Genomic DNA, 220041 nt, shown 5'->3' on the forward strand with positions numbered 1-220041 from the left:
TGGGTGTGGTCGAGCACAAGGTGATCGGCCTGAATCTCAACGGCATTGGCGGCTCGGCACTGACCGACAGCAGCATCGCGGTTCCGGAAACACCGGGCGAAGGTATTCCGGTGACCTATGTGCCGGCGCGCAACACGGTGTTCCTGTCCCTGGCGCTGGGCTGGGCCGAGGTGCTGGGGGCGCGCGACATCTTCATCGGCGTCAATGCGGTGGACTACTCAGGCTATCCCGATTGCCGCCCGGAATTCGTCGAGGCTTTCGAGCGCATGGCCAACCTGGCGACCAAAGCCGGTGTGGAGGGTGAGGGTTTTGCCATCCGTGCGCCGCTGCAGCAGATGAGCAAGGGCGAAATCATCCAGGCCGGTATGCGCCTGGGCGTGGACTATGCGCTGACCGTCTCCTGCTATCAGGCCGACGACGACGGCCGCGCCTGTGGCAAGTGCGACAGCTGCCGCCTGCGCGCGGCGGGTTTCGTCGCCGCTGGCGTGCCCGATGCCACGCGTTACTTCTGAAAAAGTTTTCGCGAAGTGTTGATTTCCTGAATTAAATCAGTATCATGCGCCTCGCGTTGGGTCGTTAGCTCAGTTGGTAGAGCAGTTGGCTTTTAACCAATTGGTCGTAGGTTCGAATCCTACACGACCCACCAGATCGCAAAAGCCAGTCGTGAGACTGGCTTTTTTTTGCTCTCGGAAAAGCCCCTGGCTGGCCCGCCTGTGGCGATGGGCAGCCAGGGGGTATACTCGCAGCTCGCTCAAGAGCGCCGCAGGTTCGATGATATGACGCAGATTTCCGAACGCCTTCTGGTCCAAGCCCACCTCGATGCCAAGCAGCCCAAGCCGCTGACCGCCGAGGAAGAGGCTTTCTATCGCCGTGAAATCGCCGCCGAGCTGAAGAAGCAGAACGCGGTGCTGGTGGCGCACTATTACTGCGATCCGGTCATCCAGGCGCTGGCCGAGGAAACCGGCGGCTGCGTTTCCGACTCTCTGGAAATGGCCCGCTTCGGCAACCAGCACCCGGCGCAGACCGTGGTGGTGGCTGGGGTCAAGTTCATGGGCGAGACGGCGAAGATTCTCAATCCGGAAAAGCGCGTGCTGATGCCGACGCTGGAGGCGACCTGCTCGCTGGATCTGGGCTGCCCGGTAGACGAGTTCTCGGCCTTCTGCGATCAGCATCCCGAGCGCACCGTGGTGGTGTATGCCAATACCTCGGCGGCGGTCAAGGCGCGTGCCGACTGGGTGGTGACCTCCAGCTGCGCGCTGGAGATCGTCGAGAGCCTGATGGATAACGGCGAGACCATCATCTGGGCGCCGGACAAGCATCTGGGCAACTACATCCAGCGCGAGACTGGCGCCGACATGCTGCTGTGGGACGGCGCCTGCATCGTGCACGAGGAGTTCAAGTCCAAGCAGCTGCTGGACATGAAGGCGCTGTACCCAGACGCCGCCATTCTGGTGCACCCGGAATCGCCGCAGAACGTGGTGGAGCTGGCCGATGCCGTGGGCTCCACCAGCCAACTGATCAAGGCCGCGCAGACCCTGCCGAATTCCACCTTCATCGTCGCCACCGACCGCGGCATCTTCTACAAGATGCAGCAGCTGTGCCCGGACAAGACCTTCATCGAGGCGCCGACCGCCGGCAACGGCGCGGCATGCCGCAGCTGCGCGCACTGCCCGTGGATGGCGATGAATACCCTGGAACGTGTGCTGACCGGCCTGCGTCAGGGCTCCGGTGAGATTCATGTCGACCCGGCGCTGATTCCCAAGGCGATCAAGCCGCTCAAGCGCATGCTCGATTTCACCCAGGCGGCGCGGATGAAGGTCGCCGGCAACGCCTGATAGGCATGCAGTAAAAAGAAGCCCAGCCAATGCTGGGCTTCTTGCTTTGCGTAGCCCGGATGCAATCCGGGAATGGCGAGAGGCCAATACCCCGGATTGCATCCGGGCTACGGCAACTCGTCAGCTCAGGTTGCCCAGTTATCCGGTTCATTGACCACATTGAGCAGAGCGCGCAGACGGCCATAGTCGCGCCCGTTGAAGGCAAAGGCCAGGCGGGTGAGGTCGCACAGTTCCGGTTCGTCGCGTTCCTGTTCGCAATAGGGCTGTTGGGTAAAACCGCCTTCCTTGCACAAGCCGGCGAAGTCGACATGCAGTTTGTCCATCGCTGCCTCGTTGAGCGGATGATTGAGGCGAATCACGAAGCGATCCTTGAGCCAGCGGCTGGAGTGGAAGTTGCGATAGAACCGGGCGATTTCATCCACTGCTTCTTCGGCGCTGTAGACCAGGTGCATCAGGTTGAGGTCGGTCTGCAGGATATAGCCGTTGTCGCCGAGCTGCCGGCGGATGAAGCCCAGAGCGTCTTCCCAGTAGCTGCCACCCGGCTGATCGAGCAGCACCACCGGCACCAACGGGCTCTTGCCGGTCTGGATCAGGGTCAGCACCTCCAGGGCTTCATCGAGGGTGCCGAAGCCGCCGGGGCAGAGCACCAGGCCATCGGCTTCCTTGACGAAGAACAGCTTGCGCAGGAAGAAGAAGTGAAAGGACAGCAAGTGGTGGCTGCCGCGCATCGTGGCGTTGGCGGCCTGCTCGAAGGGCAGGGTGATATTGAACCCCAGGCTGTTTTCCGTGCCGGCGCCTTCATGAGCCGCCGCCATGATGCCGCCACCGGCTCCCGTAACCACCATCAGATCGCGGTGTGCCAGCAGTGCGCCAAGTTCGCGAGCCTGTCGGTATAGCGGATGATCCACCGGCGTGCGTGCCGAACCGAATACTGTGACCTTGCGCCGCCGCTTGAGCTGCTCCAGCACACCGAAGGCATGCTCCATCTCGCGCAGGGTCTGCATCATGATCTTGGCGTCCCAGCGGTTGCGATCAGCCTGGGCCATATGGATCACCGTAGTGAGCATCTCGCGGTACAGCGCCAGGTTGGGACTGTTGCTCGGGGCTGCCAGTGCCACCAGTTCCTCCACCTTGCTGCTCAGGTCGACCTCGCTGGTTTGCACGTGGCGCGACAGATAGTCGTCCGATTCAAAGGGCATGGAAACTCTCCTCTTCTTGGCCAGTGGCAGGCGCGCAGCCTCCCACCTTGGCCGGTTCCCTGATTATGGAGGGTTAAGCAGCTTGCCACAGGGAGGCTGCCGTTTCGTTGCCACCTTTTCGTAAGCGCCGATTACAGGGCGATCTGCTCGCCGGGTTCTGGAATGTTGGCGGTCCAGTTCAACCGCTCGCGCAGGGCCTGCTGCAGCGCCTGCATCTTTTCCAGCTCGCCATGGACCAGATGCAGCTCCGGGTGATGTTCGAACCGACTGGCCCAGTCGATCAGCTGCGACTGACCGGCATGTGCGGAGAAACCGCCCAGGGTGTGCACCCTGGCTTTCACCGCGATGCGCTGGTGCAGCACCTTGACCGTTGCGGCACCGTCGACGATCAGGCGGCCCAGCGTGCCCTTGGCCTGGAAACCGGGGAACACCAGATGGCAGTTTTCGCGCCATAGATTGTGCTTGAAGTGATGGACGATACGCCCGCCGTTGCACATGCCGGCCCCGGCGATGATGATCGCCCCGCTCTTGATCCGGTTGATTGCCATCGACTCTTCTGCTGTCGGCGTGCAGCGCAGAATCGGCAGCCAGTCCTCGATGCGTTTCACGCCTTTGGCCGCCAGCGCTGCGCGGTCCTCGCTCGCGAACTGGTCATGAAAGCGGCTGTAAATGGCATTGGCGCGGATCGCCATGGGGCTGTCGAGGAACACCGCCTGCTGGGGCAGACGGCCCTCCTGATAGAAGCGGCCGAGGTAGTAGATCAGATCCTGGGTGCGACCGACGGCGAAGGAGGGAATCAGCACATTGCCGCCATCACGATGGGCCTGCTGCAGGATGTCGGCCAGCTCCTCCAGGGTGGCTTCGCTGTCTCGGTGGTCGCGGTCGCCATAGGTGGACTCCATCAGCAGCACATCGGCCTGGTTCAACTGCGCCGGGGCCTGCATCAGTGGCGAGCAGGTGTTGCCCAGGTCGCCCGAGAACACCAGGTGGCGGTGCAGGTGATGGTCTTCCACCCGCATCTCGACGATGGCCGAGCCGAGGATATGGCCGGCATTGTGGAAGGTCACCTGCACGCCCTTGGCCACCTCGACTTGTACGCCATAGGCGTGAGCACGGCGCTGGCTGAGCGCCTGCTCGGCATTGGCGACCGTATACAGCGGTTTTATCGGCGCCTTGCCCTGACGGGCGCGCCAGCGATTTTCCCACTCGGCGTCCTTTTCCTGAAGAAAAGCCGAATCCAGCAGCATCAGCTCGAGCAGTTCGCAGCTCGCCTCGGTGGCATGGATCGGGCCGCGGTAGCCTTCTGCGACCAGTCTTGGCAGCAGCCCACTGTGATCGAGATGGGCGTGCGAAATCACTACCGCGTCCAGGCTGCGCGGGTCGAATGGAAAGGCGCTGCGGTTCTGATCTTCTTCCTGGCGACGCCCCTGGTGCATGCCGCATTCAAGTAGAACCTTGGCGCCGTCACGGCTTTGCACCAGATAGCATGAGCCCGTGACTTGCTGGATCGCGCCGATGAAAGTGAGCAGGGCCATGAGCCTGTCCTTATCGTGATGATGAGGCGAGTGTGCCGGCTCAACCCGGTGCGGGCCTTGATGCAGATCAGCCGGCGCTTCTCATGGTTTCCAAGCATAGCCGGCGTTCCCTCCCGCCGTTGGTCTGGGCGAGCGAGCACCGGTTTCGTGTCTGATTAACTGCGCAGAGCTGCGCCTGCAGTGCCTCGCTGCCAAACCGGGGCATGCAGCTGTTGGGGCTGCACCGGTCAGCAATGGAGCGCTGCTGACGTTTGCCTTGCGAGGCTCTGGACGGCGAGCCGCTGGCCCGACGAGCAGTCGGAACCTCGCCTGCTGCGCCGAGTCTTCTGTTTGGTCAACCGGAAGGGAGGGGCAGGTATGCCCAAGTTGATTCTGGAGATCGAAACGGACCTCTACAGCAAGCTGCAGCAGGCAGCGTGAAGCAGCCAACTGAGTCTCGAGGACGAGTGCAGACGGCGCCTCGAAGGTGGAAGACGGCGTTCACGCTACATGGAAGCGTTGCTCGCCGAATTGCGCGCCGATGAAGCGCAACGCCGAACGCAAAGGGGCTGACGCCAGCTCTTGATCAGAGGCCGCAGTCGCCCTTGTCGAAAACTTCGACGGTCACCGGGCGATTACTGCGGTATTCGCTGAACTGGTAACGCAGTTGTGCGCCCTGAGCCAAGAGGCTGCGATAGCCCGGGTTGCGGCAGACGCTTGCCGCGAGTTGCGCACGCACGGTATCGGGGTTTCCACGCATTTGTGCAGCATGCGCCTCACGCACGCTGAGGTGGTTGATCAGCGTATGCCCTTCCACCGTATAGCCCTGATCAAGAATGTCCTCATTGATCGCTCGTGGGGTGCCTTCACTGCTTTGCCGGGCAACCTGCTCCAGGGTACGAGTCAGCTCCATCTCCTTCAGCGAGGCTGCCTGGGCAGTGGGAAGCATCAGGCTGAGCGCGAGAGCGGGGAAGATGTAACGCAGCATGGGGAGACTCCTGAAAGCGTGGACGAGGGTTGGACAGGGCCTCGCAGCGAATGTTCGCGGCCATGGCCTTTTGCCCGGATGAAACAAAGTGTTACCGATAGAGACATGATGGCCTCTTGCTGCTGTTCGTCACCACGACCAAAGGCCGGGGATCGTTGCGCAAGCCTGCACGTCACACAGATGAGCCGCCGTCGCAGCCAAGCGGCGCCAGCGCAGACGTAAGTCTGTCGAGGGTGATCGCCGCGCTGCACGGTGTCCAAGCAGCGTGCAGGAGAATAACAATGACAATGCTCTTTCGGCGCTGGCCATCACGTGTGGTGGTCGGCAGTTTACTGGTTTTGCCCGTCGCGCAGGCGCAGGCGTCCGGTTATCACTTTGGTTCGCAATCGGTAGCGGCGCAGGGTTCGGCACATGCCAATGGCGCCGAGGCGGCCGACCCCTCGACCATTTTCTACAATCCCGCTGGGCTGGCCCGGCTCAAAGGCACCCAGTTGACCTCGGGCCTGACTATTCTGTTGCCGGACGGCGACTACGAGGACAAGGGAAGCCGTGATGTATTCGGTAATCCCGTCTCGGGTGATGCGGGCGAGTTCCTGCCCGATGCCGCCGCCGCGCCCAATTTCTACTTCTCCCACGAGATCAATGATCGCGTGACGATTGGCCTGGGGATCTTCACCCCGTTCGGCGCCAAGCTCGATTACAAGGAGGACTGGGCCGGGCGCTACGGCATCCAGTCAGCCAGCCTGGAGACGGTGACCTTCAATCCGAGCATTTCCTACCGCTTCAACGAACATCACAGTGTCGGTTTTGGTGTCTCGGCGCAGTACATCAAATCGGTGCAGCGTGGTGCGGCGGACGTCAAAGGCGCGTCGCGGCAGTTGGCCGGCCAGTTCGTCGATGCGAACTACGAGAGTACCCGCAACGCAGCTGACCCCCTCCTCGGACCTATCGTCGGGATCATCGCCGGTGTGCCGGTGCCGGAGGAAATCACCTCCTGTCGCGGCGTCGCTGACAGGGATGGCTTCGTCGACTGTGTTGCAGGCAACTTCGCCGACAACGTTCAGGGCGACGGCTACTTCCGGGTCAAGGGCGATGATTGGGGCTTCGGCTGGAACATCGGCTACATGTGGGAGCCGACCGAGTCGACGCGCTTTGGCGTGTCCTATCGCTCCAACATTCGCCACACCCTGGAGGGGGAAACGAAATGGAGTTTCGCCGGAGTGCAGGGCAGCGTTCCTTCACCGGATACGTCACTGGAGGGCGGTATTACCATCCCCATTCTGGATATTTACCTACCGCCGACCGATGCCCTGCAGGAGCTGTTCGATGAAGGCAACTGGGTCAACCCAGGTGACTTCGCCGCCACGCGCCTGCACCCCAATTCCAAGGCCAAGACCTCTATCGATACCCCGGAAATGCTTTCCTTCAACGCCTTCCATCAGCTCAACGACAAGGTGGCGTTGATGGCGGACCTGACCTTCACCCGCCACTCGCGGCTCGACGAGGTGCGTATCGGTATCGATCAGGTCGCCGGATATCCCTACTTCAATGGCGTTACCGAGGGCGATCTGAGCGTCAGGCAGGACTGGAAGGATACCTACAAGATCTCTCTGGGCATGAACTACCAGTACAGCGACGACCTCTTGTTGCGCACCGGGGTGGCGTACGACAAGTCACCCGTCAATTCGACCCAGTTGCGTCATCCGGCCTTCCCCGATGCGGATCGCTACTGGTTGTCCTTCGGCGCCAACTACAAGGTGACGCGCGATACCTCGCTGGACTTCGCCTACAGCTACGTGCAGTTCTCCAGCGGCAAGATGGACTACCGAGATGGCTGCTCGCCGGCCGGCTGGGTACCGGGCGCCGGCGGTCCGTACCAGGACAGCGGCGTACGCTGCACCGGTAATGGTGGCAATTACACCGGTGAGTACAACACCCACATCCACTTCATCGGTCTGGCGTTGAACCACACCTTCTGATCCGTCTGGGCGGCGAACGGGGGTGGTAGAATTCCGCCCCCGTTCGCAGTTGTTCCCGCCATGACCCATCCAGCCCCACATGCCGTTGCCCGTTTGCGCGCAGAGCGCCTGGCGCGCAGCGTCAAACCCTTCATTGCCCGCGGCTCGCGTGCCGAGCGTTGCCCTCACTGCCGGGTGCAGCCGACGCATTGCCTGTGTGCCTGGCGCCCGCAGGTCCAGGCCAATGCCGGCATGTGCCTGGTGATGCACGATATCGAGGCGCTGAAACCGAGCAATACCGGTTGGCTGATCGCCGACGTCGTGCCTGAAACTCATGCCTTCGGTTGGACCCGCACCGCGGTCGACCCGGCGCTGCTGCAGCTGTTGGCCGATCCGCAGTGGCAGCCCTATCTGGTCTTCCCCGGTGAATACGTGGCACCGCAACGCGTGGTGGAAGAGGTGCAACTTGCCCCCGGCAAGCGGCCGCTGTTCGTGCTGCTCGATGCAACCTGGACCGAGGCACGCAAGATGTTTCGCAAGAGCCCCTATCTGGATGCACTACCGGTGCTCAGCCTGACCCCGGCGCAACTGTCGCGCTATCGCCTGCGTCGCTCCACCCGCGGCGAGCACCTGTGCACTGCCGAGGTCGCCGCGATGTGCCTGGAGCTGGCGGGTGACCTGCGCGCCGGCGAGGCACTGGACGATTACCTGGACGCTTTCAGTCAGCACTACCTGGCGGCCAAACGACGCCTGCCACTGGATCTCAACGACGCTCTGCACCAGCGTCTGCAGTCGTACCGCTGAGTTCGCTCGGCAAGGGCTTGGGCCACAGCTGAGCCAGCAGCATGCCGCCGAACATCAACGCGCAACCCAGATAACCGCGCAGGGCCAGTACTTCACCCAGCAGCAGGGCGCCGGCAATGGCGGCGAACACGGCTTCCAGCGAGAGGATGATCGCCGCGTGCGAGGCGATGGCGTGCTGCTGCGCCACCACCTGCAGGGTAAAGCCGACCGCTACGCCGAACAGGCCGCCATAGAGAATGGCGGGTGCGGCTTGGACTATGCCGTCCAACGTCGCGGTTTCGAAGATCATCGCCAGTAGCAGGCTGATCACCGCGCAGGTGGCGAACTGGATGAAGGCCAGACGCAGCGGGTCGTGGCGGCTGGCGAAGAAACCCACCAGCAACACGTGAATCCCCCAGACGAAGGCGCCGGCCAGTTGCAGCCAGTCGCCGGAGGCTACGGTGAAGCCTTCTCCGACACTGAGCAGGAACATGCCGACCACCGCCAGGCTGGCGCCCAGCCAGATACCGGCGCTGCTGCGCTGGCCGATCAGCAGTCCGAGAATCGGTACGACGATCACGTACAGCCCGGTGATGAAGCCGGAGTTGGTAACGGTGGTGAACAGAAGGCCGACCTGCTGCAGGTTGATCCCGATCGACAGCGCCAGGCCCATGACCACACCGCCGATCAGCAGGTTGCGGTTCAGCGGCGCGACGGGACGTCGCTGACGGCGCTGCAGCAGGGCCAGCAGTGGTAGCAGCAGCACACAGGCCAGGGCGAAGCGCAAGCCGGTATAAAGGAAGGGGCCGATACTATCCATGCCCAGGCGCTGGGACACGAAGGCGCTGCCCCAGATCATCGCGGTAATCAGCATCAGCAGGTCGGCGCGCAGGGCTTGGCTTCGCATTCGGGCGTCTCGGCAGGAAAGCTGCGCATCCTGCCGCAAAGCATTGAGCTTGACCACCCCGCCACAGCTCGGCATGCTGAGCGCCGCCCTCGGTCCGAGTGGGGAGTCTGTGGATGAGCAGGCTTGAGCGGGTCGTCAGGCGAACTAGCACTGCCATACTCACCTCGGTGCCACTCATAAGAAGAACAGGATCTGCCAATGGCCGCCTACGAAATCCTGATTGCCGACGACCACCCGCTGTTTCGCAGCGCGTTGCAGCAAGCACTGACCCTGGGGCTGGGGCCTGAAGTCCGCCTGGTAGAAGCCGCCAGCATCGCCGAACTCGAGGGTCACCTGGCCGCCAAGAGCGATTGGGACCTGGTCCTGCTCGATCTGAACATGCCGGGTGCCTACGGTTTTTCCGGCCTGGTGCTACTGCGTGGTCAGTACCCGCAGATTCCTGTGGTGATGATCTCCGCTCAGGAAGAAGCTTCCATCGTCAACCGCTCCCGTGAGTTCGGCGCAAGCGGTTTCATTCCCAAATCCAGCCCGCTGGAAACCTTGCAGCAAGCTGTGCGTCAGGTGCTCGATGGCGACACCTGGTGGCCCCCGCTGGCCGAAGAAAGCGCGCCGGTATCCGAAGAAGCCAAGGCCGCCAGTGCCGGTCTCGCCAGCCTGACACCGCAGCAGTTCCGTGTTCTGACCATGGTGTGCGAAGGCCTGTTGAACAAGCAGATCGCCTATGAACTGAGTGTGTCCGAGGCGACGGTCAAGGCGCATGTCACGGCGATTTTCCGCAAGCTCGGCGTGCGCACTCGCACCCAGGCGGCGTTGCTGCTGCAGCAGATGGAGTCGATTCCGGGCTGATCGCGGCGCCGCGTGACGCCGGATCAATGCTGACCGCTCAGACGATCGGCGGCAGGACGATCTGATCGCTGCGGCTGACTCCGGCGGTCAGCGCACGACACTGCTCGAGAAACTCGCGCATCGCCGCCGTCTGGTACTTCTGCTTGTGCCAGATGAAGTAGAACTGCCGGCGCAGGTCCAGCTCCGGGGTTTCCACCGGCATCAGGCTGCCGCGGCGAAAGGCATCACGCAGTGCCAGGCGAGAAATGCAGCCGATGCCCAGGCCGGATTCCACCGCACGCTTGATCGCCTCGGTGTGTTCCAGCTCCAGGCGAATGTTGAGATTGCGCGGATGATGACGCATGGCCTGATCGAAGGTCAGTCGCGTGCCCGAGCCCTGTTCGCGCAGAATCCAGGCCTCGTGCGTCAGCTCTTCCAGGCTGGCATTGCCACGCCGGGCGAGCGGGTGCTGCGGTGCGCAGAACACTACCAGTTCATCCTCGACCCAGGGGTGTACCTCAATGTCCGGGTGCTGGCAGTCGCCTTCGATCAGGCCCAGATCCAGCTCGTAATGCGCGATTTGCTGCACCACATGGGCGGTGTTGTGCACCTGCAGTTTCACCCGGCATTCAGGGTGGTGCTGCATGAAGCTGCCAATCAGCAGGGTCGCCAGATAGTTGCCCACGGTCAGGGTGGCGCCCACATTCAGCGAGCCATACCCGCTCTTGCCGCTCAGCAGGCGCTCGATCTCGCGCGCCTGGTCGATCAGCGCTACCGCTTCGGGCAGCAATTGCCGGCCCAGCGCGTTGAGCGCCAGGCGTTTGCCGGCGCGATCGAACAGCTGGCAGTCGGACTGCCGCTCCAGTTCGGTCAGTGAGGTGCTGGTGGCCGACTGCGACAATGCGAGCGATTGCGCTGCGCGCGATACGCTCTCATGCTGCGCCACGGCGACGAATACCTGAAGTTGCCTGAGGGTAAATCGCATATCGATATAACCGATAACCTATATCTTGATAATCCACTTAACAGATATTGTTGCCGCGAATAGAATGCCGCGCAATCGCGCCTTTTGGTGCTGAAGTTCTTCGAGGAAATCATCATGAGCAATATGAACGTCGAGCGCGTGCTCAGCGTCCACCACTGGAACGATACGCTGTTCAGCTTCAAGTGCACCCGTGATCCGGGGTTGCGCTTCGAGAATGGCCAGTTCGTGATGATCGGCCTGCAGCAGGACAATGGCCGCCCGCTGATGCGCGCGTACTCCATCGCCAGCCCGAACTGGGAAGAGCATCTGGAGTTCTTCAGCATCAAGGTGCCGGACGGCCCGCTGACCTCGCAGCTGCAGCACCTGAAGGAAGGCGACGAGATCATCATCAGCAAGAAGCCCACCGGCACCCTGGTGCTCGATGACCTCAACCCCGGCAAGCACCTGTACCTGCTGTCCACCGGTACCGGCCTGGCACCGTTTATGAGCGTGATCCAGGACCCGGAAACCTATGAGCGTTTCGAGAAGGTGATTCTGGTGCACGGCGTGCGTTATGTGAACGAAGTCGCCTACCGCGAGTTCATCACCGAGCACCTGCCGCGCAACGAGTTCTTCGGCGATGCGCTGAAGGAAAAGCTGATCTACTACCCGACCGTGACCCGCGAACCGTTCGAGAATCAGGGCCGTCTGACCGACCTGATGCGCAGCGGCAAGCTGTTTGCCGACATCGGCCTGCCACCGATCAACCCGCAGGACGACCGCGCCATGATCTGTGGCAGCCCGAGCATGCTCGATGAGACCAGCGAAGTGCTCGACAGCTTCGGCCTGAAGATTTCCCCACGTATGCGTGAGCCGGGGGATTACCTGATCGAGCGTGCCTTCGTCGAGAAATAAGCGCTGCGTTAAACGACGAAGCCGCCCAATGGGCGGCTTTGTCGTTCATGGTGCTCTCGTAGCCCGGATGCAATCCGGGGAGGAGGTATTGCAATCTCCCGGATTGCATCCGGTCTACGAATGACTGCTGTGCCTTACAGACGCTTGGCGTCGATGATCAGCACCGGCTCGCGCGGTACGTTCTGGTGCATGCCGCGGTTGCCGGTGGGCACCTGGGCGATCTTGTCCACTACGTCCATGCCGCGGGTGACCTTGCCGAACACGGCGTAGCCGAAGTCGCGCGAGCTGTGGTCGAGGAAGGCGTTGTCCTTGTGGTTGATGAAGAACTGGCTGGTGGCCGAGTCGCGTACCTGGGTACGGGCCATGGCCAGGGTGCCGCGCACATTGTGCAGGCCGTTGTCGGCCTCGTTCTTGATTGGCGCGTCGGTGTCCTTCTGGCGCATGTCGGTATCGAAACCGCCGCCCTGAATCATGAAACCCGGAATCACCCGGTGGAACTGGGTGCCGTTGTAGAAACCGCTGTCGACGTACTTGAGAAAGTTCTGCGTGCTGACCGGTGCCTTGTCGGCGGCCAGCTCCACTTCCACTTCACCCATACTGGTGGTCAGCAGCACCTTGGGGTTTTCTGCGGCCAGCAGGCTGGACGACAGCAGCAGTGCGCCGGTGGCGAGAACGAGTTGCTTGAGCATGATGGTCAGTTTTCCTTGTTGGCAGCCTCGCCGAGGAAGGCGAGCAGGGCGCTATTAAAGCGTTCGGGTTGATCCAGTGGTGTGGCGTGGCGCGAATTTTCGATCACCAGCAAGCGCGCGTTGGGCATTTCTGCTACGTATTCGCGCTTGCGTTCAACTGGCGTGTAGTCGCGGTCGGCTGTGATCACCAGGGTAGGACAGGTGATGCGCTTCAGCCGTTCCCGCACGCCCCAGCCGATGATGGCATCCAGGCTGGCCAGATAGGCGCGCTTGTCGTTCTGCGGCCAGCGTTCTTCGACCTTGCGCCGCAGTTCTGCCTGCTCGGGTCTGGGGAACAGCAGCTTGGCCAATGCCTTGGCGATGGTGTCCAGGCTGAGCAGGCGTGAGAGTGTCCAGCGTTTGCCGATCTCCAGCCAGTCGCGCGCGCTTCTGGCCTTGACTTCGGGGCCGCTGTTGACGATGGTCAGGCTGCGCAGCAGTTCGGGGCGGTCGACGCCGAGCTGAAAACCGATCATGCCGCCCATGGAGATGCCCACCAGATGTACGGGGGGCAGTTGCAGGTATTGGATCAGCGCGGCCACGTCATCGGCGAAGTCTGCGATGCGATAGGCGCCGCGTGGCTTGTCCGATCGGCCATGGCCGCGCACGTCGAGGGCGATCACCCGATAGTGCTGGGCGAGCACGGGAATCTGGTATTCCCAGTCTCGCGTACTCGAGCCCAGGCCATGCACCAGCAGCAGCGGCTCGCCGCGGCCGTAATCCTCGTAGTGCAGCTGACAGCCGCGATTGTCGAAGTAGGGCATGCGGAGGTTCTCAGCGATTCGACTGCGGGGCGGCGAAGGCGGCGTCCAGTGGGGCCGCGTCGAAATTCTTGATCAGCTCGATGAGAATCTGCGTGGCCGGGCCGAGCACGCGTTCCTTGTTGCTGTAAAGGAAGAAGCGTGGCTTGCGGATGCCGCCCTGAGCCAGCGGCAGCGGTTTCAGCAGGCCTTCCTGCATCTCCCTGGCGATCAGGTGACGCGGCAGCCAGGCGAAGCCCAGGCCGCTGCTGACGAAGGTGCGGGCGGTGGGCAGGCTGCCGACCGTCCAGCGTTGCTCCGCGCCCAGCCAGCCTGCATCACGCGGTTGCAGACGGCCGCTGTCACGAGTGACCACCTGCATCTGGCCTTCCAGATCCTGGAAGCTCAGCTCGCGCTGCATGCGGTGTAGCGGGTGCTCCGGATTGGCGACGGCGACGAATTCCACTTCGTTCAGCTCGATACCCAGGTGACCGGTGATGTTCAGTGCACTGATGGCCAGGTCGGCGGTGCCTTCGAGCAGTACCTCCTCGACTCCGGACAGCACTTCCTCGCGCAGGCGTACGCGGCAACCGCGGCTCTGCGGCATGAAGGCGGTCAGGGCGCGAACGAGATTGGCGGTGGGGTAGGCGGCGTCCACCACAAGGCGTACTTCGGCTTCCCAACCCTGCTCCATGTGGTGGGCCAGATCTTCCAGCTGGCTGGCCTGCTTGACCAGTTGCCGCGAGCGGCGCAGCAACACGTCACCGGCCTCGGTGAGTACGGCCTTGCGTCCGTCGATGCGCAGCAGCGGTACACCGAGCTGTTCCTGCATGCGCGCCACGGTATAGCTGACCGAGGACTGCGAGCGGTGCAGCACTTCGGCGGCCTGGGCGAAGCCGCCCTGATCCACCACGGCTTGTAGCGTGCGCCATTGATCCAGGGTTACGCGAGGAGCTTTCATCACATCATCCTGTCTGAGTCGGCCTGTTACACTGGCTCTTCAACGTTGGAGAGCACCGATGAAAAAAATAATCTGCTTGCTGTTCGCCTTTGTGCCGCTTGCCGCCCATGCCTACCCCATCGAAGTGGAAAAACAGCTCAACGGCGCAGAGATCTCGGCCACCACCCAGGATATCGACCACAACATGGCGGCGTTGATGCTCTACAACTACGGCCAGAGCGAGGCCGAATGCAGTGCGGTGTTCCGTAACGGCCCCGAGGCGCCGCGCACCCGTCGTACCGTCCTGGCCCCGGGTGCCAGCAACAACATGACGGTCAAGTTCAGCCGTAGCGTGATTCGCCTGCGCATCAGCCTGACCTGCGGCCTGAAGTGATGAAAAGCCTAGACGTGGTTTGTAGATAAATCAAATTAATCGATATATGTAAGCGGATATTTACGCTTTTTAATCGAATGCTGCATCTCTACTCTGTGCTCTATCGACTCTCAACCCACTCGATGGAGCCTCAGACATGTCCCGTGTTCTCGTAATCGAAAGCAGCGCCCGCCAGCAAGGTTCGGTCTCCCGCGAGCTGACTCAGCAATTCATCGCCAAGTGGCAGGCTGCGCATCCGGCTGACCATGTTCAGGTTCGCGACCTGGCGGCCGAGCCGGTGCCGCACCTCGACGCCACGCTACTGGGTGGCTGGATGACTCCGAGCGAACAGCAGAGTGAGGCGGAAAAAGCCGCGCTGGCGCGTTCCAATCAACTGACCGACGAACTGCTGGCCGCCGATGTGCTAGTGCTGGCGGCGCCGATGTACAACTTCGCCATTCCCAGCACCCTGAAGGCCTGGCTGGACCATGTGCTGCGCGCTGGCGTTACCTTCAAGTACACCGAAACCGGCCCGCAGGGGCTGCTGACCGGCAAGCGCGCTTTCGTGCTGACCGCTCGCGGCGGCATCTACGCCGGTAGCGGCCTGGATCACCAGGAGCCCTACCTGCGTCAGGCGCTGGCCTTTATCGGTATTCACGACGTGCAGTTCATCCACGCCGAAGGCCTCAACCTGGGGGCCGAGTTCAGCGAAAAGGGTCTGGCTCAGGCCAAGGCCAAGCTGGCAGAGGTGGCCTGATACCGATCCTGCTCTCCTGAGCGCCCGCTAGCGGGTGCGCTATGCCGGTCGCTTCGCATGGAAGTGGCCGGCTTTTTTATTTGGCCGACCAGCAGACACTGAAGCACGGATTGTCCGCGGCAGGGGAACGCGCTAAGGTCGCCGCCTTCCTTCGGAGGTGGCTGTGCGATATCTGCTGATAGTGACCGTGCTGTGGGCTTTTTCCTTCAGCCTGATCGGTGAATACCTGGCCGGCAGGGTGGACAGTTACTTCGCGGTGCTGACGCGTATCGTCATCGCCGGCCTGCTGTTCGTACCGCTGACCCGCTGGCGCGGCCACGCCCCGGCGTTCGTGCGCGGCATGCTGCTGATCGGCGCGTTGCAGTTCGGCATCACCTACGTCTGCCTGTACCTGAGCTTCTCGGTACTGACAGTGCCGGAAGTCCTGCTGTTCACCATCCTTACGCCACTGCACGTGACGTTGATCGAGGATGCGCTGAACCGCAGGTTCAACCCCTGGGCACTGGCCGCTGCACTGGTGGCGGTGTTGGGCGCCGGGATCATCCGCTACGACGGTATCAGCAGCGGCTTCTTACTCGGTTTTCTGTTGCTGCAGGTAGCCAACTTCACCTTCGCTGCCGGACAGGTGCTGTACAAGCATCTGCTGCTCAGGCACCCCTCGAGCGAGCCGCAATACAAGCGTTTCGGTTTCTTCTACCTGGGCGCGCTGCTGATTGCGTTGCCGGCCTTCCTGCTGCTGGGCAACGGCGAGCGTCTGCCAAGCTCTGCGCTGCAATGGGGCGTGCTGGTGTGGCTCGGCGTGATCGCATCGGGTCTCGGCCTGTACTGGTGGAACAAGGGCGCCAGCCTGGTCGATGGCGGTACGCTGGCGGTGATGAACAATGCGCTGGTGCCTGCCGGTCTGCTGGTCAACCTGCTGATCTGGAACCACGACGCCGATCTGCTGCGCCTGGCTCTGGGCGGAGCGGTGATCGCCGCGTCCCTGCCGCTGGCCAACCTGGGCGGTAAAGGTCGTAGGCCGGCCGAGGCGCATTGATGGGGCTGTCAGGGCGTGGTGTTGCGTTGTCCATTGGCGCTTCGATGCTGTTCGCCTTGCTGCCGGGCTATGTGCAGTGGCTGAGCCCGCTCGATGGTGTGCAGATATTCGCGCAGCGCGTGCTCTGGTCGATTCCTCTGGTCCTGCTGTTGGTGGTGCTGGCGCGACAGACCGCTTCGCTGCGCGAGACCTTTGCCCGCCTGCGACGCGAGCCGTTGTTGCTGGCCGCCTGCCCGCTGGCGGCAACGCTGATCGGAGTGCAGTGGGGGTTGTTTCTTTGGGCGCCACTGGCCGGGCACATGCTGGAAGTGTCGATGGGCTATTTTCTCCTGCCGCTCGCGTTGGTACTGACCGGGCGATTGTTTTATGGCGAGCGGTTGCGTCCATTGCAGCGGTTGGCCGTAGCTTGCGCCATGCTCGGCGTGTTGCACGAACTCTGGCGTACCCAGGCGTTCTCCTGGCTTACCCTGGTCACCGCCTTGGGCTATCCGCCGTACATGATGCTGCGCCGATGGATGCGCCTGGATGCGCTATCGGGCTTCGTATTGGAAATGCTGATGCTGGCGCCGTTGGCGATCTGGCTGATCGTCGCCCACGGCCCTGTCGGCGCGTTCGCCGATCGCCCGCTGCTATGGTTGCTGGTGCCGGTGATGGCCCTGATCGGCACCTTGGCGTTTGCCGCATACATGGCCTCGAGCAGACTGCTGCCTCTCGGGCTTTTCGGCATTCTCAGCTATGTCGAGCCGGTGCTCCTGTTCGGCGTGGCGCTACTGGTGCTGGGCGAGACCTTCGATGCGGGACAATGGCTGACCTACCTGCCGATCTGGGCGGCAGTGCTGTTGGTCGGTTGGGATAGTGCCCGTCTGCTGCGCAAGCAGCAGCTCGGACGCTGATCAGGCGGCAGTGCTGCGTGCTGCGGGAATCTGAGAGGACTGGCTGGCCTGCTTCTGCACCTGGTAATGCACCTGCAGGGTGCCACTGTTGAAGCGTCGCTGCTCGCTCAGCGTCAGGCTGCGCTCCATACCGGTGGCCAGTAGCGGAACGCCGGCGCCAAGCAGATGCGGCACGAGGTTGATCATTACTTCGTCGATCAGCCCGGCGGTGTAGCAGTTGCCGGCCAGCAGGCTGCCGCCGACCAGCCAGATGCGCTGGAATCCCGCTTCATTCAACGCCGCGACTGCCTGGGCTGGGGTGCAATGAGTCAGCTGAACTTCATCCGTCGCACGCGGCAGGGCCAGGCGAGTCAGCACCACACAGGGCTTGCCGGGGTATGGCCAGGGACCGCCGCGCTGCAGTAGCGCTTCGTAGGTGACCCGACCCATCAGCAGGGCATCGATACCTGAGTAAAAGTACTGGAAGCTGTACTCCTCGTCGGCCTGACGCAACGAATCGAACCAGTCGATGCGGCCATCGGGACGCGCGATGTAGCCATCGAGACTGGAGGTGACGTGGTAGATCAGGGACGGGTTCATCATGCACCTCGAAGGGCTATCTGAGAGTTGGATTGGCGCGGCTGAAACAAGTTCGTCGTGCGCCGCACCGCTTGTCGGAAGCCGCTCAGTCCAGAACGTTGCGCAGGATTTCGTAGACGATGCCGGTCGCGATGGCGACCAGTACAACGTCGCGGCCGATCTGCTTCCACTCGTAGCCCTCGTAGTGGGGCAGGCGTGATACCAGGCGGCTGTCGAAGTTCTTGGCGATACCCGGAGGCAGTGGCTTGCCGCGTGCCAGGTTCTTGGCGATGCCCGGCGGCAGGGACGAGGTCGGGCCGATCAACTGGCGATTTTCGCCGAGGATGATGCGCACCTGGCCGATATCCACGCTCGGGCCGCGCAAGTCGATCTGCACGCCGCCATCATGCTGATGGCCCGGTTTGCCTTTGCCGGGCGGCGGGCTGGCCAGAGCCGGCGATGCGGCCAGCAGGATGCACAGGCCGATGCTGAGGGTTGCCTGGGGTTTGGTGAGCATGGCTCTGCACTCCTTGGTCAGTGATGCCTATTGGATATCAGGCGAGCCGTCTCGGTTCCTCCGCGCCGCTGCCGGATGGCGTCTGCAGGCGGCCGTCCGTCGGCGTGCGAATGTGTGGCTCGTGCAAAGAAATTCGGCCCCGGCGCCGGAAACCGTTAGGCTATGCACCGTTTTGTCGATCTTTCGAGGTAGTGCCCCCCGTGTTTGCCCAATTCGCCCTGCATGAACGCCTGCTTAAAGCCGTGGCCGAGCTTAACTTCGTCGAGCCGACGCCAGTGCAGGCGGCGGCGATTCCGCCTGCGCTGGAGGGCAAGGACCTGCGGGTGATCGCCCAGACCGGCAGCGGCAAGACCGCCGCCTTCGTCCTGCCGCTGCTCAATCGCCTGCTCGGTGATGGCAACTCCAGGCAGCGCCTGAGCATTCGCGCGCTGATCCTGCTGCCGACCCGTGAGCTGGCGCAGCAAACGCTCAAGGAAGTCGAGCGCTTCGCCCAGTTCACCTTCCTCAAGGCCGGCCTGGTCACCGGTGGCGAGGACTTCAAGGTGCAGGCGGCGATGATGCGCAAGATCGACATTCTGATCGGCACGCCGGGGCGCCTGATCGAGCACGCCAACGCCGGCAATCTGCCGCTCGATGAGGTGGAGGTGCTGGTATTCGACGAGGCCGACCGCATGCTCGACATGGGCTTCGCCGAAGACGCCCAGCGCCTGGCCGAAGCCTGTGGTCCGCACCAGACCCTGCTGTTCTCTGCCACCACGGGTGGCAACGGCCTGCGCGAGATGGTCGCCAAGGTGCTCAGGGAGCCGCAGCACCTGATGCTCAACAGCGTCAGCCAGCTCAACGAGGGCACGCGGCAGCAGATCATCACCGCCGATCACAACCATCACAAGGAGCAGCTGGTTGACTGGCTGCTGGCCAACGAAAGCTATGACAAGGCCATCGTCTTCACCAATACCCGGGTGCAGGCCGACCGACTGTACGGCAAGTTGGTCGCAGCCGGGGTCAAGGCCTTCGTGCTGCACGGCGAGAAGGACCAGAAGGACCGCAAACTGGCCATCGAGCGTCTGCGTCAGGGCGCGGTTCGCGTGCTGGTCGCCACGGACGTGGCCGCGCGCGGCCTGGATGTCGAGGGGCTGGATCTGGTGATCAACTTCGACATGCCGCGCTCAGGCGACGAATACGTGCACCGCATCGGCCGTACCGGCCGCGCCGGTGGCGAAGGCCTGGCGGTGTCGCTGATCTGCCATACCGACTGGAATCTGATGTCGAGCATCGAGCGTTACCTCAAGCAGCGTTTCGAGCGCCGCACCATCAAGGAGCTCAAGGGCGCCTACCAGGGGCCGAAGAACCTCAAGGCGTCCGGCAAGGCCGCTGGCAGCAAGAAGAAAAAGGCCGAGAAGAAAGACCCGAAGAAAGCCGCTGCGCCCAAGCGCAAGACCGGCCCGCGTCCGGCTGGCAAGCCTTCCGCGTTGGTCAGCGCCGACGGCAGCGCGCCGCTCAAGCGCAAGAAGCCGGCGGCGGAGTAAGCAGCTGTTGTGGGAGGCGCTTTAGCGGCGAGTCGCGGCTGAAGCCCCTCCCACAGTTTCACTCCACCCCGACGAAACCACCGGTCTGATGCTGCCACAGGCGTGCATACAGGCCGCCGCGGGCGATCAGTTCGGCGTGGGTGCCGGTTTCGATGACCTGGCCCTTGTCGATCACCACCAGGCGATCCATCCGTGCGATGGTCGACAGGCGGTGAGCGATGGCGATTACCGTCTTGCCTTCCATCAGGCTGTCCAGGCTTTCCTGGATGGCCGCTTCGACTTCCGAATCCAGTGCCGAGGTGGCTTCGTCCAGCACCAGGATCGGCGCATTCTTGAGCAGCACGCGGGCGATGGCGATGCGCTGACGCTGACCACCGGACAGCTTCACGCCGCGCTCGCCGACCTGGGCATCCAGGCCGCGACCGCCCTGGCTGTCATCGAGGGTGGGAATGAACGCATCGGCGCGGGCCTTGCGCACCGCTTCCCAGAGTTCCTCGTCACTGGCACCGGGTTTGCCGTAGCGCAGGTTGTCGCGGATCGAACGGTGCAGCAGCGAGGTGTCCTGGGTCACTACGCCAATGTTGGCGCGCAGGCTTTCCTGAGTCACCGTGGTGATGTCCTGATCGTCGATGAGGATGCGGCCGCTCTCCAGGTCGTACAGGCGCAGCAGCAGATTGACCAGGGTCGATTTGCCGGCACCGGAGGGGCCGACCAGGCCAATTCTTTCGCCCGGCGCGATGGCGATATTCAGGCCACCGATCACGCCGCCCTTCTTGCCATAGTGGAAATGAATGTCCTCGAAACGCACACCGCCCTCAGGTACCCGGAGCGGACGGGCATCTGCGCGGTCGAGCACCTGGCGTGGCTGGACGATGGTCTGCATGCCGTCCTGCACGGTGCCGACGTTCTCGAAGATGCCGTTGACCACCCACATGATCCATTCGGCCATGTTGTTGATGCGGATCACCAGTCCCAGGGACAGGGCGATGGCGCCCGTGGTGATCAGCGATTGGCTCCACAGCCACAGCGCCAGGGCGCCGGTGCCGACGATCAGTACGCCGTTCAGGCAGGTGATGAGGAAGTCCAGGGCGGTGATGGTGCGAGACTGCAGGCGGAACTTGTCGAGCAGGTCCTGCATGGCTTCGCGGGCGTAGCTTTCCTCTTCCTGCGAATGGGCGAAAAGCTTGAGTGTGGCGATGTTGCTGTAGCCGTCCACCACCCGGCCCATCACCTTGGAGCGCGCCGAGGAGGCGGCTGCCGAGCGCGCCTTGATGCGTGGCACGAAGTACCACAGCGCCGCGCTGTAGCCGACGATCCACAGGGCCAGCGGCACCACCAGGCGCAGATCGGCTGCAGCGAACAGATACAGCGCGCTGCCGGCATAGACCACCACGTGCCACAACGCGTCGATTACCTGCATGGCCGAGTCGCGCAGCGACGGGCCAGTCTGCATCACGCGCTGGGCAACGCGGCCGGCGAAGTCGTTCTGGAAGAAGCTCAGGCTCTGCTTGAGCACGTAACGGTGGTTCTGCCAGCGAATCAGGTTGGTCAGGCCGGGGTTCACCGCCTGATGGGTGAGCAGGTTGTGCAGGCCGAACACCACAGGGCGGATGACGAGTGCTACCAGCAGCATCCATAACAGTTCACGCTGGTGCTCATGGAAGAAGGTGCTGGCGTCCGTGCTGGCCTGGGCCATGTCGATCAATTGGCCAAGGAAGCTGAACAGCGCCACTTCGATCAGGGCGGCGAAGAAACCAATGATCAGCACGGCCAGCATCAGTGGCCACACCTGTTTCAGGTAGTGGCCGTAGAAACGCAGCATGCCGGCTGGCGGGGCGACGTCGGGACTGGGTTTGAAAACGTCGATCAGGGATTCGAAGCGGCGAAACAGCATTGCAGGCGTCCTGCCCAGATGAGTGGACGCCGATATTAACCTCTCAGTGCGAGCGAGTCTCAGTCAAAAGCGGTTTCTGCAACTCGCTGGCCCAAGCCAGCAGTGGAACCTTTAGCTCAGGCTGCCAGATGCGCTTGAACAGCAGGGTCAGGTGTTCGACTTCTCCACGTGCGAAAGGTAGGCGATCGATACGCTCATGGATTCGCCACTGGCCGTCCTGCCGGTGAGCAAAGTCGAAACGGAAGGGGTGAAAGCCAGTCATGCCCAGACGCAGGTCGGTGACGATCAGGTGCTCGCCGGCCAGGTCGTAACGCAGCACGCCACCGGTGAACCACTCCAGGCGCTGGTGCATGGGCGAGTCCGCCAGCAGTTCACGCAGGTGCGTACCGCGTGGCAGGCGCTGCAGTTGCGGCGGCTCGTCATCGAACCAGCCGATCAGGGCTTCGTGATAGTCCTCGCCGTCCAGCACGACGACCCGCCACAGCAGGGTATTGAAAGGCGTTGGCGTGACGAACAGTTGTTCGGCCTGGATGCCCTGACGGGCCAGTTCGCGCTCCACGCGCTGTTCGGCCATGAACTTGCCGGCCAGGCTGAAGCCGATGTACAGGGTCGAAACAGCCAGAGCGACGGCTGGGACTCGCCAGCTCTGCTCGCGCAGCCCGGTGAACAGGCTGATCACCACCGCGGCGATCAGTGGCACGGTGTACAGCGGGTCGATGATGAACAGGCTGGACCAGGCCGTGGGCGTCGGCATCAGCGGCCAGAACAGCTGGGTGCCGTAACTGGTGAAGGCGTCCAGCAAGGGATGGGTGATCAGCACCAGCCATAGCGTCAGCAACAGGCGGTTGGTTGAGTAGCCCGGATGTCGGCGAAAGCGCCTGATCAGCCAGGTCAGCAGCAGGGCCAGGCCGCTTAGAACGAACAGCGAATGGCTGAAGCCGCGGTGGTAGGTCATGTTCGCCACGGCATCGCCGTAATCCATGACCACGTCCAGGTCGGGAAGGGTAGCCAGCGTGGCGCCATAGAGCAGGGCTTTGCGCCCCTGCCAGCGGCCGAGCAGCGCGCCCTGGATGCTGGCGCCGAGTACCGCCTGGGTTATGGAGTCCATCGAGTGCGTCCGAAAAAATACAGGCCGTTACGTTAGCCGAGGCGTTCGGCAAATGCCGTGGGAAATTTCAAGCAAAGATTACAGCTGTGGCGGGTATCCTGATGACCATGAGCCTCAAGAAATCCTGTCCATGCTGATCGTCTCCAACAGTGTTCATATTCCCGATGAGGAAATCGAGCTGACCGCCATCCGCGCCCAGGGCGCGGGCGGGCAGAACGTCAACAAGGTGTCCAGCGCCGTGCACCTGCGCTTTGACAGCCAGGCCTCGTCGTTGCCGCCGTTCTACAAGGAGCGTTTGCTGGCGCTTGCCGACAGTCGTATCACTGCAGGCGGCGTGGTGGTGATCAAGGCGCAGCAGTATCGCACCCAGGAGCAGAATCGCGCCGATGCCCTTGAGCGTCTTGCCGAGTTGATCCGCAGCGCCGGCAAGGTGGAAAAGAAGCGCCGCCCGACCAAGCCGACCCTGGGTTCGAAAAAGCGCCGACTGGATGGCAAGAGCAAACGCGGGGCGATCAAGGCGGGGCGGGGCAAGGTGGATTTCTAGAAATGTCCCTGTTTCGACGAAGGGGCCGCTTCAGAGGTAGGTTTATTATTGTGGATACAGTGCGTTCTGGTTTCGCCCCTTACGGGCGAGTCACTTGATTCGCTGCGCTCACCCTTCGGGTCAGCCTGCGGCTGTTACTTCGCTGCGCTTCGTAGCTCTTGCTTGCCCAAGAGAAAGTAACCAAAGAGAAGGGCACCCCACCATCCGGCCCCGGCTGCGCCGGGGTTCCCTCGCTCCACCACCACTCCAGGGGCACGCTGCGAAGGGCCATCCCTGGCCCATCGCAGCTCATGCGTCATCCATGTCGCTCAACCCCTTACGCGGCGATTCCACTCGGCCTCCTGAAGGGGATCGGGTGTCGCTCTTGAGGACTTGATTCACGCCTGGCCTGCAGCCCGAGTGCGGCAGCCATTAGCCGCGTGCTGCCAGATAAGCCTGATAGTCGGGGATGCGATATTCGTGCTGCTGTTCCAGCAGGCTGCTGCTGAGCAGGTAATCGGCGCTGCTTTCGTTGCACGCCACCGGTATGTTCCACACCGCAGCCACGCGCAGCAGTGCCTTGATATCGGGATCGTGTGGCTGCGGCTCGAACGGGTCCCAGAAGAACACCAGCATGTCCACGCGCTGTTCGGCGATGCGTGCACCGATCTGCTGGTCGCCGCCCAGCGGGCCGCTGATCATGCTCTCCACCGGTAAATCCAGGCGTTTGCTCAGAAGCAGGCCGGTGGTGCCGGTGGCCACCAGCTCGTGGCGCGCCAGCTTGTCACGTTGGCGTTCGCACCAGTCCAGCAGAAAGCCCTTGCAGTGATCGTGCGCCACCAGGGCGATGCGCTTGCGCGCCGGCAGCTCGGCGCGGGTGAAGCTGATACGGCTCATCGAGCCTCCTGTTCAGTGCAGGCGGGCCAGGACCAGACAGTTGTCCAGCATGCGGTTGGAGAAGCCCCACTCGTTGTCATACCAGGCCATGACCTTGAGCAGCTTGCCGCTGACCTTGGTGTGGTTGGCGTCGAAGATCGATGACAGCGGATTGTGGTTGAAATCACAGGACACCAGCGGCAGAGCGTTGTAACCGAGAACCGGGGATTGCTCGCTGGCGGCCTTGAGCAGGGCGTTGACTTCCTCTGCGGTGGTTTCGCGCTTGACCTGCACGGTCAGATCGACCAGCGACACGTTGATCACCGGTACGCGCACGGCCATGCCGGTAAGCTTGCCGGCCAGCTCCGGCAGTACCAGGCCGACCGCTTCGGCGGCGCCGGTTTTGGTCGGGATCATCGATTGGGTTGCCGAGCGCGCGCGGTACAGGTCGCTGTGGTACACATCGGACAGGTTCTGGTCGTTGGTGTAGGCGTGGATGGTGGTCATCAGTCCCTGTTCGATACCCAGCTCGCGCTGCAGCACCTGCGCCACAGGCGCCAGGCAGTTGGTGGTGCAGGAGGCGTTGGAGATGATCTGCATGTCCGGCGTCAGCACCTGTTCGTTGACGCCGTACACCACGGTGGCGTCGGCGCCTTTGGCAGGTGCGGAGATCAATACCTTGCGCGCGCCGGCTGCGAGATGCGCGGCTGCCTTGTCGCGTTCGGTGAACAGCCCGGTGCATTCGAGCACCACATCGACCTGATGGGTTTTCCAGGGCAGCTCGGCCGGGTTTCGAATGGCGCTGACGGCGATGCGATCACCCTTTATCCACAGGCTTTCGCCGTCGACTTTCACTTCTTCGGGGAAATGGCCGTGGACGCTGTCATATTGCAGGAGGTGCGCGTTGATCGTGCTGTCGCCCAGATCGTTGATCGCCACGACCTGCAGATGCTGACGATAATTCTGGGTATAGAGTGCGCGTAGCACGTTGCGGCCGATACGGCCGAAGCCGTTGATGGCGATTCGTAGTGTCATGGTGAGGGTCTCGTGAATTTGTTGTTGTAATTACAAGATTATTCCCATCGCTATAGAAATCAAGCCCGTTGGATGGCAGTATTTTGTTGTAAATACAAACAGAAGCTAGAAGCTAGCCTGGAGATTTCCCATGCATCCCCGCGTTGTCGAAGTTACCGAACGTCTTGTCGAGCGCAGTCGTGCCACGCGTCAGCGCTACCTTCAGATGATCCGTGCAGCTGCCAGCGAAGGTCCGCAGCGGGGCAAGCTGCAATGCGCCAACTTCGCTCATGGCGTGGCCGGCTGCAGTGGTCACGACAAGCAGACCCTGCGCCTGATGGATGCCGCCAATGTGGCCATCGTTTCCGCCTACAACGACATGTTGTCGGCGCACCAGCCCTATGAGGCCTTTCCCGAGCAGATCAAGCAGGCGTTGCGCGAGCTGGGCTCGGTCGGGCAGTTCGCCGGTGGCGTACCGGCCATGTGTGACGGCGTCACTCAGGGCGAACCGGGCATGGAGCTGGGCATCGCCAGCCGCGAGGTGATCGCCATGTCCACCGCCGTGGCGCTGTCGCACAACATGTTCGATGCCGCGCTGTACCTGGGGGTGTGCGACAAGATCGTGCCGGGCCTGGTGATGGGCGCGTTGCGCTTCGGCCATCTGCCATCGCTGTTCGTGCCGGCCGGGCCGATGACCTCGGGGTTGTCCAACAAGGAAAAAGCCGACGTGCGCCAGCGCTACGCGGAAGGCAAGGCGACCCGCGACGAGCTGCTGGCGGCGGAAATGGCGGCCTACCACGGGCCGGGCACCTGCACCTTCTATGGCACCGCCAATACCAATCAGTTGCTGATGGAGGTGATGGGGTTGCACCTTCCTGGCGCTTCCTTCATCAATCCCGGCACGCCGCTGCGCGAGGCGCTGACCCGTGAAGCCGCGCAGCAGGTGACGCGGCTGACCAAGCAAAGCGGGAATTTCATGCCCATCGGCGAGATCGTCGACGAGCGCTGTCTGGTCAACTCCATCGTCGCCCTGCACGCCACTGGCGGCTCGACCAACCATACCCTGCACATGCCGGCCATCGCCCGGGCTGCCGGCATCCTGCTGACCTGGCAGGACATGGCTGACCTGTCCGAGGTGGTGCCGACCCTGGCCCATGTCTATCCCAACGGCAAGGCCGACATCAACCATTTCCAGGCTGCCGGCGGCATGGCCTTCCTGATCCGTCAGCTGCTCGAGGCGGGCTTGCTGCACGAAGAGGTCAATACCGTGGCCGGCCGAGGCCTGTCGCGTTATACCCGAGAGCCCTTCCTCGAGGATGGCGAGCTGGTCTGGCGCGATGGACCGACCGAGAGCCTGGAGCAAAGCGTGCTGCGTCCGATAGCGCAGCCGTTCTCGGCAGAAGGCGGACTGCGCCTGATGCAGGGCAATCTCGGTCGTGGCGTGATGAAGGTGTCCGCCGTGGCGCCCGAGCATCAGGTGGTTGAAGCGCCGGCGCTGGTGTTCGAGGATCAGCTGGAGCTGGTCGAGGCGTTCAAGGCCGGCAAGCTGGAGCGCGATTTCGTTGCCGTGGTGCGTTTCCAGGGGCCCCGCAGCAACGGCATGCCCGAACTACACAAGATGACGCCTTACCTGGGCGTGTTGCAGGATCGCGGTTTCAAGGTGGCGCTGGTCACCGACGGGCGCATGTCCGGTGCCTCGGGCAAGATCCCGGCGGCCATTCACGTCTGCCCGGAGGCCTTCGATGGCGGGCCGTTGGCGCGGGTGCGCGATGGCGACCTGATTCGTGTCGATGGTCAGAGCGGGCAGCTGACGCTGCAGGTCGACGAGGCTGAGTTCGCCGCACGTGAGACGGCGGCCAGGCCGGCTCCGGCAATGGGCTGCGGGCGCGAGTTGTTCGCTTTCATGCGTCACAACTTCAGCACGGCGGAGCAGGGCGCCAGTGCCTTTACCGAGAGCCTCGAGTCGCTGGTCTGAGGCAGGCGCCAGTAGCCCGGATGAAATCCGGGAATCGCTGGTGCAAGAGCCTCGGATTGCATCCAGGCTACTCGCCGGGCGCCGACGAGGCCCGCAAAGCCGCTCTTTGTAGAGCCCCGCCTCGGGGCGAAGCTTCATCTAAGCGTGTCCCGCCCTGATTCGCGACGGGGCGACGCTCCTACTGAACTGCGTCCTGCTTTCGACCGTTTCAGATACCCTGCGGAATCTCTTCTCCGCCCAGTGCGGTGAACAGCTCCGGCAGGAACTCCACCAGGGTCATCATCATCAGGATGAAGCTGGCGTCCTGCTGAGCCAGGGCGTCATCGCCGCCGTCCTGTTCGGCCTGCTCCTGCAGCACGTCTTCGAAACGCAGGCGCTTGATGGTCAGCTTGTCGTCGAGCACGAAGGACAGCTTGTCCTGCCAGGCCAGCGACAGCTGGGTGACCTGCTTGCCGGTGGAAAGATGCAGCTGGATTTCCTCGCTGGTCAGGTCCTGTCGCTTGCAACGCACCACGCCGCCATCTTCATGGGTGTCACGCAGCTCGCACTCATCGAGTACGAAGAAACCTTCGGCGGCGCTCTGATTCTTCAGCCAGTCGGTCAGAGTCGCGGTCGGAGCGATCTTCACCGACAACGGGCGTACCGGCAGCGAGCCGATGGCCTCACGCAGGGTGGACAGCAGGTCTTCGGCCTTCTTGGCGCTGGCGCTGTCGACCAGGATCAGGCCCTGCTTCGGCGCGATGGCGGCGAAGGTGCCGGATTTGCGGATGAAGGCGCGCGGCAGGAAGGTCTGGACGATCTCATCCTTGATCTGGTCGCGCTCCTTCTTGTAGACCTTGCGCATCTGCGTGTTTTCAATCTCGTCGACCTTTTCCTTCAGCGCGTCGCGCACCACCGAGCCGGGCAGAATGCGCTCTTCCTTGCGTGCACCGATCAGCAGGAAGTCGCCGCTGACGTGCACCAGCGGCGCATCGGCGCCCTTGCCGAAGGGGGCGGTGAAACCGTAGGTGGTCAGTTCCTGGCTGGCGCAGGGGCGTGCCGGTTTGCTGGCCAGTGCGGTCTCCAGCGCTTCGGCGTCGAAAGGGATGTCCTGGGTGAGGCGGTAGACCAGCAGGTTACGAAACCACATGAGCGGGTGACTCTCCATTGATGAGGTAAGTCGCGGGGTGGCGCCATCGATAGGCTTCCACCTTGGGAAAGCCGGCGCGTAGCGACGGATGAAGGGGGCGGGCGAGCAACGGTGAGCTGATCGGTCCGCCGACACAGAGCGCGCATTATTCTCTGCTGACGAGCTCAGGCCAACCCTGACCACGGTGTGTCGCGAAAATTCGCAGGTATCACCTAAGTTCTTGCTGCTGCGGTATATTTTTTTGCAAAGGGGGCTTGCCAAGGTAAGGAACGCTCTCTAGAATGCGCCCCACTTCGAGAGCGAATGGGTGGTTAGCTCAGCCGGGAGAGCATCTGCCTTACAAGCAGAGGGTCGGCGGTTCGATCCCGTCACCACCCACCAATCTCGCAGTTACGCGCAGCGGTAGTTCAGTCGGTTAGAATACCGGCCTGTCACGCCGGGGGTCGCGGGTTCGAGTCCCGTCCGCTGCGCCATTCTTCTCCTCGCTTCATCCCCTCCTGTGACAACGCCTCGGCATTCGCCGAAATCTTCGAAAAAATCCTTTGCTCGCCTGAACTTATGCGCATTGCTCGGCTCCTATGCCGTAGCCAGTGATCGCGGCGTACTGCTAAGCTCGCGCTTTCACTCGACGGCCTTCGGGCGCATCTACAAGGAACAAGCATGAAACAGCATCGTTTGGCGGCGGCGGTTGCCCTGGTAGGCCTGGTGCTTGCCGGTTGCGATTCGCAAACCAGCGAAGTCGAACTCAAGAGCCCGGCGCAGAAAGCCTCCTACGGCATCGGCCTGAACATGGGTCGCAGCCTCTCCGAAGAGGGCATGGACGATCTGGATTCCAAGGCTGTCGCCCAGGGCATCGAGGACGCGCTGGCGAAGAAGGAGCCGCGCATCAAGGACGAAGACATGATCGAAGCCTTCTCCTTCCTGCAGAACCGTGCCGAAGAGCGCATGACTGCGCTGAACAAGGAAGCTGCCGAAGCCGGCAAGAAATTCCTCGAAGAGAACGGCAAGCGTGAAGGTGTGGTCACCACCGCTTCCGGTCTGCAATACGAAGTGATCAAGAAGACCGACGGCGCGCAGCCCAAGGAAAGCGACGTGGTGACCGTTCACTACGAAGGCAAGCTGACCGATGGCAGCGTGTTCGACAGCTCCGTCGCACGCGGCAGCCCCATCGATCTGCCGGTTGGCGGCGTGATTCCGGGTTGGGTCGAGGGCCTGCAACTGATGCACGTGGGTGAGAAGTACAAGCTGTACATCCCCAGCGAGCTGGCTTATGGCGAGCAGAGCCCGTCTCCGGCCATTCCCGCCAACTCGGTGCTGGTGTTCGATCTGGAGCTGATCGGCATCAAGGATCAGGCTGCCGAGCCGACCGAAGAGTAACACCTGGTACTTGCGTACAACGCCCCGTCTTGACGGGGCGTTGTCGTTTCTGAGGGCTGCCGGGGGTGGAGTGTTACGCTTATGCACATCCTGGGAAACATTCCTAACAACCCCTCGCTACAGCTGCGCTGCGTTTGTGTCAATCAGCAACTTGTTGATTTTCATGGATTTTATATGCTGTATAAAAAATATCCGATCTAAGCCGAGGCCCCATGGCACGGGGCTTTGATAAGCTTGTCGAAAGACTTTGCACAGATTTATCCACAGCTTCGGTGGATAAGCGAGACAAGCCCAGAAAGTACCTGGCTTGCCGAGGAGGCCGAATGAGAATTCCGTGGAGACTGACGCGTTACCTGCCGCTGGCTGCCCGCTTTCTCCGTGACGGCAGGTTGCCCGAGCTGATGCGAGCACTGCGCGACAAGCGTACGCCACAGGGGCAGCGTTTCGCTGCATTCAAGGAGGATGTGCAACTGCTACGCGCACTCAGCCTGGCCTGGTTCAAGGGCGAGTACCGGCAGATCAGCAGCCAGGCCCTGCTGATGGTGGTGGCCGCGCTGCTGTACTTCATCGCACCGCTCGATGCCATTCCGGACTGGCTGGTAGGCGTTGGTTTCGTTGACGACCTGGCCGTGCTGGCCTGGGTCATGCGCACCTGGCATGGCGAACTGGAGGCCTTCAGGGCCTGGCGTGACCGGCAGAGCCCCGAGCGCATGGCGCTCATCGAACAGCTGCCGGCAGCGGAGCGGGTCGATCCGCTGCATTCCTGAAGCCTTCTTCTGTCATTACCAATCCCGTGCGCATCGGCCGGGCAGCCGAGGTTCCTGCGCTAGTCGCTGATAGGGTTGCCGATTCGCTCGGATGGACGAACCCCTCATCCTGCGACCTTGGCCGCATGGATCACGCCCCAGGCGGCACACGCCTGTTAAGATGGCCGTATGCAAGGAAGGGGTCGAGGCTGTCGGCCCTGCTTTCCAACGGAGAGACTCATGAGTGTGCAAATCATTGCCCGTGACGGCGAACCGGAATACGCGGTGCTGCCCTGGGCCGATTATCAGGCCTTGTTGCTGGCCGCGGGGCGTCAGGAGGTTGCCACGACCGTTGCGCCCACACCGGCGCCTGAAGCCAATCGCGCGCCGCTTGCGCAGTTGCGAGCGCTGCGCGAAGCCAAGGGCCTGAGCCCGGAGGCGCTGGCTCGCAGCGTCGGCATCAGCCCCCATTATCTGGCCATGATCGAAAGCGGTGAGCGTCAACCCGATGCGGCCATCCTGCGCTCGCTAGCCTGGGAGTTGGGGCTGGAGGGCTGGTCTTGAGCGTACGCATCAGTCGCCAACACTGGCAGGCGTTGCTAACCGAGCTGGACGACGCCCGCCGTCAGCGCCATCTGCTCACCTATCGTGCATTGATCGAGCGGCTCGATCTGCCAACACCGGCCATGCAAACCCTGACTGCCGCGTTGGAGCACCTCGCTGCGCTGGATGCACGTGCCGAGCGACCGCTGCGCAGCGCACTGGTCATCAGTCAAGGCGCCAGTCGCCTGCCGCGCACCGGGTTCTTCGACTGCGTGACGCGTCTGGGGCGGTTCAGCGGCGCTTCCGACGGCGTGGCGGCAGCATCCTGGCATGCGGCAGAGGTGGTGCGGGTGTTCGAATTCGAGTATCCCGCCGATGTCTAGATGGCTCTGGCAGGCCCGAGCGCGGCTGGGGTACTGGCTGGCACGGCGCCTGTTTCACTGGCCAGCGGCATTGCGTCAGCCGCATCTGTGGCAGTGGATGCAGGGGCAGTACGGGCGTATGGCCAACCTGGGTGACACTTCGGCACAGAGTTTCTATGGCCATATCCTGCTGTTTCGCGGTCATGGCCTTGGCGCGCGCGAGGAAGGGCTGAGGCTGTTGCGTCTGGCAGCCAATGGCGGCGATGGCAAGGCTGCCTACCAGCTGGGTGTACAGGCGCTGAAGGGCGATACCCGGCTAGCGCCGGATGCCGTGCAGGCCGTGCGCTGGTGGGAAATGGCCGTGGCTGCCGGCCACCCGCTGGCAGCTGGCCGCCTGAGCCAGCTCTATCGTGAGGGCGCTCCGGGTTTGCAAGCTGACCCTCAGGCTGCCGAGCGCTACGCCACCATGGCGGACGGGGAAGGCCGCTCAGGCCGCTGAGCCCTCCAGAATATGCAGGCTGTAGCCAGGCACTGCCTTTGCGTGGCGCTTGGCCTCGGAAGCCAGTTCTGCCAGGCGTGATGCATCGAGCTGCGCGCAGTCTGTCGTTCTTACGTGTACGACGCCGATCGAAAGTGACAGCAGCGCATATTCCTGGCGCTGGCCATGGCGGTTGTGGGCGATGAAACAGCCAGCCTGAAGGTGTTCCTCGCGGTAGAAGCGCCGGCACTGATTCTGGAAATCCTCGATCAGCTTGCCGAGCTTGTCGCGCCAGTCTGGCGAACCAAGCACCAGCATGAAATCGTCCCCGCCGATATGCCCCACGAAGTCACGCGCCGGATCGACCCGTTCGTTCAGGCACTGCGCCAGACACAACAGCACCTCGTCGCCCTTGGCATAGCCGTAGAGATCGTTGAAGGGCTTGAAACTGTCGATATCGACATAGCACACCGCCGCTTCGCGCTGCTGCTGCAACAAGCGGCTCAGGCACTGCTGGATCGGCACGTTGCCTGGCAGCAGGGTCAGCGGGTTGGCGTGACGCGCCTGCTGCAGCTTCTGCTCGGTGATCAGCTTGAGCACGTCGATCACCCGTCCCAGGCCAAGATAGCGGCCGTTCTGGATGACGATGAAGTCTTCCTCGATACGCTGGCGTGCGCGGCTGGTGAGCAGGCGGCTGACCTTTTGCAGCGATTGCGTCAGCTCCACGGCGAGAAAGTCCTGGCTCATCAGGCGGCTTATGGGTTTACGTGCGAACAGATCGGTGGCGAAGGGCTTGAGCAGCGCTTCGGACAGCGAGTGACGGTGGACGATGCCGACCGGTTGTCGCTGGGCGTCCAGTACCGCCAGGGAGTTGAGGTTGGCCTGGGCGCGAAATACGTCCAGTACCTCGGCGATGGGCGTGTGCTGGTCGACTGCAAGCTGGTCGTTGAGCAGGGCGCTGAGGTCATGGCTGTCTTCGCTGAGGCTGGCCTGGTTGCTCTGTACTTGGGGGAGCAACTGACGCGCCTCGCGCGGGGGCTTTTCCTGCGGTCTGCTGAGCAGGTAGCCCTGTACCAGGTCGACGCCCATTTCCGTCAGTACGGCCAGTTCTTCGGGCAGCTCGATGCCCTCGGCGATCACTTGTGCACGTGAGGCTTCGGCCATTTTCAGGATGGAGCCGACGAACTCGCGTTTGACCGCGTCCAGGTGGATGCCATCGATGAAGTGGCGGTCGATCTTCACGTAGTCCGGGCGCAGCTCCGACCACAGGCGCAGGCTGGAATAGCCGGCGCCCAGATCATCCAGGGCGATGGAAAAACCCATGGCGCGGTAATGGTGCAGCGCGTTGTCGAGGAGGGTGAAGTCTTCGGTGGGCGACTGCTCGGTGAGTTCGATTACCACCTGGCTGGGCGGGATGCCGAATGCCTGCAGCAGTTTCAGGGTGCGCCCGGGCTGATGACTGGGGTCGAGCAGCGATTCCGGTGAGACGTTGAGAAACAGCTTGCCTTCCAGGCCCAGGGCGCTGAAGCCTTTGCAGGCGCTTTTGCGGCAGGCCATTTCCAGCTCGCTCAGGCGGCCGGCATGGCGGGCCACGGCGAACAGGGTCAATGGCGAATGCAAGGGACTGTTGGATGGGCCGCGAGTCAGTGCTTCGTAGCCGAGGATACGCTGTTCGGACAGCGAGACGATGGGTTGGAACAGGCTGCTGAGGTCGCCGTGAGCGAGGATTTTGCCCAGTGCGCTCAACTGCTCGGTGACGGTCATGATGTTCTCGATCTGCCGGAAAACGAAGGGGCCGGTTCTTAACCGGCCCCTGCATTTCACGACAGTTCGATGACGATTTGATGACGATCCTTGAATCGCCTCAATGCAGCGCGAGCGACGGGTTCAGCCCCAGGTAGTCGAGCAGGATGCGTCCGCTTTCTGCGAGGTAGGCGTCATCTTCCGGTGTGCTTTTGTCGTCGGCCAGTGGCAGCGCGTCTTCGTCTTCCTTGGCCAGCTCCTTGAGCGGCTCTTCGCCCTTGGCCTGACGACGGTTGTTTTCCAGAGCCAGCTGCTTGGCTTCGACTTCGGCCTGGCGCGCACGACGGGTCTGCTCGTTGAGGCTGACGGTTTTTTCCTCCATCAGCTTCTTCGCCAGGGTCAGGCGGTCGCGGGTGAAGACGAAGTCCGGGTCCTTGGCCGTGCGCTTGTCATGGCGAGCCTTGAGCTCGGTCAGGAACGGCTTGATCGGATCCAGCTCGGGCTTGATCGCCGGGCGGATGCTGTCCCAGGGGAGGGCGGCGGGCAGGGCGCTCTCGCCGATGTCCTTGGTGTCCATGACGTCCGGATAGGTGATGTCGGGAATCACGCCCTGATGCTGGGTGCTCTGGCCGGAAACGCGATAGAACTTGGCCAGGGTCAGTTTCAGTTCGCCATGGTTGAGCGGCTGAATGGTCTGCACCGTGCCCTTGCCGAAGGTCTGGCCGCCGAGAATCAGCGCGCGGTGATAATCCTGCATGGCGCCGGCGAAGATTTCCGAGGCAGAGGCGGACAGGCGGTTGACCAGCACGGCCAGCGGGCCGCTGTAGTAGACGCCCTTGTTTTCGTCGGCAAGCACGTCGACGCGGCCGTCGGCGTTGCGTACCAAAACGGTGGGGCCCTGTTCGATGAACAGACTGGTCAGCTCGGTGGCTTCCTGCAGCGAACCACCGCCGTTGTTGCGCAGGTCGATCACCACGCCATCGACCTTCTCTGCCTGCAGCTCATCGAGCAGGCGTTTGACGTCACGGGTGGTGCTCTTGTAGTTCGGGTCGCCGGCGCGGAAGGCCTTGAAGTCGAGATAGAAGGCCGGCAGCTCGATGACGCCGAGTTTGTAGTCACGGCCTTCGTGCTTGAGTTCCAGGACCTTTTTCTTGGCGGCCTGTTCTTCCAGCTTGACCGCTTCGCGGGTGATGGTGACCACCTTGCTGCTCTGGTCGCTGGGCGGATTGCTGGCCGGAATCACTTCCAGGCGCACGGTGGAGCCTTTCGGGCCACGAATCAGCTTGACCACTTCGTCCAGGCGCCAGCCGATCACATCGACCATTTCATCGTTGCCCTGGGCGACGCCGACGATCTTGTCGGCCGGCGCGATCTGCTTGCTTTTCTCGGCCGGACCGGCAGGCACCAGACGTACGACCTTGACGTGCTCGTTGTCGCTCTGCAGGACGGCACCGATGCCTTCGAGCGAGAGACTCATGTTGATGTCGAAGTTTTCCGCGTTATCCGGCGACAGATAGGTGGTGTGCGGATCGTAGGTGGTGGCGAAGGCATTGATGTAGGCCTGGAACACGTCCTCGCCACGAGTCTGCTTGAGACGCGCCAGCTGGTTCTTGTAGCGCTTGGTCAGCAGCTCCTGAATGTCCTTGGTTTCCTTGCCGGCGATTTTCAGGCGCAGCACTTCGTCCTTGACGCGTTTGCGCCACAGCTCGTCGAGCTCGGCACGATTCTTGGCCCAGGGGGCTTTCTCGCGGTCAACCTGCAACTCTTCATCGACGGTGAAGTCGATCTTGTCGACGCCCTTGCCCAGCTCGGCCAGGGCGAAGTTCAGGCGCTCCTCCAGGCGGGTCAGGTGGCGGCGATAGATGGTGAAACCCGGTTCGAGATCGCCGCTCTTGAGCAGGTCATCGAACTTGGTGCGCCACTGGTTGAATTCGGCAATGTCGGCCGCAGTGAAATAGCTGCGGGACGGATCGAGCAACTTCAGGTAGTTGTCATAGATCTGAACCGAACGCTCATCGTTGAGTGGCGGCTTGTTGTAGTGGTGGCGGCGCAGCAGCTCCACTACGTTGAGACTGGCGATCACCTGGTCGCGATCCGGCTGCAGGTAGTCCCAACTGGTCGCTGTGGTGGTCTTGGCCGCCAGCGGCAGGGCACTGAGGCCGAGAACGAGGGCGAGGGCGGTGCTTGCAAGGGAGCGCTTCATGCTGATTCGACGTAGTGGCAGGTGATAACGCATATTAGGCCGTATTTGAGGGCGCCAGGTTCCGTTGGCGCTAGGCGAAAGCCCGGCGGTCAGCGCTGGGCTCGGTTCACTTGCACTATGGAGGCAGCATGAAGGCATTGCAAGGCGTCGAAGGGCGTGCAGAGTGGCTGGAGCAACCGGCGCAGAGCTGTGATGCAGGGCAGATTCGCGTGAAGGTGGCGGCCGCTGGGCTTAACCGGGCCGATCTGTTGCAGCGTGCCGGGCTATATCCGCCGCCGCCAGGTGCCAGCCAGGCGCTGGGCCTGGAGTGTTCCGGAGTGATTGTCGAAGTCGGTGCTGGCAGCGCCTGGCAGGTGGGTGATCGCGTCTGTTGTTTGCTCGCTGGCGGCGGCATGGCCGAGGAGGTGGTGCTCGACGCCCGCCACGCGATGCCGGTGCCCGAGGGCCTGAGTCTGGTCGAGGCAGCGGTGGTGCCGGAGGTATACGCCACGGCCTGGCTCAATCTGTTTCAGCTCGGCGCTTTGCGCCCCGGCGAGAAAGTCCTGCTGCATGCCGGCGCCAGCGGCGTCGGTTCGGCTGCCATCCAGCTGTGCAAGGCATTCGGCAGTCCGTGCTGGGTCAGCGTCGGCTCTGCCGAGCGCCTGGCATACTGCGAAGCGCTCGGTGCGCAGGGTGGTGCCTTGCGTGGCGAAGATCTGCAGGCCTTGCATGATTTCGGGCCGTTCGATGTGATTCTCGATCCGGTCGGCGGGAGCTACGCAGCGCTGAATCTGGAGTTGCTGGCGCGTGACGGACGCTGGATCAATATCGGCCTGATGGGCGGGCGCGAAGCTACTCTGGACCTGGCTCAGGTACTGGGCAAGCGCATCCAGCTGACCGGCTCGACCCTGCGCAACCGCGATGATCAGTTCAAAGCCGATCTTCTGCGTGATCTGCAGCAACAGGTATGGCCGCTGTTCGGCGAGGGACGATTAAAGCCGCAACTGGAGGGCAGTTTTGCGATCCAAGATAATGAGGCGGCGTTCGAGACACTCGCCGGTAACCAAGTCGCCGGTAAACTTGCGCTGCTGATAGATTCCAGCCTGGTCTGAAGCAGGGCTACTGATAGCCTGTGGCGCGGGCTGCGTCATCGATTGGTGCACTCAATCGATATCATGGTCGTAATCAATAAGCTTTTTTCCGTTAGGTGGCTAATATAGCGACCGTAGATTTCAACCCTCACAGAAACCTCAGAAGGAGTCAGAGATGTCCCTCATCAATACTCAAGTTCAGCCGTTCAAGGTCAACGCTTTTCACAACGGTGAGTTCATCGAAGTCACCGAGCAGAGCCTGCAGGGCAAGTGGTCCGTGCTGATCTTCATGCCGGCTGCCTTCACCTTCAACTGCCCGACCGAAATCGAAGACGCTGCCAACAACTACGCCGAGTTCCAGAAGGCCGGTGCCGAGGTCTACATCGTGACCACCGACACCCACTTCTCGCACAAGGTATGGCACGAAACTTCGCCGGCCGTTGGCAAGGCTCAGTTCCCGCTGATCGGTGACCCGACTCACCAGCTGACCAACGCTTTCGGCGTACACATTCCGGAAGAAGGCCTGGCCCTGCGCGGTACCTTCATCATCAACCCGGAAGGTCAGATCAAGACTCTGGAAATCCACTCCAACGAGATCGCTCGTGACGTTTCCGAAACTCTGCGCAAGCTGAAGGCTGCTCAGTACACCGCCGCCAACCCGGGTCAGGTTTGCCCGGCCAAGTGGAAGGAAGGCGAGAAGACTCTGGCTCCTTCGCTGGACCTGGTTGGCAAGATCTAAATTGCCGACTTCCTTTCCGGCCGGCCTCGGGCGGAAAGGACCAACTCTGCGCTGTTTGGGCCATTAACCGGCCCTTGTGGTGCCCGATGCCCGGGCGCGATCCGTCCGGGCATTTTATTGCCCGAATTTTCGTATTTGAGGAATTTCCGCCATGTTGGACGCCAATCTTAAAGCCCAGTTGAAGGCCTACCTGGAAAAGGTCACCCAGCCGTTCGAGATCGTCGCGTCCCTCGATGACGGCGAAAAATCCCAGGAATTGCTCGGGCTCCTGCAAGACATCGTCAGCCTGACTGACAAGATCACCCTGAAAACCGATGGCGGTGATGCCCGTCGTCCGTCTTTCTCGCTGGTGCGCCCCGGTGCGGATATCGGCCTGACCTTCGCCGGTATCCCCATGGGTCACGAGTTCACCTCGCTGGTGCTGGCACTGCTGCAGGTGGGCGGCCATCCGTCCAAGCTGGACGCCGACACCATTGCGCAGATCAAGAGCATCGAAGGCAAGTTCGAGTTCGAGACCTACTTCTCGCTCTCCTGCCAGAACTGCCCGGACGTGGTTCAGGCGCTGAACCTGATGGCCGTGCTCAACCCCAACATCCGCAACGTCTCCATCGACGGTGCGCTGTTCCAGGAAGAGGTCGAGCGTCGCCAGATCATGGCCGTGCCGAGCATCTACCTGAACGGTGAGGCCTTCGCTTCCGGCCGCATGGACGTGAAGGAAATCCTTGCCAAGATCGATACCGGCGCCGCCAACCGCGATGCCGAGAAGATGAGTGCCAAGGAAGCCTTTGACGTGCTGGTGGTGGGCGGTGGCCCGGCCGGCGCCGCAGCCGCCATTTACGCTGCGCGCAAGGGCATCCGCACCGCGATTGCCGCCGAGCGTTTCGGTGGCCAGGTGCTGGACACCATGGCCATCGAGAACTTCATCTCGGTCAAGGAGACCGAAGGCCCGAAGCTGGTGCGTGCGCTTGAAGAACACGTCAAGGAATACGAAGTCGACGTGATGAACCTGCAGCGTGCCTCAGCCCTGGTGCCGGCCAGCAGCGAAGGCGGCCTGCACGAAGTCAAGTTCGAGAACGGCGCCTCGCTCAAGGCCAAGACCGTGATCCTCTCCACCGGCGCGCGCTGGCGTGAAATGGGCGTGCCCGGTGAGCAGGAGTACAAGGCCAAGGGCGTGTGCTTCTGCCCGCACTGCGACGGCCCGCTGTTCAAGGGCAAGCGCGTGGCGGTGATCGGCGGCGGTAACTCCGGCGTCGAGGCGGCCATCGACCTGGCCGGCCTGGTCGCCCACGTCACCCTGCTGGAGTTCGCCGACACCCTGCGTGCCGACGCGGTGCTGCAGAAGAAGCTCTACAGCCTGCCCAACGTCACCGTGATCAAGAGCGCACAGACCACCGAGGTCACCGGCGACGGACAGAAGGTCACCGGCCTGGTGTACAAGGATCGCACCACCGAGGAACTGCACAACGTCGAGCTGGAAGGCATCTTCGTGCAGATCGGCCTGTTGCCCAACAGCGACTGGCTCAAGGGCACCGTGGAGCTCAGCCGCTTCGGCGAGATCGTCGTCGATGCCAAGGGCGCGACCAACATCCCCGGCGTGTTCGCTGCCGGCGACGTGACCACCGTGCCGTACAAGCAGATCGTCATCGCCATGGGTGAGGGTTCGAAGGCTTCGCTGTCCGCCTTCGACCACCTGATCCGCCATAGCTGATCGGTTGTTGCGGAAACGAAAAGGCCGCCCCTCGGGGCGGCCTTTTTCCGTTTGGCGGACCTGCGAACTCTGTAAAGAAAATTGCCTGTTTATCTGGCGCAACAGCCGCTGGTGACCTCCTCTCGTATGTACAGGCTAGGTCGTTTCTGATTCGCCTTTGGTTATGCGTGCCAACGGTTGGCCGGCGAGCATAGCTAGGACATGGACGCCGAGCATCGCCGAGGTCAGGCCGAGCAGCATGCCCGTGTAGCCCAGGCGATCCAGGAGCACGCCGGCGGCCACCGGCACCGCCAGGCGCGAGACGACGAACAGGCTGGCCTGCAGGCCGTAATCGACGGCCTGGCGCTGGTGGCGGGTGAAATACATCATCAGGCCGAAGACCATGGCGGAGATCGCGCCCATGGCCGCTGCCACCAGCGTTGCGCCGATGATCAGCCCGAGCGTGCCGCTCTGACTCCAGAGCACGGCGGTCAGGCCGGCCAGGGCGAAGAGGGCGAAACCGGTGAACAGCGGCATGGCCCGGGCCACCCCGAGCCGGCGCAACAGGCGCCCGCCCAGCACGCTGGCCAGGGCACCGACCACGCCGCCGCCGACCCCGGCCACCCAGGCCACTTGGGTGGCCGGCATACCCTGATCGAGCAGCAGGGGCTTGAGGTACAGCCAACTGGCGCCAATGAAGGGAAAGCAGGACAGCAGCAGGCAGGTCCACAGTGCTGCCCCGGGTTGCTCGAAGTAGCCGCGCCAGTTCGGCTCGTGCCTGCTCTGCGCAGCGTCTGCCTGGCCTTGCGGCGCACCTTCGCCCAGCAACGGCAGCAACAGCGCGCCCAGCAGCAGGGCGCCGGCCATCAGCACGAAGGGCGCCTGCCAGCCCCAGTGCGCGTGCACCAGCAGCATCAGGCCGCCACCGACGATGGCGGCCAGAAACAGCGCCGCCGAGCGGATCGCCCCGGCGCGCACGCGTTGGCTTTCTGGCAGAAGCTTGATCGCCAGGGCGTTGACCGGAATGTCAGCCCAGGTCGCCAGCACCCCGGCCAGCAGTGTCAGGGCGAAGAACAGGCCATGCCTGTCGAGCAGTGCCTCGCGGCCTGCCAGCAGCAGAACCGCCGCCAGCCCCAGGCTCAGCAGCAGTGCCCAGCTTCTGTAATGCGCGCCGGCGAAGCGCCAGCGCTCCACCGGCAGCGCCAGCAGGAACTTGAACACCGCCGGCAGCCCGGCCAGCTGGAACAGGCCGATCTCGGTGCCCGACCAACCGTGCTGGCGCATCACCAGCGGCATGCCGAGCAACAGGTAGATGCTCGGCACCGCCAGGACGAAGTTGAGCCAGCCGAACAGCGCCTGGCGCCCGAGCAGGTGCATGTTCATTGCAGGCTCCTACGGCCGATCACGGCGGTGACCGGGGTTACCGGGAAGGGCACCTCGCGCTGCGTCTGCAAGGCGCTGAAACCGGCCCGCTGCATGGCCTGGCGCAGGCCTCCGGTGTGGGTCAACTGGCGCCCGAGCATGCGCATGGACAGGTAGTAGGAGAGCATCTGCCGCGCCGCGTCCTGGCTGTCGGGAATTTCCGCCTGGGCGCAGACCAGCACGCCGCCTGGGCGCAACGCGGCGTGGATCTTGCCCAGAGCCTGGTCGATATCGGGCACGAAATGCAGCACGGAGGAGCACCAGATCAGGTCATAGCCCTCGCCGATCGGGTCGCGGATCAGGTCGCCGCTGCGGCCCCGCAGACGCCCGCCGAGGCCGGCCGCGTGGATGTTCTCTTCGGCTACGCTGATGGTCTCTGGCAGGTCGAACACCTCGCCGCGCAAGTTCGGGTTGGCCTTGGCCAGGGCGATGGCCACCAGCCCGGGGCCGCCGCCCAGGTCGAGCAGGCGTTGGGCGCGGTGGAATTCGGGCAGTTGCGAGAACACCGCCAGCGCCGCCTCGGCCGTTGCCGCCCGTTGCTCCTGGGCGATCTGCAGGCGCGCTGCCGCCTGCCAGTTGGCCGCGGTGCCGGCGAGTCGGGGGGCGGTGCTCGCTTCGCCGGTGCGTAGCTGCTCGTCCAGGTTCTTGCCGAAGTGGCGCAACGCCTGCAGGCGCAGGCTCCAGGCGTCGCCGCAATGCTGCTGCGAGTCGTGATCCAGGTAGCGGCTCGCCAGCCAGGAGGCCTGGTAGCGCCAGCCTTGCGCAGGCGTTACGGCTTCCTGACGATCCAGCAGGCGCATGCTCCAGAGCATTTCCAGCAGATGCTCGGTGTTGCTCGGGTGCAGGCGCAGGCGCTCGGCCACGATGCCGGCCGACATGGGTTCGGCGAGCAGGCGGAACAGCTTCAGTTCCAGAGCCACGCGCAGGGCGTCGGCCTGGACCGAGGCCAGGGCCAGGTCCCAGTAGGGTTGCAGCTGGTGGCCGCCGGTGGCGTTGGTGTGTGGGGTCATAGTCGATAGCTCAGGCGTAGGCCGATCTCGCGTGGCTCGCTGTACACACGCGCCATGCCGTTGAGGTAACCGACCGCGTCGTAGCGCTTGTCGGTGGCGTTTTCCACGTAGGCGCTCAGGCCCAGGTGCTCGAAGTCATAGCCGGCGCTCAGGTCGAGCAGGGCGTAGCCGGCGCGGCCGTAACGGTTGGCCGAATCGAGGTAGGTGCGACCCACGCCGCTTATCCCGGCCTGGGCGAACCAGCCGGCGTCGGCGTCGTAGCGCAGGCCCAGGTAGCTGGTCAGGTCGGGCGCGAAGGGGGCGTGGTTGCCCTGGTAGTCGGCGCTGCCGTCCTGAAAGCGCTCGAAGCGCGTGCGGTTGATGCCAAGCGAGGCCTGCAGTTGCCAATGGGCGCCGAGCAGGTAGTCGGCCTCTAGTTCCAGGCCGCTGCTGCGAGCCTCGGCGGCATTGGTGATGTAGACCATCCCGGGCTGCACGATCTGCTGCACCTGCATGTCGCTGATCTGCATCCAGTAGAGGGCGGCCGAATAGCGCAGGCGACGTTCCGCGGCCCAGCCCTTGATGCCGAGTTCATAGGCGTCCACCTGCTCCGGGTCGTACGCCGGGTAGCCGGCCGAGGCGGAAAAGGCATTGAAGCCGCCAGCACGGAAGCCTTGCGAATAGCTGGCATAGGCCTGGGTGTCGTCGCTCCAGGCGTACTGCAAGGCCAGCTTGGGGGTGAAGCGTTGCCACTGGTCGCTGCGGTTGCCGCTGTCACGGGGCGACAGGCTGACCTCGTTGCGCTCCATCCGCGCGCCCAGGGTCAGGGACCAGTGCGAGGTCAGCGCTTGCGTCCACTGGCCGAACAGGGCGGCGGTGTTGCCGCCCAGATCCACCTGGGTGCGGGTCATGGCCATGGGCAGCTTCTGGCGATAATCCAGCGAGTGGTCGTCGCGATCGGCATAGAGGCCGACGAGCCACTGACTCTCGGCCCCTTCGCCTTCCAGGCGCAGTTCCTGGGACAGGGTACTTAGGTGGTAGTCGCGTTCGAGGTGCAGGGTGTCGATCGGCAGGAAGTCGGTGTCCTGGCGCACGCGATCATAGAAGTCGTTGCGTGCCGTGATCGAGTGCAGGCGCAGGCCGGAATCCAGCTCATGCTCGACATCCAGCGACAGGCTACGGCCGCTGGAATGGTTCCAGCTGCGGGTGCCGGAGCGCACCTCGCGGTGCGACGAACCGGCCGCGCCCCACTGCGAGCCGCCATCGCGGTAGTCCTGGCGGCTGTAGCGCAAGGTGGCGCTGGTCGCTGATGCGGGTGTCCAGCGCAGCACGGCGCGGCCGTTGTGGCGCTCGCGATCATCCTCGTCGCGGCCACGGTAGGCGTTGTCGATGAAGCCGTCCTGTTCGAGCCATTCGCCGGCGATGCCGCCGTACAGCGTATCGGCCACCAGCGCCTGGCTCAGGTCGAAGCGCAGCACGCGCTTGTCGCGGTTGCCCAGGGTGGCATCGACCCGCGCGTAGGGCGCGTCGTCGATGGGGCGGGTGTGCAGGTGCATCACGCCGGCCTCTGCGTTGCGCCCGTACAGGGTCGATTGCGGGCCACGGAGGATTTCCACTCGCTCCAGCGCCAGCAGGTTGTGGTCGAAGCCCTGGCCCATCAGGGAGGGTACGCCATCGACCAGCATCAGCACGGAGGAGGAGAACGCTGTGGCACTGGAGCTGATGCCGCGCATCACCGGTACGTTGGTACCGGACTGGCCGAATGGCTGGAAGACGAAGTTCGGCGTGCGCCGGGCCAGCGCCTGCAGGTCGTCGGCCCCGGCGTCGCGCAAGGCTTCGCCCTGCACCACCGACACGCTGGCCGGTACGTCCTGCAGATCCTGTTCGATCTTGTTGGCGGTAACGGTCATATCTGGCAGTCGTTGTTGTTCTGTAGCCAGCGCCAGCGTTGGCATCAGTAAGCCCCCCAGTATGACGCCCCCCCAGCGGATACTCATTTCTCGCATTTCTCCCTCTCGAACGAAAAGATGGCAAGCGCGCCTGCGGGCAGGGCGGATACCTGCCGCAAAGGCGTGCTTTTGATGTAATACGAATGCTACAGATAGATAGGAATGCGTATCATCTAGATTGATATGATTTCAGAATTTTCCCGTATGCGAACCGGAGGAAGGACCCATGACTGCTGTTCAACGGATATCCCAGCCGCATCGATTAGCGATGAGTCAGGCACGGCTGGTGCGCCGGGAAACCTCCGGCTGGGAGCGTCAGCAACTGCCGGAGGAGCTGGGCGACTGCTACTCGGAGCGTTTCGTGCTGGATCACGACTTGTTGGTGGTTCGCTCGCGCTACCATCCGACCCGCGACCTGATCGAGGAAACGGTCGACCCTCATGACCGCCACATGCTGGTGATCACCCTGGGCTTGCAGGGGCAGTCCGGCTACAAGGCACGCAATGGCGATACGCTGTGTTTCCGTGCCGGCTTCACCACCGTCACCGCTTTCCATGGCAGCCAGGGGGAACGCTGCTACGAAGCCGGCACGACGGTTTCCCAACTACGGCTGCTGGTGGGCGAGAACACCCTGATCAGGTATCTGGGCGCGGAGCGTGCCGGGACGTTGCTGGGCTCGGGGCATATCCGCCAGCTGGCCTTTCGCAAGACCAGCGGGGCCAGCAGCGCCCATGCCGGAGCCCTGCAGCGGTATCTCAACGACCCTCAGCGCATCGCAGCGCTGGACATGCATATCCACACGCTCAGCCTGCTTTCCGAGCAGCTCAATCTGCTCTGTCCGGCAACGCCTAAGGCGCTGCAATTCAGTACCCAGGACATCGAGAAGCTGGAGCGCGCCCGCGATCTGATGATCGAGCAGATCGACCAGCCACTGACCATCGCCTACCTGTGCGCGGCGGTGGGGCTGAACGAATTCAAGCTCAAGGAAGGTTTCCACTACCGCTTCAACACCACGCCCCACCGCATGCTCCACGAAATGCGCATGCGCAAGGCCCATGTCCTGCTGGAGAGCGGACACCAGGTGGCGCAGGTGGCATACCGCGTTGGCTATCGCTACCCGAACAACTTCAGTGCGGCATTTTCCGCATTCTTCGGCCAGGCGCCGAAGTCGGTGTTCGGTGCGCATCGGCGCCAGAGCAAGGATCTGGCATCGGGCGAGTAACCTTGGTGCGAGGTTCGTCGCGTTGAAACGAAAAACGCCGCGCTCTGCGAAGAGCACGGCGTTAGAGTTTTGGCGGGCTACCTCAGCGCTTCAGACCTCCCAGGGTCAGCGGCATCTGGCGGTTCACATCCTTGTACAGCAGGTAGCGGAAGCGGCCCGGGCCGCCGGCGTAGCAGGCCTGCGGGCAGAAGGCGCGCAGCCACATGAAGTCGCCGGCTTCCACTTCGACCCAGTCCTGATTCAGGCGATACACCGCCTTGCCTTCCAGCACGTACAGGCCGTGTTCCATGACATGGGTTTCGGCGAAGGGGATCACGCCGCCCGGCTTGAAGTTGACGATGTTGACGTGCATGTCATGGCGCATGTCGCTGATCTCGACGAAGCGCGTGGTGCTCCAGCGGCCTTCGGTGCCGGGCATGACGATCGGCTCGATGTCCTGCTCGTGGGTGACGAAGGCTTCCGGATAGGACACGCCCTCAACCGGTTGATAGGCTTTGCGCAGCCAGTGGAAGCGTACGGCATCGCTGCTGTTGTTGCGCAGCGACCAGTCGCTTTCTGGCGGGATGAAGGCGTAGCTGCCCGGACGCAGGGCGTGCCGTGTGCCGTTCAGGGTCAGGTCGCAGGTGCCTTCGACGACGAAGATCACGCCTTCGGCGCTCGGGTCCAGTTCGGGCTTGTCGCTGCCACCGTTCGGGCCGACTTCGACGATGTATTGCGAGAAGGTTTCGGCGAAGCCGGTCAGCGGGCGGGCGATGACCCACATGCGCATGTTGTCCCAGAACGGCAGGTGACTGGTGACGATGTCACGCATCACGCCCTTGGGGATCACGGCGTAGGCTTCGGTGAACATGGCGCGGTCGGTCAGCAGTTGGTCCTGACCGGGATGGCCGCCATGCGGGGCGTAGTAGTAGGGCGATTTGCTCATCGAGAGAGTGCCTCGGCGGGTGGATGGCGCAGGGATGGCTCCCGGCGCGGAAACTGGCTCCCCTGCACTATAGGAATTCGCGACTGGATTCGGAAATTAAATAGTAGAATGCCTGTCAGTGGATTTCATGATGGGTGGCGGTATGCTCGATCCAGTGCTTTTACGCAGTTTTCTCGCCGTGGTGCAGACCGGCGGCTTCACCCGCGCTGCGGCCAGCCTGCACCTGACCCAGTCCACTGTCAGCCAGCAGGTGCGGCGTCTGGAGGAGCAGCTTGGCGCCGAGCTGCTCGACCGCAGCGGCCGCTACGTGGTGACCACCACCGAGGGCGAGCGCCTGCTGGGTTACGCCAATCGCATCGTCGCGCTGATGGACGAAGCCATGCTGGCGCTGGGGCAAAGTGCGGTGGAGGGCGAGGTGCGCCTGGGCGTGCCGGACGATTTCGCCGCCAACAGCCTGACTCCCTATCTGGCCGATTTCGCCGATGCCCATCCGGGTATCCGCCTGGAGATCACCAGTGGCCTCAGTCACGACGTGTGGCGTGCGTTCAACGCCGGCGAGCTGGATCTGGCGCTGATCAAGCAGCGCGCCGGCAGCGCCAAGGGCCTGGCCAGCTGGGCCGAGCCGCTGGCCTGGCTCGACAGTCGTGCGCGACCGGTGCTGGCGCGCAATCCGGTGCCGCTGGCGGTGTTTCCGCCCAACGGCCTGTATCGCCTGGAGATGACCCATGCGCTGGATGCCATGGGCAAACCCTGGCGCATCGCCTATGTCAGCAGCAGCCTGCCCGGCGTCAGTGCCGCAGCCGAGGGCGGCCTGGGCCTGACCCTGCTGCCGCGCCGGTTGATCACCAGCGAGCATCGCGAGCTGGGCGAGGCCGAAGGCTTCGCACCAGTAGCGCCGGTGGAGGTGGCGCTGCATGCGCGCAACCAGCTGCCCGGTTACGCGCGCGAATTGGCGGCAGCGCTGATCGAGGCTTGCGAAGGCATCATGAGCCCTACGCTTAGCTCCAGCTGAGGATCGGCCAGCCGGCTTGTTCGGCGTGGGCGCGCAGGGTCGGGTCGGGATTGACGGTGAACGGCTTGTCCACCAGTTGCAGCAGCGGCAGATCGTTGCGCGAGTCGGAATAGAAGCTGGCGCCGGCCAGGCTTTCATCCTGTTCGATCAACCAGCTTTCCAGGCGAATCACTTTGCCCTCGCGGTAGGTCAGCACGCCCTGGGTGCGCCCGCTGTAGAAGCCGTGCTGTAGCTCCAGGTCGATGGCCAAGACCTCGTCGATACCGAAGCGCTCGGCGATGGCGCTGACCAGGAAATGCGCCGAGGCGGAGATCACCAGCAGGCGGTCGCCAGCGGCGCGGTGCGCGGCCAGGGTGCGGCTGGCGTCGCTGTAGAAGATCGGCTCGATCACGTCCTCGACGAAGGGCTCGACCACATGGGCGACCTCTTCGGGCGTGCGGCCGACCAGCGGCGACAGGGTGAAGGTCATGTAGTCCTCCATGGCCAGGATGCCGGCGGCGTATCGGCGCATCAGCTCCTGCTCGTGGGCGATGAAGGATTCGCCATCGGCCCAGCCGAGCTTGACCATTTCCTGGGTCCAGAGGCTGGCGCAATCGCCGTTGATCAGGGTTTCGTCGAGATCGAAGATCGCCAGAGCCATCACGCCACCTCCCGGATCGCGTCGGCGCCGATGGCCAGGCTGACGCTCTGGCCATCCTGATGCAGATCGGCGGCAGAGCGATTGAGCACGTCCACCAGCAGCTCCACACCGCGGGCCTCGACCCGGTAGCGCACCACGTTGCCGAGCAGGCTGTGGCTGAGGATGGTGCCGTCGATACCCGGGCCACCGATCTGGATCGCTTCCGGACGAATCGCCACGCGGCTGCCGATCGGCTGGCCGAGCAGGCGGCTGGCGGCATCGGCATCGAGCAGGTTGTAGTTGCCGATAAAACCGGCAGCGAAGGCATCGGCCGGGGCAGTGTAGAGGGTTTCGGCATCGCCACTCTGGACGATCTGCCCGCCGTTCATCAGCACGATGCGGTCGGACAAGACCAGCGCCTCTTCCTGATCATGGGTGACGAAGATGGTGGTCAGGCCCAGCTCGCGCTGGATGGCGCGGATCTGTTCGCGCAGGTGTTTGCGGATGCGTGCATCCAGAGCCGACAGCGGTTCGTCGAGCAGCAGCAGGCGCGGGCGGGTGACCAGCGAGCGGGCCAGTGCCACGCGCTGGCACTGGCCGCCGGAGAGCTGCTGCGGATAGCGCCCGGCGTAATCGCTGAGCTCCACCAGTTCCAGCACTTCGGCGACGCGCTTGCTGGCGTCGGCGGCTGGGACCTTCTGCATGCGCAGGCCGAAGGCGACGTTCTGCGCCACGGTCATATTGGGGAACAGCGCATAGCTCTGGAACACCATGCCGATGCCGCGCTTTTGCGGCGGCATCGGTACCAGATCCTCGCCGCCCAACAGTATCTGCCCGCCATCGACTGCGGTCAGGCCGGCGATGCAGCGCAGCAGGGTGGACTTGCCGCAGCCGGAGGGGCCGAGCAGGGTGATGAACTGGCCCTGGCCGATCTCGATATTGATGTCGGTGAAGATGGGCGTTGCGCCGTAGCTTTTATGCAGGCCGCGGATATTCAGGTAACTCATGACTTGTCCTTGTTCAGACGGTTGGCCGCCCAGGTCATCAGCAGCACGAACATGAAATAGGAGATCACCAGGGCGCTGGTGAAATGGCCGCTGTCGTTGCGCATGTTGTACAGGTACACCTGCAGCGTTTCGTAGCGGCTGCCCACCAGCAGGTTGGCGAAGACGAACTCGCCGAACAGGAAGCTGAAGGACAGGAACACCGAGACCATCAGGCCCTTGCGCAGATTTGGCAGCACCACCAGGAAGGCCGCGCGCCAGGTGCTGGCGCCGAGCAGGTGGGCGGCGTCCATCAGGTCGCGCAGGTTTATCGCCTGCAGGTTGTTGGTGATGGCGCGGTACATGAAGGGCAGGGCGATGGTGAAGTAGCAGCCGATCAGGATCCACGGCGTACCGAGGATCGGCAGCGGACCTGCCGCGAACAACTGCATCAGGCCCACCGAGGACACCACCGGCGGAATGGCGAACGGCAGCAGGATCAGCACGTTCATCAGCGCGTCGAGCTTGGGGAAGTGGTAGTTGACCACGAACAGCAGCGGCAGGATCAGCAGCAGCGACAACGCCAGGGCGCCGAAGCACACCAGCAGCGAGCGGCCGAAGGCAGCGAGAAAGCGCGCATCGCTCCACAGCGCCACGTACCACTTGAAGGTGAAGCCGTTGGGCAGGATGGTCGCCGACCAACTGGTGGACAGCGAGTAGACCAGCGTGCCGAGCAACGGCAACAGCAGGATCAGAAACAGCAGGTAGACCACTAGTTGGTGGAACAGCGGCGAGCGTTTTTCAGCGGGCGACATGGTAGCTCCGGCGCAGCAGCCAATGGTGGACGATGGTGATCAGGGTCATCATGCCGACCAGCACCATCGCCAGCGCGCTGGCCATGTTCGGGTCAAGGAAGATGTCGCCGGAAACCATCGACGCGATACGGATCGGCAGGATGTTGAAGTTGCCGGTGGTCAGCGCGTACACCGTGGCGTAGGCGCCCAGGGCATTGGCCAGGAGGATGACGAAGGTGCCGAACAGCGCCGGGGTCAGCACCGGCAGGCCGATATGCCGCCAGAACTGCCAGGTATTGGCGCCGAGCAGTTCGGCCGACTCGCGCCAGTCCTCGCGCAGGGCGTCGAAGGCCGGGTAGAGCAGCAGCACGCCGAGGGGAATCTGGAAGTAGGTGTAGAGCACGATCAGGCCGGTCTTGGAGTAGAGGTTGAAGTCCTCGATCACCCCCATCTGCTTGAGCAGGATGGTCAGAGCGCCGTTGAAGCCAAGCAGGATGATGAAGGCGAAGGCCAGCGGCACCCCGGAGAAGTTGCTGGTCATGTTGGAAAACGCCATGACGAAGTCGCGCAGGCGGCTGCTGACCTGGCGCAGCGAATAGCTGCCGATGATGGCGACGACGATGCCGAACAGGCTCGACCAGAAGGCGACTTCCAGACTGTGGCGCATGGCCTGGCGATAGAACGCCGAGGAAAACGCCTGCTGGAAATTGCCCAGACCCCAGCCTTCGGCAGTGTTCAGGCTGTTGCTCGCCACCCAGGCCAGTGGCGCGATCTGGAAGGCGAAGAAGAACAGGGCGAAGGGCACCAGGCACAGCAGTGCCCAACCCTTGCTGGAGATGGTGGACTTCATGCGAGCAGCTCCCTGCACCAGGGTTTGTCGTGGGCCGCGCCGAGCAGCTGGCAGAGGGTGCCGCACAGCTCGGTCTGCTGCGGGCGGGCCGCCGGGTCGAGGCTGAAGGCGCTGCCGAGGACGATCAGCGGTACCTCGCGTTCTTCCGGCAGCAGGCCGTTGTGGCTGCGGTCGGTGTTCATGCCGTGATCGGCGGTCACCAGGATCTGGTAACCGGCGTCGAGCCAGGTCTGGATGTACTCAGCCAGCAGCACGTCGGCCATGCGCGCAGCGTTGCGGTATCGCGGGCTGTCGAGGCCGTGCTTGTGGCCGGCATCGTCGATGTTCATCGGGTGCACCAGCAGCAGGTTCGGCGCGTGAAGCCGGCGCAGGCTTTCGGCATCGGCGAACAGGTGCGAGTCCGGGTAATGGTCGGCGTAATAGAAGTGGCCGTGCTGGATCGGCAGCGACGGTTCAAAGGTATGGCGGTCGCGGGCGGCGACGAAGGGCGCGCGGTTGTACAGCTCGCTGACCCAATGATAGGCCGCGGCGGCGGTCGTCAGGCCGGCGTCACGGGCGTAGTGGAAGACGCTGCGCTGATTCGACAGGCGCACCACATCGTTGTGCACGATGCCGCTGTCGATGGGCGCCACGCCGGTGAGGATGCATTCGTAGAGCGGGCGGGACAGTGCCGGCAGTGCGCAGTCGAGCTTGTACAGCGCAGCGCGCCCGGCCTGGCAGTAAGCCAACAGGTGGCCCAGCGCATGCTGGGCCACCTGATAGCTCAGGCCATCCAGTACCACCAGGATGACGTTGTGTTTCATGGGTTTCTCTCGTTCGGTCGTAGCCCGGATGCAATCCGGGGCATTTTCTGCAATTGCCCCTGACGCTACTCACTTAACCTGTGCGCGATCAGCTCCCCTCTCCCATTTATTGGGGGCACGCCTAGTGGAGAGGGCCTGGGGGAGAGGGCAGAACATAGCGAGGTCGCCCGTTTTCCCCTCTCCGAACGCGGCCCGCCCTAACCCTCTCCCCTGAGGGGCGAGGGGACTGATCGTGGTCAGTCACTCTTATGTGAACACGCCCTCGGATTTCATCCGGGCTACGGATCAATGGTGTCGCGGCCGCATCAATTCATATTGATGATCACGTGCTCCTGCCACAGACGCGGCAGGGCCTTGGAGGTGGCTTCCCAGGCGGCGGCATCCTTGATCGGCTGGACCTTGGCGTACTGCTCTTGCGGCAGCAGCTTGGCCTGCACCTCGGCCGGCATGTCGATATGCTCGGCGCGAATCGGGCGGGCGTGGCCCTTGGCGAGATTGATCTGCCCGGCATCGCTCAAGATGTATTCGCGGGTGAGCTTGGCGGCGTTGGGGTTCTTCGCCCACTTGTTGATGATGGTGCTGTAGCCGGAGATCACCGAACCGTCGGACGGGATCAGCACCTCGAAGCGCTCGGGGTCGATCTGGTCGCGGTAGGACAGGCCGTTGAAGTCCCAGACCACGCCGACTTCCACTTCACCTTTTTCCAATGTCTGGATGGTCGGGTTGGCCAGCGACAGGCGGCGCTGCTTGGCCAGGTCGGCGTACAGGTCCAGCGCCGGCTGGATGTTGCTCTCGTTGCCACCCAGGGCGATGGCCGCGGCCAGTACGCCGTTGGTGGCCTGCGCGGCGGTGCTGACGTCACCGGCGGCGACCTTGTAGGTCCCGGTTTTCAGATCGGCCCAGGAACGTGGAATATCCTTGACCAGCTGCTTGTTGACGATGAAGGCGATGGAACCGGTGTAGGCCAGCATCCAGTGGCCGTCCTTGTCCTTGGCCCAGTCCGGAATCTGCTCCCAGGTGCTCGGCTTGTAAGGCTGGGTCACGCCCTGCTGCACGGCGATGGGGCCGAAGGCGGCGCCGACGTCACCGATATCGGCGGTGGCGTTTTCCTTCTCGGCGGCGAACTTGGCGATTTCCTGCGCCGAGCTCATGTCGGTGTCCTGGTGCTTGAGGCCGTATAGTTTGGCCAGATCGGCCCAGGTGTCTTTCCAGTTGGCCCAGCTGTCGGGCATCCCCACGCTATTCACCGCGCCCTCGGCGCGTGCGGCCTTTTCCAGGGCCTGCAAGTCGGTGCCTTCGGCCATGGCGGAGGTCGCCAGAGCGATGGCCGAGCCCATCAGTGAAGCCAGCAGCAGTTGTTTCATTGGAAACTCCTTTGCAGTGAGAGTGTTGGTCTAGATCAGCAATACCCGAGCCAATCTAGGCGCCTTCGATGACAGTTTTATGTCCGGCCACCAGTGGCAGATGTCCAGGTGCAGCCGGCCGGTGCGCTTCACAAGCGTAGACCATGGATAAGTGGCTGATTTGCTGGGCTGTGAGTAAGCATGTCGGTGGCATGGGGCGTGCTTGCAGCAGAGTTGTCATCTATCAGTCATCTAGACTGCCTAGTCTTGTAACCCGTCTGAGCGAGCGATTTTGCCCCTTCATGGGGCTGGACTAGTCCAAATGGGAGAAACTGATGCGCGAAGAAGTGCCGCGGGCTGTCACCATCATCTGCCGCGCCTTGCAGGAGCAGATCGACCGGGGCCTGTTGCCCTCCGGCAGCAAGTTGCCGGCCGAGCGCAAGCTCAGCGAGTTGTTCGATACCACGCGCATCACCCTGCGCGAGGCACTTGGCCAGCTGGAAGCCCAGGGGCTGGTCTATCGGGAGGAGCGCCGCGGCTGGTTCGTTTCACCGACGCGGGTCGCCTACAACCCGCTGGTTCGTACTCACTTTCACGCCATGGTCGCGGAACAGGGGCGGGTGCCGGCTACCGAAGTGCTGAGCGCCAGGCTGATGCCGGCCAGCGCGCAAATCTGCCAGGTGCTGGAGTTGCCGGCGCTGTCGAGTGTCTATCAGGTATGCCGCGCGCGGCGCATCGACGGACGCCTGGTGCTGTATGTCGAGCACTATCTCAACCCGGCCTATTTCCCCGGTATCCTCGAGTTCGACCTGACCCGCTCGCTGACCGATCTCTACGCCAGCGAGTACGGTATTCACTACGGACGCGTGCGCTTCGACATGGTGCCCACCGCGTTGCATGCCGAAGCTGCGGCCAGCCTCAAGGTGGCGCCGGGCAGCCCGGCGCTGCGCATCACCCGGGTCAACCGCGACCAACACGGGCGCATCATCGATTGCGATCTGGAGTTTTGGCGCCATGACGCCATTCACGTCAGCGTCGAAGTGCCTGAGTAGATCGTGCCGCGCGGCGCGCGGGTTGCCGCATAGAACAGAAGTCGATGGGCAGGGCGCACCTTACCATTCGTCGCCTTGATCGATATTTTTCCCGCCGATGTCGAAAGCCCCCCGCCGCATTCGACTATCCAGTACCCACTGCACAGGAACTGGAGCGCGCCATGAAATACCTCTGCCTCGTCTACGCCAACGAACAGGAGCTGCACAGCTCCCCCGACAGCCCGCATGACAGCGAATGCTTCGCCTACGCCAATGCAGTACAGGAGAGCGGGCGCATGCTCGCTGCCGAGGCGCTGCAGTCGGTGCAGACCGCCACCACCGTGCGCATGCGCGGCGGCAAGCTGGCGATCACCGACGGCCCCTTCGCCGAGACCAAGGAGCAACTGGCAGGCTTCTACCTGATCGAGGCGCGTGACCTCAACGAAGCGATTCAACTTGCCGGTCACATACCAGGCGCCCGGGTTGGCTGCGTGGAGGTGCGTCCGGTTCGTCAACTGGATATCGACCCGGCCGCTCAGCACTGAACCGTCATCGCCCTGTTTCAGGAGAATCGTCATGGACCGTCGCTATATCCCCGAGGTTGCCACACGTGAGCAATGGCTTGCCGCACGCAAGGCCCTGCTCGAACAGGAAAAGGCGCTGACCCGTCAGCGCGATGCGCTGAACCGCGCCCGCCGTGCCCTGCCCATGGTGCTGGTGGAAGAGGATTACCGCTTCGATGGCCCGCAGGGCGAAGTCGGTTTGCAAGCGCTATTCCACGGGCGCAGCCAGTTGATCGTCTACCACTTCATGTACCACATGGATCGCGGCGAGGGCTGCGATGGCTGTTCCTGCCTGGTGGACAACATCGGCCATCAGGCCCATCTGCATGCCCGTGACACCAACCTGGTGCTGGTCTCGCGCGCGCCGTTGGCTGATCTCGAAGCGTTCAAGCGGCGCATGGGCTGGACCCTGCCCTGGTACAGCTCCTACGGCAGCCGCTTCAACTACGACTACCACGCCACCACCGACGAGCAGGTCGCGCCGGTCGAGTACAACTACCGCGACAAGGACGAGCTGCAGCGCCTGGGCCTGACCTATCACATCCAGGGCGAGCAGCCCGGCGTTAGTGTGTTCCTGCGTGAGGGCGGGCGCATCTATCACACCTACTCAACCTATGGTCGAGGCGTGGAGATCCTGATGAGCAGTTTTCATTTCCTCGATTTCACGCCCTTCGGCCGTGGCGAAGGCTGGGACGGCATGCCCGACCTGGACGGCAAGGGGCGCAACTGGACGCGCCTGCATGACGAATACGAGCACGCTGCGCCCACCCACGACTGCTGCGGCCACAAGGCCTGAACTTAGCTAAGGAGAACCCCATGAGTCAGCACGAACTGCAAGACGCACTGAACAGCTGGACCGAAGCCTGCCGCAGCAAGGACGTGGCGCGCATCATGAGTCACTACGTCGAGGACCTGGTGTCCTATGACGCCGTAGGTCCCTTGCGCTTTCAGGGACGCCCGGCGTACCAGGCACATTGGCAGGCCTGCATGGAGATGTGCAGCGGCCCGGGGATGTTCGAGCCGCATGAGCCGACGTTCAACGCCAGCGGTGATCTGGGCGTGACCCACTACCTGCTGCACTGCGGCGGCAGCAATGACAAGGGCGAGCTGGAAACCTGCTGGATGCGCGTCACCCAGTGCCTGCGCCGCCAGGGCGGCCGCTGGCTGATCTTCCACGAGCATTTCTCGGCGCCCTGCGACATGGAAAGCGGCAAGGCGCTGTTTGACCTTCAACCTTGACCGTTCGACCTACTGACGACCCAGCGCCATGCAGGACGGCTCGTAATTCTGCTGGCAGGCGCTCTGGTACAGGCGCTGGGCCTGGTCCGGGTCGCGCGAAACACCGCCCTCGCCGCGACGGTAGAGATTGCCCAGCACATGCTGGGCCATGGGGTTGCCTGCAGCGGCCGACTGGTTGAGGTACTTGAGCATGCCCTGCTGGTTGGCGAACTCCGGCGCATCACGCCCGGTATAGAGGTAAGCCAGGCTCACCGCGGCCATGGCGTGGCCCTTGTCGGCGGCCTGCTTCCACCAGTACTCGGCCTGCTTGAGATTCTTCTCCGGCTGGCCGACGAAGTAGCTGCTGCCGAGCTGGAACTGGCTGTCCAGATCGCCGCGCTGGGCCTGCTGGCGCAGCTGATCCTGCTCGGTCTGAGTGATGGGCTGTTCTGCCTGCGGCTGCTCGTCAGGCTTGGCGGCATCAGGCTCACGTCCGGCGCAGCCTGCCAATAGCATGAAGGCGAGCAGGGCGGTGGCGGTGTGCAATCGGTTGAATGGACTGGGCATGACGGTGGCTCCCTGAGCGAGAAAACGAGGCAAGTCGCTGTTAGGCCTGCCTCGCACACCTTAGTTCGCTCAAGTGCATCTGTGCAGTGACGACTTCACACCCGCGCCATGAACTGCAATCCTGAGCGCTGACTTCGCTCACGAGGCAGCCATGAAGATCAGTGCGGATTTCGACAGCGGCAATATCCAGGTCATCGACGCCAGTGACCCGCAGCGTGTGCTGCTGGCCATGCGGCCGGACCTCAACAGCCATCATTTCCAGTGGTTTCACTTTCAGGTCGATGGCCTGCAGCCTGGCCAGCGTTATGGCTTCAGCCTGACCAATGCCGGGCAGTCGGCTTATAACCGCGCCTGGGACGGCTACCAGGCGTTGGCCAGTTACGACCAGCAGGACTGGTTTCGCGTGCCGACCCGTTTCGAAGACGGTCAGCTGCGATTCGAGCTGCAGGCCGAGCACGCGAGCGTGCGCTTTGCCTACTTCGAACCTTACCCGCGAGCGCGGCATGAAGGCTTGATCGCCAAGGCGCTGGAGCGCGGTGCCGAGCTGGTGGCCAGCGGCAGAAGCCTGGAAGGGCGCGATATCCAGCTGCTGCGCATCGGCGGCCAGGCAGGCGCCGCGCGCAAGCTATGGATCATCGCGCAGCAGCACCCCGGCGAGCACATGGCCGAGTGGTTCATGGAGGGGCTGATCGAACGCTTGCAGGACCCACATGACGCCGAGGTCCAGGGGCTGCTGGCCGAGGCCGAATTCTACCTGGTGCCGAACATGAACCCGGATGGCGCCTATCGCGGTCACCTGCGCACCAATTACGCCGGACAGGACCTCAATCGCGCCTGGCAGTCGGCCAGCTCCGAGCGCAGCCCGGAAGTGCTGTTCGTGCTGCAGCATATGCAGCGCATCGGCGTCGATCTGTTCCTCGATATCCACGGCGACGAAGAAATTCCTCACGTGTTCACCGCCGGCTGCGAAGGCAACCCCGGCTACACCCCGCGCCTGGTTGCGCTGGAGGAGGACTTCCGCAGCCGCCTGGTCGGCATCGGCGCTGAGTTTCAGACCCGTTTCGGCTACCCGCGCGACGAGCCGGGCCAGGCCAACCTGACCCTGGCCTGCAACGCGGTGGGCGAGGCCTTCGATTGTTTGTCGTTCACTATCGAGATGCCGTTCAAGGATCACGACGACAACCCGCAGCCGCGCACCGGCTGGAATGGCGCGCGTTCGCAGAAGCTGGGGCGGGAGGTTCTGACGGTACTGGCGCAGATGGTCGGGCGCTTGCGCTGAAACGGCCTGTCCAGGCTCGGCCGCTCTGCATACAGTCTCGGCTGGCGGCCAACCTGATAAACAAAAAAAGCCCGTCACGAGGACGGGCATAAAGTGCCGTTAACACACAGGAGTCAATTGGACGTAGTGAAACGTCCGGTATTACAGAATCGACAGCGGATAGTTGATGATCAGGCGGTTCTCATGCAGATCCTGGCCAACGTCGCGGCGGACGTCGGAGTTACGCCAGCGCACGTTGAGGTTCTTCAGGGTGCCTTCCTGAATGGTGTAGGCCAGCTCGGTCTCCCGGCTCCACTCTTCGGCGTCGGTGCGACCGCCGGCATGGATATTGGAGCCGCTGGTATAGCGGTTCATCAGGGTCAGGCCCGGGATGCCGAGGCCTGCGAAGTTGTAGTCATGACGTAGCTGCCAGGAGCGTTCCTCGGGGTTGTCGAAGGCCGACAGGAAGCCGTCGTTGACCAGCATGCCACCACTGGCGCCATCGATACGCAGGAACTTGGTATCACCGCTCAGGCGCTGATAGGTGACCTGAAAGGTATTGTTGCCTCTCTTGGCCGACAGCGCGCCCTGATACACCTTGTTGTCCAGATCGCCGGCTTTGGCCGCGCCTTCGTCCTTGCCGTTGAAGTAGCCCAGGTTGGCGCCCAGTACCCAGTCACCGACCGGTTGGCTGTGGGTCAGCTGCACGAAGCTCTGCTTGTACACATCTTCCAGGCGCGCGTGCCAGACGCCGACCATGGTGCTGTTGCCGTTGAAGCGGTACTCACCACCGCCGAAGTTGAAATCATCACCCTCAACACCGCTGAACGACATGTCTTCACGGCTGGCATCGTGACGCTGGCTGTTCTTCCAGAACTGACCACCGTACAGGGTCAGGCCGTCGATTTCGTTGGAAGTGATCTGTGCACCCTGGAAGGTTTGCGGCAGCGAGCGTCCGTCGTCAGCACGCAGGATCGGCAGTACGGCGAACCACTCACCGACTTTCAGTTCGGTCTTGGAGATTTTCGCCTTGGCGGCCACGGCAGTACGGCCGTATTGATCGGCTGCTTCACCGTCATCGTGAATCGGCATCAGTTGGGTGTTGGCGGCGCCACGGTTGCCATCCAGCTTGATGCTGTACAGACCGAGTACGTCGAGGCCGAAGCCAACGGTGCCCTGGGTGTAGCCGGAGCGTGCATCGAGGATGAAGCTCTGGGTCCAGCCTTCAGCCTGGCCCTGGCGCTCACCGCGGATAAGGGGATCGGTGCCGTTGAGGTAATTGCGATTGAAGTAGTAATTGCGCAAGCCGAGGGTGACTTTGGCGTCTTCGACGAAGCCGGCAGCGTGCGTGGCAGTCGGCATAACCAGGGCCAGAGCCGTGCTGCCGAGCAGGGCCAATGGGATGATGTTGCGTGCGGTCATTGTTGTTGTGCTCCCAGTTTTTGAACGAACCATCCCCTGCTGGCCTGCTCAGGGCCTGCATGAAGGGAATGTGTGTTTGCCCTGTCGAGGGCGAGCGGCCGGCCGAAGGTGGCCGGTCATTGCTGGAGGGCTGGCGTCAGCCTCCGGCGAATCCGGGTCTATGGCGTGCGGTGGCGATGAAGGCAGGGCAGGCGAGGCGCTGCTGTACTGAGGGAGAGGCGAGGGTAGTCATGTTCTGGCCCTTATTCTTGTTGTTATCGTTGTCATATGTCGTCATACAACTTATCGGATTATCGACAGCATTTTTATCGCTTGTCAACGTGTGACTAGACGAAAGTCTGAGTGGCAAAAACAGATGGCGCTTGGTTGTAACCGGGGAAGTGAGCGGTTACTGCGCGACGTGATCGCTTTAGACAGGGCTGCACGTCGCGCGGTTGTTGTGTGATGACGTATGACGGCTGGGGCGCGTAGCAAGGGCTACATCACTGTCTCGGTGGTGAGTCAGGGTTGTTCGGGCCTGATCTTTTATGTACTGGGCGCAGCGATGGCGATACGGGCGCTGTCGCTACGTCATGCATGCCCTGGCGCAACGCCTGCCGCAGGTGCCGGCGATCTCCCTGCATGTGCGCGACATTCGGCGCGAGTCGTTCAGCAGTCGGCGCAACTGCCTGGAGGATTAATCCGTCTCCAGCAGACGTGCCCCGGCGCCCTGTTCGCTGAGTTCGTCCTTGGGGTTGCGCAATGGGCAGTTCTGCATCGACAGGCAACCGCAACCGATACAGCCGGTGAGCTGGTCACGCAGTCGCGTCATCTGCTCGATGCGGGCATCCAGATCGCGTTGCCACTGCTCCGATAGTTGCTGCCAGTCCGCTGCCGTGGGGATGTGATCGCAGGGCAGGGTGGCGAGCGCCGCTCCGATATCTGCCAGCGGAATGCCCAGTCGCTGCGCCACTTTGATGATCGCCACGCGGCGCAGTACATCACGCCGATAGCGCCGTTGATTGCCGGCATTGCGCTGGCTCTGAATCAGCCCCTTGGCTTCGTAAAAGTGCAGTGTGGAAACCGCCACGCCACTGCGCTCGGCGACCTGGCCGACGCTAAGTGGGCGCTCGTGGAAGGGACGGTGCGTGTCCATGCAAATTCCTGTTGACCTCAAGTTAAGTTGAGGTTTTACCCTCGCAGGCCTTGATAGACAACCCCGAGGGCATTTCCATGCAGGACCGCATTCGACTGGTACTGATTTACGGCAGCGTGCGCGAAGAGCGCTTCTGCGACCAGGTGGTGGCCTGGGCGCGTGAGCAGATTGAACAGCGCAGCGAATTCGAGCTGAGCCTGGTCGATCCCGCGGTGATGTTCCGCCAGTCGGGTGAGGACCCGGCGATCGCCGTGCAGCGCCATCAGTCGTTGCAGAATCTGCTGCGTGCCGACGCCTTTCTGATCGTCACGCCGGAGTACAACCACGGCTATCCGGCGGCGCTCAAGCAGTTCATCGATGAGGTACCGGCCTCCTGGGAGGCGCGGCCGGTGGGGTTCGTCAGCTATGGCGGGGTATCCGGCGGGCTGCGTGCGGTGGAGCAGTTGCGCCAGGTGCTGGCAGAGCTGCATGCCATGACGGTGCGCAGCTCGGTGAGCTTCACCAATGCCTGGGAGCAGTTCGATGAACAGGGACGATTGAGCGAGCCGCGACATGCCAACTCGGCGCTGGCACATACGCTGGTGCAGCTGAACTGGTGGGCGCAGACGCTGCGCGCCGGGCGTGAGCGCGTCCCTTACGAGCGGATCAGGGGGTAGAAACGACGTAGCCCGGGCGCAATCCGGGAGCTTTTCAGGCATCCCAGCATTGCATCCGGGCTACGGAGCAGAGCGCGCGCAATGAGTGTAGGAGCCTCGCCCCGAGGCGAAGCTTTTGCGTCTTTCGACGCATTCGCCGCGAGGCGCGGCTCCTATAGCGCAGGGCTACGTGGCGGATCAGCCGCGATAGTAGCGCTGCGGCACGAACGGCGTCTTGGCCACTTTCATCGCCACGCGCTTGCCGCGCACCACGGCCCAGACGTCGCTGTCGACGGCGGTGTGGCTGGCATTGACGTAACCCATGGCCAGCGGCGCGCCGAGGGTCGGGCCGAAGCCGCCGCTGCATACCTGGCCGATCACGGTACCGTCGGCGTCGACGATTTCCGCGCCTTCACGCACCGGTACGCGCTCCTGCGGCAGCAGGCCGACGCGCTTGCGCGCCACGCCTTTTTGTTGCTGCTCGAACACGCGCTCGGCGCCCGGGAAGTTGCCGGCACGCTCGCCATCTGCACGACGCACCTTGGAGATGGCCCACAGCAGGCTGGCTTCGATCGGCGTGGTGGCGCTGCTCATGTCGTGGCCATACAGGCACAGGCCGGCTTCCAGACGCAGCGAGTCACGCGCGCCCAGGCCGATGGCCTCGACTTCCGCTTCGGCCAGCAGGCTGCGCGCCAGGGTTTCGGCCTGGTCGACGGCGACGGAAATCTCGAAGCCGTCTTCGCCGGTGTAGCCGCTGCGGCTGACGATGCATTCGCTGCCCAGCAGTCGCACGCGGGCCACCTGCATGAAGGTCATCTTACTCACCTCAGGCGCCAGGCGGGCCAGCACGTCGACCGCTTTCGGGCCTTGCAGGGCGAGCAGGGCGCGCTCCTCGAACAGGCACTCGATCTGGCACTGCTCGCCGATGTGCTTGTTCAGGTGGGCCAGGTCCTGATCCTTGCAGGCGGCGTTGACCACCAGGTACAGGGTGTCGTCGCCGAGGTTGGCGACCATCAGATCGTCGAGGATGCCGCCCTGGGCGTCGGTGAACATGGCATAACGCTGCAGGCCCACCGGCAGGTCGATGATGTCCACCGGCACCAGGCTTTCCAGGGCACGTGCGGCGTTTTCGCCACGCAGCAGAATCTGGCCCATGTGCGACACGTCGAACAGGCCGGCGGCGTCGCGGGTGTGCAGATGTTCCTTCATCACGCCCAGCGGGTATTGCACGGGCATGTCATAGCCGGCGAAGGGCACCATGCGCGCGCCGAGTTCGATGTGCAGGGCGTGCAGCGGAGTCTTGGCGAGGGGTTCAGTGGTCATCGGGAAATTCCTTCAGAAGGCCCGGCGCTGTTAGCGGCGGGCGTTTCGTGAAATGGCTTCAGGTAGCCCGGATGCAATCCGGGAGCTTTTCACGGCTTCCCCGGATTGCTTCCGGGCTACGGCTGGAAACGGAACGGTCCCCTCTCCCGTAAGCGGAAGAGGGGATACAGCGCATTACGCGTCCTGATACGCCTCGATGGACGGGCAGGCGCAGACCAGGTTGCGGTCGCCGTAGACGTTGTCGACGCGGCCAACCGGCGGCCAGTACTTGGCCTCGATCAGGCTCGCCAGCGGGTACACGGCCTGCTCGCGGCTGTAGGCGTGGTTCCACTCGCCGACCAGTTCCAGGGCGGTGTGCGGGGCGTTCTTCAGCGGATTGTCGTCTTTATCCAGACGGCCCTGCTCGACCGCACGGATTTCCTCGCGGATGGCGATCATGGCGTCGCAGAAGCGATCCAGCTCTTCCTTGGACTCGCTCTCGGTCGGCTCGATCATCAGGGTGCCGGCCACCGGGAAGGACATGGTCGGGGCGTGGAAGCCGAAGTCGATCAGGCGCTTGGCCACGTCGTCGACGCTAATGCCGCTGCTGTCCTTGAGCGGACGGATGTCGAGGATGCACTCGTGCGCCACCAGGCCGCCTTCGCCGGAGTACAGCACCGGGTAGTGCTCTTCCAGACGACGGGCGATGTAGTTGGCGTTGAGAATGGCCATCTGCGACGCGCGCTTGAGGCCGTTGCCGCCCATCATGGTGATGTACATCCAGGTGATCGGCAGGATGCTGGCGCTGCCGAACGGCGCGGCGCTCACCGCACCTTCCTTGCGTGCCATGTGGCCATGGCCCGGCAGGAACGGCGCCAGGTGCGACTTGACGCCAATCGGGCCGACGCCCGGGCCGCCACCGCCGTGCGGGATGCAGAAGGTCTTGTGCAGGTTCAGGTGCGAGACGTCGCCGCCGAACTGACCCGGTGCGCACAGGCCGACCATGGCGTTCATGTTGGCGCCGTCGATGTAAACCTGGCCGCCGTTGGCGTGGATGATCTGGCAGATCTCGCGGATGCCTTCCTCGAACACACCGTGGGTGGACGGGTAGGTGATCATGATCGCAGCCAGGCGATCCTTGTGCTCTTCGGCCTTGGCCTTCAGATCGGCGATGTCGACGTTGCCGCGGGCATCACAGGCGGTCACCACCACGCGCATACCGGCCATGGAGGCGGTCGCCGGGTTGGTGCCGTGGGCCGATTGCGGGATCAGGCAGATGTCGCGCTGATCGTCGCCACGGCTCAGGTGGTAGGCGCGGATGGCCAGCAGACCGGCGTACTCGCCCTGGGAACCGGCGTTGGGCTGCAGCGACACGGCGTCGTAGCCGGTGGCGGCGCAGAGCATGGCTTCCAGTTCGCTGGTCAGCTGGCTGTAACCCGCGGCCTGCTCGACCGGAGCGAAGGGGTGCAGATTGCCGAATTCCGGCCAGGTCACCGGGATCATCTCGCTGGCGGCGTTGAGCTTCATGGTGCAGGAGCCCAGCGGGATCATGCTGCGATCCAGGGCCAGGTCCTTGTCGGCCAGCTTGCGCAGGTAGCGCATCAGCTCGGTTTCGCTGTGGTAGCGGTTGAACACTTCGTGCTGCAGGATCGCCGACTGGCGCAGCAGGCCTTCTGGCAGGCGGCTGGCGACCTGTGTGGCCAGGTCGGCGACGGCAGGGGCGGTCTGATCGCCGGCGAACAGTGCCAGCAGCGCCTCGACGGCGGCCTGGTCGGTGGTTTCGTCCAGCGACAGACCCAGACGCTCGGCGTCGATCTCGCGCAGGTTGATGCCGGCAGTACGGGCCTTGGCATGCAGCTCGGCGGTCTTGGCGCCGGTCTTGATGCTCAGGGTGTCGAAGAAGTGCTGCTGCTCGACGCTGTGGCCCAGCTTGGTCAGGCCCAGGGCGAGGATGGCGGTGAAGCTGTGCACGCGCTGCGCGATGGCGGTCAGGCCTTTCGGGCCGTGGTACACGGCGTACATGCTGGCGATGTTGGCCAGCAGCACCTGGGCGGTACAGATGTTACTGGTGGCCTTCTCGCGGCGTATGTGCTGCTCGCGGGTCTGCATGGCCAGGCGCAGGGCCGGCTTGCCGAAACGGTCCACCGACATGCCCACCAGACGGCCCGGCATGTCGCGCTTGAACGCGTCGCGGGTGGCGAAGTACGCAGCGTGCGGGCCACCGAAGCCCAGCGGCACACCGAAGCGCTGGGCGCTGCCCAGGGCGACGTCGGCGCCGAACTCGCCCGGCGGAGTGAGCAGGGTCAGGGCCAGCAGGTCAGCGGCCACGGCGACCAGGGCATTGGCGGCGTGGAAGCGCTCGACCAGGGCGCGGTAGTCGAAGATGTCACCGTTGCTCGCCGGGTACTGCAGCAGCGCGCCGAAGTAGGCACTGGCGTCGGCAATAGTGGCTTCGTCGCCGACTTCGATATCGATGCCCAGCGGCTCGGCACGGGTGCGCAGCACGTCGAGGGTCTGCGGGTGGCAATGCTGGGAAACGAAGAAGGTGTTGGCGGCCTTGTTCTTCGACAGACGCTTGCAGAAGGTCATGGCTTCGGCGGCAGCGGTGGCTTCGTCGAGCAAGGATGCGTTGGCGATCTGCATGCCGGTGAGGTCGCTGATCAGGGTCTGGAAGTTCAGCAGCGCTTCCAGGCGGCCCTGGGAAATCTCCGGCTGGTACGGGGTGTAGGCGGTGTACCAGGCCGGGTTTTCCAGCAGGTTGCGCAGGATCGGGCTCGGCGTGTGGGTGCCGTAGTAACCCTGGCCGATGTAGTTCTTGAACTGCTGGTTCTTCGCGGCGATGGCCTTGATCCTGGCCAGGGCGTCGGCTTCCGACAGGCCCGGCTGCTCACCGAGGATGCTGGTGCCCTTGATGCTCTCGGGGATCACCGCATTGGTCAGCGCGTCCACCGAGTCATAGCCGAGCAGTTCGAGCATGGCGGCGGTGTCGGCATCGCGCGGGCCGATGTGGCGGGCGATGAATTCGTTCTGGGTATCGAGCTTGGTCATGGCGGTTACTCAGGCGTCGGCGTTGGCGTTCAACAGACGATCATAGCCGGCCTTGTCCAGCAGGTCGGCCAGCACGGCGTTGTCGGCCAGGCGCATACGGAAGAACCAGGCCTTGTCCAGCGGCGACTCGTTGACCAGCTCCGGGCTGCCTTCCAGGTCGGCGTTGATTTCGACGATCTCGCCGTCCAGCGGCATGACGATGTTGCTGGCGGCCTTCACCGACTCCAGCACCGCCACCTCTTCGCCCTGGGCGTAGGCCTTCACTTCCGGCAGCTGTACGTACACCACGTCGCCGAGCGCGTCCTGGGCGTAATGGGTGATGCCGACGGTAACCAGACCATCGTTGTCCAGACGCAGCCATTCGTGATCGGCGGTGAAACGCAACTCGCTCATGTCAACTCCTCAGGGGTAAAGATGTCCGCTTCTTGGGTGGCGGGCAGGTGGGTGGGCGTTTGCAATGCCAGTGCCAATGGTAAAAAACTCAATAAAAACAAATACTTATATAAATTTTCAGCGACGGTAAGCAATGCTCTGGAACGATATCGATACGAAACCATGCGTCGCAAATGGAAAAGTTTGCGTCGCACGAGCCGCGGCGCGGCCTGCAGGTCTTTGTTGCTGAATCGTTACGGTGGATCGATATCGATACAGCATATGGCTGGAACCGCTCAGAGGATCAAAGGTCGGTAACTGGGAGGCTTCATCGACAAGGAGATAGATCGACATGAAACCCCTGATCCCCCTGGCATTCGCGCTGCTTGGCGCCACCAGTCTGCAGGCCAACGAGACGGTTACCGTGACGCTGGAGCAGGCCACCGAGAAAGGTACCGGCGCATCCATCGGCACCGTGACCATCAGCCAGTCGGCCTACGGGCTGGTATTCACCCCTGATCTGCAGGGGCTGGAACCTGGCGTGCATGGCTTTCACGTGCACACCAAGCCCAACTGCAACGCCGCGGAGGTGGATGGCAAGCTGACGCCGGCCGGCGCAGCAGGTGGCCACTGGGACCCGCAGAACGCCGGCCGCCATGGCTTCCCCTGGGAAGACAATGCCCACATGGGCGACCTGCCCGCACTGCTGGTGACCGAGGACGGCAAGGCCAGCCAGCCGGTGCTGGCGCCGCGGCTCAAGAGCCTGCAGGACCTGCACAATCGCTCGCTGATGATTCACGCTGGCGGCGACAACCACGCCGATCATCCGCAGCCGCTGGGCGGCGGCGGGGCGCGTGTGGCCTGTGGGCTGATCAAGGTGCCGACCAGCACCACGCCGATCTGATCCGCGCCAACGACACCGTAGAGTGGGTTAGCGGCGCCAGTCGGAGACGGTTATGACGCCTCGGACGTGACGCGCCGCGTAACCCACCGAGCGATCTTCCGCGTGGGTTACGGCGCCTCTCAACCTTCGGGGCGGGTGCGTCAGTACTTGCCCGGAATCCCGTACTTGCGCAGGCGCTTGGCGATGGCCGTGTGCGAGGTGCCCAGGCGTGCGGCCAGCTGGCGGCTGGAGGGGTGGCTGTCGTAGAGCTTTTCCAGCAGCGCCTTCTCGTATTCGTCCATGGCCTGTTCCAGGCTGGCGACTTCCCCTGCGACCTTCGGCGCCACTTCGGTGCCGGCAATATCCAGATCGTCCATCTCCACCCAGTTGCTGTCGCAGATTGCGGCGGCGCGGAAGATCACGTTCTGCAACTGGCGTACGTTGCCCGGCCAGCGCCCGGCCAGCAGCGCCGGGAAGGTGGTCGGCGCCAGGCGGCAGGGCAGGCGCTGGATCTGTGCGCAGGCCTGGGCCATGAAGTGCTGGGCCAGCAGCAGGATGTCCTGGCCGCGCTCGCGCAGCGGCGGCACTTCCAGATTTAGCACGTTGAGGCGGTAGAACAGGTCTTCGCGGAAGCTGCCTTCGGCCACCATCTTTTCCAGATCACGGTGGGTGGCGCTGAGGATGCGCACGTCCACCTTCACCTCGCGGTCGCCACCGACGCGGCGGAAGCTGCCGTCGCTGAGAAAGCGCAGCAACTTGGCCTGCAGATAGGGCGACATTTCGCCGATTTCGTCGAGAAACACCGTGCCCTGGTTGGCCAGCTCCAGCAGCCCCGGCTTGCCGCCGCGCTGGGCGCCGGTAAAGGCGCCGGGGGCGTAGCCGAACAGTTCGCTCTCGGCCAGGTTCTCCGGCAGGGCGGCGCAGTTCAGGGCCAGGAAGGGCGCATTGCGGCGCACGCTGACGGTATGACAGGCGCGTGCCACCAGCTCCTTGCCGGTACCGGTTTCGCCGTGGATCAAGAGCGGCGCGTCCAGCGACGCCACGCGCAGGGCGCGGGCCTTGAGCGCGCGAATCGGCGCCGATTCGCCGAGCAGCGAATCGAAGCCCTCGGCATGATCATGATGCAGCGCGGCCAGGCGCTGGCCCATGCGGCTCGGGGCGTAAAGAGTGAGCAGGCCACCGGTCAGGCGACCATCCTCGGTGATCGGCTGGGCGTCGAGCAGCAGCGGCTGGCCGGCGAAATGCACCTCACGCAGCGGCTGATGGAAACCGGCGGCAAGCAGCGATTGCTGCAGCTCGTCATCGGCGAACAGCGCAGCGATGCTCAGGCCTTCGGGCGTGCGGCCGCACAAGTCCACCAGCGCCGGGTTGGCCAGCAGCACGGTGGCGCGATCGTCCACTGCCAGCACCGGGTCGGGCATGGCCGCCAGCAGGGCGTCGAGCTGCAGGCGGCGACGCTGGCCGGGCAGAATGTCCACCACCTCCACGCTCCGCACACCGTGCACCTGCAGCAGCGCGCCGCGCAGCTCCTCGAGCACCGCGGCGCTCAGGGTCGGTGCATCGATATAGACGTTTGGCGGTACCATCTCCACCGCATCGAGGTTCAGATTGCGCCCGCCGAGCAGTGCCAGGACTTCCTGGGTGATGCCGACGCGGTCGATGAAACTGACGTGGATGCGCATTGATGACAGTCGAAATGGGCGAACAGGCGGCGATTATGCCTGCTCTGCCGCGCATGAGGAAAAGGGCAACACCGTGAGCACAGAAAAACCGAGCCGCGCCGACTACCACCGCGAGCACCAGGCACGCGCCGAAGCCGAGGCCCAGCGCCTGCTGGCGCGCAGGGCCGAGCTGCAGGGTCGCTGGCTACCCTGGGTGGCCCAGGAGCTGTACCAGCTCAGCCCGCCGGAGTTCGCCAATATGGTGCGGCGGGAGTTGCAGCGCCTGGCGCAGCCCGCCACGCTGCAACGCACACCCGTAGGAGCGGCTTCAGCCGCGATGCTGTGAGCGTCCCGGATTGCATCTGAACGATGTGCCGGACAAAAGCATCAGGGCGGTTTGGGCAGCGGTAGAAGTTCTAATCGCGGCTGAAGCCCCTCCCACAAATCTCCCGCATCTGTGGGAGGGGCTTCAGCCGCGACCCTACGCACGCTTGCGCACACAGCTGCTCATATCCACCTTGCCCACATAGGGGTTGCCCCAGCCCATCACGCAGGCCACCTGCTGGTTGCGCTGCTGCTCCCAGGGTTTGACCGGGTAAGCCTTGCTCCAGGCCTCATAGAGCTGGCGATCCTGCTTCGACAGGCGCAGCTTGTAGCGGTCGGACATATAGAAGTAGGTGCGTGCGATCATTCCGCGGATCGCCGCGCGCGGCATCACCTTGCGCGCCTTGAAATCCACCACCGTCTCGCATTGACCGTACTGATGCGGTTTCTGCGGCAGCCAGGCGAAGCTGTAGTTGCTGCGGTCGCCATTCACCTCGCCGATGCTCGGCACCAGGTTGTGCAGGTCGGCTTCGGCCTTGCGAAACTGCGCATCGTTGGCCGCGCAGTTCTTGCGGCCGCCTTTCTGCCAGCACTGGCGCTGATGGCCGATCACCCAGGCCGGGACGATATGCTCCCACTCGATGCGCTGGGCGCGACCCGCGTTCTTGCGCGGCGTATAGCCGCAGGAGCGCAGATCGACCCGATTGCCGCTGTACTTGCAGCCGCAATAGAACTCGGTGGACTGCTTGGCATACAGCGGCCAGGCCAGGCGCTTGGCCTCCGCGAAAGTGGCGGGTGCGGCGTGCAGGGAAAGGGTTGTGAAACAGCAGAGCAGGGGTAGTAGGTATCGAATCATGGGGCGGCAGAGTAGCCGTCACCGCTGTCGATGTGAAGATAGAAAGTTTATGTTTTTCAAAGACTTATATGATGGCAAAGCGCCCTCCTCGAGCGAGGAGGGCGCCAGGCTTCAGGCATTGGCCGAGGCGGTGATGGCCTGCACGCTCGCGCCGCGGTCGCGGCTGAACTGCGGCATCAGCGAGCCGACCAGCATGCCCGCCAGGCTGATCAGCAGACCGGCCAGCTGCGGCGGCCAGAAATCGCCTTCCTGATAGGTCAGCTCCAGGGCAATCCAGCTCGACAGGCCCAGAGTGATTGCCAGCAGCGCGCCCTGAGTGGTCGCACGCTTCCAGAACAGGCCGGCGAACAGCGGCACTACGGCGGCCACCAGCGTCACCTTGTAGGCGTTGCCGACCATCTCGTAGATGCTCGCCGTGGAGTGCAGAGCGAATACCGAAGTCGCGATGGTCATCGCCACCACGCTCACGCGCATGGCCAGCAGGAACTGGCGGTCGCTCATCGCCGGTACGAAGTTCTTCAGGATGTTCTCGGTGAAGGTCACCGAAGGCGCCAGCAGCGTGCCCGAGGCGGTGGACATGATCGCCGACAGCAGCGCACCGAAGAACATCACCTGAGCGAACAGCGGCGTACGCTCCATGATCAGGTGCGGCAGGATCATCTGCGCGTCCTCGGCCAGCCACTTCTGCACCATCGCCGGATCGATCAGCGAGGCGGCGTAGGTGAGGAAGATCGGCAGCATGCAGAACGACAGATAGAACACAGCGCCGGCCATCGAGGCACGTGCGGCGATGCTCTCGGTCTTGGCCGACATCACCCGGGCATACACGTCCTGCTGCGGGATGGAGCCGAGCATCAGGGTCACCGCCGCGGCGATGAAGGCGACGATATCCCGTGGTTCGAAGGCATGCATGAAGGTGAACTTGCCCTCCGCTGCGGCATGGCTGATCACCACGTCGGCGCCGCCGGCCATGTCGCCGATCAGCCACGCCAGGTACACCAGGCCGAGGGCGATGATGATCATCTGCACGAAGTCGGTCAGCGCCACCGACCACATGCCGCCGAACAGGGTGTAGAGCAGCACGATGGCCGTGCCGATCAGCATGCCCTGGGTGGTGCTGATGGAGCCGTCGGAGAGCACGTTGAACACCACGCCCAGCGCAGTCAGCTGCGCCGCCACCCAGCCCAGGTAAGAGCCGATGATCACCAGGCTGGTGAAGATCTCCACGTGCGGCCCAAAGCGCTTGCGGAAGAAGTCGCCGATGGTCAGCAGGTTCATGCGATACAGCGGACGGGCGAAGATCAGGCCCACCAGCATCAGGCAGCCGAAGGAGCCGAACGGGTCCTCGACGATACCGGCGAAGCCTTCCTCGATGAAGGTAGCGGGAATGCCCAGCAGCGCTTCGGAGCCGAACCAGGTGGCGAACACCATGGCTGCGACCAGAGGGAAGGACATGCTCCTGCCGCCGGCGGCAAAATCCTTGGAGTTCTTGACGCGAGTGGATGCATAGAAGCCGACACCGACGGTGAACAGCAGGTAGATCGCAACAAACCAGATCAGCATTGGATGAATACCAGTGGCTCGCCCGTCGTCCGGCGTCAGCGACACCCGCTAGGCCGCCTGGACAGACAGAATTGTTGTTTTCATGGCGCGTCACGACTGGCGAGCGACACCCCGCTGGCGTGCGCCGAACCGGGCTCGCGGTCATTGCCGCAACGGGCGAGCAGTCTGCCAAAGCCGTAAAATATGTCAAACGCTTATGGCGCGTTCGCTGAAAAAAACGACAAGCGATACGAAGCAGAACTAATCAAGCGTCTGATTAATAATGCATTGTCGGGAGGCGGGAGTATCAAGCGTTTCGGATATTTTACGGAGAGCCTGTCGGGCTGACTGGTAGCTGATGCCTGCTAGGACAGCTACCGTCGTGGCGACTATTCATCGCGGGCTGGATACCGGAGGCCGTCTCCCACAGGCTGCAGCGACTGCAGATGTTCCAGCAGCCGCTGCGGGCCACCATACAGGTGCTGCCCGGCGATCACCTGAGGCTCGCCATCGATCCGGGCCAGCAACTGCGGCACGCCAGCGGCGGGTAATGCCCGCATGGCCTGCTGGGTCAGGGCGACACGGCGCGCGGTGGCTACGGCCAAAGCATGATCGTCTTGCAGGCAAGCGGCGAACTCATGAGTATCCAGATTCAACCCTGCGCGGTGCGCGACCTCCACCGCAATCCGCGCGACGGCTTCTGCGCGGCAGGTGTCCACGCCATCGACATAGCGGGCAAGCTGGGCGGCGTGCAGAAAGCGCGGCTCCAGCGCTGCGTCCTCCTCCCCCAGTGCAGTCAGCGCCCGGGTCAGCGGCGTTGAATCGAACACCCCATCGGCTGCTTCCAGCACCTGAAGTCGATAAGCCTCGCTGAAGCGCTGCCCGGTGAGCGCGGTGATGCGCTGGTCGTTTTGCCAGGCGTGTTCGGCAATGGTCGCCATGGGGCGAGGATGCATGAACAGACCTATCGGCATCATGCGCAGCGCGCTGCCATGACGCTCGGCCAATCCTGCCAGCGCGGGCGCGCTGGCATAGCACCAGCCACAGAGCGGATCGAAGAAGTACTGCAACTCGAGGTTTGGCGAAGTCATGGGCATAGTCTCCTGTGCGCCCACTCTATCGCTGCGTCATGTGCAGATATACCCGTTGGCAGTTACGGCTTTGTTGCGCGAAGCGCGCAAGTCGTGCGTTCAAGGGCGTTCCAGACCAACGATTTGGTGTCGCTCCCACCAAGGCGGGAGCCCATGCAATTCGCAGGTTCCGGATTGACCAGCACTGTTCCGTGGTCGAGCCGCTATCCCGCATATCCGTTATGACGGCCTTTTCAGGGGGCTTAGTTAAACCTCGGCAAATGTTGATCCTGCTCGCCTTCCTCTGGCAGGGCCTGTTGCGGCTGGCCGGCGACCTTGATGGTCGGCATGCTCTCGCCCATCAGACGCAGGTCGCGACGCGGCAGGGCGAAGCGCACATCCAGGTCGCGCAGGGCATCAAGCAGTTGCAGATTGATCTCCTGCTGGATGTCCATGTACTGGTTGTAGTCCGAGCTCTGCACGATATACACCACTTCGAAGGTCAGCTGGCTTTCGTCGAAACCGAGAAAATGCGCGCGGTCGAAGCGGGTCTTGGGCGTGGCGCGGATGATGTCGCCGACCCGCTCCGACACCTGGCGAACCTTGTCGCTCGGTGTGTCGTAACTGATGCCGAACTTGAAGACGATGCGGCGGGTATTCATGCGCTTGTAGTTGTGCACGATCTGCTTGAGCAGGTCGGCATTGGCGCACACCACCTGTTCGCCGCTGAGGCTGCGGATGCGTGTGGTCTTCAGGCCGATATGCTCGATGGTGCCGGCTACCGCGCCGAACACCACGAAATCGCCGATTTCGAAGGGCTTGTCGACGCCGATGGACAGTGAGGCGAAGACATCGCTGAGCACCGTCTGCACCGCCAGCGCCACGGCGATACCGCCGACCCCCAGGCTGGCCACCAGCGCGGTGATGTCCACCCCCAGGTTGGCCAGGATCGACAACAGCATCACCGACCACACCACGATCAGGATCATGATGCTGATGATGGTGGTCATCACCGGGTTGTAGGCGCCGCTCTTTTTCATCACCAGACTGCGCGACCACAAGCGCACGCCAGTATCGACCCACAACGCGACCTGCAAGGCCAGGGCAACGAACCAGGTATGACTCAACGCGCTCTGCCAGCTGCCAGGCAGCTCCGGCAGGCGCAGCGCGAGCAACAGGGAAAAGGCCAGCAGCAACACGCGGCTGGTACGGCCCACCACCACGGCGATGAAGTGCGGCCAACTACCATCCTGATCCTTCGACCAGGCCATCAACCGCTTGTGCAGCGTGCTGACCACGGCACGCAGTACGCTGTAGATCAGCGCCGTAGCGACGACGACGATCGCCACGTTGAGCCAGAGCTCACGTTCAAGCCAGATGTTCCACTGTTCCATCGCCAAGGGCCTCCAGGAAAGGATGTATAGATTTCTGGTGGCATTGGGGGGCAGAAGTTCCGGGGAATAATTGGTCTCGGTTGGTTCAGCTGACGCAACCCATGTCTGCGAGAACCCTGGCGGTCAAACCTTTCAAACGCTCAGAAACGAAAAAGCCCCGTCAGTGATGACGGGGCTTTTGCTTGGCTGTCTGGAGCGGGTGATGGGAATCGAACCCTTTCCGGCCTCTCGCTGTGATCCGCAACGCCCGGCTTTACTGGCCTCGTAGCCCAGCCACTACGGCATTTTTACGCTATCTCTTGCAATGTCTTCGACACTTTTTCGACACAGCTGCTAGACAGGCCTGCAAGCTATGGCTAGCTTCCAATTTCCAGTCAATGCTAGGTGCTACATGCTGATACTGATTCGCATGATTCTCGGTCTTGCAGCTCTATCCGCTGGTTTTGTTGTGTTCGGTGTTATTGGCTCATGCGGGGGAGCAAGGAATTGTGAGGCGGAACTAGGTGAAAGTCTTTTTTGGGCCTTTCTTATTTCACTGCCTTTTGCACTCTCAGCATTGATTCTCGCTGGTCGTAATAAAATTCTTTCAGCGGTCTATTTGTTCTGCGTCTTAGTCGTTTCCATTTTTGTCTTTGTTTTGTTTTTCTTTAGAACTATTCCTTGGAATCTGATTGGTGTGCTGGCAGATATTGCGAATCCTAGAGAGCTCAGTTACTTGACGCTTCTAGTTGGTGTTCTTCCATCAATACTTGTGCATTTGTCTCTACTCTGTATGCTAAGCCTTGTGCCAAAGCATATTAAAATTCTTGCAGGCAAAGGTAAAAGATCATCGCCTTTGGCTAGCTAATCCAACGCATCCAGATTTTTAAGTTCCATAAATAAATCTGTCCCCTTTTTTGAGCCTTGCAGTGTTTTCGACACTTTTTCGACACAGCAGCTTATTGTTGTTTTGGCAAGAATATCGTTTTCCCTAGAGGCGACACGTCAAGGCCAAAAACAATCCGCCGCAGATACGTCCGGCGATCAATCTTTGCATTGCTTATAGTGGTTGAATAATTTTCGTGCGATAAACAAAGTTTTAGTCCTGTAAATTCGATTGGTTCGAGGGCGGTAATGCTTCGTCTGCAGGGTTTGGCTCTATAACTCCCACTCACATGACTGCTGAAAAGCCCTGTATGGATTTGGCGTTCGCTGATTACTTCATGTCCTGTTCTGACTAATGCCCATCCTGAAAATGTGAGATATAGGAAGGTGCAAATTATTAAGTTCGGAGCGCTCAGCTTGTCGTGTATATTATAGGTGTTACCCTTGAGAGATATGTCAAGATAAACAATGATTCCAGCAATAATTGCTGCAATGGAAAATCCGATAAGACTTATTTTAAAGGGGCCATAAAAGGCAAGGTATAGACCTATTACTCCAGCGAATAGCAAGATGGTGAAAATACATTTCACTAATCGTTTGCGCATACAATCTCCAACTGAAATTTATCAAGGAGAAGATGCCCGCTCGCGATCCAGAAGGCATATTGAGAGAACATCTGCACGATGGCCTCGATGTCCTGCTCGTTGGCACGCCGCTTGCCATTTCTCAGGTGATACCAGCTACTGCGGTCTGTGCCAGTCCGTTTCTCAAGCTTAGGGGCTGAGAGCTTCTTTCTGTCCCATACGTCTATCAATCGTTCTCTGATCATTCCTTGGTTACTTGCTCTGATTCCTTTCCGTACGGGCATACCAGCGCCTAGCTGCTTCCTGGGTGATCGCTATCCCGCGTTGGGTTGGCTCAAGTTTCGGTTGGCTTCGTCATAGGCCGGGCTGGTTTGGCCAGCAGCAGGCGCAATCTGGCCGCTAGCCAGCCATAAGGCGTATTGGGGGTAGATCTTCACCAGTACGTCGATCTCTTCAGTGCTGATTCGCACTGCGCCTTTGCTAAGGCTTTTCCAACGGTTGTGGTCAGTACCGCTTTCGGTGCTGATCCTCTTGGGGCCATACATCTTGATCAATAGACGAGCCCTATCGCCTGAGCTTTCCATATAGATATTGATTTTCTCTTAATCGGGGGCAAATGTTGCTCTCACTCACGGTGGGGGCTATATTTGCTCCGAGGGTTATATTTGCTCCCTCGGAATGCTGAACATTGCCGAACATAGTGGATTAAAGCTTATGGATACGGAAGGTCTCGACCCGCAAAAGCTGCACGGTGCCCCGCCCTTGATGCCGTGGCAGAAGTTCGCCGAGTGGATCGGCATGGGCAACGAACCCATCGTGGTACGCACCTGGGTAGAACGTAACTACCTGCCTTCGCAGAAGGTCGGCAAACGCACCATGGTCAACGTGGCGTTGCTGACCCGCCAGCTACTGGAACAGGAGTGGACGCTGTGAGCCGAACAGACCCGCAATTCAAGCTGCGCGTACCGCCCGAGCTGCGCGCCAAGATCGAACAGTCCGCCTTCGCGTCGCGCCGTTCGATGAACTCGGAAGTCGTCATTCGCCTGGAAGCGAGCTACGCCCAGGACAAGCCAGCAAAGGAGCCCACGCCATGACACACGTAATAGGCCGCGATCTGTGCGCCATCGATACCTTCGCCACCGCTTGTGGTGTTGAGGAACAAGAGGTACGCGGCTGGGTACAGAACGGCACCCTGCCAAGCGTGAAGCTGGGCGATCAGCGCTTCATCAACGTCAGTCGCCTGCAGGCTGATCTGCTGAGCGGAAAGGACGCCTTTGACGCGGGGGACTATGACCATGACTAGCACTGGCCTGACCCTGGATGCTGCAAGCGCTATCAGCTACATCGGCCAGACCGTTCTGGTCGAACTGTGCTGGGATGATGAACCAGAGACCGTCTGGCATTGCGTCACTGTTGTTGGGGTGATTGTCCCCGTGGAGGGCGTTCAGAAAGACGCATGCCTCATAACCGTTAACTTGGATGGTAAAGATCGGTTTCCCTCTGAAATCTATCTCGACACCATCCGCACTATCAGGGCGATGCGGCACCGCGACCGGCATGGTTCCGGCAACGTACTGGGCCGCATGACCCTGACCCATTCCGCCGATGGTTCCGGGTCAAGGGCCGCGCTCCCGGCTCGTCGGAACAGCTTCACCGTTCCGTCGAACGGAAGCACGGGCGCAGCGAACCCTTGACCCCACGCCATGAAAACAAGCCTGACCACGGGAGAGTGGGGCAGCTTCACCGCCCCGCGCTCCCGAGCCCTCGGCGGCAAGAGTGGGATGACAAGGGCAAAGCCCTTGGTGTTGATCTTCAACGCCCTCCAGTGCCGCACAACCGCCACGTCTGATCCTGGGCGTTCCCGCCTGCATCTGCTCCCGCCCACACCTGAAACGCTGCCGGGCTTTCTCGCGCTGATCCTCTACCTGCTGCTATCCGCCTGGGGGAATAACTGGGTCTCGATGATGAGCCCAGGAAGTCCTTCGCCGAGCGCCTGGACAGTGACAGACGAAGGATGCGGGCCGGCGGTGGGGTTGCGTGCGAGGCACGAGCGCGGGTGCGCGCCGCCGGCCCGCTGACGCCCCTGTAGCACGTCAGAGAGTTAGAGAAAAACTTCCGCATTAATCAGCAATAGGTGAACACATGAGAAAGCCAAAAGACTTCCTGAGACTCGACATGCTGGCCTGTGAAGACCCGAATGGGCGCCTGTTCGTCGACCCGAGTACAGCCGGTTTCGTCGACCTGTCGAAAGTTCGCCTGCTGCACTGCGGGGTTGATACCGTCCGCCAGCTGTATCGCGGTTTGCTCCGCCCTGAAATCATGAGCCTGTTCGACAAGCCCGGCGCCATCGTCGACTTCGCGGGAGAGCGCTGGCATGCAGGCCGTGTGAGCAAGGATTCGGGCTACCAGTACAAGCTGCAGAACGCTGACCTGGGGTTTGTCCTGTTGCTCAAGAACTACAGCGCCAAGCAGGAGAACATCGGCCCACACCTGAAAGTCGAAGTGTCACCCCATGCTATCGACGCTCTGTCGCCTGAGCGCCTGCAAGCCCGCATGGATTTCTACGCCGAGCAGATCCTTACGCACCTTGAAGTAAACCAATGCGCCGTCCACATCGCCCTGGATCTGCAAGGCTGGCAACCGCCTGCTGATTTGGTGGCCCGCATGCACTGCCGCGCCCGCGCTGCCCGTGATATCTCCGGCATCAAGGAAATCCAATGGACGATGGAGTCTGCCACCTACGGCAAAGGCCAGTCCTACCTGTTTGGCTCGGCGGGCAGCGTCCAGCTGGGTATCTACAACAAAACCCTGCAAGCCCGAGCGGTAGACAAGCTCGACTACTGGGAAGGCGTCTGGCGGCGTCGTGACAGCTTCGACGAAGGCGACCCGGACAACTACGATCCCAAGCAAGACGTGTGGCGTGTCGAGCTTCGTTACCACCATTCCGTCATCCAGCAGTTCGCCAGTGGCTCCATTGATCTGCACACCGGCAACGCCATCGAAACCAACAGCTATGCCGCCTTTGTTCCACACCTCGACGGCCTTTGGCGATACGGCATGCAGCAGTTCAAGTTGCTGGCCCGCCCTGGCTACTACGAACCGATCTGGACCTTGCTGCGTGAAGATGCCCGCGTCGATCTGCCGGTCGATTCGCTGCTGGATGACACCGAGTACAAGCGCAGCTACAAGACCTCGCGCGGCTTCTCCGGCAAGAACGTCGAGTTGTTCCTGGGAAACTTCGTCAGCCTGCTGGCACGGGAGCGAGTGGGCGTAAAAAAGGCGTTCTCCACCCTAAAACAATGGGACTGTTGGCCCGTTATACGGGATCACTACGCGGCCAAGGAAATGAGTGAGCGTGATCTCTACAAACACATCAAAGGCATGCTGGAGGAACGACACGTCAGGTGGGGCAGGGCAGTCTGATGGCGATCATCCAACAGCCTGACGGGCGCTGGAAGGTCGATGTAGAACCCATCAAGGGGCGGCGCTTCCGTAAGACCTTCAAGACCAAGACCGAGGCGCAACGGTTCGAAACGTCCTGCAGGGCCAAGGTGATGGAAACGCCTGACTGGGCGCCCAAGCCAAAGGATCGCCGCAAGCTCTCTGAGGTGTTCAGCCGCTACTACGATCTGCACGGCCACACCCTGGCTGACTCCAAGCGCTTGAAACAGGTTCTGCAGAACATCGCTCGCGACCTGGGCGACCCGATAGCGGCCAAGTTCACCGCTGACCAGTTCTGCACCCTGCGCGGCAAGCAACTGGCTGAGGGCATCCACGGTAAGACGCTGAACAACCGCCTGGGCTACGTGAAGTCGGTATTCAACGAGCTGCACCGCCTGGGTGATATCGACTACCCGAACCCGTTGGCCAAGGTGCGTCCGTTACGCCTGCAGGAACGCCCGCTGTCATATCTCTCCCAGGATCAGATAGCCGAACTGCTGGATGCCTTCGACAACTACCCGAACTGCCGTCACCTGGCGCTGATCGCTCGTGTCTGCCTGGCTACCGGGGCACGTTGGGGTGAGGCTCAGGGGCTGGTGCCGTCCAGGGTGAAGAATGGCGCTGTGACCTTCGCCAATACCAAGTCGAGACGTACACGAACCATCCCGATTGCTCCCGCCCTGGAGCGGATGTTGTTGGACTACTTCAAGGAATGCGGGCCGTTCCCGAACTGCATTCGTCATTTCAGCCGGGTCCTGGAGTCGACCTCGATCACGCTTCCGGCCGGACAAGCCACGCACGTTCTGCGGCACACGTTCGCCAGTCACTTCGTTATGGCCGGTGGCAACATCCTCACGCTGCAGAAGGTGCTTGGACACTCTTCCGTGACGATGACCATGCGCTATGCACACTTGTCACCCGATCACCTGCAGGACGCGGTGCGGCTGAATCCCATCTTCGACACTTTGTCGACACTTCCAAAACCCGGAAACTAAAAAGCCCTGTAAAAACAGGGCCTTAAAGCTGCGATTTTGGAGCGGGTGATGGGAATCGAACCCACGGCTCTAGCTTGGGAAGCTAGGGTATTACCATTATACGACACCCGCAGCGGGTGCCTTTATACCGGAACCTGCGGCGAAAATGAAGGGCGAACCGGAACCTGTGGTGCAGCCGGTTCGCCTCTGCGCCTGTTCATACGGCAATGGCCTGCAGTTCCTGCAGCTCGCCGCGCGTCGGCACTTGCAGGCGTTTGCTGGGGGCGTTGAAGAAGTCCAGCAGTACGCGCTGGGTCTGCAGCCACGCGGCCTTGTGTTCCATGTCGAGGAAGTGGCCGGCGTCGTCGATCACCGCGAATTGGGCGTGGTCGATGTGCTGGGCGAACAGGCAGGCGTCTTCCACCGAGGTGTATTCGTCGCGCTCGCCGTTGACGAACAGCAGGGGGATGTCGATGGCCTGCAGGCACTCCATGCGGCAGTGCGCTTCCATGTTCAGCACCTGTTTGATGTGGGCGTACATCTGTCGGTATTCGTGCTCGTCCAGGGTGCTGACGTGCTTGTGGTTGAAACGCTTGAACAGCGACGGCAGGTGTTTGCCGATGGTGCTGTTGACCAGCAGGGCGATGTTGTCGCGATCCACGGCGTTCAAGAAGCGCAGACCCTTGTGCAGGTAGTCGAGCATCGGCACGTTGAGGATCGGTGAGAAGGAGCAGATCGCCGCCTTCTCCAGCGTGGCCGGGCGCTGCGCCAGGGCGAGCATGGAGGCGACGCCGCCCCAGGAGAAGGACATCAGGTAGTTGGCGCCGTAGTGGTCGACCAGCTTGAGCAGGATAGCGGCTTCGTCTTCCTTGCTGATGGGCGTGAAGTCGCTGTTGTGCGGCTTCGATTGGCCGGCATAGGGCAGATCGAAGGCCACCACGTTGAACTGCGGTTGCAGGTACTTGACCGTCTGCGCGAACGAGGCGGTGGTCGCCAGGGAGCCATTGACCAGAATGATGGTCTTGCTTGCTGCCGGGTTGCCGTAGAACTCCGTGTGTACCTTGTGCTTCCTGTTGATCTCGACGACTGCGGTTTCTGGCCTCATGTCGTTTCCTCCTGGCGCAAGTGAACAAGGCGAGCGGGCGGCCGTTCGCATTTGATTGAGCAGTCAGAAAAGCGCCTGAGCGTGACAGCTTGATGTCAGGCTGGAGATTTTTATAAGTATTGGAATTTCAAGCAGTTAGGATCGAAACAGGCGAGCGCTCCAAGCCTGTTATGGCGTTGGAGAGGGCGGTGTTACCAGGCAGGAATCCAGTCGGCGCAGAGCGCCAGCAACTGAAAGAACGCTTAGATGTCTGGCGGTGACCGATTGGTCATCTCAGGACTTATTGTTCGATTCAAGCAGTTGCCTTGCAGCCGTGCAAGGGTGAGTCACATTTTTATCGCGGTTTGTGGATACCGTTGGTCGGGTTGCAAGGTGCAGCGCCTGCGCGATCAGACGCTGGCGATTTCGGCAGCGGTCAGCGCGCGGTACTGGCCTGGGGCGAGCTGTGGATCGAGCTTGATCTCGCCCATGCTTTCGCGATGCAGGGCGACCACGCGATTGCGGAAGTGGCCGAACATGCGCTTGACCTGATGATAGCGGCCCTCGAACAGGGTCAGGCGGGCTTGGTGACTGCTCAGTACGTCGAGCTGTGCGGGCAGGGTGGTGAGATCTTCGAAGGCAAAGTACAGGCCGCGCTCGAACACTTCGGCATACTCGCCGGTGATCGGCTGTTCGGTGGTGACGTGATAGACCTTGGGCTTGCGCTGCTGCGGCTGGGTGATGCGCCGCGACCAGCGCCCGTCGTTGGTGATCAGCAGCAGGCCGCTGGTATTGAGATCCAGGCGTCCGGCCAGGTGCAGGTCGTGCTTGTCCGGCTCGTCGAGCAGGTCGAGGATGGTGCGGTGCTCGTGGTGTTCGGTGGCGCTGACCACGCCGACCGGCTTGTGCAGCATCCAGTAACGCGCGCTGCGCCCGGCCTGCAGGAGTTCGTCGTCCAGCTCCACGCGGTGGAAGTCGCGGATCTCATGGCGCGGGTCGTTAATGACCTCTCCGTCCACGCGCAGGCGACCGGCGCTGATCAGCAGGCGGCTGTCCTGGCGGCTGAAACGCGGAAAGTTGCTGAGGAAGCGATCCAGGCGCATGGCTCAGTCTCGCTCTTTGCGTTTGGCGGCTTCAACGGCACCGGCGCAGGCGGGGCAGAGGCAGGCCTGGTCGCGTTGCTCGGGCGTCAGACGCTGCAACGCGGCGGGGGCGATCTGCGCTGCGAAGCACCAGCAGGGGACATCGATGCGGCCAGCCGCGATGCTGCACTGGTTGGTCTGGCCGCATAGTGGACAATGCTCGGCGTCCATCAATGCTCTTCACAGACGCGGTCGCGCCCGGTCTGTTTGGCCCGGTACAGGGCGCGGTCGGTGCGGCCTAGCAGGTCGTGTAGCGCTTCGCCCGGCCGCCACTGGCTGAGGCCGAGGCTGACGGTGACCTGCAGCGCTTCACCGCTTACCGGGTAGCGCTGATCGGCACAGTGCTGACGCACCTTTTCCGCCAGTTCGTGGGCAGCGTGGCGGTCGGTGTTCTTCAGCAGCAGGATGAATTCCTCACCGCCCCAGCGGCAGAGAATGTCGGACTGGCGCAGCGTCGCGCGCAGTCGTTCGGCGAAGCGGCGCAGTACCTCGTCGCCGGCCAGGTGGCCGTGCTGGTCGTTGATCAGCTTGAAGTTGTCCAGATCCAGCATCACCGCAGACAACGGGCTGCTGTCGCGCTGCGCCTCCTGCAGGGCCTGCTCCACGTGGAGTTCGAAGCCGCGGCGATTGGGCAGATTGGTGAGGCTGTCGGTGGTGGCCAGGGCGGCGATCCGCTGCTGGTAGCGACGGATCACCAGGCTCACCAGGGCCAGCACGATGATGGTGACCAGCAGACAGATCAGCAGGTTGATATAGAGACTGTGGCGAACGGCGGCCAGCGCGCCTTCTTCGTGCTTGTCGACGAACAGGAACCACTCGAGCTCGGGAATGTAGCGTACGTTGAGGAAGTGTCCGCGCTGGTGCTCGTCGTAGCGATAGTCGCCGCTCTTGGGCTGCGGCAGCACCGCCAGGAGGTTTTCCAGACCAGGCACTTCGCTCAGCGGCTGGCCGCGGTGGGCGCCCATGGGACCACCTCCGGCTCCGGTCAGTACCAGATGGCCGTTGCGATCGGTGAAGAAAATGTTGCGGTCGTAGCGCCGCTGGTAGTCGTCCACCAGCTTGACCACGGCATCCACGGTCAGGCCGACGCCAGCCACGCCGATAAAGCGTTCCTGATAGTCGAACACCTTGAAGTTGATGAAGAAGGTCAGTCGGTCCTCATTGGCCATGTCCGGATCGACGCTGATCTCGTAGGGTTCTTTCATGTTGCGCACGCGGAAGTACCAAGCGTCGCGTGGCTCGCCTTCATTGATCTGTTTGAGCACGCCCTTGGCCTGATAGTAGGTACGGGTTTGTTCGGAGATGAAGAAGGCGGTGAAGGTGCCGTAGTGATCCTGGATCTCGCGCAGGTAGCGGGTGACGGGCTCCGGGTTCTGCTCACCGGCCAGCGCCCAGTCGCGCAGGAAGGTGTCGCGCGACATCATCGAGGCGATCTGCGTCGGGCGGATCAGGTCCTTCTGGATCTCGGAATAGATGGTGTCCGAGGTCAGCGGTAGTTCGGTGTCGACGATGTTCTGGCGAATGCTGTCGCGCGAGGCGTAGTAGCTCAGCAGCGAGGTGGTGAGAAAGCCGCTGCCGAGCAGGAACAGGAGCAGTAACACCAGCGAGGTTTGCGTGTACCGTTTGGGGCGCGGGGACATGGGTGAATCCGGCGGCGGGCTGATGGCTTGATGCTAGCTTGCTGAACGGGGATAGCGCTAGTTGTGATCATGGTTACGGGAGCCAGACGGAGTCCCGAGGCTGCTTGATGGTTCCCCCTGCTGGTGTCCTGGAACGCTCAGCGTTTATTGGTCGCAGCGAATCTATCCGCGATCCGGCAGGCAGCTGCGGCTGCAAGCAAATGGTGTGTCAGTGCTGTTCGTCGACTCGTTGTGCGGCTCACTCGGTAGCGCGGAACGGGCGTATGTGCAGCGTGTCTTACCAACAGCTGAAGGTGCTGCGCCTCGTGCCGTCACCGTCCAGCGGATATTGGAAATTCGAGGAGTATTCCAGCATGCGTGGTTTGACCGTGATGACATTGGTCTTTTTCCTGGGGGGCTGCAGCTTCAGTGCGCCCGGTGTGCATGCGCGCGTCGGTGATCCCGACGTGATTCGTGTCGATCTGGGTGGGCATGGCTATTCCAACGGTGGTTCCTTTTGCCCGCCGGGACATCGCATGAAGGGCAACTGCTGATGAAAGCCTTATTTGCGCTGTTGCTGGCGACGAGCCTGGTATCTGGTCTGTCTGGGTGCAGTCTCAGGCTGCCGGGTATCGGAATCGATATCGGTGATACCGGTGGCCCACCCCATTGCCCGCCTGGCCAGGCGAAGAAAGGCCGTTGCTGATCCGGCTCCGGGCTCGCTGCCCGGCTTATCGTCCGAGGAGCTGAGCGCTCCTCCTGCTTCCTCAGCGGAGGCTTGCATGTTCGACAGACTTTTCTTCGCCGCCCTGCTGTTCCTCTCGCTCAGTGGATGTGCGGTCTATGACTACGACCGTGGCTATCACAACGGCCACGCCTACCGTTACCACGACGGCTACCGACGTGATCACTACGCGCCGCCTGTCTACGTGACGCCGCGCTATTACTACGAGGATCGCCGTAAGCACGACTACCCGGCGCCTCCGCGCTATGTGCCAGCGCCACCGCCACGTCATCACTATGGTCACGACCAGCGTCGCCGAGATGGCTACAACCGCTACGACCAGCCGCGGCACGACTATCGCCGCAACCATGGTCTCCGGGAGCACCGAGGCGGACAGAGACAGCGTGGCTGGGATGCCGGCCGCAGCACGCAGCAGCGCTTCTCCAACGGGCGCAGCCATAACGACCAAGGCCGTAGCGGCGAGCGCCGCTGGTAAGCCGCCCAATTCGCCGCGTGCCAGCACGCGGCGTCCGCTCATCTACCCGACAATCGCTTCGACCAGGTCCTGCCCCGGTGGCGCCAGGTTGAAGGTGGACGCTGGAGGTTCGCCGTGGCATGGCACGTTTGCACAAGGGGACTTGCTAGGGTGACGCTTGGCGCCTGAGCAGTTCCTCGATAGCTTGCTGAGCGGTGACGGCGGACTGGCCAGGAGCGCGGTACTCGGCGATGTGCAGGTCGATTCGCCAGTGCTCAGCTGCTTCGACAGTAACGAGACCTTCGGGCTGACTCTTCGCTAGAAGCCTGCGCCAGTCGAAAGAAGGGCGGCCATCCTACCGGTGGGCCGGCACACTTCAGGCTCATCCAATCGGAGGCTGACGATGAACCTGTTGTCTTTTGCCAAGGGCGCTTTGGCCGGCGCCGCTCAATCTGTTCATCCCTTTTCAAGGATTGCTTCGAGCGTAACATTGCCGCTGACTCGTCAGCGATACGTAATGAGGAATTGCCAGCAAGCAGGCGTAGCAGACCCTATTCCACGAACAGCTGCTGCACCACCGAAAAATCCTGCTTGCCCTTGCCCTGTTTGAGCAGCAGGCGGTAGAGCTGCAGCGCCAGTGCGCCCATCGGGGCGCTGTTGCCGTTGTGGCTGGCGGTTTCCTGGGCCAGGCCGAGGTCCTTGGCCATCAGCTCGGCCATGAAGCCGCCGCTGTAGCCCTTGGACGCCGGGGCGTTCTCCATCACCCCGGGCCAGGGGTTGTATTTCTCCAGCGTCCAGTTGCCACCTGAACTCTGCCGCATGATCTCGGCCAGCACGGTCGGCTCCAGGCCATTGGCCACGCCCATCGCCATGGCCTCGGCAGTGGCGATCATCTGCACCGCAAGCACCTGGTTGTTGCATACCTTGGCTACCTGGCCCGCACCATCGGGGCCTGCATGGAAGATGTTCTTGCCCATTGCGGCGAGCATCGGTCGGGCTCGTTCCAGCGCTTCGGCTTCACCGCCGACCATGAAGGTCAGGGTGCCGGCGGCTGCGCCGCCGGTACCGCCGGACACCGGCGCATCGAGCAGGGCGATGCCGCGCTCACGGGCAGCTGCGTGCACCTTGCGTGCGGATTCCGGCGCGATGGTCGAACACTCGATCACCAGCGTGCCGGCGGGCAGTCGTGCGAGCAGGCCTTCATCGCCCAGGTACAGGCTTTCCACATGGCGACTGGCCGGCAGCATGCTGATTACCACCTGTGCCTGATCGATGGCATCGGCGGCGCTTTCGGCGGCCATGGCTCCCTCGCCAGCCAGGGTATCGACGGCGCTGCGCACCAGGTCGAAGACTTTCAGCGGATAACCCGCCTTGAGCAGGTTGCGGGCCATGGGCAGGCCCATATGGCCGAGGCCGATAAAGGCGATCTGGGTCATGTCGGTTCTCCTTGTTCTTGTCGTTAGCGTTTCAACAGGTCGTTGAGTTCGACGAAGGGCGCAGCGTCCCTCGCAAAGTCGGCGCGGCCCTGATGCAACTCGCGAGCGGCCTTGAGGAAACCGCCAAAGGCCGCACGGGCCAGGCTGGAGCCAACGCTCACCCGGCGCACGCCGAGCTCTCTCAGATCGTCCAGAGTCAGGTTGCTGCTGGACAGCCCCAGCAGCACGTTGACCGGCCGTGGTGTAACGGCACGCACCACGGCGTCGATCTGCGCGCGGGTGGTCAGGCCAGGGGCATAGAGCACATCGGCGCCGGCCTCGGCATAGGCTTGAAGGCGGCGCAGGGTGTCGGCCAGGTCTTCACGCCCGTGCAGGAAATTTTCCGCGCGGGCGCAGAGGGTGAAGGGGAAGGGCAGGCTGCGTGCCGCCGCCACCGAGGCGCGGATGCGTTCCACGGCCTGTTCCAGCGGGTAGATGGGCGCATCCACACACCCGCTGGCATCTTCGATGGACCCACCCACCAGCCCGCAGGCAGCGGCCTGCAGCAGGGTGTCTGCACAGCCTTGCGGGTCGTCCGCGAAGCCGTTCTCCAAGTCGGCCGCCACCGGCAAGGGCGTGGCTGCCACGATGGCGCGGGCATTGGCCAGGGTTTCCTCGCGGCTGACCTGACCTTCGCCATCGGGTCGGCCAAGCGCAAAGGCCAGGCCGGCGCTGGTGGTGGCCAGGGCTTCGAAGCCCAGCGCCGCGAGTATCTTCGCCGAGCCGGCATCCCAAGGGTTGGGCAGTACCAGCAGTTCGTCGCGTTGATGCAATGCCTGGAAGGCCAGGGCTTTTTGCAGTTGCGTATCGGCCATGCCGTTACTCCTTGGGTCAGCGTCGTGCCTGTAGGTCTTCAGGTCGCGGCTAAAAGCCCCTCCCACAAAAGCCCTGCTACAGCGCCGAAAGCATCACAAATCCGCCAATGGATGTTCGCCGTCCCAGGCCGGGGCGAAGTGCGCGTCGATCACGGCTTGTGGAATCGCGGTCACATCCGGCCAATGCCAATGCGGCGTCTGATCCTTGTCGATCAGGCGCGCGCGCACGCCTTCGGGAAATTCCGGGTGGCGACAGCAGTTCAGGCTCATGGCGTATTCCATGCGGAACACCTCGGCCAGCGACAGGTGGCGGGCACGACGGATCTGCTCCCAGACCAGGTGCGCAGTCAGCGGACAGCCGTGGGCCAGGGTCTTGGCGGCGCGGGCGAGCAGGGCATCGTCATCCTGCTGCAGGGCGCTGATGGCCTGTACCGCTGCCGGTAGATCGGCGACATCGAGCAGCTCGTCGATGCGCTCGCGGCGCGGCAGCCATTGGGCCGCCGGCAGTTCGCCGCGTGCCTCGTTCTCCATTGCGCGCAGCAGGCTGTGCAACTGCGCCGCCGGCTGCTCGCGCCAGTTCAGCTGCACCAGGCCTTCGAGCAGGGCGTCCTGCTGGTCGTCACGCAGGAAGCGGTCGGCCAGATTCAGGTCCAGCGCATCGCGGGCATTGATGCTGGCGGCGGTCAGGCCGAGAAACAGGCCCAGGCGGCCCGGCAGGCGGGCAAGGAACCAGCTGCCGCCGACATCCGGATACAGGCCGATATTGATTTCCGGCATGCCCAGGCGGCTGCTCGGCGTGACGATGCGGATGCCGGCGCCCTGCATCAGCCCCATGCCGCCGCCCAGCACGTGGCCATGGGCCCAGCAGATGAAGGGCTTGGGGTAGCTGTGAATGCGATGGTCGAGGCGATATTCGTCGGCGAAGAAACGTCGGGCCAGGGCAGGTATTTCGCCTGGCTGTTCGCGACACTGCTTGACCAGTTGCACCACGTCGCCGCCGGCGCAGAAGGCCTTGGGGCCGTTGCCGCGCAACATCACGCAGGCGATGGTCGGGTCTTCGGCCCAGGCTTTCAGGCGCGCATCGAGCGCCTCGATCATAGGCAGGGTGAGGGCGTTGAGGCTCTTCTCGGCGTCCAGGCTGGCGATGCCGATGCGGTAGCCATGCAGGCTGGGGCGTTCTTCAAATTGCAGATTCATAGGATAACCTTTGGGGCTACAGGCTACAGGCTACAGGCTACAGGCGATGCGCCGCTCTTGCCTAAGGCCTGCAGCTTGCAGCCTATAGCCGCTCTTCTCATTTGTTGCGCCACTGCGGGTCGCGTTTCTCCAGGAAGGCGTTGACGCCCTCACGGGTATCGTCGGCATCGAACAGGTCGACGAAGCGTTCGCGCTCTTCCGGTAGCCAGGTGTTCGGGCCACGCTCGCGCGCGCCCTGGATCAGCGGCTTGATGGTGCGTACCGCCACCGGGCTCTGCCGTGCCACCTTGGCGGCCAGGAGCAGGGCGGTGCCACGGGCCTCGCCGGTGTCCACTACCTGTTCGACCAGACCGATACGCAGCGCGGTGTCGGCGTCGATGCGTTCGCCGCAGAGGATCATGCGCTTGGCCCAGCCTTCGCCGACCAGCCAGGGCAGGGCCTGGGTGCCGCCGGCGCAGGGCAACAGGCCCACCGCCGCTTCCGGCAGGGCCATCTGCGCCTGGCGTTCGGCGATGCGGATATCGCAGGCCAGGGCGCATTCGAGGCCGCCACCCATGGCGTAGCCGTTGATCGCGGCGATGGATACGCCGCGAAAATCGCGCAGGGTCTCGAAGGCTTCGCCGAAGCGCCGCGCCATCTCGCGGGCGCGCGCCTTGTCGCCGTCGGCGAACATGTTCAGGTCGGCGCCGGCGGAAAAGAACTTGGGCCCCTGGCCGGTCACCACCAGGGCGTACACCTCGTCGTCACGGTTGAGGTGCTCGACCACCTGCTTGAGGCCGATCAGCGAGTCGCGGTCCCAGGTATTGGCCGGCGGATGGTTGATGGTGATCAGCGCGGTGTGGCCGTGCTTTTCCACGGTGAGCTTGTGGGTCAGGTCGAAGATGCCGGATTTGTAGGTTTCGATGGCTGTACTCATGGTCGTCCTCGATACGGATCATGGCTGTAGGAGCGAGCTCTGCTCGCGAACATCGCTCGCTTCTACATATCGTGGTTACTACAGCAGGCGATCGAGCATGCCGCCCTGCAGGAGCAGGCGGCGGGCGATGATTACCCGCATGATCTCGTTGGTGCCTTCCAGTATCTGGTGCACGCGTGCGTCACGCACCCAGCGTTCCAGTGGATAGTCATTCAGATAGCCGTAACCACCATGGAGTTGCAGCGCTTCGTTGCAGACCTCGAAGCAATGGTCGGTGGCGAAGCGCTTGGCCATGGCGCAATAGAGGCTCGCTTCGCCATGGCCCTGGTCGAGCTTGTATGCGGCCAGGCGCACCATCTGCCGGCTGGCCGTCAGGCCGGTGAGCATGTCGGCCAGCTTGAACTGCAGCGCCTGGAATTCGCTCAGCGCCTTGCCGAACTGCTTGCGCTCTTCGACGTAGCGCAGGCTTTGCTCCAGCGCCGCCTGGGCTGCACCCAGCGAGCAGCTGGCGATATTCAGGCGGCCACCGTCGAGGCCTTTCATGGCATAGACGAAGCCTTCGCCTTCCGGGCCGATGCGGTGGCTGGCGGGAATGCGCACGCCGTCGAAGGTGATGGTGCGGGTCGGCTGCGCTTTCCAGCCCATCTTGTCCTCGTTGCGCCCGTAGCGCACACCGGGCGCATCGGCCGGCACCAGGAAGCAGGAAATGCCCTTGGCGCCGTCCTCGCCGGTACGCGCCATGACGATCAGCACATCGGTCGAGCCTGCGCCGGAGATGAAGCACTTGCTGCCATCGATCACGTAGTCATCGCCATCGCGTCGCGCGCGGGTGCGCAGGTTGGCGGCATCGGAGCCGGCATCCGGCTCGGTCAGGCAGTAGGAGGCCAGCGCCTGGCCATTGATCAGTCCGGGCAGCCAGGCGTCCTTGAGCGCCTGGTCGGCGAAGCTGGCGAGCATCCAGGTGGCCATGTTGTGAATGGTCAGGTAGGCGGTGGTGGCTACGCAGCCCGCCGCCAGTTGTTCGAAGATCAGTGAGCTGGACAGCCGCGAGAGGCCCAGACCGCCATCCTCCTCGCGCAGATACAGGGCCAGGTAGCCCTGTTCCGCGGCGCGGCGAATCACCTCGATAGGGAAGTGATGCTCACGGTCCCAATCCGCGGCATGGGGCGACAGCTCCCGCGCGGCAAAGGCGCGGGCACTGTCGGTGAGCAGGCGTTGTTCATCACTGAGTTCGAAGTCCATGGCATCTCATTGCAAGGTCAGGGGTTGGCCGCCAGCCCGCCGCTCGGCCTGCCACTCGGCGAGGCTGGGCAATGCACTGCTGGCGTCGAGGCGGTCGACGATTTCGAAGTAGTCCTGCTTCAGCGGGTCCTTGAGCACTTCGTCGCGCGGCTTCACCTTCACCGCGTATACGGTCTGAAGGTTCTGGTGGTCGAAGGCGCGCCATTGCTGCTCATCCTTGAGCAGGGTGTAGCGGTGACCTTCCAGCGCCTTGATCAGCGCTTCGCTGTCCAGGCTGTTGGCGCGCTTGGCGGCATCGGCCCACTGCTGGACGATGCTGTAGGCCGAAGCGGCTGAGCTGGACGGGTACATCTCGTAGCGGGTCTTGAAGGCTTCGACGAAGGCTTCGCCACGGGCGGACTTTTCCAGTGCCGGCACCCGCCAGGTCCAGGGTTCGGTGCCGATCACACCCTGCATCAGTCCGGGGCCGGCCTGTTCGACCATGCTTTGCGTCAGGTTCGGCGCAATGACCTGCATACGCGAAGTCAGGCCCAGGTCATGGGCGATGCGCATGGCGCGCACCAGATCCTCGCCGAACAGCACCAGGGCGAGAACGTCGGCATCACTCGATGCGGCCTGGGTCAAGGCATCGGTGTAGTCGGCCAGGCGTGCGCCGGGGAAGGGGATGCGTACACCTGCATGCTGGCCAGCATCGACGCTTGCCGTGGCCTGGCGCAGTGAGGCTTCGGTGGTGTGGCCCCAGGTGTAGTCGGCGGTGACATAGAAATAACGCTTGTTCGGCAAGGTCTTGCTCAGATACTGGCCGAGTACCTTGGCGCTCATCCAGGCGTTGTTGCACTCGCGGAACATGTAGCGGTGGCCGTCCTTGCCGGTGGTGTCGTTGGAGTAGGTAAGGGTGCCGAAATACAGCAGGCCGTGCTCCTTGGCACGCTTGCCGGCGGCAATGGCGACCGCGCTGGAAGAACCGCCGAAGAGCATCGCTGCGCCCTCGGCAGCCAGCTTGTCGACGTTCTTCTCCGCCTTGGCCGGACGCGAGGCCGTGTCCTTGCTGGACAGGCGCAGGGGCCTACCCAGTACACCGCCCTGAGCGTTGATCTCGTCGATGGCCAGCAGGGCTCCACGCATTTGCGCCAATCCCTCCTCCTTGTATGGTCCGGTGCGCGGGTAGTTGAGGCCGAGGGTAATGGGCTCGGCAGCCTGCACACAGGCAGTGATTCCGGCCCACAGGGCCAGGATGGCAGACAGTTGGCGCATTGCAGTTCTCCTTGTTTTTGTTCTGCAAAGAGTCCTTTTACGCCGCTTGTCCAGTTCTAGTGATCGTCTTTTCGTCTAATAAGAACGCCGTTCTCATTTCAGTTGAATGGTCATGTTCGGTCCGTCACCGAGCGGGGTGTCGTCGAACCAGCGACTGGTCACCGTCTTGGTCTCGGTATAGAAACGCACCGCCTGTTTGCCGTAGGCGTGCAGGTCGCCATAGAACGAACCTTTCCAACCGGTGAAGGAGAAGAACGGCAGCGGCACCGGGATCGGCACGTTGATGCCCACCTGACCGACCTCTACCGCATGCTGGAAATGCCGTGCGGCGCCGCCGGAACGGGTGAACAGGCTGGTGCCGTTGCCGTAGGGGCTGGCGTTGACCAGCTCGATGGCCTCTTCCAGGCTGTCCACCTCCATGCACACCAGCACCGGGCCGAAGATTTCCTCGCGGTACAGGCCCATCTTCGGCGTCACGCCGCGGAACAGAGTCGGGCCAATCCAGTTGCCGTTCGGATAACCCTCGACCGTGCACTGCGAACCGTCGAGCAGGCACTCGGCGCCTTCGGCCTTGCCTTCATCGATCAGGCGCAGCACGCGCTGGCGTGCCTGCGGGCTGATCAGCGGGCCGTAGGCGGCGCCGCCATCCTGCCAGTGACCGGGGCGCAGCGCGGCCATCTGCGTCGCCAGCTCGTCGATCCACTGTTTCGACTCGCCAACGAACACCGCCACGCTGATGGCCATGCAGCGTTGCCCGGCGGCGCCGCAGCTGGCACCGAGCAGGTTGCTGATGACCTGATCCTTGGGCGCGTCCGGCATGATCACCATATGGTTCTTGGCTCCGGCGAAGGCCTGCACCCTTTTCAAATGCTGGGTGCCGGTGCGATAGACGTGCTGGCCCACCGTCACCGAGCCGACGAAGGACACCGCGCGTACCGCCGGGTGCACCAGCAGCGCATCGACCTGCTCGCGACCACCATGCAGTACCTGCAGCACCCCGGCCGGCGCGCCGGCCTCGATGAAGAGTTCGGCCAGCCGATTGGGCGTCATCGGATCCTGTTCCGACGGCTTGAGGATGAAGGTATTGCCGCAGGCGATGGCCAGCGGAAACATCCACAGCGGGATCATCGCCGGGAAGTTGAAGGGGGTGATGCCGACGCACACGCCCAGCGGCTGGATCCAACTGGCAGTGTCGATCTCGCGGGCGACGTTCTCCACCGTCTCGCCCATCATCAGGCTGGCGATATTGGCCGCGTGCTCGGCCACCTCGATACCACGCCATACGTCGCCCTTGGCATCGGCGAAGGTCTTGCCGGTTTCCGCCGCAAGAATCTCCGCCAGCTCGTCGTGATGTTCCTTGAGCAGATGCTGGTAGCGCAGCATCAGGCGCGCGTGTTCCGATACCGGCACCTCGCGCCAGCTGAGGAAGGCCTGTTGCGCACCGGCTACCGCGGCTTCTATCTCCTCGGTTGTCGCTCTGGGGGCGAGGGCGATCACTTCCTGAGTGGCCGGGTCAGTCACTTCGATCAGGTCCGTTGCCTGGCTTGGCAGCCACTGGCCGTCGATCAGTTGCGGGAGCGTGCGGGGCATGGGCGCCTCCTGTTGTTCTTGTATGGAGTCTTTATAGCCACTTCATGTGCCCTTGTGGATTGACGATCTTGGTCTTGAGATGGACGATCTTGGCATTCGATCAGTCTTTATCGGGAGCGCCAGGCATGGGCCTGCGAGTGGAAACCTCCAATTGGCCGCTGCCGCTCGGCGGGCAACGCTTCATCACGCCGCCACGTCTGCGGCGACTGCTGGCACGCCATGCGCTGAGCTCGGGTTGCTATCCCCTGGCGATGGGGTTCTATCCTGACGCGGCCGGTCACCAGATGCGGCGCCTGCAGCCGGATGATCATCTGCTGATCTATTGCCGCTCCGGCAGGGGCTGGCTGGAGACGGTGGATGGACGATTTGAAGTCGCTGCTGGCGATTTGCTGCTGCTGCCAAAGGCGATGCCGCATGGCTATGGCGCCGATGGGCAAAGCCCCTGGACAATCTATTGGGTGCACTTCGATGGCAGCGTCAGCGAGGACTTTCTGCGTCTGCTGGGGGCGCAGCCGCTGCGGCGTATCGGTTTGCAGCCGCGGCTGATTGGTGACTTCGAGGCGTTGCTGGGCCTGCAGCGGCAGGGCCTCAACGCCTTGCCCTTCATCCATGCCGCGCACCGTCTGCAGGCGATGCTCAGCTCACTGGCAGTGCTGCCGGCGCGTGTCAATCTCAAGTCCGGACGGGTACTGGATATCGAGGCGGTGCAGGCGGTGATGCGCGAACATCTGCATGGCAGCCTCAACCTCGATGAACTGGCGGCGCAGTTCAAGCTGTCTCGCTTTCACTTCGCCAAGACCTACCGCGCGCTGACCGGCCATGCGCCGATTCAGGACTTCATCCAACTGAAAATGGCGCTGGCCTGCCGCCTGCTCGACCGTGGCGATATCGAGGTGCGCCAGGTTGCCGAGCAATTGGGGTATGAAGACCCGTATTACTTCTCGCGGCTGTTTCGCAAGGTGGTGGGCATGGCGCCCAGTCATTACCGGGCGCTGCATCAGGGGTAGTCGCTGCTAGACCCGCGCGATGGTCGCCAGCCCGGTGGCTACCAGCTTTTCCTGGCCGTCTTTCACCGCGAACACGTCGGCTCGGCAGACCGCCTGGCGCTGACCGGCCTTGAGGACTTCGGCGCGGCACAAGAGGCGTTCGCCAAGGGCCGGTGCGAGCAGGTTGAGCTTGTATTCGCTGGTGACCACGTCGCCGACCATCGATGCTGCAGCCCAGGCGCAGCCACTGTCGACCATGAAACCGAGCACCGCGCCATGCATGTAGCCGTGGTGCTGGCGCAGGTCGGGACGGCTGCGCACCTGCAGGCTGACTCGTCCCGGTGCGAAGTCGAGCAATTCGGCGCCGAGCAGCTGGGCAAAGGTGGAGTGGGCGAGCGCCTGTTCCAGGCGTTCGCGACTGATGCCGTTCAAGTCGCTCATATGACCTCCTGCACGGTGCGTGCAGGAGAGTCTCGAACGGCTCACGGAGGTGGGCAAGCTGCATCCAGATGCCTGATGAGGCCGTATAGCAAGGTCCTCAGGCGAGCAGGCGCTTCCACAGTTGCAGTTCGCCGGCCAGCTCCTGGCGCAGCTCGGCCAGCGGTGGTTCCAGGCCCAGCTTTGCCTGAGCCGGAAGCGGCTCGGGCAGGATGGCATTGCTCTGCAGGGCGCTGGCGAGCAGGACCAGATCGGCCAGGTCGGCACTGCCGTCATGCTGGCGCTGCCATTGGCCGTACAGACGAGTGGATTCGATGACCGCTGAAGGCAACTGCCAGCGTGTGAGAATCAGGGCTCCGAGATCACCCGACAGTTGCTCGCACAGCTCACGCAGCGTTTCACCATCGCGAGGCACATCCGGCCAGTGCTCCAGTTCCGAGAGCAAGGGCAGACTGCCGATGTCCTGCAGCAAGCCGCCGAGCATGGCATCGTCCAGCGACAGTTTCGTGCGCTGCGCCAGTACCGCGCAGTAGGCGGCGCGCTCCCGCGCGTTGCGCCAACGGGTGCGAAAGGCCTGTTGCAGTGCCGGTTCGGTACTGGTGAAAAGATTTTGCAGGCTGAACCCCAGCACAAGGTCGGCCAACTGGCGGGTGCCGAGACGGCTCAGCAGTTCGCGCAACGAGCTACAGGCGCGGTCGCCGCGTAGCAGGGGGGTGTTGGAGAACTGCATCAGGTAGGCGGCCAGTGGCGGATCGCCGGCAATCACGCGGGTCAGTTGTTCCAGCGAGGTACGTGGATCGTCCAGCAGCTTCTTGATGCGCACGGCGGCTTCAGGCATCTGCGGAATTCTGGCTTCACCCTTGAGGAAGCGGTTGAGCAGCGCCATGCGCAGGGTATCGGTAGAGGTAGGCATCAGCTTGGTATCATCGATTGAAACGGTTCTCCAAAGGCTAGCAAATCATCCTCCGGCCTGCCGGAGTGCTCTGCCTTGACTTGCCCTGCTCGCTTCTCTAGCGTGCCTGCACTCATTTGCACCGGCAGGAAAAGCGCATGACCGAAGATCGCATCAAACTCGAAGCCAGCTGGAAGGAGGCGCTGCGCGAGGAGTTCGACAAGCCCTACATGAAGGAGCTGCGCGAGTTTCTGAGGGCAGAGAAGGCAGCGGGCAAGGAAATCTACCCGCCTGGCCCACTGATCTTCAACGCGCTCAATTCCACGCCGCTGGACCAGGTCAAGGTGGTGATCATCGGCCAGGACCCCTACCACGGTCCGGGTCAGGCGCATGGCCTGTGCTTCTCGGTGCAGCCGGGCGTGCAGACGCCGCCGTCGCTGGTGAACATCTACAAGGAACTCAAGCGCGATCTCAACATCGACATCCCGGCGCACGGATACCTGCAGAGCTGGGCCGACCAGGGCGTGCTGCTGCTCAACACCTCCCTGACCGTGGAGCGCGGCAACGCCGGCTCGCACGCGGCCAAGGGCTGGCAGTTCTTTACCGACCGGGTGATCGAAGTGGTCAGTGAACATCAGCCCACGCTGGTATTCCTGCTCTGGGGCAGCCATGCGCAGAGCAAGCAGCGCCTGATCGATCCGACCAAGCATCTGGTGCTGCGCTCGCCGCATCCGTCGCCGCTGTCCGCCCATCGCGGCTTCATCGGCAACGGTCATTTCAGCCGCTGCAACCAGTTCCTCAGCCAGAACGGCATGACACCCATCGACTGGAGCCTGCCGGCGCTATAAGCGGGAGTGCTGCGTACGTCCATCGGCTGCTGAGGTTTCAGCGACTGACGACCGACTCGCCCGCTTGGCACTGTTGTGCAGCCAGGTCGCTATGCAGGCTTTGCAGGCGATTGTCGGCGCGCGCCATCTGACGCGAGTCGGCCAGGGCGACCAGATCGACGACCATCGCTGCCATGGCCTGACGGTTCTTCTCGTAACTGGCCTGATAAGCGCTGGTGTAAAAGCGTTCGCGCTGCTGCAGCAGGGCGGTCATGCGGTCGGCAAAGTCGTCGCCGCGGCGAACTTCCAGTGCCTCGCGCAGTGCCTGCTGCCAGGCCAGGCGGTTACCCATCCACACCTGATTCTGTTCACCCAGACCTTCTGCCCAACGCTGCACCCGTTCGCGCTGCTCGGTATTGAGATTGCCGAACCAGGGTTGCAGGCGTTCCTCCATGCGCTCGGCGCGCCGGCTGATCTGCTCCGGCAGCGGGGGTTCGAGAAACTCTTCGCGCAGCTTGGCATTCTGCTCGTCCAGTGATGCCAATAGCTGCTCGACCTGGCGCGGGCTGAGGCCGCGCAGCAGCTCGATGGTGCTGGGGGTGATTTCCACGGCGATGCGCTGCATGGCCTGTTCGAATTCGCTCAGCTGATCGGCCATTAGTTCGCTGTCGCGGCTGCTCAGCGCCTGCTGACTGCGCTGCAGCCAGTCGAGGTAACGTGGCAGCTCGACGCTGCAGTGCCAGGCCAGGTGTTCCTGCAACTGAGGTTTGAGCCAGGCGCTCTGCTCGCTGGTCAGCGTCACGTAGTCGCCCAGTTTCCAGGGAATCAGCCTGTCGAGGTTGCGATAGGCCAAGCCGACACGGCTGCAGGCGCTGAGCAGCACAGCGATGACCAGTAGCAGGAGCAGGGATTTGCGCATGAACGCGTCTCGCAAAGGCAGAGCCCTTGAGACTAATACTCGTCGAACCTGGCGCAAGAGGGCGGAAATATCCGCTTAAGACTTCAGCGAGGCGGTTGATCGAATCGCGGACAAAAAGAAACCGCCCCGAAGGGCGGTTCTGACATCGCAGGGTTGGCTTAGCCGCCGAGGTAGGCGTCGCGTACCTTGGGGTCGCTGAGCAGCTCTTCGCCAGTGCCACGCATGACGATGTGGCCGTTCTCCAGCACGTAACCGCGATCAGCCAGCTTCAGCGCCTGGTTGGCGTTCTGCTCGACCAGGAACACGGTCACGCCGTCCTTGCGCAGTTGCTCGATGATGTCAAAGATCTGCTGGATGATGATCGGCGCCAGACCCAGCGACGGCTCGTCGAGCAGCAACAGGTTGGGCTTGCTCATCAAGGCGCGGCCGATGGCGAGCATCTGCTGCTCACCACCGCTCATGGTGCCGGCACGCTGGGCGAAACGTTCCTTCAGGCGCGGGAACAGGTGCAGGACCTTGTCCAGTTGCTCCTGATTGTCCGCCTTGTCACCGAAGAAGCCGCCCATGGCCAGGTTTTCCTCGACGGTCAGGCGGGCGAACACGCGACGGCCTTCCGGCACGATGGCGATGCTCTTGCGCATGATCTCCGGGGTGTCCATGCCCACCAGCTCTTCACCCAGGTAACGGATGCTGCCACTGGTGGCGCGCGGGTTGCCGCACAGGGTCATCAGCAGCGTCGACTTGCCGGCACCGTTGGCGCCGATCAGGGTGACGATCTCGCCTTTCTGCACTTCGATGCTGACGTCGTGCAGGGCCTGGATCTTGCCGTAGAAGGTTGAGACGTTGTTGAAACTCAGCATGGGTTACGCCTCCCCCAGATAGGCTTTGATCACGTCCGGGTTGTTGCGGATCTCGTCCGGCGTGCCGTCGGCCAGGGGAGTGCCCTGGTTGATCACGTAGATGTGGTCGGAAATGCTCATCACCAGCTTCATGTCGTGCTCGATCAGCAGCACGGTGACATTGTGCTGGTCGCGCAGCATGCCGATCAGTGCCTTGAGGTCTTCGGTCTCGCGCGGGTTGAGGCCGGCGGCCGGCTCGTCGAGCATAAGGATGCTCGGACGCGTCATCATGCAGCGGGCGATTTCCAGACGGCGTTGCTGACCGTAGGCCAGGGTGCCGGCACTGCGGTTGGCGAAGTCCACCAGGTCGACCTGCTCCAGCCAGTAGGCGGCGTATTCCATGGCCTCGCGTTCGCTGCGCCGAAATGCCGGAGTCTTGAAGAGGCCGGCCAGGTAGCCGGTGTTCAGATGGCGATGCTGGGCCACCAGCAGGTTTTCCACCGCGGTCATGTCCTTGAACAGACGCACGTTCTGGAAGGTCCGCACCACGCCCTTGCGGGCGATCTTGTGGCCCGGCAGGCCTTCGATCGCTTCGCCGTTGAGGCGGATGTTGCCGGAGCTCGGCTGGTAGAAACCGGTCAGGCAGTTGAATACGGTGGTCTTGCCGGCACCGTTCGGGCCGATCATCGAGACCACCTGCTTTTCCTTGACGTTCAGGCCCACCCCGTTGACGGCCAGCAGGCCGCCGAAACGCATGGACAGGCCGCTTACTTCGAGAATCGTGCGGCTCATCGCTTCAGCTCCAGGTGGGGACGTTGCATCGGCAGCAACCCTTGCGGGCGCCAGATCATCATGAAGATCATGACCAGACCGAAGAACAGCATGCGGTACTCGCTCAGTTCACGCATCTCCTGCAGCATCACCATGATGACCGCCGCCAGGATCACGCCCAGTTGCGAGCCCATGCCACCCAGCACGACGATGGCGAGGATCATCGCCGACTCGATGAAGGTGAACGACTCCGGCGTCACCAGGCCCTGACGGGCGGCGAAGAAGCTGCCGGCGAAACCGGCCAGGCTGGCGCCGATGGTGAAGGCCGAGAGCTTGATCACGGTTGGGTTCAGACCCAGCGCGCGGCAGGCGATCTCGTCTTCACGCAAGGCTTCCCAGGCACGGCCGATCGGCATGCGCAACAGGCGGTTGACCAGAAACAGCGTCAGCAGCACCAGCAGCAGGGCGATCAGATAGAGGAAAATCACCTTGTACTGCGAGTTGTAGGCCATCTCGAAGTAGCCGTGGAAGGTCGGCATGTCCGCCGGTACGCGACGTTCGAAGGACAGGCCGAACAGGGTCGGCTTGTTCTCGTTGGCGATGCTCAGGCCGTTGGGGCCGCCGGTCAGGTCGGTCAGGTTGCGCAGCAGGATGCGGATGATCTCGCCAAAGCCGAGTGTGACGATGGCCAGGTAGTCACCGCGCAGGCGCAGTACCGGGAAGCCCAGCAGGAAGCCGAACAGCGCCGCCATCATGCCGGCCAGCGGCAGGCAGATCCAGAAGCCCAGGCCGAAATAGTGCGCCAGGATCGCGTAGCTGTAGGCGCCGACCGCGTAGAAGCCGACGTAACCCAGATCGAGCAGACCGGCCAGGCCGACCACGATGTTCAGGCCCAGGCCGAGCATCACGTAGATCAGGATCAGCGTAGCGATGTCCACCGCGCCGCGGCTGGCGAAGAATGGCCACACCAGCGCCACCATGACCATGGCCAGAATGATCCAGCGCTGGGTGGAGGGCAGGGTGAGGAAGTTGCCAATCTGGCCGGTGCCGCTGGGTAGTTTCGGCCGACTGGCCCAGGCCGGGGTGATGCGGTCACGCAGCAGTTGCCAGAGGAAGATCAGCGTGGCGGCGCCGCCGATGCACCAGAGTTCGAAGGTGGTGGCCCCTTCCACGCGCAGGCCGATGCCGACGGTGGTGAGTTTCAGGCCCAGTACCGGGTAGGAGATGATCAGCACCAGCAGGGCGCTGAAAATCGCGGATTTGAGGTTGCGGCTCATACCTTTTCCACCTCCGGGCGGCCAAGGATGCCGGTTGGACGGAACAGCAGCACCAGCACCAGCAGGCTGAACGCCACCACGTCCTTGTATTGATCGCCGAAGATATCGGCGCCGAAGGCTTCGGCTACGCCCAGCAGCAGGCCACCGAGTACCGCACCGGGGATGCTGCCGATACCACCGAGTACTGCAGCGGTGAAGGCCTTGATACCGGCGAGGAAGCCCAGGTGCGGGTTGATCACGCCGTAGTTCATGCCCAGCAGCACCGAGGCGACGGCGGCCAGCGCCGCGCCGATGACGAAGGTCAGGGCGATGATGTTGTTGGTGTTGATACCGAGCAGGTTGGCCATCTTCAGGTCTTCCGCGCAGGCACGGCAGGCGCGGCCCAGACGCGAACGGGAGATGAACAGGGTCAGGCCGACCATGGTGACGAAGGTAACGATGAAGATCAGCACCTGCATGTAGGACACCACCACGCCGTTGGCAGCACTTTCACCGAGGATGAAGTTGCCCGGCAGCAGGCTCGGAATGGCCTTGTCCTTGGAGTCCTGCGAGAGCAGGACCGCGTTCTGCAGGAAGATCGACATACCGATCGCGGAGATCAGCGGGATCAGACGGTTGCCGCCGCGCAGGGGGCGGTAGGCCACCCGTTCGATGCTGTAACCGTAGGCGCTGGTAACGATCATGGTGGCGGCAAAGGCGGCGACCATGATCACGGGGACGGCGTCGATGCCGAACATGGCAAGGCCGGCGATTACCGTGAAGGCTACGTACGAGCCAATCATGTAAACCTCGCCGTGGGCGAAGTTGATCATGCCGATGATGCCGTAGACCATGGTGTAGCCGATGGCGATCAGGGCATAGGTACTGCCAATGGTCAGGCCATTGAGCAGCTGCTGTAGATAGTGATAAAGATCAGGCATTGCCTAACTCCTGGGCGCTTGCGTAAAGCGGCGCTTGTGGCGCAGCGCGAGGCCGGAATTCTTCTAATGAACAAAGCCCACTGCAGCAGTGGGCTCTGGGTTAAGAACCTGATCATGAGCTGCTGCGCGTCGGCCCGCCGGGTTAATGGCGGGCACTCGCTCGCTAGCTCATGAATCAGCTTCTTCGGCGGGGTTACTTGGCTTCGGACTTGGTGCCGTCCTGATGCCACTCGTACACCACGAAGCTGAAGTCCTTCAGATCGCCCTTCTCGTCGAAGGCCAGGGTGCCGGTGGGGGTGTCGAAGCTGTTGGCGCGCAGAGCTTCTGCGACCTTGGCGGTGTCGGTGTCGCCGGCTTTTTCGATGCCTTCGGCGATGACCTGAACGGCAGCGTAGGCCGGGAATACGAACGGGCCGCTCGGGTCTTCGTTCTTGGCCTTGAACGCCTCGACCAGCGCCTGGTTCTTCGGATCCTGGTCGAAGGATTTCGGCAGGGTCACCAGCAGGCCTTCGGAAGCCGGGCCGGCGATGGCCGAGATTTCCTTGTTACCCACACCTTCCGGACCCATGAACTTGACGTTCAGGCCGCGCTCCTTGGTTTGGCGCAGCAGCAGGCCCAGCTCCGGGTGGTAGCCGCCGTAGTAGACGAAATCGACACCGGCCTGGTTGAGTTTGGCGATCAGCGCGGAGAAGTCCTTGTCGCCGGCGTTGATGCCTTCGAACATGGCGACTTTCACGCCTTTGCCTTCCAGTGTCTGCTTGACCGCAGTGGCGATGCCTTCGCCGTACTGCTGCTTGTCATGGATCACGGCAACGGTTTTCGGCTTGATGTGGTCGGCAATGAAGTTGCCGGCGGTCGGGCCTTGCAGACTGTCCAGGCCGATGGTGCGGAAGACCAGCTCGTAACCGCGGGAGGTGATGTCCGGGCTGGTGGAAGCCGCGGTGATCATCAGGATGCCTTCGTCTTCGTAGATGTCGGAAGCCGGTTGAGTGGAGCTGGAGCACAGGTGGCCAACCACGAACTTGACGCCGTCGTTGACGATCTTGTTGGCAACGGCAACGGCCTGCTTCGGATCGCACGCGTCGTCGTAGACCACGCCTTCGAGCTGGGCGCCATTCACGCCGCCGGCCTTGTTGATCTGCTCGATGGCCATCTTGGCGCCGATGAATTGCATCTCACCGTACTGAGCAACCGCACCGGTTACCGGACCGGCCAGGCCGATCTTGATGTTGTCGGCCGCCATCGAATAGCTGGCCGCCCCCGCCAGTGCCATTGCCGCGAACAGCTTGGAAATCTGCTTAGCCTTGTTCATGAGTGCTCCACTCTTGTGTTTTTCGTTGTTGTAGTTCTTGCGGCCGAAGCTGCAGAACCGGGTCTGTTACCCCGGTAATGCCCCCGGCAACTGTACCGGAACAGTGTAGAGCGCGGATTTGCGCCTTGAAAAGCCGGCAGCTGGAGGCGAAACGCGGAGTTGTCGCTAAATTGCAAGGAATGTATAGAAAAACGGCGTGGCCTGGGTCGGCTGGCGAGCGTCGTGCGGTTGCCAGCGCAGTTGCCGACGCTATCATTGCGCGCCTGCATTCAACGCCATCGACACGGGACACACCATGACGGATCAATCTAGCACCCTCTATGCCAAGCTGCTCGGCGAGACCGCGCCGATTCGTTGGCAGGAACTGCAGCCGTTCTTCGCCCGTGGTGCGCTGCTCTGGGTCGAGGGCAACCAGGATCTGGTGGCGGTCGCGCAGGCCGTGGCCGAGAATGATCAGGCTCGTGTTGCGCAATGGATGAACCAGGGGCTGCTGTGCCGGTTCGAAGATTCGCGTGCCGAAGATCTGTTTACGCGTGACCCGCAACTGTGGGCAGTGGTGGTTGCGCCCTGGGTGCTGGTTCAGGAAAGAGCAGGGGATTCAACTCTGCACTGAAATGGCGCATGCAGGGCTGGAAGTGGCGGACTAGACTCTTCGGGCGCTCCGTCAGGAAGCATCAAGCGGCGTTACGGCAAAGGAGAGAGCACCATGTTCGAACCCGGTCACCTTCATCGCAGCAATCCGCCTGGTCTGGGCGGACAACCCGGTTACAGCATCGATTTCTATTATGAGGTTCGCAAGGACCCGCGGGAAGGGCCGATGCTGCACGGGCGTCTGGTCGGCGAGATCGACGGCAAGGCCTTCGAGGAGGTCTTTGACATGCACCGCGATACCGCCTTCAACTTCGCCAGCGTGATTTCCCGTCTGGTGGCCAAGCACGGCTTGCCACCCAACCACAGCCCGATCATGCGTGCGCATGCCGAATACGACGCGATTTTCGAGGACATCCGCGCCCAGTTGCATGCCGCACCGGGAGAAGCGGTGGACCTCGACCATCTGCAGCGCGACGGCCTATAGACGACCTCGAGGGGTTTTGCAGGCGAAAAAAAACCGGATTCCAAGGATCCGGTTTTATTCGCGGGCTGTGTTTCAGGCAGCTACGAAACCTGCGGGGTAGGCGAGCGATGCCTGACTGCTCTGCGCTTCGGCGATGGTTTCGCGAACTACCTGCTTGGCCAGGCAGGCGCACTTGCCGCACTGGCTGGCGATACCCAGCGTGCCGCGTACTTCGCGGTAGCTGCAGCAGCCTTCATAGACCGCTTCGCGGATTTGCGTATCGGTGACACCTTCACAGAGGCAGACGTACATAAGCAAGGCTCGTCTTGGTAGTTCTGTTCGATGGGTCGGATACTAATGTTAATGAGAATGCTTGTCAAAGATCGATTGCGAATGCTCGCATCTCCTGACGAACGGTGTATGAGACCGTTGCGCAGATATGAAAAAACCGGCCTTGGCCGGTTTTTCATTGAAGGGTGAATGCGCCGAGGCTCACTGATCGAACTCGTCCCAGCCGCCCATTTCCTTCCAGCGGTTGACGATGCCGCAGAACAGCTCGGCGGTTTTCTCGGTGTCGTAACGGGCCGAATGCGCCTCCTTGCCATCGAATTCGATGCCAGCTGCCTGGCAGGCCTTGGCCAGCACGGTCTGACCGTAGGCGAGGCCGGCCAATGTGGCAGTGTCGAAGCTGGAGAAGGGGTGGAAGGGGTTGCGCTTGATGCCGCAACGCGCCACCGCGGCATTCAGAAAGCCCAGGTCGAAGCTGCTGTTGTGGCCGACCAGGATCGCGCGCTTGCAGCCGGCCGATTTGATCGACTTGCGCAAACCCTTGAATATCTCGCCGAGGGCGTGCTCTTCGCTCACCGCCATGCGCAGCGGATGATCGAGCTTGATACCGGTGAACTCCAGCGCCGCGGCTTCGATATTGGCGCCCTCGAAGGGCTCGATACGGAAGAAGTGGGTGTGATCCGGATAAAGAAAGCCGCTCTCGTCCATGGCGATGGTGGTCGCGGCGATTTCCAGCAGGGCGTCGGTAGCACTATTGAAGCCGCCAGTCTCGACATCCACCACCACCGGCAGGTAGCCGCGAAAGCGCGCCGCCATGGGCGTGCGCGGGCCGGAGGGCAGGCTGGGTTCGAGTTCGTCTTCGTAATTGTCTTCGCTCACGCCTGGCCCTCCAGCAGCTTCCAGCGCAGGGTTTCGCCGGCACGCAGCGGTACTACGCTGTTTTCGCCCAGCGGCAGGCTGGCCGGTACGGTCCACTCTTCACGGACCAGGGTAATGCTGTCGGTGTTGCGCGGCAGACCGTAGAAGTCCGGGCCGTGGAAGCTGGCGAAGGCTTCCAGCTTGTCCAGGGCGTTGCGCTGCTCGAAGGCTTCGGCGTACAGCTCGATGGCGGCATAGGCGGTGTAGCAGCCAGCGCAGCCGCAAGCCGCTTCCTTGGCGTGCTTGGCGTGCGGCGCCGAGTCAGTGCCCAGGAAGAACTTGACGTTACCGCTGGTGGCGGCGTCGAGCAGGGCTTCCTGGTGTACGTTGCGCTTGAGGATCGGCAGGCAATAGAAGTGCGGACGAATACCGCCAACCAGCATATGGTTGCGGTTGTACAACAGGTGGTGGGCCGTGATGGTGGCGCCGACGTTGGCCGAGGCCGCCTCAACGAACTGCACTGCGTCACGGGTGGTGATGTGCTCGAACACCACTTTCAGCGTGGGGAAGCGCTCGACCACGCGGGTCAGGTGCTCGTCGATGAAGGCCTTCTCGCGGTCGAACACGTCGATCTCGGCGCGGGTCACCTCGCCATGCACCAGCAGCAGCATGCCGACTTCGGCCATCGCTTCCAGCGCCGGGAAGATCTTGTCGATGCTGGTGACGCCCGAATCGGAGTTGGTGGTGGCGCCGGCCGGGTAGAGCTTGGCGGCATGCACGAAGCCGCTGGCCTTGGCTGCGCGCACATCCTCGGGGCTGGTGTTGTCGGTGAGGTAGAGCACCATCAGCGGCTCGAAGCGGCTGCCAGCCGGGCGCGCAGCGAGAATGCGCTGGCGATAGGCGTCGGCTTCGGCGGCATTGCGCACCGGCGGTACCAGGTTGGGCATGATGATGGCGCGGCCGAAAGTGCGCGCGGCGTCGCCGACGGTGTGTGGCAGCACCGCGCCGTCGCGCAGGTGAATGTGCCAGTCATCGGGACGCAGGAGAGTCAGGCGGTCGGACATGAAGGCTTCCAGGCGGGTAAAACGTGGCCGCATGTTAACTGAAAAGCGCCTGCTCGCGCTCGCGCCGACGCGACAATCGCATGCAGGGGTCAAGTTTCCGCGCACCTGACCGATACCCCGTGAGAATGCCCTGAACCGCCGTGGAGCCTGTCGTGCGTGCGCCCAATTTCCTCCTGATCAGCCTGCTGGCTGGCATGCCTCTGTGCCTGCCGGCGCATGCCATCAGCTTCCAGACGCGGCTGGAGAAGGTGGAGTGGACGGTGGAGGGCGATCAGTTCGAATGCCGCCTGAGTCAGCCGATCAGCAACTTTGGCAGCGGCGAGTTCGTGCGCCGCGCGGGTGAGCAGGTCACCTTCCGCCTCAAGGCCCGTGAGCGCTGGATGGGCGCGGGCTCGGCAACCCTGTTGGCGGCAGCGGCGCCCTGGCAACCGGGGCGCGGCGATATCAACCTGGGCGTTGTCAGCGTCGGTAATGGCGAGGTGCCGTTCAACAGCTCGCAGGAGCAGGGCGCGCGCCTGCTCACCGGTCTGCTGGAAGGGCGCAGCCCGGTGGTGCGCCATCGCACGCTCAATGGCGGTGAAAATCTGGAAGTGCGGCTACTGCCGGTGAAGTTTCACAAGGCCTATGACGATTACCAGGCGTGCACCGCCAAGCTGCTGCCGGTCAATTTCGATCAGATTCGCCAGGCGCAGATCGGCTTTCCCGGCGGTGGCATCGATCTCGACCCAATGGCCAAGGCCAAGCTCGACATCATCCTCGACTTCGTCAAGGCCGACCCCAGCATCAACAGCTTTCAGATCGACGGCCACGCCGACAACAGCGGCAATCGCCTGACCAACCGTGATCTCTCCCGTCGCCGTGCCTTGGCCGTGCAGGAGTATCTGATAGCCGGTGGTATTCCGGCCGAGCAGATCACCATGCGCTTTCATGGCGAGCGTTACCCGCTGGTGCCGAACAACAACGAAGCCAATCGCGCCAAGAACCGCCGGGCGACCCTGCGCCTGGATCGCGTGCCGCAGCCCGAGACGCCGCAGCAGAGTGCTCCCGCTCCCGCCACGCCGCCTGCCGATCCAGCAGGCAGCCGACCCTCCTGAGCTACTTTGGCGTCGCTTGGTCAACTCCGACTGTCGCACCCCTGTAAATTAAGCCGCTTGGCCAGTAGAATCACCGGTTTTACCGTACAACCCGTGGAGTGATGGCATGGCGGACGTCAAAAAGGTAGTTCTGGCCTATTCCGGTGGCCTGGACACCTCGGTGATCCTCAAGTGGCTGCAAGATACCTATAACTGTGAAGTGGTGACCTTCACCGCCGATCTCGGCCAGGGCGAGGAGGTCGAACCGGCTCGTGCCAAGGCTCAGGCCCTGGGCGTCAAGGAAATCTACATCGACGACCTGCGCGAAGAGTTCGTCCGCGATTTCGTCTACCCGATGTTCCGCGCCAACACCATCTACGAAGGCGAGTACCTGCTGGGTACCTCCATCGCCCGTCCGCTGATCGCCAAGCGCCTGATCGAGATCGCCAACGAGACCGGCGCTGACGCCATCTCCCACGGTGCCACCGGCAAGGGCAACGACCAGGTGCGTTTCGAGCTGGGCGCCTATGCGCTGAAACCGGGTGTGAAAGTCATCGCCCCGTGGCGCGAGTGGGACCTGCTGTCGCGCGAGAAGCTGATGGACTACGCCGAGAAGCACGCCATCCCGATCGAGCGTCACGGCAAGAAGAAGTCGCCGTACTCCATGGATGCCAACTTGCTGCACATCTCCTATGAGGGCGGCGTGCTGGAAGACACCTGGACCGAGCACGAAGAAGACATGTGGCGTTGGACCAAGTCGCCGGAAGCGGCGCCGGACGCCCCGACCTACATCGAGCTGACCTACAAGGCCGGTGACATCGTCGCCATCGACGGCAAGGCCATGACCCCGGCGCAGGTACTGGCCGAGCTGAACCGCATCGGTGGCGAGAACGGCATCGGCCGTCTGGACATCGTCGAGAACCGTTTCGTCGGCATGAAGTCCCGCGGCTGCTACGAAACTCCCGGCGGCACCATCATGCTCAAGGCCCACCGCGCCATCGAGTCGATCACCCTCGACCGCGAAGTGGCTCACCTGAAAGACGAGCTGATGCCGAAATACGCCAGCCTGATCTACAACGGTTTCTGGTGGAGCCCGGAGCGTCTGATGCTGCAACAGATGATCGACGCTTCCCAGGCCAACGTGAACGGTGTGGTGCGCCTGAAGCTGTACAAGGGCAACGTCATCGTCACCGGCCGCAAGTCCGACGATTCGCTGTTCGACGCCAACATCGCGACCTTCGAGGAAGACGGCGGCGCCTACAACCAGCAGGACGCGGCGGGCTTCATCAAGCTCAACGCCCTGCGCATGCGTATCGCTGCAGGCAAGGGGCGCAAGCTGGTCTGATAGACTGGCTGCACCGTGTCACAAGAACCCCGGCCACGCGCCGGGGTTCTGCTTTCCAGAAGAGGAAAACCTGATGAGACTGCTGCATACCATGCTGCGCGTCGGCGATCTGGACAAGTCCATCGCCTTCTACACCGAGGTGCTGGGCATGACCCTGCTGCGGCGCAAGGATTATCCGGATGGCCAGTTCACCCTCGCGTTCGTCGGCTACGGCGACGAGGCGCACAACAGCGTGATCGAGCTGACCCACAACTGGGGCGTCGATAGCTACGAGCTGGGCACTGGCTACGGCCATATCGCTCTGGAAGTCGAGGACGTCTACAAGGCCTGCGAGGACATCCGTGCGCGCGGCGGCAAGATCACCCGCGAGCCCGGTCCGATGAAGCACGGCACGCGTATCCTGGCCTTCGTCGAAGACCCGGACGCACCCCGAAGTTTTCACTGATTTGACACCCTTCCAAAGTGTTCTACATATGGACAAGTCGCTCAGCAAATGAGAACCGTCCATGTCTCTCGATCAAGCGCGTTCCGTACATCTCAAGTATTTTTCGCTGAGCCACACGGCTGCTCTGGCTTATCCGGCCGAAGGGGTGGTGAGTACGCCTCTCGTCACCTATCGCTCCTCTCCCGTTCTGAATGCATGGGCCAACCACGCTGTTAACCAGCAGTTCACATTTCCAATCGTGGTAGCCGCTGATGGCGCTCCTTGGCCTGAGGCGTGTGTCTTTCTCGCTAGTAAATTTTACGATGAACAGGTTCATGTAAAAACCTGCGCTTCACTGGCTAAGGATTTAGCGCTATTTCGCCGTTATCTAGACGAAGAGAGTTTAAGTTTTCGCTATTTCCCATCCGAACTGTATCAACGAGTGACATATCGCTATCGAGCGCATCTGAAACTAAGGATCGCTGGTGGTGAAATTACTGTTAAGACAGCGAGGCGTAAAATATCTGCTGTCATATCTTTCTATAAGTGGCTAAGGCAGAGAAATATATTCATCCCTGATAATCCTCCTTGGAAGGATAAGCAGATTCTTATTCAAGTCGATGGGGGAAGTCGTAAGTCAATATATAAAAAAATTGAAACTTCAGATCTAACTTTCAGAGGGGTCGATCCAGTTGACATCTCTATCATTACCGATGGGGGCAGGCTTCGGCCCCTGACTGACGATCAGCAATATAAGCTGATAGAGGAATTGTATCGTTTAGGTAACAGTGAGATGTGGTATGCACATCTCTTAGCGTTATTTTCAGGTGCAAGAATTCAGACCGTGCTGACAATGCGTGCAGAGTATGTTGAGACATGTGTGAAAGGCCCTAATAACTGTGCTTACATCAAAGTTGGACCTGGCACTGGTGTCGATACAAAGTTTAATAAGCGATTTGTACTGCTAGTTCCATGGGTATTGATAGAAAAACTCCGGATATATCTAAGCAGTGAGAGATATAAGCATCGGGTTGAAGCAGTGTCGGAGGAGCGATTTCAAGGAAAAGAGTATTTATTTCTCAGTAATAGGGGTGGGCCCTATTATCGCTCAGCTCAAGATCCTGGCTATGACATGAAGAGATATGCATTAGAAGGTGCAGCTGTGCGTCAGTTTATTAGCGATAGAGTCAGGCCGGCCCTAAATATAGAAGGCGAAGCCTTCTTGTATGCATTTCATGATTTGAGAGCGTCTTTTGCGATGAACTTATATAACAGTCTTTCTTCTTTGTCGGGTGAGCAAAAACTATCCGACTCTTATATCAGGGAGTATATAAGGTTCAGGCTCGGGCACGCATCTCAGAATGCTCTAGATGGCTATATGTCTTATAACGCTAATAACAAAGTGGCGCGGCAGGCTCAACTTGATTGGGAGCGGCGACTGGACGCACTCTCTGGGTGGAGTGGCTAATGCATAACCTAGAAGCTCGTGAAATATTCATTCTCGATGTGGAGGATGTGCAGGTCTATGATGGTGAAAATCCAAGTAGTGTTGTGCTGAAAATTAAGAGAAGAACCTTTGATATAGGTTCGTATTGTTTCGCTGAAAGAGATATAAAAGCGGGGAGTAGGTCGCAATTCAAAAGGGTTGTAAAAAATACTTACTCTGAAGTTCGTGCGAGGTGTGTTTCTGCTTTGATCTCTTACAGTTTGCAGTTGCGACATTTTCGTGGATTGAGTCCTGATACTGTAGCGGGGCGATGGGTATATATTAAGGCTTTTTTGGATTGGTGTGATAGTCAATCTCGTTTTGCTGATTTAACTATAACTAGTGAGCGTAGGGGGTGTGTTAAGGAGTATTGCTCTTATCTAAATCTTCAGTGTCGCCTGGATGATAATGCCACTAATAAATACGCGATAGCTCAGCGAACAATTATTGAGATTGTGTCTATTGCATTTAGTGATGAGTGTGTCGGCCATGGCATATTTACACTTAAAACTAGTAATGCGTATGGAATTCCAGTTGAAACTCCAGGTGATGAGGAGCAAGCCAAATCGTACGCGATGTGCAAGGCAGTTTATACAGGTTTTTCAAAATTTTTCTCCAATTTTGAAAGCTATCCATTTAGATGGGAACTGCCTCCTTACCTCGGCGGGAAAGTGTGGGTTTTTCCCTGTATTACGAAGTTTCGTTCCCCATTCAGCAATATAACTGACAGTTTTGTCAGGACTGTATTAGCGATCGATTTTGATAATGGGTGTATTAGGTCTTTAGAGGCGTTAGAGGGGTTATATAGTAACAAGTCTACGGCGCGTACTTGTAGGGATTTACTGCTAGGACAGATCGTAAAAGCGAACAATGACCCTAGAGCTTTTCATAGGATCGTACTGGCAAATCATGCTATGCATGCATTTGCTGCTATGTTTCAGTCCAAGACTACAATGAATTATAAGCAACTCTGCGAACTGTCATGGGGTAATTCTTACACGCTTGAAAAATCAGACCCGCATTTTAAGGTTATTAAGTGGCGTGCAGGAGGGGTAGAGAAATTTTTTAGGGTTTCAACCGATTTTATTGCAGAGTTCAAATGCTTTCTAGAGTTTCGAGAAAAATTGCTTAATGGCGCTGAGTGCAGTTATCTTTTTTTCACTGTTCATCAAGGCGATAAATTTTGCGAATTAGATTTAGGCACCTTCCACCGTATGGAGAAATTTATGTTACGCGTGGATCAGAACTTTAGGCTGGTTAGAACTCGCCAATGGAGAGCTGCGAAGTCTAACTCACACTTAAAGAACTTCAATATTAATGTTGCATCAAATGCTTTGCAGAGCGATCGTCAAACCATATTTGGGCACTATTCGCAAGGGAGCGAAGTCGATCAGAGAAAGCAATTTTCAGAGTTTTTTAAAAGGCTTTTAATTGTAGTTGCAAGGCTGGCGAAGAAATTTACCCAAATTGGTGTGGCGATGTGCCAAAAGCCAGGGGTTCCGCAACCTGAATCGAATGCCCCTGTTACACCAGACTGCAAAGGTGATTTTGGATGCTTATTCTGTGGTAATTTTAGGGTTTATGTAGACGAGAAGAGTGTCAGAAAGTTGCTAAGCTGTAGGTATTTTATTGAGAGGATTTCGTATGTAAATCCCACCGACTTGTCGCAGGATATTTGGTATAAGCCTGTTATCGAAAGATTGGATGGAATTATTGAGCACATTAGAGGGGTGTCTAGCGAAACCGCTGAGATGGTGTCCAAAATTGAGAAAAGTGTTAACGAGGAGCATCAGCTAGATCCCTATTGGGAAGGTAGGATTGAGGTTCTCATTCAAGTTGGAGTCCTTGTATGAGGAATATTCCGAATTTACTTGGCGTGCCGTTACTTGCAAGTGATTGTACTTTCGTTAGCTTAGCTGATATGCCGGTCAGTTGGGATAAAGAAGGTAACCCTGTTTCTTATTTTCGTGATTTAGTTTGGGATTTCACCGATTTCTCACCTAAGCCGAAACCTTGTAGGCTGAATTTTACTCATTGGTGTGTAAAGCCAAAATCTCCCAGCACTGCTGAGCAAATGCTTATTGCTGAATCTAAGAATATAGTCTTTCTTGTTATTTTTAGGCGTGCTGGAATACCTTTAAGTATCACGACGGTTAGGCACTATTTTGATTTGATAGTCACGCTGTGTCGTTATGCATTAAGGACGGGGGTTAAACTGGCGGATGTGCTTTCGGTTGATAATATTTTTATTAATTTCTTGGACGCACATGAGCAGAGCCAGTTAAGGTCGCTTGCTCAGTTGGTTTTTACTCTCCAGCAGTTTGACTGTGGCGAACTGGGTTTCACCGCTGTCGGTCGAACGATGCTTTATCAGGTTAGAGGAAGGCAGGTTGAGTACCGGAATGGAGTTGGGCAAAGGCAGCACCCCCCACTACCAACTCGAATTTACTCCGCGTTTATATCTAACCTGCTTGAGGATTTAGATTGTAACGAGAGGGTTTTAGATGGCTTATTAGGGCTAGTTCAATGCTCTAATAATTTTAGAGATATTCCAACTAATAAGAGGCCAAAGTCTTACATTGAGCCTTTATTGGAAGAGTTTGGTTTGGTTGAATTTTTTGATAAAAGGGGATTAAGTAAGACTTTGTATGGGGTGAATAGGGCAATTTTGGAGATATTTGTATCTTGTAAACTTGTAGTTCATACCTTTTCTGGAATGAGGGATGGTGAAGTAGAGTTTCTGCAATATGATTGCCTTGAGCCTGTTACTGGTCGCGGTAATAAGCACTATATGTTAAAAGGGTTTACTACTAAGTTTGCTGATGGAAAAAAGAAACGGGCCAAATGGGTAGTTTCAAAAGAGGCTTACAGGGCTGTGGGGGTTGTCAAGAAAATATCAAGCGCTATCTATCGTCTTGCAGTTGATGATACGCCAATTCCTAATAGTGCGCCGTTATTCCTTAGTCCCGGTTTACTAATTAATAAGTTTGACGGCAAGCTCCGATGCCCGCGTCTTGATTTATGCCATTTCAAAAGCATGTGCGGACGGTTATTGGAAGTAATTAATGATGAGGATTTACAAGAGCTTCACGATATAGACCCATTTCGGATATGGGCTCTAGATTCGGAGTTTACTGTCGGAGCTAGATGGCATTTGACTGTGCATCAGTTACGCCGCTCGCTAGCTCTTTACGCATCTAGATCAGGGTTGGTAACTTTGCCTTCTCTCAAAAGACAGCTCCAGCATATTACAGAGGAAATGGCGAGGTATTATTCTTCTGGAAGCTTCTTCGCTAAGAACTTTCTTGATGCGTATGACGATCATTTTTCTGTGCAGTTCAACAAGGCACAGCCCGAGTCACAAGCTCTAGCTTTTATTAAGAATGTGCTGGAGTCTGCAGATGCCTCTTTTGGTCCGAAGGGGGCTTGGTATCGTAAAGACACAAAAGACGTTGAGATTACTCTTGAGGAGTTTAGCGAAACACAACGTAAAGCGCGTAAGGGCTTGCTTTCAATTACAGAGACCCCTGTGGGTAGTTGTATGAAAGCTGGTGATTGCTCTCATCGATCGTATGGCGTGTTCTCCCACTGCCTAACCAAGTGCGATCAATCAGTGATTAAACTTGTTCCTCTCCAGAAGCTTGTTTCTGCGCAAGAAGTTCATGTTGCCAGACTAGACGCTAATACAGTCGTTTGGCGGAATGAGATGGCTGTACTTGATGACTACAAAACTGCTCTTGAGAGAATCATTAAAAAAGGAGGGTGATATGGATGCCATGGCTGAATATTATAGCGCACTTGAACGCCTGTCTAATAATATACCGATTCGTGTTCCGCGTGGAAGTAGGATTTCCAAAGACACTGTTGCGCTTGAGGCGGGGCGCGGCAGAGGAAGTATAAAGAAATCTCGACCTCAGTTTTCTGATTTAATCGAGGCTATCGGGCGCGCTTCAGTTAAAAATAAAAAAATATCTGAAAAGGGCGATAATTCTATTATTGAAGAGGCTCGTAAATATAGAGAGCTATATGAGGCGGCTTTGATTAGGGAGGTTTCTCTACTGGTAGAGTTAACTCAGGTTAGAGCGGAACTTGCAAGGGCAAGCTCCGCCACTATAAGAATTGTTAAGTAGATTTTTGTATTAGTTCAATTTTGTACCCATGAATCGCCCCGGGTTTCGTGGAGGCCTCAACTCTTGAGAAGATGAGGCCATGAGAAAGACTACGACCTACTCCCCTGAAGTCCGTGAACGTGCCGTGCGCATGGTTCTGGAACACCTGAACGACTATCCGTCCGAGTGGGCGGCCATTGAGGCCATCGCGCCGAAAATCGGCTGCTCAGCGCAAACCCTGCATGGCTGGATTCGCCGCCAGCAGACCGATGCCGGTCAGCGCCCTGGTCAGACCAGCGAAGAGCGCGAGCGCATAAAGGCCCTGGAGCGCGAGAACCGCGAGCTGCGCAAAGCCAACGAGATTCTGCGCCTGGCCAGTGCGTATTTTGCCCAGGCGGAGCTCGACCGCCGCACCAAGTCCTGAGGGCATTTGTCGATCAGCATCGTGACCGTCTCGGGGTCGAGTTGATCTGCCGTGTCTTGCAGATCGCCCCGTCCGGTTACCGCAGGCACGCGGCTCAGCAGCGCAACCCGGCATTACGTTGCTGCCGTGCTCGACGCGATGACGCATTGATCCTGGAAATCCAGCGTGTATGGGACACCAACATGCAGTGTTATGGCGCGATGAAGGTCTGGAAGCAGCTCCGGCGAGAAGGCACCGAGGTGGCCAGATGCACGGTGGAGCGGTTGATGCGTCGGGCTGGATTACAGGGCATCAGGCGCGGCCAGGTCATGCGAACAACGGTGGCCGGCGACAAGTCGCTCTGTCCGCTGGATCGTGTGCAGCGCCAGTTCCATGCCGACCGTCCAAATCAGCTGTGGGTGTCGGACTTCACGTACGTGTCGACCTGGCAGGGCTGGCTGTATGTGGCCTTCGTGATTGACGTGTTTGCGCGGCGGATCGTTGGTTGGCGAAGTACCAGCATGAAGACCGACTTCGTGCTGGATGCTCTGGAGCAAGCCCTGTATGCCCGCCAGCCGCATTGCGCGGGTGGTCTGATCCATCACAGCGACCGTGGCAGCCAGTATGTCTCGATTCGCTACACCGAGCGGCTGGCAGAGGCCGGTATTGAACCCTCGGTTGGCAGCAAGGGCGACAGCTACGACAACGCCTTGGCTGAGACTATCAACGGGCTGTACAAGGCTGAGCTGATACACCGTCAATCATGGAAGAACCGCGAAGCTGTTGAGATGGCGACCTTGAGATGGGTGCACTGGTACAACCACCAGCGCCTGCTGAGCTCAATCGGCTATATCCCGCCTGCGGAGGCTGAGGCAAACTTCCACCAGCAACAAGCAAATCAGGCCATGGCGGCCTGACTTAAACGAAACGGCCTCCACAAAAGCCGGGGCGATTCAACCGTTGTAGATAGAGATGGCAATCAACTGGTTCAGTTACACTGTTTTTATTTTATGACGTCTAGGAGCAGTAGCTTGAAAACGGAAAACCACTCCCAGACAGCCGCCTTTCTCTGGTCGATTGCCGACCTGCTGCGCGGTGACTTCAAGCAGTCGCAGTACGGGCGCATCATCCTGCCGTTCACCCTGCTGCGGCGGATGGAATGTGTGCTGGAGCCGACCAAGGAAGCGGTGATCCGTGAGTCCTATGCGCAGGAAGGCCGGCCGGATCTGGTGCGTGAGCGCCTGCTGCTGCGCGCGGCTGGTCAGCAGTTCTTCAATGCCTCCAAGCTGACCCTCGGCACGCTGTCCGACACCCAGACCGCTGCCGACCTGATGAGCTATGTGCAGTCCTTCAGCAAGGACGCCCGCGAGATCTTCGAGCACTTCCACTTCGAAGACTTCGTGCAGCAGCTCGCCGCCGCCAACCTGCTGTATCAGGTGGTGCAGCGCTTTGCCGCCACCGACCTGAGCCCCGCGCGCATCAGCAACTTCGGCATGGGCATCATCTTCGAAGAGCTGATCCGCAAGTTCGCGGAAAGCTCCAACGAAACCGCCGGGGAGCACTTCACCCCGCGCGATATCGTGCACCTGACCACCTCGCTGGTGATCACCGGGCAGGACGACAAGCTCAAGCCCAACAGCATCGTCACCATCTACGACCCGACTGCCGGCACCGGCGGCTTCCTCTCCGAAGGCGACGAGTACATCCAGTCCATCAGCCAGCAGGTCACCGTGTCTTTGCACGGCCAGGAGCTGAACCCCGAGTCCTACGCCATCTGCAAGGCGGACATGCTGATCAAGGGCCAGGACGTTACCAGCATCAAGCTGGGCAATACCCTGTCCGATGACCAGCTGGCCGACAGCCGCTTCGACTTCATGCTCAGCAACCCGCCGTTCGGCGTGGAGTGGAAGAAGGTTCAGAAGCAGATCACCGACGAGCACACCGACAAGGGCTTCAACGGCCGTTTCGGCCCCGGCCTGCCGCGTGTGTCGGATGGCTCGCTGCTGTTCCTGCTGCACCTGGTCAGCAAGATGCGTGACCCGCGTGAAGGTGGCTCGCGCATCGGCATCATCCTCAACGGCTCGCCGCTGTTTACCGGTGGCGCCGGTTCGGGCGAGTCGGAGATTCGCCGTTACCTGCTGCAGAACGATCTGGTCGAGGCCATCATCGCCCTGCCCACCGACATGTTCTACAACACCGGCATCGCCACCTATGTGTGGGTGCTGAGCAACCACAAGGCCGCCGCGCGCCAGGGCAAGGTGCAGTTGATCGATGGTAGCCAGCACTTTGCCAAGATGCGCAAATCGCTGGGCAGCAAGCGCCAGTACCTCACCGAGGAGCAGATCGACGAGCTGGTGCGCCTGTATGGTCGCTTCGAGGAAACCGCGCAGAGCAAGATCTTCCCCGTCGAAGCCTTCGGCTACCGGCGCATCACCGTCGAGCGTCCGCTGCGCCTGAACTTCCAGACCAGTGCCGAGCGCATCGCCAAGATGCTTGAAGAAAAAGCCATCGAGAAGCTGGAAGCCCCGGCCCGCCAGCGCCTGATCGAAGCCCTGCAGGCGATGGACGAAAGCCAGCTGCACCGCAACCGCGAGCAGTTCAGCAAGCTGCTGAAGAAGACGCTCAGCGCTCACGATGTATCCCCCAGTACGCCTGAGCTGAAGGCCATCCTCAACGCCCTGAGTGAGCGCGACCCCGAGGCGGATATCTGCATGGTCAAAGGCCAGCCGGAAGCCGATGCCGGCCTGCGCGACAACGAGAACGTGCCACTGGGCGAGTCGGTGTACGACTACTTCGAGCGCGAAGTAAAACCCCATGTGCCGGATGCCTGGATCGACGAGACCAAGACGGACGCGCAGGATGGTGAAGTCGGCGTGGTCGGCTTCGAGATTCCGTTCAACCGCCACTTCTACGTATTTCAGCCGCCGCGCCCGCTGGCTGAGATCGACCGCGACCTGAAAGCCTGTACCGACCGAATCAAGCAGATGATCGAGGGGCTGTCGGCATGAGTTTTCCTGCTTATCCGACGTACAAGGATTCCGGAGTGGAATGGCTGGGAGAGATCCCCGGCCACTGGGCTGTATTCATTGCTAAGCGAATGTTCGGCAATGTTAGAGAATCGGCCAGCGCTGATGCTGAGCAGCTAGCTGCTACCCAAGCATACGGTGTTATTCCTCAAAAGGATTTCATGGAAAGGAATGACACAAAAGTTGTTTTGGCGCTTTGCCCTGTCCCCCTCGCCAGGCACGGATAAACGCGGTGAGCTGGCTGTAGCCACCGTCATAACCTTCGGCTTTGATTTGCGCCAACAGCGCCTTGGCACTGCGCCGCTGTTGCTTGGGCCGCAGCGAATCGGCTTTTAGCGCCTGCTCCAGCGTGGCGTGAAAAAGGCTGAGTTTGTTGAAGATCGCGCGGCGTTGGTAGACCGGCGGCTTGGCCTCAGGTGCTCTGACCCACTTGCGAATCGTGTTGCGCGCCAACCCGGTGCGCTTGGCTATCTCATGCAGCGACAGCTTGTCGCGGAAATACATCCGGCGAATTTTGCCCATCATTTCCATACTGATCACCCTGTGTTCTCCTGCTCAAAAATTGAGCAGAAGCAGTTGAACACCTGGGTCAGTTTTCAGTCGGCAGAACAGCCTCTACTGGGTCAGTTTTCGGTCAGCGGCAACACAGATAGGTATAAAGCTCACCACCGGCGCGCTGTTCGGCGGCAATGAACCGATAAATCCACTCATGGCTGACCGCCCGGCTTGGCTGCTCCTGCTTCAACCGCTGGGCGATCTGCTCCGGACTCATGCCATGCTTGAGCCACACCGGGAGATGATGGCTGAGCCATGTCGCCGGCTTGCAAAACTTGCGCGCACCCGCTCGACGAGCATCACTTTCATGGGCCGCAGAAACAGCCTTGTAGATATTCTGGGTGCTGTTGCGGCGAACCTCGCGACTGATCGTCGAGGGATGCACGCCGACCCGCTTTGCAATGCTCGCCTGGCTCTCTGCGGCGCTCAAGCCAGCCTCAATCTGGTAACGTTGTCCCTGAGTCAGCTGCCGGTAATGCGTAGTCATCTGCGCTTGAATCCTTCGGTGTGAGAGCCTGGATTCTACCGGTGGCTGGCTCTCTGCCTCTCGTTTCAAGCGTTGCGCTTATTCTATGAATTCAGGAGCGGTAAAAACCAATGGCCCACGAACATAACCATAACACCGAAGCCATAGGCGATAAGCGTTTAATCGCTGCCATTGGCGTTAATGCTGCGTTAACTCTGGCACAAGTTGTTGGAGGAATACTTTCTGGCAGCTTATCGCTTATAGCTGACGCGCTACATAATTTGAGCGATGCCGCATCACTGGTTATTGCGCTAATCGCGCGTAAGATCGGTCGCAGGCCGCCGGATGCTTTTAAAACCTTCGGCTACCGACGCAGTGAAACCATAGCGGCCTTAATCAACTTGGTCTCGTTGATTATCATCGGTCTCTACCTTATTTACGAGGCTATAGGTCGGTTATATTCCCCTCAGCCTATTGAGGGTTGGACAGTGGTCGTGGTGGCGGGAATAGCCTTGATTGTAGATATCGCCACGGCCTTGCTCACCTACACAATGTCTAAGGACAGCATGAATATAAAGGCGGCATTCCTGCATAATGTATCGGATGCACTAGCCTCCGTCGGCGTTGTTGTCGCCGGGACATTGATTCTTTTGTACGGCTGGTACTGGACGGATACTGTAGTGACATTGATGATTGCTGGTTACGTGCTCTGGCAGGGCTTTAGCATGCTGCCTAAAACCATTCACTTGTTGATGGAGGGCGCACCAGAAGGAGTTTCCATCGCCGATATAATCAACGTCATGGAGCAAGTAGACGATGTTGAGAGTGTTCACCACGTACATGTTTGGGAAATCGCGGAACATACAATTGCATTGGAAGCCCACGTTGTCATAAAGAAGGCTAGTCTGCCTGATATCGAACGAGTGAAGACCGATTTAAAACGAGTACTCCATGAGCAATTCAAAGTCAGCCACTCGACACTTGAAATGGAGCTAGACGGCAGTGTTTGTATCGACACCAGGCAGGCCGACAATCATCGCAGCGAAGCATAAGCCTGCTTTGCTTTTACCGCTGTCACCTGACAGTTAGCTCGATATCAACGGAGCGAATTCGCGTGCGTCACTCGTTGGCGCTATGCCCTTGACCTTAGAAATGCTAACGGCATGTGGCCAAAGTAGCTCGCCACGAGGAGATCAGGCTAGGTCGTGGCACCTTCAGCAGGCTGCCGCGACGAGTAAGCCCCGCCAGTCGCTACCGCCGCCGACGCTCAGAGCCAGCGGCGGACTCGTGCACGGTAGCGGGCGAATGATTCGCCGAACAGTGCTTCCAGCGCCCACTCTTCGGGTGTGATCTGGAAACGGTTCATGTACAGCACGAAAGCAACCACGCCAAGCAGGGTTAGAGGCGAAGCCAAGACCAGCGCCCAAGCCGCCAGGATAATGGCAAAGCCTAAGTACATGGGGTTGCGGCTGTACCGGTAGATGCCAGCCTCCACTAATGCCGAAGCCTGCTGCGGCTGCAATGGATTAACGTAAGCGCTCCATAAACCCCGTCCTGGCGGACGGGTTTGTTTTCAGGAAGCAGAGGCAGAAGCTGGCGAGCAGTTCCACGGCAGCAGCGCTTCGTAGTCTTCGACGCTCTGTGCCGCAGGCAGGCGTTCAAGGATGTGGCGCAGCCAGGCGTAGGGCTCCTGCCCGTTGGCTTTCGCGGTTTCGATCAGGCTGTAGATCTGCGCGCTGGCCGTGGCACCCTTGGGCGTGTCGCTGAACAGCCAATTCTTGCGGCCGATGACGAACGGTCGGATGGCGTTCTCGGCGCGGTTGTTGTCGATCGGTAGATGCCCACCTTCGATGTAGCGCACCAGCCTGCTCCAGTTGCTGGCCAGGTAGTTCACCGCCTTGCCCAGGGCCGTCTGCCCAGCGACCTGCGGCTGGGTTTTGTCCAGCCAGGCCTGGGGTTTGGGGAGCAATGGAACCAAAAACCAACGTAAGCTCTGAATCCCACCGTAAAGGGGCTTTCCGATCTCCAGCTCACCCGCCAGGCATTACTCTCTGATCAGTGCCTCGATGATCGGGCAGATCGTTCCGCCGTCTCCCGCATCACATTGCTGCACCAGTTCGCCTAACAGTTGCTGCATGACGACCAAGTCGGCCATCTTCTGCTCGATCAACGCGAGCTTGCGTGCAGCCCGTGCTCGCGTTTCGGCACAGGCGCACGACTCATCCAGCGTCAGCAGTCCACCGACTTCCGAGAGCGTGAAACCCAGCGCCTGAGCCCGCTTGATGAAACGCAGTCGCTTCACCATGTCCACCGGATAGCGCCGATGGCCACCCAAGGGTTTGGCTGGTTCATCCAGCAGCCCGCGTCGCTGGTAGTAGCGGATCGTCTCGACGTTCACCCCGGCGGCGTCTGCCAGCTTGCCAATGGTCAGCTCTGTGGCCATCACTTTCTCCTTGATTCCGTACTTTGGTACGGAGTTTAGAATAGCACCTAGGCAATCAGGCTCAGGAGATGGGAATGGGGATGCAACTCACCGGGAAAGGCTCGCTGGTCGCGAGTTCGCTGACCGCCATCGGTGCGTCGGTGTGCTGTGTCGGGCCACTGGTGCTGTTGGCACTCGGTGTCGGCGGTACGTGGGTGGGCGCTCTGACCATGATGGAGCCACTACGCCCCCTCTTCATCGGGTTGACTCTACTGTTCCTGGGATTGGCATTCCGCAAGCTCTACCTGGTGCCACAGGTTTGTACGCCAGGTACACCCTGCGCCGATCCGCGCACGCTCGTGCGACAGCGACTCGTGTTCTGGATCGTCAGCGTGCTGCTGCTCGGCCTATTGGCCGTGCCGTGGCTCGCCCCGCTGTTCTACTGAAGGAGATTAACCATGCGCAAACTGCTGATCGCCGTGCTTTTCGCCTTGCCCTTCGTGGCGCTGGCGGCTCCCCCGAAAACCGTCACGCTCGACGTGCAGAACATGACGTGCGGACTCTGTCCGATCACGGTCAAGAAGTCGCTGGAGAAGGTGTCCGGCGTGAGTGACGTCCAGGTCAATTTCGACCAGAAGACGGCGACCGTCACCTACGATCCCGATAAGGCCCAGCCCGAGGCACTGACTGAGGCGACCGCGAACGCGGGATACCCCTCCACAGTGCAGAAGTGAGGTCACGATGAGCGCCATTGTCCTTGAGTCCGTGCTGACTTGCCCGCGCTGCGGCTTCGCCAAGCCGGAAACCATGCCCACGGACGCCTGCCAGTTCTATTACGAGTGCAGCAACTGCAAGGCGCTGCTGCGCCCCAACCCAGGGGATTGCTGCGTTTTCTGTTCGTTCGGCTCGGTGAAGTGCCCGCCGATCCAGCAGCAGCTTGGGTGTTGCTCATAGCGTTTAGGGGGATCACAGGTCGTCGTCTGGATTACGCAGTGGCCGCAGCTCGCCGCGCGCAACTTCTTCCGGTACCGCAAAGGAATACCGCCCGAGCATGTTGATGTGCTCGTAGATCAGCGGCGATAGCCGGGCCAAATCCTCTTCCAGCACTGGATAGCCGTGCTGCTTGAGCCGTTCCACGGCCGCCGTCATGTAGAGGGTGTTCCACAGCACGATGATGTTCACCACCAGGCCCAGAGCACCGAGCTGGTCTTCCTGGCCTTCGCGGTAGCGCTGGCGGAGCTCGCCGCGTTTGCCGTGGAACACGGCGCGGGCCAGGCTGTGCCGGCCTTCGCCTCGGTTCAACTGGGTCAGGGTGGCGCGGCGCTTGGACTCGTCGTCGATATAGGTCAACGTGTGCAGAGTCTTTTCGATCCGCCCGAATTCGGCCAGCGCCTGGGCCAGCCGGGTGGGTCTATCTCCCGTTTGCAGCGTGCGCATGATGCCAGTCGCCGGCACCCGGCCGAGTTTGAGCGAGCCGGCCAGGCGCAGCAGGTCGTCCCAGTGCTCGGCGATCAGGTCGAGTTTGACCGACTGGCGGGCCAGCCCGTTGAGCTTGCCGTAGTCCGCGTCCGGGCGCGTGCGCCAGAAGCGGGTACCGCCGACATCGGCCAGCCGCGGACTGAAGTGGTAGCCAAGTAGGCGGAAGAGCCCGAACACCACATCGCTGTAGGCCCCGGTGTCGGTCATGATTTGCGTCGGCTGCAACTCGGTCTGCTGTTCCAGCACGACCGCCAGCAACACCAGGCTGTCGCGCAGCGTGCCGGGCACGGTGATGGCGTTGAGGCCGGAGAATTGGTCGGAAATCAGGTTGTACCAGGTGACACCCCGGCCGGTGCCGAAATACTTCGGATTGGGGCCGGCATGCACGGTGCGCACCGGTACGACGAAGCGCATGCCATCGGCGGAGGCGACCTCGCCGCCACCCCAGACTTGGGCCAGTTCCAGTTGGCTTTGCGCTCCGACCAGGATGGCGTTAGCCGCTGACAGGGTGTCGTCGCGGATATAATTCTGGCTGACCCAGGACAGCCGGTCACGGCGCAGCGCCGGGTTGTCGGTGCGGATCAAGGGCTCCAGGCCGGTGTTGCAGGCCCCGCCCAACAGCACCGCGCAGAGGCTGGTGACCAGGTTGTCGGCGCGTGCATTGCGTTCGGAGACATGGGTGAAGGCCTCGGAAAAGCCAGTGCGGGCGGCGATTTCCAAGAGGATTTCCGGCAGATCGACACGCGGCATCAGGTCAGACACGGCCGCCCGCAGTTGCAGCAACGAGCAGGGCTCGTCCAGCTTGTCCAGCGCCCCGAGCGACAGTTCGGTCTTGCCCTCGGTGTTCTCGCTCAGTTGAATCGCCGGGTTGTCGGGCAGGCGCGCGGCTACTGCCAGCCAGGTTGCATCCAGCTCGACGGACAAGGCGTCCAGGTTGGTTTTGGCGTCGATGGTCAGGCCCAGTGACCGGCAGATGATCGGTCGCGCCGCCAGCCATTCGGCACCGTCGAGCAGGCCAAGGCGCGGGTCGGCATAGCGCCAACTGGGCGAGACGAAGACATCGCGGCGGCGCAGGGCCGTGCGCAGCGCATCGAGCGTGCAGAACACATAGGCACCCATGTCGAGGGAGCCATCTTCGCGGGTGATGTGCTTCTGCCAAGCCTTGGCCACGATCTCCTGCGGCGCGTCATCCTCTGGCTTCCGGCGCGGCAGGTTCAGTTGCAGCCACTCCAGACTAGCCGCCACGCCCTTGCCGGCCGGGCTGAAGCCGAAGCGGATGTGCTTGAGCAGGTCGGGCAGGAAGCGGCGCACGCTGCGGTAGCGCGCTTCCAATGCAAGAAAATAGACGTCATCTACCGGGCGGATCAGCGCGTTGACCTCTTCCAGGGCCTTTTCCAGGGTGGTCCTCGGCAGGTCGTTGAACAGCCGGGCGCGCACGTTGTCATCGCTGATCGAGCTGTCCAGCACGACCTTGCACGCGGCGGCGAGCGTCGCGGCCGACCGATCCAGGTCTTTCAGGCTGCGCATGCGGGCTTTCTTGTCGGCCTTCTCCGCGTTGCTGAACAGGTCGCGCAGCAAGGCCTCCAGGACTTCCAGTGCGTCGTCGTGCGCAGTCGCCTCCAGGCAGAGTGCGAAGGCCACCAGTGTCGCCATCCGCCGCGACGCCGGCAGCCGATTAATCGCGGTGACCTTGGCCGTGTTGGCGAAGCGGGCCAGGGCGGCGATACGGCTGGGAGGGATGTGCGCCGCCGCCGGCAAGGTGATGCCGATGCCGCGCACGTCATCGAGCCGGCGCAGTGCCCGAATCAACGCGGGGCCACTGACCATGACCGGGCCGGAGCGCAATTGATCCAGCCGGGAGCTGCGGTTGCCTTCGGCCACCGTCAGCAAGTCTTGCAGTTGCAATCGCTGTTCCTCAGTCACGCTGCGGCCCAGCGTAAACCAGAGGCGTTCTTCGACCCGACTGCGCAACTGGGCGATAAAGCGCTCTAGTTGAGACACACCAGGCAGGAGGACTTTCTGTGTGAACAGCCACGAGGTGGCTCGCTCAAACAGCACTCCCGGCCGGTCGGTGCCCGTCCAGCAGAGGGCATACAGCCAGCGGCTCAAGCGAAAGCCGATGCCCGGATCGGTGAAATGACGATAGCCAAAGCGGTTCTGAATATCGGTGGCATGTATCCAGCGGCGATGATCGCTATAGCGCTGGAGGCAGTCGGGGTCTGGAATCGCCAGTTGTCGGCAAAGCACCTGCAGGACTTCCACCGGCACGGCGGCGGGCTTGTCCGGCAGAACGCCAACGAAGCGGACGGTGGTCAGCAGAACGGCATAACCCAGACGGTTATGGTTACCCCGCAGCACCTGGATGGCTTCACGGTCTTCATCGCTCAGGTGGAAGTAACGTTCCAGCTCTTCACGGCTGGGCGAATCAACATAGCGGCCAAAACCGTCGCGTTGCTCTTGAGTCAGAAAACCGACCGGCATTGATCACAGCACCTCGACGCAGAACACGGCGGGCGTGACGATCCGCGTGCGTTCGATGTGCCCGCGTTGCAGCAGGCCGGCGCGGCGATCACCGGTTACCAGGTAGTCCGCATCGCCCGCCAAGGCCATGGCCAGCAAAAACGAGTCATCCGGATCATCGGCTTCGACCTCGATGGTCAGGCGCTCCAGTACCACAGCCCGTTGCAGGTTATTGATCATGGCGCCCACCTTGGCGGGCTGTAGGATGGCCTGAAGCTTGGGATAGCGGCTGGCTCGACGAATTTCATCGAGTTGCATCCGCGAGGTCACCACCTCGAAACGCGCCGCCCGCCAGGCACGGTAGATCGCATCGGGCGCGCCATGTGGCGAGATCAGGGCGCTGAACAGGATGTTGGTATCCAACACGACCCGCATCAGCGCTTACGTGCCCAGTCGAGCGCTTCGTCAACCGCGTTGGTCAATTCTGCCTCACTCAGATGGGCGTTAGCGGCCTTGGCCTGCTCAGCGCTCAGCTCCAGGATGTGTGCCCGTACCGCTTCTTCGATGAAGCGCGACAGGTCGCCCTTACGGCCGCCGCCCTGGCTGGCCAGAAACATCCGAAGCGACTGGTCGGTGTCGGCCGAGACGGCGACATTCCAGCGAATGGTATTCATAGCGTTCTCCGCTAATAGGTGTTTGTGTGTTTATACGCCAATCACAAAGGGCGATGCAATGGTTCGACAAAACGAAGGTTTTGCCGAACTCTATCGAGGAATGGCTCGGTTCGTTAAGCTCCCCGCGCTACGGTTCAAATAACTGGTACGCTTAATCAAAGTTCAACTATTACTAACGTAGTCGAGTAAACAGTACTTTTGATGAAGATCGGTTATGCGCGAGTGAGCACTCGGGATCAGAAAGCCGACCTACAAGTCGATGCCCTGAAACAGGCCGGGTGCGAACGCATCTACCAAGACATCGCCAGCGGCGCGAAAAGCGCCCGGCCGGAGTTGGACAAACTGCTGGCCAACGTGCGGCCGGGTGATGCCGTGGTGATCTGGAAGCTGGATCGCCTTGGGCGTTCCCTCAAGCACCTGGTCGAGTTGGTCGGCGAGCTGGCAGAGCGCAAGGTCGGCTTACAGAGCCTGAATGACCCCATCGACACCACCCACGCCCAAGGCCGCCTGGTGTTCAACCTGTTCGCCTCGCTGGCGGAGTTCGAGCGCGAGCTGATCCGCGAGCGGACTCAGGCGGGTCTGTCGGCCGCACGGGCGCGTGGCCGGATCGGTGGCCGTCCCAAGGGCCTGCCAGCCAAGGCTGAGGCCACCGCCATGGCGGCCGAAACCCTCTACCGCGAAGGTCGCCTGAGCGTCAGCGCGATCGGCGAGAAGCTGCACATCTCCAAGAGCACGCTGTACAGCTACCTGCGCCACCGTGGTGTCGAGATCGGCGCGTACCAGAAGAGCGCCAGGTCACGCGACCAGCAGCCTTCGGCCGCGTCGCCGGCAGAGCCGCCCGCCGCCGAGCGGGTGGCCACCGTCACCCTGCGCCTCGCGGTGGTGAATAACAGCAAGTTCGTGCGCGGCCGGAAGCGGGCCACGGAGAACATTGAGCGCTACTGCCTGGAGCCCTATGGCATGAAGCGGCTGGATGCCGGCCACTATGAGTTGACCATTCCGTATCGGAGCGACGATGAGCTGGACAAGAGCGTGCATGACCTGCTGACCGAGATCAGCCAGGAGGCCGACATGCGCAACTGTTTTGTCGAGATGGGCGCCTGGGAAGAAGACACCGAAAAGCGTTGGTAGGGCTTACGTTGGTTTTTGGTTCCATTGCTCCCCAAACCCCAATACCTCCACTACACGGGCCAATGCGGTCTCGGTGCCGGCGCGCATGTCCATCGGCTCAGTGGCAAGCCAGATGCTATCGATGCGGATCACGGGGCAAGCCCCCGGACAAAGCGGGCGCAGCCGTCAGGATCGGACACTGGCCATTTCACTGTGACTGACTGCTCGCCAAGCGATAGCTCAATAATCACCGATGCTGCAGTCGGCCGTTTGGGCGTAGCCCTCAATGGAACGAACGCCGACAACACCGCGGGTAGCTGATCTCGGTAAAGCGGTAGCCATTTTCGAATGACGTTGGCGTTGATGCCATGGCGGATGGCAACGCTGGAGACGGTCGCACCCGGTTGTAGGCATTCCTGAACGACCTGGACCTTGAACGGTTTGGGGTAAGAGCTTCGTTGGCGCATGGAAATCCTAACGTTAAGGACGATCGCGTCCGCTTAAAAATACGCGGACACCATCGCCCTTAATGCTGGAGTTCGGAAGGTGACTTGGCTGGACGCTTACCTTGCAACTAACGAGAATCGGGTTGGGCTCATCTCTGTGGTCCATCTCACGGGGCCTGGCCCGTAAGCAGGACGAGTATTACGCGCGCCTCAGTGCAGCTGATCAAGGCCGCCGGGCCTACTTGGATGGGCATGGGCAGTTGACCCAGGCCGGGTTGGTTGAGTTTGTACGTTTCATGCTTTCGGTATGTAAGGATCAGATTCAGTACACGCGTGAGGCTATGGCAATGCCAGTCCTGCGCGAACGGCTGGCACGAATTATCCAATTCGAACCTCGCTTCATCCATGCAGGCATCAAGCCTGAGGGGGCACGTGCGCTATGCCTGCTGATTATTCAGGGTGAGGTATCGCGCGCCGACTTCAAGGCGTACTTCAACCTGCACGATAAGACGGCGGCCAATCAACTCAGGGAACTGCTACTGCTTGGGGTGGTAGAAGCACCGTCACCCAAATCTCGCGACCTTTATCCTGGCTTCCCAGTCTGGTTCGCTCAACTGCTCTTCCCGGATTTACACAGGCGATTCCAGTAGCAGTTATAGGCGGCTACCGGCCAAAAGCGGCCCGTCTCTGCAGCTATGAGCTGGCGAAAAGAGAACGATCTCACAGCCGTTGGGAGAGCATCTTGAGGCTTGAAAGTCTCTAGGAAAGCCAGGGTAATTGAGTTTGGCGCTGCCATACCAACGGTACGTCTATTGGCCGCTATTTGATCGAGCCAGGCGCAGCCAAGGTTGTAACCTTGAGGATGAGACATAGCACGTCGCCCTGGTAGTTGCGTCGTGGCTGGGGATCAGACTGTGAGAGTAATGTCATTGATGGTGGCTAGGCGAAGGCTCACCAATTCCAGAAGTTCGGCCTCGAATTCCACACGTTTAGCGCAGCGCCCGTTGATCCTCCACACAAAGCGCGCCGGTCGCGTAGGGCGTTCGATATTGGGGTTGTCGATCAGCGATAAGTCGAGACAGGGTTTTGCAGGATCAGCTTCACGGCTTTCATGCGATCAACGTAGCAGATTCCGGTTGCCCGGAACTCCCCAAGCAACCGATCGCTCGTCCCTCCACGAAATTTCCAACCCCATTGCTGAGAATATAGGTTCGTAGAAACGCGCTGAACGGTTCAGATCGGTCGTTCCGACCATTGTATATGCAATCATCCTTCCCTCCCAATCTCGCTGAAAAAAGGAGTAATAACCGAAGTGTAAAAAGCGCTGGTCATATGACATTTAGCCGAAGGCGTTCTCTTCAAGGCATCGAAGCAGATACCGCGCATGATCAGTCTACTGAGGAAACATCATTCAAGACTAGCGCGGCGTTGCTAGAAGAATAAGCGGCTTGCGCTAGCATTAAGCTGGGCGCGACAACAGACATCTAGTTGGGCGGCACCTGAAGGTTTCGACCAGCCACATAACGGCCTGGGTCAATCGACGGGCAAGAGTAGAATGTCTCCTATAGTCCGCTAGTGTGCGCTCTCTTGCTTGGATGGCATTACGTTCTGGCCCAACGTTACTGTAGCGAATCCGCAGCAGTATCAATCAAAGCCTCCTGTATCCCGCGTGAAGAAAGACGCTACGTTGCGCCCGTTCTTCCACGGCTTCGCTTGCCGCCCCGCTACGGCAGATTCGAAGCATTCATCGAAATGTCATCATTTAGAAGCAGTGCGTTAACAAGGAATTTCTACCCTTTGCATCGCGAACCGCAATTGTGCGGCCAGCAATATTGCGAAAGGTGATCAAATGACGCCCCATCCGATACAGGACGCCGTGCTGCGGGTCGACCGGTTGAGCGTCGTCTACCCAGGCGGCGTGACAGCCCTACGCGATACCTCGATTGCATTTCGGCGTGGTGAGTTCACCGTGCTGCTTGGTCTCTCGGGCGCAGGCAAGTCGACCTTGCTCCGTAGCCTCAATCGACTCGTCACGCCCACTCGCGGCAGTGTCACCAGCGAGCTCGGTGAGCTCGGCAGCGGCTCGGCCTTGCGTCAGCATCGTCGGCGTACCGCCATGATCTTTCAGCACCACCAGCTAATCGAACGTCAAAGCGCACTGGCTAATGTGCTTACCGGTCGGCTGGCCTTTCACAACACGCTCCGCTCGCTGTTTCCTCTGCCGCGTGCCGATCAGGAGATTGCGCTCAGTTGCCTCGCTCGGGTCGGTCTGGCAGACAAGGCGCTAAGCCGGGTGGACAAACTGTCCGGTGGCCAGCAGCAGCGGGTAGGCATCGCGCGTGCGCTAGCGCAACAGCCCGCGATCATTCTTGCCGATGAGCCGGTAGCCAGTCTCGACCCGGCCACTTCGGTCCGTGTTCTCGGACTGCTGCGCGACATCTGCAAGGAAGACGGCATCACCGCCATCGTTTCGCTGCATCAACTCGAATATGCCCGCCGCTTCGCCGATCGCGTCGTCGGGCTGGCCGATTCTCAGATCGTTTTCGATGCCGCGCCCTCGGAACTCACCGATGCGCAGCTTGAGCGCATCTATGCAGGCCGCTCTACGACTCAGCCAGCAACTGCTCCGGCTGAAACCCCTGTCATGCTCGCACCTTCACTGGAGATGTCCCGATGAAACGCTTATCCGCTCTCTTATTGACCTGTTTGCTGTCCGCTGTTTCAAGTCTGTCCGCCGTAGCGGCCGATGCCGATCCGGATGTGCTAAAGGTTGCGCTGCTGCCGGACGAAAACGCCTCGGAGTTGATCAAGCGAAACCAGCCGCTGAAGGATTATCTGGAAGAGCATCTGGACAAGAAGGTGCAGCTGATCGTAACCACCGACTATTCCTCGATGATTGAGGCGATGCGCTTTGGCCGTATCGACCTGGCGTATTTCGGTCCGCTGTCCTACGTCATGGCCAAAAGCAAAAGCGACATCGAGCCCTTCGCTGCCATGGTCATCGACGGCAAGCCGACCTATCGCTCAGTGATTATCGCCAATGTGGCGTCAGGCGTGAATGAGTATGCCGACCTTAAGGGCAAGAAGATGGCCTATGGTGACCGGGCATCGACGTCCAGCCATCTGATTCCCAAAACCGTGCTTCTTGAGACGGCCGAGCTGACGGGTGGGCAGGACTACGAACAACATTTTGTGGGCACGCATGACGCCGTTGCCGTCAACGTGGCGAACGGAAACGCCGATGCGGGTGGGCTGTCGGAGGTAATTTTCAATCAAGTAGCCGAACGTGGCCTAATCGATCCGAGCAAGGTGAAAGTACTTGGTTACAGCGGCGAATATCCCCAATACCCCTGGGCGATGCGCTCGAACCTGAGCCCCGAGCTGAAAACCAAGGTGCGGGATGTATTCGTCGGTATCGACGATCCCGAAGTGCTGCGCAACTTCAAAGCCGAGGCCTTCGCGCCAATCACCGACGCCGACTACGATGTGATTCGCAACATGGGATCGCTGCTCGGCCTCGACTTCGCCACGATGTGAGCACCGATATGTCTACTCATCATGACGTGCAGGCGCTGCCTGCAGAGCAACGCGAGCACATCCTTCGAGGCTTCGGCCTCGGTTGGTGGCGCCAGCTGGGGCAGGTGGCAATTGTACTCGGAGTGGTGCTGTTGGCCTGCTGGTACGTGGGGCTGCTCGATGCCACCACGCTGCTGAACGGGCTGCCCTCCATCGCGACCCTGGCAGGCGAGGCCATGCCGCCAGACTTTTCGGGCTATCGAAGCTGGATTCGCCCGTTGATCGACACGCTGGCGATGAGCATCGCCGGCACGGCCATCGCAGTGGTGTTCTCGCTGGTGGTGGCCTTCGTTGCAGCGCGCAATACGGCGCCGCACCCCCTTGTGTTCGGTGTTGCCCGGGTGCTGCTCAATGCCCTGCGGTCGGTGCCGGAGCTGATCATGGGCATCATCTTCGTTGCAGCCGTAGGGTTCGGCGCCTTGCCGGGCGTGCTTGCCCTGGGTCTGCATTCGATCGGCATGGTCGGCAAGTTCTTCGCCGAGGCCATCGAGCACGTCGACGAAGCGCCGGTGGAAGCCGCTCGGGCGGCGGGGGCTACGCCGATGCAAGTGCTGCTGCACGCGGTTTTGCCACAGGTGACTCCGCAGTTCGCCGACGTGGCGATCTACCGCTGGGAATACAACTTTCGCGCCTCCACCGTGATGGGCATGGTTGGCGCCGGCGGTATCGGCTTCGAACTCATGGGCTCGCTGCGCATCATGCAGTACCAGGAGGTTGCAGCAATCCTGCTGGTCATCCTGGCCATGGTCACGCTAGTAGACGCCTTCAGTGGCGTGCTGCGCAAACGTTTCAAATAGGACAAACCATGCTGCCGAAACTCGTTATAACTCACCGAGTACACGATGAGATCCTGCAACTGCTGGCGCCACATTGCGAGCTGATGACCAACCAGAGCGACAGCACGCTGACGCGCGAGGAAATTCTGCGCCGCTGCCGCGATGCTCAGGCGATGATGGCGTTCATGCCCGATCGGGTCGATGCAGAATTTCTCCAAGCCTGCCCCGAGCTGCGTGTGGTCGGCTGCGCGCTCAAGGGCTTCGACAATTTCGATGTGGACGCCTGTACTGCCCGCGGGGTCTGGTTGACCTTCGTGCCTGATCTGTTGACGGTCCCGACTGCCGAGCTGGCGATCGGACTGGCGGTGGGGCTGGGGCGGCATCTGCGCGCAGCAGATGCGTTCGTCCGCTCTGGCGAGTTCCAGGGCTGGCAACCACAGTTCTACGGCACGGGGCTGGATAACGCGACGGTCGGCATCCTTGGCATGGGCGCCATCGGACAGGCCATGGCTGAGCGCTTGCAGGGATGGGGCGCGACCCTGCAGTACCACGAGGCGAAGGCTCTGGATACACAAACCGAGCAACGGCTCGGCCTGCGCCAGGTGGCGTGCAGCGAACTCTTCGCCAGCTCGGACTTCATCCTGCTGGCGCTTCCCTTGAATGCCGATACTGAGCATCTGGTCAACGCCGAGCTGCTTGCCCTCGTACGGCCGGGCGCTCTGCTTGTAAACCCCTGTCGTGGTTCGGTAGTGGATGAAGCCGCCGTGCTCGCGGCGCTTGAGCGAGGCCAGCTCGGCGGGTATGCGGCGGATGTATTCGAAATGGAAGACTGGGCTCGCGCGGACCGGCCGCGGCTGATCGATCCTGCGCTGCTCGCGCATCCGAATACGCTCTTCACTCCGCACATAGGGTCGGCAGTGCGCGCGGTGCGCCTGGAGATTGAACGTTGTGCAGCGCAGAGCATCATCCAGGCGTTGGCAGGTGCGCGCCCAATCAACGCTGCGAACCGTCTGCCCCAGGCCGAGCCTGCCGCATGTTGAATCCGGTCTGGCTGAAGAGCCTGGTAGCGATCGTTCAAACAGGCAGTTTTCAGAGCGCGGCGAGGGCGTTGGGGCTGGCCCAGCCGACGGTGTCGCAGCACTTGCAGAAGCTTGAAGAGCAGGTCGGCGTAACGCTGGTGCAGCGCAGTCGTAGCGGCTGCCAGCCTACCACACGTGCGCTGGCCTTCATGCCGCATGCGACCGCCTTGCTCGACATGCACGCCCGGGCGCTAGAAGCCCTGCATGGAAATAGTGAGCGCGTCGGGGCCAGCTCCAACATCGGCACCTACCTTCTCCAGCCATTCGTGCGCAGCTATCTGATGACCGCAAATGAGAGGGGCGAGGTGGATCTGCGCATCGCCGCCAACCCGGATGTGGCCGACCAGCTACTGGCGGGCCAGCTCGACGCCGCGATCATGGAATGGTGGCTACCTCACCCCGACTTCGAACACCGCCTCTGGCGGGTCGAGCCGCTGGTACTTATCGTCAGCCCCGACCATCCGCTGGCTGAAGCAGGGTGCATAGAACGCGATCGTCTGGTGGACCTGCCGATGCTGGGAGGTGAACCGGGTAGCGGTACCGGACGGCTTCTGACCGAATACTTTGGCGAGCTGGGCGTGCCTCGCAGCGGTATGCAGCTAGGCAGCACCGAGGCAGTCAAACAAGCAGTCAGGGCGGGACTCGGCGTGTCGTTGGTGATGGCTTCCGCAGTACAAGACGAAGTTCGCAGTGGCGCGCTGGTAGCTCTTCCCATCCCGGGGCTTGAAAAGCGTCTCCAACTGATCTGGCGCAAACCGCCCGGAAATCTGCACCCGCCGGGATTTGTGCGGCACTTATTGGCCGGTTAGCGACCACCGTTCAGGCTAGCCATTCTTGTCCTCCCACACGTGGAGGACTTGCTATGAACATCATCGCTACCTGCAGCCGCCAGCCCTGGAACAAAGGAAAACTGGTCGGACAGAAAACCCCACTCCGACTGAGAGATATCTGGGCCATCCGAGTAAGGCTTCAAATTGCAGAAAGAACTCGGGATCTGGCTCTCTTCGACCTGGCCATCGACAGCAAGCTTCGAGCCTGCGACTTAACCAAGCTCCGTGTGCGGGACGTTGCCCATGGTGAGCAGGTGTCATCACGAGCAATAGTGATGCAGCAGAAAACACAGCGGCCAGTGCAGTTCGAGATCACTGAGCAAACTCGGGCGGCGCTCGCGGCTTGGATACATCAAGTACAGCTCCGCGGCGAGGACTACCTGTTCCCGAGTCGACTGCATAACTCAGACCATCTATCCACTCGTCAGTACGCCCGTATCGTCAAAGGCTGGGTGAAAGCCATTGGCCTTGACCCAGCCATGTATGGCACTCACACAATGAGACGCACGAAGGCATCACTGATCTATCGCAGGACGAAGAACCTGCGGGCCGTTCAACTGCTGCTCGGCCATACGAAGCTGGAGAGCACCGTTCGATATCTGGGAATTGAGGTCGATGACGCCTTGGAAATGGCGGAACAGACCGAAGTGTGACCATGTTTAGCGACGGCCAAAGTCAGGCCGTCGCTAACCGGCCATGAGCAGCCACTCGGGGACGAAGAGCAAATCAGGGGCGATTCAGTTTGGCCCGCTTATGCATGAACTGGTTATCGAGACGTAACTCAGTGTATGTGCTTTATAGGCATCTATGTCCATGGGTGGAAAAAGATATGGACAGAGTGGGAAAAGCTAAGCCATTGATAAGGAAACAAAAATACTGTCCATTTTTCGCTCGACTTTGGGGTGCCTATGGCTACAAGATCGAATTGCTCTCGCCGTCGCGCCGCGACTGATCGACAGATACGAAAAGCCCCGCAATTCGCGGGGCTCTTTCTGTGCGGCTCGACGCTCAGATATCGAAATCGTATTCGGCCAGCTGCTTGTGCAGGCGACGCTCTTCGAGGAAGTTGTCGATGATGCGGCGCTTGGTCAGGTTGGTCTTGGCGACTTCCACCGCAGGCTCGGCATCGTCCGATTCATCCGCGACAAAGTCTTCGTCCAGTTCGAGATCTTCTTTGTCAGTGCTCATTCATTCCACTCCAGGCCAGTTACCGGGGCCGTTTGCGCACCTTATAGCGGCAAAAATTGAGCGGGTAAAAAAGATTTTTTCAATCAGAAGATCGCCGGATTCTATGGTCGATCAATCGTCGGAGGTTTTTGCCTTGTACTCGCACAGATCCTCGATGCGGCAGGCGCCACAGCGCGGTTTGCGTGCGGTGCAGACGTAGCGTCCGTGCAGGATCAGCCAGTGGTGGGCGTCGAGCAAATAATCCTGGGGCACGAACTTGAGCAGCTTTTTTTCCACCTCGATCACGTTCTTGCCCGGCGCGATGCCGGTGCGGTTGCTGACGCGGAAGATGTGCGTGTCCACGGCCATGGCCAGCTGACGGAAAGCGGTGTTGAGCACCACGTTGGCGGTCTTGCGGCCGACGCCGGGCAGGGCTTCGAGGTCCTCGCGGTTGTCCGGCACCTGGCTGCCGTGTTTCTCGATAAGGATGCGGCAGGCCTCGATGACGTTCTTCGCCTTGCTGTTGTACAGGCCGATGGTCTTGATGTACTCGGAGAGTCCGTCGACGCCCAGGGCGTAGATGGCCTCCGGCGTATTGGCCACCGGAAACAGCTTGGCCGTGGCCTTGTTGACGCTGACATCAGTGGCCTGGGCCGATAGCGTCACGGCTACCAGCAGCTCGAACGGCGTGCTGTAGGCCAGCTCGGTCTTCGGCTCGGGGTTGTCCTCGTGCAGGCGACGGAAGATTTCCAGGCGTTTGGCGGCGTTCATTCGATGACTCCGGTCACTCGAACCCGACGGCTTTGTGCAGGCGCTTCAGGCGCGGCGGCCTTGGCCCGTTCCGCGGCGATCTGGTCGATGCGGTTCTTGCCGGCGATCAGCAGGCCGAGGACGATAAAGGCGCCCGGCGGCAGGATGGCCAGCAGAAAGCCCTTGTAATCCTGTACCAGGGTGAGCTTCCACTCTGCGGCAATCGGCCCGAACAACAGGTGCATGTTGGCGAACAGGGCGCCGGTGCCGAGCAGCTCGCGGATGGCGCCGATCATGACCAGCACCAGGCCGAAGCCCAGGCCCATCATCAGGCCGTCATAGGCGGCGCGGGCCGGGTCGTGCTTGGCGGCGAAGCCGTCGGCGCGGCCGAGGATCACGCAGTTGGTGGTGATCAGCGGGATGAAGATGCCGAGGATCTGGTACAGCTCGTAGGTGAAGGCCTGCATCAGCAGCTCGATGCAGGTGGTCAGCGCGGCGATGATCATGACGAAGGCCGGCAGGCGCACGGCGGTGTTGACCACGCCGCGCACCAGCGACACCGCGGTGTTGGAGCACACCAGCACCACCGCGCTGGCCAGGGCCAGGCCGAGGGCGTTGACCGTGGAGTTGCTCACCCCCAGCAGCGGGCACAGGCCGAGCAGCTGCACCAGCGCCGGGTTGTTCTTCCACAGGCCGTTGAAGCTGATTTCGCGGTAGCTGGTCATTGTTCGTTCTCCGCCAGGCCCAGCAACTGGGCGCGGTGCTTGTCGAAGTAGCGCAGGGCGCCGTGCACGGCCTTGACCACGGCGCGCGGGGTGATGGTGGCGCCGGCGAACTGGTCGAAGTCGCCGCGATCCTTCTTCACTGCCCAGCCGTCTTCGTTGGGATCGCTCAGGGACTTGCCCTCGAAGCTGCGTATCCAGTCGCTCTTGGCCAGTTCGATCTTGTCGCCCAGCCCCGGAGTTTCTCGGTGGCCGAGCACACGCACGCCGGCCAGGCGGCCATCGGCGAAGATGCCCACCAGCAGGTGGATGGCGCCGCTGTAACCGTCCGGTGCGGTCACCGGCAGAATCAGCGCGCTGGGCTGGCCGCCCTTCAATGCCAGGTAGGCCGACTGCGGGCTGCGGTGGCCCAGCTCGGGGGCGTTAAGCTCGATGCGGTTGTCCAGCAGGTGGTTGTCATAGCTGCCTGCCGGCAGGATCTCGGCCAGGGCGCGTACCTGCGCTTCGCGCTCGGCGGCAGCGATGCGCGTGGCGGTGCCCTGTTGTAGCAGAGCCACGCTGCCGACGGTGCCAATGGCGAACAGGCCAAGCACCAGGGCGTTCTTCAGCATCGAGCGGCTGATTTCCGGCAGCATGCTCATTCTCCCAACTTGAAGCCGCTGTTGGGCTTGCGATGGCCGTAGCTACGCGGCCGGGTGTAGTAGTCGATGGTTGGGGCTGCGAGGTTCATCAGCAGCACGGCGAAGGCCACCGCGTCCGGGTAACCGCCCCAGGCGCGGATGACGTAGACCAGCACGCCGACGCCGATGCCGAACACCAGACGCCCACGATTGCTGGTGGCGCCGGAAACCGGGTCGGTGACGATGAAGAAGGCGCCGAGCATGGTCGCCCCGGTGAGCAGGTGAAACAGCGGCGAGCCGTTGGAGTCCGAGCCGCTACCATTCCAGAACAGCAGGCTCATGACGAACAGCGCGGCGAGCATGCCCACCGGCGCGTGCCAGGTGATCAGCCGCTTGTGCAGCAGGTACAGGCCGCCGGCGAGGAACGCCAGATTCACCGCCTCGCTACCGGCGCCGCCGAAATGGCCGAAGGCCGGGTTACCGGCGTACAGCTCGTCGATGGTCAGGCTCTTGTTCACCTTCAGCGCGTCCAGCGCGGTGGCCTGGGCCCAGCCATCGGGCAGGCTGGCGATGCCGAGGATGTGCTTGATGCCGTCCAGCGCGGCGACGCCGTGCGGCGCAGGCCAACTGGTCATTTCCACCGGGAAGGAGATCAGCACCACCACATAGCCGACCATAGCCGGGTTGAACGGGTTCTGCCCAAGCCCGCCATAGAGCTGCTTGCCGAAGCCGATGGCGAAGCCGCAGGCGATCAGGGTCAGCCACCAGGGCGAGTAGGGCGGCAGGGCCAGGGCCAACAGCACGGCAGTGACCAGGGCGCTGTAGTCCTTGAGGAAGAAGATCACCGGGCGCTTGCGTGCGGCCAGCAGCGCGGCCTCGAAGCCCAGCGCGCAGAGGCTGGCCCAGAGCAGGTTGAACAGGGTGCCGGCGCCGAACAGCCAGGTCAGGGCGAGAATGCCCGGCACGGTGGCCAGCAGCACCTGCAGCATGACCTGCTGGGTGCGGTTGCTGCCCTTGGCGTGGGGCGATGTGATGCGGGGCAGGGCCATCGGCGCTCCTGTTACTGCGTTCGTATTGAGCGCAGTGGTGTTCATTTCCCGGATTGCATCCGGGCTACGGTGTCTGTGCCGCCCGGGTGCTCCGACGCGACGGGGTATCGTTTGTAGCCCGGATGCAATCCGGGGCGCTGTACCGGCGTGCCGGCGTTTTCGTTCCCCCTCTCCCGTTTACGGGAGAGGGCCGGGGAGAGGGTGCGGCGTACTGGCCCTCTCCCCAACCCCTCTCCCACAAGTGGGAGAGGGGCTTTAATCGTTGTGCTGCCTGCCCTGGAGGTAATCCGGGGCGATCGCTACGGCTGGTATTCGGCCAGCTTGCGTTCGGCTTCGGCCAGGCGCGTGCGCGCCTGTTCCAGCGCCTCGCCGGCGGCACTCTCGTCACGCTCCAGCTTGCGCAGGTCGGCGCGGGCGAAGGCCACCTCGGTCTTCAGCGCCTTGAATTTTTCGTCCACGCCGGGGCGTTCGGTGCGTACCAGCTCCGGCGCCGGCTTGCCCGAGGCCGCCTCGGCCGCATGCAGGGCTTGTTCGGCGGCGGCCAGCGCAGCGCGCAGCGGCTGCAGCGCGGCTTCGTCGCTGCCTGCCTTATCCGCCTTCTTCAGCTCGGCGCGTTTCATCGCCAGCTCGACCTTGGCCTTTTTCAAGGCGTCGTCACCGGCGGTTTTGGCCGCGGGGGCGGGCGTCTGCTTCTCCAGGTCGGCCAGGGCCTTTTCGGCGGCTTCCAGCTGCTGACGCAGACGAGCAAGTTCGGCCTGCTGCTCGTCGTCCGGGGTCTCGATCTTCTCCAGCTTTCGCAGCTGGGCCTTGAGCATGGCCGCTTCGATCTTGGCCTTCTTCAACGCTTCGTCGCCGGCCGGTGTGGCGGCGGGGGCGGGCGCCTGGCTTTCCAGATCGGCCAGAACCTTCTCGGCGGCTTCCAGCTGCTGGCGCAGGCGAGCGAGTTCGGCCTGCTGGTCGTCGTCCGGGGTCTCGATCTTTTCCAGCTTGCGCAGCTGGGCCTTGAGCATGGCGGCGTCGATCTTGGCTTTCTTCAGCGCCTCGTCGCCGGCCGGTTTGGCAGCGGGGGCAGGCGCCTGCTTTTCCAGATCGGCCAGGGCCTTCTCGGCTGCTTCCAGCTGTTGGCGCAGGCGAGCGAGTTCGGCCTGCTGGTCGTCGTCCGGGTTTTCGAGCTTTTCCAGCTTGCGCAGCTGGGCCTTGAGCATGGCCGCGTCGATCTTGGCCTTCTTCAGCGCTTCGTCGCCGGCTGGCTTGGGCGCTGGGGCTGGTGCAGCTGCCTGTGCGTCGGCCAAGGCCTTTTGTGCGGCTTCGGCAGCGGCGCGCAGCTCGCTGACCTGCGCCTGCAGTTCGGGCGTGTCGTGGGCGGCCAGCTGTTTTTCCGCCTTCTTCAGCGCAACCTGGGCCATGCTGGCTTCGATCTTGAGTTTCTTCAGCGCCTCATCGGCCGGCGCGGCTGCCGCAGTAGGGGGCGCTTCGGCCTGTGCCGCTTTGGCGCGGGCGGCTTTTTCGGCGCGGGCCTTGCGCTCGGCTTCCTTCTGTTCCTCGGCGCGGCGCAGGCGTTCCTGGCGCTGTTCGAAGCGCTGCTTGGAGTGCTCGGCCTTGAGCTGCTTCTGCTCCAGCTCGCGGATCTCCGCCTTGGCCGCGCGGTAGTACTGCACCAGCGGAATGCTCGATGGGCAGACGTAGGCGCAGGCGCCGCACTCGATGCAGTCGAACAGGTTGTGCGCCTTGAGCTGTTCGTGTTCCTGGCCCAGGGCGAAGAAGTGCAGTTGCTGCGGCAGCAGGCTGGCCGGGCAGGCCTCGGCGCATTCGCCGCAGCGGATGCAGGGCATGGCCGGTGGTGGCGGTGGCAGCTCGACGGCGGTGCTGGCCAGCAGGCAGTTGCTGGTCTTGATCAGTGGCACCTCGAGGCTGGGCAGGGTAAAGCCCATCATCGGTCCGCCCATGATCAGGCGATTGAGTTTGCCGGTGTCCAGCCCTGCGAATTCCAGCAGCTCGCCCACCGGCGTGCCGAGCAGCGCCTCGACGTTCCCCGGGCGCGCCAGCGCCTCGCCGGTCAGGGTGGTGATACGCGAAATCAGCGGCTTGCCCAGCACCACCGCGTCGTGAATGGCCGTGCAGGTACCGACGTTCTGGCAGAGGATGCCGATATCGGCCGGCAGCCCGCCCGAGGGCACCTCGACACCGGTGAGAATCTGGATCAGCTGCTTCTCGCTGCCGGAGGGGTACTTGGTGGGGAATACCCGCACCTGGTAGCTGCGCTCGCTGCAGGCGCCGCGCACCGCGGCGATGGCCTCGGGCTTGTTGTCCTCGATGCCGATCAGCACCTGATCGGGCTGGATCAGCTGTACCAGGATATCGATGCCGGAAACCAGCTCGCCGGCGCGCTCGCGCATCAGCAGGTCGTCGGCGGTGATATAGGGCTCGCACTCGGTGCCGTTGATGATCAGCGTGTGGATCTTCTGCGTCGGCCGGGCGGTGAGCTTCACCGCGGTGGGGAAGCCGGCGCCGCCCAGGCCGCTGATACCCGCCTCGCGGATCAGCGCCAGCAGCTCGGCAGGTTCCATATGCCGGTAGTCGGCATGCGGCTTCAGTTCGATCCACTCGTCCAGGCCGTCGCTGTCGATGACGATGGCCGGCGCCAGCATGCCGGAGACGTGTGGGTAAGGCTGCGGGCCGATAAAGCTGACGGTGCCGGAGGTCGGAGCATGCAGCGGCGCGCTGACGAAGCCGTTGGCCTCGGCGATCTTCTCGCCCTTGCGCACCCGTTGGCCGACCACCACGCAGGGTTCGGCGACGGCACCGATATGCTGGCCGAGCGGCAACACCAGGCGCTTGGGCAGCGGCGCCTGCTGGATCGGCGTGCGGTTGGACAGCTCCTTGCGCTCGGCAGGGTGGATGCCACCCGGGATATCCCAGATCTTTTCCTGCGCGCTCATGCCGCCTGCTCCCGGTCGCTGGCGATCAACTGGCCGGGCGCCAGCGGTTTGTCCCATTTCCAGCTCTGCACGGTGCTACCGACTTCGATCATGTCGATGCAGTCCACCGGGCAGGGTTCGACGCACAGATCGCAGCCGGTGCATTCGCTGACGATCACCGTGTGCATCTGCCGCGCGGCGCCGACGATGGCGTCCACCGGGCAGGCCTGGATGCACTTGGTGCAGCCAATGCATTCGGCTTCGCGGATAAACGCGACCATCTGCGGCTTCTCGCCTTCCACCGCGTCCAGCGGCTCGGGTTCGACGTCCAGCAGGTCGGCCAACGCCTGGATGGTCGCCTCGCCGCCGGGCGGGCACTTGTTGATCTTGTCGCCGCCAGCGATCGCCTCGGCGTAGGGCTTGCAGCCCGGGTAGCCGCACTGGCCGCACTGGGTCTGTGGCAGCAGCGCGTTGATCTGCTCGGCGATAGGGTCGCCTTCGACCTTGAAGCGCACCGCAGCAAAACCGAGGATGGCGCCGGCGATCAGGCACAGGCCGAGCAGGGCGAGGACGGCGACGAGAACCAGGCTCATAGCTTGATCAACCCGGCAAAGCCCATGAAGGCCAGCGACATCAGGCCAGCGGTGATCATGCCGATGGCCGCGCCCTGGAAGGATTTCGGCACGTCGGCGATGGCGATGCGCTCGCGCATGGCGGCGAACAGCACCAGCACCAAGGAGAAGCCCAGGCCGGCGGCGAAGCCGTTGACGGTGGCAGTGATGAAGGTGAATTCGGCCTTATTGGCGTTGAGCAGGGCGACGCCGAGGACGATGCAATTGGTGGTGATCAGCGGCAGGAAGATGCCCAGCACGCGATACAGCAGCGGGCTGGTCTTGTTCACCACCATCTCGGTGAACTGTACGGTCACTGCGATCACCAGGATGAAGCTGATGGTGCGCAGGAATTCCAGGTCCAGCGGTTTGAGTACGTACTGCTGCACCAGGTAGCTGCACATCGCGGCCAGGGTCAGCACGAAGGTGGTGGCCAGCGACAGGCCGATGGCGGTTTCGATCTTCTTCGACACGCCCATGAACGGGCACAGGCCGAGAAACTGCACCAGCACGAAGTTGTTGACCAGGATGGCGCTGACCATGATCAGGACGAGTTCGGTCATCGGGTTGCCGTCGAGTGCGCAAAGGCCGTAGGAAAAGGGCGCCTATTATCGGGAAGCGCGTAGATGCAAACAAGCCGGCATTGGCCGGCTTGTTCAACGCCTATAAGCCTGGCTGACGCTTACTTGACGCGCTGACCCGGCTTGGCGCCGCTGTCCGGGCTGAGCAGGTAGATTTCCTCGCCACCGGGGCCGGCGGCCAGGACCATGCCTTCGCTGATGCCGAACTTCATCTTGCGCGGCGCCAGGTTGGCGACGTACAGGGTCAGGCGGCCTTCCAGCTTGCTCGGATCCGGGTAGGCGGACTTGATGCCGGAGAACACGTTGCGCTTCTCGTCACCGATATCCAGCGACAGGCGCAGCAGCTTGTCGGCGCCTTCGACGAACTCGCACTTCTCGATCAGGGCGATACGCAGATCCACGGCGGCGAAGACGTCGAAGTTGATCTCGGCGGCCAGCGGGTCCTTGGCCAGTTCGCCATTGCCCTGCGGTTTGGGCGCTTCGGCGGCCAGATCTTCCTTGGAGGCTTCGACCATGGCTTCGATCTTCGCCGGCTCGATGCGGGTGAGCAGCGGGTTGAACGGGTTGAGCTGATGGTTGGCCAGCGGCAGCGTGAGGTCGGCCCAGGTTTGCGGCTTCACATTGAGGAAGGCTTCGGCATCGGCGGCCAGCTTCGGCAGCACGGGTTTCAACATGATCACCAGCTGGCGGAACAGGTTGATGCCCAGCGCGCAGATTTCCTGCACCTCGGCCTGCTTGCCTTCGACCTTGTTCAGAGCCCAGGGCGCCTTGTCGGCGATCCAGGCGTTGGCGCGGTCGGCCAGCGCCATGATCTCGCGCATGGCACGGGAGAAATCGCGCGCTTCGTAGGCCTCGGCGATGCTCGGCGCGGCGGCCTGGAAAGCGTCCCACAGCTCCGGCTCCGGGTTGGCGGCGACCAGCAGGCCATTGTTGCCCTTGTGGATGAAGCCGGCGCAGCGGCTGGCGATGTTGACCACCTTGCCGACCAGATCCGAGTTGACCTTCTGCACGAAGTCCTCGAGGTTCAGGTCCAGATCGTCCACGCCGCGGCCCAGCTTGGAGGCGTAGTAGTAGCGCAGGTATTCCGGGTTCAGGTGATCCAGATAGGTGCGCGCCTTGATGAAGGTGCCGCGCGACTTGGACATCTTCTGCCCGTTCACCGTCAGGTAGCCGTGCACGTTCACCGCGGTCGGCTTGCGGTAGCCGGCACCTTCGAGCATCGCCGGCCAGAACAGTGCGTGGAAGTTGACGATGTCCTTGCCGATGAAGTGGTACAGCTCGGCGGTCGAATCCTTGCCCCAGAACGCATCGAAGTCCAGCTCCGGACGGCGCGCGCAGAGGTTCTTGAAGCTGGCCATGTAGCCGATCGGCGCGTCCAGCCAGACGTAGAAGTACTTGCCCGGCTCGCCGGGAATCTCGAAGCCGAAGTAGGGCGCATCACGGCTGATGTCCCACTCCTGCAGGCCGCCATCGAGCCATTCGGCGATCTTGTTGGCCACCGCCTCCTGCAGGGCGCCGGAGCGCGTCCACTGCTTGAGCATGGCTTCGAAGTCCGGCAGCTTGAAGAAGAAGTGCTGCGACTCCTTGAGCACCGGCACCGCGCCGGAGATGGCCGAGCGCGGGTTCTTCAGCTCGGTCGGTGCATAGGTGGCACCGCATTTCTCGCAGTTGTCGCCGTACTGATCCTCGGCGCCACATTTCGGGCAGGTGCCCTTGATGAAACGGTCGGCGAGGAACATGCCCTTCTCGGGGTCGAAGTACTGGGTGACCGAGCGCGTAGTGATATGGCCGGCATCGCGCAGCTTGAGGTAGATCGCGGCGGACAGCTCGCGGTTCTCCTCGGAATGGGTCGAGTAGTAGTTGTCGAAGTCGACCAGGAAGTCCGCGAAGTCGGCACTGTGCTCGGCCTTGAGACCGGCGATCAGTTGCTCCGGCGTGATGCCTTCCTTTTCCGCGCGCAGCATTATCGCCGAGCCGTGGGCATCGTCGCCACAGACGTATACGGCCTGGTGGCCGCGCAGCTTCTGGAAGCGCACCCACATGTCGGTCTGCACGTACTCGAGCATATGGCCGATGTGGATCGACCCGTTGGCATAGGGGAGGGCGCTGGTAACGAGAATCTTGCGGGCTTCGGTCATGGTGATCGGCTGCACTGGTAAAACGAGGGAAGTCGGCAACTATAAAGCAGCGGCAGGCTGCAAGCCACAAGCTGCAAGCAAGAGCGGATGCAGGCAGGGTTCTGGTCGTCGTGAGACGCGTGGAGCTGTTCGCTGCTGTTAAGATGAACACCTTATTTTTCTGCCTGCCTTCTGGAGTTCTTGCATGAATGCCGTCACCCGCGAAGCGGTCGAAGCCTGTCTGCGTCAGTTCACCGACCCCCATCTCGATCAGGACCCGGTCAGTGCCGGGTGCCTGCGCGAGGTCGACATCCAGGGTGCGCGCGTCGCCGTGCGTCTGGAACTGGGCTATGCAGCCGGCCTGTTCAAGAACGGTTGGGCGCAGATGCTGCAGATGGCGCTGGAGAATCTCGATGGCGTCGACAGCGCTCAGGTGCAGGTCGATTGTGTGATCGACTCGCATCAGGGCCAGGCCCAGGTACCGGCACTGGCCGGGGTGAAGAACGTGATCGCCGTGGCCTCGGGCAAGGGCGGTGTGGGCAAGTCCACCACCGCGGCCAACCTGGCTCTGGCGCTGGCGCGCGAGGGGGCGCGCGTGGGCATTCTCGACGCCGATATCTACGGGCCCAGCCAGGGCATCATGTTCGGTATCGCCGAGGGGACGCGGCCGGAAGTCCGCGAACAGAAGTGGTTCGTGCCGCTCGAAGCCCATGGCGTGCAGGTGATGTCCATGGCCTTTCTCACCGACGACAACACGCCGATGGTCTGGCGCGGGCCGATGGTCAGCGGCGCGCTGCTGCAGCTGATCACCCAGACCGCCTGGAATGATCTCGATTACCTGGTGGTGGACATGCCGCCGGGTACCGGCGACATCCAGCTGACCCTGGCGCAGAAGGTGCCGGTGGTCGGCAGCGTGATCGTCACCACGCCGCAGGACCTGGCCCTGCTCGATGCCAAGAAAGGCGTGGAGATGTTCCGCAAGGTGCATATCCCGGTGCTGGGCGTGGTGGAGAACATGGCGGTGCACATCTGCTCCAATTGCGGCCATGCCGAGCACCTGTTCGGCGAGGGTGGCGGTGAGAAGCTGGCTGCGCAGTACGGCGTCGAGCTGCTGGCCTCCATGCCGCTGTCGATGGCCATCCGCATGCAGGCCGATGACGGCAAACCGACCACCATTGCCGATCCGGAAAGCCAGATCGCCATGATCTATCAGGACCTGGCGCGCAAGGTCGGCGCGCGTATCGCCCTGGCTGGCAAGCCGTCGATGCCCAGCATCGAAATCAGCGAGGATTAAAAGCAGCCGCGCAGCGGCATCTGATGACCCTCTCCCATTTATGGGGCGAAGAGGCGCGTTTTGGAAGCATCGCTTCCTGCGCCTATGAGCGCCTGATCGCGAAGCGATCAGGCCGGGGCGCGGAGCGGGGTGCCCGAAGGGTGGGAGAGGGCAATGGACGACTGCGATGCTAATTGTCTGCCGCTTGGGGAGACGACTGCATGGATGCAGGAGGTAGGGCGGCGCAGGAGCCAAAACCGAGGGTGCCCGAAGGGCGGGAGAGGGCAACGCAGGCGACTCGGCCCTGACTTGGCTTTTCAATTGCCTTGCGACGTGGGCATCCTGCGCAGCTCTACCACCCGGCGCAGTTCAAGCGTCGGAGTATCGAATTTGTAGGAGCGGCGCCCCGCCGCGAACCAGAGCGGGGCTCATTTAAAAAAACTTCGCCCCGGGGCGGGGCTCCTACGAAAAAGCTGCTTTGGCAGCCGATCCCGCTTCTGTAGGAGCGGCTGGGCGGCATTCCGCTTCAGCCGCGATTTCGCGGATAAATCCGCTCCTACCAGGCGTGAAACACCCATAAAAAAGCCCCGCACTAGGCGGGGCTCTTTTCAAGCAGGGTAGTGCAGGTTAGATAACCTGAACTTCCTCAGCCTGCATGCCTTTCTGGCCACGGGTAGCCACGAAGGAAACCTGCTGGCCTTCCTTCAGGGTCTTGAAACCGTCGCTCTGGATGGCTTTGAAGTGTACGAACAGGTCGTCACCGGATTGCGGGGTGATGAAGCCGTAGCCTTTCTCATCGTTGAACCACTTGACGGTGCCAGTCTGACGATTGGACATGTGATGTCTCCTAACAAAAGTAATAACAGCCCTGGAAAAGCCCAGGCCGGGACTGAGTGCAACGAGTACTAGGAGTCGGACGATGTTTGGATCGAGATCTAGGCATCTAGTAGCGATTCGCGGTGACACATGCAGCACAGTGGGGACACCATACGTGTTTTTATCGACAAGTGCGATGCTCCGTTCAGCTTTTTTGCAAATTATCGGCACCGCCTGACGCGGCAAGCTTTGATGCATGGCTCCGGGCTCGGTAAGATGCGCTCACTTTTTTGCTACAACCCAATTCAGGACTCCTCGCCATGAGCATCAAATCGGACAAGTGGATTCGCCGCATGGCCCAGGAACACGGCATGATCGAGCCGTTCGTGGAGCGTCAGGTGCGTGGCGCCGACGCCAGTCGGGTGATTTCCTACGGTGTGTCCAGCTACGGCTACGATGTGCGCTGCGCCGATGAATTCAAGGTGTTCACCAACATCCACTCGGCCGTGGTGGACCCGAAGAATTTCGACGAGAAGAGCTTCGTCGACATCAAGAGCGACGTCTGTATCATTCCGCCGAATTCCTTTGCCCTGGCCCGCACCGTCGAGTACTTCCGCATTCCGCGTGACGTGCTGACCATTTGTCTGGGCAAGAGCACCTACGCGCGCTGCGGCATCATCGTCAACGTCACGCCGCTGGAGCCGGAGTGGGAAGGCCACGTGACCCTGGAATTCTCCAACACCACCAACCTGCCGGCGAAGATCTACGCCAACGAAGGCGTGGCGCAGATGCTGTTCCTGCAGTCCGACGAGGCCTGTGAGGTTTCCTACCGCGACCGTGGTGGCAAGTATCAGGGGCAGACCGGCGTAACCCTGCCGAAAGCCTGATCACTGATACGCGCACCAGAAGCCGGGCGAAGCCCGGCTTTTTCATGCCGGTCTGCGCTTGGTCGGATAAGCTGAATTTACTTCTGGGCTGGGGCTCCACCTGTAACAGCCCACAGTCAGGAGAAACTCATGCCTTTGATCGACCTCAATGCGGGAGGCATTCCCGGCCAACCCGAACCCGATATTCCCGATCAGCCAGGTAAACCCTTACCTCCTCAGGAGCCGGGCGAGCCGACGTTGCCGGATCAGCCGCCACCCGCGCCGGTGGCCCAGTGCCGGCCTCGGGAGGTTTTCGAGCGCTGTGCATCACCGGCGGAGCGCATTGCCGGCGAGTGGCATTGAACAGGTATGCAGACGAAGAAGCCGGGCAATGCCCGGCTTCTTTTGGCCTGCACAGATCAGGGCGCCAGCGGTAGTTCACGCTTGTGACGCGAGGCGTCATAGGTGCGCACTATGGTGGTGTAGGCCTCGTCGCTGACCTTCTGGCCGTGCAGGAAGGCGTCGATCTCGGCGTAGCTCACGCCATGGGCCTCCTCGTCCGGCTTGCCGGGGCGCAGCTCCTCCAGGTCGGCGGTCGGGGTTTTCTGCACCAGATGCTCGGGCGCGCCCAGTTGCGCTGCGATGGCGCGCACCTGGTGTTTCACCAGGCCTGACAGCGGGGCGAGGTCGCAGGCGCCGTCACCGAATTTGGTGAAGAAGCCCATCACCGCCTCGGCGGCATGGTCGGTGCCGATCACCAGGCCGTTGCTGGCATTGGCGATGGTGAACTGGGCGACCATGCGAATGCGCGCCTTGACGTTGCCGACCACGAAGTCGCGACGGGCGTCGCTCAGCTGCTGCAGATGGCTCACCTGCTGGGCCAGGCCATTGACGCTGTCGGCAATGTTGACGGTGCTGACCTCATCGGCGCCGATGAAGTCCAGCGAGGCCTGAGCGTCGTGTTCGTCATGCTGGGTGTTGTGCGGCAGACGCACGGCAATGAAGCGATAGCCGGCGTCGCCGGTCTCGGCACGCAGTTCTTCGACCGAAAGCTGAGCCAGACGCCCGGCCGTGGTCGAGTCCACGCCACCGCTGATGCCCAGCACCAGCACCTTGAGGCCGGACTGCTTGAGGGTGTTCTTGATGAAGGTCTTGCGCCTTTCGATTTCGGCGCTCAGCGCAGCGTCGTCGGCGAATGGCGGTACCACGTCGAGGGCGGCGGCGATTTCGGCTTGGCGGTTGCTCATGTCTGGCTCCTCACTGGTTCACGCGAAATACGTGTTTCAGGTAATGGACGAAGTTCTCGTCGCGGCACTGGGTCTTGCCGGGGGTATCGGAGATCTTCGCTACCGGTTGACCGTTGCAGGCGATCATCTTGATCACGATGTTCATCGGCTCTACGCCGGGGATGTCGCAGGTCAGGTTGGTTCCGACCCCGAAGCTTACGTGGATTCGCCCGGAAAGTGCACGGTAGAGCCGCAGCGACTTGGGCAGGTCGAGCCCGTCGGAGAACACCAGGGTCTTGCTCATCGGATCGATGCCCAGTTTCTCGTAGTGGGCGATGGCCTTTTCCGCCCACGCCAGCGGGTCGCCGGAGTCGTGGCGCAGGCCGTCGAACAGCTTGGCGAAGTACAGATCGAAGTCGGCCAGGAAGGCATCCATGGTAATGCAGTCGGTCAGGGCGATGCCGAGCAGGCCACGGTATTCGCGCACCCAGCAGTCGAGCGCGGCGATCTGGCTGTCGATCAGCCTTGGGCCGAGCTGCTGGTGCGCCATCAGCCACTCGTGGGCCATGGTGCCGATGGGCTTGAGGTCGAACTCGCGTGCCAGGTGCACGTTGCTGGTACCGACGAAGCGCCCGGGGAAATCGCGCTTGAGGATATGCACCGCCTGTTCCTGCACGCGGTAAGAGAAGCGCCGGCGGGTACCGAAGTCGGCAAGCTGAAAACCTGCCAGTTCGCTTGGCGAAGCCTCGGCCTTGAGCCAGTCGAGCTTCTCGTACAGGCGCTCGGCGGCCTGCTCCAGCAGCACCTCGCGGTAGCGATAGCGGTTGCGCACCTCGCTGACGATGGCCAGCAGCGGCACCTCGAAGAGGATCACATGCAACCAGGGGCCGCGCAGGCGGATGTTCAACTGACCGTCTTCGATGCTGGTGTGCACATAGCGCAGGTTGAAGCGGAACAGGCTGAGGAAGCGAATGAAGTCCGGCTTGATGAAGGGGATGCTTTCGAGGAACGCGAGTTGATCGACGCTCAGGCTGAGTTCGCTCAGGCGTTCGATCTGGTAGCGAATCTCGGCCAGGTAAGGCGTCAGATCCTCGCTGCTGCGGCAGCGGAACTCCCATTCCACCTCGGCGTTGGGGTAGTTGTGCAGCACCGCCTGCATCATGGTCAGCTTGTAGAAATCGGTATCCAGCAGGTTCTGCACGGTGCGTTCGGCGAAGATGCTCTCGCTCATCGCAGGTTCTCCTTGGCTATGACGCTGTCCAGCTGTTCCAGGCTGGCGGCAAGTGTGATGCCGTGCTCGCTCATGGCGATGCAGGCGGTTTCGGCAGTTTCGCTGGCGATGGCTCGGCAGGCCGGCAGATACACGATCACCTCGAAGCCGGCGCGGCGCAGTTGCAAGGCGGTGGTCTTGACGCAGTAGTCCAGCGCCAGACCGCCAACCAATATAAGGTCGACGCCATTTTGCCGAAGAAATTCGATCACGCCCGTGCTGCGCTTCTCGGCCAGGTCGTGGTAGCAGGCGCCGTAAGGATGCAGGTCGGGTTCCACGCCCTTCCACACGAAGTAGTCGTAGCCCAGCGGCGCTGGCAGGCCGTCGAGCAGTTCGAAGCCGGGGGTACCGGGCACGCAGTGGCTGACCCAGGTCAGGTCGGCATTGGCCAGCGGCAGCGCTTGCAGCATCTGCGCGTGGTCCGGCACCACCCAGGCGGCTTGCGGGCTGTGGGCATCCTTGCTGCCGACGCGTAGCTGAGCGCGCGCTGCCAGCTGGTTCAGTGCCGGGACGATGGCGTCGCCCTCGGGTACTGGTAGCTCATTGGGACAAAGCGGCGTGAAGCCTTTCTGGGCATCGACGTCGAAGCTGGCGATCTTCATGGTGCGCCTCCTTCCTGCGCTGGGGTGACTACATATTTCATCTGATGAAATATGTAGTCAAGCGTTTTTACCAATTCTTGCGTGAAAGAAGGCGAATTATTGGTCAAGATGAAATAAGTCCATGGCGGAGGCGAATGACAGGATGAGTGCAGTGGAAGTACTGGCCGGGGTGGATATCGTCGCCCTGCGCCTGAGCGAAGAGGGGACGTTGCAGGTGCTGCTGCTGCGTCGCCAGCGCGAACCCTACATGGGGCAGTGGGCGCTGCCGGGCGTGCTGGTCAATGGTCGTTGCGCCGATGCCAGCCTGGATGCCGCCGCCGCTCGTGCCCTGGCGGACAAGGCGCGTCTGCAACCGCAGTATCTGGAACAGGTGACAACGGTGGGCAACGGCGTGCGTGATCCGCGTGGCTGGTCGCTGAGCACCTGTTACCTGGCGCTGCTGGCGCCTGACGTCGCGCCGCAGGATGAGAATCTGCAGTTCGTCGAGTTGGCCGCTGTCATTTCCGGGCAGCAGGCGTTGCCATTCGACCATACGCAACTGGTGCGTCTGGCGGCCGAGCGTCTGCGGGGCAAGTCGGTTTACAGTTCGCTGCCGCTGTATCTGCTGGCTGCGCGCTTTACCGTGACCGAAGCGCTGGCGGCGTTCCAGGCTTGCCTGGGCGAGCCGGTGCAGCACACCACCTTGCGTGGACGGCTGGAGCGGATGAAGACCCAGGGCTGGATCGGCGAGACCGGCGAGAAGAACTACCCGAAGATGGGACGGCCACAAAATTTGCTGGAGCATCGCCCCCTGGCGACCGAAGTGTTCGTCTTCGACCGCAACTTGCTGGCCTAGGATCACTCCTCAGCAGCTATGTTTATGGGCGATCTGAAAATATTGCAGGCAAAAAAATAGGCGCCGGAGGCGCCAGGGGAGCATTTCAATCGATGCACAGGTTCTGAACCAGCGGCGGTGAGAAAGTTCAGCCAGTGATGTAGAAGTGCCATCTTTTTTTCTGCGGGCAAAAGAAAAGGCGCCAGAGGCGCCTTAAACGATGATCTATGGAGTAAGTCGATTACTCAGAGCCGGGCGCTGTGGAAATGGTTCAGCGCAACCCGACGAACGGTCATCATTTGGCCGGCATTAGCAGCAGGCGCTGGTTGCCGTAGACCTTGTCCAGATTTTCCGACTTGAACGGGAAGCTCATGTAGCCGCCCTTGAGCCATGCGTCGATGCCGTCGGCATAGTGCGAGCTGGCCGGATTGCCGGACTGGCCCGAGCTGTTGACGCCGATCAGCGGCTCGTCGGCGGCGAAATCCACCACGATGCGCATGGCTGGGACCAGGAAGGTATTGAAATCCTGGCCCCAGGCGTAGGCCGAAACGTTCAGCGTGCTGTGATCACCGCCAGCCGGATAGGGGCCGCGATCCAGATAACCTTTCAACGCATTGATGCTGGTGCGCTGGCTGGCGCTCATGTAGGGCGCCATGCGCGTGGTATCGGTCACCCACTCGTAGGTGTGCAGCTTGCCCCATTGCCAGTTGCGCCGCTCCGTGCCGAGGCGGCTCTCCAGCAGCTCAATGCTGGCGGCCAGGCTGCGGGCGAGGATGGTCGGCTTGTCTTCCTGTTCGGAGGTGCGGACATCGTTCCAGAACGGACTGTCGGCGCGGCCGAGCAGATGGTCGGCCTGCGCCGAGTAGGAGGTGTTGGCGGTTTGCAGCAGCGCCTGCCAGGCGGGGCTGCTTTCCGGACCGAGTTCGTCGAGGAAGATCTGTCGCGCGCTTTCATGCAGGAAGGCGCCGTAGATGGCGGCATCGGCGGAACTGGCGGCGAGTTTGCCGTCGAATGCGAGCAGGCGTTTCAGCGCTTCATCGGCGCGTGCGCGCTGACCGGCCGGCAGCGCCGCGATGGCCTGGCGCAGCGAGTCGTGCATGGCCGGGTCGTTGAACATGGCCTGCAGCTTGGCGACGAAGGGCGAGGTCTGGTCGTATTGCATGGCGATCATGCTGCGTCCGTCGTGCCGGCCGTTGCCGGCCAGTTCGGCGATGCGTTCGGCACGTTCCGGGTAGTACCAGGAACTTGACAGCTGCATGCCGTAGCCCGGCGGTACGCTGCGCTCGTTGGCAGTGCCCAGCCAGCCTTGCGGTGGGTCCTGATCGTAGGGATGCAGCATCGGGTCGGCGAAGCCGTCCCAGGCGTAGCGCTCGTCCCAGCCGGGGGAGGGCAGCAGGCCGCGGCCTTCACGGCGATTGGGGTAGCGACCGGTGACCTGCCAGCCGATGTGCTGGGCGTCGGCGAAAACGATGTTCAGCGGCATGGCGCGGATCTCGCGCGCCGCCTCGAAGGCTTCGTCCACCGACTGCGCACGGGACAGGTCGAAGAAGGCGTCGAGGCTGTTATCACGCTCGAACTGAGTGGTTTTCAGCGCCAGGCCATAACCGCTCTGCAATGGCAGAGGTTGCAGCATGTGCTTGCGCTCGCCGAGCACCGAGTTGAGCAGCGGGCCGTTGCGGGTCTCGTACAGCGTCTCGCGGACCGGCCGCTGGCCTTTGATGAAGAACGTCTCCTGGCGTTCGCTAACCGGCAGCCATTTGCCATCCGCCTCGTACATCAGGCGGCTGCCTTCGCGGCGAATGCGTTCGAGATAGATGTCCTGGTTGTCACCCATGACCATGGTCATGCCCCAGGCCAGCTTGCCGTTGTAGCCGGCGACCACGGCTGGCACGCCCGCGAGGGACACGCCAGCGGCCTGGTACTTGGGCGAGCGGATCTGTACGAAATTCCACAGCGAAGGCATGCTCAGCGGCAGGTGGGTGTCGTTGGCCAGCAGGCTCTTGCCGCCGCGGGTGCGTTGCGGCGCGATGGCCCAGTTGTTCGAGGCGGCGACGCCGAGCATGTGCTGCTCGGCGATCTGCGCTGCGGTGCGGGAGATGGACTGCAGGCCCGGCAACTGGCCCTTCAGGTCGAGGCCGGCGAGTTTTTCCGCCTCGGCGAAGGGCAGCGGCTCGTCCGGGTAGATCGGCAGCAGCCAGGGCAGCTTGTCGGCGCCCACCTGCTGGGCCATGGTCAGCGCAGCGATCTCTTCCTGCAGATTCACTGCCAGGCCGAAATTCAGCAGGCAGAACAGCAGCACCGAATCCTCGGGCTTCCAGTACTCGGGGCGGTAGCCGGATTCGGCCAGGTCCATCGGCAGGCGATCGCGGTAGCGGAACATGTAGGCGTTGACGCCGCGCGCATAGACCTCGAAGAAACGTTTCAGACGCGGCGAGGCATCGGCGTAGAGAATTTCCGCATTCTTTTTCAGATTCACCGCGCGCATGAAACGGTCCATTTCCAGCACGCCGGGGCCGGCCATTTCAGCCAGGCGGCCCTGGGCCAGCAGGCGCATGCCGACCATCTGGCTGAGACGGTCACCGGCATGCACATAACCCAGAGCGAACAGGGCGTCGTGGAAGGTGCCCGACTCGATCAGCGGCATGCCAAGGGCGTTGCGCCGCACCGATGCGCTCTCGGCCACGCCCTGAATGCGTTCGACGCCGCGGGTGGGCGGTACGCTGTCGGCATAACGGCTGTTGAGCAGGGACTGGCAGCCGGCAAGACCGGTCAGGGAAGCAGCGAGAGTCAGGCAGGCCAGCGCGCGCATGGCGAATTTCCTTGGTTTGCGAACAGACGAGACCAGTCGCGCAGCAACCGGCCACAAAGGCGCCAAGGTAATAAGGCCATCGTGGCCTGGCAAGAGGGCTCAGGCGATTGCCCGAGACCCTTTCAGTCCTTCGTCCAGCAACCAGCGTGCGGCAATGCGCGCGGCCGCCTTGTGCTGCAGTTCCAGCTCGTTGAAACGCTTTTCGAAGCGGCGTCTCTCGGCCTTGTCCAACGCTTTCCAGGCCGCATGGGTGGGCACGTCTGCGGTGGCTTCGAAGAGCACGTGGAACACTTGGCAGCGGCTGTCATTGCTCAGGCTGCTGTCGTAGTTGTCGAGCAGCACCTTGATGCGGATGGCGCCCTCGATCAGCGGCAGTTGCTCGTCGAGCAAGCTGCTGGCGAGGATGTTCAGATCGCCACCGATGCGCTGCCGGCGCTCCTGTTGCGCTTCGTCGCGGGCGCGCTGGTTGGCCCATACGCGGCGCCACAGGTGCCACGCATAGGCCGCCAGGGCTGCGATCAGCAGCAGACCGGTCAGTAGCAGGATGAGGGTCAGAGCATCCATGCGCGGCTCAGGCGCCGTGGCACTTCTTGAATTTCTTCTGGCTGCCGCAAGGGCATGGGTCGTTGCGGCCGACATCCTTCAGCGCGTTGCGAACCGGCTCCTGATGGCCGTGGTTGCAGTGCGGGCCGTGTACATGGCCGTGATCGTGATGATCGTGGTCATGGTTGCAGTCGGGGCCGTGGATGTGAGGTTCGTTGCTCATGGTGTGACTCATGCAGGTTATTCGGGAATGTAATCGCCGGGAATTATCTCTCCATTGCGCGCCATGTGCACGCTGCGGCCGAACAACATGCCGGTTTTCACTTCGCCCTTGAGGCTGTAGCGAATCGGTACGTCGGGTTTTTCCAGAGCCTTGACGATCTGCCGCACGTGGCGCCAGAGGTTGGTGCGTACCGGCACGTCGAAGGTGTGGTGACCGTGGGCGGGCACGGTGAACCACTCGTTGGAGTAACCTTCTGCCAGTTGGATGCCATTGAGGTGAACGTTGTAGTTCAGCCCGCGCACCGGCAGGCTGACGCCATTGGGATTGTCGATTCGAAAGCGCAGGCTGAACTCCTGTTCGAGCAGCCTGGCCTTGATTACATCAACTTTGATGAGTTGGACGTCCGGGTCCTTGAAGCCACCTGTCATCCAGGTGGAGCATCCTGTCAGGCCGGACAGTAGGCCGAAAAACATCAATAGGCTGATAATTCTTATCATTTGCGCCTGAGAAAACATTTCACACCCCCATTGCGGCCCAGTGTAACAAGCAAGCGCTTGGCTGCAACGGGTGAACAGGCATTATTTTCAAGACGATAGCGGTGGCGTTTGGCGCAGTGGGTAATCGCGATGGCATGGATGAGAAGTCTGCAGTGTCAGGGCAAAGGAACCTGCGCCATACTGAGCGGCGAATAGGACAGGAGTGTGACCATGAGTCGCTACGAGATCGCCTTCTCCGGGCAACTGGTGCAGGGGGCGCAGCCGGAGTTGGTCAAGGCCAATCTGGCCAAGCTGTTTCAGGCCGATGCTCAACGTATCGCCCAGTTGTTCTCCGGACGCCGCATCGTGATCAAGAACAACCTCGATGCTGCTGCCGCGGAGAAATACCGCACGACCCTCGAGCGGGCCGGTGCTCGTGTCGAGGTGGTCGACATGGACATGCTGGTCGAAGAAGTCGAACTCGCACCGCCGCCAGCCGAGCCTGCGCCTGTTCCGGCCGCTGTGCCTGCTGCGCCCAGATCGGCGCGTTTGCAGGTCGCACCGCGTGATGAATACATGGCGGCGTTCAGTGATGTGGATGCACCGGATTTCGGTATCGCTCCGGTAGGCAGCGATCTTCAGGACGCCAGGCCTGACCCCAAAGCACCGCAGGTCGACCTGTCGCAATTCAGCCTCGCGCCGGTAGGCAGCGACATGGGCCAGGCCAAGCCTGCGGCCCCAGCACCCGCACCGGATACTTCGCACCTGAAACTGCAGGAATGAGCGTCTGATGGGTTTGTAACGCCGAGAGCTGCGCTGGCAGCCACGGCGTTTTTGCGTCGAGCGCGGCTAGCTCGCCTTGCACTTGGCCTGCGCCTGCTCCGGTTTGAGCTTGCGCACGCTGGTGAAGAACAGCTCGCAGGTTTGCGGTTTCTCCGTCACCTGCCATTTCCGGGTACAGCTATTGAGCAGCTGCTGCGCATCGCGCGTTGGTTGCTGGCCCATGCCGGCCTGCCAGCAGGCCGCGCTGAGGTCCTGCCCCATGACCCTGATCCCTGCCGCGTTGGCGGCCTCCTCGCTGTCCTTGTTGTTTGCCGGCTCGGCGGCGTACCAGATATAGCTGGGATGATTGGCGCCAAGTACGGAAACCCGCCGGCCGGCCCCTGCCTCGATCTGGCCGAGCCCGAGCACCGGCAGGTTTACCCCGTATTGCTGCTTGATCCAGCTGCGCACCGGGCTGCCGAAGGCGACCATCGGCAGGCTGGTGTTGTCCGGGGCAGCGCTGAGTTCATCGACCATGCGTCGTTGGTAGTCGTTGAAATAACCGTACACGCCTTCCAGGGCGCTGCCGGCACTGGCCGGGGCGGCAATCGGGGCGATGTCGACGATGGTCTGGTAGGCCGGCGTCTGCTCGGGGGCGACGCCGTTGTAGCTGAGCAGGGCGGCCCAGCGGTCGGTGGTGCTCGAACGCAGATAGTCCTGAGCCTGGGTCAGTGAGTAGTCCGGTGGGAAGTGCAGCAGTTCGACGCTCTTGCGGTTCTCCAGTGCCATGCCCAGTGGCAGGAAGAAGTACCAGTTGTACTGCCATTTGCCGTCACGATTGAGTTGACTGGCGCCCTGATAGGCCAGCTCGCCGGCATCGAGCAGTTGCAGCAGGGGCTTGCCGTACTCGGCTGGTGTGCCCGCGAAGTGGGCTTGCACGCGCTCGCCGTTGCGCGTGACGCGAACGCTGGCCTGCGGGTAGCCATCGCGCGTGAGGCTTTGCTGCAGGTAGTGTTCCACCGTCTGCTCCAGCGTCCAGTCGCGGTAGCAGATCACGCTGCAGTTGTTCGGATAGGCGAACAGACGGCTGACGCGCTGGCTTTCGCCCAGATCCAGCGTTTGCCCTTGCGGCCCGCCGGGATGGTTGGCGCAGCCAAAGAGCAGGCCGGCCAAGATGAGCGCGATACCACTTTTCTTGTGCATGGCTTTCTCCTTGTCGAGCGTCCGCGAGGGACGATTCAACTCAAGCAGAAAGCGCGATTAACGCCAATCAACCGTTCAGATAAGGCGCGCAGCACTTCTTGAACTTCTGGCCGCCCTGACAGGGGCAAGGGTCATTGCGTCCGGCCTTCAGCGGCACTGTCGGGTCGAGGAAGTACCAGCGTCCCTCCACCTGAACGAAAGCGGAGCATTCGCGGTGACGATGTTCGCCATGCTCGTCATGCCAGTGGGCTACGAAGGCGACCTGTGCATGTTCGGGCTTGCCGCCGAATACCTCACTGGCCTCCACTTCCAGGCCGAGCCAGGTGCTTTGCGCGCTCCACGCGGCCATGGCCTCATGATCGAGCGCCTGCTGCTGAATGGGCAGGGTAGTGGCCACCAGATAGTCCACCAGGCCCAGCACATAGGCGCTGTAGCGCGAGCGCATCAGCAGCTCCGCACTGGGGGCATGGGTACCTGCATGATAGTGGCCGCAGCACTGGCTAAGCGGATTGCCACTGCCGCAGGGGCAATGGGGATCGAGTGGGTTCATCGCTCTACCACCAGTATTTGCCGAAGTTTTGTGGATTGGCCCAGAACTTTGCGTTCAACCAGTCGGGAACTTGCTTGTAATCGAGCAGATCATAGGTGAACAGATGCAGGGTCTGTCCCTCCCGCTGGAATTGCTCGCTGGCCTGCATGGCCAGGGCGAACAGGTCGGTTTCCTGCCAATCGGCAGCCTTGAGGTCGAGCAATACGGCGACCCGGCTGGCGTTGAGGTTGCGAATGCCGCCCAGTAGTTGCAATCCATCGCGTTTGGGTAAGTGCTCCAGACAGTCGACCAGCAATGCCAGGTCGAAGCGCTGTGCGGCCAATTCGGGCGCCAGGGGAGCAGCAGGTGCGGTGGTGACCTGACACTGCGGGTGGGCGCTGTGAAAGGCGCTGACTGCGGGTAGTTCACTTGCCCCGAGCAACAGCAGTTTCTCGGGTGTATAGCGGGCAAGCAGTGCCGCAATGGCCTGCTGCGGAGTACGGGTGCTAAGGCTGGCAGTCATCGAACTTCCTCGAAAAGTCTGCAAAGACTAACGTGGTGTCGGTATCAGGCCTAGAGTGAGAGAAAATTATCCGCAGAAGCGGCTATAGCTGGCGGATTGTACAACTCCTGTCTTTACTACTATTGAGTCGGTTATGGGCCGATGAACATTGGAGACCTAAAGTATGAGTATCACAAGGAACGCAGTACCCCTGATTCTGGCTAGTACCATGCTGACCGGCTGCGCCGGCTTGCAGAAAACCGACTGGCCCACCTGCGCGGCGGTAGGCGGTGTCGGTGGTGCAGCGTTAGGGGCAATCGAAAGCTCTACCTGGGCGGGCGGTGGTGCGCTGGTAGGCGCCGGCATGGCCGCAGCCTATTGCTGGGTGCATGGCGCCGAAGCTCAGCAGGTTGCCGTCGTCGAAGAAGAGGTCATGGTCGAGGAAGTCGCCGTGGCCGAGCCGGCCGAAGCCGTCCGTGTCGAGCTGGACGTCAAGTTCGACTTCGACAAGGCCCAGGTCAAGCAGGAAAGCTATGGCGATATCAAAGCGCTGGCTGACTTCATGAAGCAATACCCGCAGACCAGCACCGTGGTTGAAGGTCACACCGACTCCGTGGGCAGCGATGCCTACAACCAGGGGCTGTCCGAGCGCCGCGCCAATGCGGTTCGTGAGGTACTGGTCAACCAGTATGGTGTTGAGTCCGGTCGCGTCCAGGCGGTGGGTTATGGCGAGAGCCGCCCGGTGGCCGACAACGCCACTGCCGATGGCCGTGCGATCAACCGTCGCGTAGAGGCCGAGGTCGAAGCTCAGCCGTAACGCCTCGCTGCACGAAGGTGTCACGCGCCAAGGCCCGTCCGGTTCTCCATCGGTCGGGCCTTTTTTGTGCGAAGCCACAACCGCCTGAGTCAACGAAAGGCCGATCGCGGCGGCGATACCATAGGTCATGGAAAATAATCCTTCGCTCTGGTGGTCCACGCCGCGACCGGTTAACGTGCTGCGCTAGTAGAAAAACCGACTACGAGGGCGGGGATGAAAGCACTGTTGATCATGGGCAAGGCGCTGGCATTGGTCTTCTGGCTGGTGTTCGCGGCGGCATTGGCGAAACGCCTGGGGGCTCCGTTCGAGCAGCTCGTCTATCTGTTGGCTGCATTTCTGGCGACGCTGCATGGGGCGCAGTTGTGGTTGTTCTCCGGCCTGCTGTGCGCTCGCGCCAATCCTTGGCTGGACCGTGTGCAGGTGTTGCTGTTCGGCATTTTCCATCTCTACCCGTTGAAAGCCGGGCAGCAGCCGGCAACGGTCGCAGCGCCAGTGATCGAGGAAGCCGCTCATGCGTAGCCTCACCCTGTTGCTCTGCTTGTTCGCCGGTACGTCCCTCGCCGCGCCCCAGGTCAAGGTCCCGTCCAATACCCTGATGCGTCTGCCTGTTGCCAGCAGCAGCCTGCAGCTGGAGCGGCTGGAGGTCGCGGATCAGGCGACCCTGATGATCCCGGCGACGGTGACCGAGTTGCGCATCGGCCAACTGCTGATGGGGCGCGACGCTCGCATCGGGGTGGCGCCGAGTGATCAGCCGCTACGGCTCGTGGTCGAGGATGCGGATATCGGCCCCGGCGCCTGGATCAGCGCCAAGGGCGCCGCCGGTACCTATACCCGGCCAGCGACGCCGGGCCGTGAGATCAGTCTCAGGCTGCACAAACTGACATTCGAATCGCTGACGCTGGATGTACGCGGTGGTCAGGGCACGCCTGGTTATGCCGGGCTCGATGGTGCCCATGGCCAGCCGGGTGGTTGCACCTGGGGCCAGGCCAGTGCCGGCTACGATGGCCAGGACGGTACCGATGGCCACGATGGTGCGCCGGGCGGCAATGTGGTGCTGGAAGTGCCGCACTATGTCGAGGTCGAGCGCATGCAGGTCTTGCTCGATGGCGGCGCCGGTGGGGCCGCTGGCTCGGCGGGGCGTCCCGGCCGCGGTGGTGCGGCCAAGGGCTGTCTGCTCTACGGCGTAGATGGCGCTGCGGACGGCAAACCGGGGCAGCCAGGGCGCGAAGGTGCGACAGGACGCAGTGGCGCCGTGCAGGTGTTCCGCTTCTAGATCGCAGCTGCTGCGTTCGCTCCGGCAGACACAGGCAGCTTCGCCTATCAGAATGAAGGGCGCATGGCTACCAACGCCATCAGCGCCAGGCCGATCAGCAGGTTGCTGCCCACCACCCTGCGAATCCGTCCCAGAACCTCGCCACCCGCCTGCCAGTTTTCAGCCTCCACGGCGCGCCGCAGCTCCGGCAGCTGCAACGCCTGAACACGTAGAAACAGGGCGAGCATCACCAGATACAGCCCCATCATGATGTGCACATAGCGCGGTGCGGCGTCGAAGCCGCTATAGCTCATGTGCAACATGCCCATGCCGGTCACTGGCAGCAGCGCAACCGCCAGCCAGACCCAGACGAAGAAACGCTTGAACACGCCGAGCCACAGGCGCAGGCGCGCGGGCGCTTCCAGTGCGTCGACCGCAGCCGGGCGCAGGATCATCCAGGCGAAGAACATCCCCCCGACCCAGACGACAGCAGCGAGCAAGTGTAGGGCATAGAGCGGTGCATAGGGCGTCATGTGGCGTCTCCATCGGGGCCGTTGGGCAGTTCGCGGCATTTGATTGGCACACGGGTCTGCGCCAGATCGATTGGCGCGTTATGATAGCGGCCGCTCCGCGAATACTGAAAATTTATCCAGCCTTTTCGTTTCAGAATCCATGCTCAGTACCGAACTCAAGACCCAGATCCAGGGCGCCTATTCGCGCTTTCTCGAGGCCAAGTCGCTCAAGCCGCGCTACGGCCAGCGCCTGATGATCGCCGAGATCGCCAAGGTGCTCGGCACCATCCGCAGCGATGATGAGGGCAAGCGCCTGGGCGACCCCGCTGTGGTGGCGGTGGAAGCGGGCACCGGTACCGGCAAGACGGTAGCCTACAGCCTGGCCACCATTCCTACGGCCAAGGCTGCCGGCAAGCGTCTGGTGATCGCCACTGCGACGGTCGCCCTGCAGGAGCAGATCGTGCACAAGGATCTGCCCGATCTTTTACGCAACAGCGGGCTGAATTTCAGCTTCGCCCTGGCCAAGGGGCGTGGCCGTTACCTGTGCCTGTCCAAGCTCGACCACCTGCTGCAGGACGGCGCCGCGCAGAGCGCCACGGCCCAACTGTTCGAGGAAGAAGGCTTTCGCATCGACGTCGACGAGCAGGGTCAGAAGCTGTTCACCGCGATGATCGAGAAGCTTGCCGGCAACAAGTGGGACGGCGACCGCGACAGCTGGCCGGAGGAGCTGGAAGACAGCCGCTGGGCGCAGCTGACCACCGACCACAGCCAGTGCACCAACCGCCACTGCCCGAATTTCCAGCAATGCGCTTTCTATAAAGCACGCGAAGGCATGGGCAAGGTCGACGTGATCGTCACCAACCACGACATGGTGCTGGCCGACCTGGCCCTGGGCGGCGGCGCGGTGCTGCCCGACCCGCGCGAGACCATCTACGTATTCGACGAAGGCCACCACCTGCCGGACAAGGCCATCGGCCATTTCGCCCATTTCACCCGCCTGCGCTCGACCGCCGACTGGCTGACCCAGATCGACAAGAACCTGACCAAGCTGCTGGCGCAGAATCCGTTGCCTGGCGATCTCGGCCGCCTGATCGAACAGGTACCGGAGCTGGCCCGTGAACTCAAGACCCAGCAGCAGTTCATGTTCACGGCCTGTGAAGAGATTGCCGACTTCAAGGCCGGCGAGGACATGGAAGGGCGCGAGCGCCCGCGCCACCGCTTCGTCGGCGGGGTGGTGCCGCAGCACCTGACCGAACTGGGGCTGGAGCTGAAGAAAGGCTTCTCCAAGCTCAACGATCTGTTCACTGGCGTTACCGAGCTGCTCAAGGAAGCCATGGATGGTGAGGGCGCGGTGGGTATCGCCAGCCACCAGGCCGAGGAGTGGTATCCGCTGTTCGGCAGCCTGATGGCCCGCGCCAAGGGGAACTGGGAGCTGTGGCTGGCCTTCACCGCCGAGGACCCCGAGGAAAGCCCACCGATGGCACGCTGGCTGACTCTGGCCGAGAGCGGGGCGCTATACGACATCGAGGTCAACGCCAGCCCGATCCTCGCCGCCGAGACTCTGCGCCGCAATCTATGGAATGTCGCCCACGGCTGCCTGGTGACCTCCGCGACCCTGACCGCGCTGGGCACCTTTGACCGCTACCGCATGCGTGCCGGGTTGCCCAAGGTGGCGGTCACCGCCATCGTGCCGAGCCCTTTCCACCATGCCGATGCCGGCCTGCTGCGCGTACCGGATCTCAAGGCCGACCCGCGCGAGGCCGCCGCGCATACCGCGGCGATCATTCGTGATCTGCCGGGCCTGGTGGCCGGCAGCCGTGGCTCGCTGGTGCTGTTCTCCTCGCGCAAGCAGATGCAGGACGTGTTCGATGGCCTTGACCGCGACTGGCGCAAACGTGTGTTCATCCAGGGCAACCTGTCCAAGCAGGAGACCCTGAACAAGCACAAGGCGCGAGTCGATTCAGGCGAGGAAAGCGTGCTGTTCGGCCTGGCCAGTTTCGCCGAAGGCGTCGACCTGCCGGGCGCCTATTGCGAGCATGTGGTGATCGCCAAGATTCCCTTTGCCGTACCCGACGACCCGGTGGAAGCGGCGCTGGCCGAGTGGATCGAGGCACGTGGCGGCAACCCCTTCATGGAAATCGCCGTGCCGGATGCGTCGCTGCGCCTGGTACAGGCCTGCGGTCGCCTGCTGCGTACCGAGGCCGATCGCGGCACCATCACCCTGCTGGATCGCCGGGTGGTTACCCAGCGTTACGGCAAGGCCATTCTCAATGCCTTGCCGCCGTTTCGCCGGCAGATAGATTAAGCGGTTTATTCACCGCCTCTGTTGCGTTGTTCCAGCTCATCACCCAAGCGCCCCAGCGTCGGCCGAATGCCGGCGCGGTGAGCGGCGCGGGCGATGGCGTGCGCAGCCAGCGGGGCGCTGGCCAGCAGAATCGGCAGGCCGAGAAAGGCTTCCAGGGCCAGTTCGCCGCTAGTGGCCAGGGCTACTGCACCCAGCAACAGCACCGCGCCGAGTACCCCGGCCTTGCTCGCCGCGTGCATGCGGCTGTAGCTATCGGGCAGGCGCAGCACGCCAATCGCGCCGAGCAGGGAAATCAGCGCGCCGCTTAGCACCAGCAGCGAGGCCAGCCAGGCTTGGATCTCGTTCATGGACGTTCCTCGCGTTTTTCCGGCATATGGCAGTGAGCGTCGTCGAACAGGAAGGCAAAGGCTGCCGTGCCGAGAAACGACACCAGTGCCAGCAGTACGGCGACGTCGATGAACAGTGCCTCGCCGCGCATCAGACACAACAGCGCCATGGCGGCCACCGCCAGCAGGGTCAGGGCGTCGATGGCCACCGCGCGATCCGGGCGGCTCGGCCCGCGCAGCAAGCGGTACAGGCTGATCAAACCGCTCAGCGCGAGCAAGACTGCAGCCAGTGGCAATACCCAGGCTGCTCCGGCCAGGTGCAGGGTCATGGCGTTACTCCTTCGGCTTTACTCGCATCGAGCCAGGCCAGCAGACGGCGCTCCAGCTCGATGAGGATGTCGGTCATGTCCTCGCGGCGACGTGCATCGAGGGCGTGGATGTAGAGCAGGCCCTGCTCCGGGTCGTAATCCAGGGCCAGGGTGCCAGGGGTCAGGGTCAGCAGGGTGCCGAGCAGGGTGACCTTGTCCACTTCGCGGCGGGTGACCGGGTAGGCCAGTATCGCCGGCTCCACGTCGACCCGACGCGCCAGTACCAGGGTGGCAACGTGATAGGTGGCGAGAAACACCTGGGCGATGAACCACAGGCAGAAGCTGACGCCATGCTCCAGGCTGCGCGCGTAACGGCGCAGGCGCGCCACGGCCACGCCCAGCAGGCGCACCAGCAGGTAGAGCAGGGTGAAGGCCAGCAGGCCGCCGCCCAGGTGCCCGGCGCCGACGCTCCAGGCCAGCATGGCGCTGGCCAGCAGATGGATGAGAAACGACATCAGGCACCTCCTGCGCCAGCGAAGGGTTGCAGATAGGCCTGCGGATCGGCGAGCTGCGCGGCGGCCGCCACGGCGTAGTCGATCAGCGGGCCGGCGCCCAGGCCGATCAGTACGGTCATCACCGCCAGGGCGCTCATGCCTATCCAGGCCGGGCGCATGCCGGTGACCACTTGCAGCGCCTCTTCACCCTGTGGATGAGGTTTGAGGAAGGCCTCGTTCCAGATCTTGTTCATCGACAGCAGGGTGAACACGCCGGTCAGCAGCGCGATGCCCGCTGCCCACCAGGCCGCGGCATCCAGGCTGGCCTTGACCAGCAGGAACTTGGCCCAGAAACCGGACAGCGGCGGTATGCCGGCCAGCGACAGCGCCGGAATGGCGAACAGCAGCGCCAGCCAGGGCATGCGCTTGTACAGCCCGCCCATGTCGGCCAGCCGCTCGGAGCCGCAGATGCGCGCCGCCAGCCCGCCGATGAAGAACAGGTTGGCCTTCACCACGATATGGTGGATCAGGTAAAACACTGCGCCGGCCAGCGCCAGCGGGGTGGCCAGGGCCAGGCCGAGGATCATGTAGCCGACCTGACTGACGATATGGAACGACAGGATGCGTCGCACCTCGGTCTGCGCCGCTGCGCCGAGCACCCCCACCAGCATGGTGGCGCAGGCCACCCACAGCAGCAGTTGATGGGGCAGGCCGTATTCCGGCCAGAGCAGGGTCACCAGGCGGATCAGCGCGTACACGCCGACCTTGGTCAGAAGCCCGGCGAACATCGCCGACACCGCGGTGAGCGCCACGTGGTAGGTGGCCGGCAGCCAGCCGAATACCGGAAACAGCGCGGCCTTGATGGCGAACGACAGCAGCATCAGCAGCAGCGCCGGGGTGACGCCGGGCGGCGCTTCGCCGCTGCGCATGATCACCGCCAGTTCCCCCATGTTCAGCGTGCCGCTGGCGCCGTAGACCAGGCCGGCGGCGAGCAGGAAGATCAGCGTGGCGAACAGGTTCAGCGCCACGTAGGTCATGCTGCCGGCCAGCCGGCGGCTGCCACCGCCGAGTGCCATCAGGGCGAAGCAGGCGATCAGCAATACCTCGAACCAGACGTACAGGTTGAAGATGTCGGCGGTGATGAAGGCGCCACAGAGACCGGTCAGCAGGCCCTGGATGAACAGGTGGAAGTCGCGGCCGATCTTGCTGTCGTTGTCCTTGGCCACGCCATAGAGCAGGGTAACCAGGGCGACCACGGCGCTGATGGCGATCATCACCGCCGACAGCCGGTCTATCACCAGGCTGATGCCGAACGGCGCCTGCCAGCCACCTACCTGGCCGGTCAGCACTATCCCCTGCGCCGCCTGCCAGACCAAAACCAGGCCGACTGCCAGCAACAGGGCGGCGCCGCTCAGGCTGAGCACGCGCACGGCCAGCAAATTACGGCGCAGGATGATCGCCAGCAGCAGGCTGCATAGGGGTACCAGAATCGGTGCAACCAGTAACGCGTGGTTCATCGGCGAGCCTCCGCACCCTGGGCGTCGCTCTCATGTTCGCTGTCGTGCCAGTCCGGCGCCGGTTGCTCGGTGATCGAGCTGACCGAGTCGGTAGTCTTGTCGCCATGCAGTTCGCGGGTGCGCTTGAGCAGCGCCAGGGCGAAGATGAACAGACTGAACCCGATGACGATCGCCGTCAGCACCAGCGCCTGCGGCAGCGGGTTGGCCGCATCGAGCGTATTGCCAACCTCGACGAAGGCCGGGCGCTCGCCGAAGAAGCGTCCGGCGGTGAGAACCCCCAGGTTGATTGCGTTACCCAGTACCACCACACCCAGCACGACGCGCTTGAGATTGCGGTCCAGAAGCATCCACAGGCCCAGACCCGCCAGGCCTCCGGTCGTGATTGCAGCGAGCCATTCCATCAGTGGCGAACTCCCGTGAGCTTGTCGATCATGTGCAGGGCAGAGCCGAACACGGTGAGGAAAACGCCGATATCGAAGAGCAAGGGCGTGCCCAGCGGAAGCCCGCCGGGGAAAATCCAGAGGCCGGTGAGAAAGGCACTGCCGGTCATCAGGCCGAGGATGCCGGCGCCTGCCGCGCAGCCCAGGCCGAGGCCGATCAGTTGCGCTGGCGCCAGCGGCAGCACGCGGCGAATCTGTCCGTGGCCGTAGGTCAGTACCAGCAGGATCAGGCCACATGCCGCGACAAGGCCGCCGATGAAACCGCCGCCCGGCAGGTTATGCCCGCGCCACAGCAGCAGCAGGGAGGCGGCCAGCATCAACCAGGCCAGCGGGCGCAGACCCTGGCGCAGCAGCGGCGAGGTGAAGGCGTCTTCACCGCTGTGCTCGCCGCCGAAGCGTCGGCCGGTGCCGAGCAAACTGGCTGCGGCAAGGGCCGAGAGCGCGACCACGAGTATTTCGCCGAGGGTATCGAAGGCGCGGAAGTCCACCAGAATCACGTTGACCACGTTATGTCCGTGACCGCCCGGCAGGCTGTTGGCCTGGTACCACTGGGCGATTTCGCCCGGCAGCGGCAGGCTGACCGCCAGCAGCAGGGTGCCGGTCACGCTGAGGCCGAAGAGGATCGCCACGCCGGCATGCAGACGGCGCTTCCAGGGCGCGCGGGCGCCGCTGGGCGGCACTGTGGGCATCTTGCGAAACACCAGGGCGAGGAAGATCAGGCTGAGGGTTTCCACCATCAGCTGGGTCATCGCCACGTCCGGGGCGTTGACCGAGACGAAAACCAGCGCCAGACCCAGTCCGCAGGCGCCGAGCGCTGCCAGCAAGGTCAGGCGGCCGGGCAGGAATGCCGCCGCCACGCCGCCGGCCAGTGCCAACAGGCAGCCGGCCAGGCCCAGCGGCGAGATCGGGCTGTAACTGCCCTGCAGCAGCTGCGGCAGGGCCGGCAGCAGGCCGACCGCAAGCAGACCTCCGACCGCCAGTGCCAACAGCACCAGATGCTGGCGCAGCGAGCCATGCTGGAAGCGCGCGGCGAGCAGTCCGGCGAAGTGGAAAACGCGTTTGAGCAGGCGATCCCAGATCAGGTCACCGCTGACGTTCCAGGCCGCGTTGGCACTATCGAGCAACTGCCGGACCCGGTCGCGCATTACGTAGAACAGCACGCCCAGCGATACGGTCAGCAGGCTGGCCAGCAGCGCCGGAGTGATGCCACCCCATAGATAAAGGTTCACATCCACCGGGCCGCGCGCCACGGCCTGTACCGCATTGTTCACCAGCCAGGTTTCCGGCCAGGCATTCCAGGCGCCGAGCAGGAAGCCGCCGATGGCCAGCAGCATCGGCCCCAGCCACATCGGTAAGCCGACTTCGTGCGGCTCGCGTGGATAATCGCCACGCTTGCCGAGGAAGGTCTGCAGGAACACCAGGCCGGCAGCGGCGAACAGCAGGGCATTGGTGAGGACCATCACCAGGGTCACTGCCCAGCCGATATGACCCATCTCGATCAGGCCGCTGTATTTGAACTCCTTGGCGATGAAGCCGAAGAACGGCGGCAGGCCGGCGTTGGAGAATGCCGCCAGGGCCACGGCTGCACCGGTTAGCGGCATGAAGCGGATCAGCCCCCCCAGGCGCGCCAGCTCTCGTGTGCCGGTGGCGTGATCGACGGCGCCGACTGCCATGAACAGCGCGCCTTTATAGAGGGAATGCGCCACCAGATAGAGCACGAAAGCCTGCAGCCCATAGCTGGTGTTGGTGCCGATCAGCATGGTCAACTGACCCAGCACGGTGACCGTGGTGTAGGCCAGCAGCCGTTTGAGATCGGTCTGGCGGAAGGCAAGAAAGGCGCCGAGCACTGCGGTGGCGGCGCCGAAGGTGATCAGCAGCGTGCCCCAGCCGACGGAGCCGCCCAGCACCGGGTTCAGGCGGGCCAGCAGGTAGATGCCGGCCTTGACCATGGTCGCCGAGTGCAGATAGGCCGATACCGGTGTCGGTGCGTTCATCGCATTGGGTAGCCACAGGTGGAAGGGCACCTGTGCCGACTTGGTGAAGCAGCCCAGCAGCACCAGGCCGATGATTGCCGGCAGCAGCACATGGCCTTCGATCTGCTCGGCGCTGAGGCTGGAGAACTGCCAGTTGCCGGTGGCACCGCCGAGCAGGATCAGGCCCGCCAGCAGCGCCAGTCCGCCGCCGCCGGTGATCAGCAGCGCCTGCAGCGCCGCCCGGCGCGAGACGGCCTTTTCATGTTGGAAGCTGATCAGTAGGAAGGAGGCGATGCTGGTCAGCTCCCAGAACACGAACATCGCCACCAGATCGTCGGCCAGCACCAGGCCGAGCATCGCCAGCATGAACACCAGCAGGTAGGCGTGAAAGCGACCGAGGTGGACATGACTGGACAGGTAGCTGCCGGCGTAGAGCACGATCAGGCTGCCGATGCCGCTGATCAAGAGGGCAAACAGCAGCGAGAGGCCGTCCAGGCGTAGACTCAGGTTGATGCCCAGGGCCGGAATCCAGCTCATGCTCTGCACGACGGCATCGCCGCCGGCGATCAGCGGAATCTGTTGAACGAACCAGATGAAGGCCACCAGCGGCGCCAACATCAGCAGCCAGCCCGTGCGAGCGCCCAACAGGCGCGTCAGGCCAGGCGCCATAACGGCGGCCAGGGCGATCAGGGACAATAGGTAGAGCACTCGTATCTCCTGTGCCGAGCGTCGAATCCAGGACGGCCTGACGACCACGCACGTACCGCTAGCCGGCGTTCCGGTCTGGCATGGATTCAGGGCGTATCGGTCATATCAGGCCGCGCTTTTTTCAGCATAGGAAAAACCAATCGAAGATCGCTATTTTATGAAGTTTCAGAACATTGCATGATAGGCGGCTGCCATCATCGGCAGTATTGGGCCAAGCAGCGAAACGGGAGAACAGCGTGCAGATTCAGGGCTATTTCGACTTGCGCTTCGAGGCGGTGAGAGATGCGTTCGCCGCACTGTTCGACGATGCGCAGGAGCGGGGCGCGGCCCTGTGCGTGAAGATCGGCGGTGAAACCGTGATCGACCTGTGGGCCGGGGTCATGGACAAGGACGGCCAGCAGCCCTGGCACAGCGATACCATCGCCAACCTGTTCTCCTGTACCAAGCCCTTCGCTGCCGTGGTGGCCTTGCAGTTGGTGGGCGAGGGCAAGCTCGACCTGGATGCTCCCGTGGCGCGTTACTGGCCCGAATTCGCCGCCGCCGGCAAGGAGTGCATCAGCGTGCGCCATCTGCTTTGCCATCAGGCAGGCTTGCCGGCGCTGCGTCAGCAACTGCCCGCCGAGGCGCTGTACGACTGGCAGACCATGACCGATGCGCTGGCGGCTGAAGAACCCTGGTGGCCGCTGGGCGATGGCCATGGCTACGCGCCCATTACCTATGGCTGGCTGATCGGCGAGCTGATTCGCCGGGTAGAAGGCCGCGGCCCCGGCGACAGCATTGCTGCGCGCATCGCCAAGCCTTTGGACCTGGACTTTCATGTCGGCCTGGCCGACAGCGAATTCGACCGCGTCGCCCATATCGCCCGCGGCAAGGGCAATCTCGGCGATGCCGCCGCGCAGCGCCTGCTCAAGGTGATGATGAGCGATGCCAGCGCCATGAGCACGCGCTCGTTCACCAACCCGCCGTCGATCATGACCAGTACCAACAAGCCGGAATGGCGGCGCATGCAACAACCGGCCGCCAACGGTCATGGCAACGCGCGCAGCCTGGCGGGCTTCTATGCCGGTCTGCTCGACGGTAGCCTGCTCGATGCCGAGCTGCTGGGCGAAATGACCCGCGAACACGGTGTCGGTGACGACAAAACCCTGCTGACCCGCACCCGTTTCGGCCTCGGCTGCATGCTCGATCAGACCGATGTGGCCAACGCCACCTACGGCATGGGGGCAAAAGCCTTCGGTCATCCCGGTGCCGGCGGTTCCAGCGGCTTTGCCGACCCGGAACGGGACCTGGCATTCGGCTTCGTGATCAACAATCTAGGACCGTTCGTCTTGATGGACCCCCGCGCGCAGAAACTTGCACGCCAGATTGCGGACTGTATCTGATTGAACGGCTAAACTCGCGCCAATCGTTCCGTAACAACCATAACGAATCGACCATTAGATCTGTTTGACCTCGGGGGCTACATGCGTGCCAACAAGATTTTTGCCTTTACCTGCTGCCTGCTGATCGCCGGCTGCGCCGGTTCGGAAAAGAAGGAAGTCGCCAAGCCGGCAGCGATGCCTGCACCTCAGGTGACCCGCGCCTGGCTCGACGAGTACGAGCCGAAACTGCGCGAAGCGGTCAAGGGCAGCCAGTTCGAGTTCGAGCGTCGGGAAAATCTGTTGGTGGTAACCGCACCGGTGCAAGGCTCCTTCAACCCGGATCGCCCGCACATGCTCCTGCCTGCCAGCCTGGGCCCGATCACTCGCGTAGCCAAACTGCTGGAAACCGATGAGGACATCGCCGTGGTGGTGCTCGGCCACGCCGACACCAGCGGTGATGCGGCGCTGAACCGCGACCTCAGCCAGCAGCGCGCGCGTGCCGTGACCTCCATCTTCCGTCTCAGCGGCCTCAAGCAGAACCGCCTGCAGGTCATGGGCCTTGGTTCGGACATGCCGCGCGCGGCCAACGACAGCGCCGCCGGGCGTGCACTGAACCGCCGTGTGGAAATCCTTCTGACCTCGCGTGACACCATGCAGGGCCTGATCGCCAAATACAGCCAGCCGGCCAAGGCAGAACTCAAGGATGCGCCCAAGGTAGCTGCCGCAGATCAAGGAAAAGTCAGCAAGTCGGAGTAAGCTTGCCGGCATTTCCACCCTGCGCGGGCAGGTACTGGAAACCAGGCGAATGGTTTCCGGCCTTGCCCTGAGGAGTTGCCATGACCCAAACCCTGGCCGATATGCGCCGCGACTACACCCGCGACGGCCTGAGCGAAGCCCAGGCCCCGCTGGAGCCCTTTGCCCTGTTCCGTCAGTGGTTCGATGACGCGGTCAAGACCGAGCAGCTGCCGGTCGAACCCAACGCCATGACCCTGGCCACTGTCGATGACCAGGGCCGCCCCCATTGCCGTGTACTGCTGCTCAAGGGGCTCGACGAGCGCGGCTTCACCTTCTTCAGCAACTACGACAGCGCCAAGGGCCGTCAGCTGGCGGCCCGTCCCTTCGCCGCCATGACCTTCTTCTGGCCCAGCCTGGAGCGCCAGGTGCGTATCGAAGGTCGCGTGGAGCGTGTCACCGCCGCCGAATCCGATGGTTACTACCAGGTACGCCCGCTGGGCAGCCGCATCGGCGCCTGGGCCTCGCCGCAAAGCAAGGTGATCCGCGACCGCGCCGAACTCGAAGGCCTGCTGGCCGAGACCGAAAAACGCTTCCAGGGCCAGATGCCGCATTGCCCGCCGCACTGGGGTGGCTATCGCCTGCTGCCCGAGCGCATCGAATTCTGGCAGGGCCGGCCCAGCCGCCTGCATGACCGCCTCAACTATCGCTACGAGGGCGAGGCCTGGATTCGCGAGCGGCTGGCGCCCTGATGCAAAGACCGGCGTGGTGAGCACGCCGGTCAGGTGCAGGTGCCAAAGAGCGAAGCGAACGACTTCGAAGCGCTAGCCAACCCCGGGTGCAGGATACCCGGCAGAGCCTTGGCGCAACGGATTCGTATCGTCCGGTCAGTCAGGGTTCACCGACGCCGACTCGGGCATCATCGGGTTCGTCTGCGCAAGAAGGCACCTGCCGGGTCAAACAGGCAGTCGGTGGGATCCTCCCCTCGATCTTCCCTATGCAGCCTCTGGCAGACCTCATTGTCGCCGATGGACGGCATCAGCTCTCCATGCCGCCCATCGCAGGCGGCTACAAGAAATTGCTCCACTGAGGCTGTCTTTTCCCGCGCCCTGTTTAGCAGTCGACCCATTGTCTGATTTGCTTGTCCAAAAAAGTACAATCAGCTCAGGGACTAATTGATGACCGCGTTCGACTGGCAGCGCATGCTAATGGACGATTTCCCCCTGCTTTTTCTAGCAGAAGTCGCGCTTCGTGCACTCTTTGCATTCGTAGTCGTTTTCGTTTTTCTCAAGGTCAGCGGTCGCCGTGGCATTCGGCAATTGTCGCTGTTCGAGCTGGTCGTCATCCTGACCCTTGGCTCGGCTGCAGGCGATGTCTCCTTTTACGAAGATGTACCTCTTCTGCCGGTCGCGATGGTGTTCGCCTCGCTGCTGCTGTTCTATCGCCTGACCGTCCTGGCGATGAGTCACTTCAAGCGATTCTCGATCTGGATGGAAGGTGAGCCGGTCACGATCATCAGAGAGGGGCTCTACGATCTGGATAGCCTGAGGCGTTTGAAGATCTCGTCCGACGAGTTCTTCATGGAGCTTCGCCAGCAGGGTGTCGAGCACCTCGGTCAGGTACGGCTGGCCATTCTTGAAACCGACGGCGAGGTCAGTCTCTACTTTTACCCGGCAGAGGCCGTCAAGTTCGGACTGTCCGTGCTGCCTTTGGAATATCGCCCCTCCTACGTACGGGTGCCATCAAACACCGTTTACGCCTGCACCCGCTGCGGCAATACCGAGGTCATCGATGCCGAGCAGCAGGCGACCTGCCCCCGCTGTGAAAATAACCAATGGACGTTCGCGTCGAGTGAGCCACGCTTGCGCTGATTACATGCCGGGTTTGAACTTTTCGGTTCTGCTGCCCCATTCTGGAGTCTGCGGCAGCTCGCCTCGCCGACAGTTGTCGCATACGGCCGGCTGTTTCCGGTGATTAGCGGACAATCTGTCCAGCGCTGCGCCAATCCCGCCTCCACGCTGCGAGCAGTAAGGTCACAAGACTCAGGCCAGCTACGCCCAGGAAAGTAGTGGAAAAGGCGCTGCTGATCGCTGGCGTGGAGTTATCGGCCAGAGTCCGGCTCTCCAACTGCAAGGCGAACATCAGCGGCAGCAGAGACGCTCCTGTCATCAGGCCCAGGTTGCGTGACAGGCCGAGCAGCCCGGAGAGCACGCCTCGGTGCGCTTGCGCTGCCAGGTTCATCGCAGCTGTATTGTTGGCTGCCAGAAACAGCTGGAAGCCTGGCGTCATCAGCAGCATCGCCAAAATGTAGCCCGGAACTCCGATAAGAAGAGGCAGCACGGCGAAACCGCACAGCCCCAGGGTGGTTAGCGACAGGCCTGCGAGCAATGTCCGGTCGGTTCCGAATCGATCTGCAAGCCTGCCCGCCGGGACGCCTGACAGCGCCGCGGCGCAAGGCCCGGCAGCCATCACCATGCCCGTGCCGGTTTCGCTAAGGCCCAGGCCAAACGAGAGAAATAGCGGGCCGATCACCAGCGTCGACATCATGATGCTTGCAACCACGAGGTTCAGGGACAGGGAGGCGACGACACTGCGCCCGCGAACGAGCGCCACCGGAACCAGTGGATGGGGCGCGGCCCGCTCGGTGCGGATGAACATCAGCAGTGCAGCGCCAGCCAGGACCAACAGCGCCGGGGGATGATCAGTGACGCCGGCGTGACCACCCGTGGCTGCGAGCGCAAAGCAGAGCAGCGTCGCGGATAGCCAGGCGCTGCCTGCCCAGTCGATGCGGTTCGAGGTGCCAGCGGATGCTGTTTTGTCGATGCTGGCAAGGGTCAATGCCAGCAAGCAGGCGCCGCAGAGCGTCAGCAGGACGAAAACGGAGCGCCAGCCGAACTCGCCGATCAATACGCCACCGACCGAGGGTCCCAGTGCGGTTCCGATCGCCGACATCGTTCCGAGCAGCCCCATTGATGTACCCAGGCGTTCCTTTGCAATCAGTGTCTTGGCGATCGACATCGGCAGCGCCATCAGTGCGGCCGCACCTAACCCCTGAACGGCGCGGCCGGCAATCAGCCAGTCCAGGGTCGGCGCCACTGCGCAGGCGAAAGAGGCGAGGGTGAACACGAGGATGCCACCGATCAGCACGCGCCGATTTCCGTAAAGATCGCCCATGCGGCCTGCCATCACGATGACGGCGGTTACGCCGAGCAGGTAGGCCAGCACGACCCATTGCACGTGCTGCACGCTAGCCGAGAACACCGTTGCCAGGTTAGGTAGCGCAACCGTGGCGATGCTGATACCCAATGAGGCGAGCAGTATGGCGCCAGACAGCGCTGCAAGCGTTCGTTTGCTGGCTGCGTGGGAGGGGTTCGGTTTCATGTGCAATGTCTGCCTATCGAAGTGGCGATGGCCTACTATGCAAGTTCAAGTCAACTTGAGGTCAAGCATGAAACTCGTCGATATTGGCGTGCTCTCGAAAACCAGCGGGGTGCCCACGTCCACGCTTCGTTACTACGAAGAGCTGGGGTTGATCCGGCCCGTTTGCCGAATCGGTTTGCGGCGACAGTACAGCGAGGAAACCATCGTCCAGCTTGCCTTGATCGGTTTGGGAAAGGCCGCCGGTTTTTCGCTGGAAGATATTGGCGGCATGTTCGACAGCGACAGAAACCCGGACCTGGCACGGCCGACTCTGCTGCAACGGGCCGATGAACTCGATCGGCAGGTGCTGCGCATGACCACCATGAGCAGCCTGCTCCGGCACGTCGCCGAATGCCCGGCACCGTCCCATATGGCGTGCCCGCGGTTTCGCAAGCTGTTGCGCGCAGTGTGTCCTTCGGCGGCCCTGAGCGATGTGCTATCCCGAACTGCAGTGGATAGGGAGGCGTAGGCCGCCAGACTGGTTGGGAGATGCGACGGGCGAAGCGTTGAACAATCGGGGCAGACCGTAATATTGATGTCTGGGGGAAACTAGGCTGACTCTGATGGAAGCGAGTCGCTGTTTCTGGCCGATCGCAGGCAGTGACACGGGCAGCTACCGGCCAGGAGCGGTCATGCGATGCTGCCTACAGCATTAGGTTCGCTCGACGACTGTACGGGATCAAGTGTCTGGGGCTTATCTGATCAGAGCTTACAGATGGGCCGGTGTCAGGGCGAGGAAGGTGGCTTATTTGATTGCTCGAGAGCGTGCTTGGAGATCAACTCGTAGAATTGGTGGGGGTCAATAAACATCATGATGCTTTCATGAGGAGCTAACTTGTCCTCAAGCGTTTCCAAGCAAGCCATTGTGAATTCGTCGATGCTTTCGGAGGGTTTGCCAGACCTGAATACAGCATGACATGATTTATCGGCCATAAAACCACCTCTCCATATCGCCGGTCCATTCAGTAGTCCGTTTTTGTAATTTGCTTGAAGGTGAGGCTTTTGCTCTGTGCTCAGGTGAATATATTGGGCTCCGTCTAGCAAGCCATTTTTGTAGTTCGACTTTATTTTTACGTGCCCATTGTTTTCCCAGCCTAGGAACTGACCGTCCAGCACGCCCTCCTTAAAAGCACCTTCTAACATATTACTACCATCTGGGTAGTATGCCTTGAACTTCCCGTGGGGGATGCCAGACTTGAAGTTTATGATGCACAGCACGTTGCCATATTTATTGAACATAGTCTGCCCCCCTGCCAAGTGGCCAAGTTCTATGTTTAGCTTTCCGAGCAAAATGCCGGTTCTCGATACTAGGCTGTAGTGACCGCTAGCGCCGTTAATCAGCGGGGTCTCAGGTTTCCTCAGAAATATCGTGGCTATATTTTCCGGTTTGCCCAGTGATTTCCAGTCAATTGCTTCCTGTTCCCCATCATAAGTGAGTTCTATTTTTATTTGTTTAGATTTTATTTTCTTTAGGAGTGAATTTAGCTCGCTGCAGAAATCAATTGCGCCATCGCCAACTGTGAATAGGGCTTTGAAGGTTTTTTCTTCTTCTTTTATTGATAGGTCTTCTATGGCGGAAAGGTATTCGTGCCATATAAAGTCGCGCGGTCTGTGCTCGCACTTCTGTGATGCTAGAAACATCTCAAGTTCTTTTTCTGTGTTACAGCTTTCGCTTGCTGAGTGGAGTGTTTCTAAAAAGTTCCTGCAGCCTTCATAACTTTCAACTTTTGATAGATCCGCTGAAATTTTTACCCTGTATTCGGCCATCCCTGTAAACCTTTTTTGCGTGACAGAAAAGTGCTTTGATTTTTGTATTGTTCTATGTTGGTAGCGCTTGGTTATGTAGGCTCAAAAACTTGGTAGGCATAAACGCAACGGCGCCTGAACTCCTTGTCTTGAACGTAGGTATCTCACAGAATTTACCTGCTTTCTAAATCGCCCTCAATTGCGTAGTCATCCAGATGGCGGCTTAGGGTCGATTTCAGCCGGTAACGACAGGCAGCTTTTGGCCGTTAGCAGCCATTGGCTCACTGATGCATCGATATCAGGCGATGACCGATTCACAGCGATTGGAATCAGGCTGCTTCTGATCGCGTTCGCCTCGATGTGCTCTCAACTTCCCACGAGCCAGGCCGATGTATGCGGCAGGATCGGCTCACCTCGGGAACGATGCAAATCCCTTCTTTGATTTCAAGCGCAGCGCTTACTACGACCAAGGTGGCCAAGTCACCGGAAGCCGGGCCGGACAGGGGCGCTACGTCAGAAAAAAAAACGGCTGACGAGCTGGTTACGCCTGCCTCCGTTATGGCGGTCAGTCTCGGCGCGCTCTCTAGGAATCAGGAGTCGCAGGTAGCGCCGGGCACGAATATGAGCCAGCTCGATTCGATGGTGCAGACGTCCCTCAAGATGCAGGCGATTCGCAACGATGCGTCCATTCCCGAAGAGGTGAAGGAGAGGCTGCTGGCCCCTTTGGAGAAGGCGAACAAGGACGTCCTGGACATCGCTAATGAAGGCTGAGCAGGAGGAGAAAGAGAAGATCATCGAGGCCTCGAGTGAGGATGGCAAGCACCATCTACCGGGTATTCAGCCTCTTCGGCGGATTCTTCGGTCGGCAGGGACCTCGACACGCAGGCATAGGGGCAGCGTGGCCATGTGTTGATCCCGAGGGGGATGGCACTCAAGCGCTGTCCCGCTCTGACCGACAGCGGCGGTCTGGGCTCGACCGCCGCCATACAGGTGCAGCCCTCGGTCTGTTCCGCTCCCTCTCAAGTGCCATCGATCGCCTCCCTGTATCGGGCAGGGCGCTCAAGCTTCCTGCGGCCGGCTGATCATTGCACGGCAGCCTTCTCGATCATCCGGGCGACTGACTCCGGATGGGACACCATCACCACATGCGAGGCGCCCTGGATCACTTCCACTGCCTGGGCGTGCGCCCGTTCGGCCATGAATGCCATGGCCTGCGGCGGGATGTTCTTGTCCGCGTCGCCGTAGATGTGCCACGACGGAATGCTCTTCCACGCCGGCGTGGTGGCCTTTTCGTTCAGCGCGGCTTCGGTCACCGGTCGCTGAGTTGCGGCCATGAGCGTGGCTTGCTCGTCGGACAGGTCGGCGGCGAACTGGTCGTGGAATTTGTCCTGCTGGATGTACAGATCCTTGCCGCCATCGGCGAGCACGACGGGGTCGGCCAGTGTCGGGCCGAGCGTGCTGCCCGGGAACTTGCCGGCCAGTTGCGCGACGGTTTCACCGGTCTCGGGAGCGAAGGCGCTGACGTAGACCAGCGCCTTCACATTGGCCTGGCCGTAGGCCGCGTTGCTGATGACGTTGCCGCCGTAGGAGTGCCCGACCAGCACGACGGGCGTCTTCACGCTGGCCAGCAACGCGGCCACGGCCGCGCCATCGCTCTTCACCCCACGCAGGGGGTTGGCTGCGGCGATGACCTTGTAGCCATCCTGCTCCAGCACCTTCACCACGCCGTTCCAGCTGGAGGCGTCTGCGAATGCGCCGTGTACCAGAACGACTGTGGGTTTGTCCGCGGCCAGGGCGTTGTGGCCCATGGCGAGGCTGGTCGCGATGGCCAGTGCGGTCACGATGTTCTTCATGGGGTTTTCCTCGGGGTTGATTGTGACTGCGGTGCAGGCCAGGTTGGGCCTGCACCGGGCAGATGGGTCAGAGGTGGTCGGCGTCGATCACGGCCTGGGCGAAGGCTTGAGGCGCCTCCTGTGGCAGGTTGTGGCCGATGCCGCCGCTGATCAGGCGGAACTCGTACTTGCCGGTGTAGCGCTTGGCATAGGCCTCGGCGGGCGGGTGCGGCGCGCCGTTGGCATCGCCTTCCAGGGTGATGGTCGGCACGCTGATGGAAGGGAAGGTCGCCAGCTTCTTCTCGATGGCGTCGTACTGCGGCTCGCCTTCGATCAGATTCAGGCGCCAGCGGTAGTTGAAGATGGTCACCGCGGCGTGGTCCGGGTTGCGCAGCGATGCCGCGCTGCGTGCAAAGGTGGCATCGTCGAACTTCCATTCGGGCGAGGCGAGTTTCCAGATCAGCTTGGCGAAGGCTTCGGTGTTCTTTTCGTAGCCCAGGCGGCCGCGCTCGGTGGCGAAGTAGAACTGATACCACCACTGCAGCTCGGCTTCCGGCGGCAGAGGCGCCTTGCCGGCATCCTGGCTGCCGATCAGGTAGCCGCTCACCGCAACCAGCGCCTTGACCCGCTCTGGCCACAGCACTGCGACGATGTCGGCGGTGCGAGCGCCCCAGTCGTAGCCGGCAAGTACGGCTCGGTCGATCTTCAGCGCATCCATGAAGTCGATCAGGTCGCTGGCCAGGGCAGCCGGTTGTCCGTTGCGCAGGGTCTTGTCGGAGATGAAGCGCGTCTGACCATAGCCGCGGGCCGCGGGAATCAGCACCCGATAGCCCTTGCTGGCCAGCGCCGGGGCCACATCGAGATAGCTGTGAATGTCGTACGGCCAGCCGTGCAGCAGAATGACAGCCGGGCCATCGGCCGGCCCAAGCTCGGCGTAGGACACGTCCAGCAGCCCGGCTCGTACATGCTTCAGTTCACCGAACGAGGTGTGGCTGCCGACGCTGATGGCTTCGATCTTGCCGGCCGGCACCTCGGCGGCCTGGGCGCCGAGGCCAAACAGCACGCCGCCTTGCAGCAGGGCGGCGGCAATCATCGAGCGGGCAAGCAGGCGACCCGGCAGAGCGGCGTTCAAAGCGGTGCTTTTCATCATTGATTCTCCTGTTCACGAGCGAGCGGCCCGGTGCCGTCTCGATGGAGCTATTGCAGCTCGCCGAGGTATCTGCCGTGTGTCACGAACGGCGGCCAGCGCAACCGTTCGTATCAGCAAGCGGCTTAGATACAGAGCGATACAGATGCGCTCAGCGGCGCTCGGCTGTGGTCACCTGGCGCTGGTCAGCGGCTTCGGCCAGCAGCTGTTGGATGACCTGTTCCTGGGTGGCATAGGCGCCCTCGCCGAAGTGGCTGTAGCGCACCTGGCCCTTGGCATCGATCAGGTAATGGGCAGGCCAATACTGGTTGTTGAAGGCGCGCCAGATCCGATAGTCGTTATCCACCGCCACCGGGTAGGTGATGCCCAGGCGCCTGACCTGCTCGCGCACGCTGGCGATTACCCGCTCGAAGCCGTATTCCGGCGTGTGCACGCCGATGACCACCAGGCCGTCCTTTTCATACTTCTGCGCCCATTGCTTGACGTAGGGCAGGGTGCGCTGACAGTTGATGCAGTCGAACGTCCAGAAGTCGATCAGCACCACCTTGCCGCGCAGGTCTTCACGGCTGAGCTCGGGCGAATTGAGCCACTGGACCGCGCCGGCCAGCGAGGGCATGCGCCCTTGCGGGCGGGTGTCCGGCACGCTCTGGGCCTGGACCTTGGCCACCCAGTAATCCAGTGCGCTGGATACCTGACTCAGCACGCGTTGTTCGACCTGATAGGCGAGCTGCGAGGAGGTGCCCGCCAGCAACGCCTGGCTGCCGCCGGCGGCGATCGCCACGGTGGTCGCCAGCACGCCGGCACCGACCACGCGGCGCAATCCGCTCAGCGCCGGCAGCGACATGCGCAAGCGGTTCAGCAGGCCCTTGCCGGCCAGCATCAGCAAGCCCAGCGACAACGCACTGCCCGCGCCGTAAGCGAGAAGCAGCAGGCTGGTATGGGCGTTGGGGCCTTCGAGCATCGCGCCGGTAAGGATGACGCCAAGGATAGGGCCGGCGCAGGGCGCCCACAGCAAACCGGTGGCCACGCCGATACCGAGCGCGGCGAACGGGCCGGACAGCCGCCGCGCGCCGGGATCGATGCGATTACCCAGGGCCACGAAGGGCCGAGCCAGCCAGGTGGCGACCCGGGTCGACAGCAGTGACAGGGCGAACAGCGCCATCACCAGTAGCGCCAGATAGCGGCTGACCTGGCTGGCTTGTGCGACCCAGCTACTGCTGACCACGGCCAGGCTGGAAACCGCGGCGAAGGTGATGGCCATACCGCATAGCGTCAGCGCGATGGAGCTGCGGGATTGGCCCGCTCGGGCGAACAGGAAGGGGACGACGGGCAGAATGCAGGGGCTGAGGACAGTCAGCAGACCACCGAGAAAAGCGATGAGCAACATGGCGTTCTCCTTGAGAGCTGCCGGCGCAGGGCCGGCGGTGGACGCATTGCACGTCCTGGAGGTATCTGCCGTATGTCGTTCAGGGCCGCCACTGTAGCGCTGGGTATCTGCCGCGCCGCCAGATACACAAGCCTACAAACCCGGCTGGCAAGGCATTGCAGTCTGGTTAGACTGCAGCGCACCTCTTATCGAAGGACAGGCGTCATGGAGTCTCAGGTTGATCATGTGCTGATCGTCGATGACGATCGCGAGATTCGCGAGCTGGTGGGCAATTACCTGAAGAAGAACGGGCTGCGCACCACCCTGGCAGCGGACGGCCGGCAGATGCGCGCGTTTCTCGAATCGTCGCAGGTCGACCTGATCGTGCTCGACATCATGCTGCCCGGTGACGACGGCCTGGTACTGTGCCGCGAGCTGCGCGCCGGCAAGCATCGCGCCACGCCAGTGTTGATGCTCACCGCGCGGGACGATGAGACCGACCGCATCGTCGGCCTGGAAATGGGCGCCGACGATTATCTGGTCAAGCCGTTTTCCGCCCGCGAGCTGCTGGCGCGGGTCAATGCGGTGCTGCGTCGTACGCGCATGCTGCCGCCCAACATGTTGCTGAGCGAACCTGCGCGTCTGCTGAAGTTCGGCGCCTGGCGGCTGGATACCACGGCGCGCCACCTGCTCGATGCACAGGACACCGTGGTCGCCCTGAGCGGCGCCGAGTATCGTCTGCTGCGCGTTTTTCTCGACCATCCGCAGCGGGTGCTCAGCCGCGATCAGCTGTTGACCCTGACCCAGGGCCGCGAGGCGGACCTGTTCGACCGCTCCATCGATCTGCTGGTCAGCCGCGTGCGCCAGCGCCTGCTCGACGACGCACGTGACCCGGCCTACATCAAGACGGTGCGCAGCGAAGGTTACGTGTTCAGCTTCGCCGTCGAGATGCTGCCGTGAAGCGCTGGCTGCCCTGGCCGCGCACGCTGGCCGCCAGGCTGTCGCTGATCTTCCTGGCCAGCCTGGTGCTGGCTCATGGGCTGTCGTTCGCGGTGCAAAGCTACGAGCGTTACAGCAGCGCGAAAACGCTGATGCTGAGCAACTTCGAACGCGACGTGGCCACGGCGGTGGCGGTGCTCGAGCGCTTGCCTGCCGTCGAACGTGCAGCCTGGCTGCCGCGCCTGCAGCGGCCCAACTATCGCTATCAACTGGATGAGGGCCAGCCGGGCACTGCCCTCGACCGTGCTGATGTTCCGGTGTCGGTGCACTCGATCCTGGCCACGCTCGGCCCGGAGTACCGCATCGATTTCCAGATCATCGACGATCAGCGTCCGCATTATCAGGCCCATCTACAGCTCAAGGATGGCCAGCCACTGACCATCGACGTACGCCCTTCGGTCATGCCCTTGTCGCCCTGGTTGCCGGCATTGCTGCTGGCCCAGCTGTCGTTGCTCATCCTCTGCACCTGGCTGGCCGTACGCACGGCCATCCGTCCGCTGACGCAATTGTCACGCGCGGTGGACGAGCTGGATCTGAAAAGCCAGGCCGTGACGCTGGATGAAAGCGGGCCGACCGAGGTGGCTTACGCGGCGGCGGCGTTCAACAACATGCAGGCGCGCATCGCCGCTTACGTGAAGGAGCGTGTGCAACTGCTCGCGGCCATTTCTCATGACTTGCAGACCCCCATCACACGCATGAAGCTGCGCGTGGAGCTGATGGATGAAGGCGCCACCGACAAGCACAAGCTGTGGAACGACCTGTGCGAGATGCAGCACCTGGTCAAGGAGGGCGTGGCCTACGCGCGCAGCACCGAGCCCTCCAGTGAACCGGCGCGGCGCCTGCAGCTGGTGCCGTTTCTGCAGAGTCTGGTGTTCGACTACACCGACATGGGCAAGGACGTGCGCCTGCTGGCGCCGAACGATGCGGTCCTGGCCACCCGACCGGACACCCTGCGCCGTCTGCTCACCAACCTGATCGACAATGCCCTGAAGTTCGCCGGTGCCGCCGAGCTTCGCCTGATCGCCCAGCCAGGCAGCGCTGGCTGGCTGCTGCAGGTGCTGGATCGCGGGCCGGGAATACCCGATGAACTCTTGTCGCAGGTGATCAAACCCTTCTACCGCCTGGAGCGTTCGCGCAACCGCGATACCGGTGGCACTGGCCTGGGCCTGGCCATTGCCGCGCAACTGGCTACCAGCCTGGGGCAGGGGCTGCGTCTGACTAACCGAGAGGGCGGAGGACTGTGTGCCGAAATCGAGCTGTCGGCGGCGCCGTAGCCGCCTGTCGGTATGCCTCGGCCCAGGGTTGCCAGGGGGCTCCAAGCCTCAGGATCGCGCGCTCCTGGCATCCGCTCGTGGCCGGCAGCGGTTCTCTGCACGTGCTCGGCAGCCAGCCCGCCACCTACCGCCGGGCACGACGGCCGCCAATAGGGCTGTGCGAATCGAGCACATAAGATACCCTTGCGCCACGAACCAACCAGGACGCTGTGAACCGAACGATGGGTTTTGAACAACTAGCCGAGCTACGTGACCGCCTGCGGGCCGAGAAAAAGCAGGCAGAGCCAGTACAGCAGGCAAAGAGCGAAAGCGCGAAACCGCAAAAGCGCAAGCAACCGCCCAAGGCCAAGGCCCGCGAGCAGGACCCTGCCGTCGAGGCGATCTGGCGCCTGCAGAAGCACTTCCCGCTGGCCTTCCCGGTCAACCCGGCGCCCAAGGTGCCGCTCAAGGAGGGCATTCTCAAGGATGCCGAGCAGCATCTGTCGTTGCTTGGCATCAGCCTCGAGCAACTCAAGCTGGGCATCGCCGCCTGGTGCCGGGGCGGGCGTTACTGGTCGGCCATGACCGAAAATGCACCGCGTCTGGACCTGCAAGGCCAGCCCGTGGGTGTGGTGACGGCAGGGCAGGCGCTGCATGCCCGCCAGCAGGCCAGACGCCAGCGCATGGAGATGCGCCGCAATCAGGCCAAGGCGAAAGCGCCGGCGGCACCGGCGGACGACAAGGCCGAAGCCAGCGTCGCGCAGCCTAGCGCCGAGTAAAGCGTCCGCTGCAGCCTGAGCGTTGCTCAGGCTCTGCTGCGCATCGTGAAGTGCGCTGCATCGGCCTACAATGGCGGCCTCATTCGCGAGGCCGCTTCCGATGCTCGAACTCGATTCCACCCTGGCGCAGCTGATCGTCGACCGCGCCATGGCCATCCTGCCGCACAACATCAACGTGATGGATGCGCAGGGCATGATCATCGGCAGCGGCGACCCCAGTCGCCTGCACACCCGTCATGAAGGCGCCCAACTGGTGCTGGCCAATCGGCGTGTGGTGGAGATCGATGCCCAGGCAGCCGCCTGCCTGCGTGGCGTCAAACCTGGTGTGAACCTGCCCCTGCTGCATGCCGAGCGGCTGATCGGCGTGCTCGGCATCACCGGTGAACCCGAAACCGTACGGCCCTATGCCGAGCTGGTGCGCATGGCCGCGGAAATGCTGGTCGAGCATCGCGTGCTGCAGGCCGAGCGGCATTGGCAGCGGCATCAGCAGGAAGCCTGGTTGCGGCAATTGCTCGACCCGCAACTGCGCCTGACCAGCCTCGAGGTGGACGCCGAGCGCCTGGGCCTGCAGCTCAGCTGGCCGCGACAGATGTGTCTGTTGCAGCTCGATGATCAGGGCGATCCGCTGCCGCGTCAGGCGCGCCTGCTGGCCGCACTCGGCGGCAAGGGCGAGCATCTGGTGGCGCCGCTCGGTCGTCACGAGCTGCTCTGGTGCAGACCTTACAGCGCCGCGCGCGATGACCGTGCCTGGCTGCAGCAGGCCGATGAGCGTGAGTGGGGCGTGCGCTCGCTGGCGCTGAGCGATCCTCTGCATGACCTGACCGAATTGCGCCAGGCCAGTCTGGTGCTGCGTGACCTGCAGGCCTACGGCCAGGCGCGCTTCCCGGAGCGTCGCCTGCTGCGTCTGGACGAGTTGCGCCTACCGACGCTGCTCTACGCCCAGCGTCACAGCTGGTTGCTGCAGGGCTGGCTGGCGCCCTTGCGTCAGGTGCTGGCGCAGGACCCGCAAGGCACGCTGCGAGCGACGCTGGAAGCCTGGTGCGCGCACGATGGTCAGGTGCAGACCTGCGCGCTGGAGCTGGGCATCCACCGCAATACTCTGCGCTATCGCCTGGAGCGCATCGCCGAACTCAGTGGCCTGGATCTCAACCGGCTGGATCAGCGCCTGCAGCTATCCTTGGGGCTGGGGTTGCTGGAGCCCGAGGCGGCCGCTGAAGCGCACAGAGCCAGCTGACGGATAACGTCCTGTGGCTTTGTGCGATTGCACAGCCTGCTGCGCGCTGACTTGGTCGATTTGGTGCTGATGCACAAGGCGAGGGCGGGGCCGCCTGAGCCACAATGTTGCGCTGTCTGCATTTTCCTTCCGGGCCATGCGCCCGCCATAACAACAACGAGGAGACTGGTCATGGGCCTGGTCCTGATTCTGGTGGCATTGATTGCATTCATCGTGCTGTCCACTACCCGTTTGAAACTGCACCCCTTCCTTGCGCTGCTGGCTGCGGCACTGATCGCCGGCTTCGCCTATCAGCTGCCCAGCGGCGAAATCATCAAGACCATGACCGCCGGCTTCGGCGGCATTCTCGGTTACATCGGCATCGTTATCGTGCTCGGCACCATCATTGGCGTCATCCTCGAGCGCAGCGGCGCCGCCATCACCATGGCCGAGACGGTGATCCGCCTGCTGGGCCAGCGCTTCCCCACGCTGACCATGTCGATCATCGGCTACCTGGTGTCGATTCCGGTGTTCTGCGACTCCGGCTACGTCATCCTCAACTCGCTGAAGAACGCTCTGGCGGCGCGCATGAAGGTGTCCGTGGTGGCCATGAGCGTGGCCCTGGCCACCGGTCTGTACGCCACCCATACCTTCGTGCCGCCCACCCCGGGGCCGATCGCCGCTGCCGGCAACCTGGGTCTGGAAACCTCGCTGGGCCTGGTGATCCTGGTCGGCCTGCTGGTCGCTGCGGTCACCGCCGTGGCTGGCATGCTCTGGGCCAACCGCTTCCTCAAGCAGAACGATCAGGCGCTGCTCGAAGAAGCGCCGAGCGAACTGCTCGCCGATGATGTCGATTTCGATGCGCTGCGCGCCCGCTACGGCAAACTGCCGAGCGCCTGGCAGGCGTTTTCGCCGATCTTCGTACCCATCGCGCTGATCTGCCTGGGTTCCATCGCCGCGTTCCCGAGCAAGCCGTTCGGCGAAGGCTCGGCGTTCGATGTGCTGAGCTTCCTCGGTCAGCCGGTCGCCGCGCTGCTGGTCGGTCTGGTGCTGGCCTGCTCGCTGCTCAAGGGTGACGGCAAACGTCAGCAGTTCCACGATCATGTCGCCCACGGCCTGAAAGAGGCTGCGCCAATCCTGTTGATCACCGGCGCTGGTGGCGCCTTCGGTGCCATTCTCAAGGCCACCGCGTTGACCGGCTACCTGGGTGACACTCTGTCGGCGCTGGGCATCGGTCTGTTCATGCCGTTCCTGGTGGCCGCTGCGCTGAAGAGTGCGCAGGGTTCTTCCACCGTGGCTCTGGTCACTACCTCGGCGATGGTGGCGCCGCTGCTGGGCAACCTCGGGCTGGACAGCGAGATGGGCCGGGTGCTGACGGTGATGGCCATCGGTGCCGGTGCCATGACCGTATCTCATGCCAACGACAGCTTCTTCTGGGTCGTGACCCAGTTCAGCCGCATGAAAGTGGCGACCGCTTATCGTGCCCAGACCATGGCGACCCTGATCCAGGGTATCGCGGGTATGGCTGCCGTCTGGCTGCTCAGCCTGGTTCTGCTGTAATCCGCTTGACCGGCAGGCGTCCGCCGGGCGCCTGCCTCCTTTCGAGGTTCCTATCATGAAAATCGTCATCGCTCCCGACTCCTTCAAGGAGAGTCTCAGCGCGCCCGATGTGGCCGCTGCCATCGCCCGCGGCTGGCAGCAGGTGTTTCCTGAGGCCGAATGCCTGCTGCGGCCTATGGCCGACGGCGGCGAGGGTACAGTCGATGCGCTGTTGGCAGCCGTTGGCGGCGAGCGCCGTGAACGCGAAGTGCGCGGCCCCATGGGCGCGCTGGTCAAGGCACATTGGGGCTGGCTGGGGCAGGGCACCGCGGTCATCGAAATGGCGGCGGCCAGCGGTCTGCATTGGGTGCCGCGCGAGCAGCGCGACGCTCGCCTGGCCTGCAGCTTCGGCACTGGCGAACTGATCCGCGAGGCGCTGGATGCCGGCGCCACGCGCATCATTCTCGGCCTGGGCGGCAGCGCCACCAACGATGCCGGTCTCGGCCTGCTGCAGGCGCTGGGCATGCGTTTTCTTGATTCTCGGGGGGATGAGCTGGCGCCCGGCGGTGCGGCTTTGGCGACCCTCGATCAGCTCGATCTGAGCGGTCTTGATGCACGCCTGCTCAAGGTGCAGATCGAGGTTGCCGCCGATGTCGACAATCCCCTGTGTGGGCCGCGCGGCGCTTCTGCCGTGTTTGGTCCACAGAAGGGCGCGACGCCTGAACAGGTCGCCGAGCTCGACAAGGCGCTGGGCCGCTTCGCCCGCATCGCTGCTGCCACGCTGGGCGAGGATCATGCCGAGTTTCCAGGTGTCGGCGCCGCTGGCGGGCTCGGCTTCGCCGCGCGTGCCTTTCTCAAGGCGAGCTTCCGTCCCGGTATCGAGCTGGTAGCCGAACTGTCGGGCCTCGCCGCGGCGGTGGAGAATGCAGATCTGGTGATCACCGGGGAAGGGCGCATGGATGCCCAGACCCTGCACGGCAAGACCCCCGTCGGTGTGGCACGCGTGGCTCGTGCGGCCGGGGTGCCGGTTATCGCCTTGTCCGGTAGCCTGGGCGACAACTATCAGGCGTTGTACGAGGCCGGTATCGAGGCCGCGTTCAGCCTGGCCCCGGGGCCGCTGTCGCTGGAGCAGGCGATGGCCGGCGCGGCAGGTGAGCTGCAGGCCCGTACCACGGACATCGCGCGGCTCTGGCGTCTCGCCCGATCCTGACAGGACGAACCTAGCTGAACTCGGTCTGTCTGACATAAGAATTGTTCAGACTCAGTCGTGACAGTTGCGCGCGCCCGGCGTCTAATGGATCAAGATACCTCTGGAGGAATTGCTATGCGTAAACCTACTCTGCTCATTACCTCTCTGGCCGCGCTGCTGGCCCTTGGCGGCTGTCAGTCCAGCCTGACCGGCGACACCTACAGCCGCGACGAGGCCCGGGCGGTGCAAACGGTACGCATGGGCACCATCGAGTCGCTGCGTCCCGTGAAGATCGAAGGCACCAAGACGCCGATCGGCGCTGGCGCTGGCGCCGTGGTCGGCGGTATCGGTGGCAGCGGCATCGGTGGCGGCCGTGGCAGCGCGGTGATGGCCGTGGTCGGTGCGGTTGCCGGTGGCTTGCTTGGCGCTGCCGCCGAAGAAGGGCTGACCCGCACCCAGGGCGTGGAAATCACCGTGCGCGAAGACGACGGCACCATGCGCGCATACGTGCAGGAAGTCGAGCCGAATCAGGTCTTCCGGGTTGGCGAGCGTGTGCGCATCATGACCGTTAACGGTACCAGTCGCGTCACTCACTGAGTGCTGTAGACGAGCCGGAGCAGTCACGGCTGCTCCGGCTTTTTTGTGTCCGGCTACAGTGGTGAGCGATCATTGGCATGGTCGCAGCCGCCCTGCATGTAACCAAGTGTGTTTAATGATCGTTCAATGCATGACGTTGTGTTGATAGTTATGGATAATCGGCGGTTATGCTTGTGCCGACAACGACTTAGCTGATCCGTTGTGGTGCATGGAATATCACCGTCAGGGAGTTGCGACTCCAGTTCTCGTCGCTGGGCCGCCTGACCCGGCGTGCCTGCATAAGGGGTTTATCCGATGGCGCTTGCGCTGATTGTCGCCTTGCCATTTCTTGGGTTGTTTCTGCCGGTGCTTGCCGACCGGCTTGGACGCTCGGCCTGTGCCGCGGCCACGGCCCTGGCGCCCGTCTTGGCACTGGTGCTGCTGTTCAATCATCGATCGGCGGTGTTCGCCGGTGAGGTGCTGCGGGTCAAGCTGGAGTGGCTGCCGAGCCTGGGCCTGAATCTCAGCCTGCGCCTCGATGGCCTGGGCTTCCTGTTCGCCCTGTTGATTCTCGGCATCGGCCTGCTGGTGATCCTCTACGCGCGCTATTACCTGGCCAAGACCGAGCCGATGGGGCGTTTCTTCGCCTTCCTGCTGCTGTTCATGGGCGCCATGCTGGGTGTGGTGCTGTCGGAAAACCTGCTGCTTATGCTGATGTTCTGGGAGCTGACCAGCCTGTCGTCGTTCCTGCTGATCGGCTTCTGGGGTTCGCGCTCCGATGCCCGCAAGGGCGCGCGCATGGCGCTGGCGATCACCGGCGGCGGTGGTCTGGCGCTGCTCGCCGGTATCCTGCTGATCGGTCACATCGCCGGCAGCTTCGAGCTGTCCCAGGTGCTGGCCGCCGGTTATGCGATCCGGGCGCACGAGCTGTATCCGGTGGCGCTGGTGCTGGTGTTGCTGGGTGTGTTCACCAAGTCGGCGCAATTCCCCTTCCATTTCTGGCTGCCGCACGCCATGGCGGCACCGACGCCGGTATCGGCCTATCTGCACTCGGCAACCATGGTCAAGGCCGGGGTGTTCCTGTTGGCGCGCCTGTACCCGGCGCTGGCCGGTTCCGAGTGGTGGTTCTACATGGTCAGCCTGACCGGACTGGCCACGCTGCTGGTAGGCGCGGGCATGGCGCTGTTCCAGCATGACCTCAAGGGCCTGCTGGCTTATTCGACCATCAGCCACCTGGGCCTGATCACCCTGCTGTTTGGCCTGGATACGCGCCTGGCCGCTGTGGCCGCGGTGTTCCACATCATCAACCACGCCACCTTCAAGGCCTCGCTGTTCATGGCAGCGGGCATCATCGACCACGAAACCGGCAGCCGGGACATGCGGCGTATCAACGGGTTGTGGAAGTACATGCCGCATACGGCGGTGCTGGCGATGGTGGCGGCTTCGGCCATGGCCGGTGTACCGCTGCTCAACGGCTTTCTGAGCAAGGAAATGTTCTTCACCGAAACCCTGCACCAGCACCTGCTGGGCGGGTTCAACTGGGTGATTCCGGCTGCCGCGACCCTGGCTGGCGTGTTCTCGGTAGCTTATTCGCTGCGTTTCATCCACGACGTGTTCTTCAACGGCGAGCCGATCGATCTGCCCAAGTACCCGCCGCACGAACCGCCGCGCTACATGAAGGTGCCGGTGGAGGTGCTGGTTTTCCTCTGTCTGCTGGTGGGCGTGGTGCCGGCCTATACGGTGGCACCGCTGCTGGCCGCCGCCGCTGCCTCGACGTTGGGCGGCGAGTTGCCCGAATACAGCCTGGCGATCTGGCATGGCTTCAACCTGCCGCTGATCATGAGCCTCGTCGCCCTGTTTGGCGGGATCATCGTATACGCCTGCCGCAAACCGCTGTTCCGTTGGTATGAAGGTTTGCCGAATCTGGACGCCAAGGATGCCTTCGATCAGGTGGTGCGTTACATGACCCGCCTGTCCGTGCGTATCACCAAACTGCTGGAAAGTGGCTCGCTGCAGCGCTACCTGGCCTGGATGCTCGGCAGTGCCCTGACTCTGGTGGTAGTCGCCCTGTCGCCGCTGGAACAACTGACCGGCAGTGTGGCCATGACACCAATCGATCCGCTGACCGTCACCGGCATGCTGATTCTGATGGTGACCGCAGTGCTCACCGTGGTCTTCCATCGTCGTCGCCTGGTGGCCCTGATGATCCTCAGCGCCGCCGGCCTGATGGTGGCACTGGCCTTCGCTCGTTTCTCCGCCCCGGACCTGGCGCTGACCCAGCTGTCGGTGGAGGTGGTGACCATCATCTTGCTGATACTTATCCTGTACTTCATGAACGACCGCACCCCGGCCGAGTCCAGCAGCCTGCGCGGTTTGCGCGACCTGGTCCTGGCGCTGGGCAGCGGTACCATGGTGGCGATGCTGACCTACGCCGTGCTCACCCGTCCTTATCAGAGCATCTCGTCGTTCTTCCTTGAAAACAGCGTCTCCGGCGGTGGTGGCACCAATGTGGTCAACGTGATCCTGGTGGACTTCCGCGGCTTCGATACCCTGGGCGAAATCACCGTGCTGGCCATCGCTGCCATCGGCATCTATGCGCTGCTGCATGGCCTGCGCCTGCCGCATACGACCCACGACAAGAACGGGCGGCCGTGGTCGACCGATGCCCATCCGCTGATCCTCGACAACCTGGCGCGCGCGATGCTGCCAATGGCGCTGCTGATCTCGGCGTTCATCTTCCTGCGTGGTCACAACCTGCCCGGAGGCGGTTTCATCGCAGGTCTGATCACCTCGGTGGCGCTGATCCTGCAGTACATCTCTCATGGCGTGGCCTGGACCCAGCAGCGCCTGAAGTTCAGCTATCACGCCACCGCCGGCTGGGGCGTACTGATCGCCGGGCTGACCGGTCTCGGCAGTTGGGCGTTCGGCTCGCCGTTCCTGACTTCGGCGTTCGGCCATTTCCATATTCCGCTGATTGGCGAAATCGAACTGGCCACCGCCATCCTCTTCGATCTTGGGGTGTACCTGGCCGTCGTCGGCGCCACCCTGCTGATTCTTTCCAACATCGGCCATGTCAGTCAGGACGAGTCGTACAAGGAGGTCATCTGATATGGAGGCAGTATTCGCGATCACCCTCGGAGTGCTGACTGCCAGCGGCGTCTACCTGCTGCTTCGCGCCCGTATCTTCCCGGTGGTGATGGGACTGACCCTGATCTCCTATGCGGTCAACCTGTTCATCTTCGCCATGGGCCGTCTCGGTACCGGCGTGCCAGCGGTGATCGGCAAAAGCGCCGAGTACGGTGATCCGCTGCCGCAGGCGCTGGTGCTGACCGCGATCGTCATCGGCTTCGCCATGACCGCTTTCGTCGTAGTGCTGGCCCTGCGTGGCCTGGGTGAGTTGAAAACCGATCACGTCGATGGCGAGGAGCCGCGCGCATGAGTCACGCCATCATCCTCCCCATTCTTCTGCCGCTGTTCTTTGGCGCGCTGCTGCTGGTCGGCCACGGTTGGTCGCGCGAGATCAGACGAGGCATTTCCCTGGTGGGCTGCCTGGCGCTGCTGCCAGTGGGGATATATCTGGTGACGCTGGCCGGGGCAGGGCAGCTGCAGGTTTACGCCCTTGGCAATTGGGCGGCGCCGTTCGGCATCATGCTATTGCTCGACCGGCTCAACGCTGCACTGCTGCTGGTCACCGCGCTACTTGCAAGCCTGGCGCTGATCTACGCCTGCCGTGGCGAAGACGAGCGCGGGCCGAACTTCCATGCGTTGTTCCAGTTCCAGTTGCTGGGCATCAACGGCGCCTTCCTGACCGCGGACCTATTCAACCTGTTCGTGTTCTTCGAGGTTCTGCTGATTTCCTCCTATGCGCTGTTGCTGCACGGCAACCGCGCCAATCAGGTCAGGGCCGGCGTGCATTACGTGGTGCTCAACCTGCTGGGCTCATCGTTCTTCCTGATCGGCGTTAGCCTGCTATACGGTCTGACCGGGACTCTGAACATGCCGGACCTGGCCGCGCGCGTAGCCAGCGTTGATGTCGCCGATGCGCCGCTGATCAAGGCCGCCGCCTACCTGTTGCTGATCGTCTTCGGCCTCAAGGCCGCCGTGTTGCCGCTGTGCTTCTGGCTGCCGCGCGCCTACGCCGCGGCGCCCGCTTCGGTGGCCGCCTTGTTCGCCATCATGACCAAGGTCGGTTTTTACGCCATCGTCCGCGTATTCACTCTGGTGTTCGGTGAACAGGCCGGGCCGCTGGCCAATCTCGGCCATGAGTTGCTCTGGTGGCTGGCGCTGCCGACCATCGCCTTTGGCGTCATTGGTGCCCTGGGTGCACGACAGCTGCAGGCCCTGCTGGCTTATCTGGTGGTGGTTTCGGTGGGCACCCTGTTGGCCGGCTTCGCCATTGGCAACGCCGCTGCACTGAGTGCTGCGCTCTACTACATGCTGCACAGCACGCTGATCAGCGGTGCGTTGTTCCTGCTCGCCGGCCTGGTGGTGGCCCAGCGTGACAGCGCAGGCGGTGATCTGCAGCAGGAGCGTGTGTTGCGTCAGCCGCTGTTGCTGGGCTGCATGTTCTTCTTCGCATCCATCTCCGTCGCCGGGTTGCCTCCATTCTCCGGTTTCTTCGGCAAGCTGTTGCTGCTGCGTGCGGCCGAGCCTGGCTGGCAGGCCTGGAGTCTGTGGCCGGTGGTGCTGATCGGCGGCTTGCTGACCCTGGTTGCGTTGAGCCGTGCCGGTACCAGTCTGTTCTGGCTGGGTCACGGCGCGGACGCAGCGCCTTCCAGAGCCGAGCCTACTGATCGCATCAGCCTGTTTGCCACGCTTGGTCTGTTGCTGGCCAGCCCGCTGCTGCTGATCGCTGCCAAACCGATCCTGGCTTATCTGGAGGCCGCTGCGGCGCAATTGCTCGATCTGCAACCTTACCTGTCGATCATCGCCGGAGGTGCAGCATGAGACGTTTCTTCCCTCACCCACGGATGATGCTGGTTCTGATGGTGCTCTGGCTGCTGCTGGTCAACACCCTCAATCTGGGGCATATCCTGCTCGGGGCGTTCCTTGCCTGGTCCATCGTACATCTGTGCAGCGACTTCCTGCTGCACGTGCCCAGGGTGCGCAAGCCGCTGGGGCTGCTGCTGTTCATTGGCAAGGTGTTCTACGACATCGTGGTGGCCAACCTGCAGGTGGTGAAGCTGGTATTGGGCCCGAAATCGCGCCTGAAGCCGGCATTCGTCGAGGTACCGGTAGAGATCGAGGACGAGTTCGTCCTGTCGACCCTGGCCTGCATCATCTCGCTGACGCCCGGTACGGTCTCTGCCAGCCTCAGCTCCGATCACAAGACGCTGCTGGTGCACGGGCTCGACGTGCCGGATCGCGACGAGCTGGTCGCGGCCGTCAAGAGCCGTTATGAAACGCCGCTGCTGGAGATTTTCGAATGCTCGAAAACGTAGTCTTCCTGTGCATGGGCATCCTCACGCTGGCGATGCTGCTCAATGTCGCGCGCCTGGTCGAAGGGCCGAGCGTGGTCGACCGGGTGCTGGCCCTGGATACCCTTTACATCAACGCGCTCGCGCTGATCATGCTGTTCGGCATCTGGCTGGCATCGGATCTGTTCTTCGAGGCCGCACTGCTGATCGCGGTAATGGGCTTCGTCGGCACGGTCGCGGTGGGTAAACACCTGCTGCACGGCGACATCATCGATTAAGGGGAAATGACCATGCCGTTCTGGCTGGAACTGTTGATTTGCGTCTGTCTGATCCTGGGCAGCCTGTTCGCCCTGGTCGGCGCCATTGGCCTGTATCGCCTGCCGGACTTCTTCACCCGTCTGCATGGCCCGACCAAGGCCACCACGCTGGGTGTCGGCGGTACGCTGATCGCCTCGATGCTGTTCTTCGCCCACCACACCGGCAGCCTCAGCCTGCACGAGCTACTGATCACGCTGTTTTTGTTCCTCACCGCTCCGGTCAGCGCACACATCCTGTCCAAGGCGGCAATGCAGAAGAAGCTCGAACTGTTCGAGCAGACCCGTGGCCAGCCGTGGGACGATGATCACTGATCCACTGTCAGTCGTTTCTCGTCCCTGGCTGTAACTGTCGCCAGGCGTTCGCCCGCCCTAGACTGCATCCTTTGAGCAAAGGACGCGCTGCGTCAGGGAGTCAGGAGCATGAGCGAGCTGGTCATTCGTCAGGCCGTTGTCGAGGACATCGAGGCGCTCTGCGCTTTGATTCTCGAGCATGGCCCCAACCCCTGGAATCATCTGCCCGAAGTCGAGGTTCGCCAGCACCTGCTGGGGATCGCGGCGAGCACAACGCTGGCCGTGTTGGCCGAGGAGCAGGGGCAATTGCTGGGGTTCGTCAGCTATCGTCTGACCGAGGATTTCGCTGCTCACCAACCCGCTGCGCGTGCCGGGCAGCTGCACGGCTATATCTGTGAGGCTGTGGTGCATCGCGACTGCTCGGGTCGCGGACTTGGCGCTCAGCTGCTCACGGTGGCAGTGCAGGATCTCTGGCGACTGGGTGTGCGCGATGTCTATATCGATCGCCACGAAGAGAACGCCGCCTCGGCAGGCATGATGCGCAAGGCCGGTTTCACCGAGCTGCTGACTTATCCCGACCCAGCCCGGCGCCCCCATGGTTCGGGACGTTCAACGCTTTGCCGTATACGCCGTGATGAAGATTGACGAGGCGGCGCCGGCTTCAGGATCGCGAATGAATTCGCGTCTACAGAAGGCGCCGGTGTTGCGGCACACGCCTGACCGGTAGGAGCGGATTTATCCGCGATAAGGCCGGACACGCTCGTCAGAAAGTTGAATCAGGGGCCGGAAGCCGACCCCTGTGCGTGCAGGGGTTAGCGATCCAGAGCGAGCATGTCCTTGGCCACTGCCTCCGCCACGCGGATGCCGTCGACCCCGGCTGAAAGAATGCCGCCAGCGTAGCCCGCGCCTTCGCCGGCGGGGTACAGGCCCTTGAGGTTCAGGCTCTGCAGATCGTCGCCACGGGTGATGCGCACCGGCGAGGAGGTGCGCGTTTCGATGCCGGTGAGCACCGCATCGGCCAGGTCGAAACCCTTGATCTGCTTGCCGAAGGCCGGCAGCGCCTCGCGGATGGCTTCGATGGCGAAGTCCGGCAGCGATGGCGCCAGATCGCCCAGTTTTACCCCCGGCTTGTAGGAGGGCTGCACCTCGCCCAGAGCGGTGGACGGTTTGCCTGCAATGAAATCGCCCACCAGTTGCCCGGGCGCCTCGTAGTTGCGTCCGCCGAGCACGTAAGCGTGGGATTCCAGACGCTCCTGCAGCTCCACGCCGGCCAGCGGGCCGCCCGGGTAGTCCTGCTCGGGGGTGATACCAACGACGATACCGGCGTTGGCGTTGCGTTCGTTGCGCGAATACTGGCTCATGCCGTTGGTCACCACGCGTTCCGGTTCGGAGGTGGCGGCGACCACGGTGCCACCCGGACACATGCAGAAGCTGTATACCGAACGGCCATTGCTGGCGTGGTGCACCAGCTTGTAGTCGGCGGCGCCGAGCTTCGGATGGCCGGCGTACTTGCCCAGGCGCGCTCGGTCGATCAGCGACTGCGGGTGCTCGATGCGGAAACCCACCGAGAAGGGCTTGGCTTCCAGGTAAACGCCACGGGCATGAAGCATGCGGAAGGTGTCGCGCGAGCTGTGGCCGAGGGCAAGGATCACGTGGCGGCTGTTGAGCTGCTCGCCGCTTTCCAGCACCACGCCGGTAAGCTGGCCGTCTTCCATCAGCAGGTCGCTGACGCGCTGCTGGAAGCGCACCTCGCCGCCGAGGGCCTTGATCTCCTCGCGCATGGTGGCAACCACGCCGGTGAGGCGGAAGGTACCGATATGCGGCTTGCTGACGTACAGAATCTCGTCCGGCGCGCCGGCCTTGACGAACTCTTCCAGCACCTTGCGCCCGTAGTGGTTGGGGTCCTTGATCTGGCTGTACAGCTTGCCGTCGGAGAAGGTGCCGGCGCCGCCTTCGCCGAACTGCACGTTGGAGGTCGGGTCGAGCACGTTCTTGCGCCACAGCCCCCAGGTGTCCTTGGTGCGCTGGCGCACTTCCTTGCCGCGCTCCAGCACGATGGGGCGCAGGCCGGCCTGGGCCAGGATCAGCGCGGCGAAGATGCCGCAGGGGCCGAAGCCGACCACGATGGGGCGCTCGTCCAGCGGCGCCTCGGCCTTGCCCACCGGCTTGTAGGTGATGTCCGGCGCCGGGCCGACATGCTTGTCACCGCTCAGGCGCGCCAGCAGCGCCGCTTCGTCTTTCACCTCGCAATCGATGGTGTAGATGAACGGCATATCGCCGTACTTCTTGCGCGCATCGTAGCTGCGCTTGAACACGCTGAAGGCCAGCAGGTCGGCATCGGCGATACCCAGGCGCTGGACGATGGCCGGACGCAGGGCCTCGTCGGCATGGTCGAGGGGCAGTTTCAGTTCGGTCAGGCGAAGCATGGCAGTGTCCTGGTTGGCCGGTGGTGATCCGGCAAGGTGAAGAAGGGCGGCGATTGTACGGGATTCAGGGGGCGAAAGGGGCCGCCGCGTCAGCGGCCGTAGCCGTGCAGATCAGGCCTTGCGGACGATTGCTGCGCCACGCCGCTGTGTTCAGCTTCTTTCCAGCGCGCGGCCTCGCACGAACATCAGGGCAGCGCCGGCCAGCGTTGCAGTGCAGGCATAGAGAATCACCGCCTTTGCACCAAACCCGTCGATAATCAGCCCGCCGAGCACCGCACCTGTGGCAATGGCCACCTGAAAGGTCGAGGACAGCAGCGCGCCCGCGCTTTCGGCGTGATCGGCAGCTGCCCGCGCATTCCAAACGGAGATCGACACCGGGAAGGCCCCGAAGGCGAAGCCCCAGAGCGCGGTCGCCACGAACGCGACATTCACTTCGGCACCGAATAGCACCAATGCAAGCGCCACGAGGGTGATCAGGAACGAGCAGCTGGCCACCGCCCACGCCGGGCTGCGCGCGGCGACGACGCCCCCGATCAGGTTGCCGAAAAAACCGCAGACACCGAATGCCAGCAGGGTCAGCGACACGGTGCCGACGTCCAGACGCGGCACCTCCTCCAGAAAGGGGCGGATGAAGGTCAGCGCTGCGAAGTGCCCGGAAATGACCAGCAGACCGGTGATCAGGCCGATGACCACCGCGCGGCGCGACAATGCGGCCTTGAACGAAGCCAGACCAGGCGCAGCAGCAGACGGCAGTCGGGGCAGCGTCAGCATCTGGATTGCCAGCGCCGCCACGCCAATCCCCGAGGCCGCGAGGAAGGTCATGCGCCAGCCCCACAGATCACCCAGGAAGGCTCCCAGCGGTGCGGCAAATACCGTGGCGAAGGATATCCCCATGAGGATGATCGAGATGGCTTTCGGCACCTTGTCGGGCGGCACCAGGCGCAGGGCCAACGCGGTCATCATCGCCCAGAAACTGCCAAGGGCGAAGCCCAGCAGGCCGCGGGCGATCAGCAGGATGGCGACGCTCGAGGCGTAGGCCGAGAGGACGCTGGAAAGCACCAGCACCACCATCAAGCCCCAGACGATCTTCTGGCGATCCAGCCGGCCGGCGCATAGCACCATGAGCGGGCCGGCAAATGCCGCGACCACTGCTGTCGCGGTTATGGCCTGGCCTACGACGCCGTTGGAGGCACCCAGCTCGGTCGCCATGGGCGTGAGCAGGCTGATCGGCAAAAACTCCGCGGTCACCAGCCCGAAGGCTCCCAGGGCCAGCGACACGACGGCCCACCATGCGGCGGGCGGGGAGCTGGGTTGGTCGGCGGCCGTTGAGGCGGGCTGAGGCATGTAGAAATCCTTGCTGTTCATCTCGCGCCGGGGCTTGGAGGAGCTGTCCCGACGCGAGCGACTCTGTGAAGAGGGTGTCAGACGACACGGTAGACACGCCCGCAGTTCGCCGGGCGATGCGCGCAACTTGCCGGGGGCGGTAAAGGGGCGGGCGAGGTTCAGTTGCGCATGGCACCGAAGTGCGCGCAGCCGCGCAGCACCTGGCCATCGAGACGCAGTTCGGCACTGAGGTGATTGACCGCGCCGCTCATGCCGTCGACGCAACGCTGCGGGGCGACCCACAGATCGAGGCGCTGGCCGTTGGCTTCGCTGCTGTAGTTGAGGCGGCCATCCGGCATTTGCTCTTCCAGGTAGGGCAGGGCCAGCGGCTCGTGATCGGGGCGGTTGAGGACCAGGCCCTTGCTGCCGACTTCCAGTTGCCAGAACGGTTCGTTGCCACTGGCGCGCAGGGCCAGGCGCTTGAAGTTGAGATCGTCACAGCCGTGTCCTTCACCTTGCAGGCGATAGATCTGGCTGACCTCGAAGCGACCGTCGTTGCCTTTGCCCTGGCTGCCACCCAAATGACCGCCGAGGTCGACGAACAGGCTGGAATGGCCATCGCTGCCGAGTCGCGTGACCTCCCGCTCGATACCGGTACCGTCGCCATCGACCAGCACGAAGCGGCGCTGTTCCTGACAGGGCATGAACACCAACTGGCCATTCTCGACCTGTACCTGACCCTGCAGGCGGGTGGCCGGAGGCGGCCCTTCCGGTTTGCCGGTGTAGACCTGGCAGGCGGCCAGAAGCGGGAGTAGGGCGACGCTAGTGAGCAGGGAGCGGGTGATGGACATGGGTCTCTCCAAATACGAGCGGCCACCATAGCCACAGCGCGCCCCTGGCTCAAGCCGTTTGCTTTGACTGAGCCTGGCGAGTGCGGCCTAATTCGCCCGTCCGGTTCGATCGAGCAGCCTCTGCAATGCCCAACCCCCTCATGCGCCCCAGTACCCTTCATCTGCCACAGGGCGACTGGGCCACGGTACTCGATTGCCTGTGCGATCACTTTCCCGCCATCGACCGCGCTACCTGGCAGGAACGTATGGCGCGCGGCCGGGTGCTGGATGCGGCCGGCACGCCCATCGATGCCACGCATCCCTACCGGGTCGGGCTCAAGGTGCGCTATTTCCGTGAGGTGCCGAACGAGACGCCGATTCCCTTCCTCGAACAGGTGCTATGGCAGGACAAGCACCTGCTGGTTGCCGACAAGCCGCATTTTCTGCCGGTAATGCCGGCAGGCGAATATGTCGAGCAGACCCTGCTGGCTCGCCTGATCAAGCGCACCGGCAATCCGGACCTGGTCCCGATCCATCGCATCGACAGGCTCACCGCCGGCCTGGTGCTGTTCTCGGTCAACCCGGCCAGTCGCGGCCAGTACCAGGCGCTGTTTCGCCAGCGTGCGGTGGAAAAGCGCTACGAAGCTATCGCTCCGGCGTTGCCGCAGTTGCAGTTTCCCTACCTGCACCGTTCGCGCATGGTCGATGGCGAGCCCTTCTTTCGCATGCAGGAAGTCGCGGGCGAGACCAATAGCGAAACCCGAATCGAGGTGCTGGAGCGGCGCGGTGGCCTATGGCGTTACGGCCTGTCGCCGGTGACGGGGCGCAAGCATCAGCTGCGCGTGCATCTGGCCGGTCTAGGCGCGCCCATCGTCGGCGACGATTTCTATCCGCAGTTGCTGGAGTCGCGCAACCTGCCGGATGACTACAGCAAGCCACTCAAGCTGCTGGCGCGCGGCCTGCGCTTCGTCGATCCGCTTAGCGGGCAGAGGCGCGAGTTCGAAAGCGAACTGCTGTTGCAGTGGTAGCCCTGGTGCGCATGGCGCACCCTATGGCTGTGGGAGGGGCTCAGCCGCGCGCTTTTTCCTTGCCACACAGCCAGGCGTGCAAAAAAAGCCCGCACATGGCGGGCTAAGCGTGGCGCTTGCACCAGAGCTTGAATAAGGGTTCGGCGAGGAACATCACCAAGAACAGCCGTAGCACCTGCAGGGCGGTGACCAGCGCCACCGACAGTTGCAACGCTTCGGCGGTCAGGCAGAGCTCGGTGATACCGCCGGGCATCATGCCCAGCATCAGCGACAGGTGATCTTCGCCGGCCAGCCAGCCGAGCACCTCGCCGAGACCGGCAGCGGCCAGCATCGCCAGCAGGGTGAACAGCAAGACGCGGGCGAGGAAGCCCGGTGCGCTGCGGAAGAAGGCGCGGTCGAAGTGGCAGCCCAGGGCGCAGCCAATCAACCACTGGCCGAGCTGGCCCATGCCTTGCGGCAGGCCCAGATGCAGGTCGAAGCCGGCGCTGGCTGCGGCGCAGACGACCAGTGGACCGAGCATCCAGGGGTTCGGCTGTTTCAGGCGCCCCCAGAGCACCGCCAGTGCGGCGCCGGCGGCGAGCAGGCCGATCAGCCAGGTCCAGTCCACGGGTGCGCGAGGTGGTGCGCTGACATCGGGCAGGCCCCAGGTGAACAGCGCCGGAATCAGCAGCACCACCAGCAGCAGACGCAGACTGTGCGCTGCGGCCACGCGGGCTGGTTGGGCATCGTGACGCAGGGCCAGGTTGACCATCTCACTGGCGCCGCCAGGCATGCTGGCGAAGAAGGCGGTGGCGCGGTCGACGCCGGCACGGCGCAGGGTGGCGATACCGATCAGGCTGAGCAGCAGCGTGCCGAAGGCGCCCATGACGATGACCGGCAGATGGCTGAGCACCTGTTCCAGCACATCACTGGTGAAGTGCAGGCCGATGCCGCTGGCTACCAGCCATTGACCGGCCTTGCGCCCGCCCGGCAGCTCAGTGAAGGCGCGGTTGGCCAGGCAGCGTACGGCGATCACTGCCAGCAACGAGCCCACCATCCACGGCAAAGGCCAGCCGGCGAGGCTGGCCATGTAACCGCCAGCCACTCCGGCCAGCGGTGTTACCCACAGATCACGCGGCAGCGGCATCAGCCTGAGCCTTGATCTGCTTGCGCCGACGCATCCAGCGGATGCCCGGCAGGGCCAGCATCAATGCCACCAGCGCCCACAGGACCAACGTGATCGGGCTGCCCCAGAGGATGCCCAGGTCACCGGCGGAAATCGATAGCGCGCGGCGCAGGTTGTCTTCCATCAGCTCGCCGAGTACGAAGCCCAGGATCAGCGCCGACAGGGGGAAGTCCAGCTTGCGCAGGATGTAGCCGAACACGCCGAGGACGATCATCAGCACCAGGTCGAAGGTGGTGCTGTGCACCGCATAGACGCCGACCATGCTGACCACGGTGATCGCCGGCACCAGCACCCAGTTCGGCACGCTGAGCATGCGCGAGAACAGGCCGACCATGGGGATGTTCATCACCAGCAGGATGACGTTGCCGATGAACAGCGAGGCGATCAGGCCCCAGACTACGTCCGGCTGCTGTTCGAACAGCAGCGGGCCGGGAGTGATGTTGTACAGCGTCAGCGCGCCGATCATCACCGCCGTGGTGCCCGAACCCGGCACGCCGAGGGTCAGCATGGGAATCAGCGAGCCGCAGGCCGAGGCGTTGTTGGCGGCTTCCGGAGCGGCCAGGCCGCGCAGGTCGCCGTCACCGAAGCGGCCCTTGTTGCCGGCCAGACGCTTCTCGGTCATGTAGGTCATGGCGCTGGCGATGGTTGCGCCGGCACCGGGCAGGGTGCCGATGACGAAGCCCGCCAGGGCGCTGCGGATCATGGTCCAGAAGGTCAGGCAGAACTCCTTGAAGTTGAACAGCAGGCGCCCGCTGGCCTTCACCGCTTTCTGACCGCCATGGGTCTTTTCCAGCATCAGCAGGATCTCGCTGACGCTGAAGAAGCCGATCACCACGATGACGAACTGGATGCCATCGGACAGGCTGACGCTGTCGAAGGTAAAGCGATACACCCCGGTGGTCGAGTCGACGCCGACCGTGGCCAGGGCCAGGCCGATCAGCGCGGCCATCAGGGTCTTGACCGGCTTGTCGCCGACCATGCCGCCGAGGCAGGCGATGGCGAATACCATCAGCACGAAATATTCGGCAGGGCCGAAGGCCACCGCCCATTTCGCCAGCAGCGGGGCGAACAGCACCACGCCACAGGTGGCGATGATGCTGCCGACGAAGGAGCTGACTGCAGACAGCGACAGGGCGATGCCGGCCTTGCCCTGACGGGCCAGCGGGTAGCCGTCCAGGGTGGTCATGATGGCGGCGGCGTCGCCTGGTACGTTGAGCAGGATGGCCGAGATACGACCGCCATACTCGCAGCCCAGGTACACGGCAGCGAGCAGGATCAGTGCGGTTTCCGGCGGCAGGCCGAGGGCAAAGGCCAGAGGCAGCAGCAGCGCTACGCCGTTGATCGGGCCAAGACCGGGCAGCAGGCCGACCACGGTGCCGACGAAGGCGCCGAACAGCGCTACCAGCAGGTTGGTCGGCCTGGTGGCGACGTCGAAGCCCTGCATGAGGAAGTTAAGGGTATCCATTTCAGCTCTCCACGAAGGCTTCAAGCAGGCCGAGCGGCAGCGGCACGTCCAGAAGAAGATCGAACAAAACGTAAAGCAGCACACCCATCAGCACGGCACTGATGGCGCAGGGCAGTAGGCGACCGGTGAACAGCAGGCCAAGGGCGAAGGTGGCCAGGGCCGTGCTGATGACGAAGCCGAGCAGCTCGAAGGTCAGCGCATAGGCCAGCAGCACCACGACGCACAGTGCGCTGCGTAATGCAGTCGGGATGTCCAGGCGTTGCGCCAGCATGCCGGGCTTGTAGATCAGCCACAGGCTGCCGGCGCCCATCAGGGCCAGGAGCAGCAGCGGATAGGCGCGCGGACCGACCGGGTCATAGGCGAAGGGCGCCTGGAAACCCCAGGCAACGACAGCGAGCCAGGCACACAGCAGCAGCCAGATCGCGGAGAACAGGCGAACGTACATGGAGATTTACCTCGGGAACGTCGGCCGCCGAATGGCGGCCGAGCGCGGATTACGCGGGAGTGTTACTGCACCAGACCGAACTCGCCGGCCAGCGCCTTGTATTCCTCCACCTGCTTGTGGACGAAGGCATCGAGTTCCTCGCCGGTGAGCGACAATGGGAACAGATCACGCTGTTCGCGCAGGGCGGCGAAATCATCACGGGCGAGCATCTGATCGAACTGCTCTTTCCACCAGTTGAACTGCTCGTCGCTGACCTGCGGGCCCATGTAGAAACCACGGATCACCGGCCAGCTGATATCGAAGCCCTGCTCCTTGGCAGTCGGGATATCGGCCAGCTTGCCCGGCAGACGCTCGTCGGACAGCACGGCGAGGATGCGCACCTTGCCGGCGGCCAGTTGCGGGGTGACTTCGCCGAGGCCGCTGGAGGTGACCTGCACATGGCCGCCGAGCATGGCGGTAAGGGTTTCACCGCCGCCTTCGAAGGCCACATAGCGCAGCGACTGCGGATCGATACCGGCTGCGCGGGCGATCAGCGCGGTCTGCATCCAGTCCTGGCCCCCGATGGTGGCACCGGCACCGAATACCACGCTGGCCGGGTCTTTCTTCAGAGCCTCGACCAGTTCGTTGAGGTTCTTCCACGGGGCGTCTTCACGTACGGTGATGGCGCCGTAGTCGGTGCCGATGGCGGCCAGCCAGCGTACGGCGTTTTCGTCGTAGCGGCCGAACTTGCCCTGAGCCAGGTTGAGCAGGGAGCCCGAGGAGAAGGCGGTGATGGTGCCCGGATCCTTGGCGCGCTGGGCGACCACGGCATTGTAGGCCACGGCTCCGACGCCGCCCGGCATGTAGGTGACGCGCATCGGCGCCTTGAGCAGGCCGGTATCCTTCAGGCCGCTCTGGGCCAGCTTGCAGGTCAGGTCGAAGCCGCCGCCGGGTTTGGCCGGGGCGATGCATTCAGGGCGCTTGGGTTCGGCAGCCAGCAACTGGCCGGCAAAGGCCAGGCAGGCAGTCGCCAGTGCGGCACGGGTCAGGACAGATTTCATGATGGTTTCCTCGTGAGTCTTGTTGTTGTTTACCAGATGGGCAGCGTGTAGCCGACGATGACACGGTTCTCGTCCGCATCGCGGGCGAAGTCGGAGCGGAAGCTGGCGTTGCGTAGTCGTACGTAGAGGTCCTTGAGTGGGCCGCTCTGGACCACGTACTTGAGCTCGATATCGCGCTCCCATTCGCCGCCACGGTCGTCGGAGCCGGCGATACGCGCATCGTCACCACGGATGTAGCGGGTCATGAAGGTCAGGCCGGGAACGCCGATGCCGGCGAAGTTGTAATCGTAGCGAGCCTGCCAGGAACGCTCGTCGGCGTTGGCGAAATCGTTGATCTGCACGAAGTTGATCAGGAAAGGATCGCTGCCGTCGATGTAGGCGAAACCGGTGTCGCCGCTCATGTCCTGGAAGCCCAGGCCAACCTTGTGGTTGCCCAGGCCGTAACTGACCATGGCGTTGAAAGCCTGGTTGTCGACCTTGCCGGCGTTGGCCGCGCCGCTGTCGCGGCTGACGATGTAGCGCAGGTCGCTGCTCAGGGTACCGGCGCCAAGCTTGTGGCTGGTGAGCAGGCCGAAGAAGTGCTGGCGGTAGATGTCATCGAGATCGGCGAAGTAGTAACGGCCGGTCAGGCCGGGCGCGAACTTGTAATCGAAGCCGGCGAGGTCGAGGTGGTCGGCTTCGACGCCGGAGGCAAAGCGGCGATTCTTGGCGTTGAGCACCATCTCTTCGGAATTGGTCGAGGCGCGGTCGATGACCTTGTCCAGGCGGCCGCCGGTGAAGGTCAGGCCTTCGAGTTCGGAGGAGGTCAGCAGGCCGCCCTCAAACACCTGCGGCAGCAGACGGCTGTCGCTGGCCTTGACCACCGGCAGTTCCGGCACATGCGAGCCGTAGCGCAGCTCGGTGGCGGAGATTTTCACCTTGGCGGTGGCACTCAGGCGGCTGAATTCGTCGGGGGTGCCGCCATCATCCTGCACAGGCAGCAGGTCGGTGCCGGTGCGGCCCTTGCCCGAATCGAGCTTGATACCGAGCAGGCCCATTGCATCGACACCGAAGCCAACGGTGCCTTCGGTGTAGCCGGACTTCACGTCGAGCCAAAGACCCTGGCCCCATTCTTCGCGCTTGTTCTGGCCATCGAACTGGCGGAAGTCACGGTTGAGATAGATGTTGGTAGCAGTGAGGCTGGCGCTGCTGTCCTCGATGAAGGCCGCGTTGGCGAAGGGGGCAGCGCCGGTGGCGGCGATTGCCAGGCAGAGCAGGCGTACAGGCGGCAGGGCCTGACGTGAGGCTGCGAGCATCTTGTGGTCTCCGTTTTTGTTCTTGTCGCCACCTGGCACCACTGCCAGGCGGCTTGAGCAGGTGGTTCGAGCCACCTTCGATCGATGCTATGAGGGCAAGCTTTCACTAGGCTTTCATGGCAAAAAGTTTTTCAGCGCCGGCGGCGAGGGCCTGCAAGGTCATTTAGAGGGCGTTTCGTTTGCCGCTTTGGCATTTGAGCAATTCACAGAAGCCGCAGCGGCGCTAAACTGCGCGCCTTTGACGATGCTGCAGCTGGAGGTGGCGGTGCGGATTCTGCTGGTCGAAGACCATCCGCAATTGGCGGAAAGCGTGGCCCAGGCGCTGAAGGGGGCCGGCTGGACGGTGGACGTGCTGCACGACGGCATTGCGGCTGACCTTGCGCTTTGCAGCGAAGAGTACGCTTTGGCAATCCTCGATATCGGCCTGCCGCGCCTGGACGGTTTTGCGGTTCTGGCGCGCCTGCGTGATCGCGGCCAGACCCTGCCCGTACTCATATTGACCGCGCGTGGCGAGGTCAAGGACCGTGTGCATGGCCTCAATCTCGGCGCCGATGACTATCTGGCCAAGCCCTTCGAGTTGAGCGAACTGGAGGCACGGGTCAAAGCTCTGCTGCGGCGTAGTGTGCTCGGCGGCGAGCAATTGCAGCGCTGTGGTGATCTGGTCTATGACCTGGGTACGCGCCGTTTCAGCCTCGATGGCGAGGCTCTGAGCCTTACCGCCCGCGAGCAGGCGGTACTGGAGGCGATGATTGCCAGGCCGGGCCGGGTGATGAGCAAGGAGCAACTGGCGGCGCAGGTGTTTGGCCTGGACGAGGATGCCAGCCCGGATGCCATCGAAATCTACATTCACCGCCTGCGCAAGAAGCTCGAAGGCCGTGCCGTGCGTATCGTCACTTTCCGCGGTCTCGGTTACCTGCTGGAGGCGGTCGAGGCATGAGTCGTGGCGCCAGCCTGCGCGGGCGTCTGTTGCGGCGTTTGGCGCTGCTGCTGTCGCTGATTCTGTTGCTGAGCAGCTTCAGTGCCTATTGGAGTGCTCGCCGTGCAGCGGATACGGCCTATGACCGTACGCTGTTGGCGTCGGCGCGGGCGGTGGCCGATGGTCTGTATGCCGATGATGGCCGGCTGCGCGCGAATATTCCTTACGTAGCGCTGGATACCTTCGCCTACGACAGTGCCGGGCGCATCTATTACCAGGTGCTCGATCTGCAGGGCAATCAGGTTTCCGGTTACGAGGACCTGCCGCCAGCGCCGCCGGGCACTCCGCGCACCGACGATTACCCGGCTCTGGCGCACTTCTACGATGCCCAGTATCGCAACCAGGGTGTGCGCGTGGTCAGCCTGCTGCAGCCGGTCAGCGAACCGCAGCTCAACGGCATTGCCGAAATCCGCGTAGCGGAAACCCAGGGCGCGCGTGAGCGCATGGCACGTGAGCTGTTGATTGGAACCCTGTGGCGCATGGGACTGCTTTCGGTCAGCGCATTGTTGCTGGTGTGGCTGGCCGTGAACCTGGCCTTGCGCCCGCTGGAAGCGCTGCGCCGGGAGGTGGCCGAGAGAGCCAGCGATGACCTGCAGCCCCTGCCGGGCAGCGGCCTGCCACGCGAGGTACTGCCGCTGGTGGAAACGCTCAACCAGTTCAACGAGCGCTTGCAAGGCCTGTTTGAACGCCAGTCGCAATTCATCGCCGATGCAGCCCATGAGTTACGTACGCCGCTGGCGGCGCTCAAGGCGCGAATAACCCTGGGCTTGCGCGCCGAGCAACCCGAGGAGTGGCGCAACACGCTGGAGCAGGCGGCCCAGCAAGGTGATCGCCTGACGTCGCTGGCCAATCAGCTGCTGTCCCTGGCGCGTATCGAGAGCGGCGCCCGGGCCATTACCGAAGGGGGCGCTCAGCGTATAGACCTGAGCCAGCTGGCTCGCGAACTGGGTCTGGCCATGGCGCCTCTGGCTCACGCCCGTGGCGTTGCGCTGGCCCTGGAGGCTGAGCAGCCGGTGTGGATCGATGGCGAGCCAACGCTGCTCAATGAGCTGTTGAACAATTTGTTGGATAACGCGCTGGCGCATACGCCAGCTGGCGGAAATCTCATCATCCGCGCCTTGGCCCCCGCCGTGCTGGAGGTCGAGGACGACGGGCCGGGCATTCCCGAAGCGGAGCACGAGAAAGTCTTCGAACGTTTCTACCGGCGTAGCCGTCTGGGCAATGGAGCGGGCCTTGGCTTGGCCATCGTCGGTGAGATTTGCCGCGCCCATCAGGCCAGAATCAGCCTGCATCAGGCGCAGCCACACGGCCTGCGGGTACGTGTCGAGTTTCCCCCGTCAGTGACTGAGACTTAGCGGCTGCTGGATCTCCAGCAGGTACTGGGAAACCTTGCCGCTGTCGCGCAGTTGCTTGAGACCGAGGTTGAAGCGCTGCATCAGCTCGACATTGCCATGCACGTTGCGTGATAGCAGCAGATACATGCTGGCGCTGTGCAGCGGCCTGGGGTGAAAGCTCAGGCGCTGGCGCTCGGCGGCAGTGAACTTTCGGTGCAGCAGGTCGAAGCCTACCACCTTGTCGACCGGAAACAGATCGATGCGCCCGGCGAGCAATTGACGTAGACCCTGTTCATCGCTGGTCAGGCGCACCACCTGGAGTTCGCCGGCCGCTTCGGCGCGGCGAAAGGCGTCGCCGTGATCATAGCCGCGTGTCACGGCGATGCGCAGGCCGCGCAGATCTTTGATGTCGTGCCAGTCGAAGGCGAGATCCTTGCGGTAAAACAGGTGATAACCGCTTTCGACTACCGCATCGCTGATGAGAAAGTGCTTCGCGCGTTCAGGGCTGTAAAACCAGACAGCGCTGCCTCGGCGCAGGCCTTGCTCGGCAATTTTCAGAGAGCGTGCCCAGGGGTGAAACTCCCATTGCACGTCGATGCCCTGCAGCGCGAACGCCTCGGCGACAATGCGTGACGCGACACCATGGTGGGGCAGGCTTTCGCCCTGATAGGGTGGCCATTCGCCGTTGGTAAGGCGCACTCGCTCGGCAGCCTGGACGCTGCCGAACAACAGGACGAGCAGGACGAATGCAAAACGCATGGCTCTACTTCCTCAGGCAATCGACTGGAGTGTAGAGGCAGTTCGCCATCCGTGGCGAGATGCATTTATTGCAGCATGCTCATGGCCGCTTCCATTGCCGCAGACAGGTCTTCGTCGGCCTGCATATCGACCTGCGGGTCCAGGCCGAGCTTGGCGAAGGCGGGTACCTTGCTCCAGTCCAGCTGCGTGTAAGGGTGCGTACTGCCCAGATAGCTCTGCAGAGTGGCCACCTGAACGATGTCCACGTAATCGGCCTTGGCCGAATCGCGGCTGAAGTTCAGATACTGGCTGGGCACGATGGCGATGGGCTCGGGAAATTCCCAGGTGCGCAGGATCTTGTCGCCGATGATCGGATGAATCTGTTCGATCACGTGGTTGAGGCTGATTGAATCGGCCAGCAGCTCGTTGTGCTCCTCGGCATAGGTGAGAATCGGCAATACGCCGATCTGGTGCACCAGGCCGGCGAGGGTGGCCTGATCGGGCATCAGGCGCGTGTAGTGGCGGCACAATACGTGGCAGATGCCGGCGATCTCGGTGCTCTTGTTCCACACTTCGCGCATCTTGCGGTCGACTACGTCGCTGGTGGCCTGGAACATCTGCTCCATGGCCAGGCCGGTGGCCAGGTTGCAGGTGTAGTTGATGCCCAGGCGACTGACCGCCATCTGCAGGTCGGTGATCTCCTTGCTGCTGCGCAGCAGCGGGCTGTTGACCACCTTGATGATGCGTGCGGTCAGGGCTGCGTCGTTGCCGATCACCTTGCTGATCTGAGGAATGCCCACGTTGGGGTCTTCCGCAGCTTCGCGAACCTGCAGTGCCACTTCAGGCAGGGTGGGCAGCACCAGCTCATCGTTTTCGATGGCGTGGATCAGTTCCTGTTGGACTTTTTCAGCAAGCTTGCTCATTAAAGGCTCTCTATAGGCGGCCCGATGCGGCGGCGCCAGGACGTTAATCAGCGCTGGATTTCCTTGTCGGCATCCAGCTGGTAAGGCAAATCGAGCAGGGTCATCGTCGGGCCGTCAGCGCGGCCAAGGTGAATGCGGCCGTCGCCCACGGCGTCCTCCTGCAGTACGGCGAGCAGTTCGATGGCATCGCCGGCCTGAGCGGCCAGCACCACTTCGCCGACGCTGGAGCCATGCACCGGGGAGAACAATTCAACGCCGACGGCCGGTAGCTCCTGGGCGACCAGGCGCAGGCGCTGCAGGCGGCGCTTGAGCTTACCCAGGTATTGCATGCGCGCGACGATCTCCTGGCCGGTATAGCAGCCCTTCTTGAAGCTCACGCCGCCCAGGGCCTGCAGGTTGATCATTTGTGGGATGAACAACTCGCGGGTCGCACCGAACACCTGGCCGACGCCGGCACGCACCTGAGCCAGCAACCAGTCGTTCAGCGGAGCCTGCGGCAGCAGGGCCGCCAGGCGGCCTTGCAACTGTTCGGCTTCAGTGGCCGGAGCCCAGAGTTCCGCACGGCCGTCGCTCAGGCGCACGGCCAATAGCTGCCCAGCGCTGGTGACGGAGTCGCTGGCAGCACCCAGTTGCAGGCCAAGCTCGTTGAGCATGGCGTCGCCGCCGGCCAGGCCAAAACGGACCCAGGCGGCGCTTTCATCGCTGAGCTTGGATTTGGAGAACACCGCGTATTTCTGCAGGTCGGCCTGCTGCGATTCGATCAGCTCGCGCGCCATGGCCAATAGATAGCCATCGTCCACCTGAACGACGCGAAAGCTCGACAGCATGCGACCCTTGGGCGTACAGCGGGCGCCCAGGCTGGATTGGCCGGCATTCAGGTAATTGAGGTTGCAGGTCACTTGGCCCTGCAGGAACTTGGCCGCATCCGCGCCGCGTACGGCTAGCAGGCCTTCGTGATCGAGGAGGGTGAAGTAAGCGCTATCGGCCATGGTGCAAATCGAATCACAGGATAAAGGTCAGGGGCGTCATCATAGTAGGCGTGGTAGGGCGTTGTCAGCGCAATTGCACAGCGTCTCGGTGAACAGCGAGGCAATTCGCCGTTATACTGCCGTCCTCGTTCGAGGAGTCCGTTGCATGGTTGAGCAAAGTGAACTGAATCGCCTGTTCTGGCATAGCCGTCGTGGCATGCTGGAGCTGGATGTACTGCTGGTGCCTTTCGTCCAGGATGTCTACCCGAGCCTGGATGCAGAGAACCAGGCGCGCTACCGCAAACTGCTGGAGTGCGAGGATCAGGACATGTTCGGCTGGTTCATGCAGCGCGGCGAGCCTGAGGATGCCGACCTGCGCCACATCGTGCGCATGATCCTGGATCGTGTCCAACCCAAGTGACGTCTTCGAGAGCCGCTGGCAGCCATCACGCTGGTTGTTGAGGCTCTATCTGGCGGTCCTGGCGCTGGCTCTGCTGGCGCCCTGGCTAGCCGACATCCCCCTCTGGTCGAAACTGTTTTCACCTTTTCCGTGTCTGGCGCACGCAGCCTGGGTGCTGCCGCGGCACGTTCTGCTGACGGCACCGCAGGCCGTTACCGGTTTGCGTCGTGATGCGTTCGGCTGGCATCTATACAGTGCTGCCAACGGCTGGCAGGCGGTTCAACTGCGCCCCGATAGTCTGGCGTTGCCGCTGGCAGTGGTGTTGCGTTATCGCGTGCCGGGTCAGCGGATCAGTCGTGGGCTGTGCATCGCACGTGATGCGCTGGCGCCCGAACAGCATCGGCGCCTGCGCCTGCGTTTGAAGTTCAGTCGGCGACGCTGGGCTGAGCCTGGGGTGTCGGCACCAGAATAGTGTCGCGGGCTTCGGCCAACTGCTCGGGGTAATCGAGGGTATAGTGCAGGCCGCGGCTTTCATGGCGCTGCATGGCCGAACGGATCATCAGCTCGGCGACCAGTGCCAGATTGCGCAATTCGATCAGATCGCGACTGACCTTGTAGTTCGAGTAGAACTCATCGATTTCGTCCAGCAGCAGGCGTACGCGATGCTGCGCGCGCTGCAGGCGCTTGTTGGTCCGCACGATGCCGACATAGTCCCACATGAAGCGGCGCAACTCGTCCCAGTTGTGCGCGATGATCACGTCCTCATCCGAGTCGGTCACCTGGCTGGCATCCCAGCAGGGCAGGTTGTCGGGCATGCCGATGGTATCCAGGTGTTGCACGATATCGGCGCAGGCCGAGCGGGCGTAGACGAAGCATTCGAGCAGCGAGTTGCTGGCCATGCGGTTGGCACCATGCAGGCCGGTGAAGCTGGTCTCGCCGATGGCATACAGCCCCGGCACGTCGGTGCGGCCATGCCGATCGACCACGACGCCGCCACAGGTGTAATGCGCGGCCGGCACCACCGGGATGGCCTGTTTGGTGATGTCGATGCCAAAGCCAAGGCAGCGTTCGTAGACGGTGGGAAAGTGATTCTTGATGAACTCCGCCGGCTTGTGACTGATATCCAGATAGACGCAGTCGATCCCCAGGCGCTTCATTTCATGGTCGATGGCGCGGGCGACGATGTCGCGCGGTGCCAGTTCGGCACGCTCATCGAAGCGCTGCATGAAGCGTTCGCCATTGGGCAGCTTGAGCAGGCCGCCCTCACCGCGAACGGCTTCGGTGACGAGGAAGCTCTTGGCCTGCGGGTGATACAGGCAGGTGGGGTGGAACTGGTTGAACTCCAGGTTGCCGACGCGGCAGCCGGCACGCCAGGCCATGGCGATACCATCGCCACAGGCGCCGTCTGGGTTGCTGGTGTAGAGATAGACCTTGGCGGCACCGCCGGTGGCGAGAATCACGAAGCGTGCGCTGAAGGTGTCGACTTCGCCGCAGGCGCGATCCAGTACGTAAGCGCCCAGGCAGCGCTCGCCATCCAGGCCGAGTTTGCGCTCGGTGATGAGGTCGACGGCAACGCGCTGTTCCAGCAATTCGATATTCGAGCGCTGGCGGGCCTGCTCCAGTAGCGTATTGAAGATCGCCGCGCCGGTGGCATCGGCTGCGTGAATGATGCGCCGATGGCTGTGGCCGCCTTCGCGGGTCAAATGGAACTCGAAACCACCGTCCTCGCGTGCCGTTTCATCGTCACGGGTAAAGGGTACGCCTTGATCGATCAGCCATTGGATGGCTTCGCGGCTGTGTTCTACCGTGAAGCGCACGGCGTCTTCGCGGCACAACCCCGCGCCGGCATCGAGGGTATCGGCGACGTGGGATTCGACCGTGTCGGTGTCGTCCAGTACGGCTGCCACGCCGCCTTGCGCCCAGTAGGTTGAACCATTGGCCAGATTGCCTTTGCTCAAAACCGCAATGCGCAGATGGGTCGGCAGGGTGAGGGCGAGGGTCAGGCCGGCAGCGCCGCTGCCGATGACCAGAACATCGTGCTGGAAGTGGTGGCTCATGTCCGAGTTCCGCGTGAAAGCGAGCCCTAGTATATAGAGAGGGGCAGCGGCACAATAGCCGGCCAGAGCCACATCATTATCCGCTACGTGTCGGTCCTGCTGCGTCGAAGCCAATCTCGGACATTGACTTGTCAATGTATGTCGGGGATGGCCGGAGGGCGAGTGAAACGAGCGCTGCTCATTTCCTAGTCCTCGCTTGCCCTCGCCGTGCAGAGCCCTAGCTCGCGTATTTTGAAGCAACTCTTATGACCGACCGACGTGTTCTGGGAACTTTTTTAGTCTTTAAGGTTCCATAGTGGGTCGCCCATATAAGGGAGAGCGCTTGCGCGTGCCTGCATCTGAAGTCAGCGGAGGGTGTACGGAAATGAGCAGCGATAAGATTATTTGCACTAGCGGAGACGTTTCGCTGGCGCCATTCCAGGCAGAGAGAAGAAAACTCTGCGGGAAGCTTGCTTGGAGGGGAGAACTTTTGCGTAAGGCCCGAGTCTATCTTGGCAAGTTGATTCGCTTACGGGCGCAAACCTCCTCCAAGCGTAACGAGGAGAGTGCATGCTAACCCAGGAAGATGATCAGCAGCTGGTCGAGCGAGTGCAGCGTGGTGACAAGCGTGCCTTCGATCTGTTGGTGCTGAAGTATCAGCACAAAATCCTCGGTTTGATCGTGCGATTCGTGCACGACACCCACGAGGCTCAGGATGTCGCTCAGGAGGCGTTCGTAAAAGCCTACCGGGCGTTGGGAAACTTTCGCGGTGACAGCGCGTTCTATACATGGCTGTACCGCATCGCCATCAACACGGCGAAGAATTATCTGGTGTCCCGCGGTCGGCGGCCGCCAGATAGTGATGTCAGTAGCGATGACGCGGAGTTCTATGACGGCGACCATGCCCTCAAGGATATCGAGTCACCGGAGCGGGCATTGCTGCGCGACGAGATCGAAGCCACCGTGCATCGAACCATCGCACAGCTGCCGGATGACCTGCGCACGGCTTTGACCCTGCGTGAGTTCGAAGGCTTGAGTTACGAGGACATTGCCAGCGTCATGCAATGTCCCGTGGGTACGGTACGTTCGCGGATTTTCCGTGCACGTGAGGCAATTGATAAGTCCCTGCAACCTTTGTTGCAGGAAGCCTAAGGCAGCGGCGACAGCCAAGAGAGGTACGCCATGAGTCGTGAAACCCTGCAGGAATCGCTGTCCGCGGTGATGGATAACGAAGCGGACGAACTGGAACTGCGGCGAGTGCTCGCAGCCAGCGAGGATGGTGAACTGCGTGGTACCTGGTCGCGTTACCAGGTAGCCCGTGCAGCCATGCACCGTGAGTTGCTGGTACCGCAACTGGACATCGCATCTGCGGTTTCCGCGGCATTGGCCGACGAAGCCACTCCGGCGCGCAAGGCGCCCATCTGGCGCAGTGTCGGGCGTGTGGCTGTGGCCGCATCGGTGACCCTGGCGGTGCTGGCGGGTGTGCGTTTTTACAATCAGGACGAACTGACGGGTGCCGAACTGGCCCAGCAGGACGCTGCTCCGGTACTTTCGGTGCCTCAGGTGCAAGGTCCTGCCGTGCTGGCTGGCTATAACAGCAGCGAAGAAGTCGGCGAACCTGCCCAGGCTGGTACTGCCAGCTGGCATGAGCAGCGCCTGCCGAACTATCTGCGTCAACATGCACAGGAAGCCGTGATGGGTGGCGGTGAAACCGCTCTCCCTTACGCTCGTGCTGCGAGTCTGGAAAACCGCTAAGCGCCTAAGGAGTCACATGCGCGCGATTCCCCTCTGCCTGCTCGGCGGTCTGCTGGCACTGCCGGTGCAGGCCTCCGAGGTTCAGGAGTTGCTGGGACGTCTTGCTGCGGCAGAGCGTCAGCAAAGTTTTCAGGGTACGTTCATCTATGAGCGTAATGGTAGTTTCTCCACCCACGCCGTGTGGCATCGGGTGGAGCAGGGGGGGCAGGTTCGTGAGCGCCTTCTGCAGCTCGATGGCCCTGCACAGGAAGTGTTGAAGGTTGACGGCAAGGCTCAGTGCGTCACTGGCGCACTGGCTGATCAGGTTAGTGAAGGTCAGGCCGCCTGGCCTGCTCGTCAGCTTGATGCCGAGCAGCTGAGCAATTGGTACGACATTCGTGTCGCCGGCCAGTCGCGCATCGCCAATCGGGCCGCGGACGTGTTGATGCTCGCACCCAGGGACCAGCATCGTTACGGTTTCGAATTGCATCTTGATCGGGAAACCGGTCTGCCACTCAAGTCCCTGCTCTTGAATGAGCGTGGCCAGCTTCTCGAACGTTTCCAGTTCGCCCAGCTGGACACTTCCACGCCGGTGGATGATGCCATGCAGCCGAGTTCAGGTTGCCGTGCGGTGCAATTTCGTACAGCTGACAGCATGGCCGAAGGGCGCTGGCGGTCGGACTGGTTGCCGCCTGGCTTCACTCTGACCACTGCGCAGTCGCGCCGCGGCGCGTCTGCCGACGACCCGGTCGCTTACCTGATGTACGGCGATGGCCTGGCGCGGTTCTCGGTTTTCATCGAGCCGCTCAATGGCAGTGTCGTTGAAGACGCGCGCAGCCAGCTGGGGCCGACGGTGGCCGTTTCTCGGCGTATGACGACCGGTTCCGGCGACGCCATGGTGACCGTGGTGGGTGAGATCCCGTTGGGCACTGCCGAACGCGTTGCCCTGTCCATGCGTGCCGGAGTGCCTGAACAGGCGAGCCAATGATCGAAGAGCAGGGGCGTGTAGTGGCACTCGAGCCCGGCGCTGTCTGGGTCGAGACCCTGCGTAAGAGTACCTGCTCGAGTTGTTCGGCCAATGCGGCCTGTGGCCAGGGGCTGATGGATCGTCTGGGTGTGGGGCGGCAGCGTGGTTATGTGCGTGCTCTCAGTCAGATGCAGCTGGCGATTGGCGACACCGTGATCATCGGTGTGCGCGAGGATCTGCTGGTGCGCAGTTCTCTTCTTGTTTATCTCCTTCCGCTTCTGGGTTTGTTCGCCGCTGCGCTGCTGGCGGACGGCCTGGGGCTGTCCGAGCCTCTGGTGATCCTCGCCGGTCTGATCGGCCTGTCCGCCAGTTGGCTGATGGTTCGCTGGCGCGCAGCTCGCGTTGCCGAGAACCCCTTATTGCAGCCTGTTGTCCTACGTACGCTGCTGGTATCTGTACCAGCGGCGGGTTGAGAGTGTCCGAGTTTTTACATGGGGAGTCGTAGTTCGATGAGAAAACTCAAGTCCATTGCGCCGCTGCTGGCGGTTGCCTTGCTCTGGGGGCAGAGCTTGCTGGCCCAGGCCAGTCTGCCTGACTTTACCGATCTGGTAGAGGAGGCCTCGCCTGCGGTAGTCAATATCAGCACCCGGCAGAAGATGCCCGAGCGCGCCGTTGCCGGTCAGCCAGGCCTGCCTGATCTGGAAGGGCTGCCGCCGATGTTCCGCGAGTTCTTCGAGCGCAGCATTCCGCAGATGCCGCGTAACCCTGGCGGTCGCCAGCGCGAGGCGCAATCGCTGGGCTCCGGTTTCATCATCTCGCCGGACGGCTACATCATGACCAACAATCATGTGGTCGCCGATGCCGACGAGATCATTGTGCGTCTGTCTGATCGAAGCGAACTTGAGGCCAAGCTGATCGGCGCCGATCCGCGCAGCGACGTCGCGCTGCTCAAGGTCGAAGGCAAGGATCTGCCCGTGGTGCGCCTGGGCAAGGCCGATGACCTGAAAGTTGGCGAGTGGGTGCTGGCTATCGGTTCGCCGTTCGGTTTCGATCACTCGGTGACCGCCGGCATTGTAAGCGCCAAGGGGCGTAACCTGCCGAGCGACAGCTACGTGCCGTTCATCCAGACCGATGTGGCGATCAATCCGGGTAACTCCGGCGGCCCGTTGTTCAACCTGCAGGGCGAAGTCGTGGGTATCAACTCGCAGATCTTCACCCGCTCAGGTGGTTTCATGGGGCTGTCCTTCGCTATTCCGATGGAAGTGGCCATGCAGGTTGCCGACCAGCTCAAGGCTGACGGCAAGGTGACCCGCGGTTGGCTCGGCGTGGTGATTCAGGAAGTGAACAAGGACCTGGCCGAATCCTTCGGTCTGGACAAGCCAGCCGGTGCACTGGTCGCGCAGGTGCTGGAAGACGGCCCGGCCGACAAGGGCGGTCTGCAGGTGGGCGACGTGATCCTCAGCCTCAATGGCAAGTCGATCATCATGTCGGCCGATCTCCCGCATCTGGTCGGCGGCTTGAAGCCGGGCGAAAAGGCTGAAATGGATATCGTGCGTGATGGTTCGCGCAAGAAGCTCAGCGTCACGGTCGGCACCCTGCCGGAAGATGGCCAGGAACTGGCCTCGTCGGGGTCATCTCAGGGAAGTGAGCGCAGCAACAATCGCCTGGGCGTGACCGTCGTCGAGCTGACTGCCGAGCAGAAGAAGGGCCTCGACCTCAAGGGTGGCGTCGTGGTCAGGGAAGTGCTCAACGGCCCGGCGGCCATGATCGGCCTGCGTCCGGGCGACGTGATCACACACCTGAACAACCAGGCCATCGACTCCACCAGCACCTTCACCAAGGTCGCGCAGGAGCTGCCGAAGAATCGTTCGGTATCCATGCGCGTGCTGCGTCAGGGGCGCGCCAGCTTCATCACCTTCAAGCTGGCCGAGTAATCCGGGCAATACTGAAGAAGGGCGCTTTCGAGCGCCCTTCTTCGTATCCGCGCCAGCGTTGTGCAGGCGTGACGCGGTCATGAGGGATCGGGTACAATCCGCGGCTATTTTCGGCAAGCGTCTTGCCTGCGCCTTCTTTGAGTGTTGATCCGTGAGTGACCTGAGTCATATCCGCAATTTTTCCATCATTGCCCACATCGACCACGGCAAGTCGACCCTGGCTGACCGTTTCATCCAGCTGTGTGGCGGTCTCACCGCGCGTGAAATGGAGGCTCAGGTTCTGGACTCCATGGATCTGGAACGTGAGCGTGGCATCACTATCAAGGCCCATAGCGTCACGCTTCATTACAAGGCGCAGGACGGCAAGATCTACCAGTTGAACTTCATCGATACGCCCGGCCACGTCGACTTCACCTATGAAGTCTCGCGTTCGCTGGCAGCGTGCGAGGGTGCGCTGCTGGTGGTGGACGCAGGGCAGGGCGTCGAGGCGCAATCGGTTGCCAACTGCTACACCGCCATCGAGCAGGGCCTGGAAGTGATGCCCGTGCTGAACAAGATGGACCTGCCGCAGGCCGACCCGGACCGCGTCAAGGACGAGATCGAGAAGATCATCGGCATCGACGCCACCGACGCCGTAGCCTGCAGCGCCAAGAGCGGCATGGGCGTAGACGAGGTGCTCGAGCGTCTGGTGCAGACCATTCCTGCGCCCGAGGGCGAGATCGATGCGCCGTTGCAGGCGCTGATCATCGACTCCTGGTTCGACAACTATCTGGGCGTGGTCTCGCTGGTGCGCGTGCGCCAGGGCCGCGTGAAGAAGGGCGACAAGATTCTGGTCAAGTCCACCGGCAAGGTGCATCTGGTCGACAGCGTCGGTGTCTTCACCCCGAAACATACCGCCACCGCAGACCTCAAGGCCGGTGAAGTGGGCTTCATCATCGCCAGCATCAAGGACATTCACGGTGCGCCGGTCGGTGACACCCTGACCCTGTCCTCGACTCCCGAAGTCGAAGTGCTGCCGGGCTTCAAGAAGATCCAGCCGCAGGTTTACGCCGGTCTGTTCCCGGTCAGCTCCGACGATTTCGAGGACTTCCGCGACGCCCTGCAGAAGCTGACCCTCAATGACTCGTCGCTGCAGTATGCGCCGGAAAGCTCCGACGCTCTGGGCTTCGGCTTCCGTTGCGGCTTCCTCGGCATGCTGCACATGGAGATCATCCAGGAGCGCCTGGAGCGCGAGTACGATCTGGACCTGATCACCACCGCGCCGAGCGTGATCTACGAGCTCGAGCTCAAGACCGGTGAAACCATCACCGTCGACAACCCGTCCAAGCTGCCGGACGTTTCGTCCGTTGCCGACTTCCGCGAGCCGATCGTCACCGCGACCATTCTGGTGCCGCAGGAGCACCTGGGTAACGTCATCACCCTGTGCATCGAGAAGCGCGGCCTACAACGTGACATGCAATTCCTCGGTTCCCAGGTTCAGGTTCGCTACGACCTGCCGATGAACGAGGTGGTGCTGGACTTCTTCGATCGTCTGAAGTCGACCAGCCGTGGTTATGCCTCGCTGGACTATCATTTCGACCGCTACCAGTCTGCCAACCTGGTCAAGCTGGACGTACTGATCAACGGCGACAAGGTCGATGCCCTGGCATTGATCGTTCACCGCGACAACGCGGCCTACAAGGGCCGTGCGTTGACCGAGAAGATGAAGGAACTGATTCCTCGGCAGATGTTCGATGTGGCGATCCAGGCAGCCATTGGCGGCCAGATCATCGCGCGGACCACTGTCAAGGCCCTCAGAAAGAACGTACTGGCCAAGTGTTACGGTGGCGACGTGAGCCGTAAGAAGAAGCTGCTCGAGAAGCAGAAGGCCGGTAAGAAACGCATGAAGCAGGTCGGCAACGTGGAAATCCCACAGGAAGCCTTCCTCGCTGTGCTCAGGTTGGATAGCTAAGGCTCTATGTCGATCAATTTCCCGCTCCTGTTGGTTATCGCGGTCGCCGTTTGCGGCTTCCTGGCCCTGATCGATCTGATTCTGCTGGCTCCGCGCCGCCGTGCGGCGATTGCGGCGTACCAGGGGCGGGTCGACGATCCGGACGACAGGGTGCTGGAGCGCCTGAGCAAGGAGCCCTTGCTGGTCGAGTACGGCAAATCCTTCTTCCCGGTGCTGGCCATCGTGCTGGTTCTGCGCTCGTTTCTGGTCGAGCCGTTCCAGATTCCTTCGGGCTCGATGAAGCCGACCCTGGAAGTAGGCGATTTCATCCTGGTCAACAAGTTCGCCTATGGCATCCGCCTGCCGGTGATCGACGAGAAGATCATCGAGGTGGGCGACCCGCAGCGCGGTGATGTGATGGTGTTCCGCTACCCCAGCGACCCGACCATCAACTACATCAAGCGCGTGGTGGGGCTGCCGGGTGATCGCATCGAGTACACCCAGGGCAAGCGCCTGCTGATCAATGGCGAGCCAGTGGCCGAGAAACTGATCGGCGAAGAGCCGGGCAGCCTGGGTGGTGCGGTGCTCTATCAGGAGCGTCTCGGCCAGATCGAGCACACCATCCGCAAGGAAATGACGCGCATGCGCCGCGAGCCCGGCGGCCAATGGGTGGTGCCGGAAGGGCACTACTTCATGATGGGCGACAACCGTGACAACTCCAATGACAGCCGTTACTGGCGCGATCGTCATATCCCTCAGGAGCTGTGGGGCATGGTCCCTGACGACCATATCGTCGGCAAGGCATTCGCCATCTGGATGAGCTGGCCTGAGCCCAAGACCGGCAATCTGCCCAACTTCTCGCGGGTCGGCCTGATTCATTGAGCACTGGCGCGCTGTTCAATACAGCGCCGCAGGCTATAAAGAGTTTAGCCATCAGGCTTTCCAACAAGACCGTCTATTGGGGATATACATGACTTTCGCGCGCTCGCAGCAGGGGCTTTCCATTCTGGGTTGGCTGGTGGTTCTGGCCGTAGTGGCATTCTTCGCCAGCACAGCGTTCAAGGTGCTGCCGCATTACCTGGACTATATGTCCATGGAGAAGATCATTACCTCGGTAGAAACCGACAAGGCTTCGGATGTTCGCACCGTCGGTGAGTTTTACAACCACGTGAGCAAGGGTATGCAGGTCAACAACATTCGTGACCTGAACATGCGCGACGCCATGCAGGTGAAGGTGGAAAACAACGAGTTTCTGGTCCACCTCAAATATGAAAAACGCGAGCCGCTGATCGAGAACCTCGATCTGGTGGTGAATTTCGACAAAGAATTTCGTGTACGGATGCCGTGAGTCCCAATCTGTCCCGCCTCGAGCGCAAGCTCGGCTATAGCTTCAAGGACCAGGATCTGATGATCCTGGCTCTGACCCATCGCAGTTTCGCCGGCCGCAACAACGAGCGGCTGGAATTTCTCGGTGATGCCATTCTCAACTTCGTAGCCGGTGAGGCGCTGTTCGAGCGCTTTCCGCAGGCCCGCGAAGGTCAGTTGTCGCGCCTGCGCGCGCGCCTGGTCAAGGGCGAGACCCTGGCCGTGCTGGCGCGCGGTTTCGAGCTGGGCGAATACCTGCGCCTGGGCTCCGGTGAGCTGAAGAGCGGCGGTTTCCGCCGTGAGTCGATCCTCGCCGATGCGCTGGAGGCGCTGATCGGCGCCATCTATCTGGATGCCGGCATGGAGGCGGCGCGCGAGCGCGTGCTGGACTGGCTGACCGGCGAGCTGGACGGCCTGACGCTGGTCGATACCAACAAGGATCCGAAAACGCGCCTGCAGGAGTTTCTGCAATCGCGCGCCTGCGAACTGCCTCGTTACGAGGTGGTGGACGTTCAGGGCGAGCCGCACTGCCGTACCTTCATGGTCGAGTGCCAGGTGGCCCTGCTCAATGAAAAGACCCTGGGCCAGGGCGGCAGCCGGCGTATCGCCGAGCAGGTCGCTGCGGCTGCGGCGCTGATCGCCCTTGGGGTGGAGAATGGCAATGACTGATGCACCTGTTACCCGCTGCGGCTACGTCGCCATCGTCGGCCGGCCCAACGTGGGCAAGTCGACGCTGCTCAACCACATCCTCGGACAAAAGCTGGCGATCACCTCGCGCAAGCCGCAGACCACCCGTCACAACATGCTTGGGATCAAGACCGAGGGCGACATCCAGGCCGTCTACGTCGATACGCCCGGCCTGCACAAGCACAACGACAAGGCGCTCAACCGCTACATGAACCGCAGTGCGTCCACTGCGCTGAAGGACGTCGACGTGGTGGTGTTCGTGGTCGACCGCATGCGCTGGACCGACGAGGATCAACTGGTGCTGGAAAAGGTCCAGCACGTCAAATGCCCGATCCTGCTGGCGGTGAACAAGGCCGATCGTCTGGAAGACAAGAGCGAGCTGCTGCCGCACCTGAACTGGCTGGCCGAGCAACTGCCGCAGGCCGAGATCGTGCCGATCTCCGCGCTGCAGGGGCAGAACCTCGACACCCTGGAGAAACTGGTGGGCGAGCGTCTGCCGGAATCCGAACATTTCTACCCGGAAGACCAGATCACCGACCGCTCCAGCCGCTTCCTGGCT

Annotated in this window: 220 protein-coding genes, 4 tRNA genes, 6 pseudogenes and 1 other annotated feature (2 of these 231 running past the window's edge); of the genes and pseudogenes, 114 read left to right on the forward strand and 116 right to left on the reverse strand. The window is 62.3% G+C overall.

Annotated features, from left to right (window positions below; translation table 11 throughout):
- The 3 genes from queC to nadA form a co-directional block, all read left to right on the forward strand.
- A protein-coding gene (queC, locus tag GYB81_RS02365) for a 7-cyano-7-deazaguanine synthase QueC (protein ID WP_161897720.1) crosses the window boundary here: on the forward strand, positions 1 to 512 show its 3' portion. The gene continues 163 nt to the left of window position 1, outside the view; the window shows 512 of its 675 coding nt (coding positions 164–675); the start codon falls outside the window, past its left edge; it ends in the stop codon at positions 510 to 512.
- Between the two features lie 58 nt (positions 513 to 570).
- Positions 571 to 646 (forward strand) — tRNA-Lys (locus GYB81_RS02370).
- Positions 647 to 776: 130 nt separating this feature from the next.
- Positions 777 to 1835, forward strand: a complete 1059-nt coding sequence (gene nadA / locus GYB81_RS02375; RefSeq protein WP_003241694.1) for a quinolinate synthase NadA — start codon at positions 777 to 779, stop codon at positions 1833 to 1835.
- Positions 1836 to 1960: 125 nt separating this feature from the next.
- Here the strand turns inward: nadA and GYB81_RS02380 are convergent, their stop codons facing one another.
- A complete protein-coding gene (locus tag GYB81_RS02380) occupies positions 1961 to 3034 on the reverse strand; it encodes an LOG family protein (protein ID WP_161897721.1) in 1074 nt (357 codons plus the stop codon).
- Positions 3035 to 3165: 131 nt separating this feature from the next.
- Positions 3166 to 4569 (reverse strand): MBL fold metallo-hydrolase RNA specificity domain-containing protein, encoded by a 1404-nt coding sequence (locus GYB81_RS02385; RefSeq protein ID WP_161897722.1) that lies wholly within the window; start codon positions 4567 to 4569, stop codon positions 3166 to 3168.
- 357 nt (positions 4570 to 4926) lie between these two features.
- Between GYB81_RS02385 and GYB81_RS24670 the strand changes: the two are divergent.
- A pseudogene (locus GYB81_RS24670) lies at positions 4927 to 5121 on the forward strand (hypothetical protein).
- A gap of 13 nt (positions 5122 to 5134) precedes the next feature.
- Here the strand turns inward: GYB81_RS24670 and GYB81_RS02395 are convergent.
- Positions 5135 to 5536: a quorum-sensing-regulated virulence factor family protein gene (locus GYB81_RS02395; RefSeq protein WP_161864526.1), complete on the reverse strand. Its 402-nt coding sequence runs from the start codon at positions 5534 to 5536 to the stop codon at positions 5135 to 5137.
- A gap of 281 nt (positions 5537 to 5817) precedes the next feature.
- On the opposite strand from GYB81_RS02395, the gene GYB81_RS02400 reads away from it, so the two are divergent.
- Together GYB81_RS02400 and GYB81_RS02405 are read left to right on the forward strand one after the other, a co-directional pair.
- Positions 5818 to 7515: an OmpP1/FadL family transporter gene (locus GYB81_RS02400; protein ID WP_161864525.1), complete on the forward strand. Its 1698-nt coding sequence runs from the start codon at positions 5818 to 5820 to the stop codon at positions 7513 to 7515.
- Positions 7516 to 7575: 60 nt separating this feature from the next.
- Entirely contained in the window at positions 7576 to 8298 is a 723-nt protein-coding gene (locus GYB81_RS02405; protein WP_161864524.1) for a tRNA-uridine aminocarboxypropyltransferase, read from the forward strand.
- Here the strand turns inward: GYB81_RS02405 and GYB81_RS02410 are convergent.
- Entirely contained in the window at positions 8258 to 9184 is a 927-nt protein-coding gene (locus GYB81_RS02410; protein ID WP_161897723.1) for a DMT family transporter, read from the reverse strand. The genes GYB81_RS02405 and GYB81_RS02410 overlap by 41 nt on opposite strands.
- A gap of 198 nt (positions 9185 to 9382) precedes the next feature.
- On the opposite strand from GYB81_RS02410, the gene erdR reads away from it, so the two are divergent.
- Positions 9383 to 10030 (forward strand): response regulator transcription factor ErdR, encoded by a 648-nt coding sequence (gene erdR, locus GYB81_RS02415; RefSeq protein WP_161864522.1) that lies wholly within the window; start codon positions 9383 to 9385, stop codon positions 10028 to 10030.
- A gap of 37 nt (positions 10031 to 10067) precedes the next feature.
- Here the strand turns inward: erdR and GYB81_RS02420 are convergent, their stop codons facing one another.
- Positions 10068 to 10994, reverse strand: a complete 927-nt coding sequence (locus GYB81_RS02420; RefSeq protein ID WP_161864521.1) for a LysR family transcriptional regulator — start codon at positions 10992 to 10994, stop codon at positions 10068 to 10070.
- Between the two features lie 114 nt (positions 10995 to 11108).
- Here GYB81_RS02420 and fpr point away from each other — a divergent pair, with 114 nt between their 5' ends.
- Positions 11109 to 11888, forward strand: coding sequence for a ferredoxin-NADP reductase (gene fpr, locus GYB81_RS02425; protein ID WP_024307277.1), 780 nt, complete (start codon positions 11109 to 11111; stop codon positions 11886 to 11888).
- Positions 11889 to 12022: 134 nt separating this feature from the next.
- On the opposite strand, the gene GYB81_RS02430 is transcribed toward fpr, so the two are convergent.
- The 3 genes from GYB81_RS02430 to GYB81_RS02440 are packed head-to-tail and all read right to left on the reverse strand — an operon-like array spanning position 12023 to position 14317.
- On the reverse strand, positions 12023 to 12577 hold the full coding sequence (locus GYB81_RS02430; RefSeq protein WP_161897724.1) for a peptidylprolyl isomerase: 555 nt from the start codon (positions 12575 to 12577) through the stop codon (positions 12023 to 12025).
- Between the two features lie 5 nt (positions 12578 to 12582).
- Complete coding sequence (locus GYB81_RS02435; protein WP_161897725.1) at positions 12583 to 13380, reverse strand: alpha/beta fold hydrolase; 798 nt, start codon at positions 13378 to 13380, stop codon at positions 12583 to 12585.
- A 10-nt stretch (positions 13381 to 13390) separates the two neighbouring features.
- Positions 13391 to 14317, reverse strand: coding sequence for a LysR family transcriptional regulator (locus tag GYB81_RS02440; RefSeq protein ID WP_161864518.1), 927 nt, complete (start codon positions 14315 to 14317; stop codon positions 13391 to 13393).
- Positions 14318 to 14375: 58 nt separating this feature from the next.
- Between GYB81_RS02440 and GYB81_RS02445 the strand changes: the two genes are divergently transcribed.
- The 4 genes from GYB81_RS02445 (at position 14376) to rarD (ending at position 17355) form a co-directional block, all read left to right on the forward strand.
- A complete protein-coding gene (locus GYB81_RS02445; protein ID WP_161864517.1) occupies positions 14376 to 14690 on the forward strand; it encodes a 3-phosphoglycerate kinase in 315 nt (104 codons plus the stop codon).
- Positions 14691 to 14826: 136 nt separating this feature from the next.
- Complete coding sequence (locus GYB81_RS02450) at positions 14827 to 15426, forward strand: FMN-dependent NADH-azoreductase (protein ID WP_161864516.1); 600 nt, start codon at positions 14827 to 14829, stop codon at positions 15424 to 15426.
- A gap of 163 nt (positions 15427 to 15589) precedes the next feature.
- Positions 15590 to 16462 carry a carboxylate/amino acid/amine transporter gene (locus GYB81_RS02455; RefSeq protein ID WP_161864515.1) on the forward strand — a complete coding sequence of 291 codons (873 nt, stop codon included), beginning with the start codon at positions 15590 to 15592 and terminating at the stop codon, positions 16460 to 16462.
- The gene (gene rarD, locus GYB81_RS02460; protein WP_161864514.1) at positions 16462 to 17355 is read left to right on the forward strand and encodes an EamA family transporter RarD; all 894 of its coding nucleotides are present in this window, start codon (positions 16462 to 16464) and stop codon (positions 17353 to 17355) included. The genes GYB81_RS02455 and rarD overlap by 1 nt, the downstream gene beginning before the upstream one ends.
- Here the strand turns inward: rarD and GYB81_RS02465 are convergent, their stop codons facing one another.
- Both GYB81_RS02465 and GYB81_RS02470 read right to left on the reverse strand, forming a co-directional pair.
- Positions 17356 to 17934 (reverse strand): dihydrofolate reductase family protein, encoded by a 579-nt coding sequence (locus tag GYB81_RS02465; protein ID WP_161864513.1) that lies wholly within the window; start codon positions 17932 to 17934, stop codon positions 17356 to 17358.
- Between the two features lie 85 nt (positions 17935 to 18019).
- Positions 18020 to 18430 (reverse strand): anti-virulence regulator CigR family protein, encoded by a 411-nt coding sequence (locus GYB81_RS02470; RefSeq protein WP_161864512.1) that lies wholly within the window; start codon positions 18428 to 18430, stop codon positions 18020 to 18022.
- A gap of 200 nt (positions 18431 to 18630) precedes the next feature.
- On the opposite strand from GYB81_RS02470, the gene GYB81_RS02475 reads away from it, so the two are divergent.
- A complete protein-coding gene (locus tag GYB81_RS02475; RefSeq protein ID WP_161864511.1) occupies positions 18631 to 19956 on the forward strand; it encodes a DEAD/DEAH box helicase in 1326 nt (441 codons plus the stop codon).
- 58 nt (positions 19957 to 20014) lie between these two features.
- On the opposite strand, the gene GYB81_RS02480 is transcribed toward GYB81_RS02475, so the two are convergent.
- Both GYB81_RS02480 and GYB81_RS02485 read right to left on the reverse strand, forming a co-directional pair.
- Complete coding sequence (locus GYB81_RS02480; protein ID WP_161864510.1) at positions 20015 to 21850, reverse strand: ABC transporter ATP-binding protein; 1836 nt, start codon at positions 21848 to 21850, stop codon at positions 20015 to 20017.
- A gap of 43 nt (positions 21851 to 21893) precedes the next feature.
- On the reverse strand, positions 21894 to 22958 hold the full coding sequence (locus tag GYB81_RS02485; RefSeq protein WP_161864509.1) for a metal-dependent hydrolase: 1065 nt from the start codon (positions 22956 to 22958) through the stop codon (positions 21894 to 21896).
- A 130-nt stretch (positions 22959 to 23088) separates the two neighbouring features.
- On the opposite strand from GYB81_RS02485, the gene arfB reads away from it, so the two are divergent.
- On the forward strand, positions 23089 to 23502 hold the full coding sequence (gene arfB / locus GYB81_RS02490) for an alternative ribosome rescue aminoacyl-tRNA hydrolase ArfB (protein WP_161864508.1): 414 nt from the start codon (positions 23089 to 23091) through the stop codon (positions 23500 to 23502).
- 411 nt (positions 23503 to 23913) lie between these two features.
- On the opposite strand, the gene GYB81_RS02495 is transcribed toward arfB, so the two are convergent.
- Both GYB81_RS02495 and gap read right to left on the reverse strand, forming a co-directional pair.
- Entirely contained in the window at positions 23914 to 24378 is a 465-nt protein-coding gene (locus GYB81_RS02495) for a methylglyoxal synthase (RefSeq protein ID WP_161864507.1), read from the reverse strand.
- Between the two features lie 12 nt (positions 24379 to 24390).
- Entirely contained in the window at positions 24391 to 25392 is a 1002-nt protein-coding gene (gap, locus tag GYB81_RS02500; RefSeq protein ID WP_024307293.1) for a type I glyceraldehyde-3-phosphate dehydrogenase, read from the reverse strand.
- Between the two features lie 130 nt (positions 25393 to 25522).
- On the opposite strand from gap, the gene edd reads away from it, so the two are divergent.
- Positions 25523 to 27346, forward strand: coding sequence for a phosphogluconate dehydratase (edd, locus tag GYB81_RS02505; protein ID WP_161864506.1), 1824 nt, complete (start codon positions 25523 to 25525; stop codon positions 27344 to 27346).
- A 208-nt stretch (positions 27347 to 27554) separates the two neighbouring features.
- Here edd and rdgC read toward each other — a convergent pair whose 3' ends face one another.
- Positions 27555 to 28475: a recombination-associated protein RdgC gene (gene rdgC / locus GYB81_RS02510; protein ID WP_161864505.1), complete on the reverse strand. Its 921-nt coding sequence runs from the start codon at positions 28473 to 28475 to the stop codon at positions 27555 to 27557.
- Between the two features lie 305 nt (positions 28476 to 28780).
- Between rdgC and GYB81_RS02515 the strand changes: the two genes are divergently transcribed.
- The 7 genes from GYB81_RS02515 (at position 28781) to GYB81_RS02545 (ending at position 32002) form a co-directional block, all read left to right on the forward strand.
- Positions 28781 to 28856 (forward strand) — tRNA-Val (locus GYB81_RS02515).
- A gap of 15 nt (positions 28857 to 28871) precedes the next feature.
- Positions 28872 to 28948, forward strand: a tRNA-Asp gene (locus tag GYB81_RS02520).
- 187 nt (positions 28949 to 29135) lie between these two features.
- Positions 29136 to 29852 carry a BamJ family beta-barrel-assembly machinery protein gene (gene bamJ / locus GYB81_RS02525; RefSeq protein WP_013714481.1) on the forward strand — a complete coding sequence of 239 codons (717 nt, stop codon included), beginning with the start codon at positions 29136 to 29138 and terminating at the stop codon, positions 29850 to 29852.
- Between the two features lie 323 nt (positions 29853 to 30175).
- The gene (locus tag GYB81_RS02530) at positions 30176 to 30619 is read left to right on the forward strand and encodes a YkvA family protein (RefSeq protein ID WP_161864504.1); all 444 of its coding nucleotides are present in this window, start codon (positions 30176 to 30178) and stop codon (positions 30617 to 30619) included.
- A gap of 219 nt (positions 30620 to 30838) precedes the next feature.
- Complete coding sequence (locus GYB81_RS02535) at positions 30839 to 31162, forward strand: helix-turn-helix domain-containing protein (protein ID WP_161864503.1); 324 nt, start codon at positions 30839 to 30841, stop codon at positions 31160 to 31162.
- Positions 31159 to 31524 (forward strand): hypothetical protein, encoded by a 366-nt coding sequence (locus tag GYB81_RS02540; RefSeq protein WP_013714484.1) that lies wholly within the window; start codon positions 31159 to 31161, stop codon positions 31522 to 31524. The genes GYB81_RS02535 and GYB81_RS02540 overlap by 4 nt, the downstream gene beginning before the upstream one ends.
- A complete protein-coding gene (locus GYB81_RS02545; protein ID WP_161864502.1) occupies positions 31517 to 32002 on the forward strand; it encodes a tetratricopeptide repeat protein in 486 nt (161 codons plus the stop codon). Before GYB81_RS02540 ends, GYB81_RS02545 begins: the two co-directional genes overlap by 8 nt.
- Here the strand turns inward: GYB81_RS02545 and GYB81_RS02550 are convergent.
- Positions 31991 to 33745: a bifunctional diguanylate cyclase/phosphodiesterase gene (locus GYB81_RS02550; protein ID WP_161864501.1), complete on the reverse strand. Its 1755-nt coding sequence runs from the start codon at positions 33743 to 33745 to the stop codon at positions 31991 to 31993. The two genes, GYB81_RS02545 and GYB81_RS02550, sit on opposite strands and share 12 nt — an antisense overlap.
- A 100-nt stretch (positions 33746 to 33845) precedes the next feature.
- Positions 33846 to 35927, reverse strand: a complete 2082-nt coding sequence (locus GYB81_RS02555; RefSeq protein ID WP_161864500.1) for a carboxy terminal-processing peptidase — start codon at positions 35925 to 35927, stop codon at positions 33846 to 33848.
- Between the two features lie 128 nt (positions 35928 to 36055).
- Between GYB81_RS02555 and GYB81_RS02560 the strand changes: the two genes are divergently transcribed.
- From GYB81_RS02560 to ahpF, 3 genes are all read left to right on the forward strand, one after another.
- On the forward strand, positions 36056 to 37018 hold the full coding sequence (locus tag GYB81_RS02560) for a zinc-binding dehydrogenase (protein WP_161864499.1): 963 nt from the start codon (positions 36056 to 36058) through the stop codon (positions 37016 to 37018).
- A 154-nt stretch (positions 37019 to 37172) separates the two neighbouring features.
- Complete coding sequence (gene ahpC / locus GYB81_RS02565; RefSeq protein ID WP_013714489.1) at positions 37173 to 37736, forward strand: alkyl hydroperoxide reductase subunit C; 564 nt, start codon at positions 37173 to 37175, stop codon at positions 37734 to 37736.
- Between the two features lie 151 nt (positions 37737 to 37887).
- A complete protein-coding gene (gene ahpF, locus GYB81_RS02570; protein ID WP_161864498.1) occupies positions 37888 to 39444 on the forward strand; it encodes an alkyl hydroperoxide reductase subunit F in 1557 nt (518 codons plus the stop codon).
- Between the two features lie 135 nt (positions 39445 to 39579).
- Here the strand turns inward: ahpF and GYB81_RS02575 are convergent, their stop codons facing one another.
- Genes GYB81_RS02575 through GYB81_RS02585 form a run of 3 tightly spaced genes read right to left on the reverse strand, consistent with a single transcriptional unit; the run spans position 39580 to position 43840 of the window.
- Positions 39580 to 40806 (reverse strand): MFS transporter, encoded by a 1227-nt coding sequence (locus GYB81_RS02575; protein WP_161864497.1) that lies wholly within the window; start codon positions 40804 to 40806, stop codon positions 39580 to 39582.
- Complete coding sequence (locus GYB81_RS02580) at positions 40803 to 41855, reverse strand: methyltransferase (RefSeq protein WP_161864496.1); 1053 nt, start codon at positions 41853 to 41855, stop codon at positions 40803 to 40805. Before GYB81_RS02580 ends, GYB81_RS02575 begins: the two co-directional genes overlap by 4 nt.
- Positions 41852 to 43840, reverse strand: coding sequence for a TonB-dependent receptor (locus tag GYB81_RS02585; protein WP_161864495.1), 1989 nt, complete (start codon positions 43838 to 43840; stop codon positions 41852 to 41854). The genes GYB81_RS02580 and GYB81_RS02585 overlap by 4 nt, the downstream gene beginning before the upstream one ends.
- A gap of 169 nt (positions 43841 to 44009) precedes the next feature.
- Here GYB81_RS02585 and GYB81_RS02590 point away from each other — a divergent pair, with 169 nt between their 5' ends.
- Positions 44010 to 45005, forward strand: coding sequence for a helix-turn-helix domain-containing protein (locus GYB81_RS02590; protein WP_161864494.1), 996 nt, complete (start codon positions 44010 to 44012; stop codon positions 45003 to 45005).
- Between the two features lie 82 nt (positions 45006 to 45087).
- On the opposite strand, the gene GYB81_RS02595 is transcribed toward GYB81_RS02590, so the two are convergent.
- Positions 45088 to 45930, reverse strand: a complete 843-nt coding sequence (locus GYB81_RS02595) for a bifunctional allantoicase/(S)-ureidoglycine aminohydrolase (RefSeq protein ID WP_161864493.1) — start codon at positions 45928 to 45930, stop codon at positions 45088 to 45090.
- Positions 45931 to 46072: 142 nt separating this feature from the next.
- On the opposite strand from GYB81_RS02595, the gene GYB81_RS02600 reads away from it, so the two are divergent.
- A complete protein-coding gene (locus GYB81_RS02600; RefSeq protein ID WP_161864492.1) occupies positions 46073 to 46942 on the forward strand; it encodes a LysR substrate-binding domain-containing protein in 870 nt (289 codons plus the stop codon).
- Here GYB81_RS02600 and GYB81_RS02605 read toward each other — a convergent pair.
- The 6 genes from GYB81_RS02605 to GYB81_RS02630 all read right to left on the reverse strand — a co-directional run bounded on the left by GYB81_RS02605 (position 46929) and on the right by GYB81_RS02630 (position 52355).
- The gene (locus tag GYB81_RS02605) at positions 46929 to 47582 is read right to left on the reverse strand and encodes an HAD family hydrolase (RefSeq protein WP_161864491.1); all 654 of its coding nucleotides are present in this window, start codon (positions 47580 to 47582) and stop codon (positions 46929 to 46931) included. The two genes, GYB81_RS02600 and GYB81_RS02605, sit on opposite strands and share 14 nt — an antisense overlap.
- Positions 47582 to 48568 carry an ABC transporter ATP-binding protein gene (locus tag GYB81_RS02610; RefSeq protein WP_161864490.1) on the reverse strand — a complete coding sequence of 329 codons (987 nt, stop codon included), beginning with the start codon at positions 48566 to 48568 and terminating at the stop codon, positions 47582 to 47584. The genes GYB81_RS02605 and GYB81_RS02610 overlap by 1 nt, the downstream gene beginning before the upstream one ends.
- Positions 48565 to 49359: an ABC transporter permease gene (locus GYB81_RS02615; protein ID WP_161864489.1), complete on the reverse strand. Its 795-nt coding sequence runs from the start codon at positions 49357 to 49359 to the stop codon at positions 48565 to 48567. The genes GYB81_RS02610 and GYB81_RS02615 overlap by 4 nt, the downstream gene beginning before the upstream one ends.
- Positions 49346 to 50188 carry an ABC transporter permease gene (locus GYB81_RS02620; protein ID WP_161864488.1) on the reverse strand — a complete coding sequence of 281 codons (843 nt, stop codon included), beginning with the start codon at positions 50186 to 50188 and terminating at the stop codon, positions 49346 to 49348. Before GYB81_RS02620 ends, GYB81_RS02615 begins: the two co-directional genes overlap by 14 nt.
- Complete coding sequence (locus GYB81_RS02625; RefSeq protein WP_161864487.1) at positions 50185 to 50991, reverse strand: alkaline phosphatase family protein; 807 nt, start codon at positions 50989 to 50991, stop codon at positions 50185 to 50187. The genes GYB81_RS02620 and GYB81_RS02625 overlap by 4 nt, the downstream gene beginning before the upstream one ends.
- Positions 50992 to 51296: 305 nt before the next feature.
- The gene (locus tag GYB81_RS02630) at positions 51297 to 52355 is read right to left on the reverse strand and encodes an ABC transporter substrate-binding protein (protein ID WP_024307313.1); all 1059 of its coding nucleotides are present in this window, start codon (positions 52353 to 52355) and stop codon (positions 51297 to 51299) included.
- A gap of 314 nt (positions 52356 to 52669) precedes the next feature.
- Between GYB81_RS02630 and GYB81_RS02635 the strand changes: the two genes are divergently transcribed.
- From GYB81_RS02635 to GYB81_RS02650, 4 genes are all read left to right on the forward strand, one after another.
- Complete coding sequence (locus GYB81_RS02635; RefSeq protein WP_161864486.1) at positions 52670 to 53386, forward strand: UTRA domain-containing protein; 717 nt, start codon at positions 52670 to 52672, stop codon at positions 53384 to 53386.
- A 161-nt stretch (positions 53387 to 53547) separates the two neighbouring features.
- Positions 53548 to 53910: a YciI family protein gene (locus GYB81_RS02640; protein ID WP_161864485.1), complete on the forward strand. Its 363-nt coding sequence runs from the start codon at positions 53548 to 53550 to the stop codon at positions 53908 to 53910.
- A gap of 31 nt (positions 53911 to 53941) precedes the next feature.
- The gene (locus GYB81_RS02645; protein ID WP_161864484.1) at positions 53942 to 54724 is read left to right on the forward strand and encodes a DUF899 domain-containing protein; all 783 of its coding nucleotides are present in this window, start codon (positions 53942 to 53944) and stop codon (positions 54722 to 54724) included.
- A 20-nt stretch (positions 54725 to 54744) separates the two neighbouring features.
- Complete coding sequence (locus GYB81_RS02650; protein WP_161864483.1) at positions 54745 to 55167, forward strand: YybH family protein; 423 nt, start codon at positions 54745 to 54747, stop codon at positions 55165 to 55167.
- A gap of 9 nt (positions 55168 to 55176) precedes the next feature.
- Here GYB81_RS02650 and GYB81_RS02655 read toward each other — a convergent pair whose 3' ends face one another.
- The gene (locus tag GYB81_RS02655; protein ID WP_161864482.1) at positions 55177 to 55713 is read right to left on the reverse strand and encodes a tetratricopeptide repeat protein; all 537 of its coding nucleotides are present in this window, start codon (positions 55711 to 55713) and stop codon (positions 55177 to 55179) included.
- 151 nt (positions 55714 to 55864) lie between these two features.
- On the opposite strand from GYB81_RS02655, the gene GYB81_RS02660 reads away from it, so the two are divergent.
- Complete coding sequence (locus GYB81_RS02660) at positions 55865 to 56992, forward strand: M14 family metallopeptidase (protein WP_161864481.1); 1128 nt, start codon at positions 55865 to 55867, stop codon at positions 56990 to 56992.
- Positions 56993 to 57133: 141 nt separating this feature from the next.
- On the opposite strand, the gene GYB81_RS02665 is transcribed toward GYB81_RS02660, so the two are convergent.
- A complete protein-coding gene (locus GYB81_RS02665; protein WP_161864480.1) occupies positions 57134 to 58393 on the reverse strand; it encodes an OprD family porin in 1260 nt (419 codons plus the stop codon).
- Positions 58394 to 59069: 676 nt separating this feature from the next.
- Positions 59070 to 59528, reverse strand: a complete 459-nt coding sequence (gene soxR / locus GYB81_RS02670) for a redox-sensitive transcriptional activator SoxR (RefSeq protein WP_161864479.1) — start codon at positions 59526 to 59528, stop codon at positions 59070 to 59072.
- Positions 59529 to 59605: 77 nt separating this feature from the next.
- On the opposite strand from soxR, the gene GYB81_RS02675 reads away from it, so the two are divergent.
- On the forward strand, positions 59606 to 60184 hold the full coding sequence (locus tag GYB81_RS02675) for an NADPH-dependent FMN reductase (protein WP_161864478.1): 579 nt from the start codon (positions 59606 to 59608) through the stop codon (positions 60182 to 60184).
- A 177-nt stretch (positions 60185 to 60361) separates the two neighbouring features.
- Here the strand turns inward: GYB81_RS02675 and gcvT are convergent, their stop codons facing one another.
- The 4 genes from gcvT to GYB81_RS02695 all read right to left on the reverse strand — a co-directional run bounded on the left by gcvT (position 60362) and on the right by GYB81_RS02695 (position 65239).
- The gene (gene gcvT / locus GYB81_RS02680) at positions 60362 to 61486 is read right to left on the reverse strand and encodes a glycine cleavage system aminomethyltransferase GcvT (RefSeq protein WP_161864477.1); all 1125 of its coding nucleotides are present in this window, start codon (positions 61484 to 61486) and stop codon (positions 60362 to 60364) included.
- 174 nt (positions 61487 to 61660) lie between these two features.
- A complete protein-coding gene (gene gcvP, locus GYB81_RS02685) occupies positions 61661 to 64513 on the reverse strand; it encodes an aminomethyl-transferring glycine dehydrogenase (RefSeq protein ID WP_161864476.1) in 2853 nt (950 codons plus the stop codon).
- A 9-nt stretch (positions 64514 to 64522) separates the two neighbouring features.
- The gene (gcvH, locus tag GYB81_RS02690; RefSeq protein WP_003245719.1) at positions 64523 to 64906 is read right to left on the reverse strand and encodes a glycine cleavage system protein GcvH; all 384 of its coding nucleotides are present in this window, start codon (positions 64904 to 64906) and stop codon (positions 64523 to 64525) included.
- Positions 64907 to 65023: 117 nt separating this feature from the next.
- Complete coding sequence (locus GYB81_RS02695; protein WP_161864475.1) at positions 65024 to 65239, reverse strand: hypothetical protein; 216 nt, start codon at positions 65237 to 65239, stop codon at positions 65024 to 65026.
- Here GYB81_RS02695 and sodC point away from each other — a divergent pair.
- Entirely contained in the window at positions 65238 to 65789 is a 552-nt protein-coding gene (sodC, locus tag GYB81_RS02700) for a superoxide dismutase family protein (RefSeq protein WP_161864474.1), read from the forward strand. The genes GYB81_RS02695 and sodC overlap by 2 nt on opposite strands.
- Positions 65790 to 65929: 140 nt before the next feature.
- Here the strand turns inward: sodC and gcsR are convergent, their stop codons facing one another.
- Positions 65930 to 67450: a transcriptional regulator GcsR gene (gene gcsR / locus GYB81_RS02705; protein WP_161864473.1), complete on the reverse strand. Its 1521-nt coding sequence runs from the start codon at positions 67448 to 67450 to the stop codon at positions 65930 to 65932.
- A 73-nt stretch (positions 67451 to 67523) separates the two neighbouring features.
- Here gcsR and GYB81_RS02710 point away from each other — a divergent pair, with 73 nt between their 5' ends.
- Positions 67524 to 67775 carry a hypothetical protein gene (locus tag GYB81_RS02710; protein WP_161864472.1) on the forward strand — a complete coding sequence of 84 codons (252 nt, stop codon included), beginning with the start codon at positions 67524 to 67526 and terminating at the stop codon, positions 67773 to 67775.
- A 135-nt stretch (positions 67776 to 67910) separates the two neighbouring features.
- Here GYB81_RS02710 and GYB81_RS02715 read toward each other — a convergent pair whose 3' ends face one another.
- From GYB81_RS02715 to GYB81_RS02730, 4 genes are all read right to left on the reverse strand, one after another.
- The gene (locus tag GYB81_RS02715; RefSeq protein WP_161864471.1) at positions 67911 to 68609 is read right to left on the reverse strand and encodes an endonuclease; all 699 of its coding nucleotides are present in this window, start codon (positions 68607 to 68609) and stop codon (positions 67911 to 67913) included.
- Between the two features lie 111 nt (positions 68610 to 68720).
- Entirely contained in the window at positions 68721 to 70172 is a 1452-nt protein-coding gene (locus GYB81_RS02720) for a high affinity choline transporter 1 (RefSeq protein ID WP_161864470.1), read from the reverse strand.
- 368 nt (positions 70173 to 70540) lie between these two features.
- Entirely contained in the window at positions 70541 to 71242 is a 702-nt protein-coding gene (locus tag GYB81_RS02725) for a DsbA family protein (RefSeq protein ID WP_161864469.1), read from the reverse strand.
- Positions 71243 to 71484: 242 nt separating this feature from the next.
- Entirely contained in the window at positions 71485 to 72615 is a 1131-nt protein-coding gene (locus tag GYB81_RS02730) for a mechanosensitive ion channel family protein (protein WP_161864468.1), read from the reverse strand.
- Between the two features lie 391 nt (positions 72616 to 73006).
- Here GYB81_RS02730 and GYB81_RS02735 point away from each other — a divergent pair, with 391 nt between their 5' ends.
- Positions 73007 to 73462, forward strand: coding sequence for a hypothetical protein (locus GYB81_RS02735; protein ID WP_161897726.1), 456 nt, complete (start codon positions 73007 to 73009; stop codon positions 73460 to 73462).
- A 91-nt stretch (positions 73463 to 73553) separates the two neighbouring features.
- On the opposite strand, the gene GYB81_RS02740 is transcribed toward GYB81_RS02735, so the two are convergent.
- A complete protein-coding gene (locus GYB81_RS02740) occupies positions 73554 to 74084 on the reverse strand; it encodes a hypothetical protein (protein WP_161897727.1) in 531 nt (176 codons plus the stop codon).
- 693 nt (positions 74085 to 74777) lie between these two features.
- Here GYB81_RS02740 and GYB81_RS02745 point away from each other — a divergent pair.
- The 6 genes from GYB81_RS02745 to GYB81_RS02770 all read left to right on the forward strand — a co-directional run bounded on the left by GYB81_RS02745 (position 74778) and on the right by GYB81_RS02770 (position 78499).
- The gene (locus GYB81_RS02745) at positions 74778 to 74996 is read left to right on the forward strand and encodes a DNA-binding protein (RefSeq protein WP_161897728.1); all 219 of its coding nucleotides are present in this window, start codon (positions 74778 to 74780) and stop codon (positions 74994 to 74996) included.
- Positions 74993 to 75157: an Arc family DNA-binding protein gene (locus GYB81_RS02750; RefSeq protein WP_013714357.1), complete on the forward strand. Its 165-nt coding sequence runs from the start codon at positions 74993 to 74995 to the stop codon at positions 75155 to 75157. The genes GYB81_RS02745 and GYB81_RS02750 overlap by 4 nt, the downstream gene beginning before the upstream one ends.
- Complete coding sequence (locus GYB81_RS02755) at positions 75154 to 75366, forward strand: helix-turn-helix domain-containing protein (protein ID WP_013714358.1); 213 nt, start codon at positions 75154 to 75156, stop codon at positions 75364 to 75366. The genes GYB81_RS02750 and GYB81_RS02755 overlap by 4 nt, the downstream gene beginning before the upstream one ends.
- Positions 75359 to 75757, forward strand: a complete 399-nt coding sequence (locus GYB81_RS02760; protein WP_161897729.1) for a hypothetical protein — start codon at positions 75359 to 75361, stop codon at positions 75755 to 75757. The genes GYB81_RS02755 and GYB81_RS02760 overlap by 8 nt, the downstream gene beginning before the upstream one ends.
- A gap of 448 nt (positions 75758 to 76205) precedes the next feature.
- Positions 76206 to 77486, forward strand: coding sequence for a phage replication initiation factor (locus GYB81_RS02765; RefSeq protein ID WP_049792465.1), 1281 nt, complete (start codon positions 76206 to 76208; stop codon positions 77484 to 77486).
- Positions 77486 to 78499: a phage integrase gene (locus tag GYB81_RS02770; RefSeq protein WP_161897730.1), complete on the forward strand. Its 1014-nt coding sequence runs from the start codon at positions 77486 to 77488 to the stop codon at positions 78497 to 78499. The genes GYB81_RS02765 and GYB81_RS02770 overlap by 1 nt, the downstream gene beginning before the upstream one ends.
- A gap of 37 nt (positions 78500 to 78536) precedes the next feature.
- Here GYB81_RS02770 and GYB81_RS02775 read toward each other — a convergent pair.
- The 5 genes from GYB81_RS02775 to GYB81_RS02795 form a co-directional block, all read right to left on the reverse strand.
- A tRNA-Gly gene (locus GYB81_RS02775) sits at positions 78537 to 78610 on the reverse strand.
- Between the two features lie 85 nt (positions 78611 to 78695).
- On the reverse strand, positions 78696 to 79583 hold the full coding sequence (locus GYB81_RS02780; protein ID WP_161864467.1) for an alpha/beta fold hydrolase: 888 nt from the start codon (positions 79581 to 79583) through the stop codon (positions 78696 to 78698).
- Positions 79584 to 79972: 389 nt separating this feature from the next.
- A complete protein-coding gene (locus GYB81_RS02785) occupies positions 79973 to 80665 on the reverse strand; it encodes a pseudouridine synthase (RefSeq protein WP_161864466.1) in 693 nt (230 codons plus the stop codon).
- A 3-nt stretch (positions 80666 to 80668) separates the two neighbouring features.
- Complete coding sequence (locus GYB81_RS02790; protein ID WP_161864465.1) at positions 80669 to 80875, reverse strand: cysteine-rich CWC family protein; 207 nt, start codon at positions 80873 to 80875, stop codon at positions 80669 to 80671.
- Complete coding sequence (locus GYB81_RS02795) at positions 80875 to 82344, reverse strand: sensor domain-containing diguanylate cyclase (RefSeq protein WP_161864464.1); 1470 nt, start codon at positions 82342 to 82344, stop codon at positions 80875 to 80877. Before GYB81_RS02795 ends, GYB81_RS02790 begins: the two co-directional genes overlap by 1 nt.
- A gap of 272 nt (positions 82345 to 82616) precedes the next feature.
- On the opposite strand from GYB81_RS02795, the gene GYB81_RS02800 reads away from it, so the two are divergent.
- From GYB81_RS02800 to GYB81_RS02805, 3 genes are all read left to right on the forward strand, one after another.
- The gene (locus tag GYB81_RS02800) at positions 82617 to 82877 is read left to right on the forward strand and encodes a hypothetical protein (RefSeq protein ID WP_233787471.1); all 261 of its coding nucleotides are present in this window, start codon (positions 82617 to 82619) and stop codon (positions 82875 to 82877) included.
- Positions 82877 to 83029, forward strand: a complete 153-nt coding sequence (locus tag GYB81_RS24680) for a hypothetical protein (RefSeq protein WP_233787472.1) — start codon at positions 82877 to 82879, stop codon at positions 83027 to 83029. The genes GYB81_RS02800 and GYB81_RS24680 overlap by 1 nt, the downstream gene beginning before the upstream one ends.
- Before the next feature lie 76 nt (positions 83030 to 83105).
- Positions 83106 to 83543 (forward strand): hypothetical protein, encoded by a 438-nt coding sequence (locus GYB81_RS02805; protein WP_161864462.1) that lies wholly within the window; start codon positions 83106 to 83108, stop codon positions 83541 to 83543.
- A gap of 530 nt (positions 83544 to 84073) precedes the next feature.
- Here GYB81_RS02805 and mmsB read toward each other — a convergent pair.
- The 7 genes from mmsB to GYB81_RS02840 all read right to left on the reverse strand — a co-directional run bounded on the left by mmsB (position 84074) and on the right by GYB81_RS02840 (position 92011).
- The gene (gene mmsB, locus GYB81_RS02810) at positions 84074 to 84958 is read right to left on the reverse strand and encodes a 3-hydroxyisobutyrate dehydrogenase (RefSeq protein WP_161864461.1); all 885 of its coding nucleotides are present in this window, start codon (positions 84956 to 84958) and stop codon (positions 84074 to 84076) included.
- Positions 84959 to 84981: 23 nt separating this feature from the next.
- A complete protein-coding gene (locus GYB81_RS02815; RefSeq protein WP_161864460.1) occupies positions 84982 to 85812 on the reverse strand; it encodes an isocitrate lyase/PEP mutase family protein in 831 nt (276 codons plus the stop codon).
- Between the two features lie 93 nt (positions 85813 to 85905).
- A complete protein-coding gene (gene dspII / locus GYB81_RS02820; protein WP_161864459.1) occupies positions 85906 to 87009 on the reverse strand; it encodes an enoyl-CoA hydratase/isomerase DspII in 1104 nt (367 codons plus the stop codon).
- A gap of 97 nt (positions 87010 to 87106) precedes the next feature.
- The gene (locus GYB81_RS02825) at positions 87107 to 87925 is read right to left on the reverse strand and encodes an enoyl-CoA hydratase (protein ID WP_161864458.1); all 819 of its coding nucleotides are present in this window, start codon (positions 87923 to 87925) and stop codon (positions 87107 to 87109) included.
- Positions 87926 to 88003: 78 nt separating this feature from the next.
- Positions 88004 to 89167 carry an acyl-CoA dehydrogenase family protein gene (locus tag GYB81_RS02830; RefSeq protein ID WP_161864457.1) on the reverse strand — a complete coding sequence of 388 codons (1164 nt, stop codon included), beginning with the start codon at positions 89165 to 89167 and terminating at the stop codon, positions 88004 to 88006.
- A gap of 6 nt (positions 89168 to 89173) precedes the next feature.
- Positions 89174 to 90421, reverse strand: coding sequence for a substrate-binding protein (locus tag GYB81_RS02835; protein ID WP_161864456.1), 1248 nt, complete (start codon positions 90419 to 90421; stop codon positions 89174 to 89176).
- A 93-nt stretch (positions 90422 to 90514) separates the two neighbouring features.
- Complete coding sequence (locus GYB81_RS02840) at positions 90515 to 92011, reverse strand: CoA-acylating methylmalonate-semialdehyde dehydrogenase (RefSeq protein WP_161864455.1); 1497 nt, start codon at positions 92009 to 92011, stop codon at positions 90515 to 90517.
- A 125-nt stretch (positions 92012 to 92136) separates the two neighbouring features.
- Between GYB81_RS02840 and GYB81_RS02845 the strand changes: the two genes are divergently transcribed.
- On the forward strand, positions 92137 to 93018 hold the full coding sequence (locus tag GYB81_RS02845) for an AraC family transcriptional regulator (RefSeq protein WP_161864454.1): 882 nt from the start codon (positions 92137 to 92139) through the stop codon (positions 93016 to 93018).
- 6 nt (positions 93019 to 93024) lie between these two features.
- Here the strand turns inward: GYB81_RS02845 and GYB81_RS02850 are convergent, their stop codons facing one another.
- Complete coding sequence (locus GYB81_RS02850; RefSeq protein ID WP_161864453.1) at positions 93025 to 93438, reverse strand: PaaI family thioesterase; 414 nt, start codon at positions 93436 to 93438, stop codon at positions 93025 to 93027.
- A 97-nt stretch (positions 93439 to 93535) separates the two neighbouring features.
- Positions 93536 to 94348, reverse strand: coding sequence for an HDOD domain-containing protein (locus GYB81_RS02855; protein WP_161864452.1), 813 nt, complete (start codon positions 94346 to 94348; stop codon positions 93536 to 93538).
- Between the two features lie 137 nt (positions 94349 to 94485).
- Between GYB81_RS02855 and ung the strand changes: the two genes are divergently transcribed.
- Positions 94486 to 95175 (forward strand): uracil-DNA glycosylase, encoded by a 690-nt coding sequence (ung, locus tag GYB81_RS02860; protein WP_161864451.1) that lies wholly within the window; start codon positions 94486 to 94488, stop codon positions 95173 to 95175.
- Between the two features lie 37 nt (positions 95176 to 95212).
- On the opposite strand, the gene GYB81_RS02865 is transcribed toward ung, so the two are convergent.
- The 6 genes from GYB81_RS02865 to GYB81_RS02890 form a co-directional block, all read right to left on the reverse strand.
- Complete coding sequence (locus GYB81_RS02865) at positions 95213 to 96073, reverse strand: DUF6279 family lipoprotein (protein ID WP_161864450.1); 861 nt, start codon at positions 96071 to 96073, stop codon at positions 95213 to 95215.
- Positions 96074 to 96231: 158 nt separating this feature from the next.
- A complete protein-coding gene (locus GYB81_RS02870; RefSeq protein WP_161864449.1) occupies positions 96232 to 96933 on the reverse strand; it encodes an ABC transporter ATP-binding protein in 702 nt (233 codons plus the stop codon).
- A gap of 3 nt (positions 96934 to 96936) precedes the next feature.
- Entirely contained in the window at positions 96937 to 97704 is a 768-nt protein-coding gene (gene livG / locus GYB81_RS02875; protein WP_161864448.1) for a high-affinity branched-chain amino acid ABC transporter ATP-binding protein LivG, read from the reverse strand.
- On the reverse strand, positions 97701 to 98960 hold the full coding sequence (locus tag GYB81_RS02880) for a high-affinity branched-chain amino acid ABC transporter permease LivM (protein WP_161864447.1): 1260 nt from the start codon (positions 98958 to 98960) through the stop codon (positions 97701 to 97703). Before GYB81_RS02880 ends, livG begins: the two co-directional genes overlap by 4 nt.
- Complete coding sequence (gene livH, locus GYB81_RS02885; RefSeq protein ID WP_161864446.1) at positions 98957 to 99880, reverse strand: high-affinity branched-chain amino acid ABC transporter permease LivH; 924 nt, start codon at positions 99878 to 99880, stop codon at positions 98957 to 98959. The genes GYB81_RS02880 and livH overlap by 4 nt, the downstream gene beginning before the upstream one ends.
- 193 nt (positions 99881 to 100073) lie before the next feature.
- A complete protein-coding gene (locus GYB81_RS02890; RefSeq protein WP_161864445.1) occupies positions 100074 to 101192 on the reverse strand; it encodes a branched-chain amino acid ABC transporter substrate-binding protein in 1119 nt (372 codons plus the stop codon).
- A gap of 295 nt (positions 101193 to 101487) precedes the next feature.
- Here GYB81_RS02890 and GYB81_RS02895 point away from each other — a divergent pair, with 295 nt between their 5' ends.
- On the forward strand, positions 101488 to 101805 hold the full coding sequence (locus GYB81_RS02895; RefSeq protein ID WP_161864444.1) for a DUF2288 domain-containing protein: 318 nt from the start codon (positions 101488 to 101490) through the stop codon (positions 101803 to 101805).
- Between the two features lie 93 nt (positions 101806 to 101898).
- Positions 101899 to 102267: a DUF5064 family protein gene (locus tag GYB81_RS02900; RefSeq protein ID WP_161864443.1), complete on the forward strand. Its 369-nt coding sequence runs from the start codon at positions 101899 to 101901 to the stop codon at positions 102265 to 102267.
- 72 nt (positions 102268 to 102339) lie between these two features.
- Here GYB81_RS02900 and GYB81_RS02905 read toward each other — a convergent pair whose 3' ends face one another.
- The 3 genes from GYB81_RS02905 to pyrC form a co-directional block, all read right to left on the reverse strand.
- Positions 102340 to 102558, reverse strand: a complete 219-nt coding sequence (locus GYB81_RS02905) for a bacterioferritin-associated ferredoxin (protein ID WP_161864442.1) — start codon at positions 102556 to 102558, stop codon at positions 102340 to 102342.
- A 180-nt stretch (positions 102559 to 102738) separates the two neighbouring features.
- Positions 102739 to 103413 (reverse strand): ribonuclease T, encoded by a 675-nt coding sequence (gene rnt / locus GYB81_RS02910; RefSeq protein ID WP_012017982.1) that lies wholly within the window; start codon positions 103411 to 103413, stop codon positions 102739 to 102741.
- Positions 103410 to 104456, reverse strand: coding sequence for a dihydroorotase (gene pyrC / locus GYB81_RS02915; protein WP_161864441.1), 1047 nt, complete (start codon positions 104454 to 104456; stop codon positions 103410 to 103412). Before pyrC ends, rnt begins: the two co-directional genes overlap by 4 nt.
- A 152-nt stretch (positions 104457 to 104608) precedes the next feature.
- Here pyrC and GYB81_RS02920 point away from each other — a divergent pair, with 152 nt between their 5' ends.
- The 9 genes from GYB81_RS02920 to GYB81_RS02960 all read left to right on the forward strand — a co-directional run bounded on the left by GYB81_RS02920 (position 104609) and on the right by GYB81_RS02960 (position 116304).
- Positions 104609 to 105550 (forward strand): flagellar protein MotY, encoded by a 942-nt coding sequence (locus GYB81_RS02920; RefSeq protein WP_161864440.1) that lies wholly within the window; start codon positions 104609 to 104611, stop codon positions 105548 to 105550.
- Between the two features lie 106 nt (positions 105551 to 105656).
- Positions 105657 to 106874, forward strand: a complete 1218-nt coding sequence (locus tag GYB81_RS02925) for an argininosuccinate synthase (RefSeq protein WP_161864439.1) — start codon at positions 105657 to 105659, stop codon at positions 106872 to 106874.
- Between the two features lie 73 nt (positions 106875 to 106947).
- Positions 106948 to 107319, forward strand: a complete 372-nt coding sequence (gene gloA, locus GYB81_RS02930; RefSeq protein WP_161864438.1) for a lactoylglutathione lyase — start codon at positions 106948 to 106950, stop codon at positions 107317 to 107319.
- 61 nt (positions 107320 to 107380) lie between these two features.
- On the forward strand, positions 107381 to 108766 hold the full coding sequence (locus GYB81_RS02935; protein WP_161864437.1) for a site-specific integrase: 1386 nt from the start codon (positions 107381 to 107383) through the stop codon (positions 108764 to 108766).
- Entirely contained in the window at positions 108766 to 110637 is a 1872-nt protein-coding gene (locus GYB81_RS02940; RefSeq protein WP_161864436.1) for a hypothetical protein, read from the forward strand. Before GYB81_RS02935 ends, GYB81_RS02940 begins: the two co-directional genes overlap by 1 nt.
- Positions 110634 to 112550, forward strand: a complete 1917-nt coding sequence (locus GYB81_RS02945) for a hypothetical protein (protein WP_161864435.1) — start codon at positions 110634 to 110636, stop codon at positions 112548 to 112550. Before GYB81_RS02940 ends, GYB81_RS02945 begins: the two co-directional genes overlap by 4 nt.
- A 1-nt stretch (position 112551) precedes the next feature.
- Positions 112552 to 112914: a hypothetical protein gene (locus tag GYB81_RS02950; protein ID WP_161864434.1), complete on the forward strand. Its 363-nt coding sequence runs from the start codon at positions 112552 to 112554 to the stop codon at positions 112912 to 112914.
- Positions 112915 to 112993: 79 nt separating this feature from the next.
- A protein-coding gene (locus GYB81_RS02955; protein WP_161864433.1) for an IS3 family transposase occupies positions 112994 to 114213 on the forward strand; the annotation gives its coding sequence in 2 pieces (ribosomal slippage) (positions 112994 to 113279 and positions 113279 to 114213; 1221 coding nt in all).
- Positions 113272 to 113388: a sequence feature (AL1L pseudoknot), on the forward strand. It overlaps the preceding gene by 117 nt.
- A 114-nt stretch (positions 114214 to 114327) precedes the next feature.
- Positions 114328 to 116304 carry a type I restriction-modification system subunit M gene (locus GYB81_RS02960; protein WP_161864432.1) on the forward strand — a complete coding sequence of 659 codons (1977 nt, stop codon included), beginning with the start codon at positions 114328 to 114330 and terminating at the stop codon, positions 116302 to 116304.
- 183 nt (positions 116305 to 116487) lie between these two features.
- On the opposite strand, the pseudogene GYB81_RS02965 reads toward GYB81_RS02960, so the two are convergent.
- Positions 116488 to 116844: pseudogene (locus GYB81_RS02965) on the reverse strand (IS21 family transposase); the annotation flags it as partial.
- Between the two features lie 124 nt (positions 116845 to 116968).
- Positions 116969 to 117364 (reverse strand): annotated as a pseudogene (locus GYB81_RS02970) (IS30-like element ISPpu17 family transposase); the annotation flags it as partial.
- Between the two features lie 110 nt (positions 117365 to 117474).
- On the opposite strand from GYB81_RS02970, the gene GYB81_RS02975 reads away from it, so the two are divergent.
- A complete protein-coding gene (locus tag GYB81_RS02975; RefSeq protein ID WP_003463565.1) occupies positions 117475 to 118395 on the forward strand; it encodes a cation diffusion facilitator family transporter in 921 nt (306 codons plus the stop codon).
- A gap of 215 nt (positions 118396 to 118610) precedes the next feature.
- On the opposite strand, the pseudogene GYB81_RS02980 reads toward GYB81_RS02975, so the two are convergent.
- From GYB81_RS02980 to merR, 3 genes and pseudogenes are all read right to left on the reverse strand, one after another.
- Positions 118611 to 118874 (reverse strand): annotated as a pseudogene (locus GYB81_RS02980) (methyltransferase family protein); the annotation flags it as partial.
- A 42-nt stretch (positions 118875 to 118916) separates the two neighbouring features.
- A pseudogene (locus GYB81_RS02985) lies at positions 118917 to 119309 on the reverse strand (IS66 family transposase); the annotation flags it as partial.
- 78 nt (positions 119310 to 119387) lie between these two features.
- Positions 119388 to 119786 (reverse strand): mercury resistance transcriptional regulator MerR, encoded by a 399-nt coding sequence (merR, locus tag GYB81_RS02990; RefSeq protein ID WP_003089120.1) that lies wholly within the window; start codon positions 119784 to 119786, stop codon positions 119388 to 119390.
- A 74-nt stretch (positions 119787 to 119860) separates the two neighbouring features.
- Here merR and GYB81_RS02995 point away from each other — a divergent pair, with 74 nt between their 5' ends.
- Genes GYB81_RS02995 through GYB81_RS03005 form a run of 3 tightly spaced genes read left to right on the forward strand, consistent with a single transcriptional unit; the run spans position 119861 to position 120719 of the window.
- Positions 119861 to 120211 (forward strand): mercuric transporter MerT family protein, encoded by a 351-nt coding sequence (locus tag GYB81_RS02995; protein ID WP_003089115.1) that lies wholly within the window; start codon positions 119861 to 119863, stop codon positions 120209 to 120211.
- Positions 120212 to 120223: 12 nt separating this feature from the next.
- On the forward strand, positions 120224 to 120499 hold the full coding sequence (gene merP, locus GYB81_RS03000) for a mercury resistance system periplasmic binding protein MerP (RefSeq protein WP_003150552.1): 276 nt from the start codon (positions 120224 to 120226) through the stop codon (positions 120497 to 120499).
- A 7-nt stretch (positions 120500 to 120506) separates the two neighbouring features.
- Positions 120507 to 120719 (forward strand): GDCCVxC domain-containing (seleno)protein, encoded by a 213-nt coding sequence (locus tag GYB81_RS03005; RefSeq protein ID WP_003089113.1) that lies wholly within the window; start codon positions 120507 to 120509, stop codon positions 120717 to 120719.
- A gap of 12 nt (positions 120720 to 120731) precedes the next feature.
- On the opposite strand, the gene GYB81_RS03010 is transcribed toward GYB81_RS03005, so the two are convergent.
- The 3 genes from GYB81_RS03010 to GYB81_RS03020 are packed head-to-tail and all read right to left on the reverse strand — an operon-like array spanning position 120732 to position 124378.
- Positions 120732 to 123725 (reverse strand): Tn3 family transposase, encoded by a 2994-nt coding sequence (locus GYB81_RS03010; protein ID WP_161897731.1) that lies wholly within the window; start codon positions 123723 to 123725, stop codon positions 120732 to 120734.
- Between the two features lie 3 nt (positions 123726 to 123728).
- The gene (locus tag GYB81_RS03015; RefSeq protein ID WP_003150546.1) at positions 123729 to 124139 is read right to left on the reverse strand and encodes a putative toxin-antitoxin system toxin component, PIN family; all 411 of its coding nucleotides are present in this window, start codon (positions 124137 to 124139) and stop codon (positions 123729 to 123731) included.
- Complete coding sequence (locus tag GYB81_RS03020) at positions 124139 to 124378, reverse strand: ribbon-helix-helix domain-containing protein (protein WP_003089107.1); 240 nt, start codon at positions 124376 to 124378, stop codon at positions 124139 to 124141. The genes GYB81_RS03015 and GYB81_RS03020 overlap by 1 nt, the downstream gene beginning before the upstream one ends.
- 201 nt (positions 124379 to 124579) lie before the next feature.
- Here GYB81_RS03020 and GYB81_RS03025 point away from each other — a divergent pair, with 201 nt between their 5' ends.
- Positions 124580 to 125509 (forward strand): recombinase family protein, encoded by a 930-nt coding sequence (locus GYB81_RS03025; protein ID WP_003150544.1) that lies wholly within the window; start codon positions 124580 to 124582, stop codon positions 125507 to 125509.
- Positions 125510 to 125637: 128 nt separating this feature from the next.
- On the opposite strand, the gene tnpA is transcribed toward GYB81_RS03025, so the two are convergent.
- Positions 125638 to 125955 carry an IS66-like element accessory protein TnpA gene (tnpA, locus tag GYB81_RS25055; protein WP_073665984.1) on the reverse strand — a complete coding sequence of 106 codons (318 nt, stop codon included), beginning with the start codon at positions 125953 to 125955 and terminating at the stop codon, positions 125638 to 125640.
- 122 nt (positions 125956 to 126077) lie between these two features.
- On the opposite strand from tnpA, the gene GYB81_RS03035 reads away from it, so the two are divergent.
- The 7 genes from GYB81_RS03035 to GYB81_RS03065 all read left to right on the forward strand — a co-directional run bounded on the left by GYB81_RS03035 (position 126078) and on the right by GYB81_RS03065 (position 132848).
- On the forward strand, positions 126078 to 126584 hold the full coding sequence (locus GYB81_RS03035; RefSeq protein ID WP_161864431.1) for a hypothetical protein: 507 nt from the start codon (positions 126078 to 126080) through the stop codon (positions 126582 to 126584).
- A 1199-nt stretch (positions 126585 to 127783) separates the two neighbouring features.
- On the forward strand, positions 127784 to 128611 hold the full coding sequence (gene phnC / locus GYB81_RS03040; RefSeq protein ID WP_003117867.1) for a phosphonate ABC transporter ATP-binding protein: 828 nt from the start codon (positions 127784 to 127786) through the stop codon (positions 128609 to 128611).
- Complete coding sequence (gene phnD, locus GYB81_RS03045; protein WP_003117866.1) at positions 128608 to 129471, forward strand: phosphate/phosphite/phosphonate ABC transporter substrate-binding protein; 864 nt, start codon at positions 128608 to 128610, stop codon at positions 129469 to 129471. The genes phnC and phnD overlap by 4 nt, the downstream gene beginning before the upstream one ends.
- A gap of 8 nt (positions 129472 to 129479) precedes the next feature.
- Positions 129480 to 130307, forward strand: a complete 828-nt coding sequence (phnE, locus tag GYB81_RS03050; RefSeq protein ID WP_003298907.1) for a phosphonate ABC transporter, permease protein PhnE — start codon at positions 129480 to 129482, stop codon at positions 130305 to 130307.
- Positions 130308 to 130315: 8 nt separating this feature from the next.
- Complete coding sequence (gene ptxD, locus GYB81_RS03055; RefSeq protein WP_003152798.1) at positions 130316 to 131326, forward strand: phosphonate dehydrogenase PtxD; 1011 nt, start codon at positions 130316 to 130318, stop codon at positions 131324 to 131326.
- The gene (locus tag GYB81_RS03060) at positions 131320 to 132174 is read left to right on the forward strand and encodes a LysR family transcriptional regulator (protein ID WP_161864430.1); all 855 of its coding nucleotides are present in this window, start codon (positions 131320 to 131322) and stop codon (positions 132172 to 132174) included. Before ptxD ends, GYB81_RS03060 begins: the two co-directional genes overlap by 7 nt.
- Before the next feature lie 53 nt (positions 132175 to 132227).
- Entirely contained in the window at positions 132228 to 132848 is a 621-nt protein-coding gene (locus tag GYB81_RS03065) for a tyrosine-type recombinase/integrase (RefSeq protein WP_003118388.1), read from the forward strand.
- Between the two features lie 355 nt (positions 132849 to 133203).
- Here the strand turns inward: GYB81_RS03065 and GYB81_RS03070 are convergent, their stop codons facing one another.
- From GYB81_RS03070 to metG, 9 genes are all read right to left on the reverse strand, one after another.
- A complete protein-coding gene (locus GYB81_RS03070) occupies positions 133204 to 133383 on the reverse strand; it encodes a PA3496 family putative envelope integrity protein (RefSeq protein WP_003245600.1) in 180 nt (59 codons plus the stop codon).
- Between the two features lie 111 nt (positions 133384 to 133494).
- Positions 133495 to 134133 carry an endonuclease III gene (nth, locus tag GYB81_RS03075; protein ID WP_161864429.1) on the reverse strand — a complete coding sequence of 213 codons (639 nt, stop codon included), beginning with the start codon at positions 134131 to 134133 and terminating at the stop codon, positions 133495 to 133497.
- On the reverse strand, positions 134130 to 134837 hold the full coding sequence (locus GYB81_RS03080) for an electron transport complex subunit E (RefSeq protein WP_161864428.1): 708 nt from the start codon (positions 134835 to 134837) through the stop codon (positions 134130 to 134132). The genes nth and GYB81_RS03080 overlap by 4 nt, the downstream gene beginning before the upstream one ends.
- Positions 134834 to 135469, reverse strand: coding sequence for an electron transport complex subunit RsxG (rsxG, locus tag GYB81_RS03085; RefSeq protein WP_161864427.1), 636 nt, complete (start codon positions 135467 to 135469; stop codon positions 134834 to 134836). The genes GYB81_RS03080 and rsxG overlap by 4 nt, the downstream gene beginning before the upstream one ends.
- 2 nt (positions 135470 to 135471) lie before the next feature.
- The gene (locus GYB81_RS03090) at positions 135472 to 136503 is read right to left on the reverse strand and encodes an RnfABCDGE type electron transport complex subunit D (RefSeq protein WP_161864426.1); all 1032 of its coding nucleotides are present in this window, start codon (positions 136501 to 136503) and stop codon (positions 135472 to 135474) included.
- Between the two features lie 299 nt (positions 136504 to 136802).
- Complete coding sequence (gene rsxC / locus GYB81_RS03095) at positions 136803 to 139442, reverse strand: electron transport complex subunit RsxC (RefSeq protein ID WP_161864425.1); 2640 nt, start codon at positions 139440 to 139442, stop codon at positions 136803 to 136805.
- The gene (gene rsxB / locus GYB81_RS03100; protein ID WP_012017990.1) at positions 139439 to 140014 is read right to left on the reverse strand and encodes an electron transport complex subunit RsxB; all 576 of its coding nucleotides are present in this window, start codon (positions 140012 to 140014) and stop codon (positions 139439 to 139441) included. Before rsxB ends, rsxC begins: the two co-directional genes overlap by 4 nt.
- Positions 140011 to 140595 carry an electron transport complex subunit RsxA gene (gene rsxA / locus GYB81_RS03105; RefSeq protein ID WP_003245591.1) on the reverse strand — a complete coding sequence of 195 codons (585 nt, stop codon included), beginning with the start codon at positions 140593 to 140595 and terminating at the stop codon, positions 140011 to 140013. Before rsxA ends, rsxB begins: the two co-directional genes overlap by 4 nt.
- Positions 140596 to 140714: 119 nt before the next feature.
- Positions 140715 to 142751: a methionine--tRNA ligase gene (gene metG / locus GYB81_RS03110; protein WP_161897732.1), complete on the reverse strand. Its 2037-nt coding sequence runs from the start codon at positions 142749 to 142751 to the stop codon at positions 140715 to 140717.
- 184 nt (positions 142752 to 142935) lie between these two features.
- Here metG and apbC point away from each other — a divergent pair, with 184 nt between their 5' ends.
- A complete protein-coding gene (gene apbC / locus GYB81_RS03115) occupies positions 142936 to 144024 on the forward strand; it encodes an iron-sulfur cluster carrier protein ApbC (protein ID WP_161864423.1) in 1089 nt (362 codons plus the stop codon).
- A gap of 606 nt (positions 144025 to 144630) precedes the next feature.
- Here apbC and GYB81_RS03120 read toward each other — a convergent pair.
- On the reverse strand, positions 144631 to 144840 hold the full coding sequence (locus tag GYB81_RS03120; RefSeq protein ID WP_013714598.1) for a cold-shock protein: 210 nt from the start codon (positions 144838 to 144840) through the stop codon (positions 144631 to 144633).
- A gap of 299 nt (positions 144841 to 145139) precedes the next feature.
- Between GYB81_RS03120 and dcd the strand changes: the two genes are divergently transcribed.
- Both dcd and GYB81_RS03130 read left to right on the forward strand, forming a co-directional pair.
- Positions 145140 to 145706, forward strand: coding sequence for a dCTP deaminase (dcd, locus tag GYB81_RS03125; RefSeq protein WP_013714599.1), 567 nt, complete (start codon positions 145140 to 145142; stop codon positions 145704 to 145706).
- 129 nt (positions 145707 to 145835) lie between these two features.
- The gene (locus tag GYB81_RS03130) at positions 145836 to 146048 is read left to right on the forward strand and encodes a hypothetical protein (protein ID WP_161864422.1); all 213 of its coding nucleotides are present in this window, start codon (positions 145836 to 145838) and stop codon (positions 146046 to 146048) included.
- Positions 146049 to 146104: 56 nt separating this feature from the next.
- On the opposite strand, the gene nadE is transcribed toward GYB81_RS03130, so the two are convergent.
- Genes nadE through GYB81_RS03145 form a run of 3 tightly spaced genes read right to left on the reverse strand, consistent with a single transcriptional unit; the run spans position 146105 to position 148783 of the window.
- Positions 146105 to 146932, reverse strand: a complete 828-nt coding sequence (gene nadE, locus GYB81_RS03135) for an NAD(+) synthase (RefSeq protein WP_161864421.1) — start codon at positions 146930 to 146932, stop codon at positions 146105 to 146107.
- A gap of 10 nt (positions 146933 to 146942) precedes the next feature.
- Positions 146943 to 148142, reverse strand: a complete 1200-nt coding sequence (gene pncB / locus GYB81_RS03140) for a nicotinate phosphoribosyltransferase (RefSeq protein WP_161864420.1) — start codon at positions 148140 to 148142, stop codon at positions 146943 to 146945.
- Positions 148139 to 148783, reverse strand: coding sequence for a nicotinamidase (locus GYB81_RS03145; protein ID WP_161864419.1), 645 nt, complete (start codon positions 148781 to 148783; stop codon positions 148139 to 148141). The genes pncB and GYB81_RS03145 overlap by 4 nt, the downstream gene beginning before the upstream one ends.
- A 142-nt stretch (positions 148784 to 148925) precedes the next feature.
- On the opposite strand from GYB81_RS03145, the gene GYB81_RS03150 reads away from it, so the two are divergent.
- On the forward strand, positions 148926 to 149618 hold the full coding sequence (locus GYB81_RS03150; protein WP_024307384.1) for an NUDIX domain-containing protein: 693 nt from the start codon (positions 148926 to 148928) through the stop codon (positions 149616 to 149618).
- A 274-nt stretch (positions 149619 to 149892) separates the two neighbouring features.
- Here GYB81_RS03150 and GYB81_RS03155 read toward each other — a convergent pair whose 3' ends face one another.
- The 4 genes from GYB81_RS03155 to GYB81_RS03170 form a co-directional block, all read right to left on the reverse strand.
- Positions 149893 to 152406 carry a penicillin acylase family protein gene (locus GYB81_RS03155; protein ID WP_161897733.1) on the reverse strand — a complete coding sequence of 838 codons (2514 nt, stop codon included), beginning with the start codon at positions 152404 to 152406 and terminating at the stop codon, positions 149893 to 149895.
- A 99-nt stretch (positions 152407 to 152505) separates the two neighbouring features.
- Positions 152506 to 152970 carry a DUF2489 domain-containing protein gene (locus GYB81_RS03160; RefSeq protein WP_024307386.1) on the reverse strand — a complete coding sequence of 155 codons (465 nt, stop codon included), beginning with the start codon at positions 152968 to 152970 and terminating at the stop codon, positions 152506 to 152508.
- A gap of 7 nt (positions 152971 to 152977) precedes the next feature.
- Positions 152978 to 153172, reverse strand: coding sequence for an SEC-C metal-binding domain-containing protein (locus tag GYB81_RS03165; protein WP_024307387.1), 195 nt, complete (start codon positions 153170 to 153172; stop codon positions 152978 to 152980).
- Between the two features lie 17 nt (positions 153173 to 153189).
- A complete protein-coding gene (locus GYB81_RS03170) occupies positions 153190 to 153687 on the reverse strand; it encodes an LEA/WHy family protein (protein WP_178101755.1) in 498 nt (165 codons plus the stop codon).
- Positions 153688 to 153879: 192 nt separating this feature from the next.
- Here GYB81_RS03170 and GYB81_RS03175 point away from each other — a divergent pair, with 192 nt between their 5' ends.
- Entirely contained in the window at positions 153880 to 154431 is a 552-nt protein-coding gene (locus GYB81_RS03175) for a hypothetical protein (protein ID WP_161864417.1), read from the forward strand.
- A gap of 66 nt (positions 154432 to 154497) precedes the next feature.
- Here GYB81_RS03175 and GYB81_RS03180 read toward each other — a convergent pair whose 3' ends face one another.
- From GYB81_RS03180 to GYB81_RS03190, 3 genes are all read right to left on the reverse strand, one after another.
- Positions 154498 to 155613, reverse strand: a complete 1116-nt coding sequence (locus GYB81_RS03180; protein ID WP_161864416.1) for a hypothetical protein — start codon at positions 155611 to 155613, stop codon at positions 154498 to 154500.
- Between the two features lie 67 nt (positions 155614 to 155680).
- Positions 155681 to 156163: a YchJ family protein gene (locus tag GYB81_RS03185; RefSeq protein WP_161864415.1), complete on the reverse strand. Its 483-nt coding sequence runs from the start codon at positions 156161 to 156163 to the stop codon at positions 155681 to 155683.
- Between the two features lie 4 nt (positions 156164 to 156167).
- On the reverse strand, positions 156168 to 156665 hold the full coding sequence (locus GYB81_RS03190) for a DUF6231 family protein (protein ID WP_024307392.1): 498 nt from the start codon (positions 156663 to 156665) through the stop codon (positions 156168 to 156170).
- A 442-nt stretch (positions 156666 to 157107) separates the two neighbouring features.
- On the opposite strand from GYB81_RS03190, the pseudogene GYB81_RS24685 reads away from it, so the two are divergent.
- The 3 genes and pseudogenes from GYB81_RS24685 to GYB81_RS03205 all read left to right on the forward strand — a co-directional run.
- A pseudogene (locus tag GYB81_RS24685) lies at positions 157108 to 157461 on the forward strand (OmpA family protein); the annotation flags it as partial.
- Positions 157462 to 157674: 213 nt separating this feature from the next.
- Positions 157675 to 157980, forward strand: coding sequence for a DUF1145 domain-containing protein (locus GYB81_RS03200; RefSeq protein ID WP_161864413.1), 306 nt, complete (start codon positions 157675 to 157677; stop codon positions 157978 to 157980).
- Positions 157973 to 158734, forward strand: a complete 762-nt coding sequence (locus tag GYB81_RS03205) for a collagen-like protein (RefSeq protein ID WP_161864412.1) — start codon at positions 157973 to 157975, stop codon at positions 158732 to 158734. Before GYB81_RS03200 ends, GYB81_RS03205 begins: the two co-directional genes overlap by 8 nt.
- 47 nt (positions 158735 to 158781) lie before the next feature.
- Here GYB81_RS03205 and GYB81_RS03210 read toward each other — a convergent pair whose 3' ends face one another.
- Positions 158782 to 159246, reverse strand: coding sequence for a CopD family protein (locus GYB81_RS03210; protein ID WP_161864411.1), 465 nt, complete (start codon positions 159244 to 159246; stop codon positions 158782 to 158784).
- Positions 159247 to 159385: 139 nt separating this feature from the next.
- Here GYB81_RS03210 and dinG point away from each other — a divergent pair, with 139 nt between their 5' ends.
- Positions 159386 to 161530, forward strand: coding sequence for an ATP-dependent DNA helicase DinG (gene dinG, locus GYB81_RS03215; protein ID WP_161864410.1), 2145 nt, complete (start codon positions 159386 to 159388; stop codon positions 161528 to 161530).
- A gap of 5 nt (positions 161531 to 161535) precedes the next feature.
- Here dinG and mnhG read toward each other — a convergent pair whose 3' ends face one another.
- The 6 genes from mnhG to mbhE are packed head-to-tail and all read right to left on the reverse strand — an operon-like array spanning position 161536 to position 167296.
- A complete protein-coding gene (mnhG, locus tag GYB81_RS03220; RefSeq protein ID WP_161864409.1) occupies positions 161536 to 161877 on the reverse strand; it encodes a monovalent cation/H(+) antiporter subunit G in 342 nt (113 codons plus the stop codon).
- Entirely contained in the window at positions 161874 to 162185 is a 312-nt protein-coding gene (locus GYB81_RS03225) for a monovalent cation/H+ antiporter complex subunit F (protein ID WP_161864408.1), read from the reverse strand. The genes mnhG and GYB81_RS03225 overlap by 4 nt, the downstream gene beginning before the upstream one ends.
- Positions 162182 to 162679 carry a Na+/H+ antiporter subunit E gene (locus tag GYB81_RS03230; RefSeq protein ID WP_161864407.1) on the reverse strand — a complete coding sequence of 166 codons (498 nt, stop codon included), beginning with the start codon at positions 162677 to 162679 and terminating at the stop codon, positions 162182 to 162184. Before GYB81_RS03230 ends, GYB81_RS03225 begins: the two co-directional genes overlap by 4 nt.
- Positions 162679 to 164175 carry a proton-conducting transporter transmembrane domain-containing protein gene (locus GYB81_RS03235; RefSeq protein WP_161864406.1) on the reverse strand — a complete coding sequence of 499 codons (1497 nt, stop codon included), beginning with the start codon at positions 164173 to 164175 and terminating at the stop codon, positions 162679 to 162681. Before GYB81_RS03235 ends, GYB81_RS03230 begins: the two co-directional genes overlap by 1 nt.
- Entirely contained in the window at positions 164172 to 164576 is a 405-nt protein-coding gene (locus GYB81_RS03240; RefSeq protein ID WP_161864405.1) for a sodium:proton antiporter, read from the reverse strand. Before GYB81_RS03240 ends, GYB81_RS03235 begins: the two co-directional genes overlap by 4 nt.
- Positions 164576 to 167296 (reverse strand): hydrogen gas-evolving membrane-bound hydrogenase subunit E, encoded by a 2721-nt coding sequence (gene mbhE / locus GYB81_RS03245; protein WP_161864404.1) that lies wholly within the window; start codon positions 167294 to 167296, stop codon positions 164576 to 164578. The genes GYB81_RS03240 and mbhE overlap by 1 nt, the downstream gene beginning before the upstream one ends.
- Before the next feature lie 236 nt (positions 167297 to 167532).
- Here mbhE and GYB81_RS03250 point away from each other — a divergent pair, with 236 nt between their 5' ends.
- From GYB81_RS03250 to GYB81_RS03265, 4 genes are all read left to right on the forward strand, one after another.
- Positions 167533 to 168678, forward strand: a complete 1146-nt coding sequence (locus GYB81_RS03250) for a serine hydrolase domain-containing protein (RefSeq protein ID WP_161864403.1) — start codon at positions 167533 to 167535, stop codon at positions 168676 to 168678.
- Between the two features lie 81 nt (positions 168679 to 168759).
- Entirely contained in the window at positions 168760 to 169413 is a 654-nt protein-coding gene (locus tag GYB81_RS03255) for an OmpA family protein (RefSeq protein ID WP_161864402.1), read from the forward strand.
- An 80-nt stretch (positions 169414 to 169493) separates the two neighbouring features.
- Complete coding sequence (pdxH, locus tag GYB81_RS03260; protein WP_161864401.1) at positions 169494 to 170141, forward strand: pyridoxamine 5'-phosphate oxidase; 648 nt, start codon at positions 169494 to 169496, stop codon at positions 170139 to 170141.
- Positions 170142 to 170567: 426 nt separating this feature from the next.
- Complete coding sequence (locus GYB81_RS03265; protein ID WP_161864400.1) at positions 170568 to 171260, forward strand: DUF421 domain-containing protein; 693 nt, start codon at positions 170568 to 170570, stop codon at positions 171258 to 171260.
- 103 nt (positions 171261 to 171363) lie between these two features.
- Here the strand turns inward: GYB81_RS03265 and GYB81_RS03270 are convergent, their stop codons facing one another.
- Entirely contained in the window at positions 171364 to 172770 is a 1407-nt protein-coding gene (locus GYB81_RS03270; protein ID WP_161864399.1) for an MFS transporter, read from the reverse strand.
- 67 nt (positions 172771 to 172837) lie between these two features.
- Between GYB81_RS03270 and GYB81_RS03275 the strand changes: the two genes are divergently transcribed.
- Positions 172838 to 173278: a helix-turn-helix domain-containing protein gene (locus GYB81_RS03275; RefSeq protein WP_161864398.1), complete on the forward strand. Its 441-nt coding sequence runs from the start codon at positions 172838 to 172840 to the stop codon at positions 173276 to 173278.
- Positions 173279 to 173535: 257 nt separating this feature from the next.
- On the opposite strand, the gene GYB81_RS03280 is transcribed toward GYB81_RS03275, so the two are convergent.
- Positions 173536 to 174576: a toxin-antitoxin system YwqK family antitoxin gene (locus tag GYB81_RS03280; RefSeq protein ID WP_161864397.1), complete on the reverse strand. Its 1041-nt coding sequence runs from the start codon at positions 174574 to 174576 to the stop codon at positions 173536 to 173538.
- Between the two features lie 372 nt (positions 174577 to 174948).
- Here GYB81_RS03280 and GYB81_RS03285 point away from each other — a divergent pair, with 372 nt between their 5' ends.
- The gene (locus GYB81_RS03285) at positions 174949 to 175326 is read left to right on the forward strand and encodes a hypothetical protein (RefSeq protein ID WP_161864396.1); all 378 of its coding nucleotides are present in this window, start codon (positions 174949 to 174951) and stop codon (positions 175324 to 175326) included.
- A 311-nt stretch (positions 175327 to 175637) separates the two neighbouring features.
- Here GYB81_RS03285 and GYB81_RS03290 read toward each other — a convergent pair whose 3' ends face one another.
- The 3 genes from GYB81_RS03290 to GYB81_RS03300 form a co-directional block, all read right to left on the reverse strand.
- Complete coding sequence (locus tag GYB81_RS03290; protein WP_161864395.1) at positions 175638 to 176408, reverse strand: alpha/beta fold hydrolase; 771 nt, start codon at positions 176406 to 176408, stop codon at positions 175638 to 175640.
- Between the two features lie 67 nt (positions 176409 to 176475).
- Entirely contained in the window at positions 176476 to 177534 is a 1059-nt protein-coding gene (locus GYB81_RS03295) for an alpha/beta fold hydrolase (RefSeq protein WP_233787810.1), read from the reverse strand.
- A 151-nt stretch (positions 177535 to 177685) separates the two neighbouring features.
- Entirely contained in the window at positions 177686 to 178921 is a 1236-nt protein-coding gene (locus GYB81_RS03300) for a cytochrome c biogenesis protein DipZ (protein WP_161864393.1), read from the reverse strand.
- Between the two features lie 204 nt (positions 178922 to 179125).
- On the opposite strand from GYB81_RS03300, the gene GYB81_RS03305 reads away from it, so the two are divergent.
- From GYB81_RS03305 to GYB81_RS03370, 14 genes are all read left to right on the forward strand, one after another.
- The gene (locus GYB81_RS03305) at positions 179126 to 179860 is read left to right on the forward strand and encodes a response regulator (RefSeq protein WP_161864392.1); all 735 of its coding nucleotides are present in this window, start codon (positions 179126 to 179128) and stop codon (positions 179858 to 179860) included.
- Complete coding sequence (locus GYB81_RS03310; protein WP_161864391.1) at positions 179857 to 181173, forward strand: sensor histidine kinase; 1317 nt, start codon at positions 179857 to 179859, stop codon at positions 181171 to 181173. Before GYB81_RS03305 ends, GYB81_RS03310 begins: the two co-directional genes overlap by 4 nt.
- A gap of 221 nt (positions 181174 to 181394) precedes the next feature.
- On the forward strand, positions 181395 to 181931 hold the full coding sequence (locus tag GYB81_RS03315) for a ProQ/FinO family protein (protein WP_161864390.1): 537 nt from the start codon (positions 181395 to 181397) through the stop codon (positions 181929 to 181931).
- 100 nt (positions 181932 to 182031) lie between these two features.
- Positions 182032 to 183165, forward strand: a complete 1134-nt coding sequence (locus GYB81_RS03320) for a sugar diacid recognition domain-containing protein (protein ID WP_161864389.1) — start codon at positions 182032 to 182034, stop codon at positions 183163 to 183165.
- Positions 183166 to 183336: 171 nt separating this feature from the next.
- Complete coding sequence (locus GYB81_RS03325; RefSeq protein WP_161864388.1) at positions 183337 to 184704, forward strand: GntP family permease; 1368 nt, start codon at positions 183337 to 183339, stop codon at positions 184702 to 184704.
- A 55-nt stretch (positions 184705 to 184759) separates the two neighbouring features.
- Positions 184760 to 185893 (forward strand): glycerate kinase, encoded by a 1134-nt coding sequence (locus GYB81_RS03330; protein WP_161864387.1) that lies wholly within the window; start codon positions 184760 to 184762, stop codon positions 185891 to 185893.
- 114 nt (positions 185894 to 186007) lie between these two features.
- Positions 186008 to 186469, forward strand: a complete 462-nt coding sequence (locus GYB81_RS03335; RefSeq protein ID WP_024307411.1) for an outer membrane lipoprotein — start codon at positions 186008 to 186010, stop codon at positions 186467 to 186469.
- Positions 186470 to 186763: 294 nt separating this feature from the next.
- A complete protein-coding gene (locus GYB81_RS03340) occupies positions 186764 to 189556 on the forward strand; it encodes a monovalent cation/H+ antiporter subunit A (protein ID WP_161864386.1) in 2793 nt (930 codons plus the stop codon).
- Position 189557: 1 nt separating this feature from the next.
- On the forward strand, positions 189558 to 189887 hold the full coding sequence (locus GYB81_RS03345) for a Na+/H+ antiporter subunit C (RefSeq protein ID WP_024307413.1): 330 nt from the start codon (positions 189558 to 189560) through the stop codon (positions 189885 to 189887).
- Positions 189884 to 191395, forward strand: coding sequence for a monovalent cation/H+ antiporter subunit D (locus GYB81_RS03350; RefSeq protein WP_161864385.1), 1512 nt, complete (start codon positions 189884 to 189886; stop codon positions 191393 to 191395). Before GYB81_RS03345 ends, GYB81_RS03350 begins: the two co-directional genes overlap by 4 nt.
- The gene (locus GYB81_RS03355) at positions 191392 to 191889 is read left to right on the forward strand and encodes a Na+/H+ antiporter subunit E (protein WP_161864384.1); all 498 of its coding nucleotides are present in this window, start codon (positions 191392 to 191394) and stop codon (positions 191887 to 191889) included. The genes GYB81_RS03350 and GYB81_RS03355 overlap by 4 nt, the downstream gene beginning before the upstream one ends.
- Positions 191874 to 192143, forward strand: a complete 270-nt coding sequence (locus tag GYB81_RS03360) for a K+/H+ antiporter subunit F (RefSeq protein WP_161864383.1) — start codon at positions 191874 to 191876, stop codon at positions 192141 to 192143. Before GYB81_RS03355 ends, GYB81_RS03360 begins: the two co-directional genes overlap by 16 nt.
- Before the next feature lie 12 nt (positions 192144 to 192155).
- Entirely contained in the window at positions 192156 to 192494 is a 339-nt protein-coding gene (locus GYB81_RS03365; protein WP_161864382.1) for a Na+/H+ antiporter subunit G, read from the forward strand.
- Between the two features lie 108 nt (positions 192495 to 192602).
- Complete coding sequence (locus GYB81_RS03370; RefSeq protein WP_161864381.1) at positions 192603 to 193118, forward strand: GNAT family N-acetyltransferase; 516 nt, start codon at positions 192603 to 192605, stop codon at positions 193116 to 193118.
- Between the two features lie 167 nt (positions 193119 to 193285).
- Here the strand turns inward: GYB81_RS03370 and GYB81_RS03375 are convergent, their stop codons facing one another.
- The 3 genes from GYB81_RS03375 to GYB81_RS03385 form a co-directional block, all read right to left on the reverse strand.
- Entirely contained in the window at positions 193286 to 194899 is a 1614-nt protein-coding gene (locus tag GYB81_RS03375; protein WP_161864380.1) for an NAD(P)/FAD-dependent oxidoreductase, read from the reverse strand.
- Positions 194900 to 195049: 150 nt separating this feature from the next.
- Positions 195050 to 196264 (reverse strand): MFS transporter, encoded by a 1215-nt coding sequence (locus GYB81_RS03380; protein WP_233787473.1) that lies wholly within the window; start codon positions 196262 to 196264, stop codon positions 195050 to 195052.
- A gap of 137 nt (positions 196265 to 196401) precedes the next feature.
- Positions 196402 to 197073: a COG3650 family protein gene (locus GYB81_RS03385; RefSeq protein WP_161864379.1), complete on the reverse strand. Its 672-nt coding sequence runs from the start codon at positions 197071 to 197073 to the stop codon at positions 196402 to 196404.
- A gap of 125 nt (positions 197074 to 197198) precedes the next feature.
- Here GYB81_RS03385 and GYB81_RS03390 point away from each other — a divergent pair, with 125 nt between their 5' ends.
- Positions 197199 to 198080 carry an RluA family pseudouridine synthase gene (locus GYB81_RS03390; RefSeq protein WP_161864378.1) on the forward strand — a complete coding sequence of 294 codons (882 nt, stop codon included), beginning with the start codon at positions 197199 to 197201 and terminating at the stop codon, positions 198078 to 198080.
- A gap of 103 nt (positions 198081 to 198183) precedes the next feature.
- On the opposite strand, the gene GYB81_RS03395 is transcribed toward GYB81_RS03390, so the two are convergent.
- From GYB81_RS03395 to GYB81_RS03415, 5 genes are all read right to left on the reverse strand, one after another.
- Positions 198184 to 199206 carry an AbrB family transcriptional regulator gene (locus tag GYB81_RS03395; RefSeq protein ID WP_161866606.1) on the reverse strand — a complete coding sequence of 341 codons (1023 nt, stop codon included), beginning with the start codon at positions 199204 to 199206 and terminating at the stop codon, positions 198184 to 198186.
- Positions 199190 to 200710, reverse strand: coding sequence for a tripartite tricarboxylate transporter permease (locus GYB81_RS03400; protein ID WP_161866605.1), 1521 nt, complete (start codon positions 200708 to 200710; stop codon positions 199190 to 199192). Before GYB81_RS03400 ends, GYB81_RS03395 begins: the two co-directional genes overlap by 17 nt.
- Position 200711: 1 nt before the next feature.
- Positions 200712 to 201155 (reverse strand): tripartite tricarboxylate transporter TctB family protein, encoded by a 444-nt coding sequence (locus GYB81_RS03405; RefSeq protein WP_161866604.1) that lies wholly within the window; start codon positions 201153 to 201155, stop codon positions 200712 to 200714.
- A gap of 62 nt (positions 201156 to 201217) precedes the next feature.
- On the reverse strand, positions 201218 to 202195 hold the full coding sequence (locus GYB81_RS03410; RefSeq protein WP_161866603.1) for a Bug family tripartite tricarboxylate transporter substrate binding protein: 978 nt from the start codon (positions 202193 to 202195) through the stop codon (positions 201218 to 201220).
- A 29-nt stretch (positions 202196 to 202224) separates the two neighbouring features.
- Positions 202225 to 203490: an OprD family porin gene (locus GYB81_RS03415; protein WP_161866602.1), complete on the reverse strand. Its 1266-nt coding sequence runs from the start codon at positions 203488 to 203490 to the stop codon at positions 202225 to 202227.
- A gap of 265 nt (positions 203491 to 203755) precedes the next feature.
- On the opposite strand from GYB81_RS03415, the gene GYB81_RS03420 reads away from it, so the two are divergent.
- Together GYB81_RS03420 and GYB81_RS03425 are read left to right on the forward strand one after the other, a co-directional pair.
- Positions 203756 to 204427: a response regulator gene (locus GYB81_RS03420; RefSeq protein ID WP_161866622.1), complete on the forward strand. Its 672-nt coding sequence runs from the start codon at positions 203756 to 203758 to the stop codon at positions 204425 to 204427.
- Positions 204424 to 205821 (forward strand): sensor histidine kinase, encoded by a 1398-nt coding sequence (locus GYB81_RS03425; protein WP_161866601.1) that lies wholly within the window; start codon positions 204424 to 204426, stop codon positions 205819 to 205821. The genes GYB81_RS03420 and GYB81_RS03425 overlap by 4 nt, the downstream gene beginning before the upstream one ends.
- On the opposite strand, the gene GYB81_RS03430 is transcribed toward GYB81_RS03425, so the two are convergent.
- The 3 genes from GYB81_RS03430 to ygfZ all read right to left on the reverse strand — a co-directional run bounded on the left by GYB81_RS03430 (position 205804) and on the right by ygfZ (position 208450).
- On the reverse strand, positions 205804 to 206559 hold the full coding sequence (locus tag GYB81_RS03430) for a substrate-binding periplasmic protein (protein ID WP_161866600.1): 756 nt from the start codon (positions 206557 to 206559) through the stop codon (positions 205804 to 205806). The two genes, GYB81_RS03425 and GYB81_RS03430, sit on opposite strands and share 18 nt — an antisense overlap.
- A 65-nt stretch (positions 206560 to 206624) precedes the next feature.
- A complete protein-coding gene (locus tag GYB81_RS03435; RefSeq protein ID WP_161866599.1) occupies positions 206625 to 207461 on the reverse strand; it encodes an HDOD domain-containing protein in 837 nt (278 codons plus the stop codon).
- A 47-nt stretch (positions 207462 to 207508) separates the two neighbouring features.
- Positions 207509 to 208450 carry a CAF17-like 4Fe-4S cluster assembly/insertion protein YgfZ gene (ygfZ, locus tag GYB81_RS03440; protein ID WP_161866598.1) on the reverse strand — a complete coding sequence of 314 codons (942 nt, stop codon included), beginning with the start codon at positions 208448 to 208450 and terminating at the stop codon, positions 207509 to 207511.
- Positions 208451 to 208595: 145 nt separating this feature from the next.
- Between ygfZ and GYB81_RS03445 the strand changes: the two genes are divergently transcribed.
- Positions 208596 to 208850 (forward strand): FAD assembly factor SdhE, encoded by a 255-nt coding sequence (locus GYB81_RS03445; protein ID WP_161866597.1) that lies wholly within the window; start codon positions 208596 to 208598, stop codon positions 208848 to 208850.
- Positions 208834 to 209301 carry a protein YgfX gene (locus GYB81_RS03450; RefSeq protein ID WP_161866596.1) on the forward strand — a complete coding sequence of 156 codons (468 nt, stop codon included), beginning with the start codon at positions 208834 to 208836 and terminating at the stop codon, positions 209299 to 209301. Before GYB81_RS03445 ends, GYB81_RS03450 begins: the two co-directional genes overlap by 17 nt.
- Here the strand turns inward: GYB81_RS03450 and nadB are convergent.
- A complete protein-coding gene (gene nadB, locus GYB81_RS03455; protein WP_161866595.1) occupies positions 209255 to 210886 on the reverse strand; it encodes an L-aspartate oxidase in 1632 nt (543 codons plus the stop codon). The two genes, GYB81_RS03450 and nadB, sit on opposite strands and share 47 nt — an antisense overlap.
- A gap of 549 nt (positions 210887 to 211435) precedes the next feature.
- On the opposite strand from nadB, the gene rpoE reads away from it, so the two are divergent.
- From rpoE to era, 10 genes are all read left to right on the forward strand, one after another.
- Positions 211436 to 212017: an RNA polymerase sigma factor RpoE/AlgU gene (gene rpoE, locus GYB81_RS03460; protein ID WP_003245473.1), complete on the forward strand. Its 582-nt coding sequence runs from the start codon at positions 211436 to 211438 to the stop codon at positions 212015 to 212017.
- Between the two features lie 30 nt (positions 212018 to 212047).
- Positions 212048 to 212620, forward strand: coding sequence for a sigma-E factor negative regulatory protein (locus GYB81_RS03465; protein WP_161866594.1), 573 nt, complete (start codon positions 212048 to 212050; stop codon positions 212618 to 212620).
- Positions 212621 to 212636: 16 nt separating this feature from the next.
- Entirely contained in the window at positions 212637 to 213587 is a 951-nt protein-coding gene (locus tag GYB81_RS03470; RefSeq protein ID WP_161866593.1) for a MucB/RseB C-terminal domain-containing protein, read from the forward strand.
- On the forward strand, positions 213584 to 214039 hold the full coding sequence (locus GYB81_RS03475) for a SoxR reducing system RseC family protein (RefSeq protein ID WP_161866592.1): 456 nt from the start codon (positions 213584 to 213586) through the stop codon (positions 214037 to 214039). The genes GYB81_RS03470 and GYB81_RS03475 overlap by 4 nt, the downstream gene beginning before the upstream one ends.
- A gap of 36 nt (positions 214040 to 214075) precedes the next feature.
- Complete coding sequence (locus GYB81_RS03480) at positions 214076 to 215500, forward strand: DegQ family serine endoprotease (RefSeq protein ID WP_161866591.1); 1425 nt, start codon at positions 214076 to 214078, stop codon at positions 215498 to 215500.
- Positions 215501 to 215651: 151 nt separating this feature from the next.
- A complete protein-coding gene (gene lepA, locus GYB81_RS03485) occupies positions 215652 to 217451 on the forward strand; it encodes a translation elongation factor 4 (protein WP_161866590.1) in 1800 nt (599 codons plus the stop codon).
- 6 nt (positions 217452 to 217457) lie between these two features.
- A complete protein-coding gene (gene lepB, locus GYB81_RS03490) occupies positions 217458 to 218312 on the forward strand; it encodes a signal peptidase I (protein WP_161866589.1) in 855 nt (284 codons plus the stop codon).
- 88 nt (positions 218313 to 218400) lie between these two features.
- On the forward strand, positions 218401 to 218778 hold the full coding sequence (locus GYB81_RS03495; RefSeq protein ID WP_024307441.1) for a DUF4845 domain-containing protein: 378 nt from the start codon (positions 218401 to 218403) through the stop codon (positions 218776 to 218778).
- Positions 218775 to 219464, forward strand: a complete 690-nt coding sequence (gene rnc, locus GYB81_RS03500; protein WP_161866588.1) for a ribonuclease III — start codon at positions 218775 to 218777, stop codon at positions 219462 to 219464. Before GYB81_RS03495 ends, rnc begins: the two co-directional genes overlap by 4 nt.
- Positions 219451 to 220041 carry the 5' portion of a GTPase Era gene (era, locus tag GYB81_RS03505; RefSeq protein WP_178101852.1) on the forward strand. It continues 315 nt past the right edge of the window, so only the first 591 of its 906 coding nucleotides appear in the window; its start codon is at positions 219451 to 219453; the stop codon falls past the right edge of the window. The genes rnc and era overlap by 14 nt, the downstream gene beginning before the upstream one ends.

This window comes from Pseudomonas yangonensis, assembly GCF_009932725.1.
GTDB lineage: Bacteria > Pseudomonadota > Gammaproteobacteria > Pseudomonadales > Pseudomonadaceae > Aquipseudomonas > Aquipseudomonas yangonensis.

Bases quoted from the DNA above. Each gene is read 5' to 3' on its own strand.
- GYB81_RS02470 (WP_161864512.1), bottom strand. From the start codon at position 18,430: ATGCTCACCAAACCCCAGGCAACCCTCAGCATCGGCCTGTGCATCCTG.
- GYB81_RS03010 (WP_161897731.1), bottom strand. From the start codon at position 123,725: ATGCCGGTCGGTTTTCTGACTCAAGAGCAACGCGACGGTTTTGGCCGC.
- GYB81_RS03205 (WP_161864412.1), top strand. From the start codon at position 157,973: ATGCGTAGCCTCACCCTGTTGCTCTGCTTGTTCGCCGGTACGTCCCTC.
- GYB81_RS03270 (WP_161864399.1), bottom strand. From the start codon at position 172,770: ATGAAACCGAACCCCTCCCACGCAGCCAGCAAACGAACGCTTGCAGCG.
- GYB81_RS03255 (WP_161864402.1), top strand. From the start codon at position 168,760: ATGCGTGCCAACAAGATTTTTGCCTTTACCTGCTGCCTGCTGATCGCC.
- GYB81_RS03020 (WP_003089107.1), bottom strand. From the start codon at position 124,378: ATGAATACCATTCGCTGGAATGTCGCCGTCTCGGCCGACACCGACCAG.
- GYB81_RS03200 (WP_161864413.1), top strand. From the start codon at position 157,675: ATGAAAGCACTGTTGATCATGGGCAAGGCGCTGGCATTGGTCTTCTGG.
- GYB81_RS02545 (WP_161864502.1), top strand. From the start codon at position 31,517: ATGTCTAGATGGCTCTGGCAGGCCCGAGCGCGGCTGGGGTACTGGCTG.
- GYB81_RS03280 (WP_161864397.1), bottom strand. From the start codon at position 174,576: ATGGCCGAATACAGGGTAAAAATTTCAGCGGATCTATCAAAAGTTGAA.
- GYB81_RS02530 (WP_161864504.1), top strand. From the start codon at position 30,176: ATGAGAATTCCGTGGAGACTGACGCGTTACCTGCCGCTGGCTGCCCGC.
- GYB81_RS03380 (WP_233787473.1), bottom strand. From the start codon at position 196,264: ATGAACAGCAAGGATTTCTACATGCCTCAGCCCGCCTCAACGGCCGCC.
- GYB81_RS03185 (WP_161864415.1), bottom strand. From the start codon at position 156,163: ATGAACCCACTCGATCCCCATTGCCCCTGCGGCAGTGGCAATCCGCTT.
- GYB81_RS02435 (WP_161897725.1), bottom strand. From the start codon at position 13,380: ATGCCCTACTTCGACAATCGCGGCTGTCAGCTGCACTACGAGGATTAC.
- GYB81_RS03175 (WP_161864417.1), top strand. From the start codon at position 153,880: ATGAGTCGCTACGAGATCGCCTTCTCCGGGCAACTGGTGCAGGGGGCG.
- GYB81_RS03315 (WP_161864390.1), top strand. From the start codon at position 181,395: ATGGGTTTTGAACAACTAGCCGAGCTACGTGACCGCCTGCGGGCCGAG.
- GYB81_RS02625 (WP_161864487.1), bottom strand. From the start codon at position 50,991: ATGAAACACAACGTCATCCTGGTGGTACTGGATGGCCTGAGCTATCAG.
- GYB81_RS03015 (WP_003150546.1), bottom strand. From the start codon at position 124,139: ATGCGGGTCGTGTTGGATACCAACATCCTGTTCAGCGCCCTGATCTCG.
- GYB81_RS02465 (WP_161864513.1), bottom strand. From the start codon at position 17,934: ATGAACCCGTCCCTGATCTACCACGTCACCTCCAGTCTCGATGGCTAC.
- ptxD (WP_003152798.1), top strand. From the start codon at position 130,316: ATGCTGCCGAAACTCGTTATAACTCACCGAGTACACGATGAGATCCTG.
- GYB81_RS02815 (WP_161864460.1), bottom strand. From the start codon at position 85,812: ATGGCCGATACGCAACTGCAAAAAGCCCTGGCCTTCCAGGCATTGCAT.
- GYB81_RS02735 (WP_161897726.1), top strand. From the start codon at position 73,007: ATGCTGATACTGATTCGCATGATTCTCGGTCTTGCAGCTCTATCCGCT.
- gloA (WP_161864438.1), top strand. From the start codon at position 106,948: ATGAGACTGCTGCATACCATGCTGCGCGTCGGCGATCTGGACAAGTCC.
- GYB81_RS02635 (WP_161864486.1), top strand. From the start codon at position 52,670: ATGCGCGAAGAAGTGCCGCGGGCTGTCACCATCATCTGCCGCGCCTTG.
- GYB81_RS02575 (WP_161864497.1), bottom strand. From the start codon at position 40,806: ATGAACATGCACCTGCTCGGGCGCCAGGCGCTGTTCGGCTGGCTCAAC.
- GYB81_RS02945 (WP_161864435.1), top strand. From the start codon at position 110,634: ATGAGGAATATTCCGAATTTACTTGGCGTGCCGTTACTTGCAAGTGAT.
- GYB81_RS02600 (WP_161864492.1), top strand. From the start codon at position 46,073: ATGCTCGATCCAGTGCTTTTACGCAGTTTTCTCGCCGTGGTGCAGACC.
- GYB81_RS03275 (WP_161864398.1), top strand. From the start codon at position 172,838: ATGAAACTCGTCGATATTGGCGTGCTCTCGAAAACCAGCGGGGTGCCC.
- GYB81_RS02485 (WP_161864509.1), bottom strand. From the start codon at position 22,958: ATGGACTCCATAACCCAGGCGGTACTCGGCGCCAGCATCCAGGGCGCG.
- phnC (WP_003117867.1), top strand. From the start codon at position 127,784: ATGACGCCCCATCCGATACAGGACGCCGTGCTGCGGGTCGACCGGTTG.
- GYB81_RS03065 (WP_003118388.1), top strand. From the start codon at position 132,228: ATGAACATCATCGCTACCTGCAGCCGCCAGCCCTGGAACAAAGGAAAA.
- GYB81_RS02940 (WP_161864436.1), top strand. From the start codon at position 108,766: ATGCATAACCTAGAAGCTCGTGAAATATTCATTCTCGATGTGGAGGAT.
- GYB81_RS02845 (WP_161864454.1), top strand. From the start codon at position 92,137: ATGGGCCTGCGAGTGGAAACCTCCAATTGGCCGCTGCCGCTCGGCGGG.
- pncB (WP_161864420.1), bottom strand. From the start codon at position 148,142: ATGAGCGAGAGCATCTTCGCCGAACGCACCGTGCAGAACCTGCTGGAT.
- GYB81_RS02445 (WP_161864517.1), top strand. From the start codon at position 14,376: ATGAAAAAAATAATCTGCTTGCTGTTCGCCTTTGTGCCGCTTGCCGCC.
- GYB81_RS02805 (WP_161864462.1), top strand. From the start codon at position 83,106: ATGTTCGACAGACTTTTCTTCGCCGCCCTGCTGTTCCTCTCGCTCAGT.
- gcvP (WP_161864476.1), bottom strand. From the start codon at position 64,513: ATGACCAAGCTCGATACCCAGAACGAATTCATCGCCCGCCACATCGGC.
- GYB81_RS02835 (WP_161864456.1), bottom strand. From the start codon at position 90,421: ATGCGCCAACTGTCTGCCATCCTGGCCCTGTGGGCCGGAATCACTGCC.
- GYB81_RS02975 (WP_003463565.1), top strand. From the start codon at position 117,475: ATGGCCCACGAACATAACCATAACACCGAAGCCATAGGCGATAAGCGT.
- GYB81_RS03340 (WP_161864386.1), top strand. From the start codon at position 186,764: ATGGCGCTTGCGCTGATTGTCGCCTTGCCATTTCTTGGGTTGTTTCTG.
- GYB81_RS03475 (WP_161866592.1), top strand. From the start codon at position 213,584: ATGATCGAAGAGCAGGGGCGTGTAGTGGCACTCGAGCCCGGCGCTGTC.
- GYB81_RS02840 (WP_161864455.1), bottom strand. From the start codon at position 92,011: ATGCCCCGCACGCTCCCGCAACTGATCGACGGCCAGTGGCTGCCAAGC.
- GYB81_RS03330 (WP_161864387.1), top strand. From the start codon at position 184,760: ATGAAAATCGTCATCGCTCCCGACTCCTTCAAGGAGAGTCTCAGCGCG.
- pyrC (WP_161864441.1), bottom strand. From the start codon at position 104,456: ATGTCCGACCGCCTGACTCTCCTGCGTCCCGATGACTGGCACATTCAC.
- GYB81_RS03395 (WP_161866606.1), bottom strand. From the start codon at position 199,206: ATGCCGCTGCCGCGTGATCTGTGGGTAACACCGCTGGCCGGAGTGGCT.
- rsxA (WP_003245591.1), bottom strand. From the start codon at position 140,595: ATGACCGAACTCGTCCTGATCATGGTCAGCGCCATCCTGGTCAACAAC.
- rsxG (WP_161864427.1), bottom strand. From the start codon at position 135,469: ATGCTGCCGGAAATCAGCCGCTCGATGCTGAAGAACGCCCTGGTGCTT.
- GYB81_RS03225 (WP_161864408.1), bottom strand. From the start codon at position 162,185: ATGACCCTGCACCTGGCCGGAGCAGCCTGGGTATTGCCACTGGCTGCA.
- GYB81_RS02550 (WP_161864501.1), bottom strand. From the start codon at position 33,745: ATGACCGTCACCGAGCAGTTGAGCGCACTGGGCAAAATCCTCGCTCAC.
- GYB81_RS03235 (WP_161864406.1), bottom strand. From the start codon at position 164,175: ATGAACCACGCGTTACTGGTTGCACCGATTCTGGTACCCCTATGCAGC.
- GYB81_RS03305 (WP_161864392.1), top strand. From the start codon at position 179,126: ATGGAGTCTCAGGTTGATCATGTGCTGATCGTCGATGACGATCGCGAG.
- GYB81_RS03325 (WP_161864388.1), top strand. From the start codon at position 183,337: ATGGGCCTGGTCCTGATTCTGGTGGCATTGATTGCATTCATCGTGCTG.
- GYB81_RS02595 (WP_161864493.1), bottom strand. From the start codon at position 45,930: ATGAGCAAATCGCCCTACTACTACGCCCCGCATGGCGGCCATCCCGGT.
- GYB81_RS02850 (WP_161864453.1), bottom strand. From the start codon at position 93,438: ATGAGCGACTTGAACGGCATCAGTCGCGAACGCCTGGAACAGGCGCTC.
- rarD (WP_161864514.1), top strand. From the start codon at position 16,462: ATGGGGCTGTCAGGGCGTGGTGTTGCGTTGTCCATTGGCGCTTCGATG.
- GYB81_RS02865 (WP_161864450.1), bottom strand. From the start codon at position 96,073: ATGCGCAAATCCCTGCTCCTGCTACTGGTCATCGCTGTGCTGCTCAGC.
- GYB81_RS02440 (WP_161864518.1), bottom strand. From the start codon at position 14,317: ATGAAAGCTCCTCGCGTAACCCTGGATCAATGGCGCACGCTACAAGCC.
- gcvT (WP_161864477.1), bottom strand. From the start codon at position 61,486: ATGACCACTGAACCCCTCGCCAAGACTCCGCTGCACGCCCTGCACATC.
- GYB81_RS03390 (WP_161864378.1), top strand. From the start codon at position 197,199: ATGCCCAACCCCCTCATGCGCCCCAGTACCCTTCATCTGCCACAGGGC.
- GYB81_RS03090 (WP_161864426.1), bottom strand. From the start codon at position 136,503: ATGGCCCTGCCCCGCATCACATCGCCCCACGCCAAGGGCAGCAACCGC.
- ygfZ (WP_161866598.1), bottom strand. From the start codon at position 208,450: ATGGCCGATAGCGCTTACTTCACCCTCCTCGATCACGAAGGCCTGCTA.
- GYB81_RS03345 (WP_024307413.1), top strand. From the start codon at position 189,558: ATGGAGGCAGTATTCGCGATCACCCTCGGAGTGCTGACTGCCAGCGGC.
- GYB81_RS02665 (WP_161864480.1), bottom strand. From the start codon at position 58,393: ATGACCGCACGCAACATCATCCCATTGGCCCTGCTCGGCAGCACGGCT.
- GYB81_RS03350 (WP_161864385.1), top strand. From the start codon at position 189,884: ATGAGTCACGCCATCATCCTCCCCATTCTTCTGCCGCTGTTCTTTGGC.
- nadB (WP_161866595.1), bottom strand. From the start codon at position 210,886: ATGAGCCACCACTTCCAGCACGATGTTCTGGTCATCGGCAGCGGCGCT.
- GYB81_RS03415 (WP_161866602.1), bottom strand. From the start codon at position 203,490: ATGCTCGCAGCCTCACGTCAGGCCCTGCCGCCTGTACGCCTGCTCTGC.
- apbC (WP_161864423.1), top strand. From the start codon at position 142,936: ATGAATGCCGTCACCCGCGAAGCGGTCGAAGCCTGTCTGCGTCAGTTC.
- GYB81_RS02620 (WP_161864488.1), bottom strand. From the start codon at position 50,188: ATGAAGTCCACCATCTCCAGCAAGGGTTGGGCACTGCTGTGCCTGGTG.
- GYB81_RS02740 (WP_161897727.1), bottom strand. From the start codon at position 74,084: ATGCGCAAACGATTAGTGAAATGTATTTTCACCATCTTGCTATTCGCT.
- GYB81_RS03120 (WP_013714598.1), bottom strand. From the start codon at position 144,840: ATGTCCAATCGTCAGACTGGCACCGTCAAGTGGTTCAACGATGAGAAA.
- GYB81_RS02410 (WP_161897723.1), bottom strand. From the start codon at position 9,184: ATGCGAAGCCAAGCCCTGCGCGCCGACCTGCTGATGCTGATTACCGCG.
- GYB81_RS02450 (WP_161864516.1), top strand. From the start codon at position 14,827: ATGTCCCGTGTTCTCGTAATCGAAAGCAGCGCCCGCCAGCAAGGTTCG.
- GYB81_RS03160 (WP_024307386.1), bottom strand. From the start codon at position 152,970: ATGGATGCTCTGACCCTCATCCTGCTACTGACCGGTCTGCTGCTGATC.
- GYB81_RS02795 (WP_161864464.1), bottom strand. From the start codon at position 82,344: ATGTCCCCGCGCCCCAAACGGTACACGCAAACCTCGCTGGTGTTACTG.
- GYB81_RS03070 (WP_003245600.1), bottom strand. From the start codon at position 133,383: ATGAGCACTGACAAAGAAGATCTCGAACTGGACGAAGACTTTGTCGCG.
- GYB81_RS03360 (WP_161864383.1), top strand. From the start codon at position 191,874: ATGCTCGAAAACGTAGTCTTCCTGTGCATGGGCATCCTCACGCTGGCG.
- GYB81_RS03480 (WP_161866591.1), top strand. From the start codon at position 214,076: ATGAGAAAACTCAAGTCCATTGCGCCGCTGCTGGCGGTTGCCTTGCTC.
- GYB81_RS03145 (WP_161864419.1), bottom strand. From the start codon at position 148,783: ATGAAGATCGCCAGCTTCGACGTCGATGCCCAGAAAGGCTTCACGCCG.
- GYB81_RS02395 (WP_161864526.1), bottom strand. From the start codon at position 5,536: ATGCTGCGTTACATCTTCCCCGCTCTCGCGCTCAGCCTGATGCTTCCC.
- GYB81_RS03465 (WP_161866594.1), top strand. From the start codon at position 212,048: ATGAGTCGTGAAACCCTGCAGGAATCGCTGTCCGCGGTGATGGATAAC.
- gap (WP_024307293.1), bottom strand. From the start codon at position 25,392: ATGACACTACGAATCGCCATCAACGGCTTCGGCCGTATCGGCCGCAAC.
- GYB81_RS02770 (WP_161897730.1), top strand. From the start codon at position 77,486: ATGGCGATCATCCAACAGCCTGACGGGCGCTGGAAGGTCGATGTAGAA.
- GYB81_RS02675 (WP_161864478.1), top strand. From the start codon at position 59,606: ATGCAGGACCGCATTCGACTGGTACTGATTTACGGCAGCGTGCGCGAA.
- GYB81_RS03435 (WP_161866599.1), bottom strand. From the start codon at position 207,461: ATGAGCAAGCTTGCTGAAAAAGTCCAACAGGAACTGATCCACGCCATC.
- GYB81_RS02405 (WP_161864524.1), top strand. From the start codon at position 7,576: ATGACCCATCCAGCCCCACATGCCGTTGCCCGTTTGCGCGCAGAGCGC.
- mmsB (WP_161864461.1), bottom strand. From the start codon at position 84,958: ATGACCCAGATCGCCTTTATCGGCCTCGGCCATATGGGCCTGCCCATG.
- GYB81_RS03060 (WP_161864430.1), top strand. From the start codon at position 131,320: ATGTTGAATCCGGTCTGGCTGAAGAGCCTGGTAGCGATCGTTCAAACA.
- GYB81_RS03240 (WP_161864405.1), bottom strand. From the start codon at position 164,576: ATGGAATGGCTCGCTGCAATCACGACCGGAGGCCTGGCGGGTCTGGGC.
- GYB81_RS03365 (WP_161864382.1), top strand. From the start codon at position 192,156: ATGCCGTTCTGGCTGGAACTGTTGATTTGCGTCTGTCTGATCCTGGGC.
- GYB81_RS02385 (WP_161897722.1), bottom strand. From the start codon at position 4,569: ATGGCCCTGCTCACTTTCATCGGCGCGATCCAGCAAGTCACGGGCTCA.
- GYB81_RS24680 (WP_233787472.1), top strand. From the start codon at position 82,877: ATGAAAGCCTTATTTGCGCTGTTGCTGGCGACGAGCCTGGTATCTGGT.
- GYB81_RS02480 (WP_161864510.1), bottom strand. From the start codon at position 21,850: ATGCTGTTTCGCCGCTTCGAATCCCTGATCGACGTTTTCAAACCCAGT.
- GYB81_RS02830 (WP_161864457.1), bottom strand. From the start codon at position 89,167: ATGGACTTCGAACTCAGTGATGAACAACGCCTGCTCACCGACAGTGCC.
- GYB81_RS03430 (WP_161866600.1), bottom strand. From the start codon at position 206,559: ATGCGTTTTGCATTCGTCCTGCTCGTCCTGTTGTTCGGCAGCGTCCAG.
- GYB81_RS03210 (WP_161864411.1), bottom strand. From the start codon at position 159,246: ATGACGCCCTATGCACCGCTCTATGCCCTACACTTGCTCGCTGCTGTC.
- GYB81_RS02585 (WP_161864495.1), bottom strand. From the start codon at position 43,840: ATGCGAGAAATGAGTATCCGCTGGGGGGGCGTCATACTGGGGGGCTTA.
- ung (WP_161864451.1), top strand. From the start codon at position 94,486: ATGACCGAAGATCGCATCAAACTCGAAGCCAGCTGGAAGGAGGCGCTG.
- GYB81_RS02610 (WP_161864490.1), bottom strand. From the start codon at position 48,568: ATGAGTTACCTGAATATCCGCGGCCTGCATAAAAGCTACGGCGCAACG.
- GYB81_RS03370 (WP_161864381.1), top strand. From the start codon at position 192,603: ATGAGCGAGCTGGTCATTCGTCAGGCCGTTGTCGAGGACATCGAGGCG.
- dinG (WP_161864410.1), top strand. From the start codon at position 159,386: ATGCTCAGTACCGAACTCAAGACCCAGATCCAGGGCGCCTATTCGCGC.
- GYB81_RS03285 (WP_161864396.1), top strand. From the start codon at position 174,949: ATGCGGCAGGATCGGCTCACCTCGGGAACGATGCAAATCCCTTCTTTG.
- GYB81_RS03405 (WP_161866604.1), bottom strand. From the start codon at position 201,155: ATGTACGTTCGCCTGTTCTCCGCGATCTGGCTGCTGCTGTGTGCCTGG.
- GYB81_RS03170 (WP_178101755.1), bottom strand. From the start codon at position 153,687: ATGTTTTCTCAGGCGCAAATGATAAGAATTATCAGCCTATTGATGTTT.
- GYB81_RS02645 (WP_161864484.1), top strand. From the start codon at position 53,942: ATGGACCGTCGCTATATCCCCGAGGTTGCCACACGTGAGCAATGGCTT.
- GYB81_RS03080 (WP_161864428.1), bottom strand. From the start codon at position 134,837: ATGACCAGCTACCGCGAAATCAGCTTCAACGGCCTGTGGAAGAACAAC.
- GYB81_RS02695 (WP_161864475.1), bottom strand. From the start codon at position 65,239: ATGTCGATCTATCTCCTTGTCGATGAAGCCTCCCAGTTACCGACCTTT.
- ahpF (WP_161864498.1), top strand. From the start codon at position 37,888: ATGTTGGACGCCAATCTTAAAGCCCAGTTGAAGGCCTACCTGGAAAAG.
- GYB81_RS02630 (WP_024307313.1), bottom strand. From the start codon at position 52,355: ATGAAACAACTGCTGCTGGCTTCACTGATGGGCTCGGCCATCGCTCTG.
- tnpA (WP_073665984.1), bottom strand. From the start codon at position 125,955: ATGCGCCAACGAAGCTCTTACCCCAAACCGTTCAAGGTCCAGGTCGTT.
- GYB81_RS02760 (WP_161897729.1), top strand. From the start codon at position 75,359: ATGACTAGCACTGGCCTGACCCTGGATGCTGCAAGCGCTATCAGCTAC.
- GYB81_RS02495 (WP_161864507.1), bottom strand. From the start codon at position 24,378: ATGAGCCGTATCAGCTTCACCCGCGCCGAGCTGCCGGCGCGCAAGCGC.
- GYB81_RS03320 (WP_161864389.1), top strand. From the start codon at position 182,032: ATGCTCGAACTCGATTCCACCCTGGCGCAGCTGATCGTCGACCGCGCC.
- GYB81_RS03165 (WP_024307387.1), bottom strand. From the start codon at position 153,172: ATGAGCAACGAACCTCACATCCACGGCCCCGACTGCAACCATGACCAC.
- livH (WP_161864446.1), bottom strand. From the start codon at position 99,880: ATGCCTGATCTTTATCACTATCTACAGCAGCTGCTCAATGGCCTGACC.
- GYB81_RS02895 (WP_161864444.1), top strand. From the start codon at position 101,488: ATGACGGATCAATCTAGCACCCTCTATGCCAAGCTGCTCGGCGAGACC.
- GYB81_RS03265 (WP_161864400.1), top strand. From the start codon at position 170,568: ATGACCGCGTTCGACTGGCAGCGCATGCTAATGGACGATTTCCCCCTG.
- metG (WP_161897732.1), bottom strand. From the start codon at position 142,751: ATGACCGAAGCCCGCAAGATTCTCGTTACCAGCGCCCTCCCCTATGCC.
- gcvH (WP_003245719.1), bottom strand. From the start codon at position 64,906: ATGAGCGAGTTGCGTTTCACCGCCGATCACGAATGGCTGCGTCTGGAC.
- erdR (WP_161864522.1), top strand. From the start codon at position 9,383: ATGGCCGCCTACGAAATCCTGATTGCCGACGACCACCCGCTGTTTCGC.
- ahpC (WP_013714489.1), top strand. From the start codon at position 37,173: ATGTCCCTCATCAATACTCAAGTTCAGCCGTTCAAGGTCAACGCTTTT.
- GYB81_RS02825 (WP_161864458.1), bottom strand. From the start codon at position 87,925: ATGAGTACAGCCATCGAAACCTACAAATCCGGCATCTTCGACCTGACC.
- mnhG (WP_161864409.1), bottom strand. From the start codon at position 161,877: ATGAACGAGATCCAAGCCTGGCTGGCCTCGCTGCTGGTGCTAAGCGGC.
- nadA (WP_003241694.1), top strand. From the start codon at position 777: ATGACGCAGATTTCCGAACGCCTTCTGGTCCAAGCCCACCTCGATGCC.
- GYB81_RS02935 (WP_161864437.1), top strand. From the start codon at position 107,381: ATGTCTCTCGATCAAGCGCGTTCCGTACATCTCAAGTATTTTTCGCTG.
- GYB81_RS02900 (WP_161864443.1), top strand. From the start codon at position 101,899: ATGTTCGAACCCGGTCACCTTCATCGCAGCAATCCGCCTGGTCTGGGC.
- GYB81_RS03355 (WP_161864384.1), top strand. From the start codon at position 191,392: ATGAGACGTTTCTTCCCTCACCCACGGATGATGCTGGTTCTGATGGTG.
- GYB81_RS02950 (WP_161864434.1), top strand. From the start codon at position 112,552: ATGGATGCCATGGCTGAATATTATAGCGCACTTGAACGCCTGTCTAAT.
- GYB81_RS03190 (WP_024307392.1), bottom strand. From the start codon at position 156,665: ATGACTGCCAGCCTTAGCACCCGTACTCCGCAGCAGGCCATTGCGGCA.
- sodC (WP_161864474.1), top strand. From the start codon at position 65,238: ATGAAACCCCTGATCCCCCTGGCATTCGCGCTGCTTGGCGCCACCAGT.
- GYB81_RS03295 (WP_233787810.1), bottom strand. From the start codon at position 177,534: ATGAAAAGCACCGCTTTGAACGCCGCTCTGCCGGGTCGCCTGCTTGCC.
- GYB81_RS02780 (WP_161864467.1), bottom strand. From the start codon at position 79,583: ATGAGGCCAGAAACCGCAGTCGTCGAGATCAACAGGAAGCACAAGGTA.
- GYB81_RS03025 (WP_003150544.1), top strand. From the start codon at position 124,580: ATGAAGATCGGTTATGCGCGAGTGAGCACTCGGGATCAGAAAGCCGAC.
- GYB81_RS03290 (WP_161864395.1), bottom strand. From the start codon at position 176,408: ATGAAGAACATCGTGACCGCACTGGCCATCGCGACCAGCCTCGCCATG.
- GYB81_RS02650 (WP_161864483.1), top strand. From the start codon at position 54,745: ATGAGTCAGCACGAACTGCAAGACGCACTGAACAGCTGGACCGAAGCC.
- rsxB (WP_012017990.1), bottom strand. From the start codon at position 140,014: ATGAGCCTGGTTCTCGTCGCCGTCCTCGCCCTGCTCGGCCTGTGCCTG.
- GYB81_RS02380 (WP_161897721.1), bottom strand. From the start codon at position 3,034: ATGCCCTTTGAATCGGACGACTATCTGTCGCGCCACGTGCAAACCAGC.
- merR (WP_003089120.1), bottom strand. From the start codon at position 119,786: ATGGCCACAGAGCTGACCATTGGCAAGCTGGCAGACGCCGCCGGGGTG.
- GYB81_RS02880 (WP_161864447.1), bottom strand. From the start codon at position 98,960: ATGAGCCGCAACCTCAAATCCGCGATTTTCAGCGCCCTGCTGGTGCTG.
- GYB81_RS02715 (WP_161864471.1), bottom strand. From the start codon at position 68,609: ATGATTCGATACCTACTACCCCTGCTCTGCTGTTTCACAACCCTTTCC.
- GYB81_RS03155 (WP_161897733.1), bottom strand. From the start codon at position 152,406: ATGCGCGCGCTGGCCTGCCTGACTCTCGCTGCTTCCCTGACCGGTCTT.
- edd (WP_161864506.1), top strand. From the start codon at position 25,523: ATGCATCCCCGCGTTGTCGAAGTTACCGAACGTCTTGTCGAGCGCAGT.
- GYB81_RS03300 (WP_161864393.1), bottom strand. From the start codon at position 178,921: ATGTTGCTCATCGCTTTTCTCGGTGGTCTGCTGACTGTCCTCAGCCCC.
- GYB81_RS03470 (WP_161866593.1), top strand. From the start codon at position 212,637: ATGCGCGCGATTCCCCTCTGCCTGCTCGGCGGTCTGCTGGCACTGCCG.
- GYB81_RS03445 (WP_161866597.1), top strand. From the start codon at position 208,596: ATGGTTGAGCAAAGTGAACTGAATCGCCTGTTCTGGCATAGCCGTCGT.
- GYB81_RS02755 (WP_013714358.1), top strand. From the start codon at position 75,154: ATGACACACGTAATAGGCCGCGATCTGTGCGCCATCGATACCTTCGCC.
- GYB81_RS02535 (WP_161864503.1), top strand. From the start codon at position 30,839: ATGAGTGTGCAAATCATTGCCCGTGACGGCGAACCGGAATACGCGGTG.
- GYB81_RS02400 (WP_161864525.1), top strand. From the start codon at position 5,818: ATGACAATGCTCTTTCGGCGCTGGCCATCACGTGTGGTGGTCGGCAGT.
- dcd (WP_013714599.1), top strand. From the start codon at position 145,140: ATGAGCATCAAATCGGACAAGTGGATTCGCCGCATGGCCCAGGAACAC.
- GYB81_RS02995 (WP_003089115.1), top strand. From the start codon at position 119,861: ATGGGGATGCAACTCACCGGGAAAGGCTCGCTGGTCGCGAGTTCGCTG.
- GYB81_RS03385 (WP_161864379.1), bottom strand. From the start codon at position 197,073: ATGTCCATCACCCGCTCCCTGCTCACTAGCGTCGCCCTACTCCCGCTT.
- GYB81_RS02855 (WP_161864452.1), bottom strand. From the start codon at position 94,348: ATGCCTACCTCTACCGATACCCTGCGCATGGCGCTGCTCAACCGCTTC.
- GYB81_RS02615 (WP_161864489.1), bottom strand. From the start codon at position 49,359: ATGTCGCCCGCTGAAAAACGCTCGCCGCTGTTCCACCAACTAGTGGTC.
- bamJ (WP_013714481.1), top strand. From the start codon at position 29,136: ATGAAACAGCATCGTTTGGCGGCGGCGGTTGCCCTGGTAGGCCTGGTG.
- nadE (WP_161864421.1), bottom strand. From the start codon at position 146,932: ATGAGCAACCGCCAAGCCGAAATCGCCGCCGCCCTCGACGTGGTACCG.
- GYB81_RS03150 (WP_024307384.1), top strand. From the start codon at position 148,926: ATGAGTGCAGTGGAAGTACTGGCCGGGGTGGATATCGTCGCCCTGCGC.
- GYB81_RS03375 (WP_161864380.1), bottom strand. From the start codon at position 194,899: ATGCTTCGCCTGACCGAACTGAAACTGCCCCTCGACCATGCCGACGAG.
- GYB81_RS02765 (WP_049792465.1), top strand. From the start codon at position 76,206: ATGAGAAAGCCAAAAGACTTCCTGAGACTCGACATGCTGGCCTGTGAA.
- GYB81_RS02655 (WP_161864482.1), bottom strand. From the start codon at position 55,713: ATGCCCAGTCCATTCAACCGATTGCACACCGCCACCGCCCTGCTCGCC.
- GYB81_RS02745 (WP_161897728.1), top strand. From the start codon at position 74,778: ATGGATACGGAAGGTCTCGACCCGCAAAAGCTGCACGGTGCCCCGCCC.
- gcsR (WP_161864473.1), bottom strand. From the start codon at position 67,450: ATGCGCATCCACGTCAGTTTCATCGACCGCGTCGGCATCACCCAGGAA.
- GYB81_RS02870 (WP_161864449.1), bottom strand. From the start codon at position 96,933: ATGCTGAGTTTCAACAACGTCTCAACCTTCTACGGCAAGATCCAGGCC.
- GYB81_RS02420 (WP_161864521.1), bottom strand. From the start codon at position 10,994: ATGCGATTTACCCTCAGGCAACTTCAGGTATTCGTCGCCGTGGCGCAG.
- phnE (WP_003298907.1), top strand. From the start codon at position 129,480: ATGTCTACTCATCATGACGTGCAGGCGCTGCCTGCAGAGCAACGCGAG.
- GYB81_RS02605 (WP_161864491.1), bottom strand. From the start codon at position 47,582: ATGGCTCTGGCGATCTTCGATCTCGACGAAACCCTGATCAACGGCGAT.
- GYB81_RS02640 (WP_161864485.1), top strand. From the start codon at position 53,548: ATGAAATACCTCTGCCTCGTCTACGCCAACGAACAGGAGCTGCACAGC.
- soxR (WP_161864479.1), bottom strand. From the start codon at position 59,528: ATGGACACGCACCGTCCCTTCCACGAGCGCCCACTTAGCGTCGGCCAG.
- GYB81_RS02925 (WP_161864439.1), top strand. From the start codon at position 105,657: ATGGCGGACGTCAAAAAGGTAGTTCTGGCCTATTCCGGTGGCCTGGAC.
- GYB81_RS03005 (WP_003089113.1), top strand. From the start codon at position 120,507: ATGAGCGCCATTGTCCTTGAGTCCGTGCTGACTTGCCCGCGCTGCGGC.
- GYB81_RS02905 (WP_161864442.1), bottom strand. From the start codon at position 102,558: ATGTACGTCTGCCTCTGTGAAGGTGTCACCGATACGCAAATCCGCGAA.
- livG (WP_161864448.1), bottom strand. From the start codon at position 97,704: ATGAGCCGCACGATTCTCGAAGTAAGCGGCCTGTCCATGCGTTTCGGC.
- GYB81_RS03180 (WP_161864416.1), bottom strand. From the start codon at position 155,613: ATGCACAAGAAAAGTGGTATCGCGCTCATCTTGGCCGGCCTGCTCTTT.
- GYB81_RS03230 (WP_161864407.1), bottom strand. From the start codon at position 162,679: ATGTCGTTTCTCATCCATCTGCTGGCCAGCGCCATGCTGGCCTGGAGC.
- GYB81_RS02725 (WP_161864469.1), bottom strand. From the start codon at position 71,242: ATGACTTCGCCAAACCTCGAGTTGCAGTACTTCTTCGATCCGCTCTGT.
- rdgC (WP_161864505.1), bottom strand. From the start codon at position 28,475: ATGTGGTTTCGTAACCTGCTGGTCTACCGCCTCACCCAGGACATCCCT.
- arfB (WP_161864508.1), top strand. From the start codon at position 23,089: ATGCTGATCGTCTCCAACAGTGTTCATATTCCCGATGAGGAAATCGAG.
- GYB81_RS02560 (WP_161864499.1), top strand. From the start codon at position 36,056: ATGAAGGCATTGCAAGGCGTCGAAGGGCGTGCAGAGTGGCTGGAGCAA.
- GYB81_RS02790 (WP_161864465.1), bottom strand. From the start codon at position 80,875: ATGGACGCCGAGCATTGTCCACTATGCGGCCAGACCAACCAGTGCAGC.
- nth (WP_161864429.1), bottom strand. From the start codon at position 134,133: ATGAACGCCGCCAAACGCCTGGAAATCTTCCGTCGCCTGCACGAGGAC.
- GYB81_RS02730 (WP_161864468.1), bottom strand. From the start codon at position 72,615: ATGGAACAGTGGAACATCTGGCTTGAACGTGAGCTCTGGCTCAACGTG.
- GYB81_RS02590 (WP_161864494.1), top strand. From the start codon at position 44,010: ATGACTGCTGTTCAACGGATATCCCAGCCGCATCGATTAGCGATGAGT.
- GYB81_RS02785 (WP_161864466.1), bottom strand. From the start codon at position 80,665: ATGCGCCTGGATCGCTTCCTCAGCAACTTTCCGCGTTTCAGCCGCCAG.
- dspII (WP_161864459.1), bottom strand. From the start codon at position 87,009: ATGAATCTGCAATTTGAAGAACGCCCCAGCCTGCATGGCTACCGCATC.
- GYB81_RS02580 (WP_161864496.1), bottom strand. From the start codon at position 41,855: ATGACCCCACACACCAACGCCACCGGCGGCCACCAGCTGCAACCCTAC.
- rsxC (WP_161864425.1), bottom strand. From the start codon at position 139,442: ATGAGCGCGCAGGAAAAGATCTGGGATATCCCGGGTGGCATCCACCCT.
- rpoE (WP_003245473.1), top strand. From the start codon at position 211,436: ATGCTAACCCAGGAAGATGATCAGCAGCTGGTCGAGCGAGTGCAGCGT.
- pdxH (WP_161864401.1), top strand. From the start codon at position 169,494: ATGACCCAAACCCTGGCCGATATGCGCCGCGACTACACCCGCGACGGC.
- GYB81_RS02555 (WP_161864500.1), bottom strand. From the start codon at position 35,927: ATGAAGCGCTCCCTTGCAAGCACCGCCCTCGCCCTCGTTCTCGGCCTC.
- GYB81_RS03335 (WP_024307411.1), top strand. From the start codon at position 186,008: ATGCGTAAACCTACTCTGCTCATTACCTCTCTGGCCGCGCTGCTGGCC.
- GYB81_RS02720 (WP_161864470.1), bottom strand. From the start codon at position 70,172: ATGCTGATCTGGTTTGTTGCGATCTACCTGCTGTTCACCGTCGGTGTC.
- lepB (WP_161866589.1), top strand. From the start codon at position 217,458: ATGTCGATCAATTTCCCGCTCCTGTTGGTTATCGCGGTCGCCGTTTGC.
- GYB81_RS03410 (WP_161866603.1), bottom strand. From the start codon at position 202,195: ATGAAATCTGTCCTGACCCGTGCCGCACTGGCGACTGCCTGCCTGGCC.
- GYB81_RS02430 (WP_161897724.1), bottom strand. From the start codon at position 12,577: ATGCTCAAGCAACTCGTTCTCGCCACCGGCGCACTGCTGCTGTCGTCC.
- GYB81_RS03425 (WP_161866601.1), top strand. From the start codon at position 204,424: ATGAGTCGTGGCGCCAGCCTGCGCGGGCGTCTGTTGCGGCGTTTGGCG.
- GYB81_RS03495 (WP_024307441.1), top strand. From the start codon at position 218,401: ATGACTTTCGCGCGCTCGCAGCAGGGGCTTTCCATTCTGGGTTGGCTG.
- fpr (WP_024307277.1), top strand. From the start codon at position 11,109: ATGAGCAATATGAACGTCGAGCGCGTGCTCAGCGTCCACCACTGGAAC.
- GYB81_RS03130 (WP_161864422.1), top strand. From the start codon at position 145,836: ATGCCTTTGATCGACCTCAATGCGGGAGGCATTCCCGGCCAACCCGAA.
- GYB81_RS02660 (WP_161864481.1), top strand. From the start codon at position 55,865: ATGAAGATCAGTGCGGATTTCGACAGCGGCAATATCCAGGTCATCGAC.
- merP (WP_003150552.1), top strand. From the start codon at position 120,224: ATGCGCAAACTGCTGATCGCCGTGCTTTTCGCCTTGCCCTTCGTGGCG.
- phnD (WP_003117866.1), top strand. From the start codon at position 128,608: ATGAAACGCTTATCCGCTCTCTTATTGACCTGTTTGCTGTCCGCTGTT.
- GYB81_RS03400 (WP_161866605.1), bottom strand. From the start codon at position 200,710: ATGGATACCCTTAACTTCCTCATGCAGGGCTTCGACGTCGCCACCAGG.
- GYB81_RS02890 (WP_161864445.1), bottom strand. From the start codon at position 101,192: ATGAACAAGGCTAAGCAGATTTCCAAGCTGTTCGCGGCAATGGCACTG.